This window comes from Streptomyces sp. NPDC087263 (genome assembly GCF_044744645.1).
Classification (GTDB): Bacteria; Actinomycetota; Actinomycetes; order Streptomycetales; family Streptomycetaceae; genus Streptomyces.
This window is the reverse complement of sequence record NZ_JBIUYT010000002.1, coordinates 344886-571716: the sequence shown is the minus strand read 5'-3', so window position 1 is coordinate 571716 and position 226831 is coordinate 344886. Positions and strand designations below refer to the sequence as shown.

The 226831-nt window shown below is 69.4% G+C and carries 199 protein-coding genes, 1 tRNA gene and 2 pseudogenes (2 of these 202 only partly in view); 102 read left to right on the top strand and 100 right to left on the bottom strand.

Translation table 11 applies throughout. The features are described 5' to 3' along the window. Together ACIPC1_RS07795 and ACIPC1_RS07790 are read left to right on the top strand one after the other, a co-directional pair. Positions 1–869 carry the 3' portion of a family 2B encapsulin nanocompartment shell protein gene (locus ACIPC1_RS07795; protein WP_402514268.1) on the top strand. 538 nt of this gene lie to the left of the window's left edge, so the window shows 869 of its 1407 coding nt (coding positions 539–1407); its start codon lies beyond the left edge, outside the window; the stop codon is at positions 867–869. 116 nt (positions 870–985) lie between these two features. Beyond that, a complete protein-coding gene (locus tag ACIPC1_RS07790) occupies positions 986–2065 on the top strand; it encodes a family 2 encapsulin nanocompartment cargo protein polyprenyl transferase (protein WP_402514265.1) in 1080 nt (359 codons plus the stop codon). 425 nt (positions 2066–2490) lie between these two features. Here the strand turns inward: ACIPC1_RS07790 and ACIPC1_RS07785 are convergent, their stop codons facing one another. Then, positions 2491–3090 (bottom strand): TetR/AcrR family transcriptional regulator, encoded by a 600-nt coding sequence (locus ACIPC1_RS07785; protein WP_402514262.1) that lies wholly within the window; start codon positions 3088–3090, stop codon positions 2491–2493. A gap of 154 nt (positions 3091–3244) precedes the next feature. On the opposite strand from ACIPC1_RS07785, the gene ACIPC1_RS07780 reads away from it, so the two are divergent. The 4 genes from ACIPC1_RS07780 (at position 3245) to ACIPC1_RS07765 (ending at position 6276) form a co-directional block, all read left to right on the top strand. Further along, the gene (locus ACIPC1_RS07780) at positions 3245–3832 is read left to right on the top strand and encodes a dihydrofolate reductase family protein (RefSeq protein ID WP_402514260.1); all 588 of its coding nucleotides are present in this window, start codon (positions 3245–3247) and stop codon (positions 3830–3832) included. 336 nt (positions 3833–4168) lie between these two features. Then, positions 4169–4582, top strand: coding sequence for a YciI family protein (locus ACIPC1_RS07775; protein ID WP_384382608.1), 414 nt, complete (start codon positions 4169–4171; stop codon positions 4580–4582). A gap of 95 nt (positions 4583–4677) precedes the next feature. Then, positions 4678–5910, top strand: a complete 1233-nt coding sequence (locus ACIPC1_RS07770; protein ID WP_402514258.1) for an RNA polymerase sigma factor — start codon at positions 4678–4680, stop codon at positions 5908–5910. A gap of 9 nt (positions 5911–5919) precedes the next feature. After that, positions 5920–6276 (top strand): DUF952 domain-containing protein, encoded by a 357-nt coding sequence (locus ACIPC1_RS07765; protein ID WP_402514256.1) that lies wholly within the window; start codon positions 5920–5922, stop codon positions 6274–6276. A 7-nt stretch (positions 6277–6283) separates the two neighbouring features. On the opposite strand, the gene ACIPC1_RS07760 is transcribed toward ACIPC1_RS07765, so the two are convergent. The 7 genes from ACIPC1_RS07760 to ACIPC1_RS07730 form a co-directional block, all read right to left on the bottom strand. Beyond that, the gene (locus ACIPC1_RS07760; protein ID WP_384382605.1) at positions 6284–7063 is read right to left on the bottom strand and encodes a VOC family protein; all 780 of its coding nucleotides are present in this window, start codon (positions 7061–7063) and stop codon (positions 6284–6286) included. Further along, complete coding sequence (locus ACIPC1_RS07755; protein ID WP_402514255.1) at positions 7060–7911, bottom strand: hypothetical protein; 852 nt, start codon at positions 7909–7911, stop codon at positions 7060–7062. Before ACIPC1_RS07755 ends, ACIPC1_RS07760 begins: the two co-directional genes overlap by 4 nt. 72 nt (positions 7912–7983) lie before the next feature. Then, a complete protein-coding gene (locus ACIPC1_RS07750; protein WP_384382603.1) occupies positions 7984–8418 on the bottom strand; it encodes a VOC family protein in 435 nt (144 codons plus the stop codon). Between the two features lie 198 nt (positions 8419–8616). Next, the gene (locus tag ACIPC1_RS07745; RefSeq protein ID WP_388670036.1) at positions 8617–8997 is read right to left on the bottom strand and encodes a helix-turn-helix transcriptional regulator; all 381 of its coding nucleotides are present in this window, start codon (positions 8995–8997) and stop codon (positions 8617–8619) included. A 122-nt stretch (positions 8998–9119) separates the two neighbouring features. Next, positions 9120–9341 (bottom strand): hypothetical protein, encoded by a 222-nt coding sequence (locus ACIPC1_RS07740; protein ID WP_402514253.1) that lies wholly within the window; start codon positions 9339–9341, stop codon positions 9120–9122. Next, positions 9338–9610: a hypothetical protein gene (locus tag ACIPC1_RS07735; protein WP_402514250.1), complete on the bottom strand. Its 273-nt coding sequence runs from the start codon at positions 9608–9610 to the stop codon at positions 9338–9340. Before ACIPC1_RS07735 ends, ACIPC1_RS07740 begins: the two co-directional genes overlap by 4 nt. A gap of 843 nt (positions 9611–10453) precedes the next feature. Continuing rightward, positions 10454–11359 carry a S41 family peptidase gene (locus tag ACIPC1_RS07730; RefSeq protein WP_402514248.1) on the bottom strand — a complete coding sequence of 302 codons (906 nt, stop codon included), beginning with the start codon at positions 11357–11359 and terminating at the stop codon, positions 10454–10456. A gap of 57 nt (positions 11360–11416) precedes the next feature. Here ACIPC1_RS07730 and ACIPC1_RS07725 point away from each other — a divergent pair, with 57 nt between their 5' ends. Beyond that, positions 11417–11983 (top strand): ArsR/SmtB family transcription factor, encoded by a 567-nt coding sequence (locus ACIPC1_RS07725; protein WP_402514245.1) that lies wholly within the window; start codon positions 11417–11419, stop codon positions 11981–11983. Between the two features lie 416 nt (positions 11984–12399). Here ACIPC1_RS07725 and sodN read toward each other — a convergent pair whose 3' ends face one another. After that, entirely contained in the window at positions 12400–12795 is a 396-nt protein-coding gene (gene sodN, locus ACIPC1_RS07720) for a superoxide dismutase, Ni (protein WP_384382597.1), read from the bottom strand. A 145-nt stretch (positions 12796–12940) separates the two neighbouring features. On the opposite strand from sodN, the gene sodX reads away from it, so the two are divergent. Next, complete coding sequence (sodX, locus tag ACIPC1_RS07715; protein WP_384382693.1) at positions 12941–13375, top strand: nickel-type superoxide dismutase maturation protease; 435 nt, start codon at positions 12941–12943, stop codon at positions 13373–13375. Here the strand turns inward: sodX and ACIPC1_RS07710 are convergent. Beyond that, entirely contained in the window at positions 13279–13908 is a 630-nt protein-coding gene (locus ACIPC1_RS07710; RefSeq protein WP_402514242.1) for a CGNR zinc finger domain-containing protein, read from the bottom strand. The two genes, sodX and ACIPC1_RS07710, sit on opposite strands and share 97 nt — an antisense overlap. A gap of 115 nt (positions 13909–14023) precedes the next feature. On the opposite strand from ACIPC1_RS07710, the gene ACIPC1_RS07705 reads away from it, so the two are divergent. Beyond that, the gene (locus tag ACIPC1_RS07705; protein WP_402514240.1) at positions 14024–14782 is read left to right on the top strand and encodes a class I SAM-dependent methyltransferase; all 759 of its coding nucleotides are present in this window, start codon (positions 14024–14026) and stop codon (positions 14780–14782) included. Positions 14783–14942: 160 nt separating this feature from the next. Here the strand turns inward: ACIPC1_RS07705 and ACIPC1_RS07700 are convergent, their stop codons facing one another. From ACIPC1_RS07700 to ACIPC1_RS07690, 3 genes are read right to left on the bottom strand one after another with little or no spacing between them, the layout of a single operon-like run. Beyond that, positions 14943–15704 (bottom strand): amino acid ABC transporter ATP-binding protein, encoded by a 762-nt coding sequence (locus tag ACIPC1_RS07700; RefSeq protein ID WP_402514237.1) that lies wholly within the window; start codon positions 15702–15704, stop codon positions 14943–14945. Beyond that, positions 15701–16666: an amino acid ABC transporter permease gene (locus tag ACIPC1_RS07695; RefSeq protein WP_402514235.1), complete on the bottom strand. Its 966-nt coding sequence runs from the start codon at positions 16664–16666 to the stop codon at positions 15701–15703. Before ACIPC1_RS07695 ends, ACIPC1_RS07700 begins: the two co-directional genes overlap by 4 nt. A 28-nt stretch (positions 16667–16694) precedes the next feature. Beyond that, positions 16695–17654 carry an ABC transporter substrate-binding protein gene (locus ACIPC1_RS07690; RefSeq protein WP_402514233.1) on the bottom strand — a complete coding sequence of 320 codons (960 nt, stop codon included), beginning with the start codon at positions 17652–17654 and terminating at the stop codon, positions 16695–16697. 541 nt (positions 17655–18195) lie between these two features. On the opposite strand from ACIPC1_RS07690, the gene ACIPC1_RS07685 reads away from it, so the two are divergent. From ACIPC1_RS07685 to ACIPC1_RS07670, 4 genes are all read left to right on the top strand, one after another. Further along, the gene (locus tag ACIPC1_RS07685) at positions 18196–19461 is read left to right on the top strand and encodes an NADP-dependent malic enzyme (RefSeq protein ID WP_402514232.1); all 1266 of its coding nucleotides are present in this window, start codon (positions 18196–18198) and stop codon (positions 19459–19461) included. Positions 19462–19756: 295 nt separating this feature from the next. Further along, on the top strand, positions 19757–20722 hold the full coding sequence (locus ACIPC1_RS07680; protein WP_402514230.1) for a zinc-binding dehydrogenase: 966 nt from the start codon (positions 19757–19759) through the stop codon (positions 20720–20722). Positions 20723–20840: 118 nt separating this feature from the next. Further along, positions 20841–21050 (top strand): helix-turn-helix domain-containing protein, encoded by a 210-nt coding sequence (locus ACIPC1_RS07675; protein WP_402514228.1) that lies wholly within the window; start codon positions 20841–20843, stop codon positions 21048–21050. Continuing rightward, positions 21050–21622: a Clp protease N-terminal domain-containing protein gene (locus ACIPC1_RS07670; protein ID WP_402514226.1), complete on the top strand. Its 573-nt coding sequence runs from the start codon at positions 21050–21052 to the stop codon at positions 21620–21622. The genes ACIPC1_RS07675 and ACIPC1_RS07670 overlap by 1 nt, the downstream gene beginning before the upstream one ends. Before the next feature lie 132 nt (positions 21623–21754). Here ACIPC1_RS07670 and ACIPC1_RS07665 read toward each other — a convergent pair whose 3' ends face one another. Then, entirely contained in the window at positions 21755–22951 is a 1197-nt protein-coding gene (locus tag ACIPC1_RS07665; protein WP_402514223.1) for a helix-turn-helix transcriptional regulator, read from the bottom strand. A gap of 1 nt (position 22952) precedes the next feature. After that, positions 22953–23888 (bottom strand): DUF4097 family beta strand repeat-containing protein, encoded by a 936-nt coding sequence (locus tag ACIPC1_RS07660; protein WP_402514221.1) that lies wholly within the window; start codon positions 23886–23888, stop codon positions 22953–22955. 158 nt (positions 23889–24046) lie between these two features. Between ACIPC1_RS07660 and ACIPC1_RS07655 the strand changes: the two genes are divergently transcribed. After that, positions 24047–24886, top strand: a complete 840-nt coding sequence (locus ACIPC1_RS07655; protein ID WP_402514218.1) for a hypothetical protein — start codon at positions 24047–24049, stop codon at positions 24884–24886. 122 nt (positions 24887–25008) lie between these two features. Here the strand turns inward: ACIPC1_RS07655 and ACIPC1_RS07650 are convergent, their stop codons facing one another. After that, a complete protein-coding gene (locus ACIPC1_RS07650) occupies positions 25009–25194 on the bottom strand; it encodes a DUF6104 family protein (RefSeq protein WP_010061466.1) in 186 nt (61 codons plus the stop codon). Positions 25195–25377: 183 nt separating this feature from the next. Here ACIPC1_RS07650 and ACIPC1_RS07645 point away from each other — a divergent pair, with 183 nt between their 5' ends. The 9 genes from ACIPC1_RS07645 (at position 25378) to ACIPC1_RS07605 (ending at position 40326) form a co-directional block, all read left to right on the top strand. Beyond that, entirely contained in the window at positions 25378–26202 is an 825-nt protein-coding gene (locus ACIPC1_RS07645; RefSeq protein WP_402514216.1) for a CU044_2847 family protein, read from the top strand. Beyond that, the gene (locus ACIPC1_RS07640; protein ID WP_402514214.1) at positions 26199–28310 is read left to right on the top strand and encodes a trypsin-like peptidase domain-containing protein; all 2112 of its coding nucleotides are present in this window, start codon (positions 26199–26201) and stop codon (positions 28308–28310) included. The genes ACIPC1_RS07645 and ACIPC1_RS07640 overlap by 4 nt, the downstream gene beginning before the upstream one ends. Positions 28311–28525: 215 nt before the next feature. Further along, positions 28526–29566 (top strand): AAA family ATPase, encoded by a 1041-nt coding sequence (locus tag ACIPC1_RS07635; protein WP_402514213.1) that lies wholly within the window; start codon positions 28526–28528, stop codon positions 29564–29566. A gap of 7 nt (positions 29567–29573) precedes the next feature. Further along, entirely contained in the window at positions 29574–33104 is a 3531-nt protein-coding gene (locus ACIPC1_RS07630; RefSeq protein WP_402514211.1) for an SAV_2336 N-terminal domain-related protein, read from the top strand. Between the two features lie 77 nt (positions 33105–33181). Next, positions 33182–33358, top strand: a complete 177-nt coding sequence (gene fxsA, locus ACIPC1_RS07625) for an FxSxx-COOH cyclophane-containing RiPP peptide (protein WP_402514208.1) — start codon at positions 33182–33184, stop codon at positions 33356–33358. Between the two features lie 493 nt (positions 33359–33851). Then, the gene (locus ACIPC1_RS07620) at positions 33852–35072 is read left to right on the top strand and encodes an FxsB family cyclophane-forming radical SAM/SPASM peptide maturase (RefSeq protein ID WP_402514860.1); all 1221 of its coding nucleotides are present in this window, start codon (positions 33852–33854) and stop codon (positions 35070–35072) included. After that, positions 35072–36637, top strand: coding sequence for an aKG-HExxH-type peptide beta-hydroxylase (locus ACIPC1_RS07615; protein ID WP_402514859.1), 1566 nt, complete (start codon positions 35072–35074; stop codon positions 36635–36637). Before ACIPC1_RS07620 ends, ACIPC1_RS07615 begins: the two co-directional genes overlap by 1 nt. A gap of 149 nt (positions 36638–36786) precedes the next feature. Then, positions 36787–39798: an FxSxx-COOH system tetratricopeptide repeat protein gene (fxsT, locus tag ACIPC1_RS07610; RefSeq protein ID WP_402514205.1), complete on the top strand. Its 3012-nt coding sequence runs from the start codon at positions 36787–36789 to the stop codon at positions 39796–39798. Between the two features lie 348 nt (positions 39799–40146). Continuing rightward, a complete protein-coding gene (locus ACIPC1_RS07605) occupies positions 40147–40326 on the top strand; it encodes a hypothetical protein (RefSeq protein ID WP_402514202.1) in 180 nt (59 codons plus the stop codon). A gap of 109 nt (positions 40327–40435) precedes the next feature. Here the strand turns inward: ACIPC1_RS07605 and ACIPC1_RS07600 are convergent, their stop codons facing one another. The 7 genes from ACIPC1_RS07600 to ACIPC1_RS07570 all read right to left on the bottom strand — a co-directional run bounded on the left by ACIPC1_RS07600 (position 40436) and on the right by ACIPC1_RS07570 (position 49468). Then, entirely contained in the window at positions 40436–44257 is a 3822-nt protein-coding gene (locus ACIPC1_RS07600; protein ID WP_402514200.1) for a multifunctional oxoglutarate decarboxylase/oxoglutarate dehydrogenase thiamine pyrophosphate-binding subunit/dihydrolipoyllysine-residue succinyltransferase subunit, read from the bottom strand. A gap of 294 nt (positions 44258–44551) precedes the next feature. Beyond that, positions 44552–45607, bottom strand: coding sequence for an ATP-binding protein (locus ACIPC1_RS07595; protein ID WP_402514856.1), 1056 nt, complete (start codon positions 45605–45607; stop codon positions 44552–44554). Positions 45608–45782: 175 nt separating this feature from the next. After that, positions 45783–46520, bottom strand: a complete 738-nt coding sequence (locus ACIPC1_RS07590) for a response regulator transcription factor (protein ID WP_266832490.1) — start codon at positions 46518–46520, stop codon at positions 45783–45785. A gap of 113 nt (positions 46521–46633) precedes the next feature. Further along, complete coding sequence (locus ACIPC1_RS07585) at positions 46634–47311, bottom strand: spermidine synthase (RefSeq protein ID WP_402514198.1); 678 nt, start codon at positions 47309–47311, stop codon at positions 46634–46636. Positions 47312–47512: 201 nt separating this feature from the next. Then, the gene (locus ACIPC1_RS07580; RefSeq protein WP_402514195.1) at positions 47513–48160 is read right to left on the bottom strand and encodes a GNAT family N-acetyltransferase; all 648 of its coding nucleotides are present in this window, start codon (positions 48158–48160) and stop codon (positions 47513–47515) included. 38 nt (positions 48161–48198) lie between these two features. After that, entirely contained in the window at positions 48199–48978 is a 780-nt protein-coding gene (locus ACIPC1_RS07575; RefSeq protein WP_402514854.1) for a GNAT family N-acetyltransferase, read from the bottom strand. A 214-nt stretch (positions 48979–49192) separates the two neighbouring features. Next, on the bottom strand, positions 49193–49468 hold the full coding sequence (locus tag ACIPC1_RS07570) for a hypothetical protein (RefSeq protein ID WP_402514193.1): 276 nt from the start codon (positions 49466–49468) through the stop codon (positions 49193–49195). Between the two features lie 264 nt (positions 49469–49732). On the opposite strand from ACIPC1_RS07570, the gene lon reads away from it, so the two are divergent. Further along, complete coding sequence (lon, locus tag ACIPC1_RS07565; protein ID WP_402514190.1) at positions 49733–52153, top strand: endopeptidase La; 2421 nt, start codon at positions 49733–49735, stop codon at positions 52151–52153. A gap of 199 nt (positions 52154–52352) precedes the next feature. Here lon and ACIPC1_RS07560 read toward each other — a convergent pair whose 3' ends face one another. Beyond that, a complete protein-coding gene (locus ACIPC1_RS07560; protein ID WP_402514187.1) occupies positions 52353–53189 on the bottom strand; it encodes a lysozyme in 837 nt (278 codons plus the stop codon). Positions 53190–53510: 321 nt separating this feature from the next. On the opposite strand from ACIPC1_RS07560, the gene ACIPC1_RS07555 reads away from it, so the two are divergent. Further along, a complete protein-coding gene (locus tag ACIPC1_RS07555; RefSeq protein ID WP_402514185.1) occupies positions 53511–54002 on the top strand; it encodes a MarR family winged helix-turn-helix transcriptional regulator in 492 nt (163 codons plus the stop codon). 189 nt (positions 54003–54191) lie between these two features. Here the strand turns inward: ACIPC1_RS07555 and ACIPC1_RS07550 are convergent, their stop codons facing one another. Then, a complete protein-coding gene (locus ACIPC1_RS07550; RefSeq protein WP_402514184.1) occupies positions 54192–54980 on the bottom strand; it encodes a protein phosphatase 2C domain-containing protein in 789 nt (262 codons plus the stop codon). Positions 54981–55375: 395 nt separating this feature from the next. Here ACIPC1_RS07550 and ACIPC1_RS07545 point away from each other — a divergent pair, with 395 nt between their 5' ends. The 5 genes from ACIPC1_RS07545 (at position 55376) to ACIPC1_RS07525 (ending at position 61218) form a co-directional block, all read left to right on the top strand. Beyond that, positions 55376–58171 carry a nitrate- and nitrite sensing domain-containing protein gene (locus ACIPC1_RS07545; protein WP_402514181.1) on the top strand — a complete coding sequence of 932 codons (2796 nt, stop codon included), beginning with the start codon at positions 55376–55378 and terminating at the stop codon, positions 58169–58171. After that, positions 58168–58719: a roadblock/LC7 domain-containing protein gene (locus ACIPC1_RS07540; RefSeq protein WP_402514179.1), complete on the top strand. Its 552-nt coding sequence runs from the start codon at positions 58168–58170 to the stop codon at positions 58717–58719. Before ACIPC1_RS07545 ends, ACIPC1_RS07540 begins: the two co-directional genes overlap by 4 nt. Next, positions 58716–59132, top strand: coding sequence for a DUF742 domain-containing protein (locus tag ACIPC1_RS07535; protein ID WP_402514177.1), 417 nt, complete (start codon positions 58716–58718; stop codon positions 59130–59132). Before ACIPC1_RS07540 ends, ACIPC1_RS07535 begins: the two co-directional genes overlap by 4 nt. Next, positions 59113–59790, top strand: a complete 678-nt coding sequence (locus tag ACIPC1_RS07530; protein ID WP_402514175.1) for a GTP-binding protein — start codon at positions 59113–59115, stop codon at positions 59788–59790. Before ACIPC1_RS07535 ends, ACIPC1_RS07530 begins: the two co-directional genes overlap by 20 nt. A gap of 174 nt (positions 59791–59964) precedes the next feature. Beyond that, positions 59965–61218: a styrene monooxygenase/indole monooxygenase family protein gene (locus tag ACIPC1_RS07525; RefSeq protein WP_402514172.1), complete on the top strand. Its 1254-nt coding sequence runs from the start codon at positions 59965–59967 to the stop codon at positions 61216–61218. 76 nt (positions 61219–61294) lie between these two features. On the opposite strand, the gene ACIPC1_RS07520 is transcribed toward ACIPC1_RS07525, so the two are convergent. From ACIPC1_RS07520 to ACIPC1_RS07470, 11 genes are all read right to left on the bottom strand, one after another. After that, a complete protein-coding gene (locus ACIPC1_RS07520) occupies positions 61295–62443 on the bottom strand; it encodes an NlpC/P60 family protein (RefSeq protein WP_402514170.1) in 1149 nt (382 codons plus the stop codon). Between the two features lie 432 nt (positions 62444–62875). Continuing rightward, entirely contained in the window at positions 62876–63601 is a 726-nt protein-coding gene (locus ACIPC1_RS07515) for a TetR/AcrR family transcriptional regulator (RefSeq protein WP_402514168.1), read from the bottom strand. Between the two features lie 368 nt (positions 63602–63969). Then, the gene (locus ACIPC1_RS07510; RefSeq protein ID WP_402514167.1) at positions 63970–64890 is read right to left on the bottom strand and encodes a diiron oxygenase; all 921 of its coding nucleotides are present in this window, start codon (positions 64888–64890) and stop codon (positions 63970–63972) included. 243 nt (positions 64891–65133) lie between these two features. After that, positions 65134–65559: a hypothetical protein gene (locus ACIPC1_RS07505; protein WP_402514166.1), complete on the bottom strand. Its 426-nt coding sequence runs from the start codon at positions 65557–65559 to the stop codon at positions 65134–65136. Positions 65560–65727: 168 nt separating this feature from the next. Beyond that, on the bottom strand, positions 65728–66186 hold the full coding sequence (locus ACIPC1_RS07500) for a DUF3291 domain-containing protein (protein ID WP_402514165.1): 459 nt from the start codon (positions 66184–66186) through the stop codon (positions 65728–65730). 152 nt (positions 66187–66338) lie between these two features. Then, entirely contained in the window at positions 66339–67796 is a 1458-nt protein-coding gene (locus ACIPC1_RS07495) for a penicillin-binding transpeptidase domain-containing protein (protein ID WP_402514163.1), read from the bottom strand. Between the two features lie 94 nt (positions 67797–67890). Continuing rightward, on the bottom strand, positions 67891–69267 hold the full coding sequence (locus ACIPC1_RS07490; protein ID WP_402514162.1) for an FtsW/RodA/SpoVE family cell cycle protein: 1377 nt from the start codon (positions 69265–69267) through the stop codon (positions 67891–67893). A gap of 116 nt (positions 69268–69383) precedes the next feature. After that, positions 69384–69878, bottom strand: coding sequence for an SH3 domain-containing protein (locus tag ACIPC1_RS07485; RefSeq protein WP_402514160.1), 495 nt, complete (start codon positions 69876–69878; stop codon positions 69384–69386). A gap of 131 nt (positions 69879–70009) precedes the next feature. After that, positions 70010–71494, bottom strand: a complete 1485-nt coding sequence (locus tag ACIPC1_RS07480) for an ATP-binding protein (RefSeq protein ID WP_402514159.1) — start codon at positions 71492–71494, stop codon at positions 70010–70012. Then, positions 71491–72228 (bottom strand): hypothetical protein, encoded by a 738-nt coding sequence (locus ACIPC1_RS07475; protein WP_402514156.1) that lies wholly within the window; start codon positions 72226–72228, stop codon positions 71491–71493. The genes ACIPC1_RS07480 and ACIPC1_RS07475 overlap by 4 nt, the downstream gene beginning before the upstream one ends. 166 nt (positions 72229–72394) lie before the next feature. Then, positions 72395–72904 (bottom strand): dual specificity protein phosphatase family protein, encoded by a 510-nt coding sequence (locus tag ACIPC1_RS07470; RefSeq protein ID WP_384382749.1) that lies wholly within the window; start codon positions 72902–72904, stop codon positions 72395–72397. Positions 72905–73002: 98 nt separating this feature from the next. On the opposite strand from ACIPC1_RS07470, the gene ACIPC1_RS07465 reads away from it, so the two are divergent. Then, positions 73003–73806: a nuclease-related domain-containing protein gene (locus ACIPC1_RS07465; protein ID WP_402514155.1), complete on the top strand. Its 804-nt coding sequence runs from the start codon at positions 73003–73005 to the stop codon at positions 73804–73806. 153 nt (positions 73807–73959) lie between these two features. Here the strand turns inward: ACIPC1_RS07465 and ligD are convergent, their stop codons facing one another. Further along, positions 73960–74847 (bottom strand): non-homologous end-joining DNA ligase, encoded by an 888-nt coding sequence (gene ligD / locus ACIPC1_RS07460; RefSeq protein ID WP_402514154.1) that lies wholly within the window; start codon positions 74845–74847, stop codon positions 73960–73962. A 61-nt stretch (positions 74848–74908) separates the two neighbouring features. Here ligD and ACIPC1_RS07455 point away from each other — a divergent pair, with 61 nt between their 5' ends. Then, positions 74909–76033 carry a Ku protein gene (locus tag ACIPC1_RS07455; RefSeq protein ID WP_402514152.1) on the top strand — a complete coding sequence of 375 codons (1125 nt, stop codon included), beginning with the start codon at positions 74909–74911 and terminating at the stop codon, positions 76031–76033. Positions 76034–76078: 45 nt separating this feature from the next. Here the strand turns inward: ACIPC1_RS07455 and ACIPC1_RS07450 are convergent, their stop codons facing one another. Continuing rightward, a complete protein-coding gene (locus ACIPC1_RS07450) occupies positions 76079–77845 on the bottom strand; it encodes a beta-ketoacyl-[acyl-carrier-protein] synthase family protein (RefSeq protein WP_402514149.1) in 1767 nt (588 codons plus the stop codon). 311 nt (positions 77846–78156) lie between these two features. On the opposite strand from ACIPC1_RS07450, the gene ACIPC1_RS07445 reads away from it, so the two are divergent. Both ACIPC1_RS07445 and ACIPC1_RS07440 read left to right on the top strand, forming a co-directional pair. Beyond that, complete coding sequence (locus tag ACIPC1_RS07445; protein ID WP_402514146.1) at positions 78157–80007, top strand: endo alpha-1,4 polygalactosaminidase; 1851 nt, start codon at positions 78157–78159, stop codon at positions 80005–80007. Positions 80008–80277: 270 nt separating this feature from the next. Continuing rightward, on the top strand, positions 80278–81513 hold the full coding sequence (locus tag ACIPC1_RS07440) for a serine hydrolase domain-containing protein (protein ID WP_402514143.1): 1236 nt from the start codon (positions 80278–80280) through the stop codon (positions 81511–81513). Positions 81514–81636: 123 nt separating this feature from the next. On the opposite strand, the gene ACIPC1_RS07435 is transcribed toward ACIPC1_RS07440, so the two are convergent. From ACIPC1_RS07435 to ACIPC1_RS07425, 3 genes and pseudogenes are all read right to left on the bottom strand, one after another. Beyond that, complete coding sequence (locus ACIPC1_RS07435; protein ID WP_402514140.1) at positions 81637–82092, bottom strand: DUF6069 family protein; 456 nt, start codon at positions 82090–82092, stop codon at positions 81637–81639. Between the two features lie 312 nt (positions 82093–82404). Then, the gene (locus ACIPC1_RS07430) at positions 82405–83403 is read right to left on the bottom strand and encodes an RNA polymerase subunit sigma-70 (RefSeq protein ID WP_402514138.1); all 999 of its coding nucleotides are present in this window, start codon (positions 83401–83403) and stop codon (positions 82405–82407) included. Between the two features lie 64 nt (positions 83404–83467). Beyond that, positions 83468–83923, bottom strand: a pseudogene (locus ACIPC1_RS07425) (transposase family protein); the annotation flags it as partial. 109 nt (positions 83924–84032) lie between these two features. Here ACIPC1_RS07425 and ACIPC1_RS07420 point away from each other — a divergent pair. Beyond that, complete coding sequence (locus tag ACIPC1_RS07420) at positions 84033–85112, top strand: hypothetical protein (protein ID WP_402514137.1); 1080 nt, start codon at positions 84033–84035, stop codon at positions 85110–85112. A 261-nt stretch (positions 85113–85373) separates the two neighbouring features. Here the strand turns inward: ACIPC1_RS07420 and ACIPC1_RS07415 are convergent, their stop codons facing one another. Continuing rightward, the gene (locus tag ACIPC1_RS07415) at positions 85374–86027 is read right to left on the bottom strand and encodes a hypothetical protein (RefSeq protein WP_402514135.1); all 654 of its coding nucleotides are present in this window, start codon (positions 86025–86027) and stop codon (positions 85374–85376) included. Positions 86028–86787: 760 nt separating this feature from the next. Between ACIPC1_RS07415 and ACIPC1_RS07410 the strand changes: the two genes are divergently transcribed. Continuing rightward, entirely contained in the window at positions 86788–87771 is a 984-nt protein-coding gene (locus tag ACIPC1_RS07410) for a serine protease (RefSeq protein WP_402514133.1), read from the top strand. A gap of 149 nt (positions 87772–87920) precedes the next feature. On the opposite strand, the gene ACIPC1_RS07405 is transcribed toward ACIPC1_RS07410, so the two are convergent. Both ACIPC1_RS07405 and ACIPC1_RS07400 read right to left on the bottom strand, forming a co-directional pair. Next, entirely contained in the window at positions 87921–88907 is a 987-nt protein-coding gene (locus ACIPC1_RS07405) for a PIN domain-containing protein (RefSeq protein ID WP_402514132.1), read from the bottom strand. 9 nt (positions 88908–88916) lie between these two features. After that, positions 88917–89072: a hypothetical protein gene (locus ACIPC1_RS07400; protein ID WP_402514129.1), complete on the bottom strand. Its 156-nt coding sequence runs from the start codon at positions 89070–89072 to the stop codon at positions 88917–88919. A gap of 135 nt (positions 89073–89207) precedes the next feature. Here ACIPC1_RS07400 and ACIPC1_RS07395 point away from each other — a divergent pair, with 135 nt between their 5' ends. From ACIPC1_RS07395 to ACIPC1_RS07380, 4 genes are all read left to right on the top strand, one after another. Further along, complete coding sequence (locus tag ACIPC1_RS07395) at positions 89208–90092, top strand: bifunctional DNA primase/polymerase (RefSeq protein ID WP_402514127.1); 885 nt, start codon at positions 89208–89210, stop codon at positions 90090–90092. Further along, a complete protein-coding gene (locus tag ACIPC1_RS07390) occupies positions 90089–91225 on the top strand; it encodes an AAA family ATPase (RefSeq protein WP_402514125.1) in 1137 nt (378 codons plus the stop codon). Before ACIPC1_RS07395 ends, ACIPC1_RS07390 begins: the two co-directional genes overlap by 4 nt. Next, on the top strand, positions 91222–91416 hold the full coding sequence (locus ACIPC1_RS07385; protein WP_329257417.1) for a helix-turn-helix domain-containing protein: 195 nt from the start codon (positions 91222–91224) through the stop codon (positions 91414–91416). Before ACIPC1_RS07390 ends, ACIPC1_RS07385 begins: the two co-directional genes overlap by 4 nt. A gap of 205 nt (positions 91417–91621) precedes the next feature. Further along, positions 91622–92875, top strand: a complete 1254-nt coding sequence (locus ACIPC1_RS07380) for a tyrosine-type recombinase/integrase (protein ID WP_402514123.1) — start codon at positions 91622–91624, stop codon at positions 92873–92875. A gap of 116 nt (positions 92876–92991) precedes the next feature. On the opposite strand, the gene ACIPC1_RS07375 is transcribed toward ACIPC1_RS07380, so the two are convergent. Next, positions 92992–93915 (bottom strand): hypothetical protein, encoded by a 924-nt coding sequence (locus ACIPC1_RS07375; RefSeq protein WP_402514121.1) that lies wholly within the window; start codon positions 93913–93915, stop codon positions 92992–92994. A 342-nt stretch (positions 93916–94257) separates the two neighbouring features. Further along, positions 94258–94329, bottom strand: a tRNA-Arg gene (locus ACIPC1_RS07370). Between the two features lie 152 nt (positions 94330–94481). On the opposite strand from ACIPC1_RS07370, the gene ACIPC1_RS07365 reads away from it, so the two are divergent. From ACIPC1_RS07365 to ACIPC1_RS07245, 25 genes are all read left to right on the top strand, one after another. Then, entirely contained in the window at positions 94482–95009 is a 528-nt protein-coding gene (locus ACIPC1_RS07365; RefSeq protein WP_402514851.1) for a response regulator, read from the top strand. A gap of 474 nt (positions 95010–95483) precedes the next feature. Further along, entirely contained in the window at positions 95484–96599 is a 1116-nt protein-coding gene (nrtL, locus tag ACIPC1_RS07360; protein ID WP_402514119.1) for an ArgS-related anticodon-binding protein NrtL, read from the top strand. Positions 96600–96716: 117 nt separating this feature from the next. After that, the gene (lysA, locus tag ACIPC1_RS07355; RefSeq protein ID WP_402514118.1) at positions 96717–98108 is read left to right on the top strand and encodes a diaminopimelate decarboxylase; all 1392 of its coding nucleotides are present in this window, start codon (positions 96717–96719) and stop codon (positions 98106–98108) included. 299 nt (positions 98109–98407) lie between these two features. Continuing rightward, entirely contained in the window at positions 98408–99706 is a 1299-nt protein-coding gene (locus ACIPC1_RS07350; protein WP_402514848.1) for a homoserine dehydrogenase, read from the top strand. 6 nt (positions 99707–99712) lie between these two features. After that, positions 99713–100771 carry a threonine synthase gene (gene thrC / locus ACIPC1_RS07345; RefSeq protein ID WP_402514115.1) on the top strand — a complete coding sequence of 353 codons (1059 nt, stop codon included), beginning with the start codon at positions 99713–99715 and terminating at the stop codon, positions 100769–100771. 413 nt (positions 100772–101184) lie between these two features. Next, positions 101185–102114, top strand: a complete 930-nt coding sequence (gene thrB, locus ACIPC1_RS07340; protein ID WP_402514113.1) for a homoserine kinase — start codon at positions 101185–101187, stop codon at positions 102112–102114. Positions 102115–102502: 388 nt separating this feature from the next. After that, on the top strand, positions 102503–104566 hold the full coding sequence (gene rho, locus ACIPC1_RS07335) for a transcription termination factor Rho (protein ID WP_402514111.1): 2064 nt from the start codon (positions 102503–102505) through the stop codon (positions 104564–104566). A gap of 358 nt (positions 104567–104924) precedes the next feature. Next, positions 104925–106064, top strand: coding sequence for an LCP family protein (locus ACIPC1_RS07330; RefSeq protein WP_402514109.1), 1140 nt, complete (start codon positions 104925–104927; stop codon positions 106062–106064). Between the two features lie 149 nt (positions 106065–106213). Next, positions 106214–106435 carry a 50S ribosomal protein L31 gene (gene rpmE, locus ACIPC1_RS07325; RefSeq protein ID WP_365441023.1) on the top strand — a complete coding sequence of 74 codons (222 nt, stop codon included), beginning with the start codon at positions 106214–106216 and terminating at the stop codon, positions 106433–106435. 134 nt (positions 106436–106569) lie between these two features. Further along, positions 106570–107646: a peptide chain release factor 1 gene (gene prfA, locus ACIPC1_RS07320; RefSeq protein WP_384382721.1), complete on the top strand. Its 1077-nt coding sequence runs from the start codon at positions 106570–106572 to the stop codon at positions 107644–107646. A 45-nt stretch (positions 107647–107691) separates the two neighbouring features. After that, positions 107692–108537, top strand: a complete 846-nt coding sequence (gene prmC / locus ACIPC1_RS07315; protein WP_384382720.1) for a peptide chain release factor N(5)-glutamine methyltransferase — start codon at positions 107692–107694, stop codon at positions 108535–108537. Positions 108538–108590: 53 nt separating this feature from the next. Continuing rightward, positions 108591–109238, top strand: coding sequence for an L-threonylcarbamoyladenylate synthase (locus tag ACIPC1_RS07310; protein WP_402514107.1), 648 nt, complete (start codon positions 108591–108593; stop codon positions 109236–109238). Continuing rightward, positions 109235–109900 (top strand): protein-tyrosine-phosphatase, encoded by a 666-nt coding sequence (locus tag ACIPC1_RS07305; RefSeq protein WP_365441015.1) that lies wholly within the window; start codon positions 109235–109237, stop codon positions 109898–109900. Before ACIPC1_RS07310 ends, ACIPC1_RS07305 begins: the two co-directional genes overlap by 4 nt. A gap of 110 nt (positions 109901–110010) precedes the next feature. Next, positions 110011–111249, top strand: coding sequence for a serine hydroxymethyltransferase (glyA, locus tag ACIPC1_RS07300; protein ID WP_402514104.1), 1239 nt, complete (start codon positions 110011–110013; stop codon positions 111247–111249). A 129-nt stretch (positions 111250–111378) separates the two neighbouring features. Continuing rightward, positions 111379–112743, top strand: coding sequence for an MraY family glycosyltransferase (locus tag ACIPC1_RS07295; protein WP_402514103.1), 1365 nt, complete (start codon positions 111379–111381; stop codon positions 112741–112743). Positions 112744–113040: 297 nt separating this feature from the next. After that, a complete protein-coding gene (locus ACIPC1_RS07290; protein ID WP_402514100.1) occupies positions 113041–113478 on the top strand; it encodes a hypothetical protein in 438 nt (145 codons plus the stop codon). Positions 113479–113703: 225 nt separating this feature from the next. Further along, positions 113704–114516, top strand: a complete 813-nt coding sequence (gene atpB, locus ACIPC1_RS07285; protein ID WP_402514098.1) for a F0F1 ATP synthase subunit A — start codon at positions 113704–113706, stop codon at positions 114514–114516. A 79-nt stretch (positions 114517–114595) separates the two neighbouring features. Then, positions 114596–114826, top strand: a complete 231-nt coding sequence (gene atpE, locus ACIPC1_RS07280) for an ATP synthase F0 subunit C (protein ID WP_384382714.1) — start codon at positions 114596–114598, stop codon at positions 114824–114826. Between the two features lie 42 nt (positions 114827–114868). After that, positions 114869–115414, top strand: a complete 546-nt coding sequence (locus tag ACIPC1_RS07275) for a F0F1 ATP synthase subunit B (RefSeq protein ID WP_402514095.1) — start codon at positions 114869–114871, stop codon at positions 115412–115414. Further along, positions 115411–116232, top strand: coding sequence for a F0F1 ATP synthase subunit delta (locus ACIPC1_RS07270; RefSeq protein WP_402514093.1), 822 nt, complete (start codon positions 115411–115413; stop codon positions 116230–116232). Before ACIPC1_RS07275 ends, ACIPC1_RS07270 begins: the two co-directional genes overlap by 4 nt. A 130-nt stretch (positions 116233–116362) precedes the next feature. Continuing rightward, positions 116363–117955 (top strand): F0F1 ATP synthase subunit alpha, encoded by a 1593-nt coding sequence (atpA, locus tag ACIPC1_RS07265; protein WP_402514092.1) that lies wholly within the window; start codon positions 116363–116365, stop codon positions 117953–117955. 20 nt (positions 117956–117975) lie between these two features. Then, a complete protein-coding gene (locus tag ACIPC1_RS07260; RefSeq protein WP_402514090.1) occupies positions 117976–118890 on the top strand; it encodes a F0F1 ATP synthase subunit gamma in 915 nt (304 codons plus the stop codon). Then, positions 118890–120326 (top strand): F0F1 ATP synthase subunit beta, encoded by a 1437-nt coding sequence (gene atpD / locus ACIPC1_RS07255; protein ID WP_402514088.1) that lies wholly within the window; start codon positions 118890–118892, stop codon positions 120324–120326. Before ACIPC1_RS07260 ends, atpD begins: the two co-directional genes overlap by 1 nt. A 142-nt stretch (positions 120327–120468) precedes the next feature. Continuing rightward, on the top strand, positions 120469–120843 hold the full coding sequence (locus ACIPC1_RS07250; protein WP_384382708.1) for a F0F1 ATP synthase subunit epsilon: 375 nt from the start codon (positions 120469–120471) through the stop codon (positions 120841–120843). Between the two features lie 138 nt (positions 120844–120981). Continuing rightward, positions 120982–121428 (top strand): DUF2550 domain-containing protein, encoded by a 447-nt coding sequence (locus ACIPC1_RS07245; protein ID WP_384382707.1) that lies wholly within the window; start codon positions 120982–120984, stop codon positions 121426–121428. An 18-nt stretch (positions 121429–121446) separates the two neighbouring features. Here the strand turns inward: ACIPC1_RS07245 and ACIPC1_RS07240 are convergent, their stop codons facing one another. The 3 genes from ACIPC1_RS07240 to ACIPC1_RS07230 form a co-directional block, all read right to left on the bottom strand. Next, positions 121447–123291 carry a glycosyl hydrolase family 18 protein gene (locus tag ACIPC1_RS07240; protein ID WP_402514086.1) on the bottom strand — a complete coding sequence of 615 codons (1845 nt, stop codon included), beginning with the start codon at positions 123289–123291 and terminating at the stop codon, positions 121447–121449. A gap of 105 nt (positions 123292–123396) precedes the next feature. Beyond that, positions 123397–124038 carry a response regulator gene (locus ACIPC1_RS07235; RefSeq protein WP_402514084.1) on the bottom strand — a complete coding sequence of 214 codons (642 nt, stop codon included), beginning with the start codon at positions 124036–124038 and terminating at the stop codon, positions 123397–123399. After that, positions 124035–125258 carry a sensor histidine kinase gene (locus ACIPC1_RS07230; protein ID WP_402514082.1) on the bottom strand — a complete coding sequence of 408 codons (1224 nt, stop codon included), beginning with the start codon at positions 125256–125258 and terminating at the stop codon, positions 124035–124037. Before ACIPC1_RS07230 ends, ACIPC1_RS07235 begins: the two co-directional genes overlap by 4 nt. A 152-nt stretch (positions 125259–125410) precedes the next feature. Here ACIPC1_RS07230 and ACIPC1_RS07225 point away from each other — a divergent pair. Beyond that, positions 125411–125947, top strand: a pseudogene (locus ACIPC1_RS07225) (hypothetical protein); the annotation flags it as partial. On the opposite strand, the gene ACIPC1_RS07220 reads toward ACIPC1_RS07225, so the two are convergent. Next, complete coding sequence (locus tag ACIPC1_RS07220) at positions 125942–126514, bottom strand: cob(I)yrinic acid a,c-diamide adenosyltransferase (protein WP_402514080.1); 573 nt, start codon at positions 126512–126514, stop codon at positions 125942–125944. The pseudogene ACIPC1_RS07225 and the gene ACIPC1_RS07220 overlap by 6 nt on opposite strands. A gap of 552 nt (positions 126515–127066) precedes the next feature. On the opposite strand from ACIPC1_RS07220, the gene ACIPC1_RS07215 reads away from it, so the two are divergent. The 3 genes from ACIPC1_RS07215 (at position 127067) to ACIPC1_RS07205 (ending at position 131173) form a co-directional block, all read left to right on the top strand. Then, a complete protein-coding gene (locus tag ACIPC1_RS07215; RefSeq protein ID WP_402514077.1) occupies positions 127067–127915 on the top strand; it encodes a 3-hydroxyacyl-CoA dehydrogenase family protein in 849 nt (282 codons plus the stop codon). Between the two features lie 175 nt (positions 127916–128090). Next, a complete protein-coding gene (locus tag ACIPC1_RS07210) occupies positions 128091–128414 on the top strand; it encodes an STAS domain-containing protein (RefSeq protein WP_020136551.1) in 324 nt (107 codons plus the stop codon). 251 nt (positions 128415–128665) lie between these two features. Beyond that, complete coding sequence (locus tag ACIPC1_RS07205; RefSeq protein ID WP_402514075.1) at positions 128666–131173, top strand: ATP-binding protein; 2508 nt, start codon at positions 128666–128668, stop codon at positions 131171–131173. A gap of 59 nt (positions 131174–131232) precedes the next feature. Here the strand turns inward: ACIPC1_RS07205 and nucS are convergent, their stop codons facing one another. Beyond that, positions 131233–131904, bottom strand: a complete 672-nt coding sequence (gene nucS / locus ACIPC1_RS07200; RefSeq protein WP_402514072.1) for an endonuclease NucS — start codon at positions 131902–131904, stop codon at positions 131233–131235. Positions 131905–132147: 243 nt separating this feature from the next. Between nucS and ACIPC1_RS07195 the strand changes: the two genes are divergently transcribed. Next, positions 132148–132540 (top strand): SCO5389 family protein, encoded by a 393-nt coding sequence (locus tag ACIPC1_RS07195; protein WP_384390034.1) that lies wholly within the window; start codon positions 132148–132150, stop codon positions 132538–132540. A gap of 132 nt (positions 132541–132672) precedes the next feature. Here the strand turns inward: ACIPC1_RS07195 and ACIPC1_RS07190 are convergent, their stop codons facing one another. Then, positions 132673–133701, bottom strand: coding sequence for an LLM class flavin-dependent oxidoreductase (locus ACIPC1_RS07190; protein ID WP_402514069.1), 1029 nt, complete (start codon positions 133699–133701; stop codon positions 132673–132675). 223 nt (positions 133702–133924) lie between these two features. Between ACIPC1_RS07190 and ACIPC1_RS07185 the strand changes: the two genes are divergently transcribed. Further along, the gene (locus ACIPC1_RS07185; RefSeq protein WP_384390040.1) at positions 133925–134257 is read left to right on the top strand and encodes an ATP/GTP-binding protein; all 333 of its coding nucleotides are present in this window, start codon (positions 133925–133927) and stop codon (positions 134255–134257) included. A gap of 68 nt (positions 134258–134325) precedes the next feature. Here ACIPC1_RS07185 and ACIPC1_RS07180 read toward each other — a convergent pair whose 3' ends face one another. The 3 genes from ACIPC1_RS07180 to ACIPC1_RS07170 form a co-directional block, all read right to left on the bottom strand. Beyond that, positions 134326–135162 carry an ABC transporter permease gene (locus ACIPC1_RS07180; protein ID WP_402514068.1) on the bottom strand — a complete coding sequence of 279 codons (837 nt, stop codon included), beginning with the start codon at positions 135160–135162 and terminating at the stop codon, positions 134326–134328. Further along, the gene (locus ACIPC1_RS07175) at positions 135159–136400 is read right to left on the bottom strand and encodes an ABC transporter ATP-binding protein (RefSeq protein ID WP_402514064.1); all 1242 of its coding nucleotides are present in this window, start codon (positions 136398–136400) and stop codon (positions 135159–135161) included. The genes ACIPC1_RS07180 and ACIPC1_RS07175 overlap by 4 nt, the downstream gene beginning before the upstream one ends. Before the next feature lie 253 nt (positions 136401–136653). Further along, positions 136654–137535: a hypothetical protein gene (locus ACIPC1_RS07170; protein WP_402514062.1), complete on the bottom strand. Its 882-nt coding sequence runs from the start codon at positions 137533–137535 to the stop codon at positions 136654–136656. A gap of 171 nt (positions 137536–137706) precedes the next feature. Here ACIPC1_RS07170 and ACIPC1_RS07165 point away from each other — a divergent pair, with 171 nt between their 5' ends. After that, a complete protein-coding gene (locus ACIPC1_RS07165) occupies positions 137707–138810 on the top strand; it encodes a hypothetical protein (RefSeq protein WP_402514060.1) in 1104 nt (367 codons plus the stop codon). On the opposite strand, the gene ACIPC1_RS07160 is transcribed toward ACIPC1_RS07165, so the two are convergent. The 5 genes from ACIPC1_RS07160 to mce all read right to left on the bottom strand — a co-directional run bounded on the left by ACIPC1_RS07160 (position 138791) and on the right by mce (position 146423). Further along, on the bottom strand, positions 138791–139561 hold the full coding sequence (locus ACIPC1_RS07160) for an ABC transporter permease (protein WP_402514058.1): 771 nt from the start codon (positions 139559–139561) through the stop codon (positions 138791–138793). The two genes, ACIPC1_RS07165 and ACIPC1_RS07160, sit on opposite strands and share 20 nt — an antisense overlap. Positions 139562–139563: 2 nt before the next feature. Next, positions 139564–140565: an ABC transporter ATP-binding protein gene (locus ACIPC1_RS07155; RefSeq protein ID WP_402514055.1), complete on the bottom strand. Its 1002-nt coding sequence runs from the start codon at positions 140563–140565 to the stop codon at positions 139564–139566. Positions 140566–140773: 208 nt separating this feature from the next. Next, complete coding sequence (locus ACIPC1_RS07150; protein WP_384390060.1) at positions 140774–141709, bottom strand: cellulose-binding protein; 936 nt, start codon at positions 141707–141709, stop codon at positions 140774–140776. Positions 141710–141892: 183 nt separating this feature from the next. Beyond that, positions 141893–145741: a polarized growth protein Scy gene (gene scy / locus ACIPC1_RS07145; RefSeq protein ID WP_402514053.1), complete on the bottom strand. Its 3849-nt coding sequence runs from the start codon at positions 145739–145741 to the stop codon at positions 141893–141895. Between the two features lie 241 nt (positions 145742–145982). Continuing rightward, a complete protein-coding gene (mce, locus tag ACIPC1_RS07140; RefSeq protein WP_402514051.1) occupies positions 145983–146423 on the bottom strand; it encodes a methylmalonyl-CoA epimerase in 441 nt (146 codons plus the stop codon). 146 nt (positions 146424–146569) lie between these two features. On the opposite strand from mce, the gene ACIPC1_RS07135 reads away from it, so the two are divergent. From ACIPC1_RS07135 to ACIPC1_RS07125, 3 genes are all read left to right on the top strand, one after another. Next, positions 146570–147772 carry an acetyl-CoA C-acetyltransferase gene (locus ACIPC1_RS07135; protein ID WP_402514049.1) on the top strand — a complete coding sequence of 401 codons (1203 nt, stop codon included), beginning with the start codon at positions 146570–146572 and terminating at the stop codon, positions 147770–147772. A gap of 53 nt (positions 147773–147825) precedes the next feature. After that, positions 147826–148782, top strand: a complete 957-nt coding sequence (gene meaB, locus ACIPC1_RS07130) for a methylmalonyl Co-A mutase-associated GTPase MeaB (protein ID WP_402514047.1) — start codon at positions 147826–147828, stop codon at positions 148780–148782. Between the two features lie 257 nt (positions 148783–149039). Then, positions 149040–150290 (top strand): MFS transporter, encoded by a 1251-nt coding sequence (locus ACIPC1_RS07125; protein ID WP_402514045.1) that lies wholly within the window; start codon positions 149040–149042, stop codon positions 150288–150290. Positions 150291–150310: 20 nt separating this feature from the next. Here the strand turns inward: ACIPC1_RS07125 and ACIPC1_RS07120 are convergent, their stop codons facing one another. Beyond that, positions 150311–151012 carry a PepSY domain-containing protein gene (locus ACIPC1_RS07120; RefSeq protein WP_402514044.1) on the bottom strand — a complete coding sequence of 234 codons (702 nt, stop codon included), beginning with the start codon at positions 151010–151012 and terminating at the stop codon, positions 150311–150313. A 134-nt stretch (positions 151013–151146) separates the two neighbouring features. Between ACIPC1_RS07120 and ACIPC1_RS07115 the strand changes: the two genes are divergently transcribed. Then, on the top strand, positions 151147–151863 hold the full coding sequence (locus ACIPC1_RS07115; protein ID WP_402514042.1) for a response regulator transcription factor: 717 nt from the start codon (positions 151147–151149) through the stop codon (positions 151861–151863). Beyond that, complete coding sequence (locus ACIPC1_RS07110; RefSeq protein ID WP_402514039.1) at positions 151860–153266, top strand: ATP-binding protein; 1407 nt, start codon at positions 151860–151862, stop codon at positions 153264–153266. The genes ACIPC1_RS07115 and ACIPC1_RS07110 overlap by 4 nt, the downstream gene beginning before the upstream one ends. 170 nt (positions 153267–153436) lie before the next feature. On the opposite strand, the gene ACIPC1_RS07105 is transcribed toward ACIPC1_RS07110, so the two are convergent. The 4 genes from ACIPC1_RS07105 to ACIPC1_RS07090 form a co-directional block, all read right to left on the bottom strand. Further along, positions 153437–153913 (bottom strand): MarR family winged helix-turn-helix transcriptional regulator, encoded by a 477-nt coding sequence (locus ACIPC1_RS07105; RefSeq protein ID WP_402514038.1) that lies wholly within the window; start codon positions 153911–153913, stop codon positions 153437–153439. A gap of 92 nt (positions 153914–154005) precedes the next feature. Beyond that, a complete protein-coding gene (locus tag ACIPC1_RS07100; protein ID WP_402514037.1) occupies positions 154006–154803 on the bottom strand; it encodes an AIM24 family protein in 798 nt (265 codons plus the stop codon). Beyond that, the gene (locus tag ACIPC1_RS07095) at positions 154800–155450 is read right to left on the bottom strand and encodes an AIM24 family protein (RefSeq protein ID WP_365440937.1); all 651 of its coding nucleotides are present in this window, start codon (positions 155448–155450) and stop codon (positions 154800–154802) included. The genes ACIPC1_RS07100 and ACIPC1_RS07095 overlap by 4 nt, the downstream gene beginning before the upstream one ends. A 1-nt stretch (position 155451) precedes the next feature. Then, positions 155452–156084: an AIM24 family protein gene (locus ACIPC1_RS07090; RefSeq protein ID WP_402514845.1), complete on the bottom strand. Its 633-nt coding sequence runs from the start codon at positions 156082–156084 to the stop codon at positions 155452–155454. Positions 156085–156324: 240 nt separating this feature from the next. Here ACIPC1_RS07090 and ACIPC1_RS07085 point away from each other — a divergent pair, with 240 nt between their 5' ends. The 4 genes from ACIPC1_RS07085 to ACIPC1_RS07070 all read left to right on the top strand — a co-directional run bounded on the left by ACIPC1_RS07085 (position 156325) and on the right by ACIPC1_RS07070 (position 160914). Then, positions 156325–156672: a DUF3817 domain-containing protein gene (locus tag ACIPC1_RS07085; RefSeq protein WP_402514843.1), complete on the top strand. Its 348-nt coding sequence runs from the start codon at positions 156325–156327 to the stop codon at positions 156670–156672. Beyond that, on the top strand, positions 156669–156962 hold the full coding sequence (locus ACIPC1_RS07080) for an MTH1187 family thiamine-binding protein (RefSeq protein ID WP_365440933.1): 294 nt from the start codon (positions 156669–156671) through the stop codon (positions 156960–156962). The genes ACIPC1_RS07085 and ACIPC1_RS07080 overlap by 4 nt, the downstream gene beginning before the upstream one ends. Positions 156963–157167: 205 nt before the next feature. Continuing rightward, positions 157168–158955 carry a glycosyltransferase family 2 protein gene (locus tag ACIPC1_RS07075; RefSeq protein WP_402514033.1) on the top strand — a complete coding sequence of 596 codons (1788 nt, stop codon included), beginning with the start codon at positions 157168–157170 and terminating at the stop codon, positions 158953–158955. Positions 158956–158958: 3 nt separating this feature from the next. Next, positions 158959–160914, top strand: a complete 1956-nt coding sequence (locus ACIPC1_RS07070; RefSeq protein ID WP_402514030.1) for a galactose oxidase-like domain-containing protein — start codon at positions 158959–158961, stop codon at positions 160912–160914. Positions 160915–160936: 22 nt separating this feature from the next. Here ACIPC1_RS07070 and ACIPC1_RS07065 read toward each other — a convergent pair whose 3' ends face one another. Then, on the bottom strand, positions 160937–161950 hold the full coding sequence (locus ACIPC1_RS07065) for a glycoside hydrolase family 6 protein (protein WP_402514028.1): 1014 nt from the start codon (positions 161948–161950) through the stop codon (positions 160937–160939). A 189-nt stretch (positions 161951–162139) separates the two neighbouring features. Between ACIPC1_RS07065 and ACIPC1_RS07060 the strand changes: the two genes are divergently transcribed. The 3 genes from ACIPC1_RS07060 to ACIPC1_RS07050 all read left to right on the top strand — a co-directional run bounded on the left by ACIPC1_RS07060 (position 162140) and on the right by ACIPC1_RS07050 (position 164847). Further along, positions 162140–162649 carry a MarR family winged helix-turn-helix transcriptional regulator gene (locus tag ACIPC1_RS07060; RefSeq protein WP_384390103.1) on the top strand — a complete coding sequence of 170 codons (510 nt, stop codon included), beginning with the start codon at positions 162140–162142 and terminating at the stop codon, positions 162647–162649. 75 nt (positions 162650–162724) lie between these two features. Beyond that, positions 162725–163063 carry a DUF3817 domain-containing protein gene (locus ACIPC1_RS07055; RefSeq protein ID WP_402514024.1) on the top strand — a complete coding sequence of 113 codons (339 nt, stop codon included), beginning with the start codon at positions 162725–162727 and terminating at the stop codon, positions 163061–163063. Positions 163064–163146: 83 nt separating this feature from the next. Then, a complete protein-coding gene (locus ACIPC1_RS07050; RefSeq protein WP_402514022.1) occupies positions 163147–164847 on the top strand; it encodes a methylmalonyl-CoA mutase in 1701 nt (566 codons plus the stop codon). A gap of 191 nt (positions 164848–165038) precedes the next feature. Here ACIPC1_RS07050 and ACIPC1_RS07045 read toward each other — a convergent pair whose 3' ends face one another. Continuing rightward, entirely contained in the window at positions 165039–165575 is a 537-nt protein-coding gene (locus ACIPC1_RS07045) for a DUF1203 domain-containing protein (protein WP_402514021.1), read from the bottom strand. A 217-nt stretch (positions 165576–165792) separates the two neighbouring features. Here ACIPC1_RS07045 and ACIPC1_RS07040 point away from each other — a divergent pair, with 217 nt between their 5' ends. Beyond that, entirely contained in the window at positions 165793–166578 is a 786-nt protein-coding gene (locus ACIPC1_RS07040; RefSeq protein WP_402514020.1) for a hypothetical protein, read from the top strand. 24 nt (positions 166579–166602) lie between these two features. Here ACIPC1_RS07040 and ACIPC1_RS07035 read toward each other — a convergent pair whose 3' ends face one another. Continuing rightward, positions 166603–167229 (bottom strand): TetR/AcrR family transcriptional regulator, encoded by a 627-nt coding sequence (locus ACIPC1_RS07035; RefSeq protein WP_402514017.1) that lies wholly within the window; start codon positions 167227–167229, stop codon positions 166603–166605. A 275-nt stretch (positions 167230–167504) separates the two neighbouring features. On the opposite strand from ACIPC1_RS07035, the gene ACIPC1_RS07030 reads away from it, so the two are divergent. From ACIPC1_RS07030 to ACIPC1_RS07015, 4 genes are all read left to right on the top strand, one after another. Further along, on the top strand, positions 167505–168491 hold the full coding sequence (locus tag ACIPC1_RS07030) for a tetratricopeptide repeat protein (protein WP_402514014.1): 987 nt from the start codon (positions 167505–167507) through the stop codon (positions 168489–168491). Between the two features lie 646 nt (positions 168492–169137). After that, entirely contained in the window at positions 169138–169782 is a 645-nt protein-coding gene (locus ACIPC1_RS07025; protein WP_402514012.1) for a DUF6230 family protein, read from the top strand. Between the two features lie 185 nt (positions 169783–169967). Further along, positions 169968–170561: a DUF6114 domain-containing protein gene (locus ACIPC1_RS07020; protein WP_402514009.1), complete on the top strand. Its 594-nt coding sequence runs from the start codon at positions 169968–169970 to the stop codon at positions 170559–170561. After that, positions 170551–171837 carry a hypothetical protein gene (locus ACIPC1_RS07015; protein WP_402514007.1) on the top strand — a complete coding sequence of 429 codons (1287 nt, stop codon included), beginning with the start codon at positions 170551–170553 and terminating at the stop codon, positions 171835–171837. The genes ACIPC1_RS07020 and ACIPC1_RS07015 overlap by 11 nt, the downstream gene beginning before the upstream one ends. Before the next feature lie 91 nt (positions 171838–171928). Here the strand turns inward: ACIPC1_RS07015 and pyk are convergent, their stop codons facing one another. The 3 genes from pyk to pta all read right to left on the bottom strand — a co-directional run bounded on the left by pyk (position 171929) and on the right by pta (position 176912). Next, positions 171929–173362, bottom strand: a complete 1434-nt coding sequence (gene pyk / locus ACIPC1_RS07010) for a pyruvate kinase (protein ID WP_402514004.1) — start codon at positions 173360–173362, stop codon at positions 171929–171931. A gap of 197 nt (positions 173363–173559) precedes the next feature. Then, positions 173560–174783: an acetate kinase gene (locus ACIPC1_RS07005; protein WP_402514841.1), complete on the bottom strand. Its 1224-nt coding sequence runs from the start codon at positions 174781–174783 to the stop codon at positions 173560–173562. A 38-nt stretch (positions 174784–174821) separates the two neighbouring features. Then, positions 174822–176912 (bottom strand): phosphate acetyltransferase, encoded by a 2091-nt coding sequence (gene pta / locus ACIPC1_RS07000; protein WP_402514002.1) that lies wholly within the window; start codon positions 176910–176912, stop codon positions 174822–174824. Between the two features lie 258 nt (positions 176913–177170). Here pta and ACIPC1_RS06995 point away from each other — a divergent pair, with 258 nt between their 5' ends. Continuing rightward, positions 177171–178199 (top strand): ATP-dependent 6-phosphofructokinase, encoded by a 1029-nt coding sequence (locus ACIPC1_RS06995; RefSeq protein ID WP_402514001.1) that lies wholly within the window; start codon positions 177171–177173, stop codon positions 178197–178199. Between the two features lie 33 nt (positions 178200–178232). On the opposite strand, the gene ACIPC1_RS06990 is transcribed toward ACIPC1_RS06995, so the two are convergent. Further along, positions 178233–178862: a helix-turn-helix domain-containing protein gene (locus tag ACIPC1_RS06990; protein ID WP_402514838.1), complete on the bottom strand. Its 630-nt coding sequence runs from the start codon at positions 178860–178862 to the stop codon at positions 178233–178235. 514 nt (positions 178863–179376) lie between these two features. On the opposite strand from ACIPC1_RS06990, the gene ACIPC1_RS06985 reads away from it, so the two are divergent. After that, positions 179377–179550: a hydrophobic protein gene (locus ACIPC1_RS06985; RefSeq protein WP_384390141.1), complete on the top strand. Its 174-nt coding sequence runs from the start codon at positions 179377–179379 to the stop codon at positions 179548–179550. A 227-nt stretch (positions 179551–179777) separates the two neighbouring features. Continuing rightward, positions 179778–180116, top strand: coding sequence for a PRC-barrel domain containing protein (locus tag ACIPC1_RS06980; protein ID WP_402514835.1), 339 nt, complete (start codon positions 179778–179780; stop codon positions 180114–180116). A gap of 117 nt (positions 180117–180233) precedes the next feature. Here the strand turns inward: ACIPC1_RS06980 and ACIPC1_RS06975 are convergent, their stop codons facing one another. Then, positions 180234–180815, bottom strand: coding sequence for an ArsR/SmtB family transcription factor (locus ACIPC1_RS06975; RefSeq protein ID WP_402513998.1), 582 nt, complete (start codon positions 180813–180815; stop codon positions 180234–180236). 57 nt (positions 180816–180872) lie between these two features. Between ACIPC1_RS06975 and ACIPC1_RS06970 the strand changes: the two genes are divergently transcribed. Next, on the top strand, positions 180873–181442 hold the full coding sequence (locus ACIPC1_RS06970; RefSeq protein ID WP_402513996.1) for a dienelactone hydrolase family protein: 570 nt from the start codon (positions 180873–180875) through the stop codon (positions 181440–181442). 48 nt (positions 181443–181490) lie between these two features. Here ACIPC1_RS06970 and ACIPC1_RS06965 read toward each other — a convergent pair whose 3' ends face one another. The 5 genes from ACIPC1_RS06965 to ACIPC1_RS06945 all read right to left on the bottom strand — a co-directional run bounded on the left by ACIPC1_RS06965 (position 181491) and on the right by ACIPC1_RS06945 (position 185006). Next, positions 181491–182000, bottom strand: a complete 510-nt coding sequence (locus ACIPC1_RS06965; RefSeq protein ID WP_402513993.1) for a pyridoxamine 5'-phosphate oxidase family protein — start codon at positions 181998–182000, stop codon at positions 181491–181493. A gap of 108 nt (positions 182001–182108) precedes the next feature. Beyond that, complete coding sequence (locus tag ACIPC1_RS06960) at positions 182109–183212, bottom strand: PQQ-binding-like beta-propeller repeat protein (protein WP_402513991.1); 1104 nt, start codon at positions 183210–183212, stop codon at positions 182109–182111. A 59-nt stretch (positions 183213–183271) separates the two neighbouring features. Next, positions 183272–183886, bottom strand: a complete 615-nt coding sequence (locus ACIPC1_RS06955) for a TIR domain-containing protein (protein ID WP_402513989.1) — start codon at positions 183884–183886, stop codon at positions 183272–183274. A gap of 61 nt (positions 183887–183947) precedes the next feature. Continuing rightward, entirely contained in the window at positions 183948–184145 is a 198-nt protein-coding gene (locus tag ACIPC1_RS06950) for a hypothetical protein (RefSeq protein WP_402513987.1), read from the bottom strand. A 9-nt stretch (positions 184146–184154) separates the two neighbouring features. Beyond that, positions 184155–185006, bottom strand: coding sequence for a helix-turn-helix domain-containing protein (locus ACIPC1_RS06945; protein ID WP_402513985.1), 852 nt, complete (start codon positions 185004–185006; stop codon positions 184155–184157). 282 nt (positions 185007–185288) lie between these two features. Here ACIPC1_RS06945 and ACIPC1_RS06940 point away from each other — a divergent pair, with 282 nt between their 5' ends. After that, complete coding sequence (locus ACIPC1_RS06940) at positions 185289–185819, top strand: ATP-binding protein (RefSeq protein WP_402513983.1); 531 nt, start codon at positions 185289–185291, stop codon at positions 185817–185819. A 5-nt stretch (positions 185820–185824) separates the two neighbouring features. Here ACIPC1_RS06940 and ACIPC1_RS06935 read toward each other — a convergent pair whose 3' ends face one another. From ACIPC1_RS06935 to ACIPC1_RS06925, 3 genes are read right to left on the bottom strand one after another with little or no spacing between them, the layout of a single operon-like run. After that, positions 185825–186682 carry a carbohydrate ABC transporter permease gene (locus tag ACIPC1_RS06935; RefSeq protein WP_402513981.1) on the bottom strand — a complete coding sequence of 286 codons (858 nt, stop codon included), beginning with the start codon at positions 186680–186682 and terminating at the stop codon, positions 185825–185827. 1 nt (position 186683) lies between these two features. Further along, complete coding sequence (locus ACIPC1_RS06930) at positions 186684–187616, bottom strand: carbohydrate ABC transporter permease (RefSeq protein ID WP_402513978.1); 933 nt, start codon at positions 187614–187616, stop codon at positions 186684–186686. After that, positions 187613–188977, bottom strand: a complete 1365-nt coding sequence (locus tag ACIPC1_RS06925) for an extracellular solute-binding protein (protein ID WP_402513976.1) — start codon at positions 188975–188977, stop codon at positions 187613–187615. The genes ACIPC1_RS06930 and ACIPC1_RS06925 overlap by 4 nt, the downstream gene beginning before the upstream one ends. A gap of 337 nt (positions 188978–189314) precedes the next feature. Here ACIPC1_RS06925 and ACIPC1_RS06920 point away from each other — a divergent pair, with 337 nt between their 5' ends. Beyond that, on the top strand, positions 189315–189653 hold the full coding sequence (locus ACIPC1_RS06920) for a hypothetical protein (RefSeq protein WP_402513974.1): 339 nt from the start codon (positions 189315–189317) through the stop codon (positions 189651–189653). A gap of 15 nt (positions 189654–189668) precedes the next feature. Here ACIPC1_RS06920 and ACIPC1_RS06915 read toward each other — a convergent pair whose 3' ends face one another. Further along, positions 189669–190349 carry a response regulator gene (locus ACIPC1_RS06915; protein ID WP_384392959.1) on the bottom strand — a complete coding sequence of 227 codons (681 nt, stop codon included), beginning with the start codon at positions 190347–190349 and terminating at the stop codon, positions 189669–189671. Then, complete coding sequence (locus ACIPC1_RS06910; protein ID WP_402513971.1) at positions 190346–192325, bottom strand: ATP-binding protein; 1980 nt, start codon at positions 192323–192325, stop codon at positions 190346–190348. Before ACIPC1_RS06910 ends, ACIPC1_RS06915 begins: the two co-directional genes overlap by 4 nt. Positions 192326–192562: 237 nt before the next feature. Here ACIPC1_RS06910 and ACIPC1_RS06905 point away from each other — a divergent pair, with 237 nt between their 5' ends. Continuing rightward, positions 192563–193984, top strand: coding sequence for a cation:dicarboxylate symporter family transporter (locus ACIPC1_RS06905; protein ID WP_402514834.1), 1422 nt, complete (start codon positions 192563–192565; stop codon positions 193982–193984). 217 nt (positions 193985–194201) lie between these two features. On the opposite strand, the gene ACIPC1_RS06900 is transcribed toward ACIPC1_RS06905, so the two are convergent. The 4 genes from ACIPC1_RS06900 to ACIPC1_RS06885 all read right to left on the bottom strand — a co-directional run bounded on the left by ACIPC1_RS06900 (position 194202) and on the right by ACIPC1_RS06885 (position 197376). Beyond that, positions 194202–194840, bottom strand: coding sequence for a TetR/AcrR family transcriptional regulator (locus ACIPC1_RS06900; RefSeq protein WP_402513969.1), 639 nt, complete (start codon positions 194838–194840; stop codon positions 194202–194204). Between the two features lie 151 nt (positions 194841–194991). Beyond that, on the bottom strand, positions 194992–195465 hold the full coding sequence (locus tag ACIPC1_RS06895; RefSeq protein ID WP_402513967.1) for a carboxymuconolactone decarboxylase family protein: 474 nt from the start codon (positions 195463–195465) through the stop codon (positions 194992–194994). A 113-nt stretch (positions 195466–195578) separates the two neighbouring features. Next, positions 195579–196469, bottom strand: a complete 891-nt coding sequence (locus tag ACIPC1_RS06890; RefSeq protein WP_402513964.1) for an aldo/keto reductase — start codon at positions 196467–196469, stop codon at positions 195579–195581. 1 nt (position 196470) lies between these two features. Next, positions 196471–197376, bottom strand: coding sequence for an NAD-dependent epimerase/dehydratase family protein (locus ACIPC1_RS06885; protein ID WP_402513962.1), 906 nt, complete (start codon positions 197374–197376; stop codon positions 196471–196473). Positions 197377–197468: 92 nt separating this feature from the next. On the opposite strand from ACIPC1_RS06885, the gene ACIPC1_RS06880 reads away from it, so the two are divergent. The 4 genes from ACIPC1_RS06880 to ACIPC1_RS06865 all read left to right on the top strand — a co-directional run bounded on the left by ACIPC1_RS06880 (position 197469) and on the right by ACIPC1_RS06865 (position 201248). After that, positions 197469–198005, top strand: a complete 537-nt coding sequence (locus ACIPC1_RS06880; protein WP_402514831.1) for an Lrp/AsnC family transcriptional regulator — start codon at positions 197469–197471, stop codon at positions 198003–198005. Positions 198006–198033: 28 nt separating this feature from the next. Next, positions 198034–198462 (top strand): MerR family transcriptional regulator, encoded by a 429-nt coding sequence (locus ACIPC1_RS06875; RefSeq protein ID WP_402513960.1) that lies wholly within the window; start codon positions 198034–198036, stop codon positions 198460–198462. 14 nt (positions 198463–198476) lie between these two features. Beyond that, positions 198477–198791, top strand: a complete 315-nt coding sequence (locus ACIPC1_RS06870; protein ID WP_384392990.1) for a thioredoxin family protein — start codon at positions 198477–198479, stop codon at positions 198789–198791. Between the two features lie 165 nt (positions 198792–198956). Beyond that, positions 198957–201248, top strand: coding sequence for a HelD family protein (locus tag ACIPC1_RS06865; RefSeq protein ID WP_402514829.1), 2292 nt, complete (start codon positions 198957–198959; stop codon positions 201246–201248). A 215-nt stretch (positions 201249–201463) separates the two neighbouring features. Here the strand turns inward: ACIPC1_RS06865 and glgB are convergent, their stop codons facing one another. From glgB to ACIPC1_RS06840, 5 genes are all read right to left on the bottom strand, one after another. Continuing rightward, the gene (gene glgB / locus ACIPC1_RS06860; protein ID WP_402513957.1) at positions 201464–203854 is read right to left on the bottom strand and encodes a 1,4-alpha-glucan branching enzyme; all 2391 of its coding nucleotides are present in this window, start codon (positions 203852–203854) and stop codon (positions 201464–201466) included. A 41-nt stretch (positions 203855–203895) separates the two neighbouring features. Then, positions 203896–205344 (bottom strand): phosphotransferase, encoded by a 1449-nt coding sequence (locus tag ACIPC1_RS06855; RefSeq protein ID WP_402513956.1) that lies wholly within the window; start codon positions 205342–205344, stop codon positions 203896–203898. Positions 205345–205484: 140 nt separating this feature from the next. After that, positions 205485–207185 (bottom strand): maltose alpha-D-glucosyltransferase, encoded by a 1701-nt coding sequence (gene treS / locus ACIPC1_RS06850; RefSeq protein WP_402513953.1) that lies wholly within the window; start codon positions 207183–207185, stop codon positions 205485–205487. Next, positions 207182–209497 (bottom strand): alpha-1,4-glucan--maltose-1-phosphate maltosyltransferase, encoded by a 2316-nt coding sequence (locus ACIPC1_RS06845; protein ID WP_402513952.1) that lies wholly within the window; start codon positions 209495–209497, stop codon positions 207182–207184. The genes treS and ACIPC1_RS06845 overlap by 4 nt, the downstream gene beginning before the upstream one ends. Positions 209498–209692: 195 nt before the next feature. Further along, positions 209693–210916 carry a S8 family peptidase gene (locus ACIPC1_RS06840; RefSeq protein ID WP_402513949.1) on the bottom strand — a complete coding sequence of 408 codons (1224 nt, stop codon included), beginning with the start codon at positions 210914–210916 and terminating at the stop codon, positions 209693–209695. Between the two features lie 385 nt (positions 210917–211301). On the opposite strand from ACIPC1_RS06840, the gene ACIPC1_RS06835 reads away from it, so the two are divergent. Next, the gene (locus ACIPC1_RS06835; RefSeq protein WP_402513948.1) at positions 211302–213926 is read left to right on the top strand and encodes a glycosyltransferase family 1 protein; all 2625 of its coding nucleotides are present in this window, start codon (positions 211302–211304) and stop codon (positions 213924–213926) included. 39 nt (positions 213927–213965) lie between these two features. On the opposite strand, the gene ACIPC1_RS06830 is transcribed toward ACIPC1_RS06835, so the two are convergent. The 4 genes from ACIPC1_RS06830 to ACIPC1_RS06815 form a co-directional block, all read right to left on the bottom strand. Beyond that, positions 213966–214472: a DUF1990 family protein gene (locus ACIPC1_RS06830; protein ID WP_402513946.1), complete on the bottom strand. Its 507-nt coding sequence runs from the start codon at positions 214470–214472 to the stop codon at positions 213966–213968. A 68-nt stretch (positions 214473–214540) separates the two neighbouring features. Continuing rightward, positions 214541–216202, bottom strand: a complete 1662-nt coding sequence (locus tag ACIPC1_RS06825) for a M4 family metallopeptidase (protein WP_402513944.1) — start codon at positions 216200–216202, stop codon at positions 214541–214543. A gap of 285 nt (positions 216203–216487) precedes the next feature. Beyond that, positions 216488–218551 (bottom strand): M4 family metallopeptidase, encoded by a 2064-nt coding sequence (locus tag ACIPC1_RS06820; RefSeq protein ID WP_402513943.1) that lies wholly within the window; start codon positions 218549–218551, stop codon positions 216488–216490. 487 nt (positions 218552–219038) lie between these two features. Further along, positions 219039–219434, bottom strand: coding sequence for a Dabb family protein (locus ACIPC1_RS06815; protein ID WP_402513942.1), 396 nt, complete (start codon positions 219432–219434; stop codon positions 219039–219041). A 101-nt stretch (positions 219435–219535) separates the two neighbouring features. Between ACIPC1_RS06815 and ACIPC1_RS06810 the strand changes: the two genes are divergently transcribed. Beyond that, positions 219536–220168 (top strand): TetR/AcrR family transcriptional regulator, encoded by a 633-nt coding sequence (locus tag ACIPC1_RS06810; protein WP_402513941.1) that lies wholly within the window; start codon positions 219536–219538, stop codon positions 220166–220168. Here ACIPC1_RS06810 and ACIPC1_RS06805 read toward each other — a convergent pair. The 4 genes in view from ACIPC1_RS06805 to ACIPC1_RS06790 are tightly spaced (at most 36 nt apart) and all read right to left on the bottom strand, a layout consistent with a single transcriptional unit that may run on beyond the window. Further along, positions 220161–221918 (bottom strand): ABC transporter ATP-binding protein, encoded by a 1758-nt coding sequence (locus ACIPC1_RS06805; RefSeq protein ID WP_402513938.1) that lies wholly within the window; start codon positions 221916–221918, stop codon positions 220161–220163. The two genes, ACIPC1_RS06810 and ACIPC1_RS06805, sit on opposite strands and share 8 nt — an antisense overlap. Next, a complete protein-coding gene (locus ACIPC1_RS06800) occupies positions 221915–223726 on the bottom strand; it encodes an ABC transporter transmembrane domain-containing protein (protein WP_402513936.1) in 1812 nt (603 codons plus the stop codon). Before ACIPC1_RS06800 ends, ACIPC1_RS06805 begins: the two co-directional genes overlap by 4 nt. A 36-nt stretch (positions 223727–223762) precedes the next feature. Then, positions 223763–225634, bottom strand: coding sequence for an ABC transporter ATP-binding protein (locus ACIPC1_RS06795; protein ID WP_402513935.1), 1872 nt, complete (start codon positions 225632–225634; stop codon positions 223763–223765). Beyond that, positions 225631–226831 carry the 3' portion of an ABC transporter ATP-binding protein gene (locus ACIPC1_RS06790; protein WP_402513933.1) on the bottom strand. Its footprint extends 599 nt past the window's final position, so only the last 1201 of its 1800 coding nucleotides appear in the window; its start codon lies beyond the right edge, outside the window; the stop codon is at positions 225631–225633. Before ACIPC1_RS06790 ends, ACIPC1_RS06795 begins: the two co-directional genes overlap by 4 nt.

Below are 226831 nucleotides of genomic sequence, written 5' to 3'. Positions count from 1 at the left end.
GCGCGGTCACCGCGTGCACTGTGCTCACGCTGCCCCGCAACGACCTCGAACAGGTCGCGGAGCGATCCGAGTCCCTGCGCGACCACCTCCAGTCGTTGCGCGCGATTCCGGAACAGCGCGCCAACAAGTACGGAGAGAGGGAGATCGACCTCGCGGCCGGCCACACCGGGGAACCGGACATCCCCGGCACCTTCGTGGACTACGACGCGGCGCCGCGCGAGTACGAACTGAGCATCGCCCAGACCGTGCTGCGCCTCCACACGCGCGTGGCCGATCTCTACAACCAGCCGATGAACCAGACGGAACAGCAACTGCGGCTCACCGTGGAGGCGTTGAAGGAGCGCCAGGAGGACGAGCTCATCAACAACCGGGAGTTCGGGCTGCTCAACAACTGCGAGTACGACCAGCGGTTCCAGCCGCACGACGGCGTACCCGGCCCCGACGACCTCGACGAACTGCTCAGCCGCAGGCGGGGCACCAAGCTCCTCCTCGCCCACCCGCGCGCGATCTCCGCGATCGGCCGCGAGCTCAACAAGCGCGGACTCGTGCCGGAGACCATCGAGATGGCCGGCAACCGTATCCCGACCTGGCGCGGGGTGCCGATCTTCCCGTGCAACAAGATCCCGGTCAGCGACGCCCGTACGACCTCGATCATCGCCCTGCGTACCGGCGAGGCCGAACAGGGCGTCATCGGACTCCAGCAGGCCGGTATCCCGGACGAGATCGAGCCGAGCCTGTCGGTGCGCTTCATGGGCATCAACGAACAGGCGGTCATCTCCTACCTGGTGACGGCGTACTACTCGGCCGCGGTGCTGGTGCCCGACGCTCTGGGAATCCTGGAGAACGTCGAGATCGGCCGCTGGCGTTGACGACCCCCACGCCGGGTGTGGTGACCCCGCCCGGCCGGCCGGGTAGACCCGGTAGACCGACGGCGCAGCAGAGTCCGGCCGAGAGTCTCGACAGGCGGAGCCCCATCGGGAGGCCCATGGAGGAGCAGGTGCGGCCAAGTCGGCGGGGGTCACCCCGCTCGGGCGAGGTCGAGAGTGGGGGAGGGCAGGAAGCGGCGGCGATCCTGGAGCGTGCCCGGGCGTCCGTCGACCCCGAGTTGCGCAGGGCCATCGATTCGCTGCCCGGCTCGATACGCCGGATCGCGCTCTACCACTTCGGCTGGGAGCACGCGGACGGCACGCCCGCGGCGGGTAACGCGGGCAAGGCGATCAGGCCCGCGCTCGTGCTCACCGCGGTCCGGGCGCTCGGCGGACGGCACGCGAGTGCCGTACGGGCGGCCGCCGCGGTGGAGCTGATCCACAACTTCACGCTGCTGCACGACGACGTGATGGACCGGGACACCACCCGCAGGCACCGGCCCACCGCCTGGACCGTGTTCGGCGACGCCGACGCGATCCTCGCGGGGGACGCCTTGCAGGCGCTGGCCCAGCGGCTGCTCGCCGAGGACCCGCATCCGGCGTCCGCGGCGGCCGCCGCCCGGCTCGCGTCCTGTGTCGTCGAGCTGTGCGAGGGGCAGCACGCGGACACCGCCATGGAGAGGCGCGGCCCCGACGAGGTCACCCTCGACGAGTGCCTCGCCATGGCGGAGGCCAAGACGGGCGCGTTGCTCGGCTGTGCCTGTGCGCTGGGGGCGCTGTACGCGGGGGCGGGGGATGAGGACGTCGAGGCGCTGGACGCGTTCGGCCGGGAGGCCGGGCTCGCCTTTCAGCTGATCGACGATGTGATCGGGATCTGGGGGGATCCGAGCCGCACCGGTAAAGCCGCCGGGGCGGACCTCATCGCCCGTAAGAAGTCGCTGCCCGTGGTGGCCGCGCTCGCCTCCGGTACGCCGGCGGCGGCCGAGCTTGCCTCGTTGTACCGGGTTCCTTATGAGGAGGGGGAGTTGGAGCGGACGGTGCTGGCGGTCGAGCGTGCGGGGGGTCGGGACTGGGCGCAGGTACAGGCGGCCGACCGGATGTCCCGGGCGATGCATGAGCTGGCCCGGGCGGTGCCCGATCCCGAGGCGGCGGGTGGGCTGCTCGCGCTGGCGGAGTTCGTGACGCGGCGCAGTAACTGACGCCGTCGACGGGGCGGTTGGAGGTGCCGGTGCCGCCGGTGTCTTCCGGGTCCCATAGTCACCGGAGTTCCCTGTTCCGTGCGGCACCTGACCTCCGTACGGTTCCGGGCTCCGGGTGGGTCCCGCACATCCCCACGGTGTGCGGGGCCTGTTTTTTTCGCCCCCTCCGCCCCTGCCCGTCCCTTGTCCCTGAGGGCTGCCGCCCCCAGATCCCCGCTTTCGGCCTGGACGGCCTCGTCCTCAAACGCCGGACGGGCTGGAAATCTCTCGGCGGAGGCTGAAGGGTGCTGCCCGCATGGGTGGGTGGCGGTCGGGATGGTGTGGACTTGTTCTCGGACTGCGGACTGCGGACTGCGGACTGCGGGTGGCGGGTGGCGGGTGGCGGACGGCAGACGGCGGGTGGCGGATGGTGGATGGTGGACGGGTTAGAGATCTCCTGCCTCCGGCACGATCGTCGTCACGATCCGTTCCACCAGGCCGTCCGGGACGGTGACATCGGGTAGTACGCCGTCCAGGACGCCGGGGAGTGTCAGGTGTTCCAGGAGTAGCCCGAGCATGGCGAGATAGAGGACGGTCACGGTTTCGTCGCCGCCTGGGAGGCCGGCGTTGCGGTGGAACTGCATGCCCTCTTCGAGGTCGCCGCGGATGGACTTGGTGTACGAGGCGCGCAGGGCGGGGCGCCGGGTGGCCTCCAGGCGCATTTCGAAGAGGGCGAGATAACCGGTGCGGTCGCGGGTGGCGCGGGCCAGCAGGTCGCGCATGAAGCCCAGGACCAGTGAACGGTCCTTCGGCGCCTTCAGCAGGTCGGCGAGCATGGACGGGTCGGGGGCCAGGCGCCGGTGGAGATGGGCGTCGACCTGGCTCAGCAGGTCGTCGCGGTCGGTGAAGTAGTTCGACGAGGTGCCCACGGGCACGCCGGCCCCCGCGTCCACCGCGCGGAACGTCAGTCCGCGCGCGCCCTCGCGGGCCAGCACCTCGACAGCCGCGTCGACGAGAGCCGCCCTGCGCTCCGGGTTCCTTGCCATCGGTGCTTTCTCCGGACATCTCTGAAGATCTCTTGGGTGCCGCTGAACGAATCACTGAACCACTGGCAACCACTACAGGTTGAGTACTATAACTGTAGTGGTTAGAGGCGACCGCCGGAGTCGCCACGAACCTCGCCGACGAAAAGAGACCAGCTTGCGCAAGCTCACGTACTTCGTCGCCTGTTCGATCGACGGCTTCATCGGAGCCCCGGACGGCGACGCACAGTTCTTCATACCGTTCGTCGACGAAGAGTTCTTCGAGGACTTCCTGAAAGCGGAGTATCCGGAGACCCTGCCGACCCACGGCCGTCGCCCGCTCGGTATCGACGACCTGGAGAACCGGCGATTCGACACGGTCATCCAGGGCCGCGCCAGCTACGACGTGGCACTGGACGCGGGCGTGACCAGCCCGTACGCGCATCTGCGCGAGTACGTCGCCTCGCGCAGCCTCAAGGAGTCGCCCGACCCGCATGTCGAGATCATCGCGGACGACGTCGTCGGGAGGGTTCGCGAACTCAAGGCCGAGGACGGCGAGTTCGGTATCTATCTGTGCGGCGGCTCGCGGCTCGCGGGCGCGCTGGTCGACGAGGTGGACGAGCTGGTCATCAAGACGTACCCGGTGGTGTTGGGCTCCGGCATGCCGATGTTCGGCTCCGGGTTCGACGTGGCCGAGTACGCGCTCGACCAGGTGCGCCTGTTCAAGAACGGGGTGCTGGTGAGGACGTACAGCAGGAAGCGCTGAACGGCCTTCCGCAATACCCTGAAGACATGGGCACCGATGAGTACGTTTGTTCCGCTTGCGGGCAGCCGGTCGCCACGGTCGTGAAGAGGCAAAAGACCCTGGGTGCGTGGGTTCCCGTGTGGGTACCCGGACCCTGCCGGGACCCCGAATGCAAGGCGTATGCCGACGAAGCCGAGGAGGATCCCGGGGCCGCCGTCCGGCCCGCGGATCCCGTCACGAAAAAAACCTGATCGAGTCCGCGCGGCCGTGTAGAGAAACGCGGGCCGGCTTCGACGTCTCCTGCGAGAGCCGCCCGACACGGGCGGTCCGAACCGAGGAAACCGAAGGAGCGGACTCATGAAGTACCTGGTGATGGTGCAGGGATCGCAGGCCGACTACGAGGGCATGCGGGGCAAGCCCTCCCCCGGGTCCCCGGTCTGGAGCGAGCAGGAGCTGCAGGCCATGTACGCCCACATGGGCGCGATCAACAACGACCTCTCCGAGTCCGGGGAGCTGCTCGACGCGCAGGGCCTGGCCGAGTACGACCGGACCCGGCTGGTCACGGCCGACAAGGACGGCAAGCCAGTCATCACCGACGGTCCGTACAGCGAGACCAAGGAGCTGATGGCCGGCTTCTGGATCCTGGAGTGCGAGAGCCTGGAGCGGGTCACGGAGATCGCCGCGCGCGTCGCCCAGTGCCCCGCTCCCGAGGGAGCCACCGAGTACCCGGTGGTCATCCGGCCGATCCTGGACGGCGCAGGGGACATCTGAGCCCTATGGGTCAGGTGAATCCCGCGAGTCGTACAGGTCAGATGAGCCCCGCGAGTCGTATGGGGCAGGTGAGTCGTACGAGTTCCATGGGTCAGGTGAGTCGCACGACCGAGGTCGAGGACCTGCTGCGCCTGCACGCGCCGCAGGTTCTCGGCGCGCTCGTACGCCGGTACGGGCATTTCGACGCCGCCGAGGACGCCGTACAGGAGGCGCTGCTCGCGGCGGCCGGGCAGTGGGGTCGCGACGGCGTGCCCGACAACCCGCGCGGCTGGCTGATCAAGGTCGCCTCGCGGCGGCTGACGGACGCCCTGCGCAGTGAGGAGGCGCGGCGGCTGCGGGAGGAGAGGGCGGTGGCGCTGACGCCCCGGGACGAGTTCCTGGCGCCGCCGCCGGGAGCGGCCCGGGCGCCGAGCGAGGACGACACGCTCTCCCTCCTCTTCCTCTGCTGCCACCCGGAGTTGACCCCGCCCGGCCAGATCGCGCTCACCCTGCGAGCCGTCGGCGGTCTGACGACGGCGGAGATCGCCCGGGCCCATCTCGTGCCCGAGGCGACGATGGCCCAGCGGATCAGCCGGGCGAAGCAGCGGGTACGGGGGACCGGATTCGGGCGCCCGGACAACTGGGAGGAGCGGCTGCCCGCCGTACTCCACACGCTGTACCTGATCTTCAACGAGGGCTATACGGCGACCTCCGGAGCGGCCCTCCAGCGGGCCGAACTCGCGGGCGAGGCCGTCCGGTTGACCCGCACGGTCCGCCGGCTCCTCCCCGAGGACCGGGAGGTGGCGGGGCTGTTGGCGCTGATGCTGCTGACCGACGCCCGGCGCGCCGCGCGCACCGGTCCGCACGGCGAACTGGTCCCGCTCGACGAGCAGGACCGCGGCCTGTGGGACAAGGCGGCGGTGGAGGAGGGCGTGGCGCTGGTGACGGAGGCGTTGTCGGTGTCACGGGGGAGGGCGGGGCCGTATCAGCTGCGGGCGGCCATCGCCGCCGTGCACGACGAGGCACCGTCGGCGGACGCCACGGACTGGCGCGAGATCCTCGGTCTGTACGACATCCTGGTCCGCCGGGTCCCCGGGCCCGTCGAGCGTCTCAACCGTGTGGTGGCGGTAGCCATGGTGCACGGGCCCCGGGCGGGACTTGCCGAACTGGAGCTGTTGGAGGGGGAGTCGGCGCTCGGGCATCGGCTCGACGCCGTCCGCGGTCATCTGCTGGAGCGCGCGGGGGACGCGGCGGGGGCTCGTGCCGCCTACGACTCGGCGGCCGGGAAGACCCTCAGCCTTCCCGAGCAGCGCTATTTGCAGGTGCGGGCCGCCCGCCTGGGGCCGTAGCGTTCGGGTATGGCTGATGAACCCCTCCCATCCGTCCAACCCCTCCTGCACATCACCGAGCGCTCCCTGTGGGACGCGGCGCGCGCGTCCGGCGCGTACGAGATGTCCACCCGTGGCCGGACCCTCCAGGAGGAGGGCTTCATCCACTGCTCGCTGCGCCACCAACTCCCGCGCGTGGCGGCCTTCTTGTACGGCTCCTACGCAGGCCCCGACGAACTGGTGGTCCTGGTGATCGACGCCGAACGGCTGGGCGTCCCCCTGCGCTACGAGGCCGTGGAGGCCGGGGGCGAGGAGTTCCCGCACATCTATGGACCGATTCCGGTCGCGGCTGTCGTGGACGTCGAGGAGTGGGACTCCGGCCGCTGACGGCCCGCTACCGCAGGCCGCCCGTTTCGGGATCGCGGGGCGTCAGACAGTACGTGCCGCCCGACGGATCCCGCATCACCGCCCAGCGGGCGCCCCGGCCGAGGAGCGTGGCGCCGAGAAGCTCGTGACGGATACGGACCGCGTCGATGTCCGAGCAGGCGATGTCGATGTGGGCGGAGGTGGGGCGGGCGGAGCCCAGGCGTTGCAGGAGGATGCGGACGGGGAGCTCGGCGGGCGGCCTGACCACGTGGAACTCCGGGAGTGCGCCCGGGTCGGACTCCCATCCGGTGAGGGCGCTCCAGAAGGCGATCTCCGCCTCGTACACGGCGGGTGCCAGGTCGATACACACCTGGTCGACACGGCTGGTGACCCCGGACGGCCCCTTGACCACCGGGGGCCGCGTCGACTCCCCGTGCCACGGCACCGCGCAGAACAACTGCCCACCGGGGGACCGCAGTACGGCCCACCCTCCGTGGTCCGCGACGATCTCGGCACCCAGTCGCAGCGCCGCCTCCACCAACGCGCGTACGTCCTCGACGGCGAGGTCGAGATGGGCGCCCCCGGCGCCCGGCCCCGACCCCGCGACGCCCTGCGCCTTCACGCAGGCGTCGGCCGCCCCCTCGGGCAGCAGGGTCACGAACTCGCCCCGGTCGCCGCGCCGTTCGGACAGCTTGGTGCGCGTGACCGAGGCCCAGAAGTCGCAGGCCGCCGCGAACTTCTTCATCGGCCGGTCGACAAAGGCGTAGGTCCACCGGATCGGCTCTGTCAGCCGGATCGGCTCCGTCATGGTGTCTTCTCTCCGATCAGGCCGTGCAACGACGTTGTCACGCGCGCGACGAACGCGTCCCGCGCGGTGGGGGAGAGGGCGTCCAGGGACAGATACGGGTTGAGATCCTCCAGTTCGACGAGGAGGAGCTCACCGCCGGGTGCCCGGCAGGCGTCCACGCGCTGGATCCCGTACGCAATGTTGTTCCAGTCGACGAACCGCTGCGCGAACTCCCGGTCCCGGTCGGTCGGTTCGTAGGGCTCCAGGGCCCACCGCTCGTCGGGACGGGGTGCGTACAGGGCGTACTGGAAGGTGTGGTCGACGAAGTAGAAGGACACCTCGTACTCGAAGTCGACGCGCGGCTGGACGAGGACGTCGCCGTACGCCGCCGGGTCGGTGAGCCGTTCGCGGGGCACGAACTCCAGCCCTATGGAGTCCGCTCCCAGCTTCGGCTTCACCACGTAGGTGTCGACGTCCCCGAGCCGGCCGAGGTCCTCCGCGCGGTCGACGGTGGGGATCACCGGATACCCCGCCGCCGTGAGCTCCAGCAGGTATCCCTTCCCCGCCATGTCGCCCTTGCCCGACAGCTGGTTGTAGACGCGCACGCCGTCCGCGGCCGCCCGCTCGCGGAACGCGTCGTGGTGCGACTGGTGGTGCGCCTGGTGGTTCAGGACCGGTCCGCTGTTGCGTACGACCACCGCGTCGAAGGCGTTCATCAGCGCGGCCGCGTCCAGCGGGTGGCACACGGCGATGTCGAACTCCTCGCGCAGCCGGGAGGTGAGGAAGATGTCCTCGTCGCAGTACCGGCGGCCCTTGGCCGGATAGGCCAGGTCACTGACGTACAGGATGCTGGGGCGCGCGGACGGCATGGGGTCTCCCGGAGGTGGTGATCAGCCGATGGTAGGCCCCGCACATCCGGGACCGGGCCGTCCGCGCCGCGGTCAGGCGCCGGGGGCGCGCGTGTTGAAGCGGAGGAGGTTGCCCGCCGGGTCGCGGAAGGCGCAGTCGCGGACGCCGTAGGGCTGGTCCGTCGGCTCCTGGAGGACCTCGGCGCCGGAGGCCTGGACGCGGGCGAAGAGGGCGTCGCAGTCCGGCGTCGAGAAGATCACACCGCGCAGCATGCCCTTCGCCAGGAGCTCGGCCATGGCCTGCCGGTCGGCGGGGGAGGCGTTCGGATCCGCCGCGGGGGGCTCCAGGACGATCTCCACGTCCGGCTGGAGCGGCGAGCCGACGGTGACCCAGCGCATTCCCTCGAATCCGACGTCGTTACGGACCTCCAGACCAAGAACGTCACGGTAGAACGCGAGCGCCTTGTCGTGGTCGTCCACGGCGATGAAGCACTGGGACAGTTTCAGGTCATCCACGGGTCCAGTCATGGGGGCCACGCTAGGGCCTGTCCGGCGCATCAGGTCGGAGGAAATCGACGGCGCCGCATCGGCGCAGGTGAGCGGGGCTTGATACGTCGAGCTGCGAGCCCTCGTCACCGGCGTGCCGGGGCAGGACACCTAGGTCCTGTCGGCGCATTCCCGTCGTCGCCCGGAGTCGCGAGGCAGACGGGAATGTGATGACGGGACCTAGAGGCGTGTGCCCGGTTCCGCCTCCGGATTGCGGTGGCGGGCCGGGCGGGTGAGGCGCTGGGCCACGCAGGACGGGATCGGGGCGCCGTGCTCGTGCGGCCGCGCCCGGTACGCGCTCGGCGTCTCACCGACCAGCTCCGTGAAACGGGAGCTGAACGAACCGAGCGACGTACAGCCCACGGCGAAGCACACCTCCGTGACCGTCAGCTCGCCGCGGCGCAGGAGGGCCTTCGCGCGTTCGATCCGGCGGGTCATGAGATAGGTGTACGGAGTCTCGCCGAAGGCGGCCCGGAAGCTCCGCTGGAAATGGCCCGGCGACATCAGCGCGGTACGCGCGAGCTCCGCCATCTCCAGCGGCTCGGCGTACTCCCGGTCCATCCGGTCACGGGCCCGGCGCAGCCGGACCAGGTCCTCCACCACGGTCACCCGACCAGGATGGCATGGGGACTGACATCGATGGCGTCGTGGCTTGGGACACATCGGCCGGCAGCGGCCGTACCTCAGCTGTACCGAGAGCGGGCCGGCTCGCCGGTGTCGTCCCGGCGCCCGGATACGCACCAGGCCATCGATTTCAACCGCTGTACGTCCAGGTCCGCGCTGCCTGCCGGGGCAAGCAGCGCCGCGTACACCACCGCGCGGCTGCGGGCCTTCGCTCTCCAGCCCCGCCGGATCAACCACACGGTGAGGAACTGCCGGGCGGTCGCATGGACGAGGATGCTCAACGCGGTGTCCGCGACATAGCTGGTGACGACTTCGCCATCTGCTCCCGTGCGATGAACCCGAGCACCAAGACGACCGCCGCCGCGAGGAGGCTTGCGACCGCTGTCGCCGAAGCCAGTCCATGGGCGATCGGCGCCGATTCCTTCATGGGCAGGTATTTGCTCCCCGAGAGACGTGGAGGCCAGCCGGTCGTGAGGTCGATGCCGGACCCGCGTGCGGCCTCGCCGACACCGGCATCGCTCGACAAGGCCGGCTCTACGGCTCCTGCCACGGTGTCGGACCTGCCATCGGCCTGGCCGCGGCCATCGACTCGCTCGGGAACAACGGAAGGGACCCGGCCGGTTCTCCGGCCGAGCCCCTTCTGTACGCAATGATCGTGCTGACCCGCGAGGCTGCGTCGCCCATGAGGAATGCTCACAGCTGCAAGGGGGCGAGCGCCTGCCGCAGCTCGGCAACCGAGGCCAAGAACTCGAACCTCTGAGTCAGTACATTCAGCTGCTGGAACACCCGACGTAGTCGCTCAGGGGGGCCGCCCTCAGTGGCTGTCGCGTCATCGAGCTCGTCGAGCAAAACCGCCAGTCGCGCAACCTCGGGTTCCTGAGTCAGGCGCTCCAGGTCCGCTCGGACCTCTGCGCCGGCCGCACGAACCTCGGCGTATGGACCACCGTCGGCTCCAGCTGCCGAACCCGCGGATACGCTTAGGCGACGAAGCCTGGCGGGTGTTTGCGTAACAGCCCCGTGGGGGTTTTCCGAGCCTCTCGCCAGGAGCAGAGCCGGTCGTAGAAGGTGACCAACTCGATGAACCCTCCGCCGGCGCCCCCCAGAACGGCACATTGCCAGACATGCATCACGCCCCCCGCTCACGTCGGGCCCGTCCGATGTAGGCGCGGGCTGAGCAGCGCCTCACCATAGTTCCGCGAGCCCTGGGGCGGGTTGCTCTTTGCGGCACCCACACAGGAGCTCTCAAGAGGTGCGTACGTACCCCGTTGCGGCCGCCGTCTACGACGGTGAACCTGGTCGTGCGGGGTGAGCGCGCTGGAGGCCGACGCAGACTCAGCCGCCGATGTGGATGGGGGAGGCGCTGCGCGCAATGCCGTCGATGAGCTGGACTGGGTCAGCCTGCCAGTCGGGCGAGGGCCAGTGCGTGCGCGCGGTCGAGGGAGTCGGCGGCAGCGCAAGGGATGTCCGGCTGCACACCGGTGCCCTCCCAGTTCGTGCCGGAGACGGGGTTGATGGCGCGGCCGACGGGGACGGTGGCTTCCAGGTGCGGGTGCAGGGTCCAGCCGTTGCACGGGTGGGCGCCGCCGCGGGTGCGCTCGCCGACGACTGTGGCGCGGCCGAGCTGTTGGAGGTCGTACGCCAGCTCTTCAGCGGCGGAGAAGGTGTTGTTGCTGGACAGTACATACAGCGGTTTGCTGCCGCCGAAGCTCGCGCCGGGAACGTGCGGCAGACTCCACGACTGCTCGGTGCGCTCGCTGCCGCGCCAGTACATGGTGTTGAGGTGGGTGCGCTCGTCGAGTAGGTAGCTGCAGACGAAGGCGACCGTGTCCGGGTCGCCGCCCCGGTTGGCGCGAAGGTCCACGATCAGCGCCTGGGCGCGGGAGGCCAGGGTGAGCGCGGCGCTCAGCGGTTCGGCGGCCCATTCCAGCGGAAACAGCATCGGTGCCAGCTCCACCACGGCGACCCCTCCGTCGAGCAACTGCACCCGGGGCGCACCGCCCAGCGAGGTGTCGAAGTCCCGGCGCATGGCGTCCAGGGTGGCCACCCCCTGCTTCGGGGAGACCGGGTCGGCGTGGTGCTTCAGTCTCAGGTGCCGGTCGCCGTTGACGGACTGCAGGTCCGCGGTGACCAGGCGGGCGAGCTCCTCGGCCCCCTCGACGTTGTAGGACCCCTCGGCCAGGCGCCGTTGCAGCAGGCCGACGAGCTGCTCGGCTATCTCGGGGAAAACGTAGTGCTCGGTCAGCAGCCGGGCTGTCTCGTCGATGACAGGGGCCGGCACAAGCATCGTCGGAGTCGTCATGGCAGGGAGTAGAGCACTGCCCTTGCGAAAGCGTCAACGAGTTTAGACACTTTCGGTATGCGTGATCAGCCGCCCTATCAGCCGCCCTATCAGCCGCCCTATCTGCCGCCTCCTGAGGACGTCCTGGAGATCGGTGCGCCTGAGCAGTTCGCGGCGCTCTCTCACCCGTTGCGTCAGCGGTTGCTCTTCGCCCTGGGCCACCGGCCTGCCACCACCAGCCAGCTCGCGGCGCAGCTCGACGCGAAGAAGGGCAACGTGGCCCACCACCTCAAAGTGCTCCGCGAAGCCGGGCTGGTCCACATCGCCGAGACCCGCCAGGTCCGCGGCGGCACCGAGCAGTACTACCAGCGCACGGCCCGTCACATGGTCGTCGCCGAACCCCAAGCAGCAGGCACCGCCGCGATGCTCGCCGCGGTCGCCCAGGAGCTGGACCGCTCTCCCGCCGAGACCCACCTGACACTGCGCCACCTGCGTCTCAGCCCCGCGAAGGCAAGAGAACTCGGCGAGACCCTCGCCCGACTGGTCGACGAGGCCGAGGAAGACGCAGAGGACCAGCCCCTGCACGGTGTGTTGGTGGCGCTCTATCAGCAGGCCCGGCCGACCAGCACCACCAGTTCCGCCTAGGTCCTGTCGTCACCTTCCCGTCGTCGCCCGGAGGGCGGCCTCGCGGCGTCAGGTGCGTGCTCTCGGTGTGCCGGGCGTGGACCCTCGTACGCGTTCCCCTCGGCTTGGGGGAAGCCGCTCCGGACGAACGACCAGTTCTACGGCCGCTTCTGGCACCCGATCGTCGAGGGGCACGAGGCGCTGCCACAGATCCGTGGGCGCAAATTCCGTCCAGAGATCCCCCTATCGAAGGGCTGGAGGGGGAGAAGGCCGCCGGCGGGCTGCGCAAGATCATCTCTCAAAAATCTCTCAGTTGATCTTAAAATCGCTGGGGAGATGCCGAAGGGGCCCGGTCGGAAAGTCGACCGGGCCCCTTTAAAAAGGCCGCTGACCTGCGAGGGTGCACCGCTCGCCGGTCACCCTGAACTGACTGTGCGTCAGGCCTTCTTGGTCTCCCAGAAGATCTTGTCGATCTGGGCGATGTAATCCAGCGCCTTCTGGCCCGTCGCCGGGTCGGTGGACGCCTTGGCGGCCGAGAGGGCCTTGAGGGTGTCGTTGACGAGCTGGTGCAGCTCCGGGTACTTCTCGAAGTGCGGGGGCTTGAAGTAGTCGCTCCAGAGCACCGAGACGTGGTGCTTGGCGAGCTCGGCGCGCTGCTCCTTGATGACGGTGCCACGCGTCTGGAAGTGCGGGTCGTCGTTGGCGGCCAGTTTTTCCTGGACGGCCTTTACCGACTCCGCCTCGATGCGGGCCTGGGCAGGGTCGTACACACCGCAGGGCAGGTCGCAGTGCGCGCTGACCTTGACCTTGGGGGCAAACAGGCGGGAGAGCATGCTGCTGTCCTTCCTCGTGATCGTCTTCTCAGGTGGGACATTACTCCGTAGGAGACGGGTTTTCGCGAGTGCCCCCGTGGGCTTAGGACAAAAGTCCAGGGTGAGACTGGGACTCGTGGAGGATAGGACCGGGGAGGTGCCGGTGATGCCGGAGCTGTCGCAGGAGACCGAGCGTGGGAGGGCCGTCCTGCCGTTTGGGGCGGCGGAGGTGACAGGGCCGTCCATGGTGCCCACGCTGCGGCACGGGGATCGACTCGTCGTGCAGTACGGGGCGCGGGTCAGGCCGGGGGACGTCGTCGTACTGCGGCATCCGTTCCAGCAGGATCTGCTCGTCGTGAAGCGGATCGCGGAGCGGCGTGAGGGCGGGTGGTGGGTGCTCGGCGACAACGCGTACGCCGGTGGGGACAGCACCGACTACGGCACCGTGCCCGAGGAGCTCGTCCTCGGGAAGGTGCGATTTCGGTACCGCCCGCTGCGAAGGGATCAGCGGTCGCCGTTCGCGCTGGCGCGCTGGGCGCTGGGCGCCGCCAGGCCCGTGCTGTCCGACCGGTCCGCGTCCAGGCGTTTTCGGGCGCGGTAGGCGGCCACGTTGGCGCGGGTGGCGCAGCGGTCCGAGCAGTAGCGCCGGGAGCGGTTGGTGGAGGTGTCCAGGTAGGCGTTGCGGCAGGGCGCTGCCTCGCACAGGCCCAGCCGGTCGACGCCGTGTTCCGTCAGGTGGAAGGCCAGGCCCATGGCCGCGATCGCCGCGTAACCCGCGGTCGCGTTCGACGGGTGGTCCGCCAGGTGCATGTGCCACAGCGGGCGCCCGTCGTCGTCCCGGTAGTCGTGCCCGGAGATCTGCGGGCTCACCGGGAACTCCAGCAGGAGTGAGTTCAGCAGGTCCACGGCCAGGGTCTCGTTGCCGCCGTCGGCCGCCTCGAAGATCGCACGCAGCCGGGCCCGTACGGAACGGAAGCGGGTGACGTCCGCGTCCGTGGTCCGGCGGGCCGCCGAGGAGTTGCCCCCGAAGAGGTCACGGACGGCGTCCACCGAGGTGAGCGAGTCCTTGCCCCGGAGCGGCTCCTCGCTGTTGACGAGGCGTACCGCGTAATCCGAGTAATAGGCCAGTTCCACTTGTAGTCCTTACGAGGGCGCTCTATCGTCGTGGATGTGCAGAAGTAACAGATGACTGTGCTTCAAGGGTATTACGGGCAGTGCCGGTAGCACGCGGCCGAGCGAAGGGGCTTTCATGACCACCACCACCGGAACCGACTGGGGCGCCTGGCAGGAGAGCTGGGACCGGCAGCAGGAGTGGTACATGCCGGACCGCGAGGAGCGCTTCCGGGTGATGCTCGACATGGTGGAGGCCCTGGTCGGACCCGCCCCGCGCGTCCTCGACCTGGCCTGCGGCACCGGAACCATCACCGCCCGGCTGTTCGACCGCCTCCCGGGGGCCACCAGCACCGGCGTCGATCTCGACCCCGCGCTGCTCGCCATCGCCGAGGGCACCTTCGCGGGCGACGACCGGGTCAGCTTCGTCACGGCCGACCTCAAGGACCCGCAGTGGCCCACCCGGCTGCCGTACGACTCGTACGACGCCGTCCTGACCGCCACGGCCCTGCACTGGCTGCACAGCGAACCCCTCGCGGCCCTCTACGGTCGGATCGCGGACCTCGTCCGCGACGGCGGTGTCTTCATGAACGCCGACCACATGATCGACGAGACGACGCCCCGGATCAACGCGGCGGACCGTGCGCAGCGGCACGCCCGTATGGATCAGGCCAAGGCGAAAGGTGTCCTCGACTGGGCCGAATGGTGGCAGCTGGCCGCCCAGGACCCCGTCCTCGCCGCGCCGACCGCCCGCCGGTTCGAGATCTACGGTGAGCACGCCGACGGCGACACACCCTCCCCCGACTGGCACGCGCGCGTACTGCGCGAGAAGGGCTTCGGGGAGGCCCGTACCGTGTGGCGCTCACCGTCCGACGCGCTGGTGCTCGCGGTCAAGTAGTCGCTCGGGTACGGCGGCTCACGGAGAGACTCAAGTGGCCACTCCGGTACGGCGACTCACGGAGAGACTCAAGTGGCCACTCCGGTACGGAGATTCACGGCGGCGCACGGAAAGGGGCGGTACGGATACCCGTACCGCCCCTTTCCGTGCGTACCGTCGGCTACAGCACCTTCGACAGGAACGACTGTGTCCGCTCGTGCTGCGGATTCGTCAGTACCTCGCGGGGGTTGCCGGCCTCGACGACCACGCCGCCGTCCATGAAGACCAGCGAGTCGCCCACCTCGCGGGCGAAGCCCATCTCGTGGGTGACGACGATCATCGTCATGCCGGACTCGGCGAGGTCGCGCATGACGTCGAGGACGTCACCGACGAGCTCGGGGTCGAGCGCCGAGGTGGGCTCGTCGAAGAGCATCAGCTTGGGGTCCATCGCCAACGCGCGGGCGATGGCGACACGTTGCTGCTGGCCGCCGGAGAGCTGCGAGGGGTAGGTCTTCGCCTTGTCGGCCAGGCCCACCCGCTCCAGGAGCTGGCCCGCGCGCTCCCGTGCCTGGGACCTGCTGACGCCCTTGACCTGGACCGGCGCCTCCATGACGTTCTCGAGCGCCGTCAGGTGCGGGAACAGGTTGAAGCGCTGGAACACCATGCCGATGTCCCGCCGCTTCAGCGCGACCTCGCTGTCCTTGAGCTCGTACAGCTTGTCGCCCTTCTGGCGGTAGCCGACCAGCTCACCGTCGACGTACAGGCGCCCGGCGTTGATCTTCTCGAGGTGGTTGATGCACCGCAGGAAGGTCGACTTGCCGGAGCCGGACGGGCCGATGAGGCAGAACACCTCACCGGTGTTCACCTCCAGGTCGATGCCCTTGAGGACCTCGACGGGGCCGAAGGACTTGTGGACGCCCTCGGACTTCACCATGGCGGTCATCCCTTGCCCCTTCCACTGCCGAGCACAAGCACGTTCGCCTTGATCTTCTGCCAGGGGGTTTTCGGCAGGCTGCGGCTGGAGCCGCGCGCGTAGTACCGCTCCAGGTAGTACTGGAAGACGCTGAACACGCTGGTCATGACCAGGTACCAGATCGACGCGACGAAGAGCATCTCCATCACCGCGTACGACGTGGAGCCGATCACCGAGGTCGAGCGCAGCAGCTCGTTGTACGTGACCGCGACCACCAGTGACGAGGTCTTCAGCAGGTTGATGAACTCATTGCCGGTCGGCGGCACGATGACGCGCATCGCCTGCGGGATCACGATCCGGCGCAGGGTCTTGGTGTGGCTCATGCCCAGCGCGTGCGAGGCCTCCGTCTGGCCCTCGTCGACGGCCAGCAGACCGGCGCGGCAGATCTCGGCCATGTACGCGGCCTCGTTCAGGCCGAGGCCGAGGAGGGCGCACATGAACGGGGTCATGACGTCCGTCATCTCGTCCTTGTAGATCGGACCGAGGTTGAGGACGGGGAAGATCAGCGCCAGGTTGAACCAGAGCAGCAGCTGGACGTAGACCGGGGTGCCGCGGAAGAACCAGATGTACAGCCAGGCGACGCCGCTGGTCACCGGGTTCTTCGAGAGCCGCATCACCGCGAGGACGATGCCGAGGACCACACCCACGATCATGGACAGCACGCTGATCAACAGTGTGCGGCCGGCGCCCTGGACGACGCTGGACACGAAGAGCTGGTCGCCGACCGTGTGCCACTGGATGTTGCCCTGCGAGAACGCGTAGACGAGAGCCGCGAGGAGCGCGAGGACGATGATGCCGCTGGCCCACCGGCCGTAGTGCGAAACGGGGATTGCCTTGATGGCCTCCGGGCCGCCCGCGGGCACCGGGGACGGGGAAACCGTCTCTCCCGGGGGCGGGTTGTCCGAGGGGGACTTGTCGAACTTGTCAGTCACGTGACTGCCCTTCAGTGGTGCGCTGGGCTCACTTGCCGCCGTTGATCGCGGACTTGTCGATCGCGCCCGACTCCGCGCCCCACTTCTCCAGCACCTTCTTGTAGGAACCGTCCGCGATGATCGCGTCGACGGCTTCCTTCAGGACATCGCGGAGCTCGGTGTTCTTCTTGCTCAGCACGATGCCGAACGGCCCGGCGTCGTACTGCTCGCCGACGACCTCGAACGCGTTGCCGTTGTCCGCCTTGCGGGCCAGGTCCAGGGCCACCGGGTAGTCGTTGATACCGGCCACGGCACCACCGGACTTCACCCGGGTCTGGGCCTCGGTGTCGTTCTCGAAGGACTCGATGTCGATGGCCTTCTTGCCGGCGTCCGTGCACTTCTTGGACTGGTCCTTGAGGGCCTGCTCGTACGTGGTGCCGCGCTGCACGGCCGCCGTCTTGCCGCACAGGTCCTCGATGCCGTTGACGCCCTCGGGGTTGCCCTTCTTGACGTAGATGGCCGTGCCCGCGACGAAGTAGTCGACGAAGTCGACGCCCTCACCGAGCTTCTTGCCACTGTCGTCCAGGCCCTCCTGGCGCTGCTTGTTGTCCGTGATGGACGACATCGCGATGTCGTAGCGACCGGAGTTGACCGCGGTGATCAGGCCGTCGAAGGAGCCCGAGGTGAACGTGAGCTTCACACCGAGCTGCTTGCCGAGCGCGTCGGCGATGTCCGGGTCGACGCCGACGATCTTGCCGTTCTCCACCGACTCCATGGGGGCGTACTCGGCGTTCGTGCCGACCTTGATGACGCCCGCGTCCTGGATCGCCTTCGGCAGCTTGGAGAACAGCGGGGCGCTGTTGGCCGACTCCGAGGAGTTGCCGCCTCCGTCGTTGCCCGTCTGGTCGCCGCAGCCGGCGAGCAGCAGGGCCCCCGCGACCGCGATCGCACCGACCGCGGCTGTCCGGGAGCGGATGGCGGTCGTACGACGGGTGGAGCTTGCGGTCATGTTGGGTCCTCCGGCGGATGAGTGGGGTGCCGATGGGTCGACGAGAACACACACCTTCGGGTGTCGCGACCTTGTGTGATTACGGCATCTTGCCATTCGGACGTCGTCATTCAGACGACCAGCCATGTCAAAATCGGATAACGGGTGACCCCCGAACCGCCCAAGGCCGGGACATCGAGGCCGGATCTTGTACGGGAACTGATCCTTCCGACCGGAAGATCTTCTGCGCATCTCGGGACGCGAGCGACAACCGCCCCTGCACATGCGCCGCCATGTGGGCAAATCCTGTACGTGTCCACATATTCGGCTATGAGTCGTGTCACCGGCGTGTGATCTTCCCGCCATGGGCTCGCCGTCCACGCGGTCCGTCCGGTAGGAAGGTTCTTTACACCCCTCATCCGGGGCTCAGGGCGCGTGTGCGGCGCGCCCGTCGCGTAAACGCCCGTACGCAACCACGGCGGCTGGGCTTACGCGGTGCCCGCCCACCCCTCAATCAGGAGTGGTCACCCTCAAAACATGCAGACCTAAGGGGTAAAACAAAGTGGCAGCGGAGATTGTCAATCCTCGCACCGCGAGCAGTGGTGACAGCAGTGGCAGCGGTGCCGGCAGCATCGACGGTGGTACGGATCAGGAGCGTGTGGGCGAGCCCCTCGATTCCTTCGACCCCGTGTTCGCGCTGCACCGTGGCGGCAAGCTGGCCGTGCAGGCCACCGTGCCCGTCCGTGACAAGGACGACCTTTCCCTCGCGTACACGCCCGGCGTCGCCAAGGTGTGCAGCGCGATCGCCGAGCGGCCGGAACTCGTCCACGACTACACGTGGAAGTCGTCCGTCGTCGCTGTGGTGACGGACGGTACGGCCGTCCTCGGACTCGGGGACATCGGCCCCGAGGCCTCCCTTCCGGTGATGGAGGGGAAGGCGATCCTCTTCAAGCAGTTCGGTGGGGTCGACGCCGTGCCGATCGCGCTCGCCTGCACCGGCGTCGACGAGATCGTCGAGACGGTGGTCCGGCTCGCGCCCTCCTTCGGGGGAGTGAACCTGGAGGACATCTCGGCGCCCCGGTGCTTCGAGATCGAACGGAAGCTCCAGGAGCGGCTGGACATCCCGGTCTTCCACGACGACCAGCACGGGACCGCCGTCGTGACCCTGGCGGCCCTGCGGAACGCCGCGAAGCTGACCGGCCGGGAGCTGGGCGACCTGCGCGCGGTGATCTCCGGTGCGGGTGCGGCCGGTGTCGCCATCGCCAAGTTCCTGCTGGAGGCCGGGCTCGGGGACGTCGCCGTCACGGACCGCAAGGGTGTCGTCTCCGCGGACCGCGACGACCTGACGGACGTCAAGCGTGAGCTGGCCGCGATCACCAACAAGGCGGGCATCTCCGGTTCACTGGAGTCCGCTCTGTCCGGTGCGGACGTCTTCATCGGTGTTTCCGGCGGTACGGTGCCGGAGCCGGCGGTGGCTTCCATGGCCGAGGGCGCGTTCGTCTTCGCCATGGCCAACCCGAACCCCGAGGTGCATCCGGAGATCGCCCACAAGTACGCGGCTGTCGTCGCGACCGGGCGGTCGGACTTCCCGAACCAGATCAACAACGTGCTGGCGTTCCCCGGGATCTTCGCGGGGGCCCTTCAGGTGCGGGCCTCCCGGATCACCGAGGGGATGAAGATCGCGGCGGCGGAGGCGCTGGCCGCGGTGGTCGGGGACGATCTTGCCGCGGACTATGTGATTCCCTCGCCGTTCGACGAGCGGGTGGCTCCGGCGGTTACGGCCGCGGTGGCCGCGGCTGCTCGGGCGGAGGGTGTGGCTCGGCGCTGAGGTGCGGAGTGGGTGGCCCCGCTGGGAAATTTCCGGCGGGGCCATTTTTTGCCTGGGCGTCCGGGGGCATGGTTATTCGCCCCCTCCGCCGCTGCCCGTCCCTTGTTCCTGGGGGCTGCCGCCCCCAGACCCCCGCATCGGCCTGAACGGCCTCGTCCTCAAACGCCGGACGGGCTGAAATGACGGCCCCGGACGTGATGGGAGGCGGGCTGGAATGCGGCCCCGGACGTGACGGGACGCGTGTCACAGAGGGACGTGGTTCCGTGTGGCGGGGGCGGCGCCTATCGTCAAGGTCATGTTCGCTGCCTACGCCGCCCGGATCGACCGTGACCAGCCACTCAACGGCCTGGAGTTGGGGGAGCGTCCGGTCCCCGAGGAGAGGCCCGGCTGGACGACCGTGAACGTGCGGGCCGCTTCCCTCAACCACCACGACCTGTGGTCGCTGCGCGGAGTGGGCCTGGCCGAGGACAAGCTGCCGATGATCCTCGGGTGCGACGCCGCCGGGATCGACGAGGACGGCAACGAGTTCGTGCTGCACTCCGTCATCGGGCAGACCGGGCACGGGGTCGGCCCCAAGGAACCCCGTTCCATTCTCACCGAGCGCTACCAGGGCACCTTCGCGGAGCGGGTCTCCGTGCCCGCGTGGAACGTGCTGCCGAAGCCCAGGGAGCTGTCGTTCGCGGAGGCCGCCTGTCTGCCCACGGCCTGGCTGACGGCGTACCGGATGCTCTTCACCAACGCGGGCGTACGCCCAGGCGACTCCGTGCTCGTCCAGGGCGCCGGCGGAGGAGTGGCGACGGCCGCGATCGTGCTGGGGAAGGCCGCGGGGCTGCGGATGTTCGCCACCAGCCGCGACGAGGCCAGGCGGAAGAGGGCCGTCGAGCTGGGGGCCGTGGAGGCGCTCGAATCCGGGGCTCGGCTGCCGCAGCGGGTCGACGCGGTGATCGAGACGGTGGGGGCCGCCACATGGTCGCACTCCATCAAGTCGCTGCGGCCCGGCGGCACGCTGGTCATCTCGGGTGCCACCAGCGGCGACCGGCCCTCGCACGCCGAACTGACCCGCGTCTTCTTCCTTGAGCTCAGGATTGTCGGCTCGACGATGGGTACCAAGGACGAGCTGGAGGACCTGCTGTCGTTCTGCGCCGCCACCGGTGTGCGGCCCGTCATCGACGAGGTGCTGCCGCTCGACCGGGCACGCGAGGGGTTCGAACGGCTGGAGTCCGGCGACCAGTTCGGGAAGATCGTTCTTGCCGTGGGCTGACGGTCGTGTGGAGTCGTATGCAGGTGGTTTCGGTTTCGGCGGGCTCGGATTCCTCGGGTCCGCCGTTTGCGTGTCAACTTTGATTGACGGATGCCGGGTGTCAATGTAGGTTGACATCATGACCGAAGCAACGGATCTTGCCGAGCGCGCGGGTGATCGTGATCCGCGCATCGGGCTGCGGGCGGTCTCCGCGCTGCGGAGGTTGTTGGAGCAGTTGGAAGCGGTGCAGGTGCGCAGCGCGCGCAATCAGGGCTGGTCGTGGCAGGACATCGCCGCGGAACTCGGAGTGACCAGGCAGGCCGTGCACAAGAAGTACGGGAGGCAGTGATGTTCGAGCGGTTCACGAAGGACGCGCGGGCCGTGGTCGAGGGGGCGGTCGGGCACTGCGAACGGGCGGGGGAGAGGCGGGTCGAGGAAGCGCACATGCTGCTCGCCCTCCTGGACCGGGAAGGCAGCCGGGGCTCGTTCGTCCTGGCATCGCTCGGACTCGCGGGACGGCGTGACTCCGTCGTACGGGAACTCTCCGAGGCGCGGCGGAGAGGTGGGCTCTCCCGCGCGGACGCCGACGCCCTCTCGGGGCTCGGTATCGACCTCTCGGAGATCGTTTCCCGGGTGGAAGAGGCGCATGGGGTGGGCGCGTTGGAGGCGGGGCAGCGGGATGCCGGTGGGCGCCGGTCGCGGCGGCCCGGCTTCGCGCCCGGGGCCAAGGACGTGCTCACCCAGTCGCTGCGGATCGCTCTCGCCCATCAGGACCGGCACATCGGGGACGAGCACCTTCTGATGGCGCTTGCCTCGCGGCCCGGTGTTCCCGCCGAGGTACTGGCCGATCACGGGGTGACGTACGCGGGGGTTGTGCGGGTGCTGTACGGGGACGGGGGCGGGGTGGCCAAGGCGGGGTGAGGTGGGGGCGGGTGGCGGCGGATGGCGGCATTTTTTCGCCCCCTCCGCCCCTGCCCGTCCCGTATCCGGCGGCTCCGCTCCCAGGCCCCCCTATCGCGCTGAACGCGCTCGTCCTCGATCGCCGGACAGGTCCTAAGGGGTAGCCCTGCGCAATGCCGCCCCGATGTGGGCTGCCGCCGTCGACAAGTGGCGTCGGGTGTCGCGGAGTTGGTCCTCCGTCACGCCGTGGTCGCGGGCCGCGTCGCGGATGTCGTCGCGGAAGCGGTCCAGGAGGCGGTCCAGGTCGCGGGCCGGGTTGCCGGTGGAGTCCTCGTGGGCCCAGGAGGGTTCGTAGCCGGCGGGGAAGTCGTCCGGGGTGACGGTGTACTCCGGCTCCTTCGCCCTCTTCGTCTCGCTTGCTTCCTTGGCCGAGGTGGCCGATGTGGCCGAAGCGGCTGATGTCGTCGGCGAGTCTGATGTGGCCGATGTGGTGGATCCGGCTGCCGTTTCCGTGCGGCCGAAGCCGAAGTCCTTGCCCAGGTCCTTCGCGAAGTCCTTGCCCAGATCCTTGCCGAAGTTCTTTCCGAACTCGCCGAACTCCTTGGCCAGCTCGGTCAGGCCCTCGCGGACGCCTGTCGGCCAGTCGCCCCGTGCGAAGTGGTCCTGGAACTGGTCCTGGACATGCTTGGCCATGCGCTGCATCTCCTCCTGGGCCTGGGCGCGGGTCCTTTCCTGGGCCTCCTTGGCCTGGCGGCGGGCACGCTGCGCCTCGTCGCGGGCGCGACGGCTCTCGTCCTTCGCGCGGCGGGCCTGCTCCTTCCACTCCTGCTTGACGCGCCGCATCTCCTCCTTCGCGGCCCGCCACGACTCCTTGTCGAGGTTGTCGCCGAATTCCCCGAACTCGCCCCGAGCGGTGTCGTGTTCCTTGGCCGTGGAGCCGCCCGCGCCACTCGTGCCACCCCGTCGGGCCTCCGTGGCCGCCGCTCGCATCTCGCGTCGCAGGTCGCCTGCCGCGCCCCGTACGTCGGCACGGATCTCCGCCGCGAGCTCCGCCACCGACTCGCGGATCTCCAGCTCCAGGTCGGCCAGCTCACCGCTGCGGTCGGCTAGTTCGGCGCGGCCCGCGTCCGTGATCGCGTACACCTTGCGACCGCCCTCGGTCGTGTGTGTGACGAGGCCCTCGGTCTCCAGCTTCGCCAGCCGCGGGTAGACGGTGCCCGCCGAAGGGGCGTACAGGCCCTGGAAGCGCTCCTCCAGGAGCCGAATCACCTCGTACCCGTGGCGCGGGGCCTCGTCCAGCAGCTTCAGGAGGTAGAGCCGAAGGCGGCCATGGGCGAAGACGGGAGGCATCTCAGAGCACCTTCTTGCTGGTCGGGGCGTCGGTCGCGGGGTCGGTAGTGGTGCCGGTAGCGGTGCCGGAGGGGGCTTCGGGTGCGGTCTCGGGTGTGGTGTCCTGCGGGTCCTCGGGTGGCTCGTCCTCCGTCGGCGGCCTGCGCAGCAGGGCGATGGAACCGGAGATGGTCACCGCCTTCAGCTTGCCGTTGCCCGCGCCCAGCCGACCGGTGATCTTCTTGGCGCCCCACTGCCCGCCGACCCGGAGATCCTCGAAGGCGCTGGAGACGCTGCCGCTCGCGGTGTTCGCCTCCACCACCGCGTCCGCCGGGTGCGGGAGCCGGATGGCGATCTCGCCCGAGACGTTCGACAACTGGACGTCCGTCGGAGTGCCCGTGGCGTCCAGGTCCACGATCATCGAGCCGCTCACCGACTCGGCCCGTACGGAAGATCCCGAGCCCTCGACGACCGTCAGGTCGCCGGAGACGGAGTTGAAGCGGAGGTCACCTGTGACGGCCTGGGCCTCCAGACTCCCGGACACCGTATCCACGCGAACCGGGCCGGCGATGCGCACCAGTGTCGTGTCGCCCGTGACGCCCTTCACCTCTACCCGGCCGTCCGTCCCGGAGATCACGGCGGCGGCGCCGACCACGCCCAGCTCGACGCGGGTGCTCGCCGGGACGGCCAGGGAGACCACCGCGCTGCGGCGCCAGCTCTTGCGGTCGAGCCATTTGAGGAAGCCCTTCCAGGGAAGGTCCTCATAGGCCACCGTGAGGGTGCCGCCCTCCTGAGTCACCTGGAGCGGCGGGCCCTCCAGCTCGGAGACTTCGAGCCGGGCGGAACCCTCGTCGGTACCCACGACGTTCACTGTTCCGTTGACGACGCGCACATGCAGGGCCGTCACGGGGGCGTCGAAGGTGAGCTTGCCGGGCTCTGCGACGGACCACTCGGACATGGTGCGACCTCCTCGACAGGATCGGGATGGGACGCGCCATATCGCGTCTTCCACGTAACACGATATATCGCGGATACGGAAAGTCAAGACATCGGTTCCGATGGCCTCCTGGCGGGCAAAAGGGGCAAGTCGCTCGTAAGTACGCCTACGGTATGACCATGTCCTCGACGTCCGGCGAGTCCTCTGGTCGGCCTTCCGGCCAGGCCCCCGGCGGCCTGCTCCTCTGCCGGGCGCGGCCCGAGTCCGTCGGGTCCGCCGCCCAACTGCTGCGTGAGGGGATGCTGCTCACCGCGGCCGGTGCCGAGTGGAGTGTGCTGGTTCCGGAGGGCAGGCCCTGGCTGCACGGTGCCGAACCCGTCGACCGGGTGCTCACCGGCTGGGCCACCGCTCTCGCCGTCGGCGCCCCCTGGCCCGTACTGGCCCTCTGGTGGGACGCCGACCGCAGCGGCTACACCCTCGCCTCGGGTTTCCGCCGCACCGTCGGCTACGAGTGGCTGGCGAACGGCACCCCGGTCGGCGAGGACGAGGCGATGCGCACCTTCGCGGCCCGCCTCGGTCTCGATCCCGTGCTGGACATGCAGTCCCTGGAACGGTTGGCCGAGCCCGACTCCGCCGCGGACGCCCGGGCGCGCATGCGCGGGCTGCTCGCCGTCCTCACGCGCGCGGGGGTGGCACTTCCGGCCGGGCTCACCCCGGGGGAGCCCATCGGAAGGCTCCGTGAAGTGGCCCGGGTCCAGCCCGGTGCCGAGCAGATCGAGTGGACGGGGTGGGCTGCCGCGGTCCGTGCGGAGCTCGACGTCGTGGAGGGTGGCGGCCTCGGGCCGTGGCTGCGTGGCCCGAAGGCCCGCGCCCTGGCCGTGGCCCAGTTGGCCGCCGGTCTCCCGCTCGCCGCCTGGGGTGTACGCCGGAGCAGTGGCGGTTGGACCGCCGCGGGGGCCCTGCTGGTGATCCACGGCGTGCTCGGGCTCGCGTACGACCGGCTGCGGGCCTTCGGCTGATCTCGCCCGGCACCGGCACCGGCACCGATACCGATACCGACACCGGCACCCTTACCGACGGCACCGTTGGCCGGCGCTCGCGCGAGCCGGGATTTCGCGAGCCGGAGCTACGCGAGCCGCGACTACTCGTCCTCGTCGTCCTCGTCGTCCAGCCGTGCCAGCCATGTCGCCAGCCGTTCCACCGGGACCTCGAAGTCCGGGTTGAGGTCGACAAACGTACGGAGCTGCTCGGCGAGCCACTCGAAGGTGACCTCTTCCTCGCCGCGCCGCTTCTCCAGTTCTTCGATGCCGCGGTCGGTGAAATACATGGATGGTGCTCCGTGAGTGAAGTGGCGGGCGGGAGTCTTCCCGTGAGGGGAGGCTGGGAAAAGGATAGGCGGGGGCGGGTGACGCCCGGAGGTCCTCTCGCGCGGCTGTCGGCCTGCCGCTAGCCTGCGCAACGGGGCGGCGGGACCACGGGGGCGGGGGGCAATGGGGGAACGGGGGATGACATGGGTGATGGAGTGACCCGTATCGCACGGATCGAACTGCCCGACGGGACACCGGTATGGGCGAGGATTTCCGGCACCGAGGAGTTGGAGGAACCGTCCGGCGGGCTGTCGTACACGGACACGGGTTTCGGTGAGCGGATCGAGGCGCAGGTCGAGAGCCTGCAGTCCGTGATCACCGGTGTCGCACGCTCGCTGGCCGCGCCGCTGCGTGCCGTCCGGCCCGACGAGGTCAGCGTCGAGTTCGGGATCGAGCTGACGGCAAAGGCGGGCAAGGTGATCGGCCTTCTCGCGGAGGGCGAGGCAAAGGCCGCCCTCACGGTCACCCTCACCTGGAACGGCGGCCCGCCGGATCTCGACCTGGTCGACGGCACGGGCGGACTGACCGGGCCCGCCCAGGTGGGTGGGACGGGTGGATCGGCCGGGCCTGCGCCGGTGGGCGGCACCGGCGGACCGATCGGCTCCGTTCCGGTGGTTGGGGCCGGTGGACCGGCTGGCTCCGCCGTGGTGGGCGGCGCTGGCGGACAGGCCGGGCCTGCCCTGGTGGTTGGGGCCGGTGGACCGGCTGGCTCCGCCGTGGTGGGCGGCGCTGGCGGACAGGCCGGGCCGGCCCAGGTGGTAGGGACCGGCGGACCGATCGGCTCCGCCCCGGTGGGCGTGACCGCCGGACCGGCCGATCTCACCTCGGTCGGCGGCACCCCCGGACCGGCCGTCCTCACACCCGTCGGCGGTACCGGCGCCCCGTCGGTCCCTGTTTCAGGGGGCGCGTCACCCGGCGCCCCGGCGCACGGTGGCGGCGCGGACGGTTCTGCCGGGGGCGGAGCATGACAGACGGGCACGCCCCGGGCGCGTCAGGAGGGCTCGGGAACGCTCACCGTGCGCTGCGTGATCTCGTCATGGCGGCGACGGTCCGCATCCATCGGGCGGGGGCAGGGTATGAACTGGACGAACCAGGCACGTTCCTCGGGAGCGGGTTCTTCATAGCTCCCAACTGGGTTCTCACCTGCGCGCATGTGGCGCTGAGCGGAGAGGGGGGCGAGGTGACCGTGGTGTACGAGACCGGACCGGGACGCGGTACCTCCGCCGTCGCCGGTGAGACAGCGGCCGCTCTCCCGGAGCACGTCCAGCGTGCGGTGCGCCGCAGTTGGCCGGCGCCCGACCTCGCGCTCGTGCGGCTGCGTGAGCCCGTCGACCATGACTGCGTCTATGTCACCGAGCGCCCGGCCGCCTACTACGGGGAGGCGATCGTCTTCTACTCCGGATGGTCCGAGGTGGGCGGGGAGCTGCGCCGGCTGAACGGAACCTGCACCGTGCAGGGCACCCTCGGCGGCTGGTCCCCGGACGAGCAGATACGGCTGGGCGGCGATGTGCTGCCGCCCGGTGTCTCGGGCGGGCCGGTGGTCGACCCCGTGAGCGGTGCGGTCGTCGGCGTACTGAAGTCGCAGGCGGACCGGGGGCTGGGCGGCACGTCCACGGGCGTGGAGCAGTTGCGTTCCCTGCCCGTGCCGCCGGAGAGGGCGCGGGCCGAGCACGACGATCCCTACCAGGCCGTCTTCCACGCCCATGACCGATACCACCGGGACCGGCAGCGCCATCCCGACAACGACCGCGGCACCTGGGCCGACGTACAGAACCAGCTCGGCGCACGGGCGGGCCGCGCCCTCGACCCGGACGAGCGGACCCAGTTGCTCGGCCGGCTCGCCGACCTGCCGCCGCCGGTCAGCACCCCGGCCCTGCTGGACATCCTCGAATCCCTCCTCGGCGGCCGGGCCGCGATCCCGCACCCGGCCCCGCGCGCGTGGCGCGACGGACTCGGCGCGCTGTACGAGAGCCCCCGCCAGGACGGCGCGCTGGAACTCGTCCTGGACTACGCGATGCGGGTCCTGTCCGCGGAGCGTCCCTTCGTCACGCCCGGCACCCACAGCGCGGAGCACGCGCTGTGGGCCTGGGTGCGGCAGACCTCGGAAGGCCGGGCGGGACCCGACTACCGCCGCCGGCTCGGCCGGCAGCGGATCGAGGGGCTCCAGGCACCGCGGCGCGAGGCGTCTCCACCGGACGAACAGTCGGCGCACGCCACCGACCTCGCGCCGCACACCTTCGCCCTCCTCGAACTGGTGCAGCGGGGCTGGGAACCGGACCGCTGCGACTGGCGGGTCTCCGTCGCCAGGCCGACCGGCGAAGTGGTGCGCGTCCGCGACGGTGAGCGCGCCCTGCTGTCCGCCCTGCCCGGCCCCCTCGGGGCGCCGCTAGCCGAGGCCTTCAGGCAGTGCGACGAACCAGGACGGCCCGCCGTCCTCCAGGTGGCGCTGCCCCACCCGCTGCTCGGACTGGACGTCGACACCTGGCAGTTCGGCCCCGGCGAGCCCTCGCTCGGTGCGCACCGGCCGGTGATCGTGCGCTGCGCCGACCGGGAGCAGTTGCCCGACGTGGACGATCCCGTCGTACCGGGCGGCGAGCAGTTCCCCGCCCGGGAGGAGCACGACGGACGCGACGCCCGCTGGCACACCATCCACGCGCACGGCGCGAAGGCCGAAGTCCTGGACTGCGAGGACGGATTACGGGTACCCGTGCCACTCGCGCGGTCGCTGCGCGACCTGCCCCCCAGAACGGTGCCGGTGCTCTGCCGCTACGGCGACCGACGCTTCGAGGACGACCAGGTGGCGCTCGTACGGATCGTGCACGGCGGCTTCGGCGTCGCGCTGTGGCGGCGCTGGCGCGGCCAGACCGACGCCGTGTGCGGAGAGTTCCACCGTGGCGCGGACGACACCGTCGCGCGCGCGGGCAGTGCGGAGCGGCTTCCCGGACTCGTCCACGAACTGCGGGCGGGGCTGCGCGCGGGAAAACTGGAGACCTATTGGGCCGATGGAATCGCCCTGTTCTACGACGATCCGCGCCGGCCCCTGCCCGGTACCGGGGACCTGTTGGAGGCGCCATGAGCGGAGCAGCCGGCAGTGGGTCGCACCGAGCAGGTACCCCCGGGCCGAACAGGACGACGCCGACGGTCCGTACCAGCTGGCTGAGCTGGGCGCGTACGCGCCCAACCGGCCTGCCATGACTCGGCACTTGGCTCTATCGAGGCCTTCCGAGGGTCGATACCGTGATGCACGTTCGACGGCTGCCGTGGTGGACGAGTGACGACGAGGACTGGGCAATGACCGAATCCAGCGAGTGGCTCATCTACCGGGGTGCCGGTGAACCTCACGAGGGCATGGACCGCCTCCCGGCCCCGCCTCCGTGGCGCGACTTCGCGAGCCGCGACGACGCGGCGGCCGAGCGCCTGACGAATGGTGACGGTTCCCAGGACCGCAGGCTGGGCGCGCACCGGCACCTGGCCGAACTGCACCGTCCGGGAGCCGAGGAACTCGAGATGATCAACGCGGCGCTCTATCTGCGCCGGCCTCTCCTCGTCACCGGCAGTCCGGGCGCGGGCAAGAGCACACTCGCGCATTCCGTGGCGTACGAACTGGGTCTGGGCAATGTGCTGCGCTGGCCGATCGTCAGCCGGTCCACCCTCCAGGACGGCCTCTACCACTACGACGCGATCGCCCGGCTCCAGGACGTGCAGATCGCCGCGCCCCAGGGCGCCGACCCCACGGCTCCCGGGGCCCCCGGCTCCGTCGAGGGCATCGGCAGTTACATCCGCCTCGGCCCCCTCGGCACCGCACTGCTGCCGTCCGACACCCCGCGTGTGCTGCTCATCGACGAGCTGGACAAGAGCGACATCGACCTGCCCAACGATCTTCTGAACGTGCTGGAGGAGGGCGAGTTCGCGATCCCCGAGCTGGAGCGGGTCGCCGACCGGCTGCCCGGCGGCGAGGCGCAGGTGCTCACCGCCGACGGCACCAAGGCGACGGTGCGGGACGGCCGGGTGCGCTGCCGTGCCTTCCCGTTCGTGGTGCTCACCAGCAATGGCGAGCGTGACTTCCCGGCTCCGCTGATGCGCCGCTGTATCCACCTGGAGCTCGGCCGGCCGGACCACCAGCGGCTCGCAACCTTCGTACGCGCCCACCTCGGCGACGAGGCCGCGCGCGCCGGAGATGACCTCATCACCCACTTCCTGGAACGCTCGCGCAGCGAACTCGTCGCCGCCGACCAGCTGTTGAACGCCATCTACCTCACCGACGCGGCCGCCCCGCCCAGCCGCGACCGTCTCGCGGACCTGCTCATCCAGCGGCTCGACCGCCCGAGGTGACGCGCTGATGCCAGACGCAGCGGCGCGCCACGGCCCCGTACCGCCGACACCGGCGGTACCGCCGACACCACAGGTCTCGTCGACACCACCGACACCGGCGGTACCGCCAACACCACAGGTCCCGTCGACACCACCGACACCACCGGTCCCGCCGACACCACCGGTCCCGCCAACACCTTTGCCACCGAGCGGTGACGAAGGTGTGCCCTCCGGCGGCGACCCGATCGCCGAACTCGTCGTCCGCTTGCGGCAGATCGGGCTCGACCCGGACGCCGAGCAGCTGTGCGACACCCTCTGGCTGGCCCGCTGGGCCCGTCCGGCGGATGCCGGCGACCGGGAGGAGGGGACCGCAGCGCCGTCCGGCGCCCTGCCCACCGGTCGCGCCACGGGTGGCGGCCGTGCGGACCTCCGCGACACCGCCGCAGTCCCGCCCGGCGACCTGCCGGAGCCGGATCCAGGGCCGGAACCGGAGCAGAGCGGGGGAGTGGACCGTCGCGTCGCGCTGTACGCCGTGCCGCGGGAGGGCGGGTCGCCGACCCGCGGGTACGGCCGGGCCACGGCGCTGCCGGTCGGGGTGCCCGCCGCGCCCGCGTTCCCCTCCCCACTTGAACTCCAGCGCGCGTTACGGCCGTTGCAGGGCTACCGAACCGCCGCCCCGCCCCTGCGCAGGACCCTCGACGAGACGGCGACCGCGGAGCTGAGCGCACGGGCCGGCGGTCTCGTCCTGCCGGTGTTCCGCGGGGTGACCCGGGCAGACGCGGCGCTCCAGCTGGTGATGGACGCCTCGTCGTCCATGCGGGTCTGGGACCGGATGTTCGCCGAACTGGAGCAGGTCTTCAGCCGGTTGGGCGCCTTCTGGGACATCCAGGTGAGCCATCTGCACTCCGGCCCCGGGGGCGCGCCCGCCGTCAGCCGCAGTCCGGAGGCGCACGCGGCTCCGCTGCACTCCGCGGACCGGCTGAGCGACCCCACGGGCCGCCGGATCACCCTCCTGGTCAGCGACTGCGCGGGCCCGCTGTGGCACAGCGGCCACGCCCACCGGCTGCTCCACCACCTGTCCAGGCAGGGCCCCGCCGCCGTACTCCAGCCGTTGCCGCAGCGCATGTGGAACCGCACCCGACTGCCGGTCTCCTACGGTGGGTTGACGCGTGGCGAGGCGCTTGCCGGTGCGGCCACCCTGAAGGTCCGGCTGTCGGCGGGTGCCCCGCCCGAGGCGCGTGCCGGTGCGCTTCCGGTGCCCGTACTGCCGCCGGAACCCGCCGCGCTCGGTGCCTGGGCGCGGCTGTTGTCCGGGGCCGGGGCCGGCCCGGTGGCCGGAGCGGTCGGCTGGGTGCGCGCTGACCACGCGCCCGCCCGGGCGGCCAGGCCCGGACGCACGCTGTCCGCGCTCGAACTGGTCAGCCGCTTCCGCTCGACCGCCTCCCAGACGGCGGGCCGACTGGCCGGCTTTCTGGCGGCGGCGCCGCTCAGCCTGCCCGTGATGCAACTCGTCCAGCGGACCATGCTGCCCGACTCCGGGCCCTCCGAACTGGCCGAGGTGCTGCTCAGCGGCCTGGTCTCGCGTGCCAAGGAGGAGGAGTACGGCGCGGACGGCGCCCAGTGGTACGAGTTCGCGCCCGGCGTGCAGGAGGCCCTGCTGTCTCCGCTGGGCCGGGACGAGGCCATGCTCGTGCTCAAGCACTGTTCCGAGTACATCGAGAACCGCTTCGGCAAGGGCGGTCCGAACTTCCCCGCCCTGGCGCTCGCGCAACTCGGCGACGGCGGTTCCGGCCGGCCGTACGCGCCCGGTGGCGGATACCCCGGCGAGAACGGCGACAACGGCGGCGCCACCCTCGTACCGCAGCCCTTCGCCGAGGTCGCCGCACGGGTATTGGAGCGCTTCATGCCGCTGCCTGAACACTTCGCGCTCTACAGCGGCCGGGGGCGGACGGGCGTCGTCGAGGACCGGCCCACCCATGCGGCGGTGATTCGTGCCCGCTCCCTGGTCACGCAGTTCGACACGGACCGCATGGTGCAGGACCTCATCGACGCCGTACAGCTGTTGCGCGGCGCCACCGAACACGAACGGCCCGCGGGGGCCGACCCGGAACTGTGGGCCGAGTACGCCACCTGCGTGCTGCGGCTGTGGGAGGTGCAGGGCGGACCGGAGTTGCTCAGGGAGGCGGAGACGGCGGCCGAGCAGGCTGTCGCGCACCCCCGGGCACTGCGCGAACGGGCGTCACTGGCAAGGGTGTTGCACGCCGCGGCCATCGACCGCAGGCGTCGCGGCGACAAGCGCGGCGCGCTCGACCTCCTGCAACGCGCCGACCGTGAGTACGCGGTGGCCTGCGCGGCGCCCGAACTGCTGACGGAGGAAGCGCTGGGGCTCACCCTGGAGCGGGTCCGCGCGCTGGAGGAGCAGTGGCGGCTCGGCCACGACAGCGCACTGCTGCAGGGTGCGGTCGGCATGCTGGAGGCGTTCGCGGACGCCTTTCCCGACCCGCGCCAACGCCCGCCCGTACTCCTGCTGGCCCACGGCCGCGTCCTGCTGCGCCTGTCGAGCGCCACCGCCGACGACGAGCAGGCCCGGCTGTACGCGGAACAGGGCGCGCGCTCCCTGCGCGACGCCCTCGAACCCGGCCCCGACCGCGTCCTCCCCGTCGAGGGCGAACCCTCGCGCGCCCGTGTCCGCGCCCTCCTCGACCTCATCGACGCGCTCCTCAGGTCCGGCGGTGCCCTGGACGACGCGCAGGCGCGCGTCGACGAGGCACTCGGGCTGACCCGTGAACAGGGCGTGCGCGCCCTGCTGTTGGTGCGCGCCGGGCGGATCAGGGTGGCGCGGTACGCCGAGTCGGGCGACCCGGCCGAACTGCGGGCGGCCGCGGAACGGTTCGAGGAGGCCGCCCGCGGCGTGCCCCGGGACGCGCCGGCGCACGCGGACGTCCTCGCCGAGTGGGGCGACGTACTACTGCGCCACGCGGTCCTGGACCACGGGCCCGGAGCGCGGGAGTCGCTGTTCCGGGCCATCCGGGTGCTGCGGGACTGCCGTACGGAAACACCGTCGGGCAGTGGGGAGTTGGCGTACCGCCTGCTGCTGCTCGGCAGGGCGCTGATGCTGCGTCACCGCGACCGGGGTGACCGCGTCGATCTGCGCGAGGCCGAGCATCTCTTCGGCCTCGCGGCCGTGGAGGCGGGCGAACCGCTGATGGCCGCGCGCTGCTGGCTGGAGCTCGGGCAGGCCCATTTCGAGGCCTACCGGAGCCTGGGCCGCGCCGCACGTCTCGACGAGGCCGTCGACGCCTTCCGCAGTGCGGCGGAGTCGGCGCGCGCCGCCGAGGAGGAGGCCGAGACCGACCGTCGGCGGCAGGAGGCCGTGGAGTCCGGTGCGCAGGCGCACCACTGGCGGGGTATGTCCTACGAGGCGGCGGCGCGTCCACGCGCCGCGCGCGAGGCGTACCGGTCGGCCCGGACGGAGTGGTCCAGGCTGCCCGACGGCGCGGTGGCCACGAGTGAGCCGACCGCCCAGCAGACGGCACAGCGGCTCGCTGAGCTGGAGTGACGGGTGACGGGTGACGGGTGACGAGTAACCAGTGACTAGTAACCAGTAACGGATTGGCAGAAGAGGGGGAGGAAGACATGGGCATGCAGGGTGACTCGCCGGGTTCGGGGGAGGACCTGCCGGATCTGCTGGAGCTGGATCTGGCGTCGCTCCGGACCGTGCAACATCCGGTGCTGGCCGAGGTGCTGGCCGAGCTCAGAGAACGGGCCGGACAGCCGAGTGAGATGCTCTGGGGCTTCAACAACGCATTCTGAAACGCCGTCGGGTGCGCGTAGGCACGGTGTCACCGGGATGGCGAAGCGGGCAATTCGCCTTCGTGGGGCGGTAGTTCTGGTCCTGCCGGTGGTCGAACAGGACAAGTTCCATCGCGCGGAGTTTGCGTCCCGTCTCCACGAGGGAATGCGGCTCTGTGCGGGCAGGGGGCCGTAGCGCGGACCGTACGTGGAGCACGGGCCGTACATCATGGGGGTGGCCGGAGTGTCTGAAGAGGTGACTCCTGGGGCCTCGCGTTCGGCGTCCGCCACTTCGGCGGGTTCGATGGGTCGGCTGGGTCCAGTGGGCCGGCTGGGTCCGGCGGTTCCGGTGGTTCCGGTGGTTCCGGTGGTTCCGGTGGCGGCGCGGGTGCCGACGGTCTCGGCCGATTCCGTGACCTCTGCCTGCGGCTCTGCCACGGCCACGGCCACGGTCACGGCCTCTGACTCTGCCTCTGCCCGGGAACCGGAACCGCCGTTCCCCTTCAGGCAGTTCATCGTCAAGGTGCACGGTCGCTGCAACCTCGCCTGCACCTACTGCTACCTCTACGAGGGCCCCGACCACACCTGGCGAACCCGCCCGGCCGCCGCCCCGCCCGGCGTTCTGTCCCGCACCGCCTCCCGGATCGGCGAGCACGCGCGTGCCCACGGGCTGACGGCGGTGTCGCTCGTCCTGCACGGCGGCGAGCCCCTGCTCGCGGGTGTGGACACGCTCGCCCGCTTCACCGATCTGGTCCGTGACGAGGTGCCCGCCTCCTGTACGGTCCACGCCACCGTCCAGACCAACGCCACCCTCCTCACCGAGGAGCGGCTCACCGTCCTCGCCCGGCACGGCATCCGGGTCGGCATCAGCTTGGACGGCGGCCTGCCCGCGCACAACACGCGACGCCCCGACCATGCCGGACGCCCCTCCTGGCCCGCCGCCGCGCGCGGCACGCGCCTGATCGCCGACCGCCATCCGGGGACGTACGCCGGAATCCTGACGGTCGTGGACCCCCGTACCGACCCGGTCGAGCTGTACGAATCACTGCTCGACCTGCGGCCACCGGCCCTCGACCTGCTGCTGCCGCACGGGAACTGGTCGACCCCGCCGCCGAGTTGGGACTCCTCGGGCACCGTGTACGGGGGCTGGCTGTGCGCCGTCTTCGACCGCTGGTGGGACGCCGGGCGCCGGGAGACCCGCGTGCGGCTCTTCGAGGAGTGCGTCGCCCTGCTGCTCGGCATGCCGGCCGCCACCGAGTCGCTGGGCCTCGCGCCCTTCGACGCCGTCGTCGTGGAGACCGACGGGTCGATCGAGCAGGTCGACTCGCTCAAGTCCGCGTACGAGGGTGCCGCGGGGACCGGTCTCGACGTCTTCCGGCACACCTTCGACGCCGCACTGCGCCACCCGGGCGTGGCGGCCCGGCAGGCCGGTGCCGCCTCGCTGGCCGCGGGCTGCCGTGCCTGCCCGCTGCTCTCCGTCTGCGGCGGCGGCAACTACGCGCATCGCTACCGCGCTGGACATGGCTTCGCCAACCCCTCGGTCTACTGCGCGGACCTGCAACGCTTCATCCGTCATGTGGCGGGACGGCTCACCGGGGCCCTGTCCGTCGCCGTCCCCGCACCGGCCTCCGTCCCCGCACCGGCCTCCGTCCCCGCACCGGCCTCCGTCCCCGCACCGGTCTCCGCGCCCGTGCCGGTCCCCGTCCCCGCCGCTTCCGAAGGAGGCGCCCCGTGATCCTGCCGGTGGTCCCGGAGCGGGCCCTGTTGGAACTGGGCCGCACCGAAGGCGGCCCCGAGACTCTGCGGCTCCTCGTACGCGATCAGTACACGCGCCGCCTGCTGCTGCTCCGCGCGGTACTCGACGCGGTGGAGGTGGCGGATGCGGGGGTGTGTTCCGCGGGCGCGCGAGGGCGACTGCGGGAGGACTGGGCGTTGCTGGAGGAGGCGGAGCGGAGGTCGTACGGGGGTGCTGCGCCGTCAACCGACTTGAGCAGCACGGGTATTGGCTCGCAGGCAGGGAGCCAGGCAGCGCTCCACGCATGGGGTCAGGAAGGGAGTCAGCCAGGGCCACCGGCGCAATCGGCGGGCCCCGAAGGACCGCCAGAACCCGCCCTCTCCCCCTTCCGCGCCCGCCTCCTGCACCCCTTCGTCGGCCCCTGGGCACGCCACTGCCTGCGCGGGCTCAGCGCGGTGGCCGGGCCGCGCACCGAGTGGGACGCGCGTGAACTGAGCCGGGACCTCGGCTACTTCGGGGCGCTGGCCGCCGTGTCAGCCGCCCGGGCCGGGGTCTCCTTCGCGGTGCGGCTGACCTCGCGCGAGGGGGTACTGACCCTGCCGTCGCTCGGGGCGCTGCGGACGCACGCACCCGGGGACACACCGGTCGAGGTCGTGCACCGCAGGCACCGGCTGACCTTCCGTCAAGCCGGCGAGGCGGACGTCGTCGTGCAACTCCAGAGCGGCATCGGCGCATGGTCGTGCGCCGCCGCGTGGTCCCCCGCGTACGCGCTGCCGGGCCTGCTCCCCGAAACCGCGCCCATACCGCTGGACGATCTCGACCCGTACCGCACCGTGCGCGACGGCCCCCGTCACCACGCGCTGAGCGGCCCGGTCACCCTGGACGACGCCGAACGCAAGCGCTGGCTGCACACCTGGTCGGGTACCGCGGCCGCGCTCGGGCTCGGTGGCGAGCACCGTCTTGCGGAGGCGGCGGCCCTGCTGCGGTGTCTGGTCCCGTTGTCCGCGCCGCCCGGATCGGAGCCCGGTGACCGCCCGGGCGGCAGTTGCAGCGGCACCCGGCGTGAGGCCTTCGGCGCCGTCCTCAGCACCACCCCGCCCACGCCCACGACCTTCGCGGCCACCCTGGTGCACGAACTCCAGCACACCAAACTCTCGGCTCTCTGCGACATGCTGACGCTTCATCAAGCCGGGCCGCGGGAGCGTTATTTCGCGCCCTGGCGGCCGGATCCACGCCCCTTCGACGGACTGCTCCAGGGCGCCTACTCCCACCTCGCACTGGCGGACTTCTTCCAGCGCCTCGCCCTCGGCACCGGGCACCCGGCCGACCGGGACGCCGCGTGGGCCCAGCACGCCCGCTACCACGAGCAGGTCGGGGCCGTGCTGCCCGCGCTCGTGGGATCGGGTGATCTCACCGTGCAGGGACGCCAGTTCGTCGATCAGATGGTCGCTGTGTACGTGCGACTCGCCGACCGCCCCGCCCCCCGCGGCCAGGCCGCCAGGGCTGCCGCGTACGTCAAGGCGGCGCGCGCCCTGTGGATGCAGCGCCATGCTTCCACCGATTAGCTCCGCATCCCGTAAGGCGGGCGATCTTTACGCCAAGATCGACCCTTGGAAAGGGACCGCGGTGCGAGTGAAAGTCCGTCAGTGCCTATCGCCGGGCCGCGCCCACGTTCTACAATCACGCGCGGGTTGCCGCGCGGGGAGGCCACTGCATGTCTGGAGCTCGTACGCCGGTCCGGCCAACCGAAAGGGGGGCCGCGAAGCAGACTGTCACCATCAGCTTCGCCGGTTTCAACCGGGCCTGGGCGGCCTGGATCGGGGACCGTCTGGAGCGGCGTGGCCATCGCGTCGTGTACCAGCGCTGGGACTCCCCGGCCGAAGTGCCCCTCGTGGATCTGCTGCGCGACCTCAGACTCGCCAAGGGCCGGATCCTGATCGTCGTCAGTGAGTGGTATTTCCAGCTCGGCCCGCGCACCCACGACGAGTGGAACACGGCGTTGCGCGAGGTCGTCGCGCCCGAACCGGCGCGGTTCGCGGCCGTCTCGGTCACCACGAGCCAGCTGCCGTCCGCCGCCACTGTCCTCGGTGCGGTCGAGCTGAACAACATGGGCGCCGAAGAAGCCGAGCGCCGTGTCCTGGACCGCCTCGACCTGCCCGCGGAGCCCCTCCCGGAGTCGGCGGAGGGCGCCCGCCAGGGCCCGCGCTTCCCGGCGGCCATGCCCGAGGTGTGGGGCGGCGTACCGCGCCGCAACACCCGCTTCACCGGCCGTGAGCCGCTGCTGAACGACGCCTACCACCTCCTCCAGAACGCCGAGCCGGGCGCGGGCGTGGTCACCCTGCACGGCATGTCGGGCGTGGGCAAGACCCAGCTCGCCGCCGAGTACGTGTACCGCTTCGGCTCCGAGTACGACGTGGTGTGGTGGGTCAACGCGGAGAAGCGGGTCACCTACCGCCGCCGACTCGCCGAACTGGCACCGCAGTTGGGGCTCTCCACCGGCGCCGAGTACGGCGAACGGCTGCGCGCCGTACGTGACTCGCTGCGCCGGGGAGATCCCTACGGGCGGTGGCTGCTGATCCTGGACGGCGCGGACGAACCCGACCAGATCTGGGACCTGCTGCCGACCGGGCCCGGCCACGTCCTCATCACCTCCCGGAACCCGGAGTGGACCGAGCACAACAGCAAGCTGCTGGAGGTGCCGGTCTACGAGCGGTACGAGTCGGTGGCGTTCATCCGCCGCCGCGCCCCCCGCCTCACCGAGCCCGAGGCCGACCTGCTGGCCGACGCCCTGGAGGACCTGCCTCTCCTCCTCGACCAGACGGCCGGCTGGCTCAACGACTCCGACCTGTCGGTCCGGGAGTACATCGCTCTGCTGGACGGCGGCATCGACCAGGACGTCGTGAAGGTCTCCGCCGACTTCCCCCTCGCCTTCCAGACCGCCTGGTCGATACTGCTGAACAAGCTCAAGGACACCGTCCCGGAGTCCGTCGACCTGCTCCGCCTGTGCACCTTCTTCACGCCCGGGTTCATCCCTGTACGCCTCCTGAAGGAAATGCCGCACGACGACCTGCCCGAACAGATCGCCGGCCTCCTGAACGACCCGCTCCTGTGGAACAGAGCGGTCAACCAACTGCGCCAGTACTCGGTGGTCCGCCTGGAGTCCCACGAGGTGACCCTGGACGAGGCCGTGTCCTCCGGCGAGTCCCTCTACCTCCACCGGATGGTTCACCAGATCGTGCACAAGGACATGCCGGACCAGGACCGCAAGGAGTTCACCGACGTCGTACGGCGAGCCCTGGCGGCCGCGGATCCCCGGCGGCCGACGGACCCCGACCTGTGGAGCGGATACGCCGAGATCGTCCCGCACCTGAAATACGCGGACGTACTGGAGAGCACCGATCCGGCCGTTCAGCGGCTGGTCTTCAACTGCCTGCGCTACATGTACTTCTCCGGCGAGTACGCGGCGGGCATCAAGCTCGGGGAACGGGCCATGGAGGCGTGGCGCGACCTCCTCGGCGAGACGCATCCCCGGGTGTGGGAGCTCACGTACCACTACACCAACCTGCTGCGAGCGGTGGGCGACTACGGCCGTACCGAGGCCATCACCAGGGCCGCCGTGGACCATCTGCGGGAGGAGCGAGGGGCGCAGGACCTGGAGCACCTGCGCGCGGTCGGCGGGCTGGCCGCCGACCTGAGGGGGCTCGCACGCTACGACGAGGCCCTGGAGGTCGGCGACTGGATCCTCGCGGCCTACCGGGAGCTTCTCGGCGAGCAGGACTCCCGCACCCTCAACGCGCAGAACAACCTCGGTGTCTCCCTGCGGCTGCTCGGCCGCTACGAAGAGGCCCTGGACATCGACCGGCGGACGCTGGAAGCGCGTCGGCTGCTGCTCCGGGCGCGGCATCCGTGGACGCTCCACTCCGAGCTCTCCTACGCGACCGACCTGCGCCTGCTGGGCCGTTACACCGAGGCCGAGTCGAGCCAGGCGAAGAACGTGCGTGAGCACCGGCTCGTGATGGGTGCCGACAATCCGCAGACGCTGCTCGCCGAGCACAATCTCGCGCTGTGCCACTACCGCAGCGGCGGGCGGGCAGAGGCGGGAGAGCTCTTCGCCCGGGTGCTGGAGCGCGGTGAGCGGGTATTGGGCGAGACGCACCCGTGGGCGCTGATCTTCGCTGCCGGCCAGAGCTGCTTCGCCCGGGAGAACGGCGACATCGACCAGGCGCGGGAGCTCAGTGAGTCCGTCGTCGCCCGGTACGAGGTGATGCTCACCGACGGACACCCCTACATCGCCGGAGCCCGCGCCAACCAGGCGCTGATTCTGCGCAACGTGGGCGAACGGGACCACGCCCACGCAATGCTCGAACAGGCGCTGGCCGAAATGACCGAGGCCGTCGGCGAGAACCATCCCTGGACCCTCGGCTGCGCCGTCAACGCCGCCGCGCTGCGCAACCTCGTCGGCGACACCGAGTCGGCGGCGACGCTCACCAGGGACACGGCCACCCGGGCCATCGAGGCCTTGGGCCGCACCCACCCGCTGACCCTGTCGGCCCGCATCGCCCACGCCGCGGACCTGCGCGGACTGAGGGAACGCCGGCAGGCCGAGAAGGTCGAGCAGGAGGCACTCACCGACCTGGAGCAGACCTTGGGCCCCCAGCACGTCCACACCATCTCGGCCCGCTCCCGCAACCGCCCCTTCTGGGACTTCGAGCCCAGCTTCACCTGATCCGTCAGCGGGTCGCTCCCCGGTGCGCATAACCCGCCGCGCACCGGGGAATGACCCAGCTCTCGACTTCGACGGGGGTCGGTCCGTCCGCGCCCTCCGGGACGGGCCCCACTAAAACCACCACGCGTTCCCCAGCGCATCGTCGAGGTCGCCCGCGACGCCTACACCGACGGTCTCGACCTGGCACGCCGCTGTGCGGCACAGGCCGTACGGAGATTCGGGGAACTCGGCGAGGAGCTACGCCCCGACGAGTTCGAGCTGCCGCTCTCCGTCAAGGTCGGGGCAGCTGTTCGCTCGGTTCAGGCACGCCCGGAGCGGGTCGTCGGCGAGGAGGAACCGCTGAGTCCGATGTTCGCCGCCGCCCACAGCTGTTTCGCGCGGGAGCACGGAGACATCGAGCGCGCCCGGCGCAGGGAGCAGGACGTCCTCGGCCGACTGGCGGCGACTCCCGGCACCGGCCACCCCCGCACCCGCGCCGCCCGCAACCGTGAGCGCCCCCTCTGGGACTTCGAACCCCTGACCACCTGATCCGCCTGCTCCGCACACGCCGAAGGCCCGGCCCCTCGAAAGGGAACCGGGCCTCCGCCGTCGTACGGAACTGCCTACGGAACTGACGTGCGAAACCGTGTCGCGAGACCTACGCCTCGAACACCTCACGCACCAACTGCTCCTGCTCCGCCTGGTGTCGCTTGGCGGATCCCACGGCGGGCGACGAGCCGGCCGGGCGGGAGATGCGCCGCAGGCGCTCGCCGTGCGGGATGTCGGCGCCGACCGCCAGGTCGAGGTGATCGATCAGGTTGAGGGCGATGAAGGGCCACGCGCCCTGGTTCGCCGGCTCCTCCTGGGCCCACAGGTACTTCTCGGCGTTCGGGTACTTGGCGATCTCCGCCTGGAGCTCGGCACCCGGGAGGGGGTACAGGCGCTCGATGCGGATGATGGCCGTGTCCGTGCTGCCGCGCTTCTTACGCTCGGCCTCAAGGTCGTAGTAGATCTTGCCGGCGCAGAAGACGACCTTGTGGACCGCGGTGGCGTCGACGGTGTCGTCGCCGATGACGGGGCGGAAGCCGCCTGTCGTGAACTCCTCCGTGCTCGACGCGGCGGCCTTGAGACGCAGCATCGACTTCGGGGTGAAGACCACCAGTGGCTTGTGGTGCGGGTTGTGCACCTGCCACCGCAGGAGGTGGAAGTAGTTCGACGGGAGCGTCGGCTGAGCGACCGTCATGTTGTTCTGGGCGCACAGCTGGAGGAAGCGCTCGATACGGGCCGAGGAGTGGTCCGGGCCCTGGCCCTCGTAGCCGTGGGGCAGGAGCAGGGTGACGCCGGACGTCTGGCCCCACTTCTGCTCCGCCGCCGAGATGTACTCGTCGACGACCGTCTGCGCGCCGTTGACGAAGTCGCCGAACTGCGCCTCCCACATCACCAGGGACTCGGGACGGGCCAGCGAGTAGCCGTACTCGAAGCCCATGACCGCGTACTCGGAGAGCAGGGAGTCGTAGACGTTGTAACGCGCCTGGTCGTCCGCGAGGTACTGGAGCGGGGTGAAGTCCTCGCCCGTGCAGCGGTCGATCAGCACCGCGTGGCGCTGGCCGAAGGTGCCGCGGCGGGAGTCCTGGCCCGACAGGCGGACCGGGGTGCCCTCAAGGAGCAGCGAGCCGATGGCGAGGGTCTCGCCCATGCCCCAGTCGATCGTGTCGTCCTCGATCATCGCCGCCCGGCGCTGCAACTGCGGAAGCAGCCGCGGGTGCACGGTGACGTGATCGGGGATGTTGACCTGGGACTCGGCGATGCGCTTGACGACCTCCTGCGAGATCGCGGTCGTCACGGCCACCGGGAACTCGGGCTGAGCCTCCGGGACATGAGCCTCGGGAGCCTGCGAGACGGCCTCGCGGACCTCGGTGAAGACCTTCTCCAGCTGGCCCTGGAAGTCCTGCAGCGCCTGCTCGGCCTCTTCCAGCGTGATGTCGCCGCGACCGATGAGGGACTCGGTGTAGAGCTTGCGCACCGAGCGCTTCTTGTCGATCAGGTCGTACATCAGCGGCTGCGTGAACGCCGGGTTGTCGGACTCGTTGTGGCCCCGACGGCGGTAGCAGATCAGGTCGATGACGACGTCCTTGTTGAACGCCTGGCGGAACTCGAAGGCCAGCCGGGCGACCCGGACGACGGCCTCGGGGTCGTCACCGTTCACGTGGAAGATCGGCGCCTCGATCATGCGGGCCACGTCGGTGGCGTACATGGAGGAGCGCGACGACTCCGGGGCGGCGGTGAAGCCGACCTGGTTGTTGATGACGATGTGGACCGTGCCGCCCGTGCGGTAGCCGCGCAGCTGCGACATGTTGAGCGTCTCGGCGACCACACCCTGGCCCGCGAAGGCCGCGTCACCGTGCAGGGCGACGGGCAGGACCGTGAAGTCCGTGCCGCCCTTGTTGATGATGTCCTGCTTGGCGCGGGCGATGCCCTCGATGATCGGGTCGACCGTCTCCAGGTGGGACGGGTTCGCGGCCAGCGAGACCTTGATCTGCTCGCCGTCCAGGCCCGTGAAGGTGCCGTTGGCGCCCAGGTGGTACTTCACGTCGCCGGAGCCGTGCATCGACTTCGGGTCGAGGTTGCCCTCGAACTCGCGGAAGATCTGCGCGTACGACTTGCCGACGATGTTCGCCAGCACGTTCAGCCGGCCGCGGTGGGCCATGCCGACGACGACCTCGTCCAGACGCGACTCGGCGGCGCTGTCCAGGACGGCGTCGAGCAGCGGGATGACCGACTCGCCGCCCTCCAGGGAGAAGCGCTTCTGGCCGACGTACTTCGTCTGCAGGAAGGTCTCGAAGGCCTCCGCCGCGTTCAGCCGGCGCAGGATGCGCAGCTGCTCCTCGCGCTCCGGCTTGGAGTGCGAGCGCTCGATGCGGTCCTGGATCCACTTGCGCTGCTTCGGGTCCTGGATGTGCATGAACTCGACGCCGGTGGTGCGGCAGTACGAGTCACGCAGCACGCCGAGGATGTCGCGCAGCTTCATCAGGGACTTGCCCGCGAAGCCGCCGACCGCGAACTCGCGCTCCAGGTCCCACAGGGTGAGCCCGTGCTCGGTGATGTCCAGGTCGGGGTGCTTGCGCTGGCGGTACTCCAGCGGGTCGGTGTCGGCCATGACGTGGCCGCGGACCCGGTAGGAGTGGATCAGCTCGAAGACCCGGGCGGCCTTGGTGACGTCGTCGTCGTGGCTGGCGTCGATGTCCTTGAGCCAGCGGACCGGCTCGTAGGGGATGCGCAGGGCCTCGAAGACCTCGTCGAAGAAGCCGTTCTCGCCGAGGAGGAGGTTCGCGACGATCCGCAGGAACTCGCCCGAGGCGGCGCCCTGGATGACCCGGTGGTCGTAGGTCGACGTGAGCGTCATGACCTTCGAGATGCCGAGCTTGTTCAGGGTGTCCTGGGAGGTGCCCTGGAACTCCGCCGGGTAGTCCATCGAGCCGACGCCCATGATGACCGACTGACCGGGCATCAGACGCGGGACCGAGTGGACGGTGCCGAGGCCGCCGGGGTTGGTCAGCGAGACCGTGACACCGGTGAAGTCGTCCATCGTCAGCTTGCCGTCACGGGCGCGCCGGACGATGTCCTCGTAGGCCTGCCAGAACTCGAAGAAGTTCAGCGTCTCGGCCTTCTTGATGCCCGCGACGACCAGCTGACGGTCGCCGTTGGGCTTCACCAGGTCGATGGCGAGGCCGAAGTTGACGTGCTCCGGCTTGACCAGGGTCGGCTTGCCGTCCTTCTCCGTGAAGGAGTAGTTCATCGACGGCATGGCCTTGATGGCCTGCACCATCGCGTACCCGATGAGGTGGGTGAAGGAGATCTTCCCGCCCCGGGCGCGCTTCAGATGGTTGTTGATGACGATGCGGTTGTCGAAGAGCAGCTTCACCGGGACCGCGCGCACGGACGTGGCCGTGGGCACCTCGACCGAGGCGTTCATGTTCTTCACGACCGCGGCGGCCGGGCCGCGCAGCGTCACGTACTCGGGACCGCCCGAAGCCTCGGCCGCGGGCGCGGCCTTCGGAGCGGCCTTCGCGGGAGCCGGAGCAGCGGCGGCGGGCTTCACCGGCGCCTGAGTCGGAGCCGGCGCCGGAGTGGGCGCCGGTGCCGGAGTGGGCGCCGGAGCAGCAACCGGCGCGGCCTGCGCCGGCGGAGCCGCCTGGGCGGGAGCCACAGGCGCTGCGGGAGCGGCCGGAGCCGCTGTGGTGGTGGTTGCTGCGGCCCCCGCGGCCGCAGTACCCGCCGGAGCCGAGGCGACAGCGGCGCCCGGCTTGTAATCGGCGAAGAAGTCCCACCAGGCTCGGTCTACCGAATTCGGGTCCTGGAGGTACTGCTGATAGATCTCGTCGACGAGCCACTCATTGGGTCCGAACGCGGCAGCCGGGTTCTTCCCGGAGACCTGCTCTTCGGTCGAGATGCTCGAGTTACTGGGGGACTGTGGCGACACGGCGGCAACCGCCCTCTTCCGCTTCTCACAAGGTGATGGACAGCGGGAATTAAGGCTACGCCTCCCTGGCCGGGAAGGTCAGGCCGGGCCTGCCCATCGTCGTGTAAGTCACATCGGAAAGTGTGTTTCGGGGGTGGAAATGGCGGGAAACAAGCGGGGTTCCGGCCCGGAACGGGCATGCGGGAGTACGCCGACCTGAGGCCGCGGTACGACTCACGCGGCCCTCTGCCTGATCACACGTGTCCGTCAGTGACGAACGGCGATGGATCTTGTGGCTCCGGTTCGAACTTTACGTCAACTTGGCGAAGAGGGAAGCCCTGGAAGGATGACCTGGATCCGGCAACCCCGCTCGGATTCGGCCACGCCGATGCGCCCGCCGTGCAGATCGACCGCCCAACGGGCGATGGCCAGCCCAAGTCCCGTACCGCCGTCGCTGCCCGGACCGTGCGGCGCGGGGACCCCGCCGCGGTTGAACCGCTCGAAGACGCGGTGCCACTCCGACCTCGGAATGCCGGGACCCTCGTCCAGGATCTCCAGGGCGAGGGACTCCGGGTAGTCGCCCCGTCGGGCCCGGACGGTCACCCGGCCGTGCGGCGGGCTGTGCTTGACCGCGTTGTCGATGAGGTTGGCGACGACCTGGTGGATCCGCTCCGGGTCCGCGTGCGCGGTCAGCTCGGGCGGCGACACGTCGAGGTGCAGATGGACATCGGTGCGCGTGTGGCTTCCGGAGCCCGAGGCGATGCCCGCGCGCGCGGAGGAGACCATGTTGGCCTCCTTCAGGACGCCCGACAGGTAGGGCCACACCTCGAAGCGGCGCTGACGCAGCGGTACGACGCCGTTGTCCAGCCTGGACAGGTCGAGCAGCGTCTCCACGAGGCGGCCGAGCCGCTCCGTCTGCTTCAGGGCCGTACGCATCGTCTCGGGGTCGGCGGCGGAGACGCCGTCCACGACGTTCTCCAGGACCGCGCGCAGCCCCGCGATGGGGGTCCGAAGCTCGTGGGAGACGTTCGCCACGAGCTCCTTGCGCTGGCGGTCCTGGGCCTCCAGTTCGTCGGCCATCAGGTTGATCGTCTGGGCGAGGTCGCCCAGCTCGTCCCGGCGGTCGTCGCGCACGCGGCGGGTGTAGTCGCCGTGCGAGATGGACCGGGCGACGGCGTTCATCTCGTCGAGCGGGGCCGTGAGCGAATGCGCCACGAACTGCGTGATCAGCAGTGTGGCGATCATCGAGAAGACCGTGATGAAGCGCAGTTCGGTCTGCGTGCGGGCCGCGATGATCGACAGACCGGTGGTGATGAAGACCGAGACGACGACCAGGGTGCCGAGCTTGGTCTTGATCGAGAAGGGCCGCACGCCACTCCAGGGGCTCTCGCCCTTGGACTCCCCGAACCCGGAACTGGCGCGCTTGCGCTCCCCGTATCCGGGACCGGTGCTCCCGTGTTCCCCGAACCCGGGTCTCGCGCCCTTGCGGTCCCCGAACCCGCTCATCACATCAGCCCCTCAAGGAATGCCCCGGCACAGGCCCGGCTCAGGGAGTCGGGGTCTCCAGGGCGTAGCCCACGCCGTGGACCGTACGGATCCGCTCGGCACCGATCTTCCGGCGCAGCGCCTTGATGTGGCTGTCCACGGTCCGCGTACCGGAGGCGTCCGCCCAGTCCCAGACCTCGGCGAGCAGCTGCTCACGTGAGAGTACGGCCCGCGGGGTGTTCGCGAGGCACACCAGGAGGTCGAACTCGGTGGGCGTGAGATGCACGTCCTCCGAGCGCACCCGTACCCGGCGCTGCGCGTGGTCGATCTCCAGCTCGCCGAGTCTGAGGATCCCGCTGCGCGGCGTCGAGGCGGCCACGACGGCGCGCTCCACCCGGCGCAGCAGGACGTGCACGCGGGCGGCCAGCTCGCGCATGGAGAACGGTTTCGTCATGTAGTCGTCGGCGCCGACGCCCAGACCGACCAGCATGTCGGTCTCGTCGTCGCGCGCGGTGAGCATCAGCACCGGCACCGGGCGCTGGGCCTGCACACGGCGGCAGACCTCAAGACCGTCGAAGCCGGGCAGCATGATGTCGAGGATCAGCAGATCGGGCTGCCAGGCCTCGGCGGTGTCGACGGCGGCCGGGCCGTCGCCCGCGGTTTGCACCAGGAATCCCTCGGCGCGCAGACGCGCCGCGATGGCGTCGACGATCGTCGGGTCGTCCTCGACGACCAGGACCCGTCGTTGAGCGCCGGGCGTCGCCGCCGCGCCGTTGTGGGAGGTGTGTGTCTGCTCCATCGCCCGCCCCTGAAGTGTGCTTTCCGGAATCCGTGGGGTGATCCCATGACTGCGCCTGACGCTTGAATGATCCGCGTCAGGCAAGCAGAGTACGGGCAGTCGCCGCGGCTCGGCTATCCAGGTCTTACCGCGAGATGGACGACGTCCGGAACGCCCCGGGCAACGGGGATCTCTTCGGTACGCACCCCCTTGAACCCGGCATTCCGTAGGGTTCCTTCAAATTCTGGAGAGGGTTGCGCCGACCACACCGCGAGTACCCCACCGGGCCTCAACGCCCTTGCACAGCTTGCGAGTCCGGCCTCCGAGTAGAGGCTTTCGTTGCCCTCCGTGACCGTCCAGCCGGGCCCGTTGTCGATGTCCAGGCACAGCGCGTCGTATGTGTCGCAAATCTCATTGACGTAGTCGAGCAGATCCGCTTCCACGACGTCCGTACGCGGGTCGGCGAGCGCCTCGCCCGACAGCGCGGCCAGCGGTCCGCCGAGGTGCCAGTCGATCACCGCGGGCTCGCGCTCCACGACGGTGATACGCCCCCAGCGCGGATCCGAGGCGGCGTGCGCGAGCGAGAACCCGACGCCGAGCCCGCCGATCAGCAGCCTCGGCGCCGCCCGCTCGTCCAGCGCGCCGTACGCGGCGTCGACGAGCAGCCGCTCCGAACGGCCGTCGGAGGTGTCCATCAGGAAGCACCCGTTGGCGATGATCTGCAGCAGCGCACCGTGACGCCGCAGCACGACCTCGCCGTACGGGCCCTCGCGACGGTCGATAACTTGGGGGGTGTCGTACGAGGTGACCATCGGCCCATCCTGGCAGCTCCCCGGCGCCGGATGGCTGAATTACCCCGGTTCCAGGGGGCGGAGCCGGCACGGCGACACCGTCGCCGGCGATGGCGATGGCGATGGCGATGGCGATGGCGATGGCGATGGCGATGGCGATGGCGATCACGATGTGCCCACCACCACCCGCCGCTACCACGGCGGGTGGCGGTGGGTGCGCGTTCAGGCGCCCCCGGTGAACTTCGCGCTGGTCAGCGGTGCCTCCATGTGCCAGCCGAGGGACTCGTACAGCGCCCGCCCGTCCGGTGTTCCGGCCAGTACGCCGGTCGTGGCGCCCTGCTCGACCGCCGCGCGCGTCACCGTGCCCACGACCAGGCGGCCGAGCCCGCGCCTGCGGTGCTCCGGTGCCGTCTCGACCTGGTCGACGACCGCTGTCGCGCCGGTGACCGCTATCTGGGCGCGCGCGGCCCAGGAGCCGTCCGGCGCGGTGACCAGGACGCGGGTGACGCCGCCGCGCGACCAGGTGCGCAGGCGGTAGCCGTCGGGAGTGGCCGCGGGTGGGACGGCGGTGAGCGGGACCGACATCAGACAGCCGGGCTGCGGGTCGATCCACCAGCCCTGACCGAGCCAGGGTTCGACGGTCGACGGCTCGGCGAACACCTTGAGCCACACTCCCGCTCCGGTCACCGCGTCGGCGACCTTCCGGACCGTCGCTTCTTCGACCGCCTCGTTCGTCGCCCCGAGAACATGCCGCGAGACGTGTTCCGGATGTCCCACGTCGACCGAGCAACCCCAAGGCTCGATCACCGGCGGAGCCGCCCCGCGCGAGACGACCCAGCCGTCGACCCAGGCCCGTACGATCTTGTCCACCAGAACCCCCTGTAATGGCTGCTAACGCCTCACAGGCCTTACCTTACCGACGGCGCCGACGGGTCGCCCTGTGGCGGCGACCACACATAGGGAGTGGTCGTGGTGATGGCGTGGAACCCCAGGCGGCGCAGGATCGGAGCGCTGTCGTCGGAGGCGTCCACGTGCAGGAACCGGACGCCGCGGGCCACGGCGAGGACGGCACGGGTGGCGACAAGGGCGCGGTAGATGCCCCGCCCCCGCCATCCGGGCAGCGTCGAACCGCCCCACAGACTCGCGAACTCCGTGCCCTCGCGGAAGACCAGCCAGGCGGCGGAGACCACTTCACCGCCCGCCTCGGCGACGAAGACGGCGATCTCGTCGGGGGCGGCGTCGACGCGGGCGATCAGATCGTCGGCGAGCCAGCTCCAGTCGGCCCCCCACACCGTCGACTCCATCGCGGCGATCCGGTGCATGTCCACGTCCGCCGTGACCCGCCGCAGGACGACACCCGGCGGCACGACCGGCCACCGTACGGCCGCCATTTCCTCCGCGAGTCCGACGACCACCGTCTCCCGCTCCTCGGGCACGAAGCCCGCGGCGCACAGCCGCTCGGTGAGGTCGGCGGGGTGGTCGTGCCCCCGCGTCTTCCACTCCACCGCCTCGCCGCGCCCGGCGAAGTACTCCCGCTGCCGGGCGATCAGGCGGTCGAGTTCCGCCCCGCCCACTCCGAGGTCACGCGGACCACTGACCAGCCCGCGGAACTGCCCGACGATCCGCAGCAGCGGCCCGTCCTGTTCGTGGGTGACCCCGGTGGGAGGGGTGGGAGGCGCGCCGCGCATCTGGTCGTCGTAGGCGGAGAGGAAGGGGTGGGTGCCGGTGTCTGTCACCGGGGAGACGGTACGGACCGTGCCGGGCGTGGCAACCGAATATCCGAGCGGCGTCCGGGCAGGCCACGCCAGACCGCTCCACGGTCGTCGGTACGTTGGTCGGCTCACCCGCGGCCGGGCCCCGCGGCCGGGCCCCGCGGCCTCTCCGGCCGGGCCGGCCAGGCGGTCAGCGCGGGCCGAAACCGCCGTATGGCCGCAGCGGGATGATCTGGAAGTCCGACATCTGCTTCTGTGCCAGGGGAAGGGCTGCCACAGCTGCTTCGGCGTCGCCGAGGGATTCGGCTTCGAGGAGGAAGCACGCGCCTCGTGTGTCTCCGCGCAACCAGATCTGGCGGAGTGCTCCGTCGGCGTAGAGCCCTCGAACCGTCTCGGTCTCTTGAGGCAGGACGGCCGCGAAGTCCTCGTCGCTGAACCGGTCGCTGTAGCGCTGCGTTATCACCATGAATTGCACAGGCCGAAGCTATCAAGGCGCCCCGGCGTGTTCGATCCCGGCCTTGCGGCGGCGGGCTGCTGGGGCGGCAGGGCGGCAGGGGTGCGGGGCTCGGGGGGACGGCCGCGTGGCGGAAGGCGAAAGTGCAGGGGCTACCCGCTACCCCAAGAGGGCAGGTACGACCCCGATCGCTGACAGCGAACACCTCCGGGGAACACCGGAGCGCTCACAAGCATTGAGTCCACATAGCTCAACTTGCTTGTCGAGAGGAAGATCATGGCTGCCGATACGACGTCCACGCCGCTCAACCTGCCGGTACTGCCGCTCGACGACGAGGTCGTGCTGCCCGGAATGGTGGTTCCGCTGGACCTGAACGACGCCGATGTGCGGGCCGCGGTGGAGGCTGCTCAGGCTGCCGCCCGCTCGACACCGGGGAAGCCGCAGGTGCTGCTGGTGCCGCGGATCGACGGGACGTACGCGGGCACGGGTGTGCTCGGCACCGTCGAACAGGTCGGCCGGCTGGCCGACGGCGACCCGGGCGCGCTGATCCGCGGCCGTGGGCGCGTCAAGATCGGCGCCGGGACCACGGGTCCGGGAGCCGCTCTCTGGGTGGAGGGGACGCGCGTCGGGGAGACCGTGCCCGAGCCGCTGCCCGGCCACGTCACCGAACTGATCAAGGAATACAAGGCCCTCGCCACCAGCTGGCTGCGCAAGCGCGGCGCCTGGCAGGTGGTGGACCGCGTCACGGCGATCGACGACGTGTCCGCCCTTGCCGACAATTCCGGATACTCACCTTTCCTTTCCACCGAACAGAAGGTGGAGCTGCTGGAGACCGCGGACCCGATCGCCCGCCTGAAGCTCGCCACCGAGCAGCTCCGCGAGCACCTCGCCGAGCAGGACGTCGCCGAGTCCATCGCCAAGGACGTACAGGAAGGCGTCGACAAGCAGCAGCGCGAGTTCCTGCTGCGGCGCCAGCTCGATGCCGTACGCAAGGAGCTCCGTGACCTCAAGGGGGAGGGCGGGGAGGACGAGAGTGACGACTACCGCTCCCGCGTAGAGGCCGCCGACCTTCCGGAGAACGTCCGCGAGGCCGCTCTCAAGGAGGTCGAGAAGCTGGAGCGCGCGAGCGACCAGTCGCCCGAGGGCTCCTGGATCCGGACCTGGCTCGACACCGTCCTCGAACTGCCGTGGAACGAACGCACCGAGGACGAGTACGACATCCAGGGTGCCAAGACGATCCTCGACGCCGAGCACGCGGGCCTGGAGGACGTGAAGGAGCGGATCACCGAATACCTCGCCGTGCGCAAGCGGCGTGCCGAGCGAGGGCTCGGCGTGGTCGGCGGCCGCCGCGGCGGCGCCGTGCTCGCGCTCGTCGGACCTCCCGGCGTCGGCAAGACCTCGCTCGGCGAGTCCGTCGCGCACGCCATGGGTCGCAAGTTCGTCCGGGTCGCCCTGGGCGGCGTACGCGACGAGGCCGAGATCCGCGGGCACCGGCGTACGTACGTCGGCGCGCTGCCCGGCCGGGTCGTCCGCGCCATCAAGGAGGCCGGGTCCATGAACCCGGTCGTGCTCCTGGACGAGATCGACAAGGTCGGCTCCGACTACCGCGGTGACCCCGCCGCAGCCCTCCTCGAAGTGCTCGACCCCGCCCAGAACCACACCTTCCGCGACCACTACCTGGAGGTCGAACTCGACCTCAGCGACGTCGTCTTCCTGGCGACGGCGAACGTCCTGGAAGCCATCCCGGAGGCCCTGCTCGACCGTATGGAGCTGGTCCGCCTCGACGGCTACACCGAGGACGAGAAGGTCGTCATCGCACGCGACCACCTGCTGCCGCGCCAGCTGGAGCGGGCCGGTCTGGAGAAGGACGAGGTCACGCTCGACGAGAGCGCGCTGCGCAGGCTCGCCGGGGAGTACACCCGGGAGGCGGGCGTACGGAACCTGGAGCGCGGCATCGCCCGGCTGCTCCGCAAGGTCGCCGCGCAGCACGAACTCGGCGAGCGGAAGCTGCCGTTCACGGTGACCGAGGACGATCTGCGCGGGCTCATCGGGCGTCCGCACCACGTGCCCGAGTCCGCCCAGGACCCGGCCGAGCGCCGCACGGCGGTGCCCGGCGTCGCGACGGGACTCGCCGTCACGGGCGCCGGCGGTGACGTGCTGTTCGTCGAGGCCTCGCTCGCCGACCCGGAGACGGGCGCGGCGGGTCTGACCCTGACCGGTCAACTGGGCGACGTGATGAAGGAGTCCGCGCAGATCGCGCTCTCCTTCCTGCGCAGCCACGGCGCGGAGCTCGAACTCCCCGTCGGCGACCTGAAGGACCGGGGCGTGCACATCCACTTCCCGGCCGGGGCCGTCCCCAAGGACGGTCCGAGCGCGGGCGTCACCATGACGACCGCTCTCGCCTCGCTGCTCAGCGGCCGACTGGTCCGCACCGACGTCGCCATGACCGGCGAGGTCTCGCTCACCGGCCGTGTCCTGCCCATCGGCGGCGTCAAGCAGAAGCTGCTCGCCGCACACCGGGCCGGGGTCACGACGGTGATCATCCCGAAGCGCAACGAGGCCGACCTGGACGACGTCCCGGCCGAGGTCCTGGACAAGCTCGACGTCCACGCGGTGACGGATGTCCGCCAGGTGCTGGAGCTGGCGCTCGCTCCGGCGACGAACGGCGCCACCGTGGAGGTTCCGGTGGCGGCGTGACGGACGCCATCGGTTGAGGAAGGCCCGGGTCCCGGAAAGACGTTTTCCAGGGGATCCGGGCCTTCCCATGTCCGGCGTCAGACGGTGGCGAGCACTCTGCCGGGGCCGTCAGACGTTGGCGCGCACTCAGCCGCGGCTGTCAGCCGTTGGCGAGCACTCCGCCGCGGCCGTCAGCCGTGGTGAGCATCCGGCCCGACCGTCAGCCGTTGGCGAGTGCCACCACCCGGTCCAGTGCCCCGTTGAACTTGTTGTGGTCCCCGACCGTCGGACCCGACGACGTGTACTGCCACATCGTGTAGAAGCCCCAGCCGGCCGGCAGCGTGCCCACGGCGGTGGCGTAGCGGGCGATCCACAGCGGGGTGGCGGTCGCGAAACCGGCGTAATTGCCGGTGCACTCCGTCCACCAGGTGGTCGCCGTGTAGATCACGGCGTCACGACCGGTGCGCGCCTTGTACTGGGTGAGGAAGCTGCTGATCCAGCTGACCATGGCGCTCTGCGTCTTGCCGTAGCAGGAGGCCCCGTACGGGTTCCACTCGATGTCGAGCACACCGGGCAGTGTCCTGCCGTCCTGCGACCAGCCGCCGCCGTGGTCGACGAAGTAGTTGGCCTGGGTGGCGCCGGTCGTCGTGTCGGGGGTCGCGAAGTGGTAGGCGCCGCGGATCATGCCGACGCTGTAGGAGCCGTTGTACTGCTGGGCGAAGTAGGGGTTCGTGTAGTACGTCCCTTCCGTCGCCTTGGCATACGCCCACTTGACCCCGCTGCTCCACAGGGTCGCCCAGGCGACATTGCCCTGGTGGCTGCTGACGTCCACGCCTTCCGTCTGGGTGGCCCTGCTGTCGGCCGGGATGCCGCCCTGGCCGTCGTGGGCGACGACGCCCATGCCCAGGTGGGCCGAGCCGCGGGCGGGGGTATCGGCTGCCTGGGCCGGTACGGCGAGGAGGAGGGAGAAGGCGGCGACCAGGGTCCCGAGCGCGGGAAAGCGCTTGGCGGGGTGCGAGCGGCGGGTCGTGCCGGATCTGAATCGGTGCGCGGGCATGTCGTGCCTCCGAGGAGATCGGTGGTGCACGGTGGTGCTCGGTGGGGGAGCGCCGGCGGCATGCGCCTGCCGCGGTGGGGGACAAGTCATCGTCGACTTGTTGATGGCGTGGCGCAGGGGTTGGGTGCCATGCCGGTCGATTTTCTGCTGTGGTCATGTCACAGCTTGCCTGCCCGTGACGCTACGCACTCGGCGGACGGCGTGGGAAGAGGGTCCGGACGCTGCCGATGGTCTACGCCTACGAAATACTGGCGGAGCTGCGGCGACGGCGATTTTTGGCAGAAACTTTCAGGATCGGGAAACCGAGTCAGGGGTGCTGACGTGCACGAGGACGCGAACGGCGACGGGCGGAGCGGCGAACCCACGGCGTCCGGAAGTGGTGTGGACCAGGAATTCCCCTCGCTGGAACGCGAGTTGACGGTGTTCCTGCGGCGGGCCCGGGCCTCCTCGGGGGAGATGGCGCGCGCGGTCCATCCCGACCTGGAGTCCTCCGCGTACGGACTCCTCTTCCGCCTGGAGGAGTGCGGCCGTCAGCGCGCCACGGAACTCGCCGCCTACATCGGCGTGGGCAAGGCCACCATGTCCCGCCAGCTCCGCGCCCTCGAGGACCTCGGCCTCATCGCCCGGGAGCCCGACCCCGCCGACGGCCGCGCCTGGCTCGTCCGCCTCACGGAGGAGGGCCGGGTGCGCTTCGGCGCGGTGCGGGAGGCGCGGCGGGCGCGGTACGTCCGGCAGCTCAGCGGCTGGGACCCGCGGGAGGTGGCCGAACTGGCCCGGCTGCTGCACCAGCTGAACACCGGGATCGAGAAGTAGCCGAGCACGTGCGGAGGGCCACGTGCGGAAGGGCCGCGTGCGGAAGGGCCACACCCGGCCCCGGATCGCCGCGGCTCACCCCTCCTCGAAGCCCTCCATGAACCACTCCTCGAACACCGGAGAAGTGGCCGCCCACGCCCGGAAGCGGCGCGGCACGCTTCGATGACTCACCACTGACTAACCACTAACTCACCACTCCACGAACACCACCGTCGCGTCGTCATGCGTCTTGCTCCGCCCCAACCGCACCCGCAGCTCCGCGTCCGCGGACTCCAGCGCCCGTACGCGGGAGACGAGGGCCTGCGCCCCCTCTTTCCGTACGAGGGTGAACAGGCCCGTCCAGTCCCCCTCCCGGAACTTCTCCACCCACCGCGTGGCACCGTCCGTCAGGGCGGCCAGTGCCCGGACGGAGGACCGGGGCACCGTCCCCGTCACCGCGCGCGACGCCACCGAGGGGTCCGCGGCGGCCGTGAAGAAGCCGCCCTCCTGGTTGCGCAGGGTCGCGTCGGTGCGGGCGGCGGAGGTGAGGGTCGCCGGGGGGACGTGGGAGAGGCGGTCGTCGAGGAGTGCGGTGACGGTGCCGTCGGGGGACTCGAGGAGCAGTGCGGAGTCCGAAAGGACGAGGTACTCGACCTCGACGGCGGACCAGCGGGCGAGGACGACGGTTGCCTGGGGCGTGCGGGGGTGAGAAAGGTCACAGGTCCCGGCATGGGCCTCGGCCGTACGCGTGATCGAGCGGGAAAGGATCTCAGGCAGCGTCAGATCCCTGTAGGTAAGGGACAGTTCGGTCAGTGCGCCGCCCAGGCGGGAGGAGAACCAGGCGACCGAGTGCACGCAGCCGTCGTCACCGGTGGGAGGTGTCACGCCGTCCAGGACGACCAGTGCGCCCCCGTGTCCTGAGGCGGGAAGTCCGACCGATGCGAAGTCCTCATTGGGGCGTGCCGGGTCGCCGGGCTCCGAGACGAGTTCAGTACGCATCCGGCCAGTCTGCACGAGCCCTTCACAAGATCCACGAGAGGTCGGCATCGGTCGCCGGATGGGCGCGGACCGGCAGATCCGGCGCCGGGTTTGGCATGGAATGATCGACTCCGGCGAAGCGTGGCGGCGAATACTGCCAAAGCCCGTCGCCCACGTCCAACCAGCCCACCGCGCAGGCGATCCGCACACCTCAGAGGGACTTGCCCGCCAACTCCGGTCCGATGTTCACTCCTTCGGGTGGCGGCCCGGATGATGCGGGACCACTGTCCACCGGCACTGGGAGGGTCGGGAACCGGTGGGGGCGCCCCCTGCTTGAGCGAGGTCGAAAGCTCGGGGGAGAGCGAACACCCCAGTTGACGGAACGTCACCCGGGTACATGAGTACACGAGTCAGGAATGCGAGCACCGGTGCAGAAGACGCGGCCGAGGCGCACAGGCAAGCAGACAGCCTCCAGATCGACTGGGGATGGCGCTGCCGCCGCCGAGTCGGCGGGCAGGGGCCGAACCGCCCACGTACGCAATCGGCTGATTGTCGCCGTTGCGGTCGTCGCGGCTGCCGTGGCCGGCGCCGGGGCACCCACGATCCTGACCGCCTCGGGTCAGCTCAACGACTCCCAGAACCTGGTGACGCTCGCGCAGCGCACCCAGCAGGCGCTGACCCTCGCGCACTCGCTGGCCGACGAGCGCGACGAGGTCACCTCGTACATCGCGGCGGGCCGGCCGAAGGACAAGGTGCCCTCGGAGCAGCGCGGCGCCCGGGTCGACCGGCAGGTCGAGGAGCTGCGGGCGGACGAGGACGCCCCCGCGTCCCTCCTCACGGACCTCGACACCATCGCCTCGCTGCGCAGAGCGGCGCTGACCGGCGCGAGCACCGCGCTCGAAGCGCACCAGTCGTACTCGGGTGCCATCACCGAACTCCACGCCCTCGCCGAGGAGCTGGCCGAGCAACTGCCGCCCCGCGCGGGCTCCGGCGCGAACTCCCTCGCCGAGCTGGACTCCGCCGTCCAGCAGTCCGCCGCCGCCCGTGGACTGCTCCTCGCGGCCCTCAGCGTCCCGCACAGCACGCAGACCACCACCGACCCCTACACGGGCCTGACGAGCACCACCAGCTCCTCGTCGGAGGCCGACACCAAGCAGCGCGACGCGCTCAGCGCCGCCGCCCAGCAGGCCCGCCTCCGCTCGGACGCGGCCCTCGCCGAGTTCCGCGAGACGGCGCCCAAGGCCGACAAGACCAAGTACGACTCCACGGTCACCGGGCCCGACGTCACCAACGCCGACAAGTACCTCACGGGCCTGACCGACCAGCCGACGCTCTCCGACGACGAACTCGACACCCGCACCGACAAGCTGGACGCGGCGCTCTCCGCCCGCGTCGAACTGATGCGCGGCGCCGAGGCATCCCTCAACAGCCGCCGCATCAAGGACCTCGAAGCACTGCGGGACGACGACGTCACCGCGCTGGAGATCCGCGTCGCGGCCATCGGCACCCTGCTGCTCGTCGCCGTCGGCGTCTCGATGGCGATGGCCCGCAGCCTCACCCGCCCGCTGTCCGTCCTGCGGCGCGGCTCGGCCCGTCTCGCCGCCGACCCGGGCGCGCAGGAGCCGGTCAAGTTCACCGGCCGCAACGACGAGTTCGCCCAGGTCGTCCGTTCCGTGAACGCGCTGCACGCACACGCCGCCGAGCTCCACGAGCGGATCACCACCCTCGAAGGCGACCGCAAGCACCTCATCGGCCAGCGTCAGCTGATGGCCGACGAACGCGACAAGCTCCGCACCGAACTCGCCGCGGCTGCCGCCCACTTGGAGCAGGTGCGCGGCACCATCCACGGCACCTTCGTCAATCTCGCACTGCGCACCCTCGGCCTCGTCGAACGCCAACTCGGCATCATCGAGGGCCTGGAGGAGCGCGAGCAGGACCCCGACCGTCTCTCCACCCTCTTCAAGCTGGACCACTTCGCGACGGTCATGCGGCGCCACAGCGAGAACCTGCTCGTCCTCGCCGGCGCCGACCGCGGCCAGCAGCACGCCGGTCCCGTCCCGCTCGTCGACGTCGTACGTGCCGCGGTCAGCGAGATAGAGCGGTACGAGCGTGTCCGCATCACCACGCTGCCGCCGCACGCGCACCTGGCCGGCTTCGCCGCGGACGACATCTCGCACCTCGTGTCCGAACTCCTGGAGAACGCCGCGTCGTTCTCGCCGCCCGACATGGCCGTGGAGGTCTCCGGCTGGCTCCTGGAGAACGGCGAGGTGATGCTCTCCGTGCAGGACGAGGGCATCGGCATGACCGCCGAGCGGATGAGCCTGCTCAACACCCGGCTCGCCGAGTTCGATCCCGACGACGCCTACGACCAGGAGGGCGGCGAGGGACTCGGGCTCGGCCTGTACGTGGTGGCCCGGCTCGCCCATCGGCACGGGGTACGCGTGCAGCTGCGCGAGCAGAAGCAGGGCGGCACCGCGGTCGTCGCCGTCCTCCCGAAGAGTCTCCTGGCCGCCGCCCCCTCCTCCGCCGTATCCGCCGCTCCGGCCACCGCAGGCGCCCCCTCCCTCACCCTCCCCGGCGCGGACGCCGAGGCCAACTCCAACGTCCTGTACGGCCGTTCGACGCCCACGGCGCAGCCCCCGGCCGCGGACGTGGACCCGCTGATCGCGGCGGCGGAGCGGACGGCGAGGGAGGCCGCAGCCGCGGACACTCGGGCGCCGCAGGAGCCCCCGGCGGCCGCCGAGCCCGAGCCGACACCCGAGACCACGATGGAGCTCCTGGCCCCGGCGCCGGTCCCCGAGCCCGTGGCAGCCCCGGCCGAAACAGCCGGCGTAACCCTCCCCACCCAGTCCACATCCACATCCGCATCCACAATCACCCCCGCCACCCCCACCGATGACCCCTACGCCATCGGCCCCGACGCTCATGAGCGGGCCGCGGACCTGGACGGCCCCGGCCGGGTCACCGACAAGGGCCTGCCCAAGCGGACGCCGAAGCTCTCCGAGCCCGTCGCGCCCCCGCGGCCACGCACGGGCGGTGTGGACGCCGAGGCGCTGCGCCGCAGGCTCGGTGGCTTCCACCGGGGTGCGCAGGAGGGCCGTCGCGAGGTGGAGGCGGAGATCGCCGACCAGGACGCGCCCGCGCAAGGCGCGGGGTTGCACGCACAGGACGTAGAACCATCGGGGGGCACAGTCGAGGAGGCAAGCAGTTGACCGCGCCCAGTACCTTCGGCCTGAGCAGTGAAGCCCGTAACCTGCACTGGCTGTTGACGAACCTCGTCGAGGAGGTGCCAGGCCTTCTCTCGGTCGCGGTCGTCTCCTCCGACGGCCTGCTGCTGATCTCCTCCGACCCCGGAAGAAACGAGGAGGCGCGCGAGGCGAGAGAAGAGCGCCGCACGGGCCCCAAGGGGTCCGCCGCCGACCTCGCCACCATCGTCTCCGGCATCGGCAGCCTCACCATCGGCGCGGCCAAGCTGATGGACGGCGGCGCCGTCAAGCAGACGATGGTCGCGATGGACGAGGGCAGCCTCTTCGTCATGTCGATCAGCGACGGCTCGCTGCTGGGTGTGCACGGCTCCCCGGACTGCGACATGAGCGTGGTGGCGTACCACATGGCGCTCTTCGTGGGCCGCGCAGGCCATGTGCTGACCCCCGAACTCCGCATCGAACTCAGAAAGTCCCTGGAGACGGAGACGGAGACCGAGATCGAGACGGAGCCGGCGCCGGAGCCTGAGATCGAGCCGACGGGGAGTGCCCGATGAGTAGTGGCAGTGGTAGTGATCCAACCAAGCTCCCCGTCCGCGGCGGCGACCGCAAACCCGCCCGCGTACGCCCGTACTCGCTCACCGGCGGCCGCACCCGCTTCGGTCACGTCCTGCTCGTGGAGACGTTCGTCGCGGCGATCGAAGCCCCGGAGGAACGCCGGGAGTTGACCAACGGCTCGCTCGAAACCCGGGTGATGCCCGAGATGCGGGCCATCGTCGAGCTCTGCCGCCGGATGCGAACGGTGGCCGAGGTCGCCGCCCTTCTCAGGATGCCGCTCGGCGTGGTCCGGGTGCTTCTGAGCGACCTGGCGGACCAGGGAAAGATCCGTGTGTACGGAACCGGTCACGGCACGGGACAGCCGGACCGCGCTCTGCTGGAAAGGGTGCTGAATGGACTCCGTCGTCTCTGAGGGCGCGCCAAGAACCGCCTTCCCCAAGGCAGTTGCCGATCCCGGACCGGTAGCTCCGCGGTCCCCCGAGGCCGATGAGAACCTCCAGGCCTGGCAGACCGACCGCACCCGCGCCCCGATCGCGACGAAGATCGTGGTGGCGGGCGGTTTCGGCGTGGGCAAGACCACGCTCGTCACCGCGGTCTCCGAGATCACGCCCCTCCAGACGGAGGCGCTGATGACCCAGGCCAGCGAGGAGACCGACGACCTCACCGCGACGCCCGAGAAGCTGACCACGACCGTGGCCATGGACTTCGGCCGCATCACGCTCGACGACGACCTGGTCCTGTACCTCTTCGGCACGCCGGGCCAGCAGCGCTTCTGGTTCATGTGGGACGACCTGGTGCGCGGCGCGATCGGCGCGGTCGTCCTCGCCGACACCCGCCGCCTCACGGACTGCTTCCCGGCGCTCGACTACTTCGAGAGCTGCGGACTGCCGTACGTCGTCGCGGTCAACCACTTCGACGGCAGCGAGCGGTACGAGCCCGAGGACGTGCGCGAGGCCCTCACGGTGCCCGCGCACATACCTGTCATGATCATGGACGCGCGCCGCCGGATCTCGGCCGTCGAGACCCTGCTGGCCCTGGTCGCCCACGCGCTCGCAGTCACCCCCGAATAGCGAAGCTCAGCCCCGAACAGCGAAGTTAAGCCTCGAACATGGAGCTCAGCCCCGAAACCGGGACGCTCAGCCCCGACTCGGGGACGCTCAGCCCCGAAACCGGGACGCCCGGCCCCGACTCGGGGACGCGCAGCCCCGAAACAGGTCGCCCAAGCCGTAGGAGACACCACCCGCATGCGGAAGATACTCGTCGTCGGAGCCGGCCAGTCCGGACTCCAGCTCGCCCTCGGCCTCCAGTCGCACGGGTACGAGGTCACCCTGATGTCGAACCGGACGCCGGACGAGATTCGTACCGGCCGTGTCATGTCGACGCAGTGCATGTTCGACACGGCACTCCAGCACGAGCGTGATCTCCAGCTGAACTTCTGGGAGTCCCAGGCCCCGAAGATCGAAGGACTCGGCGTCTCGGTGGCGGCCCCCGGCTCCTTCGACCCGGGCCCCTCGCAGCGTGCGATCGACTGGGTGGGCAAGCTCGACGGATACGCGCAGTCGGTGGACCAGCGCGTGAAGATGGCCGGCTGGATGGAGACGTTCGCGCAGCGCGGCGGCCAGCTCGTCATCCACGGCGCGGCGGTCTCCGACCTCGACTTCTTCGCCCGTACGTACGACCTGGTGATGGTGTCCGCGGGCAAGGGCGAGCTGGTGTCCATGTTCGGCCGGGACGCCTCCCGTTCCCCGTACACGGAGCCGCAGCGCGCACTCGCGGTGTCGTACGTCCACGGCCTGGGCCCGCGCCCGGAGCATCCGGAGTTCGACGCGGTCCGCTGCAACCTGGTCCCCGGCGTCGGTGAGCTCTTCATCATGCCGACCCTCACCACCTCCGGCCACGCGGACATCCTCTTCTGGGAGGGCATACCCGGCGGCCCGCTGGACGCCTTTCGCGGAGTCAAAGCCCCGGAAGAACACCTCTCCCTGACCCTGGAACTCATGGAGCGGTTCACGCCGTGGGAGCACGCGCGGGCCACCAAGGCCGAACTGACCGACGCCCAGGGCACGTTGTCCGGCCGCTACACCCCCACCGTCCGCAACCCGATCGGCCGCCTCCCCGGTGGCGGTCTGGTCCTGGGCGTCGCGGACGTCGTCGTCGCCAACGACCCGATCACCGGGCAGGGCTCCAACTCCGCCTCCAAGTGCGCCGCCGCGTACCTCGCCTCGATCGTCGAGCACGGGGAGAAGGAGTTCGACGAGACCTGGATGCGTGCGACGTTCGACCGGTACTGGGACACGGCTCAGCACGTGACGAAGTGGACGAACGCCATGCTGGGCGCTCCGCCGGAGCACGTCCTGAACCTCATCGGCGCGGCGGGCCAACTCCCGCCGGTCGCCGCCCGCTTCGCGAACGGCTTCGACGACCCGGCGGACTTCGAGAACTTCTTCTTCGAACCCGAGAAGACGAATGCGTACTTGGCATCGGTGACGGGGGCCTGAGGCTTTCACCCCAGGCGCGGGCTGGTGGCGGCGCAGTTCCCCGCGCCCTTGGAGGGGCGTCCGTGCCCGCGTCGGCTTACTGAGCGGGGGCGCCGAAGCCCTCGTCCGCACCCTCCATGGCACCCTCGGGGAGCTTCGGTGGCGTGTAGTGGCCCTGGGGCAGGGGAGGGCCCGGATCCGGGCGCACCGCCCCCAGCAGCGGATTGGCGGCAATGGGCGAGACCTTGATCTTCGCCCCGGGCCGCGGAGCCTGCACCACCACCCCGTCGCCCAGGTAGAGGGCGACGTGGGTGGCCTCGGGGAAGTAGATCACCAGATCGCCCGGCCGCAGGTCGCTCAGCGGGATGTGCGGCAGCTGGGCCCACTGCTCCTGGCTGGTCCGGGGGATGGGCCGCCCGGCATGCTCCCAGGCCTGCGAGGTGAGTCCCGAGCAGTCGTACGACGTCGGCCCCTCCGCACCCCACTCGTACGGCTTGCCGATCTGCTCGACGGCGTAGCGCAGGGCCTCCTCACCCTCCCGCGAGGGCCGCCGCACACCGCTGCTGAGCGCACCGGAGGCCATGAACTTCTTCTGAGCCGCAGCTTCCCCCGACTTCTCGAACTCGGCCAGCTCCGCAAGCTGACCGACGGTCAGCGAGGCGAGCAGCTCCTCGACATCCTTCAGCCGCCCGCGCACCGCATCCCGGGCCTCCTTCTGCCGCCCGGCGAGGGTGAGCTGACCGTCGAGCGCCTTGCGAGCCTCCCGAGCGAGCCCGTCGAACCGCTTCTCGTTCCCCACCACCCGCTCCACGGTCTCGGCCCGCTCCAGCGAGAGCTGCCGGATCACATGTCCCTGGTCGAGCGCATGCTGCGGATCGCGGGCGAGCAGAAGCCGTACGTACGAGGAGATCTCGGTCCTGCCCTGGTACTGCTGCCGCGCGAGCCGCCCCGCGGCGCCACGGCTGTCGTGCAGCGTCAGGCGGGCCTTGGCGAGGTTCCCGTCCAGCCGGACGACCTCGGCCCGCTGCTTCTTCAGTTTCTCCTCGGTCGCGTTGTACGTCTCGCTGGCGCGCTCGGCGTCCCGGTAGAGCCGCTGAAGGTCCGTCAGCAACTCGGCGACGGAACGCGAGCCAGGCTCCGAGGGCGCGGGAACGGCCGAAGCGGCCGGCGAGAACGCCACCAGCGCCCCGGCGGTCACCGTCGTCACGGCCGCCGTACAGACCCGACGCAGAAGCCTTCCTGACACGTCATCACCTCCGGTGCGGGGGTGGTCCGTCCACCTCTCACCGGAAGAGTCAGGCGCGCGCATCCCGGGCGCGCGCCGGGTGGTCGGTTCGGCCGAAGAAGGTCACTCGTCAGCGTTGACGCCCGGCGCGCCGCCGGACCTTGACCAGGGCCACCTGCCCCCGCGCCAGCCTCGCCCTGCCCTTTCACCTTCGGCGGCGTACTCGTACCGCCACCCTTGGTGCAGCCCGAGCCGCCGACTGTGCCCGGCCTGCACCCGCCGGTATACGAGCACGGTGGGCGGCCCACCGCCCGCGTCCGGAACCGGAACCCGATAGACCTTGGGCGGATGCCCGGTGGCCCCGAGCAGTACAGGCAGCACCCGCCCGTCCAGCGGCCCACCGACAAAGGGAGTGTCTTCGCTCTTCACTCCACCAGTGTCACAAAACAAACGTCACAGCAGCCGCGCGGCATCGCCGATCACGGGAAGCACCCGACGCGCCAACGAGCCCACAACCCCGTCCCGCCTCTCGCCGGCGAGCGCGCCCTTCACCACCGCAGCGGTCTGCGGATCCCGCCCGGCAGTGGCCACCACCGTCACCACGAACTGCTCGACAAGCCAGTCCCGCAACTCATTGAGCGACGGTTCCTTCCCCTCGTCGAGCCAGATGAGGGAGGCGGCCTCCACGGCGGTGATCCACATCCGTACGGTCATCCGCAGCTTCAGCCCAGGATCCCGCACAGCCAGATGATCAAGAATGTGCTGGGCGGCGGCCCGCCGAACCCCGTCCACGATGGCCGTGGTCCGAGACGTCTCCACGACACTCCCGCCCTGCAACAGAGCACTGAACCCGGCGTCATGCTGATCCACGAACGCCAGATACCGGTCAAGCGCCCGGGACAGCCGCTCCGTCAGCGCCCCCTCCAAAGGCTCCGCGAAACAGTGCTCCAGCTCCTCCGCCGCAGACCTCAGCGCGGCCTCGTACAACTGCTGCTTCCCGCCCGGAAAGTACCGGTACACGAGCGGCCGCGACACCCCGGCCGCCTCCGCCACATCATCCAGCGACACCTCCTCGGGCGCCCGCTGCGCAAAGAGCGACAACGCCGCCTCAAGCAACTGACTACGCCGCTCCTCGACACTGAGCCGACGATAAGCGGGGGTGGGAGCCGCGGAGGTCATGCCGGGCAGCGTAACCGCCCCACCCAGAAACGAGCCCAAACTGCCCCCGCTCCGCCCCACCCCATCCCACGCACCCGAGGCCCCAACGGCACGAAGTGGCGATGGCGCTGCCCCCTCCACTCACCCGCACCCGCACCCGCACCCGAGGCCGCAATGGCACGGAGTGGCAATGTGGCCGCAGCTCCCCCACGCACCGGCAGCCGAGGTGCGACGGAAGGGGCCGTGTCGGTACATCAAATGCCCGCATCCGGACGGATCCCATCCGGACGGCACCTTCCCTCCCGACAGTCGATCCGTCCGGATGCGGGCGGATGTACCGGCGCGGCCCCGACCCACCCACACCCCGGCGAGCACAGCGGACGGACGCATCACGCCAGCAGTCCCGACGCCTTCCACAACCGCCGCCCAGCCCCCCGCAGCACCCCGATGTCATCCAGAAACTCGGTCAACCGCTTCGCCCCGGTCTGCATCACATCCCGCCGATGCCCACTCACCCTCACCTGGGCCATCGCCTCACGCCTGTCGAGCCCGACATTCGTATAGACCGCGGGATTGACGAACGCCACGGAGAAGACCCGGGCGAACTCACCGGAGGTCACCCGCGTGAACTCCTGCGACCACCGAGGCGCCGTCACCATCTGCCGCCGGAGCTCCTCCCGGGCGTACCGCACATGCCGCGCCTCCTCCACGACATGGATACGCGTAACCCCTCGGACGAGCGTCTGCACCCGCTCGTCCGGAAAGGTCAACCGCTGCATCCAGTCAAGGATCTCCTCACCGAGCAACGTCGCGGTGAACGACCCCGGCGTGGTCGAGACGGTCTTGAACAAGCGCCCGAGATTGGCGTGCAGACGGCTCACCGGGTAGTACGGCGTCCCACCCCGCGCGATCAGCCGAGCGAACATCTTCGAGTGCCGGCACTCGTCCTCGATCTCGGTCAGCGCGTACCGCACATGCGCACTGGTCGCAGCCTTGTCGTAAATGTGCCGCACCAGCAACTGCATCAGAATGATCTCGAACCAGATCCCCAGCGACGCCAACGCCGCAGCCTCATGCCGCGACAGAGCGATCCGCTGCTCCTCACCCATCCGCCGCCACAGCGGGGTGTCGTACAGCGAGACCAGCTCCGGCGGCCAGAACCACTTGCCGTCCTCGAACGGCGCGTCCCAGTCCAGCTCCTTGTCCGGATCGAAGGAGTGCCTGGCGGAGGAGTCGAGCAGCCGCTCGGCCACCTGCTCCCGGTCCTTGAGCAGACCGAGCGCGTCACGCAGTACATCGGCTTCGGTCATCGCTGTCCCCATCCAAGTCGTACCGGATCTCCATGGGTTACCGGCGGGCACAACTTATGAGACTGCGTGTCAGCAAGTCGGTCAATACTTCTCGCGCGACTTATTGACGAAACGTCTACCTCGGATGAACCGGTGGAGCGCGGAGCGGACACCGCAGACAGCCCCGAGTCCGAGACCGCCCGGGAGACACGGCAAGGCCGGCCCGTGGAAGGAAACCACCACGAGCCGGCCGGGGAATTCACATCAGCCCGCGCGCCGGTCGCTGGCGACGACCTGCTCGCCACCGCCGTCGGTGCCGCTGTCGACGGAGCGCGACTGGTCGATGTCCACGCTCTTGCCGCAACGGTTGTTGTTCGCCTCCTGGTCGCTGGAGGTCGTGGGCGAGCCGCCCTCGCCACCCGTGGCGGTGCCGTCCGCGGAAGGGGTGCTGGTCCCGGTGCCGCCGGCGCCGGTCTCGCCGCCCGCGCCGCCGAGCCCCAGGCTCCCGAGGAGCTCCCCGAGGAGCCCACTGCCGCCGGGCGCGGCGACGAGGCTCAGGTTGACGGGGTTGTTGCAGAAGGTCGACACGGGGGTACCCGCGTCGTGCGGCGCGGCCACTGCCTCCCCGCCGAGCCCGAGGGGTCCGAGCGTGAGAACACACACGGCTGCGAAACGGTAGGTCAACTTCATCGGTCCTGCCTTGCGTTGAGCGGTCATCTGGCCGCCGCCCCGATGGGCGGACACCTCAGTCTTGGCGCCCCGCAGGGTGCGCGGACCTGGCCGCATCGCATGCGTGCCCCCGATTCACCCCTATGCCACCGAGAAATCGGCAATACGGCCGTACCCGCAGGCGCCTGGCTAGGCGCCACCGGCGGGATACGAGTTCCGCAAGGTGAAGGCGTACGCCGTCGGTCCATGCTCACGCAGGTGAAGGACCCGCTCCTCGGCCTCCGCCGCTGTGGGGCGATGGCCTGCCGGAACCCACCACATGACCGACATCGCCTCCGCCACTCGCTCGAACCAGTCACGCCGCCGGGCCAGCAGCTCGCGGTGCTGTCCCTGATACATGAACGCCGTCAGGGCGTTCGAGTCCCGCCACGTGGACATGTTCAGGATCAGCCACTCGTCGCCGAAGACGGCCACGTCCGTCGCGTTGCCCGAGTCGCTCTGTAACCGCCAGACGAACCCGTCCGCCGCGTCGGCGTCGGCGTTCACGGGGTCGAGTGCTTCGACGAAGTCCTTCAACTGCGGTGAATCCAAAGGGGCTTTGAGTCGAGCGATGTTGGCCTGGGCGAGTTCGTACACGGGTTCAGTCATGTACCGAACGATAGGTCGGCCCAAAGAAACCCCACACCCCCATCCCACATACCGAGCCGCCCGCAAGCGCCCCCGCCCTCAATCCACCCCCGCCCCAAGCCGCCCCCAACCTCAAGCCGCCCCCGCCCCCAAGTCACCCCCCCGCCCCCGCCTCAGAACCCCAGCACCGCCTCCATCACCGCCTTGGCGATCGGCGCAGCGTCCCCACCCCCGCTGATATCCCCCCGCTCCGCCGCCGCATCCTCGACGACGACGGCGACGGCCACCGACGCGCCCATGGAGTCGTCGGCCTCGGCCCAGGAGGTGAACCAGGCATACGGCGTACCGGCGTTGCCGATGCCGTGCTGGGCGGTGCCGGTCTTGCCGCCGACGGTGGCGCCGGGGATGGCGGCGTTCGTGCCGGTGCCCTCGGTCACCACATCCGTCATCAGCTCACGCATCCGCAGCGCGGTGGACGGATTCATCGCCTGATGCAGTGTCCTGGGCCCGGTGGTGGACACCGTGGCGTCACCCCGAGTCGTCGTCTTCGCCACCAGATAAGGCGACTTGACGGCGCCACCCCCCGCCACGGCCGCCGAGATCATCGCCATCTGAAGAGGCGTGGCCCGGGTGTCGAACTGTCCGATGGAGGACAGCGCCAGCTGGGCACGGTCCAGCCGCACATCGAAGTTGCTCGGCGCGACGGCGAACGGAATCCTCAACTTCCGGTCGTTGAAGCCGAAGTTCGCCGCCGTGCGCGTCATGTTCTCCAGCCCTACATCCACGCCCAGTTTCGCGAAGACGGTGTTGCAGGACCACTCGAAGGCATACCGCAACGAGGCGTTCTCGCAGCCCTCGATCTCGTTCGTGAGAGTCGTCGTCGTACCCGGCAGCGTGTACGGGTTCGGTGAGTCGGTCGGCATGTCGACATCGGTCACCACGCCCGCGTCCAGCGCCGCCGCGGCCGTCACCACCTTGAACGTCGACCCCGGCGGATACGTCTGCCGGATCGCCCGGTTGAGCATCGGCTTGCTCTCGTCCTCGTTGAGCCGCGCCCAGGCCTCCGCCACCGCCGGGCCCGTCCCGGACAGCACCTCGGGGTCGTACGACGGCGTCGAGACCAGCGCGAGGATCTTCCCGGTGGACGGCTCGATCGCGGCCACCGCGCCCCGCCGTGAGCCCAGCCCCTGGTACGCCGCCTGCTGTGCGGCCGGGTCGAGGGTGGTGACGACCTTGCCGCCGGGGCTCTGGGAGCGCGTGAAGTCGTTCCAGAGGGGGAACGGGGCGAGCATCGGGTCGCTGCCGGAGAGGATGCCGTCCTCGGCGCCCTCCAGGAACGCGGTCCCGTACACCTGCGAGGCGAAGCCGGTGACGGGCGCGTACAACGGCCCGTTCTTGTACGTCCGTTCATAGCGGAGCTGCTCGCCGCTGTCCTTGGATCCGGTGATGGCCCGGTCGCCGACGAGGACGTCACCGCGCGGCTGGCCGTAACGGGCGATCGGCTGGCGGCGGTTGGCGGGATTGTCGTCGTACGACCGGGCCTGGAAGACCTGGACACGGGTGGCGTTGACGAGCAGAGCGACAAGCAGCACCGCGCACAGAGCGGCAGCTCTACGGATATAACGCGTCACAGCCCCACCACCTGAACCCCTGCCACCCGAACCCCCACCACCCGAACCCCAACCACGCGGACCCCTGCCACCCGAACCCCCACCACCTGGCAGCTCAAGACGCCCCCGTCCCGTCGTACTGACTCCGCGCCGAGTCGCTGATCCGGATCAGCAGCGCCACGATGATCCAGTTGGTGACGACCGAGGAGCCGCCCTGTGCGAGGAAGGGCATCGCCATGCCGGTGAGCGGGATCAGCCCGGTCACCCCGCCCGCGATGACGAAGACCTGGAGCGCCACGATCGAGGCGAGCCCGATGGCGAGGAGCCGCCCGAAGGGGTCGCGCAGGGAGAGGCCGGCCCGGTAGCCGCGCTCGACGAGAAGGGCGTACAGCAGAAAGATCGCGGACAGGCCGATCAGGCCCAGCTCCTCGCCCGCCGTCGCCAGGATGAAGTCCGACTTGGCGGCGAAGCCGATGAGGAGGGAGTGGCCGAGCCCGAGCCCCGTGCCGAGCATCCCGCCGGCGGCGAACGCGAAGAGGGACTGGGCGAGCTGGTTGGGGCCCTGGCCCGCCTCGATCGAGGCGAAGGGGTGGAGCCAGTCCTGCACCCGGCTGTGGACGTGCGGTTCGAGCCAGCCGACGGCCACCGCGCCCACGCAGGCGAGCAGCAGGCCCACCGCGATCCAGCCGGTGCGCCCGGTGGCGACGTACAGCAGGATCACGAACAGGCCGAAGAACAGCAGCGATGTGCCCAGGTCCCGTTCCAGCACCAGTACGCCGACACTCAGCAGCCAGATCGCGACGATCGGGCCGAGGACGCGGCCGGTAGGGAGCTGGAGCCGTTTGAACCGCCAGATCTGGCGGCCGGTGTACGCGAGCGCGTTGCGGTTGGCGGCGAGATAGCCGGCGAAGAAGAGTGCGAGCAGTACCTTCGCGAACTCGCCCGGCTGGATGGAGAATCCGGCGATCCGGATCCAGATGCGGGCGCCGTTCACCGCCGGGAAGAAGATCGGCAGGGTCAGCAGGACGAGCGCGGTGACGACGGAGACGTATGTGTAGCGCTGAAGGACCCGGTGGTCGCGCAGGAGGAGCACGACCGCGGTGAAGAGCGCGACGCCGAGCGTCGACCAGATGAGCTGGGTGGGGGCCGCCTGGTCGCGGGGGGTCTCCAGGTCGAGGCGGTAGATCAGCACCAGACCGAGGCCGTTGAGGAGTACGGCGATGGGCAGCAGCAGCGGATCGGCGTACGGCGCCCGGAAGCGCACCGCGAAGTGTGCGAGGAGTGCGAGCACGCCGAGCCCGGCGCCGTAACCGGCGGCGCCGGGCGGGACGGTGCCGTTCTTCGCGAGACCGACAGCGCAGTAGCCGTACACGCAGAGCAGGACGGCCAGGACGATGAGGGTGAACTCGATGCCACGGCGCCTCGGCAGGCGTACAGCGGGGGCGGGCGGGTCCGCCGCCACGGTTGTTCCGGACACTCCGGGCTGGATCATGTCCGGAACGTAGCAAGCGGCGATCCTGATGTCCCGTTATGTAGTGATAAACGGGCTGTTCCGGTGTACGTTGCGCGCTTCAGGCGTCGTGCACGCCCTGCGCACCCTGTGCCGGCTCAGCACCAGCGAGGGGCCGCGCCGATGTTGTCGATGTAGCGCGCGGCGCCCCACGCCCAGGTGCCGTCGGTGAGCTGGTACCAGAGGCGGTTGCCGTCGACGGACTGGCCCGAGGTCTTGCAGAAGATGTGCACGACCTCGCCGTACCGCGCCACGCGCAGCACCCGGCTGCCACGGTTCGGGGCGGTGCGCAGGGCCAGCCCGCCGCGGGCGGAGATGCGGCCCTTGTAGCGGCGGGGGTTGTTGTCGCGGTCGTCGTCCCGGCCGTTCTCCCAGTCGCGGCCGTTGTCGTCCCTGCCGCCGTCTTCCCAGTCCCGGCCGTCGCCGTCGTCCCTTCCGGAGTCCCCGTTGTCCCACTCGCGGCTGTCGCCGCTTCCGGGGTCCCCGTCCTCGTCGGCGAGGGCGGGGGTGGCGCCGGCGAGCGCGATGAGGCTGCCGGCGGCGAGAGTTATGGCGAGGCGGGTGTACGTCGACCGCAGTGGCTTGGGGGACATGGGGACTCCTCCAGGAGGGGGGGCGAACCTGACTAATCGCCACATTAGGAGCGGGCCGGGGTGCGCGCAGTTCACACTGCGCCATCGGGGCTCAGAGGGAGCGCGGAGTCCTCGCAGCTTTCGGGGGCCCCTTAGGGGCCATCGGGGTGAGGGGCCCGCGGGGCCTGAGGTCCCTGAGGTCCCTGAGGTCCCTGAGGGAGTGTCAGGATCGCCACCGCCCCGCCGTCGGCGGCGTTGGCGAACGCCAGCCGTGCGCCGAGTACCTCCGCCTGGCCGAGCGCGATCGTCAGCCCGAGCCCATGCCCCCGCGCACCGCCCTCGGTACGGAACCGCTGGGGCCCGTGCACCACGAGGTACTCCGGATAGCCGTCACCGTGGTCCCGCACGGTGACGACCGGCCCGTCGACCGTCAGCACCACAGGCTCCCGCCCGTGCTTGTGCGCGTTGTCCACCAGGTTCCCGAGCACCCGCTCCAGCCGGCGCCGGTCGGTCTCCACGTGCGCCTCCCGTACGACCCGTACATCGGTCGGGGCTCCGGACGCCCGCACCACCCGCTCGGCCAGCGGAACCAGCGGCTCCCAGTCCAGTTCGAGGCGCTCGCTCCGCGCGTCGAGGCGGGAGATCTCCAGCAGGTCCTCGGTGAGCGTGCGCAGCGCGGCGACCCGGTCGCGGACCAGCTCGGTCGGGCGCCCCGGCGGCAGCAGTTCGGCCGCCGCGTGCAGCCCGGTCAGCGGGGTACGCAGCTCGTGCGCCACATCCGCGGTGAACCGCTGCTCGCTCAGCAGTTTCCCCTGCAACGAAGACGCCATGGAGTCGAGGGCCGCGGCGACGGCGGCCACCTCGTCCTGGCGGCGGGGGATCCGCGTATGCGGGGCCGCGCCCGTACGGCGACCGGTGTCGGCGGCGCGAGGGCGCCCGGTCGTGCCGCGAGGGTCGTCGCCGGTACGAGGGTCCAGGCCACCGCGGGCATCTGCGACGGCACGAGGGTCTACGACCGTAAGGGCGTCCGTAAGGGGATCCGTCCGGTGATCCGTACGGGGATCGTTGACGCGCGCGTCAAGGTCGCCCGCGCTGATCCTCCGCGCGACCCGCGCCGTCGCGTGCAGCCGCCGTGTCACCCGGGTCATCGCGAACGCTCCCACCAGCAGCGTCGCCCCGATCGCCAGCGCCGAGGACCAGACGATCGCGCGGTCCAGCGCCTCGATGGCGTGGGCGCCCTGCGAGTAGTCGAACTTGACGGCGAGCGCCCGCCCTCCGTCGGCCGGCCCGGCCGCCCACATCGTGGGGCGCCGGTCCTGGTCGTCGCCGACCATCGTGCCGCGACTCCCGTCCGCCGCCAGCTCGCGCAACTGCTCCGGCAGCCCCGGGAGATCGACGCCCGCGCTCGGCGGCAGCCGGTCTCCCGCCTCGTACGCCGTCGTCGCCTCGTTGAGCTGGTCGAGCGCGCGGCTACGCGCCTCGCCGACGGTCTGGTCGGTCACCGAGACGTGTACGAGGATCCCGAGGAGGGCGGCGAGGCCGCAGCACATCACCGTGATGAAGGCGGCGGCCTTCCAGGTGAGGGTGGCGGTCCACTGGGGGAGGCGCTGGAGGGGGTGCTGGAGGGGGCGTCTCATGAGGCGCTCGGGGAGGCGCTGGGCGTGGGGGCCGGGGTGGAGTCGCCGACCCGCAGGATCTCGTCGCGTGTCGCCAGCATCGCGTGCTGGTGCGTGTCCCAGGACCAGACCGTGCGGTACTCGTAGCCGGGCAGGGTGGACGCGGCCCGGACGATCAGGTCGCGGCCCGCGAACTCGACGCCGATCACGGAGTCCGTGGTGTTCATGACCTGGACCAGCCGGTGCTTCTCGAAGGTGTAGGCCCGTACGGTCAACTGGTCCCCGGGCAGCGTGAAGCCGAGGACCAGGTCGTCCTTCCGGTCGCCGGTGAGATCGCGGTAGTACGTCTGGAGGATCGGGCAGCCCTTGCCGCGCGTGCCTGAGGGGCTCCCGCAGTCGCCGAGCCGCTCGGCGGTCTGCGGGTACATCGCCGTCCGGCCGGTGTACTCGTCCGGATGGGCGGCGACCTGTGCCCTGAGCACCGCGACCGGGTTCACCTCGTGGATGTCGTCGTTCGCGGCCTCGATGCCCTTGACGACCTCGGTGTCCGCCTCGCCGTAGTCGAGCGCGGGCGTCGTGGCGGGCGCCAGCGTGGGCCACAGTCGGGACGGGCCCACGGCGGTGGGTGTCTCGCCCGCTCCGCGCAGCTCACCCTGATCCCCGCAGCCCGCCAGTGCCAGCAGCGGGACCGCGGCGAGCAGGGCGAAAGCCCTGGGTGCGCGGCGGGCCGTGGCTGCGCGGCGGTGATGGGTCACTGCGCTCCTGCGAGGGGGATGGGGGGCGAGAGGCTCGCCCCGCACACCCTATTCGTAGGGAAGTCCTTTTATTTGCAGTGAAGTCCTTTTTGTTCATCCCTTTTGCTCAGCCATTTCCCTCGCCGTCCGGACCCCGGCGCGACTACCGGGAGGCCCCGTCGGCTTCTCAGGGCTCCGCCAGCTCCTCAAGAAGCCGGGCCGTGGTGAGCCCGGCGCGCAGGTACTCCACGAACAGCTCGTTGTGCAGCGCCCACGGCGAGCGCCGGCTCCGTATCAGCCGTATCGCCTCGTCCGCGGTGTGTCCCGCGCGCATGAGCGCGTGCCCGACCACGAGCCCGGAACGGTTGTAGCCGTGAAAACACCGGACCAGGACCCGGCGCCCGTCCTCCAGCGCGTCGTCGGCGGCCTGCGCGAGACGTATGACGCCCGCCAGCTGCGTGCCGTCGAGGGGCCCGTCCGGGACCGGCCACACATGATGCTCCACGCCCGGGTCCGGCCCGTGCCCCGGAAGCCGCAGCAGGGTCAGGACGAGGTCGAACTCCTCGTGTACGACGGCGAACTCCGGATCTCCGGACCGCCCCGCGAACGCGTGCCCGCCCATCCAAAGGCCGGGCACGATCTCGTTCCACGGGCTGTCCGGGGCCGGCACATCCGATGGTCTTCTGCGAGTCCGCAACGGCGCCTCCCACCAACTCCCCCAGCTGCTCACAAAGGTAACCGGGTTCTTGCCCCTGGAGCACCCCGCCTGTTCCCATGGTCATGGGGTGATGGTGCATGAACGGACTGCGCGTCATACCGACCTGGCGGCACGGCCAGGAGCGGCTGTACGTCTGTCTGACGGACGGGAGGAACGTCGCCTGGTACGACAGAGAGTCGGCCAGGGTCAACCTGCTCAGCGAGGATCGCAGAGAGGACGTGCTCGACGCGCTCGGCCCGTTCCTGACCGGACCGGTGACGGTGGGGCCGCCGCCGGTCCCGACCCCCGCGGAGCTGGCCCGCCTCACCCTCCACCCGGACGACGACCTGGCGCCGAACCGTCCCGGCGAGGCGCTGCTGATCGCCCTCGACCGCGACCCGGGCCCGGCCCACCGCCTCCGCCCCGACCCGCGGCGCCGCGCGCTCGCCGCCGAGCAGACGGTGGGGGAGGCCCTCGACCACCTGGAGGGCGCGGGCTGGCACACCCTGCACTCACTCCCGTTCCCGGGAGGTGACCGCCTCCACCACCTGGTCATCGGCCCCGGCGGCCTCTTCGCCGTACGCGCCCTGTACGCCCGAAAGCAGCGCGTCCTGGTGGCCGACCCGATGGTCACCGTCGGCCGCCGCGAGCCGCACCCCTTGCTCCGCCGCATCCGCGCGGACGCCGACCGAGCCTCGTACGCCCTCACGGCCGAGGTCCACCCCGTCCTTGCCCTCGCGGGCCCGGCCACCCTGGACATCACCGTCCCCCTCCGCGAGCTCCACATCCTCCAGGACACCGACCTCGCGACCCTGTCCCGCCTCGGCGGAGTCCTGAAACCGGCCGACGTCGAGGCACTCCACGCGATGGCGCGGGACCGCCATACGTGGACGCGGGTATGAGGCGCGGGACCTCACCCCCCGTGGGGGCGGCGTTTTCAGCCCGTCCGGCGTTTGAGGACGAGGCCGTTCAGGCCGACAGCGGGGGTCTGGGGGCGGCAGCCCCCAGGGACAAGGGACGGGCAGGGGCGGAGGGGGCGAAAAAACGCACTCCCTTCACGCCGACGGCAGAGCGCAGCCCCGACCGAGATCGAGCAGCGGCTCCAGCAGATCCCCGTACTCCTCCACCCGCGCAACGACGTCCACCGCCTGAAACACCAGTTGGGAAACGGAACGGCATGACGTGACCTCCCCCCACGTAACCGGCGCCGACACCGTCGGCTCCCCCCGCGCCCGCAGCGTGTACGGAGCCGCCGTGGTCTTCCGCGCGGCGTTCTGACTCCAGTCCACGAACACCTTCCCGGCCCGCAGCTCCCGCGTCATCCGGTGCACAACGAGCCGAGGCATCACCCTCTCCGCCTCCACGGCCAACCCCTTGGCGTACTCCGTCACCCGCCCGGAGTCCGTCGGCTCCAGCCCCGCCAACAGGTGCAGCCCCTTCGACCCGGACGTCTTCACGTACGCCTCGATCCCGTCCGCGGCCAACCGCTCCCGCAGCCACAGCGCGACCTCGCAGCACTCGACGACGGTCGCCGGCGCCCCCGGGTCGAGATCGAAGACCAGCCGGTCCGCGTCGCCCGGCGCCCCGATGAGCCATTGGGGTGTGTGGAACTCGGTGACGAGGTTCGCCGCCCACATCAGACTCGCCAGGTCCTGGACCAGCACCATCCGCGCCGGCCCCTCCGACCGCGGCACCTCGGCGGTGGTGACCCACTCGGGCGTACCCGGCGGCACGTTCTTGGCGAAGAACACCTGACCGTCGGGCCCGTCCGGATAGCGCAGGAAGGACACCGGCCGGTCCCGGAGGTGAGGCAGCAGCACGTCGGCGACCATCGCGTAGTAGTGCAGCACCTCACCCTTGGTGAAACCGGTCGCCGGATAGAGGACCTTCTCCAGATTGCTGAGTGCGAGCCTTCGCCCCTCCACCACGGTGATAGGCGTCATACGATGACAATCTCACCTAACAGTAAGAAATTATCCAAAACAGGATGCAATCGAGTGGAAGGTGCTGCACGTGCGATCCATATGGAACGGCGCCATCTCCTTCGGCCTGGTCAGCATCCCGATCAAGCTCGTGAACGCCACGGAGAGCCACTCGGTCTCCTTCCGCCAGATCCACCTCGACGACGGCGGCCGCATCCGCTACCGCAAGTTCTGCGAGGCGGAGGACCGTGAGGTGACGTCCGGGGAGATCGGCAAGGCGTACGAGGACGCGGACGGCACACTGATCCCGATCACGGACGAGGACCTGGCCCAGCTGCCCATCCCGACCGCCAGGACGATCGAGATCGTGGCCTTCGTACCGGCCGACCGGATCGACCCGCTCCAGATGGACACGGCGTACTACCTGTCCGCGAACGGCGTCCCCGCCGCCAAGCCGTACACCCTCCTGCGCGAGGCCCTGAAACGCAGCCAGAAGGTCGCCATCGCGAAGTTCGCCCTGCGCGGCCGGGAACGCCTGGGCATGCTCCGCGTCGTCGACGACGTCATCGCCATGCACGGCCTGCTCTGGCCGGACGAGATCCGCGCCCCCCAGGACGTGGCCCCGGACACCGCCGTCACCGTCCGGGACAAGGAACTGGACCTGGCGGACGCCCTGATGGACACCCTCGGCGAGGTCGACCTCGCCGACCTGCACGACGACTACCGCGAGGCCGTGAACGAACTCATCGCGGCCAAGGCCTCCGGGGTGGAGGCCCCCGCCACCCCCACCGGTGAGAAGACCGGCGGCAAGGTGCTCGACCTGATGGCCGCCCTGGAGAAGAGCGTGCGCGCGGCCAAGGAATCACGGGGCGAGAGCGAGGAAACCACCGAGACCACCGAGACCACCGAGACCGGCGACGCCGCCGAGGTCACCCGGCTCTCGTCCCGTACGGCTCCCAAGGAGGTCGGCGGGAAGAAGTCGACGGCGAAAAAGCCGGCAGCGAAGAAGACAGCGGCGAAAAAGACGACGACGAAGACCGCAACGAAGCCCACATCGAAGACGCCGACGAAGGCGACATCAAAGCAGTCGGCCACCAAGTCGACCACCCAGGCTGCCGGCAAGAGGACGGCGGCGGCGAAGAAGACGACGGCGAAGAATCCCCCCGCGGCAAAGAAGGCGTCCCCCCGAAAGCGCGCGTCCGCCTGAATCACCTGAGGCGCTGCCGTGCCCCCGATAACGCGCCCGCCTGAATCACCCGACGCGTCTAAGTGCCAACACCGCGTTGTGGCCGCCGAATCCGAACGAGTTGCTGAGGGCGAGGTCGCCGAGGGTGGGCAGCGGCCGCGGACTCTTGGTCACCACGTCCAGTTCGATGGCGTCGTCCTGTTCATCACAGCCGATGGTCGGCGGAATGAGCCCGTGATGGAGCGTGAGCACGGCGGCGACGGCCTCCACCCCGCCCGCGGCGCCCTGTAGATGACCGAGGTGCCCCTTGAGCGCGGTCACGGGGACGCCCCGGCCGAGCACGGCCCGCAGTGCACCCGCCTCGGCGAGGTCACCGTCGGAGGTGGCGGTGGCATGGGCGTTGACGTGTACGACGTCCACGACATGCGCGCCGGCGTCCCGTACGGCCCGTCGCATCGCGAGAGCGACACCCTTGCCGGACGGATCGGGGGCGGCCATGTGGTGAGCGTCGGCGGACAGTCCCCAGCCGGCGGCCTCGCAGTAGATCCGGGCGCCACGGGCCCGCGCGTGTTCCTCGGCCTCCAGCAGCAGGAAGCCGGCCCCCTCGCCGTTGACGAAGCCGTCGCGGTCCTTGGCGAACGGCCGGGAGGGGCTGGTGGATCCGAGGGCGTGGGTGGACAGCGCGCGCATCGCGGCGAACGAGGCCATGATCGCCGGGGTGACCACGGCCTCCGCGCCACCGGCCAGGGCGATGTCGACATGCCCGTACCGGATGCGGTCGATGGCCTGCCCGATGGCCTCGGTGCCGGACGCGCAGGCGCTGCTCACCGTGCGGGCCTCGCCGGTGATCCGCAGCGCGAGTGACACCTGGGAGGCGGCCTGCGAGGGCACGGTCATCGGCGTGGTGAGGGGCGACACGGCGCGCGGTCCCTTGTCCCGCAGCTGCCGGTCACCGCCGACGAGCACGGAGGCATCCCCGAGGATGGCGCCGACGCTGACCCCGACCCGCTCGGGCTCAAGCCCGCTCTCGACCGTCCCGGCCACATCCAGCCCGCCGTCCTGCCAGGCCTCCCGTGCCGCGATCACCGCGAACTGCGCGGCCCGGTTCATCCGCCGAGCCTGCGGCCGGGGCAACAGCCCCACCGGATCCACGAGAACACTCCCGGCGATCCGCACAGGCAGCCCGTCGAACTCCGCACCCTCCAACTCCGTTATCCCGCAACGCCCTTCGACCAGCCCCTGCCAGAGCTCGTGCACGCCCACCCCGAGCGGCGTCACGGCCCCGAGCCCGGTCACGACGACCCGCCGCGGCCGCGCGGAACCGCTGCCCGCGCTCGCACGCGGCCGCGGAAGATGCCGTACGACATGGCCCTCCGCGACTTCCCGCGCGGCCCGTTCCCGCAGCCCCGAGTCCGACACCGGCTCCTCGTCCCGGCTCTCCAGGTGCCGGTACCACTGCCCCCACCGGCGGCTGTACGACTCCTCGACGGCCCCGGGGTCGACGGCGCGCAGCGAGGTGACCTGGTCCCCGTCCCTGAATTCCACCGTTTCCAGATCGGCCGAACCGATCTCGGGAACCCCGGCGACATCCATCCGCCGACACCCCACCGTCACTTGGTGATCCCGCTGGAACACCCGCTCGTGATCACTTCCCCCGAGAGGCGGCCGCAGCGCCAGCCGAATGGTCCGCGGGCTCTCGGGCAAGGTGTGCATCACCACGTACCACCTGTCCGCCGCCACATCCTCTTCCGACAGGGCGAGAAGATCACCGGGAATCACTTCGGCGACCGTGACGGGGTGGGGCTGCACGGGGACGTCGGAAGAATTGCGCATGCGAGCGGGAGCTTTCTGTGCCGGTTGGATGGGAAATATCCAGCCCAACTGTTAACGACAAACAACAGCTTGCCTAGACGTATCCACCCATATTGTGCGCAATGTCACCCAAAACACGACGGTGCTCCTCCGGGGAAATCGCGGGGGCGAGACCAACTGAAGAGGCCGGGAAAGCACCGCCATCTTGTCCACTGCATTCCGACCCGAGTCAACGGCATTGTGGTCGGACGGCAAGCCCAGGGATCTCGGCACTAGTCTGATCCCCACTGAACAGCTTTTCGAGGCACGGCACTTGGGAAAGGTGACCCGCGATGTCTCCGAGCCCCGGCGATCTGGAGTCCATAGGCGGCTATGCCCTGGTCGAACGGCTCGGCAGCGGCGGCATGGGCGTCGTCTATCTCGGCCGCTCGGACTCGGGACGGCGGGTCGCGGTCAAAGTCGTGCACGCGCAGTACGCGCAGGACGAGGAGTTCCGGACGCGCTTCAGACAGGAGGTCGCGGCGGTCCGGCGGGTGAGCGGGGCGTTCACGGCCCCTGTGGTGGACGCCGATCCGGACGCCGAACGGCCGTGGATGGCGACCCTGTACGTGCCGGGCCGCACGCTGGCGGACAGGGTGAACACGGACGGCCCGCTGCGCGGAGGCCAGTTGCGCGTGCTGGCGCTGGGCCTCGTCGAGGCGCTGCGGGACATCCACCGGGTGGGTGTGGTGCACCGTGACCTGAAGCCGAGCAACGTCCTGATGGCCGAGGACGGGCCCCGCGTCATCGACTTCGGCATCTCGCACGCCGTCGACAACCAGGCCCTCACCGTCACCGGACGGCTGATCGGCACGCCGCCGTTCATGTCGCCGGAGCAGTTCGCCTCACCCAGGGACGTCACGGCCGCCTCGGACGTGTTCTCGCTGGGCTCGCTGCTGGTGTACGCGGCCACCGGCAGCCGTCCCTTCGACGGAAGCAGCCCGTACCTGACGGGCTATCAAGTGATGTACGAGGCACCGGCCTTGGACGCCGTCGCCGAACCGCTCCGAAGCATCGCCGAACGCTGCCTGGACAAGGACCCGGCCGCCCGGCCCGAACTCGCCGAACTACAGCGCTTGCTCCGTACGCTGCCGGGTGCCGCTGAGCCGGAGGGGCCAGGCGTGCCAGGGGTGGCAGGGGTGGCAGGGGTGTCAGGCGTACCGGGTGCGCCGGGTGTGCCGGGAGCGGCCGACTCGGCCGGAACCAGCCACCAGGTTTCGCATCCGCACTCCGTTCCACCAGGCCTGCTCACCGCCGGAGGGGCCGGGGAAGCGGACAACACCCACCCCGGTCACCAACGTCGAGGGCGGCGCATCACCGTCAGCCTCGCCGCAGCCGTGGTCGTCGTCGGCCTGACCGTGGCGACAGTGAGAACCGGCTGGTCGGACGAGAACGACACTTCCCGGCCGCCGACCACCCCCGCAGCCGCCCCCGCTGTGACGCCTCCGCCGAAGCACGTGCGGTGGGACTACCAGGTCGGCGGCGCGTACACCCCGCCGACCGGAGTGCAGGTGGTCAGCCGCAGCCACGAGGACGCGCCCGCGCCGGGTGTCTACAACATCTGCAATTTCAACGCCTTCCAGGCGCAGGAGGACGCGGAGGGTGACTGGGACCCCGACCTGCTGCTGCGTGACGCCAACGGGAAGGTCGTCTACGACAAGGACTGGGGCGAGGCGGTCCTGGACATCCGTACCGCCGCCAAGCGAAAGCGCATCGCCGCCGAGGTGATTGCCTGGATCGACCAGTGCGCCGCCAAGGGCTATCAGGCCGTCGAGCCCGACAACTACGACACCTTCACCCGCTTCCCGAACTACCTCACGGCCAACCAGGCCAAGGCGTTCATGAAACTGCTGTCGGTGCACGCCCACGGGAAGGGCCTGGCCATCGCCCAGAAGAACACCCTGGAACTCGTCCCCGACCGTGCGTCCGTAGGCCTGGACTTCGCCGTGGTGGAGGAGTGCGGCGAGTGGAACGAGTGCGGCGAGTTCGCCGAGGCCTTCGACAACAACGTGCTCGTGGTCGAGTACACGGCGAAGGGACTGTCGACAGTGTGCGCCGACTGGAGCACCACTCTGAGCGTCGTCCGCCGCGACCAGCTGGTCCTGCCCAAGGACACGAACGGCTACCTCCGCAAGACCTGCTGACGCCAGGGCTCCAGCAGCATGACCGGGGGTGCCCGGCCCGGTCCGGACAGGCGGACGCCTCAGAAACACCGGAGGCACCAACCCCAAGGCGCTCATCAGGCGGGCCCGGGAGGCACCGGCGGCCGCGACCCCCTGGGCGCCCTCCGTCACAAACCCGCGTGGCTCCGAACGAGTGGACTTCGCCGAACGCGTGCGCGACGGAGACCTCCACCCAGGGGGCGGATGGTGACGTTGCCACCTCAGCCCCTGACCTGGAAGAGGCGCCCCGACATGCGACGTACCCCCTCCCGCCGTGTCCTCGCCGCCACCCTGCTCGTGGCATCCGTACTGGCACCGATGGCAGCGATTCCCGCTACGGCCGTCAACGCGGCGGCGGCAGTCGCCCGACACGACAGGGGCGACGAGCACCCGCCGCAGCTCGGTCACCAACTGACCGCCAGGCTGGACGCCGCCATCGAGAAGGTCCGCCGGCAGGCCGACATCCCCGGCGTCGTCGTCGGACTGTGGATGCCCGGCAAGGGAAGCTACGTCCGTGCGACCGGGGTCGCCGACACCGCCACCGGCGAGCCGATGACCACCGACAAGTTCTTCCGGATCGGCAGCGAGACCAAGACCTTCACGGTCACCGCGCTGCTCAAGCTCGTCGACGACGGTCGCATCGGCCTGGACGACCCGATCTCCGCGTACGTCGACGGGGTGCGCGACGGCGATCGGATCACGCTGCGGCAGCTGGCCGAGATGCGCAGCGGTCTGTTCCCCTACAGCGCCGACGCCGACTTCGTGCACGATCTGCTGAGCGACCCGAGCCGGACGTTCACCCCGGAGGAGCTGCTCGCGTACGGCTACAAGCACAAGAACACCTTCGCGCCGGGGAAGGCGTTCGAGTACAGCAACAGCAACCTCGTGCTCCTCGGCCTGGTGATCGAGAAGGTCACCGGTCACCGCGTCGAGGACGTCATCGAGCGGCAGGTACTCCGCCCGGCCCACCTGCGCCACACCCTGTTCCCGTCGGGCCCCGAGTTCCCCGACCCCCACCCGCGCGGCTACACCAACCAGACGCTGAGCGGCGAGGTCGCCGACTCCACGGACTGGAACCCCAGTTGGGCCTGGTCGGCCGGGGCGATGATCTCGGATCTGCACGACCTGCGTCGCTGGGCGAAGGTCGTAGCCACCGGCGAGCTCCTCAGCCCGGAAACCCAGGCGGAGCGACTCAAGACCCTCCCGACCGGCTTTCCCGGCCTGAGCTACGGCCTCGGCATCTTCAAATCCGGCGGCTGGATCGGCCACAACGGCTCCATCCCCGGCTACGAGACCGTGACCGTCTACCTGCCGTCGCAGCACGCCACCTTGGTACTCATGATCAACACAGACATCACCGACGGGGGCCAGGAGCCGTCCTCCCTGCTCGCCCGAGCCATCACCCAAATCGTGACCCCGAACAACGTCTACGACCGCCCGCTTCCCACGCGCCAAGAGACCAGGACGCCCGGCCCGCCCTCTCTCTGAGTCGGCGCTTTCACCCGCACTGCCACTCGACACCCGACGTGACATGGAGGGTGGCAGCATCGGGGGGCCGGTTAACGCGCTCGCGCACGCCCACGCGTCGCGGATTGTCGCGTTGCGGGATCGTCAATCGGTCCGGGTGCGGAGGCTCCGCGTCAGAGTGGGGATCATCACCGTCGCAGGGACCAGGTGTAGCCCGAGGAGGACGGTGGTGGTGGCGGTGTCTGCCCCGCAGAGGAGGGGCGGGACCATCGAGATCGCGGTCAGCGACACGGCCGTCCACACGAATCGCTTGGCGGGGTGAGCGCTCCAACGAAGAAGAGCGACGGCAATGACGATGCCCACGACCGAGAAGAAGCCGGTCACCACGGCGAACCCGGACAACGGGATCCTCTCGCCACCATCGGGGACCTCGAAGTCGATGCCAACGGCGTGGGCAAGCGTCGCGGCGAGGGTGGTGGCCACCGTCGCCGCGAGCGTGGCGATGAAGCCGGTGCCGGCGAGCCCGCGGAGTCGGTGGGTGTGGCTGGTCCGGCCCGATGCCGGGCCTGCGACGACCCCGGTGTCATTCGTGCTCTTCATGTCGTTCCTCCATCATTCGGTAACTGGCGTACGGGTGTTGACGGGTGTTGACGGCATACGACGGTCCTGGCCCTGGGGGTGACGATGCGCACCCTCGCCGTGCGACGGCCGGGGTTCCGCAGGGCGCGGACGCCGGCGCCGCGGAGCCAGAACCCGGCGTCGCGTCCCCGGACCGGCCCGGGCTCGCCGTCGTGCAGCTCCAGTTGCACCCGCCCGCGGGTGACCACACCGAACGCGTCGCACCACTCCGCGGCGACACGCGCGACACGCGCGACACGCTCGACACGCGCAGCGCGAGCGTCCACACCGGGACTACTCCGTGCCGTCCGCCGGCAGGCTCTCCGGCAGCCCGAGCATCGGGAACCGGTCGTCGTGGAACGTGACGATCTCGGTGATCGCCCCGCCGGTGACGCGCAGGACGTCGATCGTCAGTGGTAGGTACGCGCCCTCTCGCTTCCGCCAGAGGTAGAAGGCGACGGCGGGCTGCCGGTTCACGGAGGTGAGGACGGCGCGCAGGCCCTTCGTACCCTCGAAGCCGCCCTCGACCCAGTCGTTCACCACCGCGTCGCGGCCGACGTACAGGCCCGGCGTGGGCGGCATCGAGCAGCGGACGTCGTCCCGCAGCAGTGCGGCGAGCACGTCGACGTCCGTGGCCACGCTGGCGTCGGTATAGCGGCGTACCAGCTCGCGCGTCCCGGCGTCCTGTTCGCCGCCGGTCCAATCCTGCCGCTCGGCGGGCAGGTGCTCCCGCATTCCGACGCGGGCCCGCTGTAGCGCGCTGTTCACGGAGTTGACGGAGTCCCCGAGGAGCTCCGCGACGTCCTTCGCCGGATAGCCGAGCACATCCCGCAGGATCAGCACGGCCCGCGGGCGCGGCGCGAGGTGCTGGACCGCGACCACGTACGCCAGCTCGATCGTCTCCCGCGCGACGGCGACGGTCTCCGGCTCGTGCGCGTGGCCCGCGGGCAGCTCGTCGAGCAGACGGTCCGGGTAGGGCTGCAGCCACAGCACCTCGCCGCCGGTCGCAGGCTCCGGGCGGCACTTGGCGAGCAGGTCCAGGCAGGCATTGGTGGCGATCCGGTACAGCCAGGCCCGGAACGTCGACCGCCCCTCGAAGGTCTCCCGCCGCCGCCAGGCACGGAGGAACGTTTCCTGCACGGTGTCCTCGGCGTCCTCGAACGACCCGAGCATTCGGTAGCAGTGCACGTGCAGCTCCCGCCGGTGCCGCTCCGCCAGCCCCGAGAACGCCGGCTCGTCGACCTCACCCAGCCCGCTCACGCCCAGCTCCTCCAGCCGCGTGTCCGCACTCATCACGTCATCCTTCCGCCTCGTCGTGTCCCGTCGTAGGTATGACGGGTGCGGGCGCGAAAACTCATCACCAGGGTCGGTCGGCATGGCTGAGCGTTTCTCGTCCTTGGTAGGTCGGGTTTTCGACGTGGTGGAGAACGAGCATGGCCTGCACCATCGCGTTCGTCCGGGAGGGGCAGCAGCGCAGCGTGGTCAGGATCTTCCAGGTCTTGAGGGTGGCGACAGCGCGTTCGCCGCGGCGGCGGATCCGGGCGTGGCCTTGTTCACGGCCTTGTTCACGGCTTTCTGTCGGCGCGACAGCTTCGGCCGGTAGCGGTGCCGCTTGACGGGGATACGCATGGAACCGCCGGCGCCTTGATACGCCTTGTCCGCGAAGGTCATCACGTCAGCGTTGGCCAACGCGGCGATGATGCCGTGGGGTTCGCGCAGCAGCCAGGTCGTGTGCCGAGCCGGGAAGTGCCGCCGACGCCCAGGTGAGGCCTCCGGCCGCATCCGCGATTACCTGCGCGTGGCTCTGTTCACGAGAACCGACAGCAGAAGTTCATCGATTTCGACAGCAGATGGCGGTTCGAGGGGATTCGAAGAGTCTGGGTCTGATGACGCGGGACAGATCTCGGGCCTAAGGTGTGCCGGTGATCTTCAAGAGGAAGCGGGAAGCTTCGGGTTTCGCCGCCGACGTGTCCGAGCTGGAGGAGGCGGTTGCCGTTCGCGACGGCGACCGCACCGGGCGGGCCTTCACCGCTGTGATGACCGGTGTGCAGTCGGCGTCGGACGCTGAACGCGTCCTGGCAGGGCCACGGTTGGCGGCGCTGCTCCCCGCCTTCCCCCCTACCGGCCCGCGGCCGATGCTGGCGATGGCAGCCGGCTTCTGCGTCGAGCGCGGGGCCGATCCGGTGGCCTGCGCTGAGCCGATTCTTGGCAGCGTCCACCAGGACCTGCTCGACGCCCTGGAGTTCGCCCGCCGCTGGACCGCGGTCAGCGCGGCCGATGACGAACTGCCGCAGCCGGACGAGAAGATCATTGACGGCCCGTTGCTGGCCCGAGTCGGCGGCGAGGTGCACGAGGCCACGCGGCTGGCGCTGGCCTGGTGCTCAGTCGAGGAGTGGCAGCCGCCCGCGCTGGCCGTGCTGTGCCGCAGCGCCGAGGTGCGCCGTCGGCACGCATCCGCGATCCTCCCCGCCTGCCGCGACCTGGCGGCCCTGGAGCGGCACGACCTCAAATGCCTGGCCTACGCGCTGGCGGTTCTGGACGACGAGCCCCTTGTGGTGCTGCACAAGCCCACCGGGGCCGGGTTCGAGGTGCGCATCGGCGGCATCGGGGACAACTTCCAGTTGCACACGCTGCTCGCCCACATTCTCGTCGGCGGCGGCCACGTACCCGGCACTGCGCCTTCGGCGGAGAGCGTCCGCCTGGCCATGGATCCCGAGCCCGCCCAGGGACGCAGCCGGACCGCCACGACCGGGGCATTCGAACTCCTCGCCCCGGACGGCGAGCGGATTTGGAACGAGGGGCTGCCAGACGACATCCCCGTGGTGGAGGGACGCCGCCTGATCGTGCTCGACGAGCCGTCATACCAGCGGAGTTGGAACGCCGACCGGTTCTTCCCGCATCTCCCGGGCACGGCCGAGCTGACCCGCGTCCTGACGGCAGGCGAGACGCGGACCTGGTTCGCCCGCACGTCGACCGGCAACGGGATCAGCCGGCCTTCCTGACTCGGTGGACCAGACCAGACCAGACCGTCACCGCTCCGGGCGGGCGGCTGGTGGCGCCGGAAGCCGGAGCGCGGACACGGCCCCCTCCATCGAACAAGGGTTGCGCCAGGGCGCTGTCGGAACTGCTGAACGTTTGCTGTCGGTTCTCGTGAGCAGAACCAGCGCATCGAGAACCTGCTTCGTGAGGACGAGTAACGGCACCTGATCGTGTCCGAGTGCCCCTCGGATCAAGCCCAGGGGCCTCGTCGTCTGCCCTGCCCGTCAAGCAGACCGTGTGGCTTGGGCCTGTTCAGACGCGAGCAGGTGCTCAAGCCTCCTCCGCTCACTGTCGAGCGCGGCGAGCATCCGCGTGTGAGTGTGTTCGAAGTCGGGCTCGACCTCGACGCCGAGGTCATGGCGCAGAGTGACCCCCAGCAGGTACACCCCGTCGGACAATGGGCCGCTGAACCAAGCTTTGGCCCGGTCGTACGACCCGTTCGGGTCAGGACTGCGCGGCAACTGCTTTACGACGGAGTACCCGACTCCGAGCGCCCTGTTGAGGGTCGAGGCGATCTGATGGACATGCTTCGGCAGCGCCATCTGTGCCAAAGAGTACTGCTCTGACCAGGCCTCCTTGGCTGTGTCGAGGGCTGCCGGCTCGATGCTTTCACCGCGCTCGGCTGCTCGGACTGCGTCTCGGGCAGCGACCCGGTAGGCGCGCGCCGTGGTGTTCAGACGGGCATAGAGATCCCGTCTGGCTTCCTGCGCTCGGTCGTGACGGTCCTCTGCCCGTTCACGATCGGCACGCCGGGTTTGCTCCCGGGTGACGCGCTGGCTGAGCACTGCCCCGCCCAGAGTTCCGCCCAGCGTTCCTCCGACGCTGATGAGCGCGACGGCAAGTGTGGTCACATCCACGAGATCCCCCAACTCGTCCATTCAACTGCCCGTAGGCAGCGGGTGAAGGTGATACGCCGGTCCCCAGCAACGCTCAGGCTCCCCACCCACGGCACGGCCCAAGACCGGGACGACGATAACGAGAAGTGGACCCACCGGACTCCAACGAGTCTCATCAACTGCGGGAACGCTCAAAGATCCCGCCCACAGCTCGTCCACGGACCCCGACGTCCGGCCGCTTCGGGCGGCATCTGCCTGCACATACGCCAAGACCCCGTCCTCAGCTAAAGCGCTGATGGCGGGGTCTTTGGGCACCTCATACAGGGTGCTCCCGGCAGGATTCGAACCTGCGCACACGGCTCCGGAGAGATTGTGCCGATCGCGCACCACAACCCCTGTGACCTGCGTGGGAGTTGGTCAGAGGGCCCGTGCGACACGGAGTGTGTCGGAGGTGTGTCGGATGCCTCTCGGGTGGTGCTTACTCCTGGCCATCACCACTGCGCCGGCGCTTGGTGTCTGGCTACTGTGGCGGCGAGCTGACGGTCGACGAGATCACCTCAGGCGCAAGTTCCGTAGGTACGAAGAAATCATGGGGGACCCCGGGCTTTCGACTGATCAACGGTGGCGGTGACCTGCGGCCGCTTTATCGATCAACATCCTGACCTGCTGCTGAGCTGTTGGCAGTTGTCGGCGTTGATCATCGTTGAGTGCCCTTCCAAGGCCCGAGGACGGCCTGGAAGGGCGCTCGTGCGTTGAGTCACCGAATCAAGCCCCGTTGATTCTGGGTAGCAAGCATCAACGGGTGTACGCAATACCCGAGCCACTGCCCGATATTGGTGTTACCGTGATCGCACAACGCATATTGAGTGAGGTCAACGTGGGGATTCCATTCGCTGTTAACAGCTTCAATAGACAGCTACTCTTCTGCACCGTACGAATCGAAACTGTGGGTGTTGGAAGTAAGGGTAGCGGTACGGGTTTCATTTACTCTGCCTCGCACGACGGGAATACGGTGACACCGGTTTTGGTCACCAATAAGCATGTTCTCGCTGGCTCTGAGCGCTGTACCGTTTTTTTCATTCAAGGTGATGAAGAGGCCCCCCATCTCGACAAGCCAGCGGTGGGTTACGGCACTGCTTGTAATCCTGGTCCATGGGTAGGCCATCCTGACCCAGGTATTGATGTGGCAGTCATGCCATTGGGGCCGGTAATTAACGATCTCATTGCGGCCGGTCGCAGACCTTTCTACCGCACTATCCCACCGTCGGCTTGTCCGCCGGAGGATGCCTTGGGAAACCTAGATGTGGCCGAGCCGGTTACGTTCGTGGGGTATCCGAACAACTTGTATGACAGCGCTCATAACACTCCTATTATTCGTCAAGGTGCCACCGCCACGCCGATTCAGCTCGACTGGAATGGGCTTCCACAGTTCCTGATTGACGCCTCAGTCTTTCCAGGCAGTAGTGGAAGTCCCGTATTCACAACGCTTCGCACTTCGTACTTCTCAGGGAATTCGATCCAACTCGGTGCCAACACTCCTTATTTTCTCGGGATCGTCGCAGCCGTTTATCAGCGTCAGGCAACTGGTGAAATCGTTCTGGCGGCGAGTCAGCCTAGGGTCCTGTACAACGACATGATCCATCTAGGGATCGTGTACAAGTGGACTTCAATCGAAGAGGCGGTAGATGAGATGTGCCGAAAGTACGGTCTAACGAGAACGCGACTTAACGATGCGCCGGAGAGTGCTGCCGAGATCTCGGAGGAGACACCTGCTGGCGAAGTGTGATCCGTCTGAGGCCGCATCGGTCGGTGGAGCGTTCGGGCGCAGCAGCGGGTGACTGGTTGCCGGCGGCTCCGTCCGTAGCGCTCCGGCTGTGCTCACCCGCTCACGGCTGTTGAGTCAGCCTTGTATGTCAGGTCGGCTGCTGTCGACGTTCATGTGTCAAGAAAGTCCCAGTCCTCCCCGAGAATCCACCTCAGTGCAGACAGCTTGCCCTGGACGAAGCCCCAACCGAAGTCGTCCCATGGGCCGACGTTGTTCTCTCCATACCGTCGCTCAATATCACGCATGGCAGCGTTCATTTGCTCTTCTAGTTCGGGGCTAAGTGGTTCATGGCGCCCGTCTTCGACCTTTTCTTGCAGAATGAGCTTTCGTATGTACCAGACTTTTTCGAAGTATTCGTTCTCTGCTTTGAGGATTTCGGCAAGCGAACGAGTTTCGGTCTGGACTAGCTCTACCTCCTCGGCTAGCTCTGCGAACTCTTCTCCGAAGTGGCCCAGCATCAAAGAATTGAGCCCGTCCACACCGTATACATATCGAGACCGTACTTGATCGAAAATATCGGCCAGGTCCGGGTGAGGCTTTCTGTGGTCGCCTTTAGGTATAGAGAAGTCCTCGTGGTTCGATGTGGCAAAGCAAACTATTTCGCCGGTTTCATTGCCGTTCTTGATCGTGGATCTGTAGAGCTCGATAAGCAGGGCGTCTGCAATGCTGTTCTTGTTGAGGTGGAGTGGCGCCTTCTTTTCCAGGCCGCGCTTCACTGCGGCCTCATTTTCGACCGCGCCGGGTTCGATCCTCTTACCGCTTTTTAGAAGCTCGAATATTTCAGAGAAGTTTTGGAGGGATCCCTCTGCAACATAGGGGATCTGATGAGTCATCTCGGCTATCAAGCGCTGGGCTTCTTCGTCCCCGTACTCCTGGAGATCTTGCTTCAATAGTCGAAATCGCTCTCGAACGCTTCGAGTTGCAGCATTCTCTGCTCTTGGGCGGTTTCTCTCGAACTCGTCGATGATGAGCGATGGAACCAGCAGTTCAAGCTTCCCTTGATGCTTAAGAACGCGTATGGCGACGACGGTCTGCTGTCCGTCTCGCCGCCGGGCCATGTCAAGCCATATCGATGTATCGATGAGAAGTCTGAGCACAGCAGCAGGCTACGGGAGTTCATGGCCGCGTGGATGACCATTCAGGTAGTGCAGCCGACCGCCCCAGCCGCAGAGGATGTCTCCCACTTCATGCCCGCAGCCGCCGAGCGCGCGCCGTGTGCCTGCCTTGATGGGGTAGGGAAAGTGGTACTGCGATGAGGGCATGCGCTTGTCGTCTGAACTGGGGAAAATGTCGGCCAGTTTCCGTGGGACTCCGTCGGCGCACGCGCCCGTTGTCACGCAGATCATCACTCACTCACGGGCAGGCAGATCGGAAGTCGCCTCCGGCTCCTACGCCCAATGAGAGGTCGGCTCACCTCAGCCCTTGACGCAGCGTCGCGTGACTGGCACGTCTTCCCCCTCGTTCCCAACGACAAGCGGCCCGCGATCGCCGCATGGGAACAGCGCGCCACCACCGACCCCGAACGCATCACCCGATGCTGGACGCACGCCGCGTACAACGTCGGCATCGCGACCGGTCCGTCCAGCCTGGTTGTCATCGATCTGGACCGCCCCAAGCACGCCGCCGACACCCCGCCGGCAGATTGGGCTCAACACGGGGTTACGGACGGCGCCGACGTGCTCGCCGTACTCTGCGAGCGCCACGGCCAGCCCCTCCCCACCGACACGTACACGGTCCGCACTTGGAGCGGCGGCAGTCACCTGTACTTCTCTGCCAGGACAGGTGAGCCCCTGCGCAACACTGCTGGGGACAGCGCCCGCGGGCTCGGCTGGAAGGTCGACACCCGCGCCACGGGCGGACTCGTTGTCGGTGCGGGCAGCACCTTCAACGGACACCCCTACGAGGTCACCCACAACGCCCCTGTGGCGCCGCTGCCGGGCTGGCTCGCCGAACTGCTACGCCCCGTGCCACTGCCCCCGCAGCGACCCGTCACGGTCGCACTCGTCACCCGCGACCGGCGCACGGCGTTCCTTAGCGCCGCGGTCAATGGCGAGTTGGCTCGCGTCACCGGTTCCGGTGAGAACCAGCACAACCAGGCGCTCTACCTCGCCTCGGTAGCCCTCGGACAGCTTGTCGCCGGGGGAGAGCTGAGCGAGGCCGACGTGACCGGCTGGCTCCTCATCGCCGCGCTCCAAGTGGGCCAGGGCGAGCGCGAGGCCCGCCGCACCATCGCGTCCGGCCTGCGGGCCGGGGCCAACCGTCCCCGAAGGGTCGCGGCATGAGTACCAGCCCGATTCCCCCGCTGCACCTGTACTCCGTGCCCAGCGACCCGCAACCCTCGGCAGTAGCGCCGCCGAAGCGGGAGCGTCCGCGGACGGCATGGACGGCCGATCAGCTCATGGCCGCGGACTTCCCAGAGCCGAAATGGGCCGTGCCCGGCCTCCTCGCCGGACCGCCGAAGGTCGGCAAATCCTGGCTCTCCCTCGGACTCGCCCTCGCCGTCGCGGCCGGCGGACAGGCCTTCGACTCCGTCCCAGTTGAGGGCGGACCGGTGCTCTACCTTGCGCTGGAAGACACCCCGCGCCGTCTCCAGACCCGTATGGGCAAGCTCCTGGGAGGTCAGCAGGCGCCCGCCGGGCTCACCCTCGTGACCGAGTGCCCGCCCTTCCCCCAGGGCGGCACCGAGGCCATCGCACACTGGCTGGACCGCAACCCGGACGCACGCCTGGTCGTCATCGACGTGCTCGCCAAGATGCGCGGCCAAGCACCACAGGGGGTGTCGGCGTACGACGCGGATTACGTCTCCGTCAGCTACGCGAAGCGGCTCGCGGACTACTACGGCGTGGCCGTCGTCCTGGTCCACCACGTCCGTAAGGCGGGCTCGGACGACTTCCTGACGGAGGTCTCCGGGACCAACGGCATCGCGGGCGCCGCGGACGCCACGCTCGTACTGAAGCGGGCTCGCGGGCAGGCGGACGGCATCCTGCACGTCACCGGCCGGGACGTGGACGAAACCGAGTACGCGCTGCAGTTCCAAGCTGCCTCCGGAGCCTGGCACTTGCTGGACGGCCCCGCGTCCGACCACACCGTGGGCGACACCCGAGCCGCGATCCTGCGGTACGTCCGAGCCAACCCCGGCGCGAAGCCCAAGGACATGGCGGGCGAGCTGCCGCACGTCGACCTGGACACGATCCGCCGGACGTGCTCGCGCATGGCCGAGGCAGGACAGCTCACCAAGGACGCCGGCGGGCGGTACTACCCGGACACCGAGACCCGGACACAGGGTGCCCAAGAGGTGTCCGCACTGTCCGACTGTCCGGTTACCCCATCTGACCAGCACGAACACCCCGGACAGTCGGAATTGGAGCTGTCCGGGCTGTCCGGGTCGACCGAAGCTGAAGGGACGGCGGTATGAGCGCCCGCGTGCTGGACGAGAAGTTGACCGTCGCGGAGGTCATTACTGATCTGAAGGTGGCTCCGTCGACCTTCTACCGATGGCGTCAACTCGGGAAGGGCCCGCGCTCGATCAAGCTGCCGAACGGCGACGTGCGCATTCGCCGGTCCGAGTACGAGCGGTGGCTTGCGGAGCGGGAGGACGCTGCGTGAGCGCGACGAACGACACCCCTGTCGGCCGCTCTCGGGGGTCGGCACGGCCGGGGTACTCCCTGGACGTCAAGCTGTGGAATGTCGCGAGCACGGGGCGGAAGTCTCGCCCCTACCGCCTGCGTTGGGTGGTTGCCGGGCAGGTGTACGTGGCACCTTCGCCACGTCCGCACTCGCCGAGAGTCGGCGTTCGGAGCTGTGGCAGGCCATGAACCGGCGCGGTGAGGCATTCGAGATCGAATCAGGTCTGCCTGAGTCCGAAGTCCGCGCGGCGGCGGAAGCGGTCGAAGCGGCCGAGGCCGAGGCGCCGTTGCGGTGGTTCGAATTCTGCCGGAAGTACGTTGCCGGGCGGTGGCGTACCAGCGCCGCCAAGACGCGCGAAAGCATGGCGGACGGTCTTGCGGCTGTGGCGCTCGCCATGGTGAAGCGTGGGGACGGCGCTCCCAAGGACACGGACCTGCGGCTGGCGTTCCGGTGGGGAGTTGTCCCGGCGAATGCTGGGGAGGATCCACCGGCCGAACTGAAAGCCGCGTATGAGTGGCTCACGACCAAGGACCGAGCGGTAGTCGCCTTGGGCGACGCTGAGGCTTTCGAAGACGTGATGTATCGGCTCAACTACCGACTGGACGGCACCCAGGCGGCAGGGGAGACGTACAAGCGGCGGCGCCGTGCTCTGAACACCGCCCTTGAACACGCGGTGGACGTCGGGGAGCTCCCGGAGAATCCGCTCCTGCGGGCCCGCAGGAAGCGAGGTGGCTCTGACAGCGCGGTTGATCGGCGCGTCCTCGTGAACGCCGTACAGGGGCGCCAGTTGCTCACTGCCGTTTCCTACGTCGGGTCGTGGGACCGCAACCGCGGCCGTCGTCTCGTGGCGTTCTACGCGGTGCTGTACTACGCGGGGCTTCGGCCTGCTGAGGCGGTAGGACTGCGGCTGTCCGACTGCTACCTACCGGAGACGGGTTGGGGCACGCTGACGCTGCGAGAGACACGTCCCGTCTCTGGCAAGCAGTGGACCGACTCCGGCGAGCGGCACGACCGCCGGGGTCTGAAAGCCCGCGAGGCAAATACGGACCGACCGGTTCCCATCCCGCCCGTCCTGGTCGCCATCCTTCGGGCGCACCTGAAGGAATTCGGGACCGCCAAGGAGGGGCGGGTGTTCGGGAACGAGCGTGGGGGAGTTGTCGGCTCTTCGACGTACTGGCGCGCGTGGGAGGAAGCGCGGAAGTACGCCCTCCCACCGGAACGCGTCGAATCTCCTCTGGCCGTGCGCCCGTACGACCTGCGGCATGCGTGCATCACGCGGTGGCTGAATGCTGGGGTGCCGATCGCTGAGGTAGCGCGTCGAGTCGGCAACTCCCCGGAAGTGATCCACCGCCGCTATCACGGCTGCATCGATGGCCATGAGGAAGTCGCCAATGCCGAGATAGCGAAATCGCTGGAGGATGAAGGAGACACGGAGTAGTCGTGTACTACGCACTGAGGGGCGGCCCGTGAGTTTTCTGGGCTGCCTCTCAGTTCTGTTCAGGGTGCTGAAGAATCCACAGCGAGGTCGCCGCAAGGAGAGTGATCAGGTGTCGATCAAACCGGCTGGCCGTTTACGGAGGAAGGCTTCCCCTGTTTGGGAATTTTTCGCTTCTTCGGCTTTCCTGCGGTCGGTGAGGGTTCTTTATTCGGATTGCCTCCCTTGGTACCTACCTTCGCGCTGGCCGCGAGTACCTCGTCGATAATTTGACGGCGCACTTCGATGGCGTCCGGACGGTCGAGGGCTTCGGCGAGGCGTTCGGCGGTAAGGTAGTGGCTATTGAGTACGGGCTGATCGAAGTAGCGGTTCAACTGTCCGATGGATTCCCTGTACAAGGTTAGGTAGGTCTTGGACAGGTAACCAGACAGAAGCGTACTGAATGCGGCCAGTGCTCCAATGAACCATCGCATTTCTTCGAGGGGCACATAGGCGCCAGCGAAAGCGGCAGACACGAGTAGTAGGAGCCCAACGTTCATGGCAATCCGAGAAGAACGGAATGCCTTGTCTGCCTGGTCGGTGACAATTCGGTGATATTCGTTAATCTGGCCTTGATTTAGGCCCATGAGTGTGGCTAGCTCGGTTTCCTTCTTAAGCTTTTCCAGTACTTCTCGCTTGTATTCTTCCTCGGCTTTAAGGATTTCATTGTAGTGCTTGTTCTCATTAGCCATATACTGTCGGCGTGCGATTAAGAAGATGATCAAGGTAACGGCTGTGGCGATTGCAAGGATGGCGAGCGACCAGTAGAACCACGTTGCATCCAATGGATTCGGCGAACTCTGGCCTTCTTGCTCGCCTTTGGAGGAACTGTCATCCCTGAATATGCCAGTAAGTCCAAGCACTGCAATAAGCGCGCATGCGAATAGGACGTTATCGGTGCGGCGACTGTTGCGGCGGATTCGTGATTGGCTTACGTGGTATGTAGGCGCATCACCGGTAATGACAAAACGGCTACGTCCTTCACTTGATGTGCCAGTGTCCATCTTTCGCCCCCAGTGTCATGATCAGGCAAAGGAGCCTAGTGCCGCAGCCCCCATCGTGGGTGCCGTTAAGCGGAGTTCGGTGGGGTTTTCCGGCCAAGGGGGCGGTGGAGGGCTGCGCGTGTGGCATCCCTGCTCTGAGGTTATCGAGATGGCACGGCTCTGCTCCGTCCCCGTCAGGTTCATCGACGGACGCTGAAGCTGACGGCACTTGCGTGTGTCGGAGGTGTGTCGCGAATAGTGAGAGACAACGAGAAAGAGCGGGAGTCAGTGAGACTGACTCCCGCTCTCTCATGTCGGCATCCGCACAGGTCAGAGCATGATTCTTGCTGGCTGACTGGCGAGTGCCCCCGGCAGGATTCGAACCTGCGCACACGGCTCCGGAGGCCGTTGCTCTATCCCCTGAGCTACGGGGGCGTGTCGGGCGCTTGGTGTGCGGCGACGGGTTGAACCCTACCAGCTCTTTTGGGGGTGACTGGCATGGGTTTCGGTGGGGGAGGGGCGGGGTGTTGTGGGGGGAGGGGTGGGCTCAGGGTGGGGTGGAGGTGGGTCGTCCGGACGGGGTGGAAGTGGGGAAAACCCGGACGCGGCGGCGGGTGCGGACCTACCCTCAAGTTGTGCCAGGCGCGTCGGGCCGGGTGCTTGTTGTGGACGACAACAAGGTCATCCGGCAGCTGATCAGGGTCAACCTTGAGCTGGAGGGTCTCGAGGTCGTGACCGCGGCCGATGGTGCCGAATGCCTGGACATCGTGCATCAGGTGCGGCCCGATGTGGTGACACTCGATGTGGTCATGCCCCGGCTGGACGGGCTGCGCACCGCCGCTCGCCTTCGGGCCGACCCGCGGACCCGGAATCTTCCCCTCGCCATCGTCAGCGCCTGCACTCAGTACGAGGTCGAGAGCGGGCTCGATGTCGGGGTCGACGCATTCCTTGCCAAGCCCTTCGAGCCTGCCGAACTCGTCAAGCTCGTACGGCAGTTGATGGAGCGTCGGGGGAGCGGCGGTGGTGATCGCGATGGCACCGGGGGCCACTTTCCGGGTGTCTTTGGCGCCGAGGAAGCCGAGCGTGCCGAGCGCGCTGGACGTTCCGGTCACTGATCCATCGAGTCGGTCACCGATCCATCGATGGCCGATGCGTCAATTGCCGGTGCATGAGTCACTGACGCATCAGGCAGCGACGTGCCGCCGATGGGTTCATTCCGGGCCACCGAGGCGGGCCAACCGAGACGAGCCACCTACAGCGTCGGCAGTCGTGTCGGCAGCCGTGTCACCAGCCGTGTCACCAGCCGCGTCGGCAGCCGGGTCATCACCGGCTCCGTCACCGGCTCCATCAATGCATTCATCCATACCTTCATCAACGTCGTCGACCGAGTCGCGACCTGTCTCCGACCCTGGCGCACCCCACCCCAACAAGCCCCCGCTCACCGAAGCCGCCGCAACGCGATCACCCCCTGCGCCGCCCCCAGACAGCACCGGGTTCCCCGGCCCTCGGCCTCGCCCAGCTCGTCCACATTCCGGACCACGCCCAAACCGACTCGCCTACCCACCCCCCTCCTCCCCTAGGCTTGTCCCGTGACCCCCGTTGAGCTCTCCCGTACCGTGCTGCGCGCGGTGCGTCGTGCCGTGGACGAGGGGGAGCTGAGCGTGGTGGTGCCGGCACGGGTCGTGGTGACGGCGCCGGGGGCCGGGGGGTGTGGGGACTACGCCACGAACATCGCGTTGCAGCTGGCTCGGCCGGCCGGGCGGGCGCCGCGGCAGGTCGCTGAGATCCTCCGGCCGCATCTCAGCAGCGCGCCCGGTGTCGCGGACGTCGCGATCACCGGACCCGGGTTTCTGAACATCAGCCTCGACCAGGGCGCTGCCGCCGGCACGCTCGTGTCCGAGATCCTCCGAGAAGGCAGCCGGTACGGGTACGGCGACAGCCTCGCCGGGCAGGTTATCGAGCTGCGCGTGCCGTACGACCTTCGTGCCGAGGTCGTCGCCGACACGCTGGTACGGATCATCGCCACCCAGGGCGGCCGTGCCGAGGTGCGGCATGCCGAGCCGGTCAGTCTCCGGCCCGTCCCCGCCCCCGAGGACCCCGTGCCCCTCGGCCCCGACGCCGCCCGCTGGGCCCTGCTCCACCCCGCGCCCCATGACCGGCCCCGGATCACCGCGGACCACCTCGTCCAGCGCGAGACCAACCCGCTCTTCCGCATCCGGTACGCCCACGCCCGCACCCGCGCCCTCAGCCGCAACGCCGCGGGCCTGGGCGTCGACAGCGCCGCCGGCGACGTATCCCAAGCGCCGGAGCGCCTCACCGTCCTCGCGGACGTATCCCAAGCGCCGGAGCTCCCTACCGTCCTCGCAGACGTACCCCGACTGTCGGAGCTCCCCACCGCCCCCGAAGACGTACCCCAAGCAAGCACCGGCACAGCCGCACCCCAAACCTCAGACCTTCTCGCCACCCTCGCCGAGTACCCCCGCGCCCTCAGTGCCGCCGCAGCCCACCGCTCGCCCGACCGGCTAGCCCGGCATCTCGTCGCCGTCGCCGATGCCCTCCTGTCCTTCCAGTACACCGTGCTGCCGCTCGGGGACGAGAAACCCTCGGCCGCCCACCGGGCCCGGCTGGCGATTGCCGAAGCCGCCGGGGTGGTGTTGGTCGGCGGCCTGTCCCTGCTCGGCATCACTGCACCCGAATACCTCTGACACAGCAGACGACACAGCAGACGACACAGCAGACGACGCAGCAGATGGCGTTGCAGATGGCGTAGCAAACGCCGCAGCAGAAGACTCAGCAGACGACACAGTAGAAAGCCCACAGACATGAGCCGTTCCGCACACCCCGCCGGGCCCCGTCACGCCGATGTTCTGACCGAGGGGCACTACACCGCTCCGCCCGCGGATCTCAACGCCCTCGACCCGAAGGTCTGGGCGCACACCGTCACCCGTAACAGGGACGGAGTCGTCAGCGTCGGCGGGATAGATGTGGCCTCGCTCGCCGAGGAGTTCGGCACCCCCGCCTACTTCATCGACGAGGACGACTTCCGGGCGCGGGCGCGCGCCTGGCGTACCGCCTTCGGGCATGACGCCGACGTCTTCTACGCCGGGAAGGCGTTCCTGTCCCGGGCCGTCGTGCGCTGGCTGGACGAGGAGGGGCTGAATCTGGACGTGTGCTCCGGTGGTGAGCTCGCCACCGCCCTCTCCGCCGGTATGCCCGCCGACCGCATCGCCCTGCACGGCAACAACAAGTCCACCGAAGAGATCACCAGGGCTGTCGAGAGCGGCGTCGGACGTATCGTCCTCGACTCCTTCCAGGAGATCGTCCGTGTCGCCCACATCGCGAGGTCCCTCGGCAAGCGGCAGCGGGTGCAGATCCGGGTGACGGTGGGCGTGGAGGCGCACACCCACGAGTTCATCGCCACGGCGCACGAGGACCAGAAGTTCGGGATTCCGCTGGCCGGTGGCCAGGCCGCGGAGGCCGTACGTCGCGCCCTCCAGCTCGACGGGCTCGAACTCATCGGCATCCACAGTCACATCGGTTCGCAGATCTTCGACACCTCCGGGTTCGAGGTGGCCGCCCACCGCGTCATCGGACTGCTCAGGCAGATCCGTGACGAGCACGGTGTCGAGCTGCCCGAGATCGACCTCGGCGGCGGCCTCGGAATCGCGTACACCAGCGAGGACGACCCACGCGAGCCGCACGAGATCGCCAAGGCGCTGACCGAGATCGTCACCCGCGAGTGCGAGGCCGCCAAGCTGCGGACGCCGCGGATCTCCGTGGAGCCCGGGCGCGCCATCGTCGGTCCGACCGCCTTCACCCTCTACGAGGTCGGCACCATCAAGCCGCTCGACGGGCTTCGGACGTACGTCTCTGTCGACGGAGGCATGTCGGACAACATCCGGACGGCGTTGTACGACGCCGAGTACAGCGTCTCTCTCGTCTCGCGCGCGAGTGACGCTGAGCCGATGCTCGTCCGCGTCGTCGGCAAGCACTGCGAGAGTGGCGACATCGTGGTGCGGGACGCGTTCCTGCCCGCCGACCTGGCGCCCGGTGACCTCATCGCCGTCCCCGCCACCGGCGCCTACTGCCGGTCCATGGCCAGCAACTACAACCACGCGCTCCGCCCGCCCGTCGTCGCCGTGAGCGACGGCGAGGCCCGGGTGATCGTCCGCCGTGAAACGGAGGAGGACCTGCTCCGCCTCGACGTCGGCTGAGAGACGCCGACCACGAGACATCGGCAAGAGACATCGGCCGAGGGGCGCCGACCAAGAGACGCCGGCCGAGAGGCGTCGACCAAGAGACGTCGACCAAGAGACGTCGGCCGAGAGGCGTCGACCAAGAGACATCGGCCGCGAGACGTCGACCGACAAGCGCCACCAGGGGCGGAAGATCTCCGGTCTTCCGCCCTCGTAGAAATGAAATGGACGTCTCACGATCCGGACATGGGATAGAAAGTCCCGTCCGGTGAGTGAGACTGGTCCAACCGTGACGTAACAGGAAACGAGGTCGGATGATGCGTACGCGTCCGCTGAAGGTGGCGCTGCTGGGCTGCGGGGTAGTCGGCTCAGAGGTGGCGCGCATCATGACGACGCACGCCGACGATCTCGCCGCCAGGATCGGGGCCCCGGTGGAACTGGCCGGCGTCGCCGTACGCCGCCCCGCCAAGGTCCGTGAGGGCATCGACCCCGGCCTCATCACCACCGACGCGACCGCGCTCGTCAAACGGGGCGACATCGACGTCGTCGTCGAGGTCATCGGCGGTATCGAGCCCGCTCGTACGCTCATCACCACCGCCTTCGAGCACGGCGCCTCCGTGGTCTCGGCGAACAAGGCGCTGCTCGCCCAGGACGGTGCCGCGCTGCACGCCGCCGCCCAGGAGCAGGGCAAGGACCTCTACTACGAGGCCGCCGTCGCCGGCGCCATCCCGCTCATCCGGCCGCTGCGCGAGTCCCTCGCCGGCGACAAGATCAACCGCGTGATGGGCATCGTCAACGGCACCACCAACTTCATCCTCGACAAGATGGATTCGACGGGCGCCGGGTACCAGGAGGCGCTCGACGAGGCCACCGCGCTGGGATACGCCGAGGCCGACCCCACCGCCGACGTCGAGGGCTTCGACGCCGCCGCCAAGGCCGCGATCCTCGCCGGAATCTCCTTCCACACGCGCGTACGCCTCGACGACGTGTACCGCGAGGGCATGACCGAGGTCACCGCCTCCGACTTCGCCTCGTCGAAGGCGATGGGCTGCACCATCAAGCTGCTCGCCATCTGCGAGCGGGCCGCCGACGGCGCGTCCGTCACCGCGCGCGTGCACCCGGCCATGATTCCGCTGAGCCATCCGCTCGCCTCCGTGCGCGGCGCGTACAACGCGGTCTTCGTCGAGTCGGACGCCGCCGGGCAGCTCATGTTCTACGGGCCGGGTGCCGGAGGCGCGCCGACCGCGTCCGCCGTGCTCGGTGACCTCGTGGCCGTCTGTCGCAACAAGCTCAGCGGCGCGACCGGGCCCGGCGCCTCCGCGTACGCCCAACTGCCCGTCTCCCCCATGGGCGAGGTCGTGACGCGCTACCACATCAGCCTCGACGTGGCCGACAAGCCGGGTGTTCTCGCCCAGGTGGCCACCGTCTTCGCCGAGCACGGGGTGTCCATCGACACCGTGCGCCAGCAGAGCCGACAGGACGGGGGCGGCGAGGCCTCCCTCGTCGTAGTCACCCATCGTGCGTCCGACGCGTCCCTGAACGGGACCGTCGAGGCGCTGCGCAGCCTCGACACCGTGCGGGGTGTCGCCAGCATCATGCGGGTTGAAGGAGAGTAACCAGCAATGACCCACCAGTGGCGCGGAATCATCGAGGAGTACCGGGACCGGCTGCCGGTATCCGGCAGCACGCCGGTCGTGACGCTTCGGGAGGGCGGCACGCCGCTCGTGCCCGCGCAGGTGCTCTCCGAGCGCACCGGGTGCGAGGTCCACCTGAAGGTGGAGGGCGCCAACCCGACCGGGTCCTTCAAGGACCGCGGTATGACCATGGCCATCTCGAAGGCCAAGGAGGAGGGCGCGAAGGCCGTCATCTGCGCCTCCACCGGCAATACGTCCGCGAGCGCCGCCGCCTACGCCGTACGCGCCGGGATGGTCTGTGCCGTGCTCGTGCCGCAGGGCAAGATCGCGATCGGCAAGATGGGCCAGGCCCTCGTGCACGGCGCGAAGATCCTCCAGGTCGACGGCAACTTCGACGACTGCCTCACCCTCGCGCGGTCGCTCTCCGAGAACTACCCGGTGGCGCTGGTCAATTCGGTCAACCCGGTGCGCATCGAGGGCCAGAAGACCGCCGCGTTCGAGATCGTGGACATGCTCGGCGACGCGCCCGACATCCACGTCCTCCCGGTGGGCAACGCGGGCAACATCACCGCGTACTGGAAGGGGTACAAGGAGTACGCCGCCGACGGCATCGCCGGGCAGACCCCGCGCATGTGGGGTTTCCAGGCCTCCGGTTCCGCCCCGATCGTGCGCGGCGAGGTCGTCAAGGACCCGTCGACCATCGCCACCGCGATCCGTATCGGCAACCCGGCGTCCTGGCAGTTCGCGCTGGCCGCCCGGGACGAGTCGGGTGGGTTCATCGACGAGGTGACGGACCGTGAGATCCTGCGCGCCTACCGCCTGTTGGCCGCGCAGGAGGGCGTTTTCGTCGAGCCCGCGTCCGCCGCGTCCGTCGCCGGTCTGCTGAAGGCCGCCGAGCAGGGCAAGGTCGACCCGGGCCAGACGATCGTCTGCACGGTCACCGGAAACGGGCTCAAGGATCCGGACTGGGCCGTCGCCGGCGCTCCGCAGCCGGTGACCGTCCCGGTGGACGCCGTCGCGGCCGCCGAGAAGCTCGGTCTCGCATAACACCTCGCATAACACCTCGCGTAAACGGAGAACACCCCGAAGGACACCCGACGGGGGGTGCACGGGGGGCTTACGACACGCATCGTGCGCCTCCCGTGCGCCCTATGTCGCCACAGAACCTGTCTTCGATAGGCTGTACTGAACCCGCCCGCCGCATATGCCGCGGTGCCGCCCTCGTTGTGGCCTTCGGGTGTTGACGTACACGTCAGGTTCGTAGCGCAAACCGTCCCACCATCCGTATCGTCGGCCCGTTCCACCTCCGTACCGTCAGTCGCTCCACCGTCGTATCGCAAGTCGCCCCACGTTCGTCTCGCACGTTTTCGAGAATCTCGTACGTCAGGCAGTTCAAGGTCTCGCACATCACGCAGTTCAAGGTCTCGTACATCACGCAGCTCAAGGAGAGTCATCGAGCGATGGCCGGTCCAGCCTTCCGCGCCGCCGCCGTCCGGGTGCGCGTCCCCGCCACCAGCGCCAATCTCGGGCCGGGCTTCGACGCCTTCGGCCTGTCACTGGGGCTGTACGACGACGTGGTCGTCCGGGTGGCGGACGCCGGGCTGCACATCGACATCGCGGGTGAGGGCAGCGAGACGCTGCCGCGCGACGAGGGTCATCTCCTCGTACGTTCCCTGCGCACCGCCTTCGATCTGCTGGGCGGACAACCGCGCGGCCTTGAGATCGTCTGCGCCAACCGCATTCCGCACGGCCGGGGCCTCGGTTCCTCGTCGGCCGCCATCTGCGCCGGCATCGTCGCCGCACGGGCGGTGACCATAGGCGGGGACACGAAACTCGACGACACGGCCCTGCTTGAGCTCGCCACCGAGATCGAGGGGCACCCCGACAACGTCGCGGCCTGTCTGCTCGGCGGATTCACGCTCTCCTGGATGGAGACGGGCGCGGCGCGGGCGATCAGGATGGAACCCGCCGATTCCATCGTTCCGGTGGTTTTCGTACCGGGAAAGCCGGTTCTCACCGAGACCGCGCGCGGTCTGCTTCCGCGCACGGTGCCGCATGTCGACGCCGCGACAAACGCGGGCCGCGCGGCCCTGCTCGTCGAGGCCCTCACCCGGCGTCCCGACCTGCTGTTGCCCGCCACCGAGGACCGCTTGCACCAGGAGTACCGCGCCCCGGCCATGCCCGAGAGCATCGCGCTGGTGGAGCGGCTGCGGGCCGACGGCATCCCCGCGGTGATCTCCGGCGCGGGCCCCACGGTGCTGGCCCTGGCTGACGGGGCGTCGGCCGACAAAATCGCCGACCTCGCAGGTCAGGGGTGGGCTGCCAATCGTCTGGACCTCGATGCCACGGGAGCGAGCGTGTTGCCGCTCGCACCCTCCGGTGTCCATTAGAAGCGCGCGGTTACCGGATTTCGAGAGGGGGAATGTTTGTTGGATCCGGTAGTGTTAATCTCAAGTCTGCACCCGACCTCACCATGGCGAGGTGCTTCACGTCCCCGTTCGGGACACCCATTCTTCCGGGAGCCTCCCAAACTGCTTTGTGCCATGCATTGGGTGCTACGTGCTGAGCAGTGTTGAGCACGCTCCGGAACCGGCGTGACCGAGCCGATGACACCGCAATTCAGTGCCACGGCTCCGGAATCGTCATCACCAGTTATTTCTTCCGCCGCGTTGGCGGACCACCGCCCCGGCACGGTCCGTACCAAAAGGACCAAATCCGGACAGCAAAACCGGTCGCCGTGCCAGACAGGCCGACGTCCGCTCCAGGGAAGGACCCTTCGTGAGCGACACCACCGATCTGATGGGCGCACGTGTCGAGGAGACCGTTGCCACGCCCGCCACGGACGCCTCAGCGGCGCCTGCCTCCGGTGCAGGCTCCCGGCGGCGCCGCGGTACCGGCCTTGACGGCATGGTGCTGGCCGAGCTTCAGCAGGTCGCGTCCGGCCTCGGTATCAGGGGCACCGCGCGGATGCGCAAGAGCCAGCTGATCGAGGTCATCAAGGAGGCGCAGGCCGGAGGAGGCAGCGCGTCGGCGAAGGCCGAGGCCACCGCCGAGACCAAGCCGAAGCGCCGCGCCACCTCGAAGGCCCGTACGGGCGTTGACGCCGTCGCGGCCGAGGTGAAGGCCGAGCAGCCCGCCGCCGAAAAGGCCGTGGCCCAGCAGCAGATCGACATTCCCGGCCAGCCCGCCGGTGGCCCCTCCCGAGCGAGCGAGGCCGAGGACGCACCCGTGGGCGAGCGCCGTCGCCGCCGCGCCGTCGCCGAGGCCGGCAGCCCCGAGACGGTCACCGCCGAGGCGACGAGCGAGCCGAAGACGGAGACCCTGGTCGAGGCCAAGGCCGACGCGGGTGACGGCGACGGCCGACAGGGCCGCCGTGACCGTCGTGACCGCGACCGTGGTGGCCGTGACCGCGACCGCCGGGCCGGCAAGACCGACGAGCAGCAGGGCCAGGGTGGTCAGGCTCAGAGTGGCCAGGGACAGAGCGGCGGCCAGCAGCGCCAGGACCGTCAGGACCGGCAGCAGCAGAGCCAGGGCGGCCGCCAGGACCGGCAGCAGCGTGACAACGGCCCGCAGCGTGACAACGGCCCCCAGGACGACGACGAGTTCGGCGATGGCCGGCGCGGTCGTCGCGGCCGTTACCGGGACCGTCGTGGCCGTCGTGGCCGCGAGGACTTCGGCCCGAACGAGCCGCAGGTCGCCGACGACGACGTCCTGATCCCGGTCGCGGGAATCCTCGACATCCTCGACAACTACGCGTTCATCCGTACGTCCGGCTACCTGCCGGGTCCGAACGACGTGTACGTCTCCCTCGCCCAGGTCCGCAAGAACGGTCTGCGCAAGGGCGACCACGTCACGGGCGCGGTCCGCCAGCCCAAGGACGGCGAGCGCCGCGAGAAGTTCAACGCGCTGGTCCGCCTCGACTCCGCGAACGGCATGGCCGCCGAATCGGGCCGTGGCCGCCCGGAGTTCAACAAGCTGACGCCCCTTTACCCGCAGGACCGGCTCCGTCTGGAGACCGACCCGGGCGTGCTGACGACCCGCATCATCGACCTCGTCGCGCCGATCGGTAAGGGCCAGCGTGGTCTGATCGTGGCCCCGCCGAAGACCGGCAAGACCATGATCCTTCAGGCGGTCGCCAACGCGATCACCGTCAACAACCCCGAGTGCCACCTGATGGTCGTCCTGGTCGACGAGCGTCCGGAAGAGGTCACGGACATGCAGCGGTCGGTGAAGGGCGAGGTCATCTCCTCGACCTTCGACCGCCCGGCCGAGGACCACACCACGGTCGCCGAGCTCGCCATCGAGCGGGCCAAGCGTCTGGTGGAGCTGGGTCACGACGTCGTCGTCCTGCTCGACTCGATCACGCGTCTGGGCCGTGCGTACAACCTCGCCGCCCCCGCCTCCGGCCGCATCCTGTCCGGTGGTGTCGACTCGACCGCGCTGTACCCGCCGAAGCGCTTCTTCGGTGCCGCGCGCAACATCGAGGACGGCGGCTCGCTGACCATCCTGGCCACCGCGCTCGTCGACACCGGCTCGCGCATGGACGAGGTGATCTTCGAGGAGTTCAAGGGCACCGGCAACATGGAGCTCAAGCTCGACCGGAAGCTCGCCGACAAGCGCATCTTCCCGGCGGTCGACGTCGACCCGTCGGGCACGCGTAAGGAAGAGATCCTCCTCAACCCGGAGGAGCTCGCCATCGTCTGGAAGCTGCGCCGGGTGCTGCACGCGCTCGACTCGCAGCAGGCCATCGAACTCCTGCTGGACAAGATGAAGCAGACGAAGTCCAACGCCGAGTTCCTGATGCAGATCGCGAAGACGACGCCGGGCAACGGCAACGACTGATCCGAACCCTGCGGAACCCGAGGGCCGCCCCCGTCACTCCGGTGACGGGGGCGGCCCTGTGCGTGGCGCCGGCCGACAGGCGATCAGCGAGATCTTTGCCACAGGAGCCGGGATCGGTGCCGATTTCGAACGGCACGGCTAATTCGGCTGAAATCGCAGGTGAGCGGGGGTTTCCATGGACTCCCCGGTGACTCGCTGTGCCTGTATGTCCACAACTTGGGCACAGAGCGTCGTGCAACCCTTGCCCGAGTTTCCCCGTCTGACCGTACGGAGTGACCATGGAGGTGCATGTGTCACGACGAACGGGCCTGAGCCTGAAAGCAGGGGGTAACCGACCCGAACAAGGACTGAGGAGCACATGCCTGCCGAGAGCAAGCCGGAACCCGGCATATCCGGGGAGTCCGGCACCAGCGCCCCGCGCCACCGCGCGAAGGGCCGCCGCCGCAAGGCCCGCAGCAAGCGCCGCAAGGGCCTGCTGATCACGGCCTGGGTCGCGGCGGGCATCGTTGTGCTGGGCGGCACCGGCGCCGGATACCTGTACTTCAAGCTCAACGGCAACATCAAGAGCGTCGACATCAACCAGGTCCTTGGCACGGACCGGCCGGAGAAGGTCGACAACGGCTCCGAGAACATCCTGGTCCTGGGCTCCGACACCCGCTCCGGCTCCAACGTGAAGCTGGGCGGCGGCACCGACGACGGCAGCGCCCGCTCGGACACCGCGATGGTCGTGCACGTGAACGAGGGCCACAAGTCGGCCAGTGTGGTCTCCATACCCCGCGACACCCTCGTCGAGCGCCCCTCCTGCACCGACGCCAACGGAGTCACGCACGACGCGGCCTCCGACGTCATGTTCAACTCCGCGTACTCCACCGGGGGCGCCGCCTGCGCCGTGAAGACCGTCGAGTCCATGAGCGGGATCCGCATGGACCACTACATCGAGGTCGACTTCAGCGGCTTCCAGAAGCTCATCGACGACCTGGGCGGCGTGAAGATCACCACCACCCAGGACATCAACGACCCCGACAGCCACCTGAACCTCACGGCCGGCACCCACACCCTCGACGGCGAGCAGGCGCTCGGCCTGGTCCGCACCCGGCACGGCGTCGGTGACGGCTCCGACCTCGGCCGGATCCAGCTCCAGCAGGCGTTCATCAAGGCCCTGATGAACCAGGTCAAGAGCATCGGCCTGCTGACCAGCCCGACCAAGCTGCTCGAACTCGCCGACACCGCCACCAGCGCCATCACCACCGACTCCGACCTGAAGTCCGTCAACGACCTGGTGTCCTTCGCGGGCGGCCTCAAGGGCATCAGCTCCTCGAAGATGACCATGGTGACGATGCCGGTCCAGTACGACAGCGCGAACGCCAACCGCGTGATCATCGACGAGGCCAAGGACAAGCTGGTCTGGGACGCCCTGAAGAACGACCAGGTGATCCCGAAGTCCGCCACCGAGGGCACCGCCACGGGCAGCGCGAAGGACGTCGTCAGCGCCGGCTGAGCTGCACCGGGAAGCTCCCGGGAATAGATCATGGCGCCCCCCGGTTTTGGGGGATGCGGCCAGTCCTGGCAGACTGGTACGTCGGCTCCGGTTCACGCACCCGCAATCCGCGGCGGCGACCCGGCGCCCTCCCGAAACTAGGAGACACCTTGAAGCGCGACATCCACCCCGAGTACGTCGAGACGCAGGTCAGCTGCACCTGTGGCGCGTCGTTCACCACCCGTAGCACGATCTCCAGCGGCACCGTCCGTGCCGAGGTCTGCTCCGAGTGCCACCCGTTCTACACGGGCAAGCAGAAGATCCTCGACACCGGTGGCCGCGTGGCCCGCTTCGAGGCCCGCTTCGGCAAGGCTGCCGCTGCCACGAAGTAGCGACCTCACAGCGCCGGTCTCCGGCGCCCCTGCACGGGGGCGTCGGGACCGGCGCTTTGCGGTGCAGCCCCCATTCGTTTTATCTACGTCCCCGAGCCCGTCATGGAGCCGGGGGCAGCCCATTGGAGCCGGAGATGTTCGAGGCGGTCGAGGAACTGATCGGCGAGCACGCCGATCTGGAGACGAAGCTCGCTGACCCGTCGGTGCACGCCGACCAGGCCAACGCGCGCAAGCTCAACAAGCGCTACGCGGAGCTGACCCCGATCGTCGCGACGTACCGCTCCTGGAAGCAGACCGGGGACGACATCGAGACGGCGAAGGAGTTCGTGGCCGACGACCCGGACTTCGCCGCCGAGGTCAAGGAGCTGGAGAAGCAGCGCGAGGAGCTGACGGAGAAGCTCCGGCTGCTGCTGGTCCCGCGCGACCCCAACGACGACAAGGACGTCATCCTCGAGGTCAAGGCGGGCGCGGGCGGCGACGAGTCGGCCCTCTTCGCAGGCGACCTGCTGCGCATGTACCTGCGCTACGCCGAGCGCGTCGGCTGGAAGACCGAGATCATCGACGCCACCGAGTCCGAACTCGGCGGCTACAAGGACGTCCAGGTCGCCGTGAAGACCAAGGGCGGCCAGGGTGCGACCGAGCCGGGCCAGGGCGTCTGGGCGCGGCTGAAGTACGAGGGCGGGGTGCACCGCGTACAGCGCGTGCCGTCGACCGAGTCGCAGGGCCGCATCCACACCTCCGCCGCCGGTGTGCTGGTCACGCCCGAGGCCGAGGAAGTCGACGTCGAGATCCACGCCAACGACCTGCGCATCGACGTCTACCGTTCCTCGGGTCCCGGCGGCCAGTCCGTCAACACCACCGACTCCGCCGTACGCATCACGCACATTCCCACCGGAGTCGTCGCTTCCTGTCAGAACGAGAAGAGCCAGCTGCAGAACAAGGAGCAGGCGATGCGTATCCTGCGCTCCAGGCTCCTCGCGGCGGCCCAGGAGGAAGCGGAACGGGAGGCCGCGGACGCCCGCCGCAGCCAGGTCCGCACCGTCGACCGCTCCGAGAAGATCCGTACGTACAACTTCCCGGAGAATCGCATCTCGGACCACCGGGTCGGCTTCAAGGCGTACAACTTGGATCAGGTCCTCGACGGCGACCTGGACGCGATGATCCAGGCCTGCGTCGACGCGGACTCGGCCGCGAAGCTCGCCGCCGCGTAAGAGTTCCACCCACCTCATGACAACAGCTCAGCCCGGAGGACCAGCGTGAACCTGCTGCTCGCGGAAGTGGCCCAGGCCACCCAGCGGCTGGCCGACGCCGGCGTGCCCTCGCCGCGTAATGACGCGGAGGAGCTCGCCGCCTTCGTGCACGGCGTGAAGCGGGGCGAGCTGCACACCGTCAAGGACACCGACTTCGACGCCCGCTACTGGGAGGTGACCGCGCGCCGCGAGGCGCGCGAGCCGCTCCAGCACATCACCGGACGCGCCTACTTCCGGTACCTGGAACTCCAGGTCGGGCCAGGGGTGTTCGTGCCGCGTCCGGAGACCGAGTCCGTCGTCGGCTGGGCCATAGACGCCGTACGCGCCATGGATGTCGTGGAGCCGCTGATCGTCGACCTGTGCACGGGCTCCGGCGCCATCGCGCTCGCCCTCGCGCAGGAGGTCCCGCGCTCCCGTGTGCACGCCGTGGAGCTGTCCGAGGACGCCCTCCAGTGGACCCGCAAGAACGTCGCGGGCTCCAGGGTCGACTTGCGCCAGGGAGACGCTCTGGAGGCCTTTCCCGACCTCGACGGCCATGTCGACCTGGTCGTCTCCAACCCGCCGTACATCCCGCTCACGGAATGGGAGTACGTCCAGCCGGAGGCCCGGGACTACGATCCCGAACTCGCCCTGTTCTCGGGGGAGGACGGCCTCGACCTGATCCGCGGCATCGAGCGCACCGCGCACCGTCTGCTGCGGCCCGGCGGCGTCGTCGTCATCGAGCACGCCGACACCCAGGGCGGGCAGGTGCCGTGGATCTTCACCGAGGAGCGGGGCTGGGCCGACGCGGCCGACCACCCGGACCTCAACAACCGGCCGCGGTTCGCGACCGCCCGCAAGGCGATGCCGTGAGCACGCGCATCGAGTTCCCCAGGCAGAGTCACGTGTACGAGGAGGACCGCTAAATGGCACGGCGATACGACACCAACGACGCGACCGACCGCACCACCGGTCTGCGTGAAGCCGCGTCCGCCGTCCGCCGTGGCGAGCTGGTCGTCCTCCCGACCGACACGGTGTACGGCATCGGCGCCGACGCGTTCTCCTCCGAGGCCGTCGCCGATCTCCTCGACGCCAAGGGCCGGGGCCGCAACATGCCCACCCCCGTCCTCATCGGCTCCCCGAACACCCTGCACGGCCTGGTCACGGACTTCTCCGAGATGGCCTGGGAGCTGGTCGACGCGTTCTGGCCGGGCGCGCTCACCCTCGTCGCCAAGCACCAGCCGTCCCTCCAGTGGGACCTGGGGGACACCCGCGGCACCGTCGCCGTGCGCATGCCGCTGCACCCCGTAGCCATCGAACTGCTCACCGAGGTCGGCCCGATGGCGGTCTCCTCCGCCAACCTCACGGGTCACCCCTCGCCGGAGGACTGTGACGCCGCGCAGGAGATGCTCGGCGACTCCGTCTCCGTCTACCTGGACGGCGGCCCGACCCCCGGCATCGTCCCCTCCTCGATCGTCGACGTGACCGGCAAGGTGCCCGTGCTGCTGCGCGAGGGGGCACTGTCGGCCGAGGAGCTCCGGAAGGTCGTACCCGACCTCGAGGTGGCGAATTGACAGCCCCTGACGCGGGGCGTGGCATAGGCACGGGGATCACGGGGGCCAACGGTTCTCCCAGGGGGTCCTTCCGCATCCTCCACGTCAGCACCGGGAACGTGTGCCGCTCGCCGATCACCGAGCGGCTGACCCGCCATGCCCTCGCGGACCGGCTCGGCGACCCCCTGTGGGGCGGTCTCATCGTGGAGAGCGCGGGCACCTGGGGGCACGAAGGCGCGCCCATGGAGACCAACGCCGCCACGGTCCTCACCGACTACGGCGCGGACCCCTCCGGCTTCGTGGGCCGCGAACTCCTCGACGACCACGTCATCCGCGCCGACCTGGTCCTCACCGCCACCCGCGACCACCGCGCCCAGGTCATCTCCATGGGCCACTCGGCGGGCCTGCGCACCTTCACCCTCAAGGAGTTCACCCGACTCGTACGGGCCATAGATCCCGCCACGCTCCCACCCCTGGAGGAGGGAGTGATCGAGCGCGCCCGCGCCCTGGTACGGGCCGCGGCGGCGCTGCGCGGCTGGCTCCTGGCCCCCACCGCGGAGGCGGACGAGGTCTTCGACCCCTACGGCGCCCCACTGCCGTTCTTCCGGTCCATCGGGGACGAGATCAACGAGGCGCTGGATCCGGTGGTGACGGCGCTCACGGGGGTACGTGCCCGTACGTAGGCCCCTGTCGGAGGCCCGATGCGCCCGGCGGACTGCGACACCGGGCGGCCCATCGGTCCCGGTTCTACATTGGACGTAGCGCACCCCCACGCCGAGGTCCGGAGTCCACCATGCCGGTCACACACACCCTGGAAGCGGATGTTCTGCGTCGGCAGGACCCGGAGCTCGCCGAGATCCTGCTCGGCGAGCTGGCGCGGCAGTCGACGACCTTGCAGCTGATCGCGGCCGAGAACTTCACCTCGCCCGCCGTGCTGGCCGCGCTCGGGTCGCCGCTGGCCAACAAGTACGCCGAGGGATATCCGGGCGCCCGCCACCACGGCGGCTGCGAGATCGTGGACGTCGCCGAGCGGGTCGCGGTGGACCGCGCGAAGGCCCTCTTCGGCGCCGAGCACGCCAACGTGCAGTCCCACTCGGGGAGTTCGGCGGTCCTCGCCGCGTACGCCGCCCTGCTGCGCCCCGGTGACACCGTTCTGGCGATGGGGCTGCCCTTCGGCGGCCACCTCACGCACGGGTCGCCCGCGAACTTCTCCGGCAGGTGGTTCGACTTCGTCGGCTACGGCGTCGAGGCGGACACCGGCCTCATCGACTACGAACAGGTCCGCGCGCTGGCCCGTACGCACCGCCCCAAGGCCATCGTCTGCGGGTCCATCTCCTATCCCCGGCACATCGACTACGCGCTGTTCCGGGAGATCGCCGACGAAGTGGGCGCCTATCTCATCGCCGACGCCGCCCACCCCATCGGGCTCGTCGCCGGGGGAGCGGCCCCCAATCCGGTGCCGTACGCCGATGTGGTCTGCGCCACCACCCACAAGGTGCTCCGCGGCCCCCGCGGCGGCATGATCCTGTGCGGCGGCGAGCTGGCCGAGCGCGTCGACCGGGCGGTGTTCCCGTTCACCCAGGGTGGCGCCCAGATGCACACGATCGCCGCCAAGGCCGTCGCGTTCGGCGAGGCGGCGACCCCGGCCTTCACGGCGTACGCCCATCAGGTCGTCGCCAACGCCCGGGTGCTCGCCGGGGCGCTGGACGCGCAAGGGCTCGCGATCACCACCGGTGGCACCGACACCCACCTGCTCACCGTCGACACCGCGCCCCTCGGCGTCGACGGGCGCATCGCCCGAGGACGTCTCGCCGCCGCCGGGATGGTCCTCGACACCTGCGCGCTGCCGCACGGGGACGCGCGGGGGCTGCGGCTGGGTACGGCGGCGCTGACCACGCAGGGGATGGGGGAGGCGGAGATGGCGCGGGTGGCCGTACTCTTCGCGAGTGTGCTGCGGGGCGAAGCGGACGCGAAGCCGGTTCGTGAAGAAGTCAGGGAGCTGACCAGCAGATTTCCGCCGTATCCCGGCTGATGCGGGGTAGACGGAACCTCGTGCACAGCCACTCGTGCAACCATCGTCGCTACCCGGAAGTCCCCAACCGTATGCATGCATCGCTAAGGTGTGGGGCTCAGATGGCCAGCGAGACCTGTGGGGAAGCCCGTGCGTGAATACCTGCTGACGCTCTGCGTGACGGCCGCGGTGACGTATCTGCTGACAGGGCCGGTGCGGAAGTTCGCGATCGTGGCCGGAGCCATGCCGGAGATCCGTGCGCGTGACGTGCACCGAGAACCGACCCCGCGGCTCGGCGGCATCGCGATGTTCTTCGGGCTGTGCGCGGGCCTGCTGGTCGCGGACCACCTGGAGAACCTCAGCGACGTCTTCGCGAACTCCAATGAGCCGCGCGCCCTGCTCTCCGGCGCGGCGGTGATCTGGCTGATCGGTGTCCTGGACGACAAGTTCGAGATCGACGCCCTGATCAAGCTGGGCGCCCAGATGATCGCGGCCGGTGTGATGGTCGTGCAGGGTCTGACGATCCTGTGGCTGCCCATCCCGGGCGTCGGCCTGGTGGCGCTCACCTCGTGGCAGGGCACCCTGCTCACCGTCGCCCTGGTCGTCATCACCATCAACGCGGTGAACTTCGTGGACGGCCTGGACGGTCTGGCTGCCGGAGTGGTGTGCATCGCGTCCGCCGCGTTCTTCCTGTACGCCTACCGCATCTGGTACAGCTACGGAATCGAGGCCGCCGCCCCGGCCACCCTCTTCGCGGCGATCCTGATGGGCATGTGCCTGGGCTTCCTGCCGCACAACATGCACCCCGCGCGGATCTTCATGGGCGACTCCGGGTCGATGCTCATCGGGCTCGTGCTGGCCGGCGGCGCCATCTCCATCACCGGGCAGATCGACCCCGACGTGATGAACCTGTTCTCCGGTTCCGAGCGGAACACCGTGCACCAGACGGTGCCCGTCTTCATCCCGCTGCTGCTGCCGCTGACGATCATCGCGATCCCGGCCGCCGACCTGGTCCTCGCCATCGTGCGGCGCACCTGGCGCGGACAGTCCCCGTTCGCCGCGGACCGCGGGCACCTGCACCACCGCCTCCTGGAGGTCGGGCACTCACACAGCCGCGCGGTCATGATCATGTACTTCTGGTCGGCGCTGATCTCCTTCGGTGCCCTCGCGTACTCGGTCAACTCCGGCGCCATGTGGATCGTGCTCGGGATCATGGGGCTCAGCGCGGTCGGTCTCGTCCTGCTCCTGCTGCCGCGCTTCACGCCGCGTACCCCGCGTTGGGCCGAGAGCTTCGTGCCGCCGCGTTATCGCCGTAGCAGGGTCGTAGCCGCCTCGCCCGAGGCAGCGGAGGCCGTGCCGGCCGGTGCCTTCGAGGCAGGGGTTTTCGCCGAGGAGGACGGGGCGCCGGAGGACCGCACTCCGGTTGCTGCCGGAGTCTCAGGAGTCAACGGGGCGACGGCAATTGGCGCTCGTTCGCGCTTCCTGGATCGGCGTAAAGCCGGGTCGTCGCGCTGACGCGAAGGTAAGAATCTTGCAAGAGGTTCGCGCCCCCGCGCGTCGGCAAACTGCCCCAATACCAGACAAGTTGGCCAGCAAATTGCACAGACGCGCACCTTCACTCTCATGTGTGACAGCGAGCACACCAACCAGGTAAAGACCTCATCAAATAGTTTGTGATACGGTTCACGAGAACCCGGGGCGGAGCCGAAGGACCTGAGAGAGATGGTCCCTTGGCGTGAGGTTCTCTCTCAGCCCGGGATTACGCTCGTCCATGACGACACCCTGCCCCCCTTAACAAGCGGAGTTGCCGCCATGCCGTCCAATGACGCCCGGATTCTCCTTCAGGCCGCTGTGCCCACAGCTGTCGTCGGCGCGATTGCCGCCGTCGTCAGTGGTGTGGTCGCCGGTGGCAAGGGAGCAGTCGGGGCGGTCATCGCGACGCTGGTTGTGATCCTCTTCATGGGTATCGGGCTCTACGTTCTGCAGCGCACTGCCAAATCGCTTCCGCACTTGTTCCAGGCGATGGGTCTGATGCTCTACACGGCACAGATTCTTCTGCTGTTCATCTTTGTCGCCGCGTTCAAGAACACGACGTTGTTCAACCCCAAAGCTTTCGCGATCACGCTCGTCGCCACCACGCTCGCGTGGATCGGTGCACAGGCGCGTGCCCAAATGAAGGCCAAGATCCTCTATGTCGAACCCGAGTCTTCGAAGGGCGACAAGCCCGAAAAGACAGGGCACTCGTCGTGAGGGGTAGGGCCGGGATAAGTGCGCCTAGCAGACCCTGCTATCGTCCGGTGCCAACTGCGGCATCGCGGGCGCGGGCATCTGAGCTGACGCCTGCTCAAACGCGAGGCTTGATGCCCCACAGCCGCCCCCACATCCGTAACACCAGTCCAGTGCCGAACCGCGGCTGCGCGCCGCGCCGACACAACGAGGTTGCCGTACCTATGCGCCACGCTGAAGGAGCCCGCGGTGAGTGCTGACCCCCAGATGCTCGCCTTCGACGCAAGCTGTCACATCTTCACCGGTTGCGGCTTTCCGGCGCCGGGTCTCCATACGTTCGTGTACGAGCCCATCTTCACCGTGGCCGGCTTCGAGTTCACGAAGCCGATGCTGCTGGCGCTCCTGGGTTGCTTTGTGGTCATCGGGTTCTTCTGGGCCGCGTTCAACAAGCCCAAGCTGATTCCCGGCAAGATTCAGATGGTTGGCGAGGCAGGCTACGACTTCGTACGCCGTGGCATCGTCTACGAGATCATCGGCAAGAAGGACGGCGAGAAGTATGTGCCGCTCATGGTCTCGCTGTTCTTCTTCGTGTGGATGATGAACATCTGGTCGATCATCCCGCTCGCCCAGTTCCCGGTCACGTCGCTGATTGCCTTCCCAGCCGGTCTGGCCCTGATCGTGTACGTCCTCTGGGTCAGCCTCACCTTCAAGAAGCACGGCTTCGTCGGTGGCTGGAAGAACATCACGGGTTACGACAAGTCGCTCGGCCCGATCCTGCCGCTCATCGTCGTCCTCGAGTTCTTCTCGAACCTGATCATCCGGCCCTTCACACACGCGGTGCGACTGTTCGCGAACATGTTCGCCGGCCACCTGCTGATCGTGATGTTCTCGCTGGCCTCCTGGTACCTGCTGAACGGCATCGGCGTCGTTTACGCCGCCACCTCGTTCGTGATGGTCATCGTGATGACCGCCTTCGAGCTCTTCATCCAGGCCGTTCAGGCGTACGTCTTCGTGCTCCTGGCCGCCAGCTACGTCCAGGGTGCGCTCGCCAAGCACCACTGAGCCCCACCTGCTATCTCCTCCCCCCAGACGCCCGGTGGCCAACCCCCACCGGGTCCTTGAAAGAGAAGGAAGAACCGGTATGTCCGAGACTCTCGCCGCTGTCACCGGCAACGTCGCCTCCATCGGTTACGGCCTTGCGGCCATCGGCCCCGGCGTCGGCGTCGGCATCATCTTCGGTAACGGCACCCAGGCTCTCGCCCGTCAGCCCGAAGCCGCCGCCCTGATCCGTACGAACCAGATCATGGGTTTCGCCTTCTGTGAGGCGCTCGCCCTGATCGGCATCGTCATGGGCTTCGTCTACCCGTCGTAAGACGGCCAGACAGCCCGTACCCCTTTCATGGAAGGCACTGATGTGAACGCTCTGTTCATTGCGGCGGCCGAGGAATCCCAGAATCCTCTGATCCCACATCTCGACGAGCTCGTCATCGGCCTGATCGCCTTCGTCATCGTCTTCGGCTTCCTCGCCAAGAAGCTTCTCCCGAACATCAACAAGGTTCTGGAGCAGCGTCGCGAGGCCATCGAGGGCGGTATCGAGAAGGCCGAGGCCGCTCAGACCGAGGCCCAGAGCGTGCTCGAGCAGTACAAGTCTCAGCTCGACGAGGCCCGTCACGAAGCCGCGCGGCTGCGCCAGGAGGCGCAGGAGCAGGGCGCCACGCTCATCGCCGAGATGCGTGCGGAAGGCCAGCGGCAGCGTGAGGACATCATCGCCGCCGGTCACACGCAGATCGAGGCGGACCGCAAGGCCGCGGCTCAGGCGCTGCGTCAGGACGTCGGCCAGCTGGCCACCGCCCTGGCCGGCAAGCTCGTGGGCGAGGCCCTTGAGGACAACGCTCGGCAGAGCCGCACCATCGACCGCTTCCTCGACGAGCTCGAGGAGAAGGCCGAGGCGGCTCGATGACAGCGCACGGAGCGAGCCGCGAGGCAACCGCTGCCGCACGTGAGCGTCTCGACGCGCTGACGGACAACACGTCCGTGGACGCGGCGCAGCTCGCGGACGAGCTGGCCGCGGTCACCGCGCTGCTGCACCGCGAGGTGTCACTGCGTCGGGTCCTGACCGACCCGGCACAGCCCGGAGAGGCGAAGGCCGAACTGGCCGGGCGCCTGTTCGGCAGCCAGGTCAGCGGGTCGACCGCCGATCTGGTGGCCGGTCTGGTGCGCTCGCGCTGGTCGCAGTCGCGCGACCTCGTGGACGCCCTCGAAGAGCTGGCAAGCCTCGCCGACCTCACCTCGGCACAGCAGGCCGGCAGGCTCGACAACGTCGAGGACGAGCTGTTCCGGTTCGGACGGATCGTCTCTTCGAACACCGGGCTGCGCGCCGCGCTGACCGACCGCGCCGCGACGACCGCGGCCAAGAGCGAGCTGCTGCGCAGCCTGCTCGGCGGCCGGGCGGACGCGACGACCGAGCGTCTGGTGACGCGCCTTGTGACCGCGCCTCGTGGACGTAGCCTGGAAGCGGGACTCGAGTCCCTGTCCAGGCTCGCCGCCGAGCGTCGCGAGCGCATGGTCGCCGTCGTCACCTCCGCGGTTCCGCTGAGCGACGGACAGAAGCAGCGCCTCGGCGCCGCTCTGGCGAAGCTCTACGGCCGTCAGATGCACCTCAACCTCGACGTGGACCCCGAGGTCCTCGGCGGAATCCAGGTGCAGGTCGGCGACGAGATCATCAACGGCTCCATCGCGGACCGTCTCGCGGACGCCAGCCGCCGTATGGCCGGCTAGCCCCAACTTCATACGCAGTACGTACCTACGGCCCTCGTTGGGCCGTGCAGAGGATTCACCTCTTTACCGGGGGGAGTCCCCATCCCCCCAAGTGAAACTTCGGGCCCAACAAGGAGAGCAGGGAACCCAGATGGCGGAGCTCACGATCCGGCCGGAGGAGATCCGGGACGCGCTGGAGAACTTTGTCCAGTCGTACAAGCCGGACGCGGCCTCGCGCGAGGAGGTCGGTACGGTCACCGTCGCCGGCGACGGAATTGCCAAGATCGAGGGTCTTCCCTCGGCGATGGCCAACGAACTTCTGAAGTTCGAGGACGGAACCCTCGGCCTCGCGCTGAACCTGGAAGAGCGCGAGATCGGTGCGGTCGTCCTCGGCGAGTTCAGCGGTATCGAGGAGGGCCAGCCGGTGCACCGCACCGGTGAGGTGCTGTCCGTCGCCGTGGGCGAGGGTTACCTCGGCCGCGTCGTCGACCCGCTCGGCAACCCGATCGACGGCCTCGGCGAGATCGAGACCACCGGACGCCGCGCCCTTGAGCTGCAGGCTCCGGGCGTCATGATCCGCAAGTCGGTGCACGAGCCGATGGAGACGGGCTACAAGGCCGTCGACGCGATGACCCCGATCGGCCGTGGCCAGCGTCAGCTGATCATCGGTGACCGTCAGACCGGCAAGACCGCGCTGGCCGTCGACACGATCATCAACCAGCGCGACAACTGGCGCTCGGGCGACACCAAGAAGCAGGTCCGCTGCATCTACGTCGCCATCGGTCAGAAGGGTTCGACCATCGCCTCCGTGCGTGGCGCCCTCGAAGAGGCCGGCGCGCTGGAGTACACGACCATCGTCGCCGCCCCGGCGTCCGACCCGGCCGGCTTCAAGTACCTTGCGCCGTACACCGGTTCGGCCATCGGCCAGCAGTGGATGTACGAGGGCAAGCACGTCCTCATCATCTTCGACGACCTCTCGAAGCAGGCCGACGCCTACCGCGCCGTGTCCCTGCTGCTCCGCCGTCCGCCGGGGCGCGAGGCCTACCCCGGTGACGTCTTCTACCTGCACTCCCGTCTGCTGGAGCGCTGCGCGAAGCTCTCCGACGCCCTGGGTGCCGGTTCGATGACGGGTCTGCCGATCGTCGAGACCAAGGCGAACGACGTGTCGGCGTTCATCCCGACCAACGTCATCTCCATCACCGACGGCCAGTGCTTCCTGGAGTCCGACCTGTTCAACGCCGGCCAGCGTCCGGCCCTGAACGTCGGTATCTCGGTCTCCCGCGTCGGTGGCTCCGCCCAGCACAAGGCGATGCGCCAGGTGTCCGGCCGGCTCCGTCTCGACCTCGCCCAGTACCGCGAGCTGGAGGCCTTCGCCGCCTTCGGTTCCGACCTGGACGCCGCGTCGAAGTCGCAGCTGGAGCGCGGTCAGCGACTGGTCGAGCTGCTGAAGCAGCCGCAGTACCAGCCGATGCCGACCGAGGACCAGGTCGTCTCCGTGTGGTCCGGTACCACCGGCAAGATGGACGAGGTACCGGTCTCCGACGTCCGCCGCTTCGAGAAGGAGCTCCTGGAGTACCTGCACCGCAAGGAGCAGGGCCTCATGACCTCCATCAAGGAGGGCGGCAAGATGTCGGACGACACCATCACCGCCATCGCCGACGCCGTCGCGGAGTTCAAGAAGCAGTTCGAGACCTCGGACGGCAAGCTTCTCGGCGAAGACGCTCCGGCCGCCGCGGCCAAGTGACGACGGAAGGGACCTGACTCATGGGAGCCCAGCTCCGGGTCTACAAGCGTCGTATCAAGTCCGTCACCGCGACCAAGAAGATCACCAAGGCGATGGAGATGATCGCCGCCTCGCGTGTCGTCAAGGCGCAGCGCAAGGTGGCGGCCTCCGCGCCGTACGCGACCGAGCTCATCCGCGCGGTCACGGCGGTGGGCACCGGCTCGAACACCAAGCACCCGCTGACCACGGAGGCGGAGACGGCGACCCGCTCCGCGGTGCTGCTCCTCACGAGCGACCGCGGACTGGCCGGCGCCTTCAACTCCAGCGCCATCAAGGCCGCCGAGAAGTTGACGGCGCGCCTTGAGGCGGAGGGCAAGGAGGTCGACACGTACATCGTCGGCCGCCGCGGACTGGCCCACTACAACTTCCGCGAGCGCAAGGTCGTGGAATCGTGGTCGGGCTTCACCGACGAGCCCACCTACGCGGACGCGAAGAAGGTCGCGGGTCCGCTGATCGAGGCCATCGAGAAGGAGACGGCGGAGGGCGGCGTGGACGAACTCCACATCGTCTACACCGAGTTCGTCTCGATGATGACGCAGAACGCGGTCGACAGCCGACTGCTGCCGCTGCGCCTCGAAGAGGTCGCGGAAGAGGCGCCCAAGGGCGAGATCCTTCCGCTGTACGAGTTCGAGCCGTCGGCCGAGGACGTCCTTGACGCCCTACTGCCGCGGTACGTCGAGAGCCGTATCTACAACGCGCTGCTCCAGTCGGCTGCCTCCAAGCACGCCGCCACGCGCCGCGCGATGAAGTCGGCGACCGACAACGCGGGAGACCTGATCACCACGCTCTCCCGTCTTGCCAACGCGGCCCGCCAGGCCGAAATCACCCAGGAAATCAGCGAGATCGTCGGTGGCTCCGCAGCCCTGGCCGACGCGACCGCGGGGAGTGACAAGTAATGACGACGACAGTTGAGACGGCCGTTGCCACGGGCCGCGTCGCCCGGGTCATCGGCCCGGTCGTCGACGTGGAATTCCCCGTCGACGCGATGCCGGAGATCTACAACGCCCTTCACGTCGAGGTGGCCGACCCGGCCAACGCCGGCGAGAAGAAGATCCTGACCCTGGAGGTCGCCCAGCACCTGGGTGACGGCCTGGTCCGCACCATCTCCATGCAGCCCACCGACGGTCTGGTCCGCCAGGCCGCGGTCACCGACACGGGCACGGGCATCTCCGTCCCGGTCGGCGACTTCACCAAGGGCAAGGTGTTCAACACCCTCGGCGAGGTGCTGAACTCCGACGAGAAGTACACGGGCGAGCGCTGGACCATCCACCGCAAGGCCCCGCGCTTCGACGAGCTCGAGTCGAAGACCGAGATGTTCGAGACCGGCGTCAAGGTCATCGACCTTCTCACCCCGTACGTCAAGGGTGGAAAGATCGGCCTGTTCGGCGGTGCCGGTGTCGGCAAGACGGTGCTCATCCAGGAGATGATCTACCGCGTCGCCAACAACCACGACGGTGTCTCCGTGTTCGCCGGTGTCGGTGAGCGCACCCGTGAGGGCAACGACCTCATCGAGGAGATGTCCGAGTCCGGCGTCATCGACAAGACGGCGCTTGTCTTCGGTCAGATGGACGAGCCCCCGGGCACCCGTCTCCGGGTGGCCCTTGCCGGTCTGACCATGGCGGAGTACTTCCGCGATGTGCAGAAGCAGGACGTGCTGTTCTTCATCGACAACATCTTCCGCTTCACGCAGGCCGGTTCCGAGGTCTCGACCCTGCTCGGCCGGATGCCCTCCGCGGTGGGCTACCAGCCGAACCTGGCCGACGAGATGGGTCTCCTCCAGGAGCGCATCACCTCGACCCGTGGTCACTCGATCACCTCGATGCAGGCGATCTACGTCCCCGCGGACGACCTGACCGACCCGGCCCCGGCCACCACCTTCGCCCACCTCGACGCGACGACGGTTCTCTCCCGTCCGATCTCCGAGAAGGGCATCTACCCGGCCGTGGACCCGCTGGACTCCACGTCCCGCATCCTGGACCCCCGCTACATCGCGGCGGACCACTACGCGGCCGCGATGCGCGTCAAGTCGGTCCTTCAGAAGTACAAGGACCTTCAGGACATCATCGCGATCCTCGGTATCGACGAGCTGGGCGAGGAGGACAAGCTCACCGTCCACCGCGCCCGTCGCGTGGAGCGCTTCCTGTCCCAGAACACCCACGTCGCCAAGCAGTTCACCGGCGTCGACGGTTCGGACGTTCCGCTGGAGGAGTCGATCACGGCCTTCAACGCGATCATCGACGGCGAGTACGACCACTTCCCGGAGCAGGCGTTCTTCCTCTGCGGTGGCATTGAGGACCTCAAGGCCAACGCCAAGGAGCTCGGCGTCTCCTGAACGGTCTCTTGACCGAGTACTGCTTCTTGGTGAGGGGGCGGGGCCGCACCTCGCGGGGTGCGTCCCGTCCCCTCATGTACGCCTACTAGACTTTGACCCAACACCCGGCGGCAAGGCCGGGTGGTGACCCGAGGAGCCCACCTTGGCTGCTGAGCTGCATGTCGAGCTCGTCGCCGCGGACCGCAGTGTCTGGTCCGGCGAGGCCACCCTGGTCGTCGCGCGTACCACGTCCGGCGACATCGGCGTCATGGCCGGTCACCAGCCGCTGCTCGGTGTGCTGGAGTCGGGCCCGGTGACCATTCGTACGAGTGAGGGTGGAACGGTCGTCGCCGCGGTGCACGGCGGTTTCATCTCGTTCGCGGACAACAAGCTTTCGCTGCTGGCGGAGGTCGCCGAGTTGTCGGACGAGATCGACGTCCAGCGCGCGGAGCGGGAGCTCGAGCGCGCGAAGGCGGACGGTGACGCTTCCGCCGAGCGTCGCGCGGACGTCCGTCTGCGAGCGGTGTCGACGAGCTGAAACCAGCGCGCGACAAGAAGTGACTCAGCCGCGGCCAGGACCGGAGCTTGCTCCGGACCGGGTCGCGGCTGAGGCGATGCGGGTGCTTTTTTCCGTTTCATTACCTGCTTTACCTAGGAGACGAGGAGGTCGGTGTCGATGGTCCTCGCTCTGACTGTGTGCGGGTTGGTAGTGGCGTTCGTAGTGATCGGCCTGTTCGTCTTCGGCCTGCGCCGCCGACTGATCCAGCGCTCCGGCGGAACCTTCGACTGCAGCCTGCGCTGGGACGTGCCCGAGAAACCCGACACCAACGGCAAGGGCTGGGGCTACGGCGTCGCCCGCTACAACAGCGACCGCATCGAGTGGTACCGCGTCTTCTCCTACGCCCCCCGCCCGCGCCGCGTCCTGGAACGCTCGGCGATCGAGGTGGCCGGACGCCGTGCCCCGGAGGGCGAGGAGGAGATGGCGCTGCTCTCGGACGCGATCATCCTCGCCTGTCTGCACAGGGGTACGCGTCTCGAACTGGCGATGAGCGAAGACGCGCTGACCGGGTTTCTCGCGTGGCTGGAAGCAGCCCCGCCCGGTCAGCGCGTCAATGTGGCCTGACTTTTCTACTTAACTTTCTTAGCCGAGACCGTTCTTGATGGCGCTCACGAGTTCACCGTTCGAGGTGTCACCGCTGAACTCCCAGAAGAACGCGCCACCCAGACCCTGGGAGTTGGCCCAGGCCATCTTGGTGGCGATGGTCGCCGGGGTGTCGTAGCTCCACCAGTTGTTGCCGCAGAACGCGTACGCCGTGCCGGCGATGGTGCCGGTGGACGGGCAGGTCGTCTTGAGGACCTTGTAGTCCTCGATGCCCGCCTCGTACGTGCCCGGTGCCGCGCCGGTCGCCGTGCCACCCGGAGTGGCCTGGGTGACTCCCGTCCAGCCGCGGCCGTAGAACCCGATGCCCAGCAGCAGCTTGTTGGAGGGCACGCCCTTCGACTTGAGCTTGGCGATCGCGTCGGCCGAGTTGAAGCCGGCCGTCGGGATGCCGGTGTACGAGGTCAGCGGGGAGTGCGGGGCGGTCGGGCCGGTGGGGTTGAAGGCGCCGAAGTAGTCGTACGTCATCACGTTGTACCAGTTGAGGTACTGGGCGGCGCCGCCGTAGTCGGCCGCGTCGATCTTGCCGCCGGAGGAGCCGTCGGCGGTGATGGCCGCGGTCACCAGGTAGCTGCTGCCGAACTCCGTGCGCAGCGCCGAGGTCAGCGTCTTGAAGGAGCTGAAGCCGGAGGTGTCGCAGGTCAGGCCGCAGGCGTTGGGGTACTCCCAGTCGATGTCGATGCCGTCGAAGACATCGGCCCAGCGCGGGTCCTCGACCAGGGCCTTGCAGGACTGGGCGAAGGCGGTGGGGTTGGCCGCGGCCTGGGCGAAGCCGCCCGAGTAGGTCCAGCCGCCGAACGACCACAGCACCTTGATGTTCGGGTACTTGGCCTTCAGCTCGCGCAGCTGGTTGAAGTTGCCGCGCAGCGCCTGGTCCCAGGTGTCGGCCACGCCGCTGACGGAGTCGGCGGCGGTGAACGCCTTGTCGGTGGCGGCGTAGGAGTCGCTCATCACGCACTGCCCGTTCGTGACGTTCCCGAACGAGTAGTTGATGTGCGTGATCTTCGAGGCGGAGCCGGAGGTGTCCAGGTTCTTGACCTGGTAGTTGCGGCCGTAGATGCCCCACTCGGTGAAGTAGCCGAGGTTGACCTTGCCGCCGGCCGGCGGGGTCGTGGTGCCGCCGGTGGTGGTCACGGAGACCGCGCCGCTCGCCGGACCGGTCTGGTCGGCGGTGTCACGGGCCTTGACCGTGTACGAGTAGGTGGTGCCGGCGGTCAGGCCGGTGTTCGCGTACGAGGTGCCGGTCACGGTCGCGACCGTGGCGCCGTCGCGCAGGACGTCGTAGTTCTTGATGCCCTTGTCGTCGGTGGCCGCGGACCAGGACAGGTTCACCGAGGTGTTGGTGATGGCTGACGCGGTCGGGGTGCCGGGCGCGGAGGGCAGCGCGTCGCCGGGGACCGGCGGCGGCGTGGTGCCGCCGTCACAGGTGCCGCCGTTGACGAGGCAGTTGGAGGGGGCGCCGGTGCCAGCTCCGTTGAAGCCGAAGGAGACGGAGGCGCCGGCCGCGAGGGTGCCGTTGTAGGACTTGTTCTTCGCGGTCCAGTGAGTGCCGGAGGACGTGACGTCGGCCTCCCAGGCCGAGGTCACGGACGTGCCGGCGGGGAAGTCCCACGCGACCGTCCACGAACTGATGCTCGTGGTCCCGGTGTTCTTGACGGTCCACTTGCCTTCGAAGCCGGTGCCCCAGTCCTGGGTCTTGGCGTACGTGGCGGTGGCACTGGTGGCTGCCTGGGCGGGGCTCGCGAGGCCGACCATGGCGGCGAACGGGAGCAGCAGGGTGGTGAGACCTGCCACGACCCTCTGTCTGGTTCGGTGTCTGAAGCGCATCCGCGGTCCTCCGGGGGATTTTGATGAGGTGCGCAGGACAATAGAAAGGTCTGGACCATAGGTCAATAGGTCCAGACCACTGAAGCGGATGCGCGAGGTTACTTGTTACACGCCCAACTCCTGAGCCAGCACCGCCGCTTGGACCCGGCTGCGGAGCCCCAGCTTAGCCAGGAGGCGGCTGACGTGGGTCTTCACGGTCGCCTCGGCCATCTTGAGACGGGTGGCAATCTCCGCGTTGGACAGCCCCTCGCCGAGGCAGCAGAGCACCTCGCGCTCCCGCCGGGTGAGGGCTTCGAGGACCGCCGGGTCGGCCTCCGGCCCCCGTACGGGCTTCGCGGCGAACTCGGCGATCAGCCGACGGGTCACCGTGGGGGAGATGAGCCCCTCGCCCCGCGCGACCGTGCGGACCGCTTCGAGGAGGTCGCGCGCCTCGGTGTTCTTCAGCAGGAACCCGGCGGCGCCCGCGCGCAGCGCCCCGAAGACGTACTCGTCGAGGTCGAAGGTGGTGAGGACGAGTACGTCGGCCAGCTGCTCGTCGACGACCTGGCGGGTGGCCGAGACACCGTCGAGCCGGGGCATCTGGACGTCCATCAGGACCAGATCCGGCCGGAGTCGACGGGCGAGCGCGACCGCCTGCTCACCGTCCGCGGCCTCGCCGACCACCTCGATGTCGGGCGCGCTGCGCAGGATGAGGACGAGTCCGGCCCGTACGGCGGCCTGGTCCTCGGCGACGAGCACGCGGATCATTCGCTTCCTCCATGGGTGCGCTGATTGCTCTGGGTTCCCTGAGTTCCTTGGGCGATCGGCAGGGTGGCCCGTACCGTCCAGACCTTGGTACCGCCCGAGTCCTCGGGGCCCGCCTCGAACCTGCCGTCCAGTAGGGCGACCCGCTCCTCCATGCCGATCAGACCGGCCCCCGAGCCGGGTGCGCGTGGCCCGTCCCGGTCGCCGCACGGGCTGGTCACCCGCACGGCGAGGGAGCCGTCGAGCTGGGCCACGGTGACGGTCACGCGGCCGGGAGAGGCGTGCTTGAGGGCGTTGGTCAGGGACTCCTGGACGATCCGGTACGCGGCGAGTTCGACCGGGGCGGGGAGCCTGGCCTCGTGGGAGGCGTCCAGGGTGACGTCGAGCCCGTTGGTGCGGGCGCCCGTCGTCAGCGCTTCGAGACCGTCCAGGGTGGGAGCGGCGGACGGCTCCAGGTCGCCGCTCTCGTCGCGCAGGATCCCGATCAGCCGGCGCATCTCGGCGAGCCCCTCGACGCTGTTCTCGCGGATCACGGCGAGCGCGTCCTGCGAGGTCTTCGGGTCGTCGAGGGAGAGCGCGGCCGTGGAGTGGATGGCGATCGCGGAGAGGTGGTTGGCGACCATGTCGTGCAACTCCCGCGCCATCCGGGCACGTTCGGCCGTGACCGCCTGGGCCCGGTCGATCCCGGCGAGCAGGGCGGTCTGTTCGGCACGCAGGCGCTCCGCGACGGCGGCGTCACGGTGGTTGCGGACGATCCAGCCGGTCGCGGCGGGCGTCAGCGCCACCAGGCCTACGCCCACCCCGACCAGCAGAGCCTCCGGCGCGTGCCAGACCGCGACGGGTACGACCGTGGCGGCCACGGTGATCAGCCCGGTGATCCAGAGGATGCGCCGGGCGGCGGCCGCGTGACCGTAGAGCACCGCCGCGTACATGAGGTCGGTGAACATCAGGACGGTGGCCAGGCTGCCGCGCGTGAAGAGGTCGACGGTCACCGCGACCGTGCCGATCAGCAGGGCCGTACGCGGCTTGGTCCGGCGCAGCAGCTCGCAGCCTGCCGTCACGACGAGCGGCAGGAGCAGCACGCGGCTGTCGGGCCACAGGACGATCGGCTCGTCCGCAGGCCGGACGCCGAGGCCGACGGCGTACAGGAGGAGTCCGCCGAGCAGGCCGGAGAGCGCGATCCGCACGTCGTCTCGATGGGGGCGGGGGAGTCGTACGGCCATGACTCCATCCAACACGGCGGATGTGCGCGGCGCCTGACCCCCGGGGACGGTCCGCGGCTACATCGAAAGATGCAGCGCGACTTCGTCAATGGCGACGACGATCCGGGCGGGGCCCGACGGGAGCCTTGAAGGGTGACCGAAGGGAGCCGAACGTGATCGTCACGTTGATCATCGTCTGCGAGGCGGCCTTCTGGGTGCTGCTGGCCCTGGGCCTGGCCGTCCGTTACCTGCTGAAGTGGCGCCGTACGAGCGTGGTGCTGCTGCTCTGCGAGCCCGTCCTTGAACTGGTCCTCTTCGTCGTGACGGCGATCGACCTGAGGAACGGCGCCGAGCCGAGCTGGGAACACGGCCTGGCGGCGCTCTACATCGGCTTCACCGTGGCGTACGGCCACTCCACGATCCGCCGGCTCGACGGCCACGCCGCCCACCGTCTGGCCGGGGCTCCACGCCCGTCGAAGCCCCCGCGTTACGGAGTGGCGCGCGCCCGCCACGAGGGCAGGCTGTGGCTCCGTACGGTCCTGATGGCGGCGGTCGCCTGCGCGCTGCTCCAGGCCGCGATCTGGTACGTCGGCGACGGCGACACCTCGTCGCTGCGGTCCTTCCAGTGGATCTCGCTCAGGACCGCCGGCATCCACGGCGTCATCGCGCTGACGTACACCATCTGGCCGAAGAAACCGCCGGAGTCAGCGCTCCCCGCCCGGGACCCAGAGCACGTCCCCGACCTCCTTGTTCGCCGTCCTGGCAAGGATGAAGAGCAGGTCCGACAGCCGGTTGAGATAGGTCGCGGTGAGCGGGTTCATGACCTCCCCGTGGACCTCCAGCGCCGTCCACGTTGACCGCTCGGCCCGTCGTACGACCGTGCACGCCTGGTGCAGCAGAGCCGCGCCGGGCGTGCCGCCGGGCAGGATGAAGGAGCGGAGCTTCTCCAACCGCTCGTTGAAGCGGTCGCAGTCCGCCTCCAGCTTGTCGATGTAGAACTGCTCGACCCGCAGCGGCGGGTACTCGGGCTCCTCGACCACCGGCGTCGCCAGGTCCGCGCCGACATCGAACAGGTCGTTCTGCACGCGGGTGAGGACGGTGACGACCTCCGCTTCGAGCCCGCCGAGCGCGACCGCCGTCCCGACCACCGCGTTCGCCTCGTTGGTGTCCGCGTACGCGGAGATCCGCAGGTCGGTCTTGGCGACCCGGCTCATGTCGCCGAGAGCGGTGGTGCCCTGGTCGCCGGTCCTGGTGTAGATGCGCGTCAGATTGACCATGGGGCCCAATTTACCTGCGCACTCTCCGTGTTCGATCCCGTGCGATTGTTCTTGCTTCGCACCGGTGTCCTGATCTCGGGAATGGTGTGAGGGAGACGGGGTGACCTTCCGCTGGTCCCGGCCCGCCGGTGGGGCGGTGAAATCGGCCACCACGACCCGTGACGGCAGACACTGGTACGTCAGCTTCATCGCCTCTGGCGCGGCTGAGCGTTACCGGAGGCTTCAGCAACAGCATGTCCGGACTCGAAAGGGGTCCAAGTGTTCGCACTCCGGCCCGCGGGCATACGGGTCACAGGGCGTGGAGACCTCGGCGTGAGCCGGTCCGTGAAGCGCCAACCAGCGTGAATCCGCAAGGAATTGGCGCTCCGACCACGGAGGTCGGAATTCTCTCGGTCTCGGCCGCGAGGAGGATCGCCAAGTCCGTCCGTCGAGACGTGACCACCGTCTCACGCCGTGAGACGTGACACGCATTACTAAGCCGTCATCCAGGCCCTCGTGAGCGCTAGGGTCCGCCGGAGAGGCAACTTGAACAGCGTGTTAAGGGGAGTCGGAGTGGCACGGAAGCTCGCCGTCATCGGGGCCGGACTCATGGGGTCCGGTATCGCCCAGGTCTCCGCGCAGGCGGGCTGGGACGTCGTCCTGCGCGATGTCACCGACGAGGCGCTGAAGCGTGGCATCGACGGCATCAGGACCTCGTACGACAGGTTCGTCAGCAAGGGCAAGTTGGAAGCCGCGGACGCGGACGCGGCGCTGGCCCGCATCTCGGTCACCACCGATCTGGAAGCCGCCGCGGACGCCGACATCGTCGTCGAGGCGGTCTTCGAGAAGCTGGAGGTCAAGCACGAGATCTTCCGGACGCTCGACAGGATCGTCCGCGAGGACACGGTGCTCGCCTCCAACACCTCCGCGATCCCGATCACGAAGATCGCGGCGGCGACCGAACACCCGGAGCGGGTCGTCGGCGTGCACTTCTTCTCGCCGGTGCCGATGATGCAGCTCGTCGAGCTGGTCCGCGGCTACAAGACGAGCGACGAAACCCTCGCCACCGCGCGGGAGTTCGCCGAGTCCGTCGGCAAGACCTGCATCGTCGTCAACCGTGACGTGGCCGGCTTCGTGACGACCCGTCTCATCTCGGCACTCGTCGTCGAGGCGACCAAGCTGTACGAGTCGGGCGTGGCCAGTGCCGAGGACATCGACCTCGCCTGCCGGCTGGGCTTCGGCCACGCGATGGGACCCCTGGCCACCGCCGACCTCACGGGCGTCGACATCCTGCTGCACGCCACCGGCAACATCTACACCGAGACCCAGGACGAGAAGTTCGCGCCGCCCGAGCTGATGCGCCGGATGGTTGACGCCGGTGACATCGGGCGCAAGAGCGGGCAGGGCTTCTACAAGCACTGAAGATCAAGTACCACCCGTCTGCGTTCACCACTGAAACCGCACGTGCCTCTGGGGCATCACCCCTTGAGGTGAATTCGGTATCGGTTCGCTTACAAGCAGCAACCACACTGCCCTTCGGGCAGTCAGACGGGGCAAGGCAGACGCGGAGTACGAGAAGCACTCTCGGGGAGCGCATATGTACATCAGGGGCGACCACGCCGAGCTGGTCGTCGGGGGCCGCCTCGACGTACGCAGCGCGGCGGACGCCCGCACGGTCCTGCACTCGGCCGTCGACGACGGAGCCGGCGACCTGGTGCTCGACCTGTCCGAGCTGGACTCCTGGGACGCCACCGGACTCGGTGTCATCATGGGGGCCCACCGACGCGCCGGGCGGTGCGGCCGACGGCTCGTACTGCGCGACGTTCCACCGCAGATGCAGCGCCTCCTCGTGGCCACCCGGCTGCACCGGATCCTGGCGATCGAGGGCGGCATCGGCGTGGAGTCACTGCCCCGGGTGTGAGCCGCGCAACGGTACGTACGGCATCACGCGCACAATCCTCACGAAGCTGTGACGTCTCGGACGGCGCGGTACCCCGGCCGTTCGTAGATACTGTGCGAAGGTTTAGGGTTCGCGTGCCTGCTGACTGAAACCCTGGAGCAGGCACCGGACCAGAAGCGACAGCGCAGTGTGCGGCAAGGCCGGGAGGGGCCCGAGTGCGCCGGAAGTCCGGCGACACCACCCGCACACGACGCTTTTGGGGGGCTTGGAACATGGACCCGAACAACCGCGGACCCGAAGAGTACGGCCATGACGACGACGGCCAGGCGCCTCGCTCGCGCCCGCCGCGCGAACCGCTCACGACCGACTTCGGGCATCACACACCGGCGCTCGCCCGCACGGTTCAGCTCGTCTCGGGCGACTTCCTGCTCACGGTCAACCCCGTCGACGGCAGCGAGATAGAAGCCTGCCCGCCGGGTGAGCGGCCATCGCGGCCGGTGAAGTACAGCGCGGCGGACCGCGCCGACCTGAGCCGCGCGACCCAGCCGCCGATCCCGCCGGGCCCGGCCCAGCCACGCCTGCCGCTCCTGGAGCGCCAGGAGGAGCGCGAGCGGCTCGTACGCCTCCTCGCGCGCGGGCGCTCGGTACGGCTCACCGGAGCCGCGGGCTCGGGCCGCAGCAGCCTGCTCGACGCCGTCGCCGACGACTGCGCGGACCTCGCACCGGACGGTGTCGTACGCCTGTCCGGATACCGGCGCACGGCGAACGATGTGCTCCACGACCTCTTCGGCGCCGTCTACGAAGCGCCCCTGTACCGGCCGCAACGGGACGAACTGCTCCGCCTCGTCAACGAGATCGGCGCGGTCGTCGTCCTTGACGACGCGGAGTTCGGCGGTGCCGCGCTCGACGAACTGCTCGACGCCACCCCCGAGTGCGCCTTCGTGATCGCCGCGACACCCGACGTGCCCGCGCCGACCGCCGACTCCCTCCTGGAAGAGGTGTTCCTCGGCGGCCTCGACCGCAGTGGCGGCCTCGAACTCCTGGAGCGGGCCGTCGGACGCGTGCTGACCGAGGAGGAGTCGAACTGGGCGGGCGACCTCTGGTTCGAGTCCGAAGGACTGCCGCTGCGCTTCATGCAGGCAGGGGCGCTGCTGCGGCAGCGCGACCAGCTGAGCGCCAGTGCGGGCGCCGTCGACGAGTTCGGCGTCTTCCAGGACGTGCCGGTCGACGCCGCCTTCGACGCGGCCGACCACGACCAGGTACCGCTTCCCTCGCTCGCCGAGGGCGCCGCGCCCGCCTCGCTGCTCGCGTCCCGGCTCAGTGAGTCGGCGCGCGCCACCCTGCGGTTCGCGATCGCGCTGGGCGGCGAGGTGCCGCATCAGGCGCATCTGCCCGCGCTCGTCGGAGACACCCACGCGGATGCCGCGCTCGCCGAACTGGCGGGCTGCGCGCTGGTCTCTCCGGTCGGCTCCCGCTACCGGCTCGCGGCCGGTGTGCAGGCCCAGCTGGAGGCCGCCGGATATGCGGACCGCGCCGAGGAGCAGGCGCTCGCGGCGGCCCGGCACTACACCTGGTGGGCCGGGCACCCCTCGGTGACCCCGGAGCGGGTCTGCGCCGAGGCCGACGCCCTGCTCGCCGCGCTCACCGTCCTGGTCCCGCTCACCGCGCCCCCGCTCGACGAGCAGGACGAGACCACCGCCGTACAGCTGGCCCGTACGGCGGCGCCCGCGTTCGCCGGCGGTCTGCACTGGAGCGCCTGGGAGCGCGCGCTGCGCTCCGGCGCCGAGGCCTCCAAGCTCTCCGGCGAGGTATCCGAACAGGCCTACTTCCACCACGAGTTGGGCATCCTCGCGCTCTGCGGCGGCCAGCTTGACCGGGCCCGCGCCGAGCTGGAGGCCTCCATCGGGCTGCGCGGCGCCCTCGCCGACAAGCGCGGCACGGTCGCGGGCCGCCGCGCCCTCGCCCTGGTCACCGACCGCTCCGGAGCCGCCGTGTACGGCGCCGGCACGGCGGCCGGTGAGGAGGTGTCCGAGTCGCGGTACGAGGAGTCGGCGTCGCCTCCGGGTGGCGTACCGGCAGCCTTCCTCGCCGAACAGCCGGGCGAGCCCTCGACGTTGGTCACGCGCCGCCCCGGACCGGGCCCCGACCACAAGCGCGCCGGCATCGCGAGCCGACTGGTGAGCGGCACCCGGCGCAACCTGGTGGCCGCGGGCGCGGGCGTTCTGCTCGTCGCGGTCCTGGGCACCGTGGTGACGCTCGGCGCGACCTCGGACGGCAACACCGGAGCCCCGGCCGAGCAGGTCGGCGTCAACCCGTCGGCCAGTCAGGGCACCGACGACGACAGCCTGGGCGCGGACAAGGCGAAGAAGGGCGACAGCGATTCCGGTACGGGATCCGTGAGTACGCCGACGGATCCGGGCCCCGACGGAACGTACGGGACGTCGGACGACCCGACGCCGCCGGAGACGGGGCAGCCGTCGGACAACCCGAGCGGCACGCAGGGCACCAGCAGCCCTTCGGCGTCGCCGTCCAAGTCGCCCACGAAGTCGCCGACGGGCAAGCCGTCGACGAGCCCGAAGCCCTCGGACAGCTCGTCTCCCGGGTCGCCGTCGCCGTCGGACAGCACCAGTCCGTTGCCCTCGGACTCGCCCACCACGCCCACCACGCCGACTACTTCGGACTCCGCCGGCGGCCCCACCTCCAGCGCCCCGGAGACCGTCATCAGCAGCGCCCCCGCGAGCAGCAGTGAGGCCGCGTCGCCCAGCGCCCCGGTGATCTGAGGCACGGAGCACGCGAGAGGGCCGGGTCCGAAGACGGACCCGGCCCTCTCGGCTTGCGCTCAGAACAGGCGCAGTTTGTCGTCCTCGATGCCCCGGAGGGCGTTGTAGTCCAGGACCGTGCAGCCGATGCCGCGGTCGGTGGCGAGGACGCGGGCCTGCGGCTTGATCTCCTGGGCGGCGAAGACACCGCGGACCGGCGCGAGGTGCGGGTCGCGGTTCAACAGCTCCAGATAGCGCGTCAGTTGCTCCACACCGTCGATCTCACCGCGCCGCTTGATCTCGATGGCGACGGTCTGGCCCGCGGCATCACGGCACAGGATGTCGACGGGCCCGATGGCCGTCATGTACTCGCGGCGGATGAGCGAGTAGCCCTCGCCGAGGGTCTCGATGCGGTCCGCGAGGAGCTCCTGAAGGTGCGCTTCCACGCCGTCCTTGATCAGGCCGGGGTCTACACCGAGTTCGTGCGAGGAATCGTGGAGGATCTCCTCCATCGTGATGATGAGTTTCTCGCCCGCCTTGTTGATGACGGTCCAGACGCCCTCCTCGTCCCCCGAACCCTCCTTCAGAGTGCAGGGCGGCGACATCCAGTTGAGGGGCTTGTAGGCCCGGTCGTCCGCGTGGATCGAGACGCTGCCGTCCGCCTTCACGAGGATGAGGCGAGGGGCTGACGGGAGATGGGCGGTGAGCCGGCCCGCGTAGTCGACGGAGCAGCGGGCAATGACGAGACGCATGGTCCGCAACGCTACTCGACAGGCAGTGGTCCACGCGATTCGCCCTGGAAGACGCCTGTTCGGTCGTGGCTGATTGTGTGCCTAGTGAGAGTTCGCTATGTGCGCATTCTCCTGGTGCCGTCACCGTACGTTGCTTACCGTATAAACAGGAGGTCGCGATGCGTGTACTCAGCGTGTTCGATATCGCGAACTCCCTTCCCTGTCCGGCAACCCCCGAGGTCTGGGGGTGCGAGAGGAGAACTCATGTCGCTCGACGTCTCACCGGCCCTACTCGAACAGGCCGAGCGAGGCGAGGTCGACGAAGCTGAATTCGTCGACTGCGTCCGGACCTCCCTGCCCTACGCATGGGAGATGATCAGCTCCCTGGTGGCCCAGCTGAAGGTGGACGGCGGGAACTTCGCCGACAACCAGACGCCCCCGCCGGACGAGCAGGCGCGTGGCCAGCTGCTGCGTGCGCTTGCGAGTGACGCGATACGCGGCGCGCTGCAGCGGCACTTCGGAGTGCGGCTTGCCTTCCAGAACTGCCACCGGGTGGCGGTGTTTCCGCTGGACGTCTCAGTGGACGACACGCTGGCACGATTCACCTCGGTCCGCAGCCAACTGCTGAACCAGTCGCCGGAGTTCCGGGACTGCTGACGCGGTAGCCGCATTGCTTGCCGCCCCGTACGCGGGAGGTGTTTCTGTACGGGGCGGCAAGCCCCCGCGCATCCGGCTCGTCGACCGGCCCGTACCGGGCCCGTCGGTACCCGGGTGCCGGCCTCCGGGCGGTCACCGGAGCTGGGGGAGTACCTCGGCGCCCAGCCGTCGTACGTTCTCCTCGGTGGCTGCCAGATCCCCCGAACCCTCCACGAGCAGGGCGAAGCGTGAGATGCCGGTGCGTTCCGAGGTCGCCGCCAGCCGGTCGGCGCACAGCCGGGGGGTGCCCACCGGGTGCAGCCCGCAGAGCAGTTCGGTGTACGCCAGGGGGTCCCGCATCACACGGGCGCGGTCGTCGACCGTCACATGGGCGTCAAGCCCCTGCTTCAGCCAGCCCGGCATCGACTTGAGGAGCGTCTCGACGGCGTCGGTGCGGCGGTCCGCGATCTGGCAGACCCCGGCCGACACATGCGCCGCCGTGGCGATCTCGTCGGCGGGCCGTCCGGCCACCCGCGCGAACTGCCGCCACAGGGCCACCATTTCGGCTTTCTCCTCGTCCCCGACGTGCATTCCGAGGAGCATCGGCAGCCCGCGCTCGGCCGCGAGCCGTACGCTCGAAGGCGAGGTGCAGGCGACGATCACCTCGGGGCCCGGCGCGCCGTTCAGCGCCTCCGACGGCCTGGGTACGACGGCGACTTCACGGAAATCGAAGCGCTCCCCGGTGCCCGCGACGGACGGTTCGCGCAGCCAGCGCATCAGCAGTTCGAGCGATTCCGGGAACCCGTGCTCGTACGCCGTGAGACCCGAGCCGAAGACCTCCAGGTCGACCCAGGGGCCACCGCGCCCCACGCCCAGCGAGAACCGTCCGCCGGACGCCACATGCAGCAGCGCCGCCTGCTCGCCGAGGGCCACCGGGTGCACGGTGGGCAGCACGCTCACCGCGGTGCCGACGCGGATCCGCTGCGTACGGCCGAGCAGCAGGGCCGCCAGGGTGATCGCCGACGGGCAGGTGCCGTACGGCACGAAGTGGTGCTCGGCCAGCCAGACCGAGTCGAGTCCGGCCTCCTCGGCGACCTCGGCCGATCGCACCGCGCGGTGCAGGGCCTCCCCCTGGCCCTGACCCGGGAACTGGGCCGCCAGTACAAAACTTCCAACGCGCATCGTACTTTTCCTGCTTCCTTGGCTCCGACGCGGAGCTCCCCCACTCGGCATAACCGCCCGACACGTGCCGAAGACACGGCCTCTCGGAGAGATTTGCGGATTGTCTGCAAAATCGGCCGAAGGGAGGGCGTTCTGTGGGGGTTGGTGGAGTACGCGTACCCCTGTGTGTGCCGCGTAGGCTGGACTTGGCCCCTGCTCCCTGTATAGCTCCGTGAGGTGTCCTGTGTCCCCGCGTCGCAACCGTCCGAAGGGCGTCGGCTCGTCCGGCCCGAGCCCGTCCCCGGACGACGGCGGCCGCTACGGCGGCTTTCAGTCCACGGAGAGCTGGCAGGGCGAGGAATGGAGCGTGCGCCATGTCGCGGGCGCGAGTGCCGAGGGCAAGACCTACCGTTGCCCGGGCTGCGACCAGATGATCCCCTCCGGCATCCCGCACGTGGTGGCCTGGCCGGAGCACTCGGGCGTCGACGACCGCCGCCACTGGCACAAGTCCTGCTGGAACGCCAAGGACCGCCGCACCTCGCGGGTGCAGCGGTCCCGTAACGCGCCCAGATTCTAGGCTTCACACATCCCGGCCACACATCCCGGCCACACATCCCGGCCACACATCCGGGTCGTACGTCCGGGTCAGACGTCCCGGCGTTCGAGAAGCGCGAACGCGCCGGCGATCGCCGCCGCCGTCAACGCGGCGAGCAGGCCGAGCTGCGGGCCGCCCGTGCCGTCGTTGTCCAGGTGGAAGATCTTGGCGAGGGCGTTGGGAGCGTTGTACTCCAGCATCTTGTCGCCGATCGTCCGCAGGCTCTCGGACATGAAGAGGAACGCGGGCATGATCGCGGGCACCAGGACGAGGCCGAGCATCGCGGTGATCGCGCCGGCCGAGTGACGGAGCATCGAGCCGACCGCGAGGGCGAGGGTGCCGAGCAGCGAGACGTACAGCGAGCCCATCACCACCGTGCCGCCCCAGGAGACCTCCGAGGAGCCACCGTGCACCCCGGAGGTGAACAGGCCGACGATGCCGATCGCGAAGGCCGACACGACGAACGCCACGACGAAGAAGATGATCAGCTTCGCGGTGAGGACCCGGTGGCGCTGCGGCGAGGCCGTGAACGTCGTACGGATCATGCCCGTGCCGTACTCGGACGAGACCACCAGGACACCCAGGGTGATCAGGCAGATCTGCCCGAGGATCAGACCGAAGAAGGCCGGGATCGTGTACGGGACGTCGCCGAAGTCCTCGTCGGTGGTCTGGATGGCGACCAGGAAGCCGATGCCGACGACCAGGAGCAGGAAGACACCGAGCGTCCACATCGTGGAGCGCACCGACTTGATCTTCGTCCACTCGGAGGCGAGCGCGTGCCCCAGGTGAGTGGGCGTGACCGGGATCGGTGAGGTGTACGAACTGCCGTGCGGCGCCTGCCACTCGGGTGCGGCCTGCTGCGGCATCGGGGGCTGGGGCGTGCTCATCGGGCGTCCTCGGGCTTGGTCAGGTCGGGGGCGGCGGCCGGCGCTGCGGGAGCCTGGGGCGCGGCCTGGGCGTAAGGGTTCGCGGCCGGGGCACCGGGGGCACCCGGAGCGCCGTACGGGCCCGGCTGAGGCGCGCCGGGAGCGGCCGGGGCGCCGTACGGTCCCGGCTGCGGGGCGCCCTGCGGCATCGCGAACGGCTGTCCGCCCTGCTGGGGCGACGGCGGCGCGTACCAGCCGGGCTGGCCCTGACCGGGCACCGGCATCTGCGGCGGCCGCATCGCGCCCGGCGGCAGCTCCTGTTGGAGCCCGGCCTTCTGGTCGACGGTCGAGCGGTAGTCGACGGCGCCCTGTGTCATCCGCATGTACGCCTCCTCCAGCGAGGCCTGGTGCGGCGACAGCTCCCACAGCCGTACGTCGGCGGAGTGCGCGAGGTCGCTGATCTGCGGCAGCCGCAGGCCCATCACGCGCAGCGCGCCGTCCTGCTCGGGCAGCACCTGGCCGCCCGCCTCGGTCAGTGCGGCGGTCAGCTTCTCGCGCTGCTGCGGCTCGGTGTCCGGGGTGCGGACCCGGGCGAAGTCGGCCGAGTTGTGCGAGATGAAGTCCTTGATGTTGCTGTCCGCGAGCAGTTGTCCGCGGCCGATCACGATCAGGTGGTCGGCGGTCAGCGCCATCTCGCTCATCAGGTGCGAGGAGACGAAGACCGTACGGCCTTCCGCGGCGAGGGACTTCATCAGGTTGCGGACCCAGAGGATGCCCTCGGGGTCGAGGCCGTTGACCGGCTCGTCGAAGAGCAGCACCTGTGGGTCGCCGAGCAGCGCGGCCGCGATGCCGAGCCGCTGGCCCATGCCGAGCGAGAAGCCCTTGGAGCGTTTTCTGGCCACCTCCTGGAGGCCCACCACACCCAGGACCTCGTCCACGCGGCGGGCCGGGATGCCGGACAGCTGGGCGAGGCAGAGGAGGTGGTTGCGGGCGTGCCGGCCGCCGTGCACGGCCTTGGCGTCGAGGAGCGCGCCGACCTGGCGGGGTGCGTTCGGCAGCTTGCGGTAGGGGAAGCCGCCGATCGTCACCTGCCCGGAGCTGGGGTTGTCGAGGCCGAGGATCATCCGCATCGTCGTCGACTTGCCCGAGCCGTTGGGCCCGAGGAAGCCGGTGACGGCACCCGGCCTCACCTGGAAGGAAAGGTTGTACACGGCTGTCTTGGCGCCATAGCGCTTCGTCAGGCCGACTGCCTCGATCATGCTCCGCACCCATCGAAAGGTTCTGGACGTCTCGGACGTCGGGGCACACGCCCCCGTAAGGGTTAGGAGGATATCGGTGCGCTGACGGTTCCCATCAAAAGAAAGTAAAACAGTGCAGGTCAAACCGTTTTCTTGACAGGTACGCGTCTGGCCTGGTCAGAGGCGGAAACGGAATCTCCCGGTGCTGAAACGGAATGGATCGGGCCGGTTGCGAAGGAAGCGCCGGGCCCGCGTCACCGACTGATCAGAACCGCTACGGAAGCGAGTCGTGCAGCGGCGGCAGGTCGTCGTACAGCCGCAGCTCGGCCGATTCGTCGACGTACGGCAGGAAGTCGGTCTGCGGAAGCACCCAGCCCTCCTTGCCGAAGAGCAGCGTGCCCTGCTCGCGCAGGGAAGGGTCGGCTCCGGCGCGCCGGACCCACGTCGCCGGGTCGGGCCCGAGCAGCTCACGCAGCCGGGCGGAGTCGGCGAGCAGCGCCGCCAGCAGCGCGGACTGGTCGCCGCCGCCGGGGCGAGGCCGGCCGGTCACCGGGTCGGCGAGCACGCCGTGTGCGCTGAAGTAGATGTACGCGGCGCCGAGCCGTTCCCCGGACGGCATGGTCATCTCGAAGGCGTCGCCCGGGAGTATCGCCCGCCGGTAGTCCGGGAACTCGGTGTCGTCCACCGCCTTGAGCTGCGTCGAGTCCAGCCAGGTGACGACGAGCGTGGCCGACGCGTCCCGGTCGACGTACGGCGTTCCCGCCACGTATCCCGCGGGGCTGATGTGCCCGGAGCAGCCGACGCCGATGCCGCGCACCCCTACCGGCACCATCGGCACGGTCGCCGGAATGCCCAGCCGGGTGAGTTTGTGGGCGACCTGGCCGGGGGAGGCGTTCGAGCCGACGGCGATGACCGGGTGGCGGCGCCCGGTGGCGACCTGGCCGAGGCCGGCGAGGGCCTCGTCGAGGCGTTGTGACTCCTCCCGCTCCTCCACGTACCACTCGCCGAGCCGCAGCGGCCGTACGCCGAGATGGAGCAGCTCGCCCCCGGTCAGCAGGGACGGTTCGGTGGTGGGGCGGCCCGGATATGTGAGCGGCTGCTTGGCGGGGACGTCGTCCAGGCCCAGCGCTCGGAGGCTTCGGTCCTTCGTCGTCACGGTGACGCCCTTCGGGGGTGGTCGCGCGATACAGGCACAGCTTTCCACGCGAGGTCTACCCGGGACGGGCCCAGGTCTCGCCCACCTGAATGGGGTTGGCCGGAACGGACACCGGGAATCATGCCGTCTCATTGTACGAGTGGGGACGAAGTCTGTTACGGGGTATGTGAGTTGAGCTTGTTGAGAAGTGGGCAGCGCCGCTGGGGGCGGGCGGGGCGCGACCGGACGCATCCGCGCTTCCGTACGTCTGTTCGCTGGTGGATCGCCGGACGCACCGTCCACGCCCTGCTCCTGATGACGCTGGGTGCGCTGGCCGGCCTTTCCGTCGCCGTCGCGGCGCTGTGGACGGTGACGGAGCACTCGCCGCGGTCGATGGCGGATCGCTTCTCGGACAAGGAGCGGCTCTTCGACCTCAGCCTCACGGTGCTGCGCGCCTGCGTCGGGACCGACAACCTCGAACCCGAGGTGGACAGCACCGCGCACCAACTGCTCGCCACACTCGCCTCGGTCACCGGGGCGATGGTGCCCGCGGTACTCCTCGGGATCGTGCTCATCAAGCTGTTCGCGCTGCGGCCGTTCGTCTGGCGGCGGCGGGCCAGCGTCTCGCAGGCCTGGACCGCCGACTTTCCCGGCTACTCGCGGGACCACGCGGACAGCGAGGACGCGATCATCGCCGTCCGCTTCTACAACCGCTTCGACAACCTCTCGGTGGTGGACCTGCGGGCCCGTGTCCACCTGCGCTATCTGGAGCGGTCGCCGCACGACGGCAGCCTGGTCATCTACAAGCAGTGGCTGAAGGTGCTGGACGCGAACGGGGAACTCGCCGAGGAGCGGTCCTGGCTGGCGGTCGAGCGCGGGGCGCCCTTCACCGTGTGGATACCGGTGGACGCGCCGGTGGCCGAGCTGCCGTTCCGGCACATCCAGGGCAAGGACCTGTCCGGGTCGTACGGCGTGAAGCTGCTCGTGCGGCTGACGGCGCGGACCGTGGGTCTGGGTACCGAGGTCGCCGACGAGCGCTGGTTCGACCTGGCGGGCGGCGACTTCGAACTCGGCCGCTTCGTGCCGCTCCAGCCGGACCTGGACAAGGACGTGTGGCGCTGGGAGGGGTGGACGGACTTCGACGGGGTGCTGGAGTCCCGGCCGGATGGCCAGAACTCCTTGGGGCCCTCCCGCCCGGATGCCGAGGGCGCCGTGCATCCGTCCGGCCCGGACGCCGAGGACCCCGTGCGTCCGTCCGGCCCGGAAGGCGCGAGCCCTACGCGTCCCGCTTCTTGAGCAGGACATACCCCCCGATGACGGCCACCGCCACCCACGCCACCATGATCGCGAGGCCGCCCCAGGGGCCGTACGGAGTGTCGTCGTCGATCGGGGTCACGACCTGCATGATCTTGCTGCCGGCCTGGTCGGGGAGGTACTGGCCGATCTTCTTGGTGGCGGAGACGTTGCCGAGGATGTTGGAGATCAGGAAGAAGAACGGCATCAGGATGCCGAGGGAGAGCATCGGGCTGCGCAGCATCGTCGCGACGCCCATCGAGAAGACGGCGATGAGTGTCATGTAGAGGCCGCCGCCGATGACGGCGCGCAGTACGCCGGGATCGCCGATCGACGCCTTGTGCGAGCCGAGCATCGCCTGGCCGAGGAAGAAGGCGACGAAGCTGGTGATGATGCCGACGACGAAGGAGAGGACCGTCGCCACCGCGATCTTGCTGAAGAGGAATGTGCCGCGCCGCGGGACGGCCGCGAGTGAGGTGCGGATCATGCCGGTGCTGTACTCGTTCGAGACGACGAGCACCCCGAACACGATCATCGCGAGCTGACCGAGACTCATGCCCGCGAAGCTGATGAAGGTCGGGTCGAAGGACAGCTTGTCGTTCTCGCTCAGATTGTCGAAGTCGTTCTTCGACAGGAGCGAGATCAGAACGCCGAGGGCGATCGTGACGACCGCGGCGAGACCGAGCGTCCAGACGGTGGATGCGACCGAGCGGATCTTGGTCCACTCGGACTGGAGGACCTGCGTCGCCGCCATGGTCAGCCCCTCTTCCAGTCGTCGCCCCATTGCTGCTGGGGTGGTGGCGGGGTTCCCAGGTGCGGAGCGTCCAGGAGAGCGGCGTCCGGGTGCGGGGTGTCCGAGTGGGCGTGGTACTCCACCGACTCCGCGGTCAGCTGCATGAACGCCTCTTCCAGGGATGCCCGTTGGGGACTGAGTTCGTGCAGCACGATCTGGTGCTGTGCGGCCAGCTCCCCGAGGTGCTCCGGCTTGGAGCCGTCCACCTCCAGCGTGCCGCCGCCCGTCTCGACGACGGTGATTCCGGCGCCGTGCAGCAGGTCGAGGAAGCGCTCGCGCTGGGGAGTGCGGATCCGGACGTACGACCGTGAGTTCTGCTGGATGAAGTCCGCCATGGAGGTGTCGGCGAGCAGCCGGCCCTGGCCGATGACGACCAGGTGGTCGGCGGTCAGCGCCATCTCGCTCATCAGGTGACTCGACACGAAGACCGTACGGCCCTGTGCCGCGAGGGACTTCATGAGGTTGCGGATCCAGTGGATGCCCTCGGGGTCGAGCCCGTTGACCGGCTCGTCGAACATCAGGATCCGCGGGTCGCCGAGCAGTGCGCCCGCGATACCGAGCCGCTGGCCCATGCCGAGCGAGAACCCCTTGGCCTTCTTCCTGGCGACGGCGGTCAGCCCGACCGTGTCGAGGACCTCGTGGACCCGCGCCTTGGGGATGCCGTTGCTCTGCGCGAGGCAGAGAAGGTGGTTGAAGGCGCTGCGGCCGCCGTGCATGGCCTTGGCGTCGAGGAGGGCGCCGATGTACTTCAGCGGTTCCTTGAGGCCGTCGTAGTGCTGCCCGTCGATCCGCACATCGCCCGCGGTGGGCCGGTCGAGCCCGAGCATCATCCGCATGGTCGTGGACTTGCCGGCGCCGTTGGGGCCGAGGAAGCCCGTCACGATCCCCGGTCTGACGGCGAAGGTGAGGTTGTTGACCGCCACCTTGTCGCCGTACCGCTTGGTCAGCCCCTCGAGCTCGATCATGCGGCCACGCTAAGACGGGCGTTGCCGCAGTGCCACTTGGGCGAGCGGGTCTTTGCCGCATGTTCACCGATCCCCGGCCGGCGCGTCGGTGCGGGTACGACGACGGCCCGCGCTGCCGGGATGTGGGTGCGGGTACGACGACGGCCCGCATCCTCAGTCTCGGGAGTGCGGGCCGTCGTCGTACGAGCAACTGCCGGGATGCCGGGAACTACCGGGACTGCTGAGCCGGGACCCCACGCGAGATCGGCTCGTCATCGGCCGGCGAGGTGGCGGCAGCCACCGCGGCGCCCGTGAGCGTCGCGAGCATCTCGCGGACGTTCGTGAGCTGGGCGTTGATCGAGTCGCGGCGGTTCGTCAGAGCCGCCAGCTCGCGCTCGGATTCCGAGCGGATGCGGTCGGCCTTGGCGTTCGCGTCGGCCACGATGTCCTCGGCCTGGCGCTGCGCCGTCTCCACCGTCTGGCGGGCGCGGCGCTCGGCGTCCGTGCGCAGCTTCTCCGCCTCCAGGCGGAGCTGCTCCGCGCGGTGCTCGATCTCCGCGAGACGCTTCTCGGCCTTGGCCTGACGGGAAGCCAGGTCACGCTCGGACTGCTCGCGCCGCTTGGCGAGGTTCGTCTCGAAGTCGGCGGCGGCCTGGGCGGCCTTCGCACGGGTCTCCTCGAAGAGGGCGTCCGCCTCCTCGCGCTTGGACTGTGCGTCCTTCGTCGCCTCCTGACGCAGCTGCGAGGCGTCGCCCTTGGCCTTCTCAAGGATCCGGACGCCCTCGTCCTCCGCCTTGGCCTTGCGGTCTGCAGCGAACGATTCTGCGTCGTTGCGGACCTGCTGGGCCGCCGACTCGGCGAGCTCGCGGTGCTGCTCGGAAGCGCGCCGGGCCTCCTCTCGCAGATCCTTCGCCTCCTCCTCGGCGAGGCGGAGGATCTTCTCGACACGCGCGCCGAGACCGGCGTACGACGGCTCTGCGTCGCTGACCTGGGCCTGGGCGTTCTGCGTTTCGAGGTGGAGCTCCTCGATGCGCTTTTCAAGAGCAGTGATACGGGCCAGAGCGCTGTCACGGTCGGAGACGAGCTTCGAAATGCGTTCGTCCACCTGAGCGCGGTCGTACCCACGCCGCACAAGCTCGAAGCCGTAGGGGGAAGTGTCGCTCATGGGGTTCCTGTCGAATGAGACCGGTGAGGTGATAGGGGGAATCCTAGGGGTCAAAGCGGTGTGTCATCGAGCGGATACGTGTTTGATCTGGAGAATGACACTCCTTTTGGGTGGCTACCCGTCGGAGCGCTTGCCAGACCCGGTGTCAAAGGTCCCTACAAAGCATGGAATCGACGCCTATGGCTAGCCCTCTGACGTCTTGCCACCCGAACGAGTCGCACCGGCGGCAGCCCCTGCCTTGACGGCACCGTCCTTGTTGCCCGACGGGGCCTCAAAGGATTCCAACGCCTCCAGCACGTCCTGGACACGGGAGATCTCCGCATTGATGTCCGCCCGCCGCCGCACCAGCACTTCGAGCTCGCGCTTGCCCTCCTCGACCGTGCGCCGCGCCTCCTGCTCGGCGTCGGCCTTGATCTTCTGAGCCTCGGCGACGAGCGAGTTCTTCTTCTGCTCGGCCTCCTTGAGGAGCCCCTCCGCCTTGCGTACGGCGGCGATCCGCACCTTGCTCGCCTCGGAATTGGCCTCCGACACCAGGTCCTTGGCCTTCGCCTCGGCCTTGGCGAGGGACTCCTCGGCGGCCTTGATGAGCGCGTCGCACCGGTCGCCCGCCGCCCGCATCGTCTCGGCCGACTCGTGGCGGGCCCGCGCGTGCAGCGACTCGATCTCGGTGGTGATCCGGTCGCGCAGCTCCTCCGCACGCTCCCTGATCGCGGTCGCGTCCCGGCGCGCGCCGACCAACAGCTCGTCGGCGTCCGTACGGGCCCGCTCCACCCGGGAGTTGCCCTCGATCGTCGCCTCGGAGACCAGCCGCTCCGCTTCGCTGCGGGCCGCGCCGACCATGCTGTCGGCCTGCTCCTCGGCGTCCGCCGTGGTCTTCTGCGCGGTCTGCTGGGACTCCGAGAGCAGCTTGTCGGCCTCCGACGCCGTCTCCGAGATGAGCGTGTCGACCTGCTCGGCCGCCTCGGAGCGCCGCTTGTTGGCCTCCTTGCGTGCCTCGTCCGTCGTCCGCTCCGCCTCTTCGCGCGCGGCCGACGTGACCCGCTCCGCCTCCGCCTCCGCCTCGGCCTTGAGGCGCTCCGCCTCGGCGCGGACCCGCTCGCTGTGCTGCTGCGCGGAGCCGACCGTCGCCGCGGCCTCGGCGCGCAGCCGCTCCGCGTCCCCGGTCGCGTCCGAGATGAGGTGCTCGGCCTTGGCCACCGATTCCGCGCGGACCCGCTCGGCCTCGGCGTTCGTCTCCACCGTGAGCCGCTCCGCCTCGGACCGCGCCTCGTTGATCAGCGTGTCCGCCTGCGTGGCGGCGTCCGAACGGATCCGGTTCGCGTCCTCGCGAGCCTCGCCCCGCGTACGTGAGGCGTCCTGCTCGGCGTTGGCGATGGCGTCGGACGCCTCGGTGCGGACGCGCTGGGAGTGCTCGGCGGCCTCCGAACGCAGTCGCTCGGATTCGGCGATCGCCTCCGAAACCGTGTGCTCCGCCAGCGACTTGGCGGCCTCCGACGACTCGGACGCCTCCCGCCGCACACGGCCCGCGTCCTCGCTGGCCCGCTCGCGCTCCGCGTAGGCGTCGGCGCGGACCCGGTCGGCCTCCGCCTGTGCCTCGGTCCGTACCCGGTCCGCCGCATGCTCGGCGGCGGACCTGAGACCGGTGATCTCCTCCTGAGCCTGCTCGTGCAGCCCGGCGACCGAGTCGCGCACCTGCTGCGCGGTCTGCTCGGCGTTCGAGACCATCTCGGTCGCGCGCCGGTCGGCCTCCTCGACCAGCCGTACGGCCTCGGCCTGGGCCTCCTCCACCCGCTTGCGAGCGGAAGCGAGCAGTTCCTCGCTCTGCTCGCGGGCCCGCTCGCGCTCCTGGTCGGCCTCCTGGCGCGCCGAACCGAGCAGCTCCTCGGCCTCGCGGCGCCGCCGCTGGGACTCCTCCTGCGCGGCGGCCAGCGCCTCGGCGGCCTCGACCGCCAGCCGCTCGGCCGCGGCCTGTGCCTCCGCCCGTACCCGGTCCGCGCTGTCCTGCGCCTCCGACTTCAGCCGCTCGGCCTCCGCCGCGGCGTCCGAACGCAGTCGTACGGCGATGTTCTCGCCCTCGGCCCGAGACGTGGACGCGTCCGCCGCGGCCTCGTCGCGCAGCCGCTCGGCCTCCGCCTCGGCCTGTGCCTGGAGCGTACGGATCCGCTCGGCGGACTCCGAACGCAGCCGGTCCGTCTCCTCCGCGGCCTCACGGCGCAGCCGCTCGGCCTCCGCGCGGGCCTCGCCCAGCGCCTGCTCCGCCGAGGTGACCCGCTGCTCGGCCTCGGTGTGCAGCCGGGCCAGCCCCTCGGCGGCCTCCTCGCGGCGGGCCGCTATGGCCCGCTCGGTCTCCTCGCGCAACGCCTGAGCGGCCCGCTCGGCGTCCGCCTTGACGCCCTCGGCCTGCTCCTCGGCCTCCGTCCGGTGCCGCTCGGCCTCCGTGCGGGTGCGTTCCAGGGTCTCCTCGGCCTGCCGGCGCAAGGTCGTGGCGCGCTCGATGGCCTCGGTGCGCACCCGCTGGCTGTCGGTCGTGGCGACCGACCGCTGCTCGTCGGCGTCCGCCTTGGCCTTGGCGAGCAGCTCCTCGGCGGTCTTGGCCGCCTCCTCGATCTGCTGGACGGCCTCGCGCCTGGCCTCGCTGCGGATCCGCTCGCCCTCGGCGTTGGCGTCGCCGCGCAGCTGCTCGGCCTCGCCGCGCAGCCGGCGCGCCTCCTCCTGGAGCTCGACCGTCTTGGCGCGGTACTCCTTGGTGTCGTCCTTCGCCGTGCCCTTGAGCTGCTCGGCGATGTCGTGCGCCTCGGCACGCAGCCGGTCCGCCTCGGCCTCGGCCTTGCTGCGGATCCGCTCGGCCTCCTCGGTGGCGGCCTTGGTGGTCGACTTGGCTTCCTCGGACGCCCTGTTCAGGACGTCCTCGGCGGTACGGGCCGCCTTGGCGAGCTGGGACGCGGTCTCCTCGGCGGTGAGACTGCGCGCGTTCTCCTCGGCCTCCGCGACGATCTTCTCGGCCTTGGCCTTGGCCTCCGCGACGACCTGCTCGGCGTCCGCCTTGGTGGTCTCGGCCTCCTGACTGGCCTCGTTGACCAGCCGGGCGACCTGCTCCTTCGCCGTCCGGGTGCGCTGCTCGTTCGTCGACTCGGCGGTGGCCAGGGCCTTGGCCGCGGCCTCCTTCGCCTCGGCGACGGTCTTCTCCGCCTCGGCCCGCGCCTCGCGCAGCGCCGCCTCCGCCTCGGCCGCGCGCTGCTCGGCGGTCCGGCTCAGCTCGGTGGCCTGACGGCGGGCGGAGTCCGACTCGGTCGCCGTGGAGCTGCGCAGCTGCTCGGCGTGGTCGGTGGCCTCCTGGGCCTGGGTGGACGCCGCGTTCAGCAGCCGCTCGGCGTCCGTGCGGGCCCGGCGCAGCAGCGCCTCGGCCTCGGCACGGGCCGACTCGGCGTCGGCGTTCAGCCGCTGGCGGGCCTCGGCGGCGACCCGCTCGGCCTCCGCACGGGCCGCGGCCAGCGCCTGGTCGGCCTCGGTACGCGACTCCTCCAGAAGCCGGCGGGCCTGCTGCTCGGTGCGGGAGCGCAGCTGCTCCGCCCACGCCACGTTCTCGTTGACGTGCGACTCGACGGTCTGCCGGCGCTCGCCCAGCTCCTGGTCCAGCTGCTGGCGGCGGGTGACCGCCTCCTGGTGCAGCTCCGCCTGGAGGCGGGCGGCCTGCTCGGCGTGCTCCTGGAGGATGCGCTGGGTCTGCGCGCGGGCCTGGCTCATCTCGCGCTCGGCGTCCGCGCGCAACTGGTCGGCCTGGCTCTGCGCATTACGAAGGAGCTGCTCGGCCTGGTAGCCGAGGTCACCGCCGTCATAGGCAGGCCGGGTCGCCAGACTGCGGCGCGCCTCGTGCAGCTTGGCGCGCAGCACCTCGACTTGATAGCCGAGGTCCTCGGCGTGCTGGACGGCCTTCTCCCGCTCGGTCTTCAGCCGCTCCATCTCGGCCTCGAACCGAGAGAGGTGGTCGACGTCAGCCGCCGGCTCTCGCTCCTGGCGTTCGTAGCCCCGCACTGCGCGGTCCCATCCGTCCCCTGGTCGCAAGTCTCTCCAAACGAGCTCCGTCCATCCGCCGAACGGTGCCCCCGGGGAATGGTGTCAGATCACCGGCGGAGCATGGGCCGCTGCCCCGACGCTCGTCCCGCCTGTCCCCCGAAAACCTGGACCCCGGCCCTCGAATCCCCATGAGAAGGACCCGGACCGCCCCGCTGAGGCGGCGGCCGTCCCCAACCCTACCGGCCCATATGTACGAGGGTCAGTGCTCAGGTGACTCAACAGGCGCCGAAGTCACCAGTTCTGTCAGGACGCCATGGCAATCCTTTGGATGCAGGAACGTGATCCGGGAGCCCATCGACCCGGTCCGCGGCTCGTCGTACAGCACGCGTACGCCCTTGTCCTTGATGTCGGCCGCATCGGCGTCCACGTCCGCGGTGCCGAAAGCGATGTGGTGGACGCCCTCACCGTTCTTCGCCAGCCACTTCGCGACGGTGGAGTCCTCACGGGTGGGTTCGAGCAGCTGGAGGTAGGAAGCACCGCCGTCGGAGGTCCCGTTGATCCTGATCATGGCCTCCCGGACACCCTGCTCCTCGTTGACCTCGGAGTGGAAGACCTCGAAGCCGTACGTGGCCCGGTAGAACTCGACGGTCTTGTCGAGGTCGAAACAGGCGATCCCAATGTGGTCGATTCGCGTCAGCATGGAGTCAGTGCAGCGCTCCTGAGGCGGTTACGCAACGTGCGCGCGATCACACTCCACGCCGGATGACGGGTGGCCTACCGCTCAGTACATTCAAAGTAAACCCTCGTTCACTCCTCAGCTGTGCAGCTGAAAGGGGATCGCACCTCATGTCAGGAACGAACAGCAGTACCTCGGTGATCGTCGCGGGCGCCCGTACGCCCATGGGACGGTTGCTGGGCTCGCTGAAGTCCTTTTCCGGGGCAGACCTCGGTGGCTTCGCGATCAAGGCCGCCCTCGACCGTGCGGGTATCGGCGGCGACCAGGTGCAGTACGTGATCATGGGCCAGGTGCTCCAGGCCGGGGCAGGGCAGATCCCGGCACGCCAGGCCGCGGTCAAGGCGGGCATCCCGATGAGCGTCCCGGCGCTCACCATCAACAAGGTGTGCCTCTCGGGCCTCGACGCCATCGCACTCGCCGACCAGCTCATCCGTGCAGGTGAGTTCGAGATCGTCGTCGCGGGCGGCCAGGAATCCATGACGAACGCGCCCCACCTCCTCCCGAAGTCCCGCGACGGCTACAAGTACGGCGCGATCGAGATGCTCGACGCCATGGCGTACGACGGCCTCACCGACGCCTTCGAGAACGTCGCCATGGGTGAGTCGACGGAGAAGCACAACACCCGGCTCGGCATCGTCCGCCCCGAACAGGACGCGGTGGCGGCCCTCTCGCACCAGCGCGCGGCCGCCGCCCAGAAGGACGGCATCTTCGCGGCGGAGATCACGCCGGTGGAGATTCCGCAGCGCAAGGGCGAGCCCGTCGTCTTCAGCGAGGACGAGGGCATCCGCGCCGAGACGACGGTGGAGTCGCTGGGCAAGCTGCGCCCGGCCTTCACCAAGGACGGCACGATCACCGCCGGCACCTCGTCCCAGATCTCGGACGGCGCCGCCGCCGTCGTCGTCATGAGCAAGGCGAAGGCGCTGGAGCTGGGCCTTGAGTGGATCGCCGAGATCGGCGCCCACGGGAACGTCGCAGGGCCGGACAACTCCCTCCAGTCGCAGCCCTCCAACGCCATCCTGCACGCCCTGAAGAAGGAGGGCCTGGACGTCTCGGACCTCGACCTGATCGAGATCAACGAGGCCTTCGCGGCGGTCGCCGTGCAGTCAATGAAGGACCTCGGGGTGTCCACCGACAAGGTGAACGTCAACGGCGGAGCCATTGCCCTGGGTCACCCGATCGGGATGTCCGGCGCGCGGCTCGTCCTGCACCTCGCCCTCGAACTGAAGCGGCGGGGCGGTGGAGTGGGCGCCGCCGCGCTGTGCGGTGGCGGCGGGCAGGGTGACGCGCTGATCGTGCGGGTACCCAAGAGCTGACACACGCTTTTCGCCTTCGCCCTTTTCGCCCACCCTTAGTGAACGGAGCTGTGATGGAGGACGTCGCCTCGCTGGTGGCCCAGGCCAGAGAAGGCCGGCCGCGAGCCGTGGCCAGGCTGATCTCCCTGGTGGAGGGAGCGTCCGAGCAGCTTCGCGAGGTGATGGCGGCGTTGGCACCGCTCGCCGGGAACGCGTACGTCGTCGGCCTCACGGGGTCGCCGGGCGTGGGCAAGTCGACGGCCACGTCGGCGCTCGTGACCGCGTACCGCAAGCAGGGCAGGCGGGTCGGCGTCCTCGCCGTCGACCCGTCCTCGCCGTTCTCCGGAGGCGCGCTGCTCGGCGACCGCGTGCGGATGTCCGAGCACGCCTCCGACCCCGGGGTGTACATCCGCTCCATGGCGACCCGGGGCCACCTCGGCGGACTCGCCTGGTCGGCACCCCAGGCGATCCGTGTCCTGGACGCCGCGGGCTGTGACGTGATCCTGGTCGAGACGGTCGGCGTCGGCCAGTCCGAGGTCGAGATCGCGTCCCAGGCCGACACGTCCGTGGTGCTCCTCGCACCCGGCATGGGTGACGGCATCCAGGCGGCCAAGGCCGGAATCCTGGAGATCGGCGACCTGTACGTCGTCAACAAGGCCGACCGGGACGGGGCCGACGCCACCGCCCGCGAACTGAACCACATGCTCGGCCTCGGCGAGTCCCGTGGCCCCGGTGACTGGCGCCCGCCGATCGTCAAGACCGTCGCCGCGCGGGGCGAGGGGATCGACGAGGTCGTCGAGGCGCTGGAGAAGCACCGGGCGTGGATGGAGGAGCACGGGGTGCTCATCGAGCGGCGCCGTGCCCGGGCCTCCAAGGAGGTCGAGACGATCGCCGTGACGGCCCTGCGCCAACGCATCGGCGACCTCCACGGGGACCGCCGCCTCAGCGCGCTCGCAGAGCGGATCGTGGCGGGAGAGCTGGATCCCTACCGGGCGGCGGATTCGCTGGTGGAGGGGTTGCGGGAGGGCTGAGGTCTGGGGGTTTTCAAACGCCGGACGGGCTGAAAACCTCTAGCCTCTCCGGCGTTTGAGGAGCGGGGGTTTGGGGGCGGAGCCTCCAAGTGACGGGAATGGGTAGGGGCGGAGGGGGCGAAAAAACCCTCCTCAACCCCCCGCACCCGCTGTTAAGTTAGGCCGCATGTTCCTCCTCATGGCATAGGGCCCGCCCAAGCCGCGACCTCCGCGGCACCCAGGCGCCCCCTTCCGCCCTCTCGCCGAGGAACACTCACATGCCCGCGTCACCTTCGCGGCGGCCTTCGTACGCCGCCGTCCTCCGCATCCCCCACACCCGCCGCACCTTCACCACAGCCCTCGTCGGCAGACTGTCGTACGGCATGGTCTCCGTGGCCATGCTGCTGACAGTGACCCGGGCGACCGGGTCGTACGCCGTGGCAGGCACGGTCCTGGCGCTGTTCGGCGCCATGAGCGTCTTCCTGTCGCCCGCGAGGGCGGCCCTGATCGACCGGTACGGCCCCCGCCGTGCCCTCCTCCCCATGGCCTCGCTCTACGCGACGCTGCTCGGAGCCTTCGCGGCGACCGCCTGGCGCCCGGAAGCACCGCCGGTGGTCATCGGCGCGCTCGCCGTGGCGGCGGGCGCCTGCACACCCCCACTCGGCCCCACGATGCGCGCAGTCTGGGGCGAAGTCGTCGAGGACCGGCTGCTGTTGCAACGGGCGTACAGCCTGGACGGCGTGGCGGAGGAGATCCTCTTCGTCTCCGGACCACTGCTGGTGGGCGGGGTGGTGCAGTTCGCGCCCCCGGCCGCCGCCGTCGCGCTCAGTGCCGTGCTGGTGTGGACCGGGACCCTCGGGTTCGTCCTGTCACCGGTGGTGGCGGGCGTACGGCCCGCTGCCGTGCGGGCCAAGCGCTCACGAGCCCGGTTGGGCGGCGGTCGTGCCCTCGCGCAGCCCGTCGTCGTCGCGGCGGGCGTCGGGCTGGCGCTCGGAGCCCTCGACCTGCTGGTCATGGCCTTCGCCGAGCAGCGCCAGCACGGGGACGACGTGGTGGCCTGGGTCCTCGCCGCCCTCTCCGCGGGCAGCGCGCTGGGCGGGCTGCTGAACGGAGCCGTCAACTGGCGTACGTCCGCGAAGGCGCGGCTGCCGCTGATGGCCGGCGGCGTGGGGCTCGCCCTGCTCGCCGCCGGACTGGCGCCGGGCCTCGGTACCCTGACCGTCGCGGTGGCCTGCGCCGGCTTCTTCGTGGCCCCGGCACTGACCACGTCCTACCTGATCGCGGACGAGGCGGCACCACCCGGCTTCCGTACCCAGGCGGGCGCCTGGGTCAACACCGCCGTGAACGCCGGGAGTTCGGCGGGCGCGGCGGGCGTGGGCCTGCTGGTCGGCCCGCTGTCGCTGGGCTGGTGCTTCGCGGTCGCGGGTTCAGTGGCGCTCGCCGCGGGCCTGCTCTCCGCGAGCGGCGTACGGCGCCTGCCCGTCCCGCCGGGAACCCCCGCTCAGGCGGAGGCACCCGGCCGGGTCTGACCGCCCGCGACACGGTGGTCTCAGTTGTCGTCCGACGAGCGGTCCGGGGTGACCTGGGCCGTTCGGAGGTCGACCAACCAGTCGTGTCCCGTGCCGCTCTGTGCCAGGGTCTCGACCTCCCACACGGGGGAGGCGGCGTCCTCGTCCAGGTCGATCGAGGTGACCGTGCCCTGCGCCGCGGCGGCCTTCGCGGCCTCGGCGGCGGAGGTGGAGCCGCCCTTCAGGGCGGCCCGGACCCGGGCCGCGTCATCGGAGGCGTCGTCCTCGCGCTCCGTGCGGGCGGAGAGGACCTTGCCCGTACCGGGGTCCACGTGGACGCTGTGCCACTTGCCCGCGCCGTCGAGGATGTCGATGTCCCAGGTCACCGCGTCGGCCTTGGTGTTCCCGTCGTCCCCGTCGTCCTCGTCGCCCCCGTCGTCCCCCTCGTCCTCGTCGTCCAGTTCCGCGGAGACCGCGGTACCGGGTGTGTGGCGCAGGGCCGCGCCGAGCGCGTCGGCCGCCGTCATCTTCGCGGCCTTCACCTCGCCGCTGTCGTCCCGGCCGCTGTCGTCCCGGCCGTCCTCGTCACCGACTACGTCGTCGTCCCGGACCTCGGTCGCCACCCGCGTGCCCGACTGCGGCGTCGACGCCCCGTCGTCTCCCGTGACCGCGAGGGCCGTCGCCGTGCCGCCCCCGACCAGGGCCGCGGCCGCGACGGTGGCGATGACGATGTTGCGCTTCATGAGAGTCCTCCCGAGTTGATCTCCAGCGCCCTGGTGCGGCGCCGTTCGACGGGGACCAATCTGCGCGACGGACACTGAAGGCAGCCTGAAGCCGCCTGAAGCCTTCTTCAGCTTCGGTTTGCGAGGCTTGGCGCATGCTCCCACCCGTCTCCCACCACCACCCTGCTCGGGGCGCTGCGCGCCGCCCCTTTCGATTCTTGATCGTGGAGGACGAGAAGCGACTTGCCGTGTCGCTCGCCAAGGGCCTGACCGCCGAGGGCTACGCCGTGGACGTCGTCCACGACGGGCTCGAAGGGCTGCACCGGGCCGGTGAAGGGACGTACGACCTCGTCATCCTCGACATCATGCTGCCCGGCATGAACGGCTACCACGTGTGCTCCGCCCTCCGCGCCGCCGGCCACGACGTACCGATCCTGATGCTCACCGCGAAGGACGGCGAGTACGACGAGGCCGAGGGGCTCGACACCGGCGCCGACGACTATCTGACCAAGCCGTTCTCCTACGTGGTGCTGGTGGCGCGGGTGAAGGCGCTGCTGCGGCGGCGCGGTCAGGCCGAGGCCTCGCCCGTGCGCGTCGTCGGTGATCTCAAGGTCGACACCGCGGCCCGGCGCGTGTTCCGTGGTGAGGACGAAGTCACCCTCACCGCCAAGGAGTTCGCGGTCCTCGAACAGCTCGTGCTGCGCGCCGGGGAGGTCGTCTCCAAGGCCGACATCCTTGAGCACGTCTGGGACTTCGCCTACGACGGGGATCCGAACATCGTCGAGGTGTACGTCAGCACCCTGCGCCGGAAGCTGGGCGCCGCCCTCATCCGGACGGTACGCGGCGCCGGTTACCGCCTGGAGGCACGATGAGGCGCCTCTTCGGCTCGGTGCGGTCGCGGGCCACGCTGGGCGCGACCCTTGTCGTCGCCATCGCGCTGATCGCCGCGGGGACGGCCGTGACGCTGTCCCTGCGGTCCAACCTGAGCGGGCAGGCCAGTACGCAGGCCGAGCGGTCCGCGCGGTCCGTCGCCGCCGACCTCGCGGGCGGGCAGTCCTACGACCAGTTGTCGCTGGACGACGACGACCGTCCCGTCCAGGTCGTCGACCAGGCAGGGACGTTGGTCGCCGCGAGCGAGGAGCTGGAGCGGATCAGCGGGACGGGGGTCGGCGCCGTACGGCCACAAGGTTCCGCGGCCGGTGTCGGCGACGATGACGACCAGGGGGACGACGACGAGTCCCTGGAACCCGGTGAGATCGGCGAGGAGACGACCTTCGGCGACGGCTCCGCCGCCATCGACGGCGACACGGAGGACTACCGGTTCGCCGCCGTGACGGTGGAGGTGCAGGGCAAGGGCACGCTCACCGTGTACGCCGGTGCGCCACTGGCCGCCGAACAGAGCGCCGTACGCACCGCGTTGACCGTCATGTTGATCGGGTTCCCGCTGCTCCTCGCCGTGGTGGCCGCGGTGACCTGGCGGGTGACCCGGCGGGCGCTGCGGCCGGTCGAGGGCATCCGGAGCGAGATGGCCGCCATCACGGCCTCCGAGGATCTCGCACGGCGCGTTCCCGTACCGGACACCCACGACGAGGTCGCCGGTCTGGCCCGCACGACCAACGAGACGCTGGCCGCCCTGGAGGCGTCCGTCGAGCGCCAGCGGCGGTTCGTCGCCGACGCCTCCCACGAACTGCGCAGCCCCATCGCCTCCCTCCGCACCCAGCTCGAAGTGGGCGCCGCACACCCGGAGCTGCTCGACCTGGCGGGGGCCGTCGAGGACACCGTACGGCTGCAGCGACTGGCCACCGATCTGCTGCTGCTCGCCCGGCTGGACGCGGGGGAGAGGCCCGCGGGCACGCGCTTCGACCTCGGGGCGCTCGTACGGGAGGAGGCGGCCGGCCGGGCAGGGGTGGCCGTCGACGCCCCGGTCGTCGAAGTGACGGGTTCCCGGGGGCAGTTGGCGAGAGTGCTGGCCAATCTGCTGGACAACGCCCGGCGGCATGCGGGGGAGCAGGTCTCGGTGCGGGTGCGCAGGGACGGTGTGTGGGCCGTGGCCGAAGTCGCCGACGACGGGGCCGGTGTGCCCGCCGACCAGCGCGAGCGCATCTTCGAGCGCTTCGTACGACTCGACGACGCCCGCACCCGCGACGACGGCGGGGCCGGTCTCGGCCTCGCCATCGCGCGCGATGTCGCGGTACGGCACGGAGGAACGCTCACCGTCCGAGAGGCACCCGAGGGAGGCGCACTCTTCGAACTCCGGCTCCCTGGAGCCCCGTAAGGGGCGCGGGGAACTGCGCGACCAGCCACGGCGGACCCGCAGCCACGGCGGACCCGCAGTCACGGCGGACCCGCAGTCACGGCGGACCCGCAGCTACAGCGAACCCGCAATCAAAGCGAACCCGCAATCAACGCCGACCCGCAGTCGAAATCGGCCTACCCAGCGGAGCGCTACGGCTTGCCGCGCTGCCCCCGCAGATGCTCCGCGATCGGCGTCAGCGTCTTGTGGAGCTCCTCCAGCGCCTCGGGCGAGAGCAGGTCCATGAAGTGCCGCCGGACGGAAGCCACATGGTGCGGGGCGACTTTCTGCATCGTCTCCATGCCGTGGTCGGTGAGGACCGCGAACAGTCCCCGGCGGTCGGACTCGCAGTTCTCCCGGCGCACCAGATCCGCGTTCTCCATGCGCGTGATCTGGTGCGAGAGGCGGCTCTTGGACTGGAGGGTGGCGGACGCGAGATCGCTCATCCGCATCCGTACGCCCTCCGACTCGGAGAGGTTCACGAGGATCTCGTAGTCGTTCATGGTCAGGCCGAACGGTTGCAGGTCCCTCTCGAGCTGGTAGGTCAACAGCCTGTTGACCTCCAGATGGGTGCGCCAGGCACACTGCTCCGCATTGCTCAGCCAGCGCGTGGCCGTCTCGGTCTCCATAAGTGAAGTCTACCTAAAATGTTGAAAGGCGAACTAGTGAGGGCGGTGTGACTACGCGCACGCGTTCGATGTCACACTCCGCAGACTACCGCTCACAGCCCGAAGCGACGCTGGAGGTCTCCCAGCTGTCCGGGAAGGCGCGGTACGCCTGCCTGTTGTCCGTGCTGGCCGGGTACCCCGCTCGCGCCGGGTACTCCTGCCTGCTGCGGGACCGCTCCCGTGGCCAGCTCGGCCATGAGGGTTTCGGTGGACTGGAGCAGTACCGTGCCGGCCCCCACGAACTCGAACTGGTGCTCTTCTCCGGAGGCTCCGCCGATGCCCGTCATCGCACGTAGGCCGCCCATGACGCCTGTCATGTATCCGTGGTCGTAGTGGTGGCACGGGGAGGGGCAGTCCGCCCAGCCGACCAGGGCCTGGGGGTCGACCCGGATCGGGGGTTCCATGAACACCACCGGACCGTTCGAGGCGGCCACGAACTTGCCCGTTCCGATAAGGGTCAGGAAGCCCGGCACGATCGACTGCTTGAGGGCCAGAGTTGGCTGAAAAGCGAGCAGATTGCCGGAGCGAATGGTCAGGTTGCCGTCTCCCAGATCGTACGAATTCACGTCGAAGGCCCGGTCGGCGAGCAGCATCTTGCCCGAGCCCTCCGCCACGACCCAGTCGCTCGCGTGCAGAGGCGAATGGAATGACGTACGGACAAGTCGGTCGAGCCGGCCGTGTCCGATGCCGTTGAAGTCGATCGTCCCGTAGTAGGCGATCATCTTGCCCTTCTGCAGGAACCACTGGCTCCCCTTGAGCTCCACGCAGAAGGTGTAGTTGTTCACGTTGTCGTCGACGGGCAGTGTCATCGGGTCGTACACGGTCGGCCCCGAAGCTCCGTATCCGCTCACAGCTTTTCCTCCGAGGCCTGGACGTACACCGCTCCGTTGCCGCTCAGCTCCAGTTGGAACGCCTCGCCCGAGCCGCGGCCCACCATGTCGCGCCAGCCCAGCGCCGTGGACAGTTTGTTGCGTACGTCGCCGTGGTGCGCGACGTACGCCTGGGGGTCGACATGGACCGGGCGCTGTGGGGTGATCGGGATCTCGAACACGCCGCCGTGCGCCATGACGGCGACCGCGCCGTGCCCCTTCAAGGTGGTCGTGAAGAGCCCCTGGCCGGTCACCTGACCGCGCACCATGCCCATCACCCCGCCCTGCGAGCCCATGAACATCGTGCCCTGCTGGAGTGCGCCGTCGAAGGCGAGCAGCCGGTCCGCCTCCACGTACAGGGTGTCGCCGGTGAGGCCGATCACCTGGATGTGGTGGCCGCCGTGCCCGAAGAGCACCGTGCCGGAGCCCTCGACGGTCATCAGCGGGGTGGCCTCGTTCGCCAGGCGGCGGCCGAGCATCGACATCACCCCGCCCTGGCCGCCCTGGATGTTGGGCGTGAAGGAAACCTCGCCCTTGTAGGCGAGCATCGCCCCGCGCTGACTGAACATCCGCTGGCCGGGCAGCACGGTGGCCTCGACCATCTTCGAGTTGATCTCACGGAAGGGCATGTCACACATCCCCCGCGATCGTGTTCCGCTCACTGGGCTGTACGTAGACCAGGCCGTCGCCCTCGAAGCGGATCTGGAAGGCCTCGCCGCCGCCCTCGCCCAGGAACGTGCGGAAGGTCACACCCGACTGGAAGGACTGCCGCACATTGCCCTGGTGCGCGATGTACGCGCCCGGGTCGACGGTCAGCGGGTACTGCGCACTCACCCGCAGCACCACCGCCGGGCCGTCGGACATGATCGCCGCCTGGCCGTGGCCCTCGACGGTCGTCGTGAACAGACCGTTGCCCTGGGTGGCACCGCGCATGCCCGTGAACGAGGTGCCGGTACGCAGCCCGGCATCCGTCACGAGCAGATTGCTCGACTCGACGTACAGCTTGTCCCCCTGGAGATTCACGAGGTTGATCTCGGAAGCCCGGTCCGCGAACCAGCAGGTCCCGTGCCCCTTCACCTCCATCACCGTCATCTGCTCACCGGTGAGGCGCCGGGTCACCATCCCCCGTACGCCCTCACCGCCGCCGCTCATCTTCTTGAAGGCCATCTGGCCGTCGTACGCCACCATCGAGCCGTTCTTCGCCTTTACGGCGTCCCCGGTCATGTCGACGGCCAGCACCTTGCTGCCTTGAAGTCGGTACATCGCCACGCTGTGAAGGTATCTGCCGGGTGCGGTCCGCCAAAAGGGCCTACGGGTGGATCTCGTCCCTGATCGGACCCCTAGGGGGCCGGGGATCTTGCGGGCGCGCCGCCCCGCACCCCGCGCCGGGACGGCCGGGGGCCGGGTGCCACAATGGTTCGGACGCTTGTGCCTGGGTTCACAAAGCGACGTTCCTGCCGAAAGTGCGACTCCCACCTAAGGTGACCCGTGGACTTCAAGACCCTGGACATCAAGACCGCCAGCGCCCTCCGCCGCCTCCGTCTGGTCTCGGCCCCCGAGGCGATCTCCTTCCTCCTCCTGCTCGTCTGCTCGGTGCTGAAGCGGACCACGGACTTCAACGCGGTGCCTGTCATGGGCGCGGTCCACGGCATCCTCTTCATCCTGTACGTGATCTTCTGGGCGGACGCCTGGAACCGCACCAAGTGGGGCGCGGGGACCGCGGCCCTCTACTTCATCCTGTCCGTGCTGCCCACCGGCGGTTTCTTCGCCGAGCGCAAGCTCAGGCACGAGGCCGAGAGCGCGGTCATCGCCTCCCGCGCCCGGCGCGAGGGCGTGGTGAAGACGTCATGATCGTCGCCTTCTCCGTGACACCGCTGGGCGTCGGCGAGGACGTCGGGGAGTACGTCGCCGACGCCGTCCGGGTCGTACGCGAGTCGGGGCTGCCCAACCACACCGACGCGATGTTCACCTCGATCGAGGGCGAATGGGACGAGGTGATGGCCGTGGTCAAGCGCGCCGTCGCCGTCGTCGAGGAGCGCGCCCCGCGCGTCTCGGTCGTCCTGAAGGCGGACATCCGTCCCGGGGTGACGGACGGTCTGACGTCCAAGGTGGAGACGGTGGAACGCCACTTGTCCGCGTAGTCCCCCATACGAGGAACGCACGAGGAACGTCCGAGGAACGTACGAGGAAACCCCGGCCCTTCTGGGCCGGGGTTTTGTCGTGTCCGGTCCGGCGGGGGCGGTTACTCCTTCGGACGCGCCCAGTTCGACACGCCACCAAATCTCCACTTGTGTATGGGTATCGGCTCGTTCGATCACCGGACAAGTTCAATCACTGGAGGGCGCTGTGCGGCCCGAGGGCTACGACTACGACACCTACAGCCGTCTCGCCGGACCGCTCACGCAGCCGCCCGGCCCGGCGTACCAGGTGCAGTACACCAAGCTCCTCTCGCGAGAGCCGCACCGAATACGCGCTGTCCTGCTGATGACCTTCGCGCCGATCCTCACCGGCGTACTCCTCGTCTACCTGGTGTGGCCGAGCCACTGGGTGGAGCGCGACGGCGGCGCACGCTGGCTGGTCGGGCTCGACATCGCGATGCTCATAGCCATCGGGCTGATCGAGTTGTTCATGGTCGTCAACGTGATCAGCATCGCGCACGCCACGATGGTGGCGCGGGACCCGATACCCGTCGAGGCCCAGGAAGGGACACGGGTCGCCTTCCTCACCACGTACGTGCCCGGCAAGGAACCCCTCGCCATGGTCCGCGCGACGCTCGAAGGCGCGGTCGCGGTCACCCACACCGGCCCCGTGGACGTCTGGCTCCTCGACGAGGGCGACGACGAACAGGCCAAGGCGCTCTGCGCGGAACTCGGCGTCCGGCACTTCACCCGGTTCGGTGTCCCGGAGTGGAACCGCGACAAGGGCGTCCACAAGGCCCGTACCAAACACGGCAACTACAACGCGTGGATCGCGATGCACGGCAAGGAGTACGAGTTCTTCGCCTCCGTCGACACCGACCACGTCCCGCTCCCCAACTTCCTTGAGCGGATGATGGGTTACTTCCGGGACCCGAACGTCGCCTTCGTCGTCGGACCGCAGGTCTACGGCAACTACGAGAACCCCGTCACCAAGGCGGCCGAGTCCCAGCAGTTCCTCTTCCACGCGCTGATCCAGCGGGCCGGCAACTGCTACCGCGCGCCCATGTTCGTCGGCACCAACAACGTCGTACGCATCACGGCCGTCCGCCAGGTCGGCGGCTTGTACGACTCCATCACCGAGGACATGGCCACCGGGTTCGAGCTGCACCGCCACAAGAACCCGAAGACCGGCAGGCACTGGCGGTCCGTCTACACCCCGGACGTGCTCGCCGTCGGTGAGGGACCCGCCTCCTGGACGGACTTCTTCACGCAGCAGATGCGCTGGTCGCGGGGGACGTACGAGACGCTGTTCAAGCAGTACTGGAAGGCGCCGTTCACGATGCCTCCCGGCCGCCTCTTCTCGTACACGATGATGCTCGTCTACTACCCGATGACAGCCGTCAACTGGCTGCTGGGCATCATGAGTTGCTTCCTCTTCCTGTGGTTCGGCGCATCCGGCACCCAGGTCGCCGCATCCGTCTGGCTGATGCTCTACAGCGACGCGGCCGCCCTCCAGATCGGCCTCTACCTCTGGAACCGGCGGCACAACGTCTCCCCGCACGAACCCGAAGGCTCCGGCGGTCTCGCGGGCATGGCGATGTCGGCGCTCTCCGCACCCATCTACCTCAAGTCGCTCGGCGAGGCCCTGATCCGCCGCCCCAGCCGCTTCGTGGTCACCCCCAAGGGCGGCGAGGCCAACCCCGACCGGCTGCTGACCTTCCGTATCCACCTCACCTGGGCGGCGCTCCTCGGCGTCTCGCTCGCCGCGTCCGTCGTCCTCGACCACACCCACGCGGCCATGCGCACCTGGGCGCTGCTGGCGATGGGGATCTCGCTCGCCCCGGTCGGCGTATGGGTCTCCACGCTGCTCAAGGAACGCAGGGCCCGGCAGCTGCCCCACGTGACGGCCGCACGGATCACCGAGGCCGTCGAACCCGCCCTCGCGACCAGCGGCAGCTCGACCGCGGTCACCAGCTCCACGACAGGAGGTAACTAGGCCATGGCCTACCAGCCCTCGCAGAAGACGAAGAAGACCGTGCTGGGCATCGGCGGCATAGTCGTGCTCGCCGGACTCAACGCCCCCGCCGCGGTCGGCTTCGCCAGCGAGACGTACTACGAGTACAAGATCGCGCAGCCCGGCTACAAGGCGAAGTACGGCTCCTGGAGCCACCTCGACATCCCCGACGACTACCGCACCAACGCCATCCACGCCGCCCTGCTGCACACCGGCAAGGTGCTGATCGTCGCCGGCTCGGGGAACGAGAAGCGCAAGTTCGACAAGGGGTCCTTCGACACCGTCCTCTGGGACCCGACGACCGACACCTTCAAGAAGATCGCCACTCCCGACGACTTCTTCTGCTCGGGGCACGCCCAACTCCCCAGCGGCAGAATGCTGGTGGCCGGCGGCACCGCCCGCTACGAACTGCTCGGAGACGAGGTCGAGCGGGCCGGCGGCGGTATGCGCGTGAAGAACGAGAACCCCGACAAGGCGGTCCTCCTGAAGAAGGGCACCCTCTTCCGCTCACCCGCCGGCGTCGAGTACGTCAGCAAGGTCGACGTCCGGATCCCCAAGGCCAAGCGCACGCAGAAGGTCACGTACAACCGCGCGGGCGTCATGCAGCCCTGGAAGACCAGGATCGTCGCGAGCGAGACCCGCGTCTTCGTGGAGGCCACCGAGGACGGCCCGACCTCGGCCACCGACAGGCAGGCCCAGTACGAGATCGTCGGCCTGAAGGGCAAGGACGCCGACAACACGTACGGCCTCTCCGAGAAGATCACCCTGGAGAAGCAGGACTTCCAGGGGATCAGAGCCGCCTACGAGTTCGACCCGACGGCCGAGAAGTACATCCCCGTCGACCCCATGCAGAAGGCCCGTTGGTACCCGACGCTCGTCGGGCTCGACGACGGGCGGGTGCTCGCGGTCTCCGGCCTCGACGACGTCGGCGTGATCGACCCCGGCGACAACGAGATCTACGACCCGAGGACGAAGAAGTGGACGCCTGGCCCCAAGCGCTACTTCCCCACCTACCCCGCGCTCTTCCTCACCAAGGGCGGCAAGCTCTTCTACCCGGCGTCCAACGCCGGTTACGGGCCCGCCGAGATGGGCCGCGAGCCCGGCATCTGGGACCTGAAGACCAACAAGTTCGAGAAGGTCCCCGGGCTGCGGGACCCGGACGAGACCGAGACCTCCGCCTCCCTGCTGCTGCCGCCCGCCCAGGACCAGAAGGTGATGATCCTCGGCGGCGGAGGCGTCGGCGAGTCCAAGAAGTCGACCCCGCGCACCGCCGTCGTCGACCTCAAGAAGGGCAGCCCGTCCTTCGAGGACGGCCCCAACCTCCCCCAGGGCACCCGGTATCTGAACAGCGTGATCATGCCGGACGACTCCGTCTTCACCACCAACGGCTCCGAGGACTACCGCGGCCGCAGCGCCAGCAACATCCTCAAGGCGCAGTTCTACGACCCCAAGGGCAACGCCTTCCGCGAGGCCGCCTCCCCGAAGGTCGGCCGCAACTACCACTCCGAGGCCCTGCTGCTGCCCGACGGCCGCGTCGCCACCTTCGGCTCCGACCCGCTCTTCGACGACCAGCAGAACACCAAGCTGGGCCACTTCGAGCAGCGCATGGAGATCTTCACCCCGCCCGTCCTGCACAAGAACGGCAAGAACCGCCCGGTGCTGGGTGACGGCCCGAACGTTCTCGACAGCAAGCGGCGCGCGACCTTCGCCACCCCGTACCCGGAGCGTGTGGTCAAGGCCCGGCTGATGCGCCCGAGCGCGGTCACCCACACGACGGACGTCGAGCAGCGCTCCATCGAACTCGGGCTGACGAAGACCAAGAACTCGGTCACCGTGGACATACCCAGCGACCGGGCTCTGGTCCCCCCGGGCTGGTACATGCTGTTCGTGACGGACGGCGAGGGGACGCCGTCGGAGGCGAAGTGGATCCAGGTCAGGTGAACGGCGTAGGTGAAGTGCCCTGCTACGCCTTGGAGTTGCGAGCCAGCCCCAGGGCGTAGTCGGGCCACCACTGTCCGGCGGCCGGGCCGCCCCGGCACTCACCGTCCGACTCCCCGGGCCGCTTGATCCACAGATAGGCGTCGAGGGCGGACTCTCCGGTCTGGGTGGTCGGCCTGGTTCCCAAGGCCCGGCCGGGCGGGTTGCACCAGGCCTCGCCGCGGTCGCCGCCCAGCGGCCCGTTGCCGCTGCGGCTGCTGTCGATCACGAAGTGCTTGCCGCCGAGGTCCTGCGACAGCTGGACGCCGTACTTCTTGGTCACCGCGTCCGTCTGGAAGTTGGAGACGTTCAGGGAGAAGCCGTCGGCGCCGGCGACCCCTGCGCGTTGCAGCGGTTCGACGAGTTTCCAGGGCTCGTCGATCCAGGCGGGGTTGCCGGCGTCCAGGTACACCTTGGTGTGGGGCTGCTGCTTCAGCCGGACGATCGCCTCCGAGAGCAACTGCTCGCGCTCCGCGTGGTATTCGCCCGGTGTGCAGCCGTCCACGATGTGTGCGACGGCGTCGGGTTCGAGGATCACGAGCGCGTTGCTGTCGCCGAGCGCCTGCGCGAACTTCTCGATCCACGCCCGGTAGGCGCTCGCGTCGTACGCCCCGCCCGCCGAGTGCTGCCCGCAGTCACGGTGCGGAATGTTGTACGCCACGAACACCGTCGTCCGCCCCTCCTGCGCCGCCGCCGAGGTCGCCGCCCCGATCGCCCCTCCCGGCTCGTCGCCCGCGGGCCACAGCGCGGCGGGCTGACCGGCGATCCGCTCCAGCAGCTCGGCGTCCTGCGTACGGCCCTGTCGGCTCCACATCTCGATCTGCTGGGCGGCGGGACTGGCGGGGTCGACCCAGAAAGGGGACGGGGACTGTGCGGTGGGCGTCGCGTCCTGGGGTGCGCGCCGGACGACGGAGGCCTCGTCGACGCCTGGCGTGGACGAGCAGCCCGCCGCGAGCCCGAGCGCCGCGAGTGCCGCGAAGGTACGGATCAGCCGGGACATCCTGCCCCCTTGGGCGAAGGTGACTATCAGTGACGATTCATCGGCAATCGTCGCATAGGGCGCTTAGTCGACATGGATACGACACTGGGGCGGCGGGGTGCGCGCGGTGTACTGCCCCGCATTCCACGGCGGGGACCGAAAGGCGAGACAGGGCTGACCACGATGTGACCGGCCGGTAAGGTCTTTGGCGTGTCGAAGCCGCTCAGCCTTGCCTTTGATCCCATCGCCCGTGCCGACGAGCACTGGAAGCAGCGGTGGGGCTCTGTTCCGTCCATGGCGGCGATCACCTCGATCATGCGCGCGCACCAGATCCTGCTCGCGGGGGTGGACGCGGTGGTCAGGCCGTACGGGCTGACGTTCGCGCGGTACGAGGCGCTGGTGCTGCTCACCTTCTCCAAGGCCGGCGAACTGCCGATGTCCAAGATCGGCGAGCGGCTCATGGTGCATCCGACCTCGGTGACCAACACCGTGGACCGGCTGGTGAGGTCCGGGCTCGTCGACAAGCGCCCCAACCCCAACGACGGGCGCGGCACGCTCGCCTCCATCACCGAGAAGGGGCGCGAGGTCTGCGACGCGGCCACCCAGGACCTGATGGCGATGGACTTCGGGCTCGGCGCGTACGACGCCGAGGAGTGCGCGGAGATCTTCGCGATGCTGCGGCCGCTGCGGGTCGCGGCGCGGGACTTCGACGAGGAGTAGGACGGGGGAGGGCTCCTCCGTGGTGAGCCGGGGGTGCCCGAAGATCGCCCGAAACCGGTGGTTACGCTCGTCTCCATGAAGAAAAGCGTGCTGACCCGCTATCGCGTCATGGCGTACCTCACCGGTGTGCTGCTGGTCCTGCTGTGCCTCGGCATGATCGCCAAGTACGGCTTCGACATCGATGGAGCCGTCGACTTCACCCGCCTCGTCGCCATCGCGCACGGCTGGCTGTACGTCGTGTACCTGATCGTCGCCTTCGACCTGGGCTCCAAGGCGAAGTGGCCGGTCGCCAAGCAGTTGTGGGTGCTGCTCGCGGGGACCGTTCCGACGGCCGCCTTCTTCGTGGAGCGCCGGATCTCGCGCGAGCTCGAGGGCAAGATCACGGATGCCACTCCCGTGGTCGCCAAGGTGTAAGCGTGTAAACCCTGCCGCCGTATGGGCAACCTGCGGCGGTCAGCCATCGACATTTACTAGGACGTCCTAGTAAATTCGAAGGTATGGACGCTGACGCCATCGAAGAGGGCCGCCGACGCTGGCAGGCCCGGTACGACACTGCGCGCAAGCGCGACGCAGACTTCACCACGCTCTCCGGTGATCCCGTCGAGCCGGTGTACGGGCCCCGGCCGGGAGACACGTACGAGGGCTTCGAGCGCATCGGCTGGCCGGGGGAGTACCCCTTCACCCGCGGCCTCCACGCGACCGGCTACCGAGGGCGCACGTGGACCATCCGGCAGTTCGCCGGGTTCGGGAACGCCGAGCAGACCAACGAGCGCTACAAGACGATCCTCGCCAACGGCGGCGGGGGCCTGTCCGTGGCCTTCGACATGCCCACCCTCATGGGGCGCGACTCCGACGACCCGCGCGCACTCGGCGAGGTCGGGCACTGCGGGGTCGCGATCGACTCGGCGGCCGACATGGAGGTCCTGTTCCAGGACATCCCGCTCGGTGACGTCACGACGTCGATGACGATCAGCGGGCCGGCCGTCCCGGTCTTCTGCATGTACCTGGTCGCGGCCGAGCGGCAGGGTGTCGACCCGGGGCTGCTCAACGGCACGCTACAGACCGACATCTTCAAGGAGTACATCGCGCAGAAGGAGTGGCTCTTCCAGCCCGAGCCGCACCTGCGCCTCATCGGTGACCTGATGGAGCACTGCGCGGCGAGCATCCCCGCGTACAAGCCCCTGTCCGTCTCCGGCTACCACATCCGCGAGGCCGGCTCCACGGCCGCGCAGGAACTGGCCTACACGCTCGCCGACGGATTCGGATACGTCGAACTGGGCCTCTCCCGCGGCCTGGACGTGGACGTCTTCGCACCCGGCCTGAGCTTCTTCTTCGACGCGCACCTCGACTTCTTCGAGGAGATCGCCAAGTTCCGGGCGGCGCGACGGATCTGGGCACGCTGGATGCGCGATGTGTACAGCGCCACGTCCGACAAGGCGCAGTGGCTGCGCTTCCACACACAGACGGCGGGGGTCTCACTGACCGCCCAGCAGCCGTACAACAACGTGGTGCGTACGGCGGTGGAGGCGCTGTCGGCGATCCTGGGCGGCACCAACTCGCTGCACACGAACGCCCTGGACGAGACCCTCGCGCTGCCGTCGGAGCAGGCCGCGGAGATCGCCCTCCGTACGCAGCAGGTGCTGATGGAGGAGACGGGCGTCGCCAACGTGGCCGACCCGCTGGGCGGTTCCTGGTACGTCGAGCAGCTCACGGACCGGATCGAGGCCGACGCCGAGAAGATCTTCGAGCAGATCAGGGAGCGGGGGCTGCGCGCCCACCCGGACGGGCAGCACCCGATCGGTCCGATCACCTCCGGCATCCTCCGCGGCATCGAGGACGGCTGGTTCACCGGCGAGATCGCCGAGTCCGCCTTCCAGTACCAGCGGTCACTGGAGAAGGGCGACAAGCGGGTCGTCGGCGTGAACGTCCACCACGGCTCCGTGACCGGCGATCTGGAGATTCTCCGGGTCAGTCACGAGGTGGAGCGGGATCAGGTGCGGGAGCTCGCGGGGCGGAAGGCCGGGCGGGACGACGCGGCGGTGCGCGGTGCACTGGAGACCATGCTCGCCGCGGCGCGTGACGGGTCCAACATGATCGCGCCCATGCTGGACGCCGTACGGGCGGAGGCCACGCTCGGGGAGATCTGCGGGGTGCTTCGGGAGGAGTGGGGGACTTACACGGAGCCGCCGGGGTTCTGAGGTGCCGGGGTTCTGAGGTGACGGGTGCGGGGTTCGGGGGCAGGGCTTGGGGTTTTCGCTCCCTCCGCCCTACCCCGTCCCTGGGGGCTGTCGCCCCCAGACCTCCGCTGTCGCCCCCAGACCTCCGCTGTCGGCCTGAACGGCCTTGTTCTCAAACGCCGGACGCCGGACGGGCTGAAGACGGCCCCTGCTTACCGGCGGTGGATCTCGACCATGAAGCAGCCGAATTCCACTGCGCGGACGTGTACCAGAGCGACCGCCGGATCGGCGAAGACGTCGCGCAGCGCGCGGTCCACCTCGGTGGCCCGTTCCTTCGGGATCTCGATCAGCGTTCCGCCGAGGATGTGCCCCTGTGCGTCGTAGGCGCGGAGCACCCGGCGAGCGCCGTGCAGTTCTGTCGGATAGCCGGGACCGGAGGTCTGTCCGTCGCATTCCTCGGCGTGAACGAAAACCGGACCGCACTCGTCGTACGGGCCCGGCTCGGCGCCTGTCTCCGCCGCCCAGCGGCGCAACGGCGCGTACGCGACAAGGACGATCCGCTCACCTGTCCTGCTGTGCCGCAGACAGCAGCGCAGTGGGGCACCGCCCTCCGGATCGGTGACGGGCACCCGGGTGAGACCGGCGTCGTCCCGTTCACGCAGTTCCTTCAGTACGGCCGGATCGATGGCCCGGGCCTCATGGGTCGTAGCCGCGGTGGCCGCTGTAGCCGTGGTCGTATTCGTCGTCATGGGTCAAGCATCCGCAGCTGCCCGTCCCTGTGCTGGCGGCAATCGGACCTCGCGCTCGACAAATGGGGCGGCCGATCCCACGGCCGCTCTCGACACCGATCACTGGTGCGGGGGCGGCCGTAGGTAGTTGTACTCATGACCGGCCGCCGCCGGGGCGGGATCATGGGCCGGGACGATGGGCCCGGTGGGTGCCGGGCGGGGTAACTGGGGGGACGGTATGGGGAAGTTCCTGATAGGCGTGTGCGCTGTGTTCGCGACGGTCGGAGCGCTCGTGCTCGCGTACGCGGTGGGGGCGCCGCTGGCCGTGCTGCTGGGGGCCGCGGCCGGGGTGGTGAGCCTGCTCTGGCTGCTCGTTCTGCTGACGGTGCCGTGGAACCTCTACTTCGGGGCCCACTCGGTGCTCGGCGAGATCGCGGTGAGCCGGGAGAAGGGGCTCGTGGTCTCCAAGGAGCGGGACGCCGAGGCCGCGAGGATCGCGCGCGTGATGCTGCGGGTCGCCATCGCCGGGCACCTGGTGACGGCGGGGCTCGTCGTCGCGGTCACCGCCGCCACGGGCAACGCCACCGGCTACTGGTTCGCCGGGTTCTTCCTGCTGAGTACGGTCTTCCGGCCCGCGGGCGCCTACTTCGCGCAACTGCGGCGACGCCTCGGCACCCTGCTCAAGGACGTGAAGTACCCGCGCGACGACGTGGTGGAGCTGCGCGGGAATGTCATCCGGCTGTTGGCGGGCGTGCGGTCACTGGAGGAGAAGACCGAGGAGCAGTACCGCTCACTCGCCGAACTGCGGCGCACCGTCGATGCCTTGGGTGTCTCGGTGTACGAGCGCGCCGATGACGCCGACCGGAAGATCACCGCGCTGGGCCGGGAGTTCGAGGCCACCGTGAACCGCCTCACCAACAACGAGGAGATCATCGCGGGGTTGAAGGCGTTCCTGCGGTTGCTGCGGGCGGGGGACGGGGTGGAGGGGGGCGGCCGATCGGCGAACGGAGGCCTGCTGACGTAAAGGCCTCTCCCCATTGCGTTTCGACTACTCCGGTTCCGCCGCGCCGGCCAGGCCCAGCAGCAGCACCCGGGTGAAGCCGCGTACCCACTCCTCGTCCGCGGGCTCCGCGCTCACCAGGGTGCGGTGGACGACCGCGCCCGCGACCATGTCGAAGATGAGGTCGACGGTGCGGGCGGCGGATTCGGGGTCGGGCTCCGGGGGGAGTTCGCCGCGGAGTTGGGCGCGGGCGCGGCCCTCCAGGACCAGGCACTTCTGGCGATCGACGATGGAGGTGCGGATGCGTTCGCGCAGGGGTTCGTCGCGGGTCGACTCCGCGACCACCGCCATCAGGGCGGTCTTCGCCTCCGGGCGGGACAGGATCGCCGCGAACTGGAGGACGACTCCCTCGATGTCGGCGGCCAGGCTGCCCCGGTCCGGGAGTTCGAGTTCGTCGAAGAGGACCGCCACCGCGTCCACCACGAGCTCGTTCTTGCCCGCCCAGCGGCGGTAGAGGGTCGTTTTGGCGACGCCCGCCCGGGTCGCGACGTCCCCCAACGTCAGCTTGGACCAGCCCAGTTCGACCAGTACCGCCCGTGTCGCCGACAGGATCGCGGCGTCCGCGGCGGCACTGCGCGGGCGCCCCGTACGGGCGGCGGAAATGCGACTCTGCATGTCAGTGACCATATCCGGCCAGTCTCAGTGGCCCCTGCGCCCTCTGTGGCCGCATCCGGCGTTTACCCGAAAGCCGTGAGGGAGATCACCGGAGAAGGACGTACACCAGGGGCTTCCGACAGTTACGCTACGACCCGTAGCGAAAGCATGAACGCGGCGACAACCGCACTGGCGCCAGGTGGGGACCCGGCGCTCGGCAGGACCGATCACGACGCAATCAGGCTGGCTTTCACCACGCTTTTCACACGCGTGCGCGGAGGGGGGAAGATGTACTCATGCAGCCACGGAACATGTCCATGAGCGGAGTCGTCGACCTCGCCGCGGTGAAGGCGGCCCAGGAGGCCAAGGCCAAGGCGGAGCAGGCGCGCGCCGAATCGGCCAGGCAGGGTGACGGGGGTGGGAGCGGGGGCGTTTCCCCTGCCAGCCTTGTCATCGATGTCGACGAGGCGGGGTTCGAGCGCGACGTCTTGCAGCGCTCCACCGAGGTCCCGGTCGTCCTCGACTTCTGGGCCGAGTGGTGCGAGCCGTGCAAGCAGCTCAGCCCGGTGCTCGAGCGGCTGGTCGTCGAGTACAACGGACGCTTCCTTCTTGCCAAGATCGACGTCGATGCCAATCAGATGCTGATGCAGCAGTTCGGGATCCAGGGGATCCCGGCCGTCTTCGCGGTGGTCGCCGGGCAGGCGCTGCCGCTCTTCCAGGGGGCGGCGGGCGAGGCCCAGATCCGCGGGACCCTGGACCAGCTCGTGCAGGTCGCCGAGGAGCGCTTCGGGCTGACCGGCCTGGTCGTCGATCCGGACGCCGAGCCTGGCAGCGCCCCCGCGGCGGCTCCCGAGATTCCGGCCGGGCCGTACGACGCGCTCCTCGAAGCCGCCGTACAGGCCCTGGACGCGGGTGACTTCGGCGGCGCGGTACAGGCGTACAAGAACGTGCTGAGTGACGACCCGGGCAACACGGAGGCAAAACTGGGTCTCGCCCAGGCCGAGTTGCTCCAGCGGGTGGCGGGCGCCGACCCGCAGCAGGTCCGCAAGGACGCCGCGGAGAAGCCGGGCGACGTGCAGGCGCAGATCGCCGCCGCCGACCTGGACCTCGTGGGCGGGCATGTCGAGGACGCCTTCGGGCGGCTCACCGCCACGGTGGCGCGCACGGCGGGCGACGACCGGAATGCCGTACGGCTGCGGCTGCTGGAGCTCTTCGAGGTGGTCGGCGCCGACGACCCGCGGGTGATCGCCGCGCGCAGGGCGCTGGCCCGGGCCCTGTTCTGACCGGCGCCGCGGCGGGTTCGCTGACCTGTTGCTAAACACCCGGATACGTGATGCCCGGGTGAAACATGTGCCGCTGGGGAGAGGAGTGGCCGCGCTTTACCAAATCTTGGTAAACGCGGCCGCTATTACTTGGAGTAAGTCAGGGGTGTTGATCTGTCGGATTCTGTCCGAGGATCAACCGGTGTGTCACCTACCTTGACGCCACCCTGTGTTGTCGACCGATACCGGCGGGTCGTTGTTCGGTTATCCGCCCGTTACTAGCCAGTAACGAACCCCCTTGCGGGGGCGGCGAGAATGCACCACGATCGGCGACGCTCGGTCCATTCCCCCCTACCTCGACAGCCAATCGGGTCAAGGGGTTTTCTGGGTCCCCACCGAGTAGGGCAGGCGGCAGTGGCGCCGGCTCTTGGACAGGGGGGTCTTCGCCGTTCGGCGGAGCCTGTCCAGCAGGTTGTGCGTGATGTGCGTCAGGCGCGACCAGTGGTTGTCGCTCGGGGGTGATCGTCAGTGATTCGGGCACGGTAAGCGCCTGAAAGTACGGGCGCTCTCCTTCCCGAGGACGTAGCACTTCTCCCATCCCTGCCCGGCTGAGCCGCTACTACGGGGCAGTCAGGGCCAGGAGATGTACGTCCGAGAAGGAGGAAATATGGAGTCCCAGGTGCGTGGCGGGACAAGATGGAAGCGGTTCGCTGTGGTCATGGTGCCCAGCGTCGCCGCGGCCGCCGCGATCGGCGTCGGGCTCGCGCAGGGTGCGCTCGCCGCGTCGTTCAGCGTTTCTGGCCAGGAGTTCAAGGTCAAGGCCGGGCATCTTGAGGGCCAGGGCTTTTCCCAGTACGGCGCTATCGACACCGGTTACACGTCGACCGACGGTAAGAACAAGACGGTCCGTGCCGTGGCGGTCTCGTCGTTCAAGACCGCCCAGATCACGAACATGTGTCAGTCGGTCAAGACGGAGATTCCCCTCATAGGGAAGACGATCTACCTCCGTCTCGACGCGGGTCCGGACGCGAACCACAAGGTCGAGGCCGAGAACCTCTATATCGATGTCGCCCAGCTGGACGCCGACGCGACGTTCAAGGGTATGGAGATCGGCGTCGCGGTTCAGGACCAGAGCAAGGGTCCTGCCGTGAGGACGGGTGACGGCGTGCTGCCGGGCGGTTTCGCCCAGCAGGCGGACTCGGCCGACCTCACCGGCGTCGAGCAGACGGCGTGGGCGACCACGGCCGGCACCTTCAAGCTCAGCGGCCTGAAGATGCGTCTCGGTACGAGCGCCACGATGGAGTGCTTCTGACGGTTTCCGTCACTGTGGTGCAACTGGGTGGCTGAGCTGCCCAAGGGGGCGGGGGAGCCGTCGCTTCTCCGCCCCGCGCACCCGCCCGATGCCCCACACCGGGTGCTTTCGCCCATACTTTCCGGCTTCACCACCCCACGGCCGAGCCGGTACGTACTTCCACCGGACCCAGGGAGCTTTTTTCCATGAGTGCCGAGACTCCGGTCCAGAGCAGCGGGTACTTCACCCGCACGCGTCTGCGATTCCGTGACTGGCGGGGTAACCGGCCGTTCTGGGCCGGTCTGTTCACCCTGATCGGCGGGGTGCCGATCGCCTACTTCCCGTACGCCACCCTCAAACTGGGCAGCATGTCGCTCGCCATGGCGACCACCGCGGGTGCCGGCTCGCTGATCATCGGTGTTCTGCTGTTCACGCTGGGCCTGACCATGTGGTTCCAGCAGGCGACACGTGTCTTCGCCGGTGTCGCCGCGATCGTCCTCGGACTGGTGTCCCTGGTGGTCTCCAACATCGGCGGCTTCATTCTCGGCTTCCTGTTCTCGCTGATCGGCGGCGCGCTCTCCGTCTCCTGGGTGCCCGCCGACGCGTCGGCCGACGGCGCGAAGACCAGGCGGTCGCGGAAGCACGGCCCGGCGGGGGGTACGCACGAAGGAACCGCTCCCGCCGACAGCGATGCCGCAGGTACGACCGACGCGGGCGCGCCGGAGCCGGGCGAGCAGTTGACCGAGAGCGCCGGAGCCGACAACGGCAGCGGCAACGGCGGGGGGTACCGTGCCGACTGACGAGGTGTCCCAGGACGACTCCGCGGCCATGCCCCGTACGAAAACAGGGCCGCGGCACGCCGCCCCGAAGAAGCCGCTGTCCACCAGGTTCCACGTGCCGGCAGGCAGGGCCGTGGCCTTCGCGGCGATGCCGACCGCCGTCATCATGGGGATAGGTTTTACGGCGACTCTCGCGAACGCCGACGACCAGCCGAGCACCTCGAAGAGCCTGACGGCCGAGGAGTACCAGGCCTGCGTCGAGCTCCTGGCCGGCGAGGACGCGTCGGCCTCCGCGTCGCCCTCCGCGTCCGCCTCCGCTTCGGCGAGCGCCTCCGAGTCCGCCGACGAGACCGAGCCGAGCCCTTCCGCCACGCCGTCCTCGGGTACGGGCGAGGCCCCTTCGTCGGATTCAGGTTCCGACGACGAGGCCGAGCCCACGCCGTCGGCGAGCAAGACCTCCCAGAGCAGCGGAAGCGCGGCCGACACGGCCACGGCGACCCCCTCGGCGTCCGAGAGCACCAGCAACCCGCTGGACCCGCTGGGCATCGGCGACGCCCTCAAGGACATCCTCACGCCCGACGAGACGGCGAGCGCCACTCCGACGCCGTCCGCCACGCCCTCGGCGAGCGCGAGTGAGGACACGTCGGGCAGCGACAGCTCCGACACCGCCACGGACACGGCCGAGAAGCCGGCGAAGGACACCACCGACACGGCGTCCAAGGCGGCCGAGGGAAGCACGAAGGCGTCCAAGGAGCCGGCCGACGAGGCCACTTCGTCCGCCAGCCCCAGCCCCAGCCCGTCCGCGAGCGCAAGCACCGACGCGGCGGACTGTCCTGTCTCCACCGACGCAGAGGGCAATGTCGACAACCCGGTCATCCTGCCCGACGACCCCTGGTATCTCAACGCCAGTTCGCTGCTGCTCAAGGGTGCCGACTACCAGGGCGTCGTGCAGGTGAAGACCGCTGACGGCACGGTCAAGAAGGTCCTGAAGTACGTGATCTCCGGTGGCACCGACATCGGTGATCTGCACCAGACGGTGATCGACAAGCATGCCGACAAGACCTACCACGTGCAGGCGGGCAAGGGCACGACGTCCACCATCCGTGACGGCGACACGGTCATGTACACCGAAAGCATCTCCGGCAAGCTGTTCGGCCTGATACCGATCACGTTCGACCCGGAGCACCCTCCGCCGTTGAACATCCCGCTGATCTACTTCACCGACGTGAAGGTCGTCCAGGCGGGCCAGTTCGGCGGCACGCTGACCATACCCAGCATGCACACGTACCAGGACTGAGCCCCTTCAAGCCCATCCGGGAGCCGCAACATACTGAGGGCGCCCCCTGTCACAGGGGGCGCCCTCAGTGCCGTACGAGCACCGCCGCAGGTCAGACCGTGCGGGCGCTCTCGCCCAGGTGGTGCACGCGGACCATGTTCGTCGTACCGGGGACGCCAGGAGGCGAGCCGGCGGTCATGACGACGATGTCGCCGTCGTTGAAGATGTTGAGCTTCTGGAGTTCCTGGTCGACGAGGTCGACCATTTCGTCGGTGCTGTGCACGAAGGGCACGACGTGGGACTCGACGCCCCAGCTCAGGGTGAGCTGGTTGCGGGTGCCCTCGTCCGTGGTGAAGGCGAGGATCGGCTGGGAGGCGCGGTAGCGGGAGAGGCGGCGGGCGGTGTCGCCGGACTTGGTGAAGGCGACCAGGCCCTTGCCGCCGAGGAAGTCGGCGATCTCGCAGGCGGCGCGGGCGACCGAACCGCCCTGCGTGCGCGGCTTCTTGCCGGGGACCAGGGGCTGGAGGCCCTTGGAGAGGAGCTCCTCCTCGGCCGCCACGACGATCCTCGACATCGTCTTGACCGTCTCGATCGGGTACGCGCCCACCGACGACTCGGCGGACAGCATGACCGCGTCGGCGCCGTCGAGGATCGCGTTGGCGACGTCGGACGCCTCGGCGCGCGTGGGGCGGGAGTTGGTGATCATCGACTCCATCATCTGGGTCGCGACGATCACCGGCTTGGCGTTGCGGCGGCAGAGCTCCACGAGGCGCTTCTGCACCATCGGGACCTTCTCCAGCGGGTACTCGACGGCCAGGTCGCCGCGGGCCACCATGACGGAGTCGAACGCCGCGACGACGCCCTCCATGTTCTCGACCGCCTGCGGCTTCTCCACCTTGGCGATGACGGGGACCCGGCGGCCCTCCTCGTCCATCACCTTGTGGACGTCGTTCACGTCGTGGGCGTCGCGCACGAAGGACAGGGCGACCATGTCGCAGCCCATCCGCAGGGCGAAGCGCAGGTCCTCGACGTCCTTGTCGGACAGCGCGGGCACGTTCACGGCGGTGCCGGGCAGGTTGATGCCCTTGTGGTCGGAGATCACGCCGCCCTCGACGACGATCGACTTGACCCGGGGGCCGTCGACCTCGACGACCCTCAGCTCGACGTTGCCGTCGTTGATGAGGATCTGGTCGCCCTTGGAGACGTCGCCGGGCAGGCCCTTGTAGGTCGTGCCGCAGATCGACTTGTCGCCCGCGACGTCCTCGGTGGTGATGGTGAACTCGTCACCGCGCACCAGCTCGACGGGTCCCTCGGCGAAGGTCTCCAGGCGGATCTTGGGCCCCTGGAGGTCGGCGAGCACACCGATGGCCTTGCCGGTCTCGGCGGCGGCGGCGCGGACGCGGTCGTAACGCCCCTGGTGATCGGCGTGAGTGCCGTGGCTGAAGTTGAAGCGGGCCACGTTCATGCCGGCCTCGATCAGCGCGACGAGCTGCTCGTGGGAGTCGACCGCGGGGCCGAGAGTACAAACGATTTTCGAACGGCGCATAAGGCGATCCTATCGGTTTGTTTCGCTACGGAATATTCCGTCTGGCGGAAGATACAAATGGGCGGACGGGCGCTCAGACGTATCCCTCATATCTCTCGTATCTCTCGCCGGACTCGGGCATATCTCTCGTGGACTCAGGCTTGTCCGTCTCGGCCTCAGGCTTGTCCGTCTCGGTCCCAGGCTTATCTCTCCCGGGCTCACGCATCGCGCTCTCCGACCAGCGCGTAGGTCTGTGTCGCGATCTCCAGTTCCTCGTCCGTCGGCACCACGGCGACCGCGACGCGCGCGTACTGCGGCGAGATGAGCCTGGGTCTATCCGCTCGTACGGCGTTCAGGTCGTCCTCGACCGCCAGGCCCAGCTCCTCCAGGCCGGCGATCGCCGCCTCGCGCACCGGGGCGGCGTTCTCCCCGACTCCGGCGGTGAAGGCGACGGCGTCCACCCGGCCGAGGACCGCGTAGTAGGCGCCGATGTACTTCTTCAGGCGGTGGATGTAGATGTCGAAGGCGAGCCGGGCCTGCTCGTCACCCTCGTCGACACGACGGCGGATCTCGCGCATGTCGTTGTCGCCGCACAGGCCGATCAGCCCGCTCTGCTTGTTCAGCAAAGTGTCGATCTCGTCGGTGGACAACCCCCCAACGCGCATCAAATGGAAGATGACCGCCGGATCCATGTCTCCGGAGCGGGTACCCATCACGAGCCCCTCCAAGGGCGTGAGCCCCATCGAGGTGTCCACGCACCGGCCGCCCCGCACCGCGGAGGCCGACGCCCCGTTGCCGAGGTGCAGCACGATGACGTTCACCTCCTCCGGTGCCTTGCCAAGGAGCTTCGCGGTCTCCCGCGACACGTACGCGTGCGAGGTGCCGTGGAACCCGTACCGGCGGATGCGGTACTCGTCGGCGGTCTTCACGTCGATCGCGTAGCGCGCCGCGGCCTCCGGCATCGTCGTGTGGAACGCGGTGTCGAAGACGGCGACCTGGGGGAGGTCGGGGCGCATTGCCCGGGCGGTGCGGATGCCGGTGAGGTTGGCCGGGTTGTGCAGGGGCGCCACCGGGATCAGCCGCTCGATCTCGGCGATCACGGCGTCGTCGATGACCGTCGGTTCGGTGAAGGACTTGCCGCCGTGTACGACCCGGTGGCCGATCGCGAGCAGCTCGGGGGAGTCCAGGCCCAGCCCGTCCCTGGCCAGTTCCGCGGCGACGGCCTTGAGGGCGGTCTCGTGGTCGGCGATGGGGGCGGTCTGCTCGCGGGTCTCCCCGCCGAGCAGCGGGGTGTGCTTGAGCCGTGAGGTCTCCTCGCCGATGCGCTCGATGAGACCCACCGCCAGTCGGCTGCTGTCCCGCATGTCGAGCAGCTGGTACTTCACCGACGAGGAGCCGGAGTTGAGGACGAGGACGCGGGAAGCAAGGGCGGCCGGGCGCAGCTCGTCGGGTAGGGCGGTGGTGGGCGACGGGTGGGAGCTCACTGGGCGGTTGCCTTCTCGCTCGGGCTCTGGGCCTGGATCGCCGTGATGGCGACGGTGTTCACGATGTCCTGGACGAGCGCACCGCGTGACAGGTCGTTGACGGGCTTGCGCAGGCCCTGGAGGACCGGGCCGACGGCGATCGCGCCGGCCGAGCGCTGCACGGCCTTGTAGGTGTTGTTGCCGGTGTTGAGGTCCGGGAAGATCAGCACGGACGCCTGCCCGGCGACCTCCGACTCCGGCATCTTGGTGGCCGCGACGGACGGCTCGACGGCCGCGTCGTACTGGATCGGCCCCTCGATCCGCAGCTCGGGGCGGCGCAGTCGCACCAGCTCGGTCGCCTCGCGCACCTTGTCGACGTCGGCGCCCGTGCCGGACGTACCCGTCGAGTACGACAGCATCGCGATCCGCGGCTCGACGCCGAACTGCCCGGCGGTGGTGGCCGACTGGATGGCGATGTCGCAGAGCTGCTCGGCGTTCGGGTCCGGGTTGACCGCGCAGTCGCCGTAGACGAGGACCTTGTCGGCGAGGCACATGAAGAAGACGGAGGACACGATCTTCGTGTCCGGCTTGGTCTTGATGATCTCGAAGGCGGGCCGGATGGTGGCGGCGGTGGAGTGCACGCAGCCCGACACCATGCCGTCGGCGAGGCCCTCCTGCACCATCAGCGTCCCGAAGTAGTTCACGTCGGCGACGACGTCGTACGCCAGCTCGACGCTGACACCCCGGTGCGCGCGCAGTTCGGCGTACTTCTCCGCGAAGCGGTCGCGCAGTTCGGAGGTCGCCGGGTCGATGAGCTGGGTGGCGCCGAGGTCGATGCCGAGGTCGGCGGCCTTCTTGCGGATCTGGTCGAGGGGGCCGAGCAGTGTCAGGTCGCAGACTCCCCGGCGCAGCAGCACCTCGGCGGCGTGCAGGACGCGCTCCTCGGTGCCTTCCGGCAGCACGACACGGCGCTTGTCGGAGCGGGCCTGCTCCAGGAGCTTGTGCTCGAACATCATGGGCGTGAGGCGGTCGCTGCTCGGCGCGGAGACGCGCTTGAGGAGGTCGCTGGTGTCCACGTACCGCTCGAAGAGTCCGAGCGCCGTCTCCGCCTTCCTCGGCGTCGCGGCGTTCAACTTCCCTTCCAGGCCGAAGAGTTCGGTCGCGGTGGGGAAGGAGTTGCCGGCCACCGAGACGACCGGGGTGCCGGGCGCGAGGCGGGCCGCGAGGGTGAGGATCTCGTCGGTGGGCCGCTCGTTGAGGGTGAGCAGGACGCCGGCGATGGGCGGGGTGCCCGCACTGTGCGCGGCGAGGGAGCCGATGACCAGGTCGGCGCGGTCGCCGGGGGTGACGACCAGACAGCCGGGGGTCAGGGCGCCCAGGAAGTTCGGCAGCATCGCGCCGCCGAAGACGAAGTCGAGCGCGTCGCGCGCGAGCCCCGCACTGTCGCCGAGGAGCACCGTGCCGCCGAGCGCCTGGGTGATCTGCGCGACGGTGGGCGCGGAGAGCGCGGGCTCGTCCGGGAGTACGTAACTGGGCACCGGGAGACGGCTGTCGAGCCGCTCGTGTATCCCGGCGCGGTCGGCGGGGGCGACCCGGTTCACGATCATCGCGAGAACGTCGCAGCCGAGTCCGTCGTACGCGCGGTAGGCGTTGCGCGTTTCGGCGCGTACGGACTCCGAGGTCTGCCCCCGGCCGCCGACGACCGGGATGACGGACGCGCCGAACTCGTTCGCCAGACGGGCGTTGAGCGCCAGTTCGTCGGGGAACTGGGTGTCGGCGAAGTCGGTGCCGAGGACGAGGACGACGTCGTAGTCACGGGCGACGAGATGAAAACGGTCGACCAGTGTGGACACCAGCTCGTCCGTGCCCTGCTCGGCCTGGAGCGCGGATGCCTCGTGGTAGTCCATGCCGTAGACCGTCGCCGGGTCCTGGGTGAGGCGGTAGCGGGCGCGCAGCAGCTCGAAGAGCCGGTCCGGACCGTCGTGCACGAGCGGACGGAACACCCCCACCCGGTCGACCTGGCGGGTCAGGAGTTCCATGACTCCCAGCTCGACGACCTGGCGGCCGTCGCCGCGGTCGATCCCGGTCACGTACACGCTGCGCGTCACGCGTGCTCTCCATCCGTTCGTCTCTTCGTCGTCTCTTCGTCGGGAGACTGTTGTCAGCGGTTCTGGCGGTGTTTTTTGGGGCTCGGCAAATAGCCCACTAAGGTGAGCGGGAGCCTCTTGACAATACCTCTGTGGGTGGCTAGGGCGCCCGCCAGGGAGAACGTCCTGGTGGGGCGTACGGAAGCGACGATGCCCTTCGCGCCGTGAAAGAATCGGACCGGCTCACACGTACCGGCAGCGAGCAGGAGAAACAGCACGATGCGCATCGGAGTTCTCACCGCAGGCGGCGACTGTCCTGGCCTGAACGCAGTGATCCGGTCGGTCGTGCACCGAGCGGTCACCAACTACGGGGACGAGGTCGTCGGCTTCGAGGACGGTTACGCCGGCCTGCTCGAAGGCCGCTTCCGCACCCTCGACCTCGACGGAGTCAGCGGCATTCTCGCCCGCGGCGGCACCATCCTCGGCTCCTCCCGTCTGCAGCGCGACCGGCTCCGGGAGGCCTGCGAGAACGCGCAGGACATGGCCCGTGAATTCGGCATCGACGTGCTCATCCCGATCGGCGGCGAGGGCACGCTGACCGCCGCCCGGATGCTCTCGGACTCCGGAGGCCTCCCCGTCGTCGGCGTTCCGAAGACGATCGACAACGACATCTCGGGCACGGACCGGACCTTCGGCTTCGACACGGCGGTGGGCGTCGCCACCGAGGCGATGGACCGGCTGAAGACCACCGCCGAGTCCCACCAGCGCGTGATGGTCGTCGAGGTCATGGGCCGGCACGCCGGCTGGATCGCCCTGGAGTCCGGCATGGCGGCCGGCGCCCACGGCATCTGCCTGCCCGAGCGCCCCTTCGACCCGGCCGACCTGGTCGCGATGGTCGAGGAACGCTTCGCGCGCGGCAAGAAGTTCGCCGTCATCTGCGTCGCCGAGGGCGCGCACCCCGCCGAGGGCACCATGGACTACGGCCACGGCGCGATCGACAAGTTCGGCCACGAGCGCTTCCAGGGCATCGGCACGGCCCTCGCGTTCGAGCTGGAACGGCGCCTCGGCAAGGAGGCCAAGCCGGTCATCCTCGGCCACATCCAGCGCGGCGGTACGCCGACCGCGTACGACCGCGTACTCGCCACCCGCTTCGGCTGGCACGCCGTCGAGGCCGCCCACCGCGGCGAGTTCGGCCGGATGACGGCCCTGCGCGGCACCGAGATCGAGATGGTGCCACTGGCGGACGCGACCGCCGAGCTGAAGACGGTGCCGAAGGACCGGATGGACGAGGCGGAGTCGGTGTTCTAGAGGTCGTCTCTCCTAGTGATCAGGCTCGGGGCTTCAGTACGTGGTTCTCTGGACCATCGACCAGAAGTGGTCGACGATCCGGTCCAGGAAGTCCCGGCCCGACTCGCCGGCGTCGGTGGCGGCCGAACCGTCGCCCCAGCTCAGCGAGGCGACCATCTGCCCCTGGTAGTCGGTGTGCATCTCCTCCAGGACGTTCTCCAGGAGACGCCGGTCAAGGGACACCATTTTGGCGACCGGGCGGACGTACGCCTGCCAGCGCGTCGTCATCGCGCTGCGCAGCAGCTCCGCGAGTTTGTCGTCGCGCCCCGTCACCGTGACGAAGTCGCGCAGCGAGAGGTCGAGGACCTCGGCGAGCGTGGCCGACTGCCGCTCGTTGCCGCGCCACTCGCCTGACTCCTCCATCCGCTGGTACGCGAGGAGTTCGAGGCCGACGGAGCGTGCGAGGTCGTCGGCGGCGAGGCCGCGTGCGACGCGGTGCTCGCGCAAGGTCCTCGGCGCGCCGATGAGTTCACCCTGCGAGCACCACAACACGCCCGCGAGCGCGGTGAGTTCGGGCGCACTCGGCTCGGCGATCCCGCGTTCCCAGGCGGCGACCAGGTCCGGGGTGACGTGGGGAAGTCCGTACGAGGCTCGCATCCCGTACGCGACATGCTCGGGCCCCATTCCTAGCGCCGCCCGCAGTCTGCGGGCGGCCGGGGCGTTGAAGGGCGGGGTGGGCTGATGGGCCTGCGGTCGGTGCACGCGGTCAAGGTATGGGCCGGGGGCGGCGGTGACTACGGTCTGTTCGGCCACAATCACGGATTGTAGGAACATACGGTTTTGGCCGTCGATCTGCGGTGGCGGAAGATCACGCCGGTGGCGTCCCGGCTACGGCAGTCGTCCGGACGCGGTCTACAGAAACCGGCGGATGGGAGCGGGGGCACGGCCGTCTCCCGCAGCCGCCGCGTGGCGGAGCGGCGTTTCCAGCGGCCCTTCTCGCTGCACGGAAGCAGCCGTGGGGTGGCGGTCGCCTCGGACCCTTCCGACTCACCGCGTGTGCTGGTCAGGGCACTCCCTGCCGGTTGAGGAAGAACGATAGCGGCGCACCCTATAACCCCGAATAGCGGACTCAAACCCGGAAATCGGTGGGCATGACCGTTCAGAGGCAGGGCACATGATTGTCCGGAGGTTGATAATCATGGTTCCCCTGCTTCTCGTTCTTCTTCTCGCTCTCATTCTTTTCGGTGCGGGATTCGCACTGAAAGCACTGTGGTGGATAGCGGTGATTGTTCTCGTGGTGTGGGTGTTGGGGTTCGTCCTCAGGCCCGCGGCCGGCGGTGGAGGCAAGCGTAGCCGCTGGTACCGCTGGTAGGCGGCGGGTTCGCGCGCAGTAGGAATGAGGGTTCGGCGCGCAAATGACCGTGGCTGATAAGGCCGGGTAGTGCGCCGCCCCCGACGGACCGCACGGATTTCAACCAGATTTCCTGTGCATGGCGGGGACCGTATCGGGAACCCGCCTCCCGTCAGCAAAGACACCGGCGCTCACCAGCGTCCGGGGTAATTCTGTACAGCTGAACGAAGGGATTCATCGTGACGGACATGTGGGGTTACCAGCCGACGTCGGGTTACCAGGCAGGCCTGGATCTGACGGGCTTCAAGGTGGAGGCGACCGACGGCCACATCGGCAAGGTCGACAAGTACTCCGAGGAGGTCGGCTCCGCCTACATCGTCGTCGACACCGGTGTGTGGATCTTCGGCAAGCACGTGCTGCTGCCGGCCGGCACCATCACCAGCGTGGACACGACCGACAAGAAGGTCTTCGTCGGCCGTACGAAGGAAGAGATCAAGAACTCGCCGGAGTTCGACAAGGACAAGCACATCGGGGATGCGGGCTACCACGAGCAGGTCGGTGGCTACTACGGCGCCCCGCGCGATTGACATCTGATCAGACGCCACCTGTACGCGGTGTCGGCCGGCTCCTCCGGGGGTCGGCCGACACCGTGTTTGTGGTTCTTGGTTCCTGCAGTTCTCGGATGACACGACCTGCGGTACAGGTCAGTCCGCCGCAGACTCTGCCTCTGGCAGCGCCGGATGGTCGGTCGGGTAGAGCCCGGCAGCGAAGCCGTACACCACATCGCCTCCGCGCGGCAGTTGCGCGTAGTCGTTGGCAAGGTCCAGCACCCGCGCCCAGAACTCGCGGGCCTGGTCCCGCGGGATCCGCACATGCCGCACGATGGAGGAAAGTTCGTCTGCCTGGTGTGCGGGGACCGACTCGGCCGCGGCCGTGGCGAGATCGTTGTTGCAATAGGGCGCCTCGGCCCCCTCGGTGGGGCTGACCGTACCGACGCGGAAGATGCGCGCCGTGCGGCCGTAGTAGCGCTCGTCGATGGCCCGCACTCGGCGGGTCCGCACGACTTTCAGCAGCTGGGCATCCACCAGGGCGCTCACGTGGTGCGCGACCGTGCTCTTGGGGCGGCCGAGTGCAGCGGCCAGCTCGGTCACCGTCGCGGCGCGTTCGAGGAGCAGCTCAAGGATGGAGTTGCGCAGGGGGTTGGCCAGCGCGCGGAGCTGGGCCGGGGCTGTCACATCTGTGACGTCGGAGAGCTCGTAGTCGGGGAGACGGGTATTGTTCGACACTCTTCGATTATTCTAGACTTCCGGATCATTCGCTACCCACCAGCAAGGGGTTTGGGCATGACAGAGGTCGTACTGTTCCATCACTCGCAGGGGCTGACACCGGGGGTCGCCGTTTTCGCCGACGAGCTGCGCGCGGTCGGCCACACCGTCCACACGCCCGACCTTTTCGACGGACGCACCTTCGACTCCCTCGACGAGGGCCAGGGCTACGTCGAGCAGATCGGCTTCGGCGAGATAATCGAGCGCGGCGTCCGCGCGGCCGAACTCCTGCCGCAGGACGCCGTTTACGCCGGCTTCTCACTCGGTGTGCTGCCCGCCCAGAAGCTGGCGCAGACGCGGCCGGGCGCGCGGGGCGCGCTCCTGTTCCACGCCTGCATCCCCGTCTCGGAGTTCGGCGCGGCATGGCCCAACGGTGTGCCGGTGCAGGTGCATGCGATGGAGGCCGATCCGTTCTTCGTCGAGGACATCGACGCTGCCCGCGCGCTCGTCTCCGATTCGGCCGACGCGGAGTTGTTCCTGTACCCCGGAGACCAGCACCTGTTCACGGACAACTCGCTGCCGTCCCACGACCTGGACGCCACCAAGCTCCTGACCCAGCGGACGATCGGGTTCCTCGGCTCGCGCTAGACCCTGTCCGACACTTTCCGTCGTCGCCCGGAGGGCGGCCTCATGGCGTCAGGTGCGTGCTTGGCGTCGCGGGGTGGACGGGGACGGGGACGGCCGTTGTTCCAGCCACATCCCGTCGCGCATGATGACTCTCCCGCGTAGTTCCGGCTCGCCGCGCCAAGCGCGCACGGTCCTCGGGAGCACTCGTACATACAGAAAGGCCCCCTCTTCCACGCGGGGATCCCACCCGAACTTGTCGGCGAACGCCTCCGCTGCGCCTTCGGGCACCTCCTGGTCCGGGAAGCACTCCGCCTCACCCTGGAGGAGCACCACGTCGAGGGTGTCCGGTAGCGCCAGGCGCACGCGCGGCTCTTTGCGGACGTTCCGTGCAGTCACGGAAGTTGCGCTGGTGCACATCCACACGGCTCGCCCATCCCACAGGAACCACAGCGGCACCTGGTGCGGCCCGTGATCAGGGTGAGCCGTCGACACCCATACGTCCCGCTCGGCAACGAGCCGCTCCAGAGCGTCGCGCACGCGCTCCGCCGTCTGGCGGCCAACGATTCCTGTGGTCTCCATGCGGACCGACCCTAGCCAAGCAGGCGCGTATCCGCCTGGGGCGCAGGACCTACTCCCAGCGACCGATGCGCCGCAACTCCGGGTCTCTCCAGGGCGGTATCCGTGGCTCTACGGCAACGGTCCGCCCGGGGCCGGGCTCGCCTCTATCGCGTACAGGTATCCGTCCCCGCTGCCGACGTAGACCACGCCGTCGGCCACGACCGGGGACGACATCACCGGGCCGCCCGTCTTCACCTTCCACCGCACACGGCCGTTCTCCGCGCTGATCGCCCACAGGTGGCCGTCGTCGCTCCCGAAGTACACCGTGCCGTCCGCCACCACGGGGGAGGAGCCGATGGGGCCGTCCGTGCTGACGCGCCACCTGATGGCGCCGGTGGTGGCGTTCAGTGCCCACAGCCGGTGGTCCTGGCAGCCGACGTACAGGGTGTTGCCGGAGATCGCGGGCGTGGTCCCGACGCTGCCGACGGAATCGACCATCATGTGCCAGCGGAGTGCACCGGTGGCGGCGTCCAGCGCCCGTACGTGCGGACCCAGCCCACCCCCCACGTAGAGGGTGCCGTCGTGCAGCAGCGGGGTGGCAGGGGACTGGCTGTAGACGGGCTCTTTCCAGCGGACCTTGCCCGTCGCCGGGTCGAACGCCCAGACGATCCCGTCCTTGCTGGCCGCGTAGAGGATGCCGTCGGCGAGCACGGGCGCCGACTCCATCCCCCAGCCCCTGCCCTGGTACTTCGCCCTCCAGCGGCGGCGTCCGGTCGCCGCGTCCACGGTCCGCAGGTACCGGCCGGCGTTGATGTAGTGGACCAGCCCGTTCGCGACGACGGGCCGGCTGCGGGAGATCCACCTCATCCGCCTGCGCCAGCGGGGCCGGCCGTCGGCGGCGTCGAGGGCGAACAACTCGCGCCAGCCGGCGGCATAGACGGTGTCCCCGGCCACGGTGGGAGAACCCGTGCCTCCGGCGTCGGCATTGGTCCACCGGATGGATCCGTCGGCCGCGTCCACGGCACACACGCCCCGGCCGGTGACATAGACGGTCCCATCGGTGACGTACGGCGCAGAGCGCATCAAGCCTCCTACGTGCACCCGCCATCGCACGGTTCCGGTTCCCACGGTTCCGGTTCGCTCGGTTGCGGCCAGTGGGACCGGGGTACGGAGCTGGATCCCCTCGCGTGGGCGCCCGTTTCCCCGTCGGCGCCGGTTTCGCTTTGGCACCATGGCCCCCCCGTGTCGCGTGGTTTCGTTTCGTCAGAGGTCTGTCTTCCGGTTCAGCGGAGTCAGATGTCGCAGGCGTCCTGCCAGCCGCACGCGCCGCAGATGACCAGGTCCAGGGCCCGGTCGCTGAGGTGGTCGACAGTCACGTACGGGCGCAGCCGGTCACTGCTCACTCCGCACCGCGGACAGGCCGCGAAAAGGCCCAGTCGGCCGAAGTCGCTGATGGACAAGACGCTTTCGGAGACGTTGCCCCGAACGGTGGGCGCGGGCACGGCGGTTGAACCGATGTGCACGATCATGGCCGCCGCCGCGTCTGCCATACGGTCCGCGCCCCTCGCAAAGCGTACGTGACGCAGGCTGCCCAGGGAGGGCGGCAGCGGCGTGTCGTAGAGGCGGACGGGCACGAGGCGGGCCTCGCCGGTGCCGGTGAGCCCGCTCGGCAGGCCGGATTCTGTCAGGGCCTCGCCCCACGCGGTTCCGGCGGCGGCCGACCACAGGAGGACAACGGCGTCGTCCGTATCGGCGGAGGGGCACGCCATGCTGCGGGACGCAGGGGAGTCGTCCGAGCCCGTCGTCCACGCGTCGAGTACGAGGTCGGCCCCGACACGCCTCAGCGCGGCCGCCAGCGAAGACGCTGGTCGCTCGTCCTGCTGCTGGTACGAAAGTCGGGTGCGCATGAGCTCATGGTGCGCCACGGGGGCACGCCGTGGCGTGTGCTTTTCGAACACCGGACAGGCCCTAGAGGAGGTGGTCGGCCTTTCCGGCCTTGATGTCCCGGATGAGGGTGCGGAGGGCTTCGCGGGTGTCGGTGAGGTAGTGGTCCTCCTGGCCGGCGATGGCTATGTAGGCGTTGCCGGCGGGGTCGGGGTCGGTGCCTATGCGGAAGCAGTTGTTTCCCTCGGCGCAGTAGGGCTCTTCCCAGATGATCTCGGGCATGGGGGCTCCTCAAAGTTGCTGGGCGATGGCGTGGATGAGGTCGCGTGAGTGCTCCGGACTCAGGGTGTGGGAGTGCCACCAGTCCATGTGGGCACGGTACTTGGCGAGTTGGGCGTCCGCGTGGGTGAACTCGCCGCCGTGTGCGGAGTCCAGCTGGACGGTGTCCAGTTGGGGGACGGCACCGCTCGCGTACAGAACGGCGTGCCCGGCACCGGGGAAGGCTCCGGCCTCGACGGGGAGTACGCGCAGCTCGACGTGTTCGCGCTCGGACGCCTCGCACAGGTGCGCAAGCTGCTCACGGGTGGTGCGACGCCCGCCGAACTGCATGCGCAGGGCCCACTCGTGCACGTACGCGACGTACTCGACGGGGTCGTCGCGATCGAGCACCTGCTGACGCTGCAGGCGTTGCACGACGCGTAGTTCGACCTCCGACTTGGGCAGCGGCGGCAGCGCTGAGTCGAAGACGGCGCGGGCGTATCCACTGAGTTGGAGGAGCCCAGGGATGTGAACGGTCTGATAGCTCCGGAGGCGGGAGGCGAACCACTCCAACTCGGCAACGTCCAGCAGGCCTTGGGGCAGTGTTCCCTTGAACTTGTCCCACCAGCCCCGCTTGCGCGAGTCGGCGAGGGCTACCAGCGCGCTGACGTAGGCCTCGTCCGCGCAGTCGTAGTTGCTGGCGAGTATCCGGATCCGATCGGGTGACGTGGCCCGGACGCCCGACTCCATGTTGGAGACCTTCGTCCGGTCCAGCCCGAGGAGTCCGGCGGCGTACTCCGTGGTCAGATCAGCCGCGAGTCGCATCTTGCGCAGCTCGGCGCCCAGGCGCTTCTGACGTTCCGTCGGCGCGGGCCGTGTCGGCATCGGCACCTTCCTCCCCGATTGGTCGGGGATCAGTCTGCACTGTGCGCCGCGCGCCGGTCCACTTCACCGGAGGCAATGTGAGCGACTAGGTGGCACACGTACCCCATTAAGCCCTACAGTCAGTGACAAGTCGCTTACGGCTCGGCGTCGTTCGGAAGCGCATCGCGCGAGCCTGCCCGCGTTCTCCCTGCCCTGGGAGGGGTGGGCTCGTGTCAGGGAGACAGGCCACTGGTCGAGCCGTACGCACATCGTCATGTCCGCTGGATCTCAAGGGAGTTCGTCATGTCCTCATCGCCGGCCGTCTCGGCCTGCCCCATCTCCGCCGAGGTCGGGGACGCCGCACCGCCGTCCCCGGACACGCTCGCGTACAGCTTCACGTTGCCCGCCGGGCCGGTGAGTTCGCGGATCGCGCGGGCGGCGACCCAGGTGGCTCTTCAGGCGCACGGGCTGGAGGACATGACGGAGGCGGCGGTGCAGGTGGTGGCTGAACTGGCGGCCTGCGCCTGCCGGTTCACGCCGGACGCTTCGGTGTATGTGTCGCTGCGTTTTCGGGAGGGGGCGTTGCGGGTGATCCTCTACGACGGGCATCCGCGACACAGTCATCCCCGGCTGGCGGCGGCCTGCGATGCGCGAAGGCGGGCGGCGCTGCGGGTGTTGGCGTGCGTGGTGCGGGTTTGTGAGGGGGAGTGGGGGTTCGGGGAGGCCCGGGAGCCCGGGGGTGGGACACGGATGTGGGCGGTGTTGCCCTGGCGAGGGGCTCGGGACTTTGCGGCGGTGGGGGTTGGGATTGGAGTTGAGGTTCGGAAGGGGTGACGCTCTCACCCCTTGACCGCCCCGCCCAGAGCAAACCCCCCGCCCAGTCGCTTGGCCACCAGCACATACAACAAGATCACCGGGGTCGAGTAGATGATCGAGAACGCCGCCAACTGCCCATAGACCACGGTCCCCCGATTCCCGAAGAAGTCATTGATGCTCACCGACGCGGGCATTTGATCCGGCGTGAGCAGCAGCATGAAGGGGACGAAGAAGTTGCCCCACATCATCACGAACGAGAACACCGTGACCACGGCCACGCCCGGTCCCATCAGCGGCAGCACGATCCGCAACAGCGACTGGAACGATGACGCCCCGTCCGTCCAGGCCGCCTCCTCCAGCTCCTTCGGGACCCCGTCCATGAAGTTCTTCATCAGCCAAATGGCGAAAGGTAGTTGAGAGGCCGCGAAGAAGAAGATCGTGCCCTGCATGGTGTCGATCAGGTTCACCTGAACGAACAGGGCGTACACCGGCACCATGATGGCCGTGATCGGCAGACTCGTCGCGAACAGGATGGTCAGCAGGAAAGGCCGGTTCAGCCGCGATCGGAAACGGGACAGTGGATAGGCGGCGAGTGTCGAGCAGATCACCGTCAGCAGCGTTCCGCCTCCGCAGAGGATGAGGCTGTTGAGCAGCGGGGTGAAGGTGATGTCCGGTTTCAGGACCGCGTCGAAGTTGTCCAGCGTGAGGCTGTCGGGGGCCTGCACCCGCAGGCCCGCGTGTGGGTCGAGCGCGGACAGGACCACCCAGACCAGCGGCAGCGCGAACGCGGCGGCCAGGGCGAGGAGTCCGGCGTCCGCCGCCAGCCGCCGGGTGGAGCGCCGCCGGGAACTGAAGGGCGTACGAGCAAGCTGAATGGCCATCTCAGACCTCCGTCCGCAGCAGTCGCATGTACACGAGCGAGAACAGTGAGCCGACGACCAGGAGCAGCAACGCCACCGCCGTCCCGTACCCGATCATGCTCTTCTGGAAGGCCTGCTCGTACATGAACAGCGGGAGGGTCTGGCTCTTGCCGCTCGGCCCGCCCCGGGTCATCACCCAGATCAGCCCGAAGACGGAGAGGGTCTGGAGCGTGTTGAGCATGAGATTCGTGCCGATGGAGCGGCGGATCATCGGGAGGGTGATGTGCCACATCCGCCGCCAGCCCCCCGCCCCGTCCACCTCCGCCGCCTCCGTGATCTCCTTCGGGATTTCATTCAGCGCGGCGGAGTAGACGAGCATCGAGAAGGCCGTGCCCCGCCAGACGTTCGCGAACGACACCGCCAGGATGGGCAGGGTGAACAACCAGTTCTGGGACGGGAGATGGAGCCAGTCAAGGATGGCGTTCAAGGTCCCTTCCCGCCGGAAGAAGGCGTACAGCAGGAACCCCGCGACCACCTCCGGCAGCACCCACGCCGTGATCACGATCCCGCCCACCACCGTCCGTACCGGCTTGGACGCTCGCTGCATCAGTGCGGCCAGTGCCAGCCCCAGCGTGTTCTGCCCGACCAGCGACGACAGCACCGTGAACACCAGCGTCAGCCAGACCGCGTTCAGGAACGCCTCGTCCTGGAACGCCGCCCGGAAGTTGTCGAAGCCGACGAACGACGCATGGGCCTGGCCCGTCAACTGCAGGTCCGTGAAGGCGATGTAGGCGCAGTAGCCGATCGGGCCCGCGAGGAAGAGGACGAGCAGGATGACGGCGGGGGAGACCGGGAGCGCCCGGACGACGGCGCGACGGAGGCCTCCCCGGCGAGGGGAGGCGACCTTCGTGTCCGGAGGACGTACCTGAGGTGCCACCGGCGTACTCACGCTCACTTGGTGACCACTTGGTCGTCGGTGGCCGTCTTCAGTTCCTCGTCGTATCCGCTCGCCGCCTTCTCGACCGAACTGTCGCCCGTTGTCACGCCCTCCATGGCCTCCTGGATGGCGGTGGAGACCTTCGGGTACGCCGGGTACGCGGGCCGGTAGTGCGTGCTCGCGACCAGGTCCGTGAAGAACTTGATGCCGGGCTGCGCCGCCACGTACGCCGGGTCGGCGGCGACGTCCTTCCGTACCGCGATACCGGAGTTGGCGATGTACCACTTCTGCGCGTTCGCCTTGGTCTGCATCGTCTCGATGAACTTGAAGGCCAGGTCGGGGTTGGACGACTTGGCCGGAATCGACCAGGTCCAGCCGCCGGACATGCTCACCTTGCCGGGAGCCTGGCCGTTCTGCGTCGGCATGTACGCGAGACCGAGCTTGTCGGACCACTCGGGCCATTCGTGGCCCGCCCCCGCCAGCCAGTCCTGCGGGAGCCAGCTGCCGTCGAGGTTGATGCCGAGCTTGCCCTCGGGCAGCAACTCGCCGCGGACCGTGGTGGAGATGTTGGGGTCGAGGGCGTCGGAGACCTCCGGGCCCAGCTTCTCCTTGAAGACCGTCTCCACGAAGGCGAGGGAGTCCTTGAAGGCCTGGCTGCCGGCGATCCACTTCTTGGAGGCGGTGTCGTACAGGGGATCCGTGGTTCCGTCCCCCGTGCCGTACAGCAGCATCTCGAAGCCCTGCATGGTGGCGGCCTCACCGGCGGGCTTGCCCGTGTAGACGTTCAGGGGTGTGACGCCGGGAACCTTCTCCTTGATCGTGCGGGCCGCGTCGAGGACCTCGTCCCAGGTCTTCGGCTGCCAGTCGCTCGGCAGGCCCGCCTTCTTGAAGATGGCCTTGTCGAACCAGAGGCCCCGGGTGTCCGTCCCGTCCGGAACGCCGTACGTCTTCCCGTCCTCCGCCTTGGCCGCCGTCTTCGCCGTGTCGATGAACTGGTCCCAGTCCGGCCACTTGTCGAGGTAGGAGTCCAGGGGCTTCAAGTAGCCGCTGGTGATGTCCGAGTTGATGAGGAAGGTGTCCTCGTAGACCAGATCGGGGGCCGTCTTCGGCGATCTCAACATCTGCTGGATCTTGGTGTAGTACTCGGAATCCGCAGCCTTGATCGGGACAAGCTCGATCGTTTTGCCGGGGTTCGCTGTCTCGAACTGCTTCTTCATCTCACCCAGGTAGATGTCCGGCACTCGGATCGCGTTGTCGGTCGACTGTTTGTAGGCGACCTTCACGGTGTCCGGATCGCTGCCGGACCCTGACCCGCAGGCCGTGAGGGTGGTCGCGGTGAGCAACGCGACGAGGAGAAGTGGGGCGGCGGTGGGGCGCACGGGCACGACCTCCTACTGACCGACATCGTTGTCGGTCAAGACTTGTATGCCCGGCGAACGTAAGAGGCGGGAGTATGTCAGGTCAATGACCTTGCAGCGGCTGGTCAAGTCGCGACAGGACTGCTGGTGTTGTCCATTGCGGAGGCGCCGGCCACGCTCGGGCTCGCGATGCGGGTCGAGTCGTACGCGCAACCTTCGTCCGCCGCCATGGGTCTACCTCGTACGAGGTGAACGGGCCACGCTGGGGGGCGGCATGACGTCGTACGACGGGGATCGCGGGTTTGTCGAGCGTGTGCGCCGGTTCTTCTGGTTTCCACGGGGGGAGTTGCGAGACGTCGTGCCGATCCGGCCCCTTGTCTGGAGCTGGTTCTTCTTCGCGGCAGCGGGGGCGGGGATCGTGGCCGTCGGTTGGACGGAGTTCGTGGACCTCATCGCTCTCTGGACCGTGTTGGCGATGATCGACGACGTCACCAAAGGTGTGCGGAACCGCTGGCCGGCCTTCATAACCGGTCTGCTGGTCCTCTGGTCCGTCGGCAGGCTGGTGCGCTGGGGAACGCCCGCACCGGCCGACCCCGACTGGGCCGACTATTCCGGCCTCGTGTGCGGGAGCCTGGCGGCCCTCGTGGTCTTCGCCGCGATCACGCGCATACGACCACCTCGTCCACGAGACCATTGACGACCCGCCCAGGTTCTAGCCCTTCACCCACCGGTACTGCAGCTCCGGCCGGCCCACCTGCCCGTACTGCGGGGCCCGCGCCGCCCGTCCCGACTCCACCAGGTGTTCGAGGTAGCGCCGGGCGGTGATCCGGGAGATGCCGACCAACTCGGCGATCCCGGCCGCCGTGAGGCCCTCGCCGCAGTCCCGCAGGGTGACGGTGACGCGTTCGAGGGTGGGGGCGCTCAGGCCCTTGGGGAGCGCCGCCGGGCCAGGCGCGCGCAGGGTGGCCAGGGCGCGGTCCACCTCGTCCTGGCCGCTCGCCTCGCCCGCCGCCGCGTGGAACTCCGCATACCGGATCAGGCGGTCACGCAGTGTGGCGAAGGTGAAGGGCTTCAGGACGTACTGGACGACCCCGAGCGACACACCCTCCCGTACGACCGCCAGATCCCTAGCCGACGTCACCGCTATCACGTCCGCGTGATAGCCGGCGGCGCGCAGCGAGCGGGCGAGCTGTAGGCCGTGCGTGTCCGGCAGATGCAGGTCGAGCAGCAGCAGATCCACCGGCGTACGGTCCAGCGCGCGCCGTGCCTCCGCACCCGTGTGCGCCTTGCCGACAGCCGTGAAGCCGGGCACGCGGCCGACGTACATGACGTGGGCGTCGGCGGCGACCGGGTCGTCCTCGACGACGAGTACGCGGATGGGGTCGGTCGTCATACGTCGCCTCCAGGCAAGGCGGGCTGGGCGGGGTGAGGGGTCTGGGCGGCGTGGGCGGTCTGGAAGGGCTGCGCGGTCTGGAAGGGCTGAGCGGACTGGGTGGGCTCGGGCCGGTCGTCCTGCTGTCGGGTCGGCGCGGTCGGCGTGGTCGAGACCTCGGCCCCGGACGCCGCGGCGGATGCGTCGGCCCCGGATGTCGTGGTGGGTGTGTCGGCCTTGGATGTCGTGGTGGGTGGCCTGGTCTCGGATGTCGAAGTGGGTGTGTCGGCCTCGGACTTCGTGGTCGATGCCCCGGCCCGGGACGTCGTGGTCGATGCCCCGGCCCCGGACGCCGTGGCGGATGCCCCGGCCCCGGACGCCGCGGTACTCGGCGTCGAGGACACCGTAGGCAACGGCAGCCGCGCCTCGAACTCCGCCCCACCCCCGGCGGCCTCCGCCACCGTCAAGGTGCCGTCGTGCCTGCTCACGGCCTGTCGTACGAGAGCCAGCCCCAGGCCCCGGCCGCCGGGCCCCGACGGCTTGGTCGACCAGCCGCGCTGGAAGACCGCCTCCGCGTGAGCGGGGTCGACCCCCGCACCGGTGTCGGCGACCCGCAGCACCAGCCCGTCGGCGTCCGTGAACGCCGTCACGGTGACCCGCGCGCCCACCGTCCCCTGCGCCGCGTCCACCGCGTTGTCGATGAGATTCCCCAGGACCGTTACCAGGTCGCGGGCGGACAGGGAGTCCGGCAGGAGTCCGTCGTCGATGGCGCTGTCCTGGGAGACCACGAGTTCCACTCCCCGCTCGTTGGCCTGCGCGGCCTTGCCGAGCAGCAGGGCGGCGAGCACCGGTTCGCTGACCGCCGCGACCACCTGGTCGGTGAGTGTCTGGGCCAGTTCCAGCTCCGCCGTGGCGAACTCGACGGCCTCCTCGGCGCGGCCCAGCTCGATGAGCGACACCACCGTGTGGAGGCGGTTCGCGGCCTCGTGCGCCTGTGAGCGCAGCGCCAGGGTGAAGCCGCGCTCCGAGTCCAGCTCGCCCATCAGGGACTGGAGTTCGGTGACGTCACGCAAGGTCACGACGGTGCCGCGGCGGTCGCCGCCGGAGACCGGGGAGGTGTTCACCACCAGGACGCGGTTCGCGGTCAGGTGCACCTCGTCCACCCGCGGCTCCGCCGACAGCAGCGCGCCCGTCAGCGGTGCGGGCAGCCCGAGCTCGGCCACGGAACGGCCGACCACATCGCCGCTCACCCCGAGCAGCTCGCGCCCGCCGTCGTTGATGAGCGCCACCTTGAACTGCCCGTCCAGCATCAGCAGACCCTCGCGTACGGCGTGCAGCGCGGCCTGGTGGTAGTCGTGCATGTGGCTCAGCTCGGCCGCGTTCATCCCGTGGGTGGAGCGGCGCAGCCGGGCGTTGATGACGTACGTGCCGAGACCGCCGAGGGCCAGGGCGCCCACCGCGACCCCGAGGAGCGCCGTCACCTGGTCCTGCACGCGGGCGGTGATCACCTCGACCTTGATACCGGCGCTGACCAGGCCGATGATCTTGTCGTTGTCCCGGATCGGAACCACCGCGCGAACGGATGGACCCAGCGTGCCCGTGTACGTCTCCGTGAAGGCCCTGCCCTCCAGCGCGGGGCCGATGTTGCCGAGGAAGTGCTTGCCGATCAGCGTCTCGTCGGGGTGGGTCCAGCGGATGCCGTGCGTGTCCATGATCGTGACGAAGTCGACGTCCGTGTCCGCCTGCACGCGGAGGGCGTACGGCTGGAGGGTCTTCGTCGGGTCGGTGGTGTGGATCGCCTCGCGTACCGAAGGAGAGTCGGCGACCGAGCCGGCCACGGCCATGGCCTGGCGACCCGCGGACTCCTCGGCCTGGCCGCGGTCGCTGACGTAGCTGAACAGCGCGTACCCGGCGACGAGCACCGCGATCAGCACGGCCTGCATGCCGAAGAGCTGACCGGCGAGGCTGCGGGGTCTGGGGACGCGGGGCAGGCGCATGGCTAACAGTCTCCCTCCACGTATAAGTGTGAACTAAATGAACGGAAGGGTGACCGCCCTCACAAGGCGGGAGATAGTCACCGCATCCCCTGGGAGTGCGCCTCCAGGACAGGCCGGGAGCCTTGTCTCCCGGATCCACCCGGGAATCCGCCTCCCGGGTTCTGGAGGCGCGACTTCCGGATCCCCGGTCGTGAGCCGCACACCGGGTTCCGCCGGTCGTGAGCCGCACGCCGGATGATGCCGACGACGTCGTCAAGGAGGGCAGCCGTGGCCAGCACCCCGCAAACCGCACCTGCCGCACCCGCCGTAAAGCGGGACCGCACCCACTATCTCTACATCGCCGTGATCGGCGCCGTGATCGTCGGTATCGCCGTCGGCCTGATCGCTCCCGACTTCGCGGTCGAGCTCAAGCCCATCGGCACCGGCTTCGTGAACCTCATCAAGATGATGATCTCCCCCATCATCTTCTGCACGATCGTGCTGGGCATCGGCTCCGTACGCAAGGCCGCCAAGGTCGGCGCCGTCGGTGGTATCGCACTGGCCTACTTCACGGTCATGTCGCTGGTCGCGCTGAGCATCGGCCTGGTCGTCGGCAACATCCTGGAGCCGGGCACCGGCCTCGCCGTCACCGACGCGATCAAGGATGTCGGGCACGCGCAGGTCGACGCGGAGGCCAAGGACACCACCGACTTCCGGCTCGGCATCATCCCGACGACGATCGTGTCCGCCTTCACCGAGGGCGAGGTCCTGCAGACCCTGCTCATCGCGCTGCTCACCGGCTTCGCGTTGCAGGCCATGGGCCCCGTCGGCCAGCCGGTCCTGCGCGGTGTCGAGCACATCCAGCGGCTCGTCTTCCGCATCCTCGGCATGGTGATGTGGGCCGCCCCGATCGGCGCCTTCGGCGCCATGGCCGCCGTGGTCGGCTCTGCGGGTGTCGACGCCCTGAAGAGCCTCGCCGTCCTGATGCTCGGCTTCTACGCCACGTGCTTCCTGTTCGTCTTCATCGTGCTCGGCGCGCTGCTGCGGATCGTTTCCGGCCTGAACATCCTCACGCTGTTCAAGTATTTGGGCCGTGAGTTCCTGCTGATCCTCTCGACCTCCTCCTCCGAGTCCGCGCTGCCGCGGGTCATCGCGAAGATGGAGCACCTGGGCGTCAGCAAGCCGGTGGTCGGCATCACCATCCCGACCGGCTACTCCTTCAACCTCGACGGCACCATGATCTACATGACCATGGCCTCGCTGTTCATCGCCGACGCCATGGGTACGCCGATGTCGATCGGCGAGCAGATCCCGCTGCTGCTCTTCCTCTTCGTCGCCTCGAAGGGCGCCGCCGGTGTCACCGGCGCCGGCATAGCGACCCTGGCCGGCGGCCTCCAGGCGCACAAGCCCGCCCTGGTGGACGGCATCGGCCTGATCGTCGGCATCGACCGCTTCATGAGTGAGGCGCGCGCTCTGACGAACTTCGCGGGCAACTCCGTCGCCACCGTCCTGATCGGCACCTGGACGAAGGAGATCGACATGGACCGCGTGAACCGTGTCCTCGCCGGTGAGCTGCCGTTCGACGAGAAGACCCTGCTGGACGATGACGAGGACACCGTGGTTCCGGCCGACGCGGACGTCCCGGAGCAGGGCGGCGAGAAGGAACTCGCCAAGGCATAAGCCTCGCGGGTGCCCTCCTGAACGGGGCGCCCGCGAACCGGGGACCGGGACACCCCCTCCCCAGAACGCCGAGCGGCCAGGCCATCCCCCGTAGCCTGGCCGCTCGGTGCGTCTGCGGTAGCCGGAAACCGTGAGCCAGCTACCGGAAGGCAGCTACCGGAAGCCGGAAGCCGGAAGCCGGAAACTGTGAGCCAGCCGGCAGCCAGCAGCCGCGACCTCAGTCGTAGCTCAGCTTCGCCACCAGCTCGGTGGCGTGTGAGGCGGATACGCCTGCCGAGGTCAACAACGTGACCGCGGCGGAGCGGCCCGCCTCTTCCGCCGCCAGCAGGCCGTGGTTCACCGCCTCCATGAGGGCGAACAGCATCTGCTCGTGCACCTGGGCGAGCACGGTCGCGGGCAGCGGAGACTTGAACACCCCCTGTTCCAGACCGCACCGGAGTACCTCCACGGCAGCCCCGCGGACCGGCGCGAGCCGGACACGGATCCCCTGCACCGTGACACTGCGATGGGCGAGCCCGACGAGCAGCCGGTAGCGGTCGGCGACCTCCCAGCAGGCGAGCGTCGAACGGACCAGCGACTCCAGCGGATCCTCGACGCCTTGGCGGCCCGCCATGTGCGCCGACTCCACCGCGTCCACAGCGGCGTCGAACAACGTGTGGATCAGCGCCTCACGGCTCGGGAAATGCCCGTACACCGTCCGCCGTACGACGCCCGCGGCTCGCGCGATCTGGTCAATGGACGCGTCGGGATCACGCAGCAACTCCGTGAGCGCGACATCGAGGATGCGGCGGCGGTTCACGTCCGCACGGCTGGGGGCTTCCGCGTGGCCGGCGATTTCCGTGGTCATGACGGCCATTGTGCCTGGCCTTGGGGAAAGCCCCTGCCCCCTCCACAAGGGCTCCACCAACTGCCCGTAGGGGTCGGTGATGGCACCGCCGCACGGCTCGTGGCATGCGCGAGTACGACGGGGCCATCCATCGGTTCTGTCCGAGGTTCTGCCCGGGGTTCTATCCGAACTGGCCGGGCTGGTAGTCGCCGGCGGGCTGCTGGATGATGACGTTCACTGGGTTGAAGGCGTTGATGAGGGAGATGGTGCACACGAGGGCGGCGAGCTGCTCCTCGTCGTAGTACTTGGCGGCGTTCGCCCAGGCCTCGTCCGTGACGCCGCCGGCCGCGTCGGCGATGCGGGTGCCCTGCTCCGCCAGCTCCAGAGCGGCGCGCTCGGGATCGGTGAACACCGTGGCCTCGCGCCAGGCGGCGACCAGGTTGAGGCGGGTCCAGGTCTCTCCGGCGTGGACGGCGTCCTTGCTGTGCATGTCGGTGCAGAAGCCGCAGCCGTTGATCTGACTGGCGCGGAGCTTCACGAGTTCCTGTGTCGAGGCAGGCAGCGTCGAGTCCGCGAGCACCCCGCCGGCGGCGACGAGGTGCTTGGTGAACTTGGCCGCGACCGGGTTGGCGAAGACGTTCAACCGAGCTTCCATGGTGCACTCCTGCCGTTGTTTGCGGATACACCCCTTCGACGGGACGGCTCGGCCGGTTGTGACATGCGCGAATGTGACGTGCGTCTCCCGACCCGGAAGGTTCTCGCGGGTTCCTACCGTCCCGCCGCCCCGTCGAGCCTCGCCATGTCGGCCGGTGTCAGTGTCAGATCGGCCGCCCCGGCGGAGTCCCGGATCGTCTCCGGGCGGCTGGCGCCGGGGATCGGGAGCATGGTTGGGGAGGAGGCCAACAGCCAGGCCAGACAGATCTGTTGGGGGCTGACGCCGTATGTGTGGGCCAACTCGTGGAAGGCGTCGAAGCGCGGGTCGGGGTGGGGCTTCGACGGGCTGTCCAGGGAGCTTCGGGAGATCCCGCCCAGGGGGCTCCACGGGAGGAAGGCGATGCCGAGGTCCGTGCAGAGGCGGAGCTCGGGGTCGCTGTCGCGGACGGCGGGGGAGTACCGGTTCTGGACCGAGGCGAGGCGGGCGCCGAGGAGCGTGCGGGCCTGGTGGATTTGGGCGACGGTCGTGTTGGAGATTCCGGCGAGGCGGATCTTGCCCTCGTCGAGGAGTTCGCGCAGGGCGCCGAGCGATTCCTCGAAGGGGATGCCCGGGTCGGGCTTGTGGAGCTGGTAGAGGCCGATCGCCTCCACACCGAGCCGCTTGAGGGAGGCCTCCGCCGCCGACTTGAGGTGGCGCGGAGAACCCGTCACCGTCCAGCCACCGTCGGCCGCTCTGCCGCGCCCGCCCTTCGTGGCCACCAGCACGTCGGCCGTGTCGCCGCCGTACGTCGCCAGGGCGCGGGCCACGAGCCGTTCGTTGTGACCGGGCTCCTCACCCGGCAGGTGGTACGAGTCCGCCGTGTCCAGGAGCGTGACGCCCGCGTCGAGGGCGGCGTGCACGGTGGCCACGGCACGAGCCTCGTCCGGGCGCCCCTCGATGGACAGGGGCATCGCGCCGAGGCCGATCGCGCCGACGCGGAGGTTTCCGAGGGGGCGGTAGCGCATGTCAGCCGGCCTTCCGTAGGGTCTCGGTCACGGCGCGCGGCAGCCAATTGCTTACGTCACCGAAGGTGAAACCGAGCTTCGTCGCACGGGAGTTGTCCATGCCGTACGAGCGCGTGAACGAGAACGGCGAGACATCACCGGCGTCGGCACTCCGGAAGACTGTTCTGCCCTCCGGGAGATGTACGGCCACCGCCGCGCACAACTCCTCGGTGGTGAGCGTCCCGTGGGAGGCGGCGTTCACCGGCCCGGTGAATTCGGCGCCCGCCGTCCAGGTGAGGAAGTCCGCGATCTCCTCGACGTGGATGTAGGTCGCGGGGTGGTTCACAGCGGGTACGGCGATCGGCTCGCCGGTACGGATGCGGTCGGTGTAGTGGTCGAGGCGGCCGGTGAAGTCGTCGCCTCCGCCCAGGACATGGGCGACGCGTACGGTCACGTACGGAAACGCGGGGCCGGCAGCCGCGAAGACCGCCTCGGCCTGCCGCTTGCCCTCTCCGTAGTGCGCGTCGAGGAACTCCGGGTCGTCCCAGGGGAGTTCGAGGTCGACGGCGACCGTACGAGGGTCCACGGCATCCTCGGGTACGAGGGCCGCCGAGTCCTCGTACCCGTATACCTCGACGGTGGACGTCATGACGTACCGCCGGGTGCGGCCCGCGAAGACGCGTCGCGCGATCTCGGCCTGCCTGGGTGTGTAGCAGACCTGGTCGATGACGACGTCGAACGTGCGTGGACCCAGCACGCCTTCCAGGGACTTCTCGTCATCGCGGTCGGCGACGAGGTGAATAACCCCGGGGGGCGGTGCCGACGAACCGCGATTGATGACGGTGACCCGGTCTCCGGCGGCAATCAGCCGGGCGATCACCCGCTTTCCGAAATACCGGTTTCCGCCGATGACGCATACCTCGCGCACGGTGTCCCTCCCCGCAAAACAATCCCTGAGCTGCTGTGGCCCATAATTCTCCCGAGGTGACGGTGAGGTCTGAAGGGGGAACCGTGGGAGATCTGGTCGGGGCACCGAAGGAACCACGGCATCTGCGCCCCGCCGCCAACGAAACGTCGGCGGCTTTCGACGCGCTGGACCGGCAGATCCTGGAGCTGCTGCAGAGCAACGGCCGGATCAGGCTCAGTGAGCTGGGCCGCCGCGTCCGGCTGAGCCCGGCGGCCGTCGCCGAACGCGTCCGGCGCCTGGAGTCGACGGGCGCCGTCACCGGCTACGGCGCCCACGTGTCGCCGTCCCGCCTCGGCTACGGCATCCAGGCCTTCATCCGCGTCAACCCGCACGGCGGCTACACCCTGAAGCACCCCAGGACGCTCGAACTCCTCTCCCGCCCGGAGGTCGTCGAGGTCCACCACGTAGTGGGCGAGGACTGCTGGATCCTCAAGGTCGTCGTCGAGGACACCATCCACCTGGAGGACGTCCTGGAGCAGACCTCTGCCCTCGGCCGTACGACGACGTCGATCGTGCTGTCGTCCCCGGTGGAACGGAAGCCGCTGCTGCCGCCGGTCCACAGGACACCCCCGAAGACGTCCTTGCCTTGACGTCGGCGTCAAGGATTACCGTCGGGGTATGCGAATCGGCGAGCTGGCCGTGCGGGCCGGGACGACCACGCGGACTCTGCGGTACTACGAGTCCCGGGGGCTGTTGCCCGCGCGGCGGGGTGAGAACGGGTACCGGACGTACGACGAGGACGATCTGCGGCTGCTGAAGCAGATCAGGACCTTGCAGGACTTCGGGTTCGACTTGGAGGAGACGCGGCCCTTCGTGGAGTGTCTGCGGGCCGGACACCCGGAGGGCGACTCGTGCCCTGCGTCCCTCGCGGTCTACCGGCGCAAGCTCGGTGAACTCGACTCGGTGATCGACGAGTTGGTCGCCGTGCGGGCGACGGTCGGCGAGCAGCTGGCGCGGGCGGAGCGGGCGCGGGACGAGCTGGCGGCCGATGCCGGGATTCCGGGTGGCCCGGAACCCGTGTGCGAACTGGGAGGGCAGACACGGTGATCAAGGCAGCGGGTGTGGCCGAGGTGACGGACGCGGACTTCGAGGCGGAGGTGATCGGGGCGGAGTTGCCCGTGCTGGTGGAGTTCACGGCCGACTGGTGCCCGCCGTGCCGGCAGATGGCGCCGGTGCTGACCGCCCTCGCCGCCGAGGAGGGCGACCGGCTCAAGGTCGTACAACTGGACGTGGACACCAATCCGCAGACCACGCTCGCGTACGGCGTGCTGTCGATGCCCACGTTCATGGTGTTCCGCGATGGTGAGCCGGTGAAGTCGATGGTGGGGTCCCGGCCCAAGCGACGGCTTCTGGAGGAGCTCTCCGAGGTGATGTGACCCCGCACCGCGGAACCGGCCGCCCGACGACTGGCCGGCCGACAACCGGCCACCCCACACAAGAAATCCCCCGAGCAATTGCGCTCGGGGGATTTCCTTGCGTATATTTAATGGTTCGCGACTTCAAGGGCATTGAATCGCGGAGAAGTTCACTGAGCACAGTGTATCCGGCCGGGAGTGGAATTGTCAAACAGGGGCACAAACACAGACTCCACCACAGGATTTATCGACGATGAATTGCGCATTGAGCAGGAATTCATCGACGGCGTGTACATCCGCGTGGACGCGCTGCGCGGTGTCACCGAGGCCGCCGTCGTGGACGCGCTCGGGCAGGGCAACACGCCCATGCAGGCGCGGCTGGAACGGGATGTGCTCGTCTCCGAGCGCTCGGGGCTGCTGGCCGCGCTGAACGCCGTGGACGGTTCGCTCTGCTTCGGCCGTATCGACCTCACCGCCGGCGTCAGCCATCACATCGGCCGTATCGGCATCCGCGCCGACGACGCCGAGCACACCCCGATCCTCATCGACTGGCGGGCTCCCGTCGCCCGCCCGTTCTACCTGGCCACCGGCCATACGACGATGGGCCTGCGCCGGCGCCGGCACATCACCACCGACGGCCGGCAGGTCACCGACCTGCACGACGAGATCCTCGACCTCGGTGACCACGAACGCACCGGGCACGAGGACCCGAACGGCGATGCGGTGCTCCTCGCCGCGCTGAACTCGGCGCGTACCGGCCGCATGAGCGACATCGTGCAGACCATCCAGGCCGAGCAGGACCAGATCATCCGCGCGCCCCACCAGGGTGTGCTGGTGGTCGAGGGCGGCCCCGGCACCGGCAAGACGGCGGTCGCACTGCACCGGGCCGCCTATCTGCTGTACGAGTACCGGGAGTTGCTCGCCAAGCGAGCCGTCCTGATCGTCGGGCCGAACCCCGCCTTCCTCGGCTACATCGGCGAGGTGCTGCCCGCGCTGGGCGAGACGGGTGTGCTGCTCGCGACCGTCGGGGAACTGTTCCCCGGCGTGAAGGCGACCGCCACCGACCTGCCCGAAGCGGCTGCCGTGAAGGGGCGCGCCGACATGGCCGACGTACTCGCCGCCGTCGTACGTGATCGGCAGGGCCTTCCCGACCCCGTCATCGCCATCGAGCACGACCGGGACATCCTCATGCTCGACGCCGGGCTCGTGCGGGTCGCCCGTGAGCGCACCCGCGAGGCGCAGTTGCCGCACAACGTCGCGCGCGAGCACTTCGAGGGCCACATCCTCAACACGCTCACCGACATGCTGGCCGAGTGCATCGGCACGGACCCCTTCGACGGGTCGAACCTCCTCGACGCCAGCGACATCACGCAGATCCGTGATGATCTGGCCGAGAATCCCGAAGTCTGGGGCGCCATCGAGCAGTTGTGGCCGAGGCTGACTCCGCAGCGGCTGGTCGCGGACTTCCTCGCCGAGCCCGACGGGTATCTGCCGGACGAGGACGCGGAGGCCGTTCGCCGCGAGGTCACCCGGGACTGGACCACCGCTGACGTGCCGCTCCTCGACGAGGCCGCCGAACTGCTCGGCGAGGACGACCGGGTGGCGCGGGCCCTCGCCGACCAGCAGCGGCGCAGTCAAGTCGCCTACGCACAAGGCGTGTTGGACGTGTCCTACGCCTCCCGTACGTACGAGTTCGAGGACATGGACGAAGAGGATTCCGAAGTCCTCTCCGCGCACAACATCATCGACGCCGAGCGGATGGCCGAGCGGCACGAGGAGGAGGACCACCGCAGTGCCGCCGAGCGGGCGGCGGGTGATCGGACCTGGGCGTTCGGGCACATCATCGTGGACGAGGCGCAGGAGTTGTCCCCCATGGCCTGGCGGTTGTTGATGCGGCGGAGTCCCACGCGGTCGATGACGCTCGTCGGCGACCCCGCGCAGACCTCCGAGGCGGGCGGGGTCGGATCGTGGGAGGAGATCCTCTCCCCCTACGTCGAGGACCGGTGGGACCACGCCCGCCTCGCGGTCAACTACCGGACTCCGTCCGAGATCATGGACCTCGCGGCGGGGGTGCTGCGGGCGGAGCACCCTGAGTTCGAGCCGCCTCGGTCCGTGCGGAGTACTGGCGTACGGCCGTGGGTGCGTGCCGTCTCCGATGACCTCCCGGGCGCTGTCGCCAAGGCCGTCGCCGAGTTGGCGCCTGCCGAGGGGCGGCTTGCGGTGATCGCGCCTCGGGCCCTGCACGGTTCCCTTGCCGGGAGGCTGGACGGGGTGACTGCGGGGGAGTCGCCCGATCTGACCCGGGCGGTGGTGCTTCTTGACCCTCGGCAGGCCAAGGGGCTGGAGTTCGACTCGGTGTTGGTGGTGGAGCCCGGGGCGTTCGGAACGAGCGATCTGTATGTGGCGCTGACTCGGGCTACGCAGGCGTTGGGGGTGCTTTATTCCGGGGAGTTGCCTGGGGGTTTGAGGGAGGGCTGAGGAGAGGATTTTTTTCGCCCCTCCGCCCCTGCCCGTCCCGTTTCTGGGGGCTACCGCCCCCAGACCCCCGCTTCGGCCTTCAGACGCCGGACGGGCTAAAAGATCTCTAGCGCTGGCCGGGGATAGATTCAGCCCCTCCGGCGTTTGAGGAGCGGGGTCTGGGGCGGAGCCCCAGAAACAAGGGATGGGTAGGGGCGGAGGGGGCGAAGAAGGCTTTAAGCGGGTCGCAGCCACACCGTTGCCAGTGGGGGCAGGGTGAGTTGGATGCTGGCGGGGCGGCCGTGGGCGGGGTGGGGTTCTGGTTTGACCGGGTCGGGGTTGTGGACGTTGCTGCCGCCGTAGCGGGTGGTGTCGGTGTTGAGGATTTCGTGCCAGGCGGGGATGTCGTCGGGGACGCCGAGGCGGTAGCCGTGGCGGACGACGGGGGAGAAGTGGGAGACGGCCAGGAGGGGGTTGCCGTCGGCGTCGTGGCGGAGGAAGGCGAAGACGTTGTCGTCGGCGGCGTCGCCGGCGATCCAGGTGAAGCCTGCGGGGTCGGTGTCGCGCTCCCACAGCGCAGGCTCTCGTTGGTAGGTGGTGTTGAGGTCGCGGACCAGGTCGCGGATGCCGCGGTGGTCGGGTTCGGCGCTGTAGGCGGGGTCCAGGAGCCACCAGTCGGGTCCGTGGGTTTCGGACCATTCGGCGCCCTGGGCGAATTCCTGGCCCATGAAGAGGAGTTGTTTGCCGGGGTGGGCCCACATGAAGCCCAAATATGCGCGGAGGGTGGCGCGTTGTTGCCACCAGTCGCCCGGCATTTTCGATACCAGTGAGCGTTTGCCGTGGACTACTTCGTCGTGGGAGATGGGCAGGACGTAGTTCTCGCTGTAGGCGTACACCATGGAGAAGGTCATCTCGTGGTGGTGGTGCTTGCGGTAGACCGGCTCGTGCGCCGCGTAGTCCAGCGAGTCGTGCATCCAGCCCATGTTCCACTTCAGACCGAAACCGAGACCGCCGAAGCCGCCGGGGCCGATGTGATCCGTGGCCCGGGTGACACCGTCCCAGGCCGTCGACTCCTCGGCGATGGTGACGACGCCGGGGTTGCGGCGGTAGACGGTGGCGTTCATCTCCTGGAGGAAGGCGACGGCGTCGGGGTTCTCGCGGCCGCCGTGTTCGTTGGGGGTCCACTGGCCGGGTTCGCGGGAGTAGTCGAGGTAGAGCATGGAGGCGACGGCGTCGACGCGGAGGCCGTCGATGTGGAATTCCTCGCACCAGTAGACGGCGTTGGCGACGAGGAAGTTACGGACCTCGCGGCGGCCGTAGTCGAACTCCAGGGTGCCCCAGTCGGGATGAGCGGCACGCTGGGGGTCTTCGTGCTCGTACAGCGGGCGGCCGTCGAATTCGGCCAGGGCCCAGTCGTCGCGGGGGAAGTGCGCGGGGACCCAGTCCATGAGGACGCCGATGCCGGCCCGGTGGAGGGCGTCGACGAGGTGTTTGAAGTCGTCGGGGGTGCCGAGGCGGGCGGTGGGGGCGTAGAAGCCGGTGACCTGGTAGCCCCAGGAGCCCCCGAAGGGATGCTCTGCCACCGGCATCAGCTCGACGTGGGTGAAGCCCAGGTCGGCGACGTAGGAGGGGAGTTGGTCGGCGAGCTGGCGGTAGGTCAGCCCCGGCCGCCAGGACGCCAGGTGGATCTCGTAGACGGAGAAGGGTGCCTCGTGGACAGGACGTGAGGCCCGGGTCGCCATCCACGTGTCGTCGTCCCACCCGTACGACGACGAGGTCACGATCGACGACGTCTTGGGCGGGACCTCGGTGCGCCGGGCCATCGGGTCCGCGCGCAGGGTGTGTGAACCGTCGGCGCGGGTGATGTCGAACTTGTAGAGCTCGCCGTCACCGATCGCGGGCACGAACAGTTCCCACACGCCGGAGGAACCGAGCGACCGCATCGGATACGCCGCGCCGTCCCAGAAGTTGAAGGTGCCGACCACCCGGACACCGCGCGCGTTCGGCGCCCAGACCGTGAAGCGGGTGCCCGCCACGCCCTGGTGGACCATTGGCTCCGCGCCGAGCGCCTGCCACAACTGCTCATGGCGGCCCTCGCCGAACAGATGCAGGTCGAGCTCGCCGATCGCGGGCAGGAAACGGTACGCGTCCTCAGTGTCCTGGACCGTCCCCTCGTACGACACGAGCAGGCGGTACGACGACGGTACGGCGCGCAGGGGCAGCAGGCCCGAGAAGAAACCGTCCCCGTCGTCCTGGAGCTCGGCCCGCAGCTCGTCCGTCACGACGGTCACCGCCAGCGCGTACGGGCGGAAGGTCCGGAAGGCCACGCCTCCAGGTATGGGATGGGCCCCGAGCACCCCGTGCGGATCGTGGTGCGTGCCGCTGAGCAGCCGCTCGCGGTCGCCAGGCTGCACACCGGCGAACGCGGGAGCGCTGTCGGCGGCGGGCAGCGGATCCGCCTCCCGTGTCTTCTTCGAGCTCTTGCCGACCTTGTCGGCCTTCTTGGCATCAGCCGTCTTGGCATCAGCCGTCTTGGGCGTTTTGGCCGTCGGTTTCCCCTCGGCGGCAGCCTTCTTCTTCGCGCCGGTCTTCTTCGGACTGTCGTCGGACGAGGGACGGGGCGTCACGGGCAGGGCCTCCTGGAAACGATGCAGGGTGGGCGGGACGGTCAGGGGGCGGTGGCGTCCGCCGCGAGTCGGCGCACCGCCGCCAGCGGTACGGGGAGCCAGTCGGGACGGTGCCGGGCCTCGTACACGACTTCGTACACCGCCTTGTCCGTCTCGTAGGCGCGCAGCAGTACGGGGTCGGTGCGCGGGTCGACCCCGGTGACCTCGGCGTATCCGGTGCAGTACGCGGCCCGGCAGGTGTCGGCCCAGCCGGGTGTCAGGGGGTGGTGGGAGTGGGCGGCGTAGTCGAAGGAGCGGAGCATGCCCGCGATGTCACGCGCCGGGGGTTGCGGCATCCGGCGTTCGGCGAGCGGCTTCGACGGCTCGCCCTCGAAGTCGATCAGCGACCACTTCCCGGACGGCGAACGCAGGCACTGCCCGAGGTGCAGATCGCCGTGGATGCGCTGCGCCGTCCAGGCGCCGCCCTCGGCGGCCAGGTCGGCCAGCGCCTCGAAAGCGGTGCGCAGGCCGGGAGCGTACGGCCGCAGCGCCGGAACCGCCTGCGCGGCCGCGTCCAGGCGCTGGGTCATTCCGTCGACGAGCGGCTTCATCTGCGCGTGGCCCAGCGTGACCGTGGGCAGCGCGCGGGCGAGCGCCGTGTGCACCTCGGCGGTCGCGCGGCCCAGCGCCCGCGCCTCGGCGCCGAAGTCCGCACCCTTGGCCAGCTCGCGCAGCGCCAGCTCCCAGCCGTCCGCCGCACCCCGGACGAAAGGTTGCAGGACACCCAGGGTGTACGTTTCCTCACCCAGCTCCGCGAGTATCCACGCCACCGGCGCCGGCACCCGCGCGCAGCCCTCCCGGGACAGCAGCAGCGGCAGCTCCAGGTCCGGGTTGGTGCCCGGCACGATCCGCCGCAACAGTTTGAGAATGAACGTATCTCCGTAGACGACGGACGAGTTCGACTGCTCGGAGGTGACCAGCCGCGGCACCAGACCGTCCCGGATGATCCGGCTGCCCCGGTCTTCCTGGCGGCCGGGGCGCTCGAAGCGCAGGTCACCGATCCGGGCCTGGGTGCGCAGGGCTTCCAGGAGGACGTCGGCGGGGCGCGCGTCGTGCAGCGCCTCGTACACCGTGAGGCCGGCCAGCGGCCCTTCCTCAAGGTGCCCGATCAGTGCGGGTGCGAGCCTGGGTGGCAGTGCCTCCCGGACGCCTATCAGCAGCTGGTAGCAGTCGCTGGGGTGCGGGAGGGCGCCCTGCGCCGGGGTGAGCGGCTGGTGGGCGCGCACGAGAAGGTGGAGCAGGCCCAGGGGACCGGTCGGCGGCAGCAGTTCCGTGGCCGACACCAGCGAGAATCCGGTCACCGGTCGGCCCTTGCCCGCGAACCACCGCTGCCGCGGCAGCCACTCCCGCAGCAGGGGATCCAGGGACGCGAGCAGCTCGGGGCGTACGGCCGGGGCCGTGGCAGAGCGGGCGGCCGGGGTCGAGGCAGAGTGGGTTGCTGCTTCCGACATGGCGTCGCGTCCTTTCCCCGGATACCGAGGGAACCGGAGGTCCAGAGACCCAGGACCCGGAGACCCTGTGAGGCCGGGGGAGTCGGGGTGTTACTCATGCGTGCCCAGGGCGGGGCGGAGGAAACCGCCCCGCCGCAGTTCTAGACCGCGTCCTTGCGGAGCCGGAACCAGTAGAAGCCATGACCTGCGAGGGTGAGCAGATAGGGCAGGTCACCGATGGCTGGGAAGCGTACCCCGCCGATCAGCTCGACGGGATGCCTCCCGTTGAACGCACTCAGGTCCAGTTCTGTGGGTTGTGCGAAGCGGGAGAAGTTGTGGACGCACAGGACGAGGTCGTCCTTGTACTCGCGCAGGAAGGCGATGACGGCGGGGTTGGAGGAGGGGAGTTCTGTGTAGGAGCCGAGGCCGAAGGCCATGTTCTGTTTGCGGATCTCGATCATGCGGCGGGTCCAGTGCAGCAGTGACGAGGGGGAGGACATGGCGGCTTCGACGTTGGTGACCTGGTAGCCGTAGACGGGGTCCATGATGGTGGGGAGGAAGAGGCGGCCGGGGTCGCAGGAGGAGAAGCCCGCGTTGCGGTCGGGGGTCCACTGCATGGGGGTGCGGACGGCGTCGCGGTCGCCGAGCCAGATGTTGTCGCCCATGCCGATCTCGTCGCCGTAGTAGAGGATCGGCGATCCGGGCAGGGACAGCAGCAGGGCGGTGAAGAGTTCGATCTGGTTGCGGTCGTTGTCCAGCAGGGTCGCGAGCCGCCGCCTGATGCCGATGTTGGCGCGCATCCGCGGGTCTTTGGCGTATTCCGCGTACATGTAGTCGCGTTCCTCGTCGGTGACCATTTCGAGGGTGAGCTCGTCGTGGTTGCGCAGGAAGATGCCCCATTGGCAGCCTGAGGGGATGGCGGGGGTCTTCGCGAGGATTTCGGAGACGGGGTAGCGCGATTCGCGGCGTACGGCCATGAAGATGCGGGGCATGACGGGGAAGTGGAACGCCATGTGGCATTCGTCGCCGCCGGCGGAGTAGTCGCCGAAGTAGTCGACGACGTCCTCGGGCCACTGGTTCGCCTCGGCGAGGAGGACCGTGTCGGGGTAGTGCGTGTCGATGTCCTTGCGGACCCGTTTGAGGAACTCGTGGGTTGCCGGAAGGTTTTCGCAGTTGGTTCCCTCGACCTGGTACAGGTACGGCACCGCGTCCAGGCGGAAGCCGTCGATCCCCAGGTCCAGCCAGAACCGCAACGCGGAGATGATCTCCTCCTGCACCGCCGGGTTCTCGAAGTTGAGGTCGGGTTGGTGGGAGAAGAAGCGATGCCAGTAGTACTGCTTGCGGACCGGGTCGAAGGTCCAGTTGGAGGCCTCGGTGTCGACGAAGATGATCCGGGCGTCCTGGTACTGCTTGTCGTCGTCGGCCCAGACGTAGTAGTCGCCGTAGGGGCCGTCGGGGTTGGCGCGCGACTCCTGGAACCACGGATGCTGGTCGCTGGTGTGGTTCATGACGAAGTCGATGACGACGCGCATGCCGCGCTGGTGGGCGGCGTCGACGAACTCCACGAAGTCGGCGAGGTCACCGAATTCGGGCAGGACGGCGGTGTAGTCGGAGACGTCGTAGCCGCCGTCGCGCAGCGGGGACTTGAAGAAGGGCGGCAGCCAGAGGCAGTCCACGCCCAGCCATTGCAGGTAGTCCAGTTTCGCGGTCAGGCCCTTGAGGTCGCCGATTCCGTCGCCGTTGCTGTCCTGGAAGGAGCGGACCAGGACCTCGTAGAAGACGGCGCGTTTGAACCACTCGGGATCGCGGTCCTTGGCCGGGGTGTCCTCGAACGTGTCCGGGACGGGCTCGTTGACGATCATGTGGTGGGTGACCCTCCGATCTGCGGTGAGGACGGTCGCAGGACGGTGAGAATGTGCGCGGGACTATGCCCTGGCTCAAGACGCACATAATTCGCCCTGCCCCAGTAGTAGGTCTCGCCGGTGAGCTCGTCGCGCACCGGCACGGACTCGTGCCAGTCCAGGCCGAGTTGTGGCATGTCCAACGAGACCGTCGCCTCCTGGGTGTGGTGGGGGTCGAGGTTGACCACAACCACAACCGTGTTCGAACTGCCGGTGCCCGTGGCGTCCTTGGGGTCCGCGACCGACTTCGAGTACGCGATCACCGACTCCTGGTCAGTGTGGTGGAAGTGGAGGTCGCGCAACTGGCGAAGAGCCGGACTGCGCCGCCTGATCGCGTTCAGCCTGCCCAGCAGAGGTGCGATGCTACGACCCTCACGCTCCGCCGACTCCCAGTCGCGCGGCCGGAGTTGATACTTCTCGGAGTTCAGATACTCCTCGCTTCCATCCCGTAGCGGGGTGTTCTCGCAGAGTTCGAAACCGCTGTACACGCCCCACGTCGGCGACAGCGTCGCGGCCAGCACGGCCCGCAGCTCGAAGGCCGGGCGACCGCCGTGCTGGAGGAACTCATGCAGGATGTCCGGGGTGTTCACGAAGAAGTTGGGCCGCATGTAGGCGGCCGCCTCGCCCGACAGCTCGGTCAGGTATTCGGTCAGCTCCTGCTTGGTGTTGCGCCAGGTGAAGTAGGTGTACGACTGCTGGAAACCGGCCTTCGCCAGCGTGTGCATGACCGCGGGCCGGGTGAACGCCTCCGCCAGGAAGATCACGTCCGGGTCGGTGCGGTTGATGTCCGCGATCACCTGCTCCCAGAACACCACCGGTTTGGTGTGCGGGTTGTCGACGCGGAAGATCCGTACACCATGGCTCATCCAGTACCGCAGCACCCGCAGCGTCTCCTGGACCAGGCCCGGCATGTCCTTGTCGAAGGCGATCGGGTAGATGTCCTGGTACTTCTTCGGCGGGTTCTCGGCGTACGCGATCGTGCCGTCCGGGCGGTGGTGGAACCAGTCCGGATGCTTCTGCACCCACGGGTGGTCGGGGGAGCACTGGAGCGCGAAGTCGAGGGCGATCTCCATGCCCTCGCGCTCCGCCCGGCGTACGAACGCGTCGAAGTCGTCGATCGTGCCGAGGTCCGGGTGGACGGCGTCGTGCCCGCCCTCCGGGGAGCCGATCGCCCAGGGCACACCGACGTCCGAACGGCTCGCCGACAGGCTGTTGTTGGGGCCCTTGCGGAACGTCGTGCCGATGGGATGGATCGGCGGCAGGTAGACGACGTCGAAACCCATCTCCGCGATGGCGGGCAGGCGTTCGGCGGCGGTACGGAACGTGCCGTGCGGTCGCTCGGGCGTGCCCTCGGAGCGCGGGAAGAACTCGTACCAGGAGCCGTACAGGGCCCGTTCGCGCTCCACCTTCAAGGGCAACGGCTCGCAGGACGTGACGAGTTCGCGCAACGGATGGCGGGCGAGGATCCGGTCCACCTCGGGGGTGAGGGCGGCGGCGAGGCGGGCCGAGGCGGGGCGTTCCACGTCGCGCAGTGCGGCGGCTGCCGTACGGAGGGTGTCCCGGCGTCCCTTGCTCTTCGGCACCCCGGTGGCCGCCCGCTCGTACAGGCGCGCGCCCTCCTCCAGGACCAGTTCGGTGTCGATGCCGGCCGGGATCTTGATCCCCGCGTGCCGACGCCAGGTGGAGATGGGGTCGCCCCACGCCTCCACCGTGTACGTCCAGTGGCCCTCCTTCCCGGCGGACACCGTGGCGCCCCAGCGGTCGGTGCCGGGGGCCAGCTCGCGCATCGGGGTCCAGGGTCCGGTGCGGCCCTCCGGATCACGCAGGACGACGTTCGCGGCAACCGCGTCATGCCCCTCGCGGAAGACCGTGGCCGAGACCTCGAAGGCCTCACCGGCCACCGCCTTGGCGGGCCAACGGCCGTGGTCGACGATCGGGCGGACATCGAGGAGGGGAATGCGGCCGATGGCTATGGGGGGCGGGGCGGCCGTGGCGGTTCCCGCAGGTGGCGCGACGGACGTGGTGGAGGACGGGACCGAGGCGACGGCGGTCTCCGTGGTCCTGGCCGGTGCCGCAGGTGCCACGGGCGCCGTCGTCTCTTCCGCCTCCGGAGTCGCGGCGGCCCTGCTGCCCGTGCCGGTCCCGGTCTTCGTGCCGATCTCGGCCTCGGCGGAGGGTTTCTCCGGAGTGCGGCGACCGGCGTCGGCCTCGCGTAGGGAGGGTGTGTCGGAGGTGCTCGTCGGGGGTGGCGACGTGCGGTGTGTGGCGGGCATGACCGCTCCTGTCCGCGTCAACGTGGGTGGGCGGATGAGGGTGTGGGGAGGTGAGGTCTGCGGGGTGTACCGGGGGAGCCTTCCCACCCTATTCGGGTGGGCAACCGGCACTTTGTTAACTACTCACGCGTATGTCTACAGACAAGGCCGGCCTCGTCCGGAGAGGCCGAGGCCGGTGCCTGTTCCTGCAGCGTGCTAGGGGGTACCGACCTGGAGCAACCTGTTCGGGGAACCCGGACCCGCGCCCGAGATCTTCCCCGGAACCGCTTTTTTAACCAGGGCTTTGCCCACCTGCGCCGGGGTGGCCCCGACGTGGTCGGCCAGATAGAGCGCGGCCGCGCCCGCGACGTGCGGGCTCGCCATCGACGTACCCGAGAAGGTCGCCTTCCCCGTGTCACTGGCGTACGACGCCGAGGTGATCGCCACGCCCGGTGCGAACAGGTCGAGCGAGGCGCCGGTGTTCGAGAAGCTCGCCCGGGCGTCCGTCCGGTCGCCGGCGCCGACGGTGAGGGCCTGCTCGACCCGGGCGGGGGAGTAGAGACCGGCCGACAGCCCGTCGTTTCCGGCCGCGATCGCGTACGTCACCCCGGAGGCGATGGAGTTGCGTACGGCGGCATCGAGCTGCGCGTTGGCGTATCCGCCGAGGCTGAGGTTGGCGACCGCCGGTTTCTTCGCGTGCTTCGTCACCCAGTCGATACCCGCGATGACCTGCGCGGTGGTGCCCGAGCCGTTGTTGTCCAGGACGCGGACGGCGACGACCTTGGCCTTCTTGGCGACGCCGTACTCGGTGCCCGCGATGGTGCCGGCGACATGCGTGCCGTGTCCGTTGCCGTCCTTGGCGGTTCTGTCGTTTCCGACGAAGTCCCAGCCGTAGCTCGCCCGGCCGCCGAAGTCCTTGTGCGTGATCCGGATACCGGTGTCGATCACGTACGCCGTCACGCCCTTGCCCGCCGAATCGGGCCAGGTGTAGCCGCCGTCCAGCGGCAGGCTCGGCTGGTCGACGCGGTCGAGGCCCCAGGAGGGCGGTTTCGTCCGACCCTCGGCTGCCACCCTGGTGTCCTGCACGACCGAGGCCACGCGGGAGTCCGCCGCGAGCCGCCGGGCCTGCTTCTCGTTGGCCGCCACCGCGTAGCCGTTGAGGGCCGTGCCGTAGGTGTGGCTGATTCTCGCCCCGTATTTCTCGGCGATGCTCTTGCCCGTCGCGGACAGGGCGCTGGTTCCCCCCTCGATTCCGCCCGCGGGTCTTCCCTTGAGCGTCACTATGTAGCTTCCGCCGACGGAGCCGGGAGCACCGGCGCCGAGTATCTGCCCCTCCGGGGCGGCGTGCGCGGGCAGGGTGATGGCCGAAAGCACCGCGGCCGTCGCGACCGCGGTGAGACCTCCCACCCGGCGCAGACGCCTGTGTCCCGTCTGTGCCATGACTTGGGTTCCCCTCCTTGACGGCGCACTCCGGCCGATGCCGGTCCGCCGTGGACCGAGGTCGGCGGGTACGCCACTTGTCAGCCTCTCGTGCGGTGTGAAGCGCCACAAGGCCACACAGGTGGGCGGAATCGGCCATACCGGCCATGAGGGACACGTGAAAGTTGCGGCGAATTTCCGCCGAAGTAACCAGGGGAGTGATCGTCGACGGCCCGGTCTGCGCGGACCTCGACGCGCCGTAGTTGCGGAGGCCCTCTCGCCGCTACCGTCGTGGGTGACGAAGGGCGCACAAGGACGTGCGTCCCCTATTGGCGCACGTCCTGGTTACCGTTCTCCTGCCGCTTCCGTCCTCCGTTACGTCCTTTGTGAAGTGAAGGTGGCATCAGTGAAGGCAATCCGTAGGTTCACCGTCCGCCCCGTACTCCCCGAAGCCCTTCACCCGCTCAGTGACCTGGCACGCAACCTGCGCTGGTCCTGGCATGCCGAGACCCGCGATCTCTTCCAGTCAGTCGACCCCGAGCGCTGGGCCGCCTCCGACGGTGACCCCGTACGCCTGCTCGGCAGTGTGCCGCCCGGACGTCTCGCCGAGCTCACCGAGGACCGGCGTTTTCTGCGCCGGCTTGCCGCGGCCTCCGACGATCTGCGCGACTACGTGACCGGCGACCGCTGGTACCAGACCCAGACGGTGACCCCCGAACTGCCCGCCGCCATCGCCTACTTCTCGCCCGAGTTCGGCATCACGGCCGCGCTGCCGCAGTACTCCGGCGGCCTCGGCATCCTCGCGGGCGATCACCTGAAAGCAGCCAGTGACCTGGGTGTTCCGCTGATCGGCGTGGGACTGCTCTACCGGCACGGCTACTTCCGGCAGTCCCTGTCCCGGGACGGCTGGCAGCAGGAGCACTATCCGGTCCTGGACCCCAACGAACTGCCCGTGGTGCCGCTGCGCGAGAGCGACGGCTCACCGGCCCAGGTCTCGCTGGCCCTGCCCGGCGGGCGCGCGCTGCGGGCCCGGGTCTGGCTGGCGCAGGTCGGCCGGGTGCCGCTGCTGCTGCTCGACTCCGACGTGGAGGAGAACGACCTCGGGGAACGCGGGGTGACCGACCGGCTGTACGGCGGCGGCAGCGAGCACCGGCTGCTCCAGGAGATGCTCCTGGGCATAGGAGGGGTGCGCGCGGTACGGACGTACTGCCGGCTGACCGGCCATGCGCGGCCCGAGGTGTTCCATACGAACGAGGGGCACGCGGGGTTCCTGGGTCTGGAGCGGATCGCCGAACTCGCCGACGATGGGCTGGACTTCGAGGCGTCCCTGGAGGCGGTCAGGGCCGGCACGGTCTTCACCACCCACACCCCCGTGCCCGCCGGAATCGACCGCTTCGACCGGGAGCTGGTCGCCCGCCACTTCGGTCCGGACGCCGAACTCCCGCGCATCGACGTGGAACGCGTCCTGGCCCTGGGCATGGAGACCTATCCCGGCGGTGAGCCGAACCTCTTCAACATGGCGGTGATGGGGCTGCGCCTCGGCCAACGGGCCAATGGTGTCTCGCTGTTGCACGGTCACGTCAGCCGGGAGATGTTCTCGGGGCTGTGGCCGGGCTTCGACCCGGACGAGGTGCCGATCACCTCGGTGACCAACGGCGTGCACGCGCCGACCTGGGTGGCGCCGGAGGTCTTCCGGCTCGGGGCCCGGCAGATCGGCGCCCAGCGCGCCGAGGACGCGATGACGGTCGGCGGCTCGGAGCGCTGGGACGCGGTGGCCGACATCGCGGACCAGGAGATCTTCGATCTGCGGCGTGTCCTGCGCGAGCAGCTGGTGGTGGAGGTACGGGAGCGGCTGCACGCGTCCTGGCGGCAGCGCGGCGCCGGCAGTGCCGAACTCGGCTGGATCGACGGCGTGTTGGACCCCGACGTCCTCACCATCGGCTTCGCGCGGCGCGTCCCCTCGTACAAACGCCTCACGCTGATGCTGCGCGACCGCGACCGGCTGATGGATCTGCTGCTGCACCCCGAGCGGCCGATCCAGATCGTCATCGCGGGCAAGGCGCACCCCGCCGACGACGGTGGCAAGCGGCTGATCCAGGAGCTGGTCCGGTTCGCGGACGACCCGCGGGTGCGCCACCGGATCGTGTTCCTGCCCGACTACGGCATGGCGATGGCGCAGAAGCTGTACCCGGGCTGCGACATCTGGCTGAACAATCCGCTGCGTCCGCTGGAGGCGTGCGGGACGAGCGGAATGAAGGCCGCGCTCAACGGCTGCCTCAACCTGTCCGTCCTGGACGGCTGGTGGGACGAGTGGTTCCAGCCCGACTTCGGCTGGGCGATCCCGACGGCCGACGGTACGGCGACGGACGACGACCGCCGCGACGACCTGGAGGCGGCGGCGCTCTACGACCTGCTGGAGCAGCGCGTCACCCCGCGCTTCTACGAGCGTGGCCAGGGCGGACTGCCCGACCGCTGGATCGAGATGGTCCGCCAGACCCTGACCCACCTCGGCCCGAAGGTCCTGGCGGGCCGGATGGTCCGCGAGTACGTGGAACGGCTGTACGCCCCCGCCGCCCGCGCCCACCGCTCCCTCACCCCGGACACCGCCCGCGAACTGGCCGCCTGGAAGTCCCGCGTCCGCTCGGCCTGGCCGCAGGTCACCGTCGACCACGTCGAGGCAGCCTCCGCCACGACCACCGCCGAACTCGGCACCACCCTCTCCCTCCACGTCCGCGTCGCCCTCGGCGACCTCACCCCCGACGACGTCGAGGTCCAGGCCGTCGCGGGCCGCGTCGACTCCGACGACCGCATCGCCGACGCGGTGTGCGTACCCCTGAAACCGACGGGCGGCCCGGACGGGGAAGGGCGCTGGTCGTACGAGGGGCCACTGTCCCTGGACCGGACGGGGCCCTTCGGCTACACGGTGCGGATCCTGCCCACGCATCGGCTTCTCGCCTCGGGCGCGGAGCTGGGGCTTGTGGCGGTTCCTTCGGAGGAACTGGTGGAGGGGGCGGGGGTGTTGATGCGGTGAGCGGCTGATCCTCGGCCGGAGATGTTCAGCGGGCGCGGGTCAGATCTGTTCGAACGGGGCGCACAGCCGCCGCAGCACCTTCCCGCACCGCTTTGCGTACGCGTGCTGGAACGCCCGCGTCGCCGGGCCGCCCGCTCGGGCGTACCACGTGGCGGCGCGGCTGAAGGCGGTGACGGTGAGCCAGACGGTGCCGTCGCCGGTGCGGGTGATCTCGAAGGCTTCCTCGCCGGATTCCGGGTGGCCGGCGAGGGTGCCGTACGCCCAGGCGGTGCGGCGGTACTCCTCGACCGTCCAGACGACGCGGCAGGGGGCCTGGATGGGGCCGAGGCCGACGATCACGTCGACTCCGGGGGCCGCCTTCGCCGCGTCGGAGGTGAGGGTGACGCCGCTCAGCTCCCGGTGCATCTCCCAGGTCATGAGGGCTTCGGACGCTCGGCGGAAGACGGCTTCGCCTTCGCCGATGCGTGTGCGGACGTGCAGGCGGTGAAAGCCCGGGGGGCAGCGGTCCTCGCGGGTCGCGCCCACGTCCTCGTACGTGTAGGGCATGGGGCACAGCGTAGGGCGGCACCCGAAGTCGCCTTCTCTCCGGGTACCGCCCAGTCCGCTTTACGTCATCAGGCTACGTTGACCGCGGTCCATGTCGCCGCCACGGTCGCGTACTCCGTGCTCGTGGAGCCGTACAGCGCCGCCGCCGCACTCAGGGTCGCCGTGCGGGCGCCCGCGTACGTGGTCGACGACGTCATGTACTCGGTCAGCGCCTTGTACCAGATCTGGTTGGCCTTGTCCCTCCCGATGCCGGTGATCGTGGAGCCGTTGTACGTCGGGGAGTTGTAGGAGACCCCGTTGATCGTCTTGGCGCCGCTTCCCTCGGAGAGGAGGTAGTAGAAGTGGTTCGCCGGGCCCGAGGAGTAGTGGACGTCCAGGTTCTTCACCGTCGACGACCAGTAGTTGGCCGACCCGCCGTCCTTGCTCGGCTGGTCCATGTAGCGCAGCGGCGTGCCGTTGCCGTTGATGTTGATCTTCTCGCCGATGAGGTAGTCACCGACGTCGGAGGCGTTGGCCGTGGAGAACTCGACCGCGGTGCCGAAGATGTCGGAGGTGGCCTCGTTGAGGCCGCCGGACTCGCCGCTGTATACGAGCTTCGCGGTGTTGGCCGTGACGCCGTGGGTCATCTCGTGGCCCGCGACGTCCAGCGAGGTGAGCGGCTTGATGTTGCCCGCGCCGTCGCCGTACGTCATGCAGAAGCAGGTGTCGGACCAGAAGGCGTTGACGTACGCGCTGCCGTAGTGGACACGCGAGTAGGCGGCGACGCCGTTGTTCTTGATGCCGCTGCGGTTGAAGGTGTTCTTGTAGAAGTCCCAGGTCGCCTGCGCGCCGTACGCGGCGTCGACGGCCGCGGTCTGGTCGGTGGTCGAGCTGGAGGCCGCGCCGGTGCCCCAGGTGTCGTCCGCGTCGGTGAACAGGGTGCCGGTGCCCGAGCTGGTGGTGTGCGAGAGGTTGTACGTCTTGTGGCTGCCGTGCGAGGTGTCGGTCAGCTGGTAGGTCGAGCCCGACAGCGTGGTGCCGAGGGTGACCGTGCCCGAGTACAGGCTCTTGCCGGTGCCGGTCTCGATGCCCTGGTACTCGTAGAGCTTCGCGCCGGTGGCCGCGTCGGTGATGACGTGCAGCTCGTTCGGGGTGCCGTCCTCCTGGAGACCGCCGACGACCGTCTCGTACGCGAGGACGGGGGTGCCGTCCGCCGCCCAGATCACCTTGCGGGGCGCCTGGGAGGCCTCGGTCTTATCCGAGCCGGCGGCCTTGGCGGCGGTCAGGGCCTGCGTCTCGGCCTTCGAGGAGGTGACGGCCGGCGTGAGGGAGGCCACCTTGATGGTCGCCTTCGTGGCCTTGGTGACGCCCTCGGTCTTGCCGGACGCGCTCTCGTGGACGACCAGGTCGCCGCCGAGGACCGGGAGTCCGTCGTACGTGCGCTCGTAGCGCGTGTGGACCGTGCCGTCCGCGTCCTGGCTGACGTCCCTGACGACCAGCTTCTCCTTGGCGCCGAGACCTATCTCGTCGGCGGTCTGCGGAGTCGCGGCCTGCGCCTCCTGGATGAGCGAGGTGCGTGCCGACGTGGACAGCTGGATCTGGGCGCCGGGGAGGGTCGGCTTGGCCGCGGGGGCCGCCGACGTGTCCGCGGAGGCACCGGTGGTCATACCGGTGGCGAGCAGGGCTCCGGCCGCGACAGCGGTGGCGATGGCCAGAGTGGTGCGCTTGTGACGCGCGTAGAGGGGGGTCACGCGAACTCCTTTGTGGGGCGACCGGACGGCATGGGGTGTCCGAACGGAAGGTGAAGTTGCGGTACGGGTGAGCCGTGCGGTGGAAGAGTGGCATCCAGGGCGCGTACATGTCAGGAGGTCTGTTGAATCTTGGCCGGAAAGTGTCCATTGGATGAAGATCACCGTGCGCGATGAGGGCTCGGTCTCCGTAAAGGAGACGTCAAAGCAAACTCCGGACCAGGCAAAAGAGGGCGCCGCCCCGGGGAGTTGAACCTCCGGGACGGCGCCCTGTCTGTGGCGGACCCGCTACGGGAACGTCAGTTTCCAGCTGTTGATGTAGCCGGTGTCGATGGCCGCGTTGTCCTGGACCCTCAACTGCCAAGTGCCGTTGGCGACTTCGGAGGACGCGTTCACCGTGTAGGTGGTGTTCAGGTTGTCCGTGCTACCGCCGGTGCCGTACGCCTTGAGCGTGTACGCCGTTCCGTCGGGAGCGACCAACTGCACCTGGAGGTCACCTATGTAGGTGTGCACGATGTCCACGGCCACCGCGAGGTTCGCCGGTGCGTTGCCGGTACGCCCGGTGACGGAGATCGGCGAGTTGACGGCCGCTCCGTTGTCCGGAATCGATACGTCGGCCGTGTTCTCGAACGACGTACCGCCACCACCGCCTCCGCCGGGCCGGGCACCGACCGCGACGCCCGCCCAGGCGTTCTGTACCGCCAGGTACTCGGCGCTCGTGGTGCCGTACAGCTCACCCGCCACCGCGAGCGTGCCGGTGCGCGCCGCCGCGTAGTTGGTGGTCGTCGTGAACTTCGTGGTGAGCGCCTTGAACCAGATCTGCTCCGCCTTCGCGCGGCCTATCCCGGTGACCGGGAGCCCGTCGGCGGTCGGCGAGTTGTACGAGACGCCGTTGATGACCTTGGCGCCGCTGCCCTCGCTCAGCAGGTAGAAGAAGTGGTTCGCCGGGCCCGAGGAGTAGTGGACGTCGATCGAACCGATCCCCGAGTACCAACTGTCCTTGGACGCGCCGTCCTTGCTCGGCTGGTCCTGGTAGCGCAGCGGGGTGCCGTTGCCGTTGATGTTGATCTCTTCGCCGATGAGGTAGTCACCGACGTCGGAGGAGTTGGCCGCGTAGAACTCGACCGCACTGCCGAAGATGTCGGAGGTGGCCTCGTTCAGGCCGCCGGACTCGCCGCTGTAGACGAGGCCCGCCGTGTTCGCGGTGACGCCGTGCGTCATCTCGTGGGCGGCCACGTCGATCGAGGTGAGCGGGTTGGCGTTGCTGGATCCGTCGCCGTACGTCATGCAGAAGCAGCTGTCGGACCAGAAGGCGTTGACGTAGTTGTTGCCGTAGTGGACCCGGGAGTACGCGCCCACGCCGTCACCCTTGATGCCGGTGCGGCCCTGCACGTTCTTGTAGTAGTCCCAGGTCAGCGCGGCGCCGTAGTGTGCGTCGGCGGCGGCCGACTCCAGGTTGGACGCGAGGCCGTTGCCCCAGATGTCGTCGGGGCCGGAGAAGAGCGTGCCGGTGCCGGAGGTGGCGCGGTTCAGGTTGTACGTCTTGTGGGCGCCGCGTGCCCCGTCGGTGAGGTTGTACGTCGTGCCGGACTGCGTGCTGCCGAGCGTGACCGTGCCGGAGTACACCGTGTTGCCGGTGCCGGTCTCGATGGCCTCCCACTCGTACAGCTTCGCGCCGGTGGTGGCGTCCGTGACGACGTGCAGCTCCTGCGGGGTGCCGTCGTGCTGGAAGCCGCCGACGACCGTCTCCCAGGCCACCGTGGGCGTGCCGTTCGCGGCCCAGACGACCTTGCGGGGTGCCCGGTTGACGTCGGGGCTCTTGGCCTTCTCCGCCTTGGCGGCCGCCAGTGCCTGCTTCTCCGCCTTGGCGGCGGGCAGCGCGGCGGCCGTCGTCGCCGGCTTGATGGTGGACCGGGTGGCCTTGGTGACGCCCTCGGTCGCGCCGGACTTGGCGGTGTCGACGACCAGGTCGCCGCCGAGGACCGGGAGCCCGTCGTACGTGCGCTCGTAGCGGGTGTGGACCGTGCCGTCCGCGTCCTTGACGACGTCACGGACGACGAGCTTCTCCTTGGCGCCGAGGCCCAGGTCGTCGGCGGTCTCCGCCTTGACCGCCTCGGCGTCGCGGATCAGCGCGGCGCGCTGGGCGGGGGTGAGTTTCACGCTGAGGGCGCCCGGGTTGACCTTGCCCGCGGCCGACGGTGCCTTCTCCGGGGCGGCGGTGGCGGCGCCCGACTGGACGGCCGTGGCGATCAGGGCGGCGACGCCCGCGAGGGCGACGGCTGCGGCTCGGCGCCGCGTGGTGCGGGAGGTGGAGCTGTGGGAGGTGCGTCTGTGAGGGGAGCTGCTTCTCAACACTGACTCCTTCTGCGTGGCCGCGGGTCGCACGGCCAGGGGAGACCGGACGAAGAGTGACCGTCCGGGCAGAACAGGGCGGTACGCGGAACCAGGTGCAGGTGCAGGTGCAGGTGCGGAGGTGCTGTGGCACGACACAGCGGTGTTGCCCGTGATGCTGTGGGGTTGCTGTGAAGTAGCCGAGGGAAGAGTTGCAGGGGAATGCGCTGTCTGTCAGGACCGTGTCAATGAATTGGCTGGAAATGGTTCGTTGTCCGGATGGTCGTGTTCGGTATACGGAGCGTTGGTCGAGCCCGGCCGGCGCCGTCCAGGTCGCTCGGAAGTCGGCCGGGAGTTCGGAAACCGGCCGGGAACTCGGAGCCCGGTCGGGAGTTCAGAGGTTGGCCGGGAGTTCGGCGGCCGGTCGGGAGTTCAGGGGTTGGCCGGGAGTTCGGCGGCCGGTCGGTGGTTCAGGGGTTGGCCGGGAGCGCGGAGCCCGGCCGGGAACTCAGAAGCTGGTCTCGGGGATGGCGTCCAACGCCTGGGCCCACTCCGGGTACTTGGCGACCTTCGCGAGAGCGATCGCCATGACCTTCTCGCCGAGACCGGGATCCGGGTCGTCCGACAGGCGGACCGCCGACAGCTTCGCGAGGCGGGGGAGGATCACCAGGTCGCCGTCGAGATGCACCTGGTCGTGCATGTACCGCTCCAGCGCCGCCAGGTCCTCCACCCCCACGCAATACGTGTGCGTGAAGCCGCTCGCCGGATCGCCGAGATCCTGGCCCACCACCCCGAACGAGGCCGACTCGACGGTCGAGGTCCGCCTCATCGCCGCCAGCACCTCGGCCTTCTCCTCCTCGGTCGTTCCGTCCTTGAAGCTGAACCGCAGGATGTTGACGATCACTGGGACTCCCCTCGGAGATATCGGAGATACTCGACAATGCTGAACCAGCGAGTTCAATTTAACGGTCCGACTGGTTCAGTACAAGGCGGTATCCTGCGGAGGTGACAGCGACAACTCGGGCCTCGCGAGGGCGAATCGACAAGCGGCAGGCGATCCTGGACGCCGCCTTCACCGTCTTCGCGCGCCGGGGTTACGCGAACACCTGCGTGCAGGAGATCGCCGAGGAGGCGGGCGTCGCCAAGCCGACGGTCTACAACCACCTCAGCGACAAGGAGACCCTGTTCCGGCGCGCGTTGGAGGCCGCGGCGGACGCGGTGTCGGCCGAGAACCTCGCCATCGTCGAGCGCCTGCGCGACCCCGGCGACGACCTGCCCGCGGCCCTGGAGGACGTGTCGTACCGGCTGCTCCAGGTGTGCTGCGGCGAACGGGCCCGCGCGCTGCGCTGGCTGACGTACTCCCAGGTCGGCGGCTTCCCCGACCTCATCGAGGCGGTCCAGGGCCGCACCTCGCAGCGCGTCGCCGAGGCTCTCGAGGACCGGCTGGCCCGGCTCTCTCTCGCCGGGCGGCTGCGCCCGTGCGACCCGGCACAGGCCGCGGAACAGCTCCTCGCGCTGCTCACCGGACCCATGGAGGCCCGCACCCGGCTCGGCACCCGCAAGGCCTCCGCCGCCGAGACACGCGCGGTGGCACAGGCGGCGGTGGACACCTTCCTGCGCGCCTATGCGGTCACGTAGGGGACGGGCGCTCGCCGTGCCATGAGTGCCAGAGCGCCGCGTAGGCGCCGTCGGCCGCCACCAGGTCGTCGTGCGTGCCGAGTTCGGTCAGCAGGCCGTCCTCCATGACGGCCACCCGGTCCGCGTCGTGCGCGGTGTGCAGCCGGTGCGCGATGGCGATGACCGTGCGCCCTTCGAGTACGGCGGCCAGCGCGCGCTCCGTGTGGCGGGCGGTCGCCGGGTCGAGGAGCGCCGTGGCCTCGTCGAGGATGAGGGTGTGCGGGTCCGCCAACACGACGCGGGCGAGGGCGAGTTGCTGGGCCCGCGAGCCGTCCGTGGGATGTCCGCCGGCGCCCAGTTCGGTGTCCAGGCCGTCCGGCAGCTCCCCGGCCCAGTCGTCGGCGCCGACCACCGCGAGGGCCGCCCACAACTGCGCGTCGGTGGCCGCCGGTTCGGCGATCAGCAGGTTGTCGCGGACCGTGCCCAGGAACACGTGGTGCTCCTGGGTGACGAGGACGACCTGCCGTCGCAGCTGCTCGGGATCGAGGCCGACGATCGGCACCCGGCCCACCGTCACCGAGCCGGAGCGCGGTGCGTCGACGCCCGCGAGCAACCTGCTCAGGGTGGTCTTGCCGGCGCCGGAAGGGCCGACCACGGCCAGCCGCTCCCCGGGCCGCACGGTCAGGTTCACCCCACGCAGCACCTCGCCGCCGCGGTCGTACGAGTAGCGCACGTCCGTCACATCGATCCGGTCGTCCACCGGCAGCGGGGAAGGGGCCGAGGAGTCGGCCCGCGGGGCCCGGGCAAGCCCCTCCACCCGGGCGAAGGAGGCACTGCTGCTCTGCAACTGCTCGACCCGGTTCAGGATCGTGTCCAGCGGGTCGACGAGCTGCATCAGATACAGCGCCGCCGAGACCACCGCACCCAGGCTCATCGCACCCCGCGCGTGCAGCGCGCCGCCCATCAGCAGCACGCCGACCACCGGGACGATGTACGAGATCTCCACCAGCGGGAAGAACACGTTGCGCAGGAACAGCGTGCGCATCCGGGTCAGGCGCAGTGTCTCGATCGCGTCCCGGCTCGCGGCGGTCCGGCGCCGCTGTAGTCCGAAGGCCTCGACCGTGCGGGCTCCCTCAGCGGTGGCCGCGAGGATCTCCGCGACCTCCGACGTGGCGGCGCCCTCGGCGAGATAGGCGGTACGCGCCCGGCGCAGATACCAGCGGGTGGCGAACCAGATGCCGGTGAGGCCCAGCACCCCGCAGCAGCCGAGCAGCGGGTCCAGGAAGAAGACCGCGCCCAGGATGAACAGTGACTGGACCGAGCAGATGAGCAGTTCGGGCCCGGCGTCGCGCAAGGTGGTGCCCACCATGGCGACATCCGCGGTGCCACGAGCCGTCAGATCACCCGTACCGGCCCGCTCCACCACCGAGGCGGGCAGCGCGAGCGCCCGCTCGACGAACTCCTCGCGCACCCGCGCCAGCGTTCGCTCCCCGAAACGGTGTCCCACATACCGGGCAGCCCGCGCCAGCAGCAACTGCGCCAGCGCGCACACCAGGATGACGAGCGCCAGCCGGTCCACGACGGCGACCCCGCCCCCGGCCCGTACGTCGTCGATGATCCGGCCGAGCAGCCACGGCCCGACCAGACCGGCAGCCGCGGCCAGTGAGTTGAGGGCGAGTACGCCGGTGAAGGCACGCCCGTCCGCCCGGACCAGCCGGACCGCGGCCCGGCGCACGTCGGCCTGCTCGGCGACGGGCAGATGCGCGCTCATCGCACGGCCTCCTCATCCTGTACGTCGGCGTCGCGGGCCACTAGTTGCTCTACGTCGGTTTCGCGGGCCGCGAGTTGCTCTACGTCGGTTTCGCGGGCCGTGAGTTCCTCCACGTCGGTGTCGCGGGCCACGAGCGCCCGGTACCCCGGCTCCTCGTCGAGGAGCTCACGGTGGCTGCCGGTGGCCGCGACCTTGCCGTCCACCAGGTAGGACACGGTGTCCACCTGGTCGAGGAGCAGCGGCGATGTGCTGGTCACCACCGTCGTACGGCCCTGCCGCGCGGCCCGCAGCCGGGCGGCGACGGTCGCCTCGGTGTGGGCGTCGAGAGCCGAGGTGGGTTCGACCGCGAGCAGCACCTCGGGATCGGCCAGGAGCGCCCGCACCAGGCGTACCCGCTGCCGCTGGCCGCCGGAGAGGCTGCGGCCCTGCGCGTCGACCTTCGAGTCGAGCCCGTCCGACAGCCCGATGACGATGTCCTCCGCGACGGCCGCGTGCACGGCCTCCGCAGTGGACTGCTCATCCTGGTCACGACGGCCGGAGACCAACTCGCGCAGGGTGCCCGCGAACAGGTCGGCCTCGTTGTCCGCGACCAGGATCCGTGCCCGCACCTGCGACAGGGGGATCTCGTCGAGGCGTACGCCGCCCCAGGTCGCCGCCGACTGCGCGTACCGCCCGAGCCGGTCGACCACGGCGGACGAGTCCCCCGGGCGGGCGCCGACCAGCGCCGTCAGCTTCCCCGGCGCCACCTGGACGCCCGACTCCGGATCGCGCAGCGTCGACGGGGCCGCCGGAGCGTCCCGGCTGCCGCCGTCGGTGGCCAGCGGCTCCAGCGCCAGGAACCGTACGACCCGCCGGGCGGCCACCAGCCCCCGGCTCAGCTGATAGCCGCACTCGATGAAGAACGCCACCGGCATCACGAGCACCGCGACATAGCCGTACACGGACACCAACTCGCCGATGGTGATGGACCCTTGAGCGGCCAGCCGGGCCGCAAGCCAGGTCACGACGGCGAGGAACACCGTCGGCAGCCCGAGGCCGAGCGCCTGGATCCAGCTCGTCACCGCCCCGACCCGGTACCCCTGTGCCCGCAGCTCCTGCGAGTCGCGGCGGAAGGAGTCGGCGAACAGCCCTTTGCCGCCAAGGCCGTTGAGGACACGCAGGCCGCCCGCCAGGTCGCCGATCCGGGCGGTCAGCACACCCTGCCGCTCGCGGTACTCGGTCTCCGCGCCCTGTAGCCGCCCCATCATCGGTCCGAGGAACACGGCGATCACCGGCACCCCGAGCAGGATCACCACGGACAACTGGACGGAGACCGACAGCAGCAGCGCGGCCACCACGCCGTAGGTGAGGACCGCGGCCACGCCGGGGCCCACGACGGTCAGGGACACGGCGATCGTCTGGACGTCGCCGACCCCGATCGTGACGACCTCCCCCGCCCCCACCTGCCGCGACAGCGCGCCACCCAGCCGGGTCGCCTGCGCCAGCACGACCTTGACCGTACGGAAGTTGGCGTCCATCCGGACCTGGGTCATCGTGCGGTGGCGCAGGACAGCCAGCAAGGCGTTGAACACCCCCGCCCCCAGCAGCGCGGCGGCCCAGCCAAGCAGCGCCGCCCGGTCACCCGGCTCCAGGCCGTCGTCGATCGCGCGCGACAGCAGATACGGCGTCAGCGCGAGGAGCCCCATCCACACACTGGCCAGCAGCGCCCCCGCCACCGACCGGCCCGCCTGTCTGGTGCACAGCCACCACAGATACCGGCCGCCGCTCCGACGGTCGGGCGTGCCTGGATCCTCGTACGCGTCGATCATCCGCTCCCACTCTCCGGCTCAGGTCTTTCCGACGCGCTATACGAGACTGTCCCGCCACGCCCGGTGCAGATCCGCGAACCTGCCGGTGTCGGCGACGAGTTGGTCCGGTGTGCCGTCCTCGACCACGCGCCCCTGCTCCATCACCAGCACCCGGTCGGCGATCTCCACCGTGGACAGCCGGTGCGCGATGACCACCGCGGTGCGGCCGCGCAGGACCGTCAACATGGCCCGCTGGACCGCGCGTTCACCTGGCACGTCCAGGGAGCTGGTCGCTTCGTCGAGGATGAGGACCGCCGGGTCGGCGAGCAACGCCCGTGCGAAGGCGACCAGTTGACGTTGGCCCGCCGAGATACGGCCACCCCGCTTGCGTACGTCCGTGTCGTAGCCGTCCGGCAGGGAGCTGATGAAGTCGTGGGCGCCGATCGCCTTCGCTGCGCGCTCGATGTCCTCACGGGTCGCATCGGGGCGGCCGATGGCGATGTTCTCGGCGACCGTGCCGGAGAACAGGAACGCCTCCTGGGTCACCATCACCACCCCGCGCCGCAGTTCGGGCGCGGACAGCTCGCGCAGGTCGACGCCGTCCAGCAGGACCCGGCCGTCCGAAGGGTCGTAGAAGCGGGCCAGCAGCTTGGCGAGCGTCGACTTGCCGGCGCCCGTCGAGCCGACCACCGCCACCGTCCGACCGGCCGGGAGGGTGAGGTCGAAGGTGGGCAGGATCTCTCCGCCGGTGCGGTACCCGAAGCGGACGCCGTCGAAGACGACCTCGCGGCCCGGGTGTTCGGAGGCGAGGGCGGGCAGCTCCTTCGGCGCGGCTGGCTCCGGCACCGAGGGGACCTGGGCCAGCAGGCCTGCGATCTTCTCCAGCGAGGCCGCGGCCGACTGGTAGGAGTTGAGGAACATGCCCAGGCGGTCGATCGGGTCGTACAACCGGCGCAGATACAGCACCGCCGCGGCCAGCACACCCAGCGCGAGCGAGCCCGACGCCACTCGGTACGCGCCCCACAGCACCATCCCCGCGACCGCCGTGTTGGCGACCAGCCGGGACCCGATGACATAGCGGGCCATCTCCAGAATGGCGTTGCCGTTCGTCCGCTCGTGATGCCGGTTGAGCGTCCCGAACTCCGCGTCGTTGGTGGCCTCGCGGCGGAACGCGCGCACCGGGCGGATGCCGTTCATCGTCTCCGCGAACTTCACGATCACGGCGGCGATCGCGGTCGAACGGATCGCGAAGATCCGGCCCACGCGGTGCTGGTAGAGACGGATGAGCAGATACAGCGGCACGAAGGACGCCACCGCGAGCGCGCCCAGGCCCAGGTCGAGCCAGAGCAGCATCGCCGAGATGTAGACGAAGGACAGGATGACCGTGACGAGCTCCTGTAGGCCCTCGGTGAGCAGTTCGCGCAGCGACTCGACATCCGTCGTGGAGCGGGAGATCAGCCGTCCCGAGGTGTAGCGCTCATGGAAGTCGACGCTGAGCGCCTGGGCGTGCCGGAAGATTCGGCCGCGCAGGTCGAGCAGCACGTCCTGGTTGACGCGGGCGGAGGCCAGGATGAAGGCGTACTGGAGCGCGCCGGAGGCCAGCGAGCAGAGCAGGTAGGCGACGGCCACCGCGATCAGCGGGCCGTTGTCGTCGCTCCGATACGCCGGTACGGCACGGTCGATGGCGTATGCGACGAGCAGCGGGCCCGCCTGGACCGCGGCCTGCTGGAGCAGAAGCAGCGCGGAGGTCAGGATCACGCGGGACCGGAGCGGGGTGAGCAGGGAGCGCAGCAGCGCGGCCGTCGCGCCCGGGGGTGTGGGGAGGGTGTCGCGGTCGAAGGGGTCCGTGGACTGCGGGGGCTCTTCCACTGGCGTGTCCCGGCCCTTGCGCTTGTCCTTGCCCGGCGCGGTCGTCGTCTGCGCCGTCATCGGTCGTCCTCCTCGGTGCCTGACATCAGGTGGGCGTACTCGGCGTTCGTGCGCAGCAGTTCGTGGTGGGTGCCGACGGCGGTGATACGGCCGCCGGAGAGCAGGGCGACCCGGTCCGCCAGCAGGACCGTGGACGGGCGGTGCGCCACGATCAGCGCGGTCGTCTCCGCCAGTACACGGCGCAGGGCCGCCTCGACCGCGGCCTCCGTGTGGACGTCCAGCGCCGACAGGGGGTCGTCGAGGACAAGGAAGCGGGGGCTGCCGACAACCGCTCTCGCCAGCGCGAGCCGCTGCCGCTGGCCGCCGGAGAGGCTCAGGCCCTGCTCGCCGACCTGGGTGTCCGTGCCCTGCGGGAGCGCATGTGTGAAGTCCGCCTGCGCGATGGCGAGCGCCCGCTCCAACTCGGCTGCGCCTGCCGTGTCCTCGGCCCCCATGAGTACGTTCTCCCCGACGCTGGCCGAGAAGAGGGTGGGTTCCTCGAAGGCGACGGCCACGCGCGTGCGGAGTTCCTCGCGGGGCATGGTCGCGATGTCCTCGCCGTCCAGCGTGATCCTGCCCGAAGTCACCTCATGGAGGCGGGGGACGAGGGCGGTGAGCGTGGTCTTTCCGGTGCCGGTCGCTCCTACCAGGGCCATGCTCTCGCCCGGGCGGATGTGGAGGTCTACGCGGTCGAGGATGGGCGGGGAGTCGGCGGGGGCGTCGGGGTAGCGGAAGCGGACGTCGTGGAACTGGAGGCCGCCGGTGCCGGTGCCTTCCGGCTGTCCGCGGTGCGTGGCGGTCTCGGCCTCCTCCTCCTCGTCCATCACCTCGAAGTACCGCTCCGTGGCCGTCGCCGCCTCCTGGCTCATGGCGAGGAGGAAGCCGATGGAGTCGACGGGCCAGCGCAGCGCGAGGGCGGTGGAGAGGAAAGCCACCAGCGTGCCCGCGGAGAGATGGCCGTCGGCGACCTGGACGGTGCCAAGGACGAGGGCGGCGCCGATGGCGAGTTCGGGGAGGGTGACGATGAAGGCCCAGATGGAGGCGAGGAGACGGGCCTTGGCGAGTTCCGTGCCGCGCAGGGTGCGGGACAGCTCGCGGAAGGCGCGGGCCTGACTGCGATGACGACCGAAGCCCTTGATGATGCGGATGCCGAGCACGCTCTCCTCGACGACCGTCGTCAGGTCACCGACCTGGTCCTGCGACCGCCGGGCGATCTCC

Bases quoted from the DNA above. Each gene is read 5' to 3' on its own strand.
- ACIPC1_RS07790 (WP_402514265.1), top strand. From the start codon at position 986: ATGGAGGAGCAGGTGCGGCCAAGTCGGCGGGGGTCACCCCGCTCGGGC.
- ACIPC1_RS07785 (WP_402514262.1), bottom strand. From the start codon at position 3,090: ATGGCAAGGAACCCGGAGCGCAGGGCGGCTCTCGTCGACGCGGCTGTC.
- ACIPC1_RS07775 (WP_384382608.1), top strand. From the start codon at position 4,169: ATGAAGTACCTGGTGATGGTGCAGGGATCGCAGGCCGACTACGAGGGC.
- ACIPC1_RS07765 (WP_402514256.1), top strand. From the start codon at position 5,920: ATGGCTGATGAACCCCTCCCATCCGTCCAACCCCTCCTGCACATCACC.
- ACIPC1_RS07760 (WP_384382605.1), bottom strand. From the start codon at position 7,063: ATGACGGAGCCGATCCGGCTGACAGAGCCGATCCGGTGGACCTACGCC.
- ACIPC1_RS07755 (WP_402514255.1), bottom strand. From the start codon at position 7,911: ATGCCGTCCGCGCGCCCCAGCATCCTGTACGTCAGTGACCTGGCCTAT.
- ACIPC1_RS07750 (WP_384382603.1), bottom strand. From the start codon at position 8,418: ATGACTGGACCCGTGGATGACCTGAAACTGTCCCAGTGCTTCATCGCC.
- ACIPC1_RS07745 (WP_388670036.1), bottom strand. From the start codon at position 8,997: ATGGACCGGGAGTACGCCGAGCCGCTGGAGATGGCGGAGCTCGCGCGT.
- ACIPC1_RS07730 (WP_402514248.1), bottom strand. From the start codon at position 11,359: ATGACGACTCCGACGATGCTTGTGCCGGCCCCTGTCATCGACGAGACA.
- ACIPC1_RS07725 (WP_402514245.1), top strand. From the start codon at position 11,417: ATGCGTGATCAGCCGCCCTATCAGCCGCCCTATCAGCCGCCCTATCTG.
- sodN (WP_384382597.1), bottom strand. From the start codon at position 12,795: ATGCTCTCCCGCCTGTTTGCCCCCAAGGTCAAGGTCAGCGCGCACTGC.
- sodX (WP_384382693.1), top strand. From the start codon at position 12,941: ATGCCGGAGCTGTCGCAGGAGACCGAGCGTGGGAGGGCCGTCCTGCCG.
- ACIPC1_RS07705 (WP_402514240.1), top strand. From the start codon at position 14,024: ATGACCACCACCACCGGAACCGACTGGGGCGCCTGGCAGGAGAGCTGG.
- ACIPC1_RS07700 (WP_402514237.1), bottom strand. From the start codon at position 15,704: ATGACCGCCATGGTGAAGTCCGAGGGCGTCCACAAGTCCTTCGGCCCC.
- ACIPC1_RS07690 (WP_402514233.1), bottom strand. From the start codon at position 17,654: ATGACCGCAAGCTCCACCCGTCGTACGACCGCCATCCGCTCCCGGACA.
- ACIPC1_RS07680 (WP_402514230.1), top strand. From the start codon at position 19,757: ATGTTCGCTGCCTACGCCGCCCGGATCGACCGTGACCAGCCACTCAAC.
- ACIPC1_RS07675 (WP_402514228.1), top strand. From the start codon at position 20,841: ATGACCGAAGCAACGGATCTTGCCGAGCGCGCGGGTGATCGTGATCCG.
- ACIPC1_RS07670 (WP_402514226.1), top strand. From the start codon at position 21,050: ATGTTCGAGCGGTTCACGAAGGACGCGCGGGCCGTGGTCGAGGGGGCG.
- ACIPC1_RS07665 (WP_402514223.1), bottom strand. From the start codon at position 22,951: ATGCCTCCCGTCTTCGCCCATGGCCGCCTTCGGCTCTACCTCCTGAAG.
- ACIPC1_RS07660 (WP_402514221.1), bottom strand. From the start codon at position 23,888: ATGTCCGAGTGGTCCGTCGCAGAGCCCGGCAAGCTCACCTTCGACGCC.
- ACIPC1_RS07655 (WP_402514218.1), top strand. From the start codon at position 24,047: ATGTCCTCGACGTCCGGCGAGTCCTCTGGTCGGCCTTCCGGCCAGGCC.
- ACIPC1_RS07650 (WP_010061466.1), bottom strand. From the start codon at position 25,194: ATGTATTTCACCGACCGCGGCATCGAAGAACTGGAGAAGCGGCGCGGC.
- ACIPC1_RS07645 (WP_402514216.1), top strand. From the start codon at position 25,378: ATGGGTGATGGAGTGACCCGTATCGCACGGATCGAACTGCCCGACGGG.
- ACIPC1_RS07640 (WP_402514214.1), top strand. From the start codon at position 26,199: ATGACAGACGGGCACGCCCCGGGCGCGTCAGGAGGGCTCGGGAACGCT.
- ACIPC1_RS07635 (WP_402514213.1), top strand. From the start codon at position 28,526: ATGACCGAATCCAGCGAGTGGCTCATCTACCGGGGTGCCGGTGAACCT.
- ACIPC1_RS07630 (WP_402514211.1), top strand. From the start codon at position 29,574: ATGCCAGACGCAGCGGCGCGCCACGGCCCCGTACCGCCGACACCGGCG.
- fxsA (WP_402514208.1), top strand. From the start codon at position 33,182: ATGGGCATGCAGGGTGACTCGCCGGGTTCGGGGGAGGACCTGCCGGAT.
- fxsT (WP_402514205.1), top strand. From the start codon at position 36,787: ATGTCTGGAGCTCGTACGCCGGTCCGGCCAACCGAAAGGGGGGCCGCG.
- ACIPC1_RS07605 (WP_402514202.1), top strand. From the start codon at position 40,147: ATGTTCGCCGCCGCCCACAGCTGTTTCGCGCGGGAGCACGGAGACATC.
- ACIPC1_RS07590 (WP_266832490.1), bottom strand. From the start codon at position 46,520: ATGGAGCAGACACACACCTCCCACAACGGCGCGGCGGCGACGCCCGGC.
- ACIPC1_RS07585 (WP_402514198.1), bottom strand. From the start codon at position 47,311: ATGGTCACCTCGTACGACACCCCCCAAGTTATCGACCGTCGCGAGGGC.
- ACIPC1_RS07575 (WP_402514854.1), bottom strand. From the start codon at position 48,978: ATGCGCGGCGCGCCTCCCACCCCTCCCACCGGGGTCACCCACGAACAG.
- ACIPC1_RS07570 (WP_402514193.1), bottom strand. From the start codon at position 49,468: ATGGTGATAACGCAGCGCTACAGCGACCGGTTCAGCGACGAGGACTTC.
- lon (WP_402514190.1), top strand. From the start codon at position 49,733: ATGGCTGCCGATACGACGTCCACGCCGCTCAACCTGCCGGTACTGCCG.
- ACIPC1_RS07560 (WP_402514187.1), bottom strand. From the start codon at position 53,189: ATGCCCGCGCACCGATTCAGATCCGGCACGACCCGCCGCTCGCACCCC.
- ACIPC1_RS07550 (WP_402514184.1), bottom strand. From the start codon at position 54,980: ATGCGTACTGAACTCGTCTCGGAGCCCGGCGACCCGGCACGCCCCAAT.
- ACIPC1_RS07545 (WP_402514181.1), top strand. From the start codon at position 55,376: ATGCGAGCACCGGTGCAGAAGACGCGGCCGAGGCGCACAGGCAAGCAG.
- ACIPC1_RS07535 (WP_402514177.1), top strand. From the start codon at position 58,716: ATGAGTAGTGGCAGTGGTAGTGATCCAACCAAGCTCCCCGTCCGCGGC.
- ACIPC1_RS07530 (WP_402514175.1), top strand. From the start codon at position 59,113: ATGGACTCCGTCGTCTCTGAGGGCGCGCCAAGAACCGCCTTCCCCAAG.
- ACIPC1_RS07525 (WP_402514172.1), top strand. From the start codon at position 59,965: ATGCGGAAGATACTCGTCGTCGGAGCCGGCCAGTCCGGACTCCAGCTC.
- ACIPC1_RS07515 (WP_402514168.1), bottom strand. From the start codon at position 63,601: ATGACCTCCGCGGCTCCCACCCCCGCTTATCGTCGGCTCAGTGTCGAG.
- ACIPC1_RS07510 (WP_402514167.1), bottom strand. From the start codon at position 64,890: ATGACCGAAGCCGATGTACTGCGTGACGCGCTCGGTCTGCTCAAGGAC.
- ACIPC1_RS07505 (WP_402514166.1), bottom strand. From the start codon at position 65,559: ATGAAGTTGACCTACCGTTTCGCAGCCGTGTGTGTTCTCACGCTCGGA.
- ACIPC1_RS07500 (WP_402514165.1), bottom strand. From the start codon at position 66,186: ATGACTGAACCCGTGTACGAACTCGCCCAGGCCAACATCGCTCGACTC.
- ACIPC1_RS07490 (WP_402514162.1), bottom strand. From the start codon at position 69,267: ATGATCCAGCCCGGAGTGTCCGGAACAACCGTGGCGGCGGACCCGCCC.
- ACIPC1_RS07485 (WP_402514160.1), bottom strand. From the start codon at position 69,878: ATGTCCCCCAAGCCACTGCGGTCGACGTACACCCGCCTCGCCATAACT.
- ACIPC1_RS07480 (WP_402514159.1), bottom strand. From the start codon at position 71,494: ATGAGACGCCCCCTCCAGCACCCCCTCCAGCGCCTCCCCCAGTGGACC.
- ACIPC1_RS07465 (WP_402514155.1), top strand. From the start codon at position 73,003: ATGAACGGACTGCGCGTCATACCGACCTGGCGGCACGGCCAGGAGCGG.
- ligD (WP_402514154.1), bottom strand. From the start codon at position 74,847: ATGACGCCTATCACCGTGGTGGAGGGGCGAAGGCTCGCACTCAGCAAT.
- ACIPC1_RS07450 (WP_402514149.1), bottom strand. From the start codon at position 77,845: ATGCGCAATTCTTCCGACGTCCCCGTGCAGCCCCACCCCGTCACGGTC.
- ACIPC1_RS07445 (WP_402514146.1), top strand. From the start codon at position 78,157: ATGTCTCCGAGCCCCGGCGATCTGGAGTCCATAGGCGGCTATGCCCTG.
- ACIPC1_RS07440 (WP_402514143.1), top strand. From the start codon at position 80,278: ATGCGACGTACCCCCTCCCGCCGTGTCCTCGCCGCCACCCTGCTCGTG.
- ACIPC1_RS07435 (WP_402514140.1), bottom strand. From the start codon at position 82,092: ATGAAGAGCACGAATGACACCGGGGTCGTCGCAGGCCCGGCATCGGGC.
- ACIPC1_RS07430 (WP_402514138.1), bottom strand. From the start codon at position 83,403: ATGAGTGCGGACACGCGGCTGGAGGAGCTGGGCGTGAGCGGGCTGGGT.
- ACIPC1_RS07415 (WP_402514135.1), bottom strand. From the start codon at position 86,027: ATGGACGAGTTGGGGGATCTCGTGGATGTGACCACACTTGCCGTCGCG.
- ACIPC1_RS07400 (WP_402514129.1), bottom strand. From the start codon at position 89,072: ATGCCCTCATCGCAGTACCACTTTCCCTACCCCATCAAGGCAGGCACA.
- ACIPC1_RS07395 (WP_402514127.1), top strand. From the start codon at position 89,208: ATGAGAGGTCGGCTCACCTCAGCCCTTGACGCAGCGTCGCGTGACTGG.
- ACIPC1_RS07390 (WP_402514125.1), top strand. From the start codon at position 90,089: ATGAGTACCAGCCCGATTCCCCCGCTGCACCTGTACTCCGTGCCCAGC.
- ACIPC1_RS07385 (WP_329257417.1), top strand. From the start codon at position 91,222: ATGAGCGCCCGCGTGCTGGACGAGAAGTTGACCGTCGCGGAGGTCATT.
- ACIPC1_RS07380 (WP_402514123.1), top strand. From the start codon at position 91,622: ATGAACCGGCGCGGTGAGGCATTCGAGATCGAATCAGGTCTGCCTGAG.
- ACIPC1_RS07375 (WP_402514121.1), bottom strand. From the start codon at position 93,915: ATGGACACTGGCACATCAAGTGAAGGACGTAGCCGTTTTGTCATTACC.
- lysA (WP_402514118.1), top strand. From the start codon at position 96,717: ATGAGCCGTTCCGCACACCCCGCCGGGCCCCGTCACGCCGATGTTCTG.
- ACIPC1_RS07350 (WP_402514848.1), top strand. From the start codon at position 98,408: ATGCGTACGCGTCCGCTGAAGGTGGCGCTGCTGGGCTGCGGGGTAGTC.
- thrC (WP_402514115.1), top strand. From the start codon at position 99,713: ATGACCCACCAGTGGCGCGGAATCATCGAGGAGTACCGGGACCGGCTG.
- thrB (WP_402514113.1), top strand. From the start codon at position 101,185: ATGGCCGGTCCAGCCTTCCGCGCCGCCGCCGTCCGGGTGCGCGTCCCC.
- ACIPC1_RS07330 (WP_402514109.1), top strand. From the start codon at position 104,925: ATGCCTGCCGAGAGCAAGCCGGAACCCGGCATATCCGGGGAGTCCGGC.
- prfA (WP_384382721.1), top strand. From the start codon at position 106,570: ATGTTCGAGGCGGTCGAGGAACTGATCGGCGAGCACGCCGATCTGGAG.
- ACIPC1_RS07310 (WP_402514107.1), top strand. From the start codon at position 108,591: ATGGCACGGCGATACGACACCAACGACGCGACCGACCGCACCACCGGT.
- glyA (WP_402514104.1), top strand. From the start codon at position 110,011: ATGCCGGTCACACACACCCTGGAAGCGGATGTTCTGCGTCGGCAGGAC.
- ACIPC1_RS07290 (WP_402514100.1), top strand. From the start codon at position 113,041: ATGCCGTCCAATGACGCCCGGATTCTCCTTCAGGCCGCTGTGCCCACA.
- atpE (WP_384382714.1), top strand. From the start codon at position 114,596: ATGTCCGAGACTCTCGCCGCTGTCACCGGCAACGTCGCCTCCATCGGT.
- ACIPC1_RS07270 (WP_402514093.1), top strand. From the start codon at position 115,411: ATGACAGCGCACGGAGCGAGCCGCGAGGCAACCGCTGCCGCACGTGAG.
- atpA (WP_402514092.1), top strand. From the start codon at position 116,363: ATGGCGGAGCTCACGATCCGGCCGGAGGAGATCCGGGACGCGCTGGAG.
- ACIPC1_RS07260 (WP_402514090.1), top strand. From the start codon at position 117,976: ATGGGAGCCCAGCTCCGGGTCTACAAGCGTCGTATCAAGTCCGTCACC.
- atpD (WP_402514088.1), top strand. From the start codon at position 118,890: ATGACGACGACAGTTGAGACGGCCGTTGCCACGGGCCGCGTCGCCCGG.
- ACIPC1_RS07245 (WP_384382707.1), top strand. From the start codon at position 120,982: ATGGTCCTCGCTCTGACTGTGTGCGGGTTGGTAGTGGCGTTCGTAGTG.
- ACIPC1_RS07240 (WP_402514086.1), bottom strand. From the start codon at position 123,291: ATGCGCTTCAGACACCGAACCAGACAGAGGGTCGTGGCAGGTCTCACC.
- ACIPC1_RS07235 (WP_402514084.1), bottom strand. From the start codon at position 124,038: ATGATCCGCGTGCTCGTCGCCGAGGACCAGGCCGCCGTACGGGCCGGA.
- ACIPC1_RS07230 (WP_402514082.1), bottom strand. From the start codon at position 125,258: ATGGCCGTACGACTCCCCCGCCCCCATCGAGACGACGTGCGGATCGCG.
- ACIPC1_RS07220 (WP_402514080.1), bottom strand. From the start codon at position 126,514: ATGGTCAATCTGACGCGCATCTACACCAGGACCGGCGACCAGGGCACC.
- ACIPC1_RS07210 (WP_020136551.1), top strand. From the start codon at position 128,091: ATGTACATCAGGGGCGACCACGCCGAGCTGGTCGTCGGGGGCCGCCTC.
- ACIPC1_RS07205 (WP_402514075.1), top strand. From the start codon at position 128,666: ATGGACCCGAACAACCGCGGACCCGAAGAGTACGGCCATGACGACGAC.
- nucS (WP_402514072.1), bottom strand. From the start codon at position 131,904: ATGCGTCTCGTCATTGCCCGCTGCTCCGTCGACTACGCGGGCCGGCTC.
- ACIPC1_RS07195 (WP_384390034.1), top strand. From the start codon at position 132,148: ATGTCGCTCGACGTCTCACCGGCCCTACTCGAACAGGCCGAGCGAGGC.
- ACIPC1_RS07190 (WP_402514069.1), bottom strand. From the start codon at position 133,701: ATGCGCGTTGGAAGTTTTGTACTGGCGGCCCAGTTCCCGGGTCAGGGC.
- ACIPC1_RS07180 (WP_402514068.1), bottom strand. From the start codon at position 135,162: ATGAGCACGCCCCAGCCCCCGATGCCGCAGCAGGCCGCACCCGAGTGG.
- ACIPC1_RS07175 (WP_402514064.1), bottom strand. From the start codon at position 136,400: ATGATCGAGGCAGTCGGCCTGACGAAGCGCTATGGCGCCAAGACAGCC.
- ACIPC1_RS07160 (WP_402514058.1), bottom strand. From the start codon at position 139,561: ATGGCGGCGACGCAGGTCCTCCAGTCCGAGTGGACCAAGATCCGCTCG.
- ACIPC1_RS07155 (WP_402514055.1), bottom strand. From the start codon at position 140,565: ATGATCGAGCTCGAGGGGCTGACCAAGCGGTACGGCGACAAGGTGGCG.
- ACIPC1_RS07150 (WP_384390060.1), bottom strand. From the start codon at position 141,709: ATGAGCGACACTTCCCCCTACGGCTTCGAGCTTGTGCGGCGTGGGTAC.
- mce (WP_402514051.1), bottom strand. From the start codon at position 146,423: ATGCTGACGCGAATCGACCACATTGGGATCGCCTGTTTCGACCTCGAC.
- ACIPC1_RS07135 (WP_402514049.1), top strand. From the start codon at position 146,570: ATGTCAGGAACGAACAGCAGTACCTCGGTGATCGTCGCGGGCGCCCGT.
- meaB (WP_402514047.1), top strand. From the start codon at position 147,826: ATGGAGGACGTCGCCTCGCTGGTGGCCCAGGCCAGAGAAGGCCGGCCG.
- ACIPC1_RS07125 (WP_402514045.1), top strand. From the start codon at position 149,040: ATGCCCGCGTCACCTTCGCGGCGGCCTTCGTACGCCGCCGTCCTCCGC.
- ACIPC1_RS07120 (WP_402514044.1), bottom strand. From the start codon at position 151,012: ATGAAGCGCAACATCGTCATCGCCACCGTCGCGGCCGCGGCCCTGGTC.
- ACIPC1_RS07115 (WP_402514042.1), top strand. From the start codon at position 151,147: ATGCTCCCACCCGTCTCCCACCACCACCCTGCTCGGGGCGCTGCGCGC.
- ACIPC1_RS07110 (WP_402514039.1), top strand. From the start codon at position 151,860: ATGAGGCGCCTCTTCGGCTCGGTGCGGTCGCGGGCCACGCTGGGCGCG.
- ACIPC1_RS07105 (WP_402514038.1), bottom strand. From the start codon at position 153,913: ATGGAGACCGAGACGGCCACGCGCTGGCTGAGCAATGCGGAGCAGTGT.
- ACIPC1_RS07095 (WP_365440937.1), bottom strand. From the start codon at position 155,450: ATGCCCTTCCGTGAGATCAACTCGAAGATGGTCGAGGCCACCGTGCTG.
- ACIPC1_RS07090 (WP_402514845.1), bottom strand. From the start codon at position 156,084: ATGTACCGACTTCAAGGCAGCAAGGTGCTGGCCGTCGACATGACCGGG.
- ACIPC1_RS07080 (WP_365440933.1), top strand. From the start codon at position 156,669: ATGATCGTCGCCTTCTCCGTGACACCGCTGGGCGTCGGCGAGGACGTC.
- ACIPC1_RS07070 (WP_402514030.1), top strand. From the start codon at position 158,959: ATGGCCTACCAGCCCTCGCAGAAGACGAAGAAGACCGTGCTGGGCATC.
- ACIPC1_RS07065 (WP_402514028.1), bottom strand. From the start codon at position 161,950: ATGTCCCGGCTGATCCGTACCTTCGCGGCACTCGCGGCGCTCGGGCTC.
- ACIPC1_RS07055 (WP_402514024.1), top strand. From the start codon at position 162,725: ATGAAGAAAAGCGTGCTGACCCGCTATCGCGTCATGGCGTACCTCACC.
- ACIPC1_RS07050 (WP_402514022.1), top strand. From the start codon at position 163,147: ATGGACGCTGACGCCATCGAAGAGGGCCGCCGACGCTGGCAGGCCCGG.
- ACIPC1_RS07045 (WP_402514021.1), bottom strand. From the start codon at position 165,575: ATGACGACGAATACGACCACGGCTACAGCGGCCACCGCGGCTACGACC.
- ACIPC1_RS07040 (WP_402514020.1), top strand. From the start codon at position 165,793: ATGGGGAAGTTCCTGATAGGCGTGTGCGCTGTGTTCGCGACGGTCGGA.
- ACIPC1_RS07035 (WP_402514017.1), bottom strand. From the start codon at position 167,229: ATGCAGAGTCGCATTTCCGCCGCCCGTACGGGGCGCCCGCGCAGTGCC.
- ACIPC1_RS07030 (WP_402514014.1), top strand. From the start codon at position 167,505: ATGCAGCCACGGAACATGTCCATGAGCGGAGTCGTCGACCTCGCCGCG.
- ACIPC1_RS07025 (WP_402514012.1), top strand. From the start codon at position 169,138: ATGGAGTCCCAGGTGCGTGGCGGGACAAGATGGAAGCGGTTCGCTGTG.
- ACIPC1_RS07020 (WP_402514009.1), top strand. From the start codon at position 169,968: ATGAGTGCCGAGACTCCGGTCCAGAGCAGCGGGTACTTCACCCGCACG.
- pyk (WP_402514004.1), bottom strand. From the start codon at position 173,362: ATGCGCCGTTCGAAAATCGTTTGTACTCTCGGCCCCGCGGTCGACTCC.
- ACIPC1_RS06995 (WP_402514001.1), top strand. From the start codon at position 177,171: ATGCGCATCGGAGTTCTCACCGCAGGCGGCGACTGTCCTGGCCTGAAC.
- ACIPC1_RS06990 (WP_402514838.1), bottom strand. From the start codon at position 178,862: ATGGGGCCCGAGCATGTCGCGTACGGGATGCGAGCCTCGTACGGACTT.
- ACIPC1_RS06985 (WP_384390141.1), top strand. From the start codon at position 179,377: ATGGTTCCCCTGCTTCTCGTTCTTCTTCTCGCTCTCATTCTTTTCGGT.
- ACIPC1_RS06980 (WP_402514835.1), top strand. From the start codon at position 179,778: ATGTGGGGTTACCAGCCGACGTCGGGTTACCAGGCAGGCCTGGATCTG.
- ACIPC1_RS06970 (WP_402513996.1), top strand. From the start codon at position 180,873: ATGACAGAGGTCGTACTGTTCCATCACTCGCAGGGGCTGACACCGGGG.
- ACIPC1_RS06965 (WP_402513993.1), bottom strand. From the start codon at position 182,000: ATGGAGACCACAGGAATCGTTGGCCGCCAGACGGCGGAGCGCGTGCGC.
- ACIPC1_RS06960 (WP_402513991.1), bottom strand. From the start codon at position 183,212: ATGGTGCCAAAGCGAAACCGGCGCCGACGGGGAAACGGGCGCCCACGC.
- ACIPC1_RS06955 (WP_402513989.1), bottom strand. From the start codon at position 183,886: ATGCGCACCCGACTTTCGTACCAGCAGCAGGACGAGCGACCAGCGTCT.
- ACIPC1_RS06950 (WP_402513987.1), bottom strand. From the start codon at position 184,145: ATGCCCGAGATCATCTGGGAAGAGCCCTACTGCGCCGAGGGAAACAAC.
- ACIPC1_RS06945 (WP_402513985.1), bottom strand. From the start codon at position 185,006: ATGCCGACACGGCCCGCGCCGACGGAACGTCAGAAGCGCCTGGGCGCC.
- ACIPC1_RS06940 (WP_402513983.1), top strand. From the start codon at position 185,289: ATGTCCTCATCGCCGGCCGTCTCGGCCTGCCCCATCTCCGCCGAGGTC.
- ACIPC1_RS06935 (WP_402513981.1), bottom strand. From the start codon at position 186,682: ATGGCCATTCAGCTTGCTCGTACGCCCTTCAGTTCCCGGCGGCGCTCC.
- ACIPC1_RS06915 (WP_384392959.1), bottom strand. From the start codon at position 190,349: ATGACGACCGACCCCATCCGCGTACTCGTCGTCGAGGACGACCCGGTC.
- ACIPC1_RS06910 (WP_402513971.1), bottom strand. From the start codon at position 192,325: ATGCGCCTGCCCCGCGTCCCCAGACCCCGCAGCCTCGCCGGTCAGCTC.
- ACIPC1_RS06905 (WP_402514834.1), top strand. From the start codon at position 192,563: ATGCCGACGACGTCGTCAAGGAGGGCAGCCGTGGCCAGCACCCCGCAA.
- ACIPC1_RS06900 (WP_402513969.1), bottom strand. From the start codon at position 194,840: ATGGCCGTCATGACCACGGAAATCGCCGGCCACGCGGAAGCCCCCAGC.
- ACIPC1_RS06895 (WP_402513967.1), bottom strand. From the start codon at position 195,465: ATGGAAGCTCGGTTGAACGTCTTCGCCAACCCGGTCGCGGCCAAGTTC.
- ACIPC1_RS06890 (WP_402513964.1), bottom strand. From the start codon at position 196,469: ATGCGCTACCGCCCCCTCGGAAACCTCCGCGTCGGCGCGATCGGCCTC.
- ACIPC1_RS06875 (WP_402513960.1), top strand. From the start codon at position 198,034: ATGCGAATCGGCGAGCTGGCCGTGCGGGCCGGGACGACCACGCGGACT.
- ACIPC1_RS06855 (WP_402513956.1), bottom strand. From the start codon at position 205,344: ATGTCGGAAGCAGCAACCCACTCTGCCTCGACCCCGGCCGCCCGCTCT.
- treS (WP_402513953.1), bottom strand. From the start codon at position 207,185: ATGATCGTCAACGAGCCCGTCCCGGACACGTTCGAGGACACCCCGGCC.
- ACIPC1_RS06845 (WP_402513952.1), bottom strand. From the start codon at position 209,497: ATGCCCGCCACACACCGCACGTCGCCACCCCCGACGAGCACCTCCGAC.
- ACIPC1_RS06840 (WP_402513949.1), bottom strand. From the start codon at position 210,916: ATGGCACAGACGGGACACAGGCGTCTGCGCCGGGTGGGAGGTCTCACC.
- ACIPC1_RS06830 (WP_402513946.1), bottom strand. From the start codon at position 214,472: ATGCCCTACACGTACGAGGACGTGGGCGCGACCCGCGAGGACCGCTGC.
- ACIPC1_RS06805 (WP_402513938.1), bottom strand. From the start codon at position 221,918: ATGAGCGCGCATCTGCCCGTCGCCGAGCAGGCCGACGTGCGCCGGGCC.
- ACIPC1_RS06800 (WP_402513936.1), bottom strand. From the start codon at position 223,726: ATGATCGACGCGTACGAGGATCCAGGCACGCCCGACCGTCGGAGCGGC.
- ACIPC1_RS06795 (WP_402513935.1), bottom strand. From the start codon at position 225,634: ATGACGGCGCAGACGACGACCGCGCCGGGCAAGGACAAGCGCAAGGGC.